Annotated in this window: 209 protein-coding genes, 2 tRNA genes, 1 other RNA gene, 1 pseudogene and 1 riboswitch (1 of these 214 cut by a window edge); of the genes and pseudogenes, 119 read left to right on the forward strand and 94 right to left on the reverse strand. The window is 59.7% G+C overall.

Features of this window, described 5'->3' with window-relative positions:
* Window positions 1–436 precede the first annotated feature (436 nt).
* The 17 genes from FHX15_RS15745 to FHX15_RS15825 all read left to right on the forward strand — a co-directional run bounded on the left by FHX15_RS15745 (window position 437) and on the right by FHX15_RS15825 (window position 20,192).
* Window positions 437–775 (forward strand): hypothetical protein, encoded by a 339-nt coding sequence (locus FHX15_RS15745; protein ID WP_184398659.1) that lies wholly within the window; start codon window positions 437–439, stop codon window positions 773–775.
* 134 nt (window positions 776–909) lie between these two features.
* Window positions 910–1,116, forward strand: coding sequence for a hypothetical protein (locus FHX15_RS15750; protein WP_184398660.1), 207 nt, complete (start codon window positions 910–912; stop codon window positions 1,114–1,116).
* 166 nt (window positions 1,117–1,282) lie between these two features.
* A complete protein-coding gene (locus FHX15_RS15755) occupies window positions 1,283–2,089 on the forward strand; it encodes a pseudouridine synthase (RefSeq protein WP_184398662.1) in 807 nt (268 codons plus the stop codon).
* A gap of 11 nt (window positions 2,090–2,100) precedes the next feature.
* Window positions 2,101–2,784 carry a phosphoribosyltransferase gene (locus FHX15_RS15760; protein ID WP_184399251.1) on the forward strand — a complete coding sequence of 228 codons (684 nt, stop codon included), beginning with the start codon at window positions 2,101–2,103 and terminating at the stop codon, window positions 2,782–2,784.
* A 108-nt stretch (window positions 2,785–2,892) separates the two neighbouring features.
* Window positions 2,893–4,638, forward strand: a complete 1,746-nt coding sequence (locus FHX15_RS15765) for an SLC13 family permease (RefSeq protein WP_184398664.1) — start codon at window positions 2,893–2,895, stop codon at window positions 4,636–4,638.
* A 177-nt stretch (window positions 4,639–4,815) separates the two neighbouring features.
* Window positions 4,816–5,760 (forward strand): phosphoribosylaminoimidazolesuccinocarboxamide synthase, encoded by a 945-nt coding sequence (locus FHX15_RS15770; RefSeq protein ID WP_184399254.1) that lies wholly within the window; start codon window positions 4,816–4,818, stop codon window positions 5,758–5,760.
* A 96-nt stretch (window positions 5,761–5,856) separates the two neighbouring features.
* On the forward strand, window positions 5,857–6,459 hold the full coding sequence (locus FHX15_RS15775; protein WP_184398666.1) for a TetR family transcriptional regulator: 603 nt from the start codon (window positions 5,857–5,859) through the stop codon (window positions 6,457–6,459).
* A 148-nt stretch (window positions 6,460–6,607) separates the two neighbouring features.
* Window positions 6,608–7,825, forward strand: coding sequence for an efflux RND transporter periplasmic adaptor subunit (locus tag FHX15_RS15780; protein WP_184398668.1), 1,218 nt, complete (start codon window positions 6,608–6,610; stop codon window positions 7,823–7,825).
* 50 nt (window positions 7,826–7,875) lie between these two features.
* Window positions 7,876–10,986, forward strand: a complete 3,111-nt coding sequence (locus FHX15_RS15785; protein WP_184398670.1) for an efflux RND transporter permease subunit — start codon at window positions 7,876–7,878, stop codon at window positions 10,984–10,986.
* 154 nt (window positions 10,987–11,140) lie between these two features.
* A complete protein-coding gene (locus FHX15_RS15790) occupies window positions 11,141–12,568 on the forward strand; it encodes an efflux transporter outer membrane subunit (RefSeq protein ID WP_184398672.1) in 1,428 nt (475 codons plus the stop codon).
* A 160-nt stretch (window positions 12,569–12,728) separates the two neighbouring features.
* Window positions 12,729–13,772: a LacI family DNA-binding transcriptional regulator gene (locus tag FHX15_RS15795; RefSeq protein ID WP_184398674.1), complete on the forward strand. Its 1,044-nt coding sequence runs from the start codon at window positions 12,729–12,731 to the stop codon at window positions 13,770–13,772.
* Window position 13,773: 1 nt separating this feature from the next.
* Window positions 13,774–14,796 carry an ABC transporter substrate-binding protein gene (locus FHX15_RS15800; RefSeq protein WP_184398676.1) on the forward strand — a complete coding sequence of 341 codons (1,023 nt, stop codon included), beginning with the start codon at window positions 13,774–13,776 and terminating at the stop codon, window positions 14,794–14,796.
* Between the two features lie 65 nt (window positions 14,797–14,861).
* The gene (locus tag FHX15_RS15805; RefSeq protein WP_184398678.1) at window positions 14,862–15,689 is read left to right on the forward strand and encodes an ABC transporter permease; all 828 of its coding nucleotides are present in this window, start codon (window positions 14,862–14,864) and stop codon (window positions 15,687–15,689) included.
* Window positions 15,686–16,465: an ABC transporter permease gene (locus tag FHX15_RS15810; protein WP_184398680.1), complete on the forward strand. Its 780-nt coding sequence runs from the start codon at window positions 15,686–15,688 to the stop codon at window positions 16,463–16,465. The genes FHX15_RS15805 and FHX15_RS15810 overlap by 4 nt, the downstream gene beginning before the upstream one ends.
* Window positions 16,458–17,483 (forward strand): ABC transporter ATP-binding protein, encoded by a 1,026-nt coding sequence (locus tag FHX15_RS15815; protein ID WP_184398681.1) that lies wholly within the window; start codon window positions 16,458–16,460, stop codon window positions 17,481–17,483. Before FHX15_RS15810 ends, FHX15_RS15815 begins: the two co-directional genes overlap by 8 nt.
* A 4-nt stretch (window positions 17,484–17,487) precedes the next feature.
* Window positions 17,488–18,408: a nucleoside hydrolase gene (locus FHX15_RS15820; protein ID WP_184398683.1), complete on the forward strand. Its 921-nt coding sequence runs from the start codon at window positions 17,488–17,490 to the stop codon at window positions 18,406–18,408.
* Window positions 18,405–20,192, forward strand: a complete 1,788-nt coding sequence (locus tag FHX15_RS15825; protein ID WP_184398684.1) for an adenine deaminase — start codon at window positions 18,405–18,407, stop codon at window positions 20,190–20,192. The genes FHX15_RS15820 and FHX15_RS15825 overlap by 4 nt, the downstream gene beginning before the upstream one ends.
* Window positions 20,193–20,197: 5 nt before the next feature.
* On the opposite strand, the gene FHX15_RS15830 is transcribed toward FHX15_RS15825, so the two are convergent.
* The 3 genes from FHX15_RS15830 to FHX15_RS15840 form a co-directional block, all read right to left on the reverse strand.
* Window positions 20,198–21,373, reverse strand: coding sequence for a M20 aminoacylase family protein (locus tag FHX15_RS15830; protein ID WP_184398687.1), 1,176 nt, complete (start codon window positions 21,371–21,373; stop codon window positions 20,198–20,200).
* A gap of 247 nt (window positions 21,374–21,620) precedes the next feature.
* Window positions 21,621–22,067 carry an SRPBCC family protein gene (locus FHX15_RS15835; protein ID WP_184398689.1) on the reverse strand — a complete coding sequence of 149 codons (447 nt, stop codon included), beginning with the start codon at window positions 22,065–22,067 and terminating at the stop codon, window positions 21,621–21,623.
* A 55-nt stretch (window positions 22,068–22,122) separates the two neighbouring features.
* The gene (locus FHX15_RS15840; protein WP_184398691.1) at window positions 22,123–22,446 is read right to left on the reverse strand and encodes a helix-turn-helix transcriptional regulator; all 324 of its coding nucleotides are present in this window, start codon (window positions 22,444–22,446) and stop codon (window positions 22,123–22,125) included.
* Between the two features lie 257 nt (window positions 22,447–22,703).
* Between FHX15_RS15840 and FHX15_RS15845 the strand changes: the two genes are divergently transcribed.
* A complete protein-coding gene (locus FHX15_RS15845; protein ID WP_184398693.1) occupies window positions 22,704–23,366 on the forward strand; it encodes a sulfite oxidase-like oxidoreductase in 663 nt (220 codons plus the stop codon).
* On the opposite strand, the gene FHX15_RS15850 is transcribed toward FHX15_RS15845, so the two are convergent.
* The 3 genes from FHX15_RS15850 to FHX15_RS15860 all read right to left on the reverse strand — a co-directional run bounded on the left by FHX15_RS15850 (window position 23,351) and on the right by FHX15_RS15860 (window position 25,091).
* Window positions 23,351–23,956 carry a hypothetical protein gene (locus FHX15_RS15850; RefSeq protein ID WP_184398694.1) on the reverse strand — a complete coding sequence of 202 codons (606 nt, stop codon included), beginning with the start codon at window positions 23,954–23,956 and terminating at the stop codon, window positions 23,351–23,353. The two genes, FHX15_RS15845 and FHX15_RS15850, sit on opposite strands and share 16 nt — an antisense overlap.
* Before the next feature lie 77 nt (window positions 23,957–24,033).
* Window positions 24,034–24,768 carry a CbtA family protein gene (locus tag FHX15_RS15855; RefSeq protein ID WP_184398696.1) on the reverse strand — a complete coding sequence of 245 codons (735 nt, stop codon included), beginning with the start codon at window positions 24,766–24,768 and terminating at the stop codon, window positions 24,034–24,036.
* Window positions 24,769–24,881: 113 nt separating this feature from the next.
* Window positions 24,882–25,091 carry a CbtB domain-containing protein gene (locus tag FHX15_RS15860; RefSeq protein ID WP_184398698.1) on the reverse strand — a complete coding sequence of 70 codons (210 nt, stop codon included), beginning with the start codon at window positions 25,089–25,091 and terminating at the stop codon, window positions 24,882–24,884.
* 50 nt (window positions 25,092–25,141) lie between these two features.
* A riboswitch (cobalamin riboswitch) is annotated at window positions 25,142–25,216 on the reverse strand.
* A 114-nt stretch (window positions 25,217–25,330) separates the two neighbouring features.
* Between FHX15_RS15860 and FHX15_RS15865 the strand changes: the two genes are divergently transcribed.
* Complete coding sequence (locus FHX15_RS15865; RefSeq protein WP_184398701.1) at window positions 25,331–25,876, forward strand: histidine phosphatase family protein; 546 nt, start codon at window positions 25,331–25,333, stop codon at window positions 25,874–25,876.
* A 286-nt stretch (window positions 25,877–26,162) separates the two neighbouring features.
* On the opposite strand, the gene FHX15_RS15870 is transcribed toward FHX15_RS15865, so the two are convergent.
* Window positions 26,163–26,516 (reverse strand): hypothetical protein, encoded by a 354-nt coding sequence (locus FHX15_RS15870; RefSeq protein ID WP_184398704.1) that lies wholly within the window; start codon window positions 26,514–26,516, stop codon window positions 26,163–26,165.
* Window positions 26,517–26,805: 289 nt separating this feature from the next.
* Here FHX15_RS15870 and FHX15_RS15875 point away from each other — a divergent pair, with 289 nt between their 5' ends.
* Window positions 26,806–28,377, forward strand: coding sequence for a bifunctional diguanylate cyclase/phosphodiesterase (locus FHX15_RS15875; RefSeq protein ID WP_184398706.1), 1,572 nt, complete (start codon window positions 26,806–26,808; stop codon window positions 28,375–28,377).
* A 102-nt stretch (window positions 28,378–28,479) separates the two neighbouring features.
* On the opposite strand, the gene FHX15_RS15880 is transcribed toward FHX15_RS15875, so the two are convergent.
* Entirely contained in the window at window positions 28,480–30,075 is a 1,596-nt protein-coding gene (locus FHX15_RS15880) for an inorganic phosphate transporter (RefSeq protein ID WP_184398708.1), read from the reverse strand.
* 216 nt (window positions 30,076–30,291) lie between these two features.
* On the opposite strand from FHX15_RS15880, the gene FHX15_RS15885 reads away from it, so the two are divergent.
* Window positions 30,292–31,470, forward strand: a complete 1,179-nt coding sequence (locus FHX15_RS15885) for an acetate/propionate family kinase (RefSeq protein ID WP_184398710.1) — start codon at window positions 30,292–30,294, stop codon at window positions 31,468–31,470.
* A gap of 385 nt (window positions 31,471–31,855) precedes the next feature.
* Here the strand turns inward: FHX15_RS15885 and FHX15_RS15890 are convergent, their stop codons facing one another.
* Window positions 31,856–32,248, reverse strand: a complete 393-nt coding sequence (locus FHX15_RS15890) for a hypothetical protein (RefSeq protein WP_246778977.1) — start codon at window positions 32,246–32,248, stop codon at window positions 31,856–31,858.
* A 156-nt stretch (window positions 32,249–32,404) separates the two neighbouring features.
* Between FHX15_RS15890 and FHX15_RS15895 the strand changes: the two genes are divergently transcribed.
* Complete coding sequence (locus FHX15_RS15895) at window positions 32,405–33,307, forward strand: LysR family transcriptional regulator (protein WP_184398712.1); 903 nt, start codon at window positions 32,405–32,407, stop codon at window positions 33,305–33,307.
* 104 nt (window positions 33,308–33,411) lie between these two features.
* Window positions 33,412–33,600, forward strand: coding sequence for a hypothetical protein (locus FHX15_RS15900; RefSeq protein ID WP_184398714.1), 189 nt, complete (start codon window positions 33,412–33,414; stop codon window positions 33,598–33,600).
* A 4-nt stretch (window positions 33,601–33,604) separates the two neighbouring features.
* On the opposite strand, the gene FHX15_RS15905 is transcribed toward FHX15_RS15900, so the two are convergent.
* The 4 genes from FHX15_RS15905 to mnmA all read right to left on the reverse strand — a co-directional run bounded on the left by FHX15_RS15905 (window position 33,605) and on the right by mnmA (window position 35,900).
* A complete protein-coding gene (locus tag FHX15_RS15905) occupies window positions 33,605–34,042 on the reverse strand; it encodes a universal stress protein (protein WP_184398716.1) in 438 nt (145 codons plus the stop codon).
* A gap of 106 nt (window positions 34,043–34,148) precedes the next feature.
* Window positions 34,149–34,400 (reverse strand): hypothetical protein, encoded by a 252-nt coding sequence (locus FHX15_RS15910; protein ID WP_184398718.1) that lies wholly within the window; start codon window positions 34,398–34,400, stop codon window positions 34,149–34,151.
* 89 nt (window positions 34,401–34,489) lie between these two features.
* Window positions 34,490–34,566 (reverse strand) — tRNA-Met (locus tag FHX15_RS15915).
* 134 nt (window positions 34,567–34,700) lie between these two features.
* Window positions 34,701–35,900, reverse strand: coding sequence for a tRNA 2-thiouridine(34) synthase MnmA (gene mnmA, locus FHX15_RS15920; protein WP_184398720.1), 1,200 nt, complete (start codon window positions 35,898–35,900; stop codon window positions 34,701–34,703).
* Window positions 35,901–36,164: 264 nt separating this feature from the next.
* On the opposite strand from mnmA, the gene FHX15_RS15925 reads away from it, so the two are divergent.
* The 3 genes from FHX15_RS15925 (at window position 36,165) to FHX15_RS15935 (ending at window position 40,416) form a co-directional block, all read left to right on the forward strand.
* Window positions 36,165–37,121: a DMT family transporter gene (locus FHX15_RS15925; protein ID WP_184398723.1), complete on the forward strand. Its 957-nt coding sequence runs from the start codon at window positions 36,165–36,167 to the stop codon at window positions 37,119–37,121.
* A gap of 624 nt (window positions 37,122–37,745) precedes the next feature.
* Entirely contained in the window at window positions 37,746–38,744 is a 999-nt protein-coding gene (locus tag FHX15_RS15930; protein ID WP_184398725.1) for a 2-hydroxyacid dehydrogenase, read from the forward strand.
* A 49-nt stretch (window positions 38,745–38,793) separates the two neighbouring features.
* Window positions 38,794–40,416 carry an L-lactate permease gene (locus tag FHX15_RS15935; protein ID WP_184398727.1) on the forward strand — a complete coding sequence of 541 codons (1,623 nt, stop codon included), beginning with the start codon at window positions 38,794–38,796 and terminating at the stop codon, window positions 40,414–40,416.
* Between the two features lie 57 nt (window positions 40,417–40,473).
* On the opposite strand, the gene FHX15_RS15940 is transcribed toward FHX15_RS15935, so the two are convergent.
* On the reverse strand, window positions 40,474–42,555 hold the full coding sequence (locus FHX15_RS15940) for a bifunctional diguanylate cyclase/phosphodiesterase (RefSeq protein ID WP_184398729.1): 2,082 nt from the start codon (window positions 42,553–42,555) through the stop codon (window positions 40,474–40,476).
* Between the two features lie 194 nt (window positions 42,556–42,749).
* Between FHX15_RS15940 and FHX15_RS15945 the strand changes: the two genes are divergently transcribed.
* Entirely contained in the window at window positions 42,750–43,043 is a 294-nt protein-coding gene (locus FHX15_RS15945; protein ID WP_409527017.1) for a hypothetical protein, read from the forward strand.
* Window positions 43,044–43,132: 89 nt separating this feature from the next.
* Here the strand turns inward: FHX15_RS15945 and serA are convergent, their stop codons facing one another.
* Both serA and FHX15_RS15955 read right to left on the reverse strand, forming a co-directional pair.
* Window positions 43,133–44,728, reverse strand: a complete 1,596-nt coding sequence (gene serA, locus FHX15_RS15950; protein WP_184398731.1) for a phosphoglycerate dehydrogenase — start codon at window positions 44,726–44,728, stop codon at window positions 43,133–43,135.
* A gap of 84 nt (window positions 44,729–44,812) precedes the next feature.
* Window positions 44,813–45,991 (reverse strand): phosphoserine transaminase, encoded by a 1,179-nt coding sequence (locus tag FHX15_RS15955; protein WP_184398733.1) that lies wholly within the window; start codon window positions 45,989–45,991, stop codon window positions 44,813–44,815.
* Window positions 45,992–46,250: 259 nt separating this feature from the next.
* Between FHX15_RS15955 and FHX15_RS15960 the strand changes: the two are divergent.
* Window positions 46,251–46,723 (forward strand): annotated as a pseudogene (locus FHX15_RS15960) (TetR/AcrR family transcriptional regulator); the annotation flags it as partial.
* Between the two features lie 67 nt (window positions 46,724–46,790).
* Here FHX15_RS15960 and FHX15_RS15965 read toward each other — a convergent pair.
* The 12 genes from FHX15_RS15965 to ybgC all read right to left on the reverse strand — a co-directional run bounded on the left by FHX15_RS15965 (window position 46,791) and on the right by ybgC (window position 59,781).
* On the reverse strand, window positions 46,791–47,636 hold the full coding sequence (locus FHX15_RS15965) for an outer membrane protein (RefSeq protein ID WP_184398735.1): 846 nt from the start codon (window positions 47,634–47,636) through the stop codon (window positions 46,791–46,793).
* Between the two features lie 369 nt (window positions 47,637–48,005).
* Window positions 48,006–49,358, reverse strand: coding sequence for a phosphoglucosamine mutase (glmM, locus tag FHX15_RS15970; RefSeq protein ID WP_184398737.1), 1,353 nt, complete (start codon window positions 49,356–49,358; stop codon window positions 48,006–48,008).
* Between the two features lie 241 nt (window positions 49,359–49,599).
* Window positions 49,600–51,531, reverse strand: coding sequence for an ATP-dependent zinc metalloprotease FtsH (gene ftsH / locus FHX15_RS15975; protein ID WP_184398738.1), 1,932 nt, complete (start codon window positions 51,529–51,531; stop codon window positions 49,600–49,602).
* A gap of 97 nt (window positions 51,532–51,628) precedes the next feature.
* Window positions 51,629–52,945 (reverse strand): tRNA lysidine(34) synthetase TilS, encoded by a 1,317-nt coding sequence (tilS, locus tag FHX15_RS15980; protein WP_409527018.1) that lies wholly within the window; start codon window positions 52,943–52,945, stop codon window positions 51,629–51,631.
* 30 nt (window positions 52,946–52,975) lie between these two features.
* Window positions 52,976–53,974 carry a tol-pal system protein YbgF gene (gene ybgF / locus FHX15_RS15985; RefSeq protein ID WP_184398740.1) on the reverse strand — a complete coding sequence of 333 codons (999 nt, stop codon included), beginning with the start codon at window positions 53,972–53,974 and terminating at the stop codon, window positions 52,976–52,978.
* A 161-nt stretch (window positions 53,975–54,135) separates the two neighbouring features.
* Window positions 54,136–54,666 carry a peptidoglycan-associated lipoprotein Pal gene (pal, locus tag FHX15_RS15990; RefSeq protein WP_184398741.1) on the reverse strand — a complete coding sequence of 177 codons (531 nt, stop codon included), beginning with the start codon at window positions 54,664–54,666 and terminating at the stop codon, window positions 54,136–54,138.
* 158 nt (window positions 54,667–54,824) lie between these two features.
* Entirely contained in the window at window positions 54,825–56,135 is a 1,311-nt protein-coding gene (gene tolB, locus FHX15_RS15995) for a Tol-Pal system beta propeller repeat protein TolB (protein WP_184398742.1), read from the reverse strand.
* Window positions 56,136–56,158: 23 nt separating this feature from the next.
* Window positions 56,159–56,596, reverse strand: coding sequence for a cell envelope integrity protein TolA (locus FHX15_RS16000; protein WP_184398743.1), 438 nt, complete (start codon window positions 56,594–56,596; stop codon window positions 56,159–56,161).
* Complete coding sequence (locus FHX15_RS16005) at window positions 56,597–57,736, reverse strand: hypothetical protein (protein WP_184398744.1); 1,140 nt, start codon at window positions 57,734–57,736, stop codon at window positions 56,597–56,599.
* Window positions 57,737–57,744: 8 nt separating this feature from the next.
* Window positions 57,745–58,200, reverse strand: coding sequence for a protein TolR (tolR, locus tag FHX15_RS16010; RefSeq protein ID WP_007827059.1), 456 nt, complete (start codon window positions 58,198–58,200; stop codon window positions 57,745–57,747).
* A 14-nt stretch (window positions 58,201–58,214) separates the two neighbouring features.
* Window positions 58,215–58,934, reverse strand: a complete 720-nt coding sequence (gene tolQ, locus FHX15_RS16015) for a protein TolQ (RefSeq protein ID WP_184398745.1) — start codon at window positions 58,932–58,934, stop codon at window positions 58,215–58,217.
* A gap of 397 nt (window positions 58,935–59,331) precedes the next feature.
* Window positions 59,332–59,781: a tol-pal system-associated acyl-CoA thioesterase gene (ybgC, locus tag FHX15_RS16020; protein ID WP_184398747.1), complete on the reverse strand. Its 450-nt coding sequence runs from the start codon at window positions 59,779–59,781 to the stop codon at window positions 59,332–59,334.
* Between the two features lie 119 nt (window positions 59,782–59,900).
* On the opposite strand from ybgC, the gene FHX15_RS16025 reads away from it, so the two are divergent.
* The 4 genes from FHX15_RS16025 (at window position 59,901) to FHX15_RS16040 (ending at window position 63,743) form a co-directional block, all read left to right on the forward strand.
* Window positions 59,901–61,121, forward strand: coding sequence for an NAD-dependent epimerase/dehydratase family protein (locus tag FHX15_RS16025; RefSeq protein WP_184398748.1), 1,221 nt, complete (start codon window positions 59,901–59,903; stop codon window positions 61,119–61,121).
* A 67-nt stretch (window positions 61,122–61,188) separates the two neighbouring features.
* Complete coding sequence (locus FHX15_RS16030; protein WP_184398749.1) at window positions 61,189–62,013, forward strand: glycosyltransferase; 825 nt, start codon at window positions 61,189–61,191, stop codon at window positions 62,011–62,013.
* The gene (locus FHX15_RS16035; protein WP_184398750.1) at window positions 62,010–62,924 is read left to right on the forward strand and encodes an NAD-dependent epimerase/dehydratase family protein; all 915 of its coding nucleotides are present in this window, start codon (window positions 62,010–62,012) and stop codon (window positions 62,922–62,924) included. The genes FHX15_RS16030 and FHX15_RS16035 overlap by 4 nt, the downstream gene beginning before the upstream one ends.
* 39 nt (window positions 62,925–62,963) lie before the next feature.
* Window positions 62,964–63,743: a hypothetical protein gene (locus tag FHX15_RS16040; protein WP_184398751.1), complete on the forward strand. Its 780-nt coding sequence runs from the start codon at window positions 62,964–62,966 to the stop codon at window positions 63,741–63,743.
* Between the two features lie 56 nt (window positions 63,744–63,799).
* Here the strand turns inward: FHX15_RS16040 and FHX15_RS16045 are convergent, their stop codons facing one another.
* The gene (locus tag FHX15_RS16045; RefSeq protein WP_184398752.1) at window positions 63,800–64,867 is read right to left on the reverse strand and encodes an FUSC family protein; all 1,068 of its coding nucleotides are present in this window, start codon (window positions 64,865–64,867) and stop codon (window positions 63,800–63,802) included.
* Between the two features lie 58 nt (window positions 64,868–64,925).
* On the opposite strand from FHX15_RS16045, the gene FHX15_RS16050 reads away from it, so the two are divergent.
* The 4 genes from FHX15_RS16050 to FHX15_RS16065 all read left to right on the forward strand — a co-directional run bounded on the left by FHX15_RS16050 (window position 64,926) and on the right by FHX15_RS16065 (window position 67,802).
* Complete coding sequence (locus FHX15_RS16050; protein ID WP_184398753.1) at window positions 64,926–65,387, forward strand: MarR family winged helix-turn-helix transcriptional regulator; 462 nt, start codon at window positions 64,926–64,928, stop codon at window positions 65,385–65,387.
* Between the two features lie 67 nt (window positions 65,388–65,454).
* Entirely contained in the window at window positions 65,455–66,042 is a 588-nt protein-coding gene (locus FHX15_RS16055) for a 5-formyltetrahydrofolate cyclo-ligase (RefSeq protein ID WP_184398754.1), read from the forward strand.
* 3 nt (window positions 66,043–66,045) lie between these two features.
* The gene (locus FHX15_RS16060) at window positions 66,046–66,870 is read left to right on the forward strand and encodes a YmdB family metallophosphoesterase (protein ID WP_184398756.1); all 825 of its coding nucleotides are present in this window, start codon (window positions 66,046–66,048) and stop codon (window positions 66,868–66,870) included.
* Window positions 66,871–66,956: 86 nt separating this feature from the next.
* Window positions 66,957–67,802 (forward strand): MBL fold metallo-hydrolase, encoded by an 846-nt coding sequence (locus tag FHX15_RS16065; protein ID WP_184398758.1) that lies wholly within the window; start codon window positions 66,957–66,959, stop codon window positions 67,800–67,802.
* Window positions 67,803–67,830: 28 nt separating this feature from the next.
* Here FHX15_RS16065 and FHX15_RS16070 read toward each other — a convergent pair whose 3' ends face one another.
* Entirely contained in the window at window positions 67,831–68,334 is a 504-nt protein-coding gene (locus tag FHX15_RS16070; RefSeq protein WP_184398759.1) for a pyridoxamine 5'-phosphate oxidase family protein, read from the reverse strand.
* A gap of 174 nt (window positions 68,335–68,508) precedes the next feature.
* On the opposite strand from FHX15_RS16070, the gene FHX15_RS16075 reads away from it, so the two are divergent.
* On the forward strand, window positions 68,509–69,255 hold the full coding sequence (locus tag FHX15_RS16075; protein ID WP_184398760.1) for a YebC/PmpR family DNA-binding transcriptional regulator: 747 nt from the start codon (window positions 68,509–68,511) through the stop codon (window positions 69,253–69,255).
* Between the two features lie 70 nt (window positions 69,256–69,325).
* On the opposite strand, the gene FHX15_RS16080 is transcribed toward FHX15_RS16075, so the two are convergent.
* The 3 genes from FHX15_RS16080 to FHX15_RS16090 all read right to left on the reverse strand — a co-directional run bounded on the left by FHX15_RS16080 (window position 69,326) and on the right by FHX15_RS16090 (window position 73,242).
* A complete protein-coding gene (locus tag FHX15_RS16080) occupies window positions 69,326–70,327 on the reverse strand; it encodes an LLM class flavin-dependent oxidoreductase (protein WP_184398761.1) in 1,002 nt (333 codons plus the stop codon).
* Window positions 70,328–70,424: 97 nt separating this feature from the next.
* Window positions 70,425–70,919 (reverse strand): GNAT family N-acetyltransferase, encoded by a 495-nt coding sequence (locus FHX15_RS16085; protein ID WP_184398762.1) that lies wholly within the window; start codon window positions 70,917–70,919, stop codon window positions 70,425–70,427.
* A gap of 7 nt (window positions 70,920–70,926) precedes the next feature.
* Entirely contained in the window at window positions 70,927–73,242 is a 2,316-nt protein-coding gene (locus FHX15_RS16090; protein ID WP_184398763.1) for a methyl-accepting chemotaxis protein, read from the reverse strand.
* Window positions 73,243–73,490: 248 nt separating this feature from the next.
* On the opposite strand from FHX15_RS16090, the gene ruvC reads away from it, so the two are divergent.
* From ruvC to FHX15_RS16120, 6 genes are all read left to right on the forward strand, one after another.
* The gene (gene ruvC / locus FHX15_RS16095) at window positions 73,491–74,018 is read left to right on the forward strand and encodes a crossover junction endodeoxyribonuclease RuvC (RefSeq protein WP_184398764.1); all 528 of its coding nucleotides are present in this window, start codon (window positions 73,491–73,493) and stop codon (window positions 74,016–74,018) included.
* Between the two features lie 12 nt (window positions 74,019–74,030).
* Window positions 74,031–74,645 carry a Holliday junction branch migration protein RuvA gene (gene ruvA, locus FHX15_RS16100; protein ID WP_132656932.1) on the forward strand — a complete coding sequence of 205 codons (615 nt, stop codon included), beginning with the start codon at window positions 74,031–74,033 and terminating at the stop codon, window positions 74,643–74,645.
* Window positions 74,646–74,711: 66 nt separating this feature from the next.
* Entirely contained in the window at window positions 74,712–75,752 is a 1,041-nt protein-coding gene (gene ruvB, locus FHX15_RS16105; RefSeq protein ID WP_184399260.1) for a Holliday junction branch migration DNA helicase RuvB, read from the forward strand.
* Window positions 75,753–76,655 carry a metallophosphoesterase gene (locus FHX15_RS16110; RefSeq protein WP_184398765.1) on the forward strand — a complete coding sequence of 301 codons (903 nt, stop codon included), beginning with the start codon at window positions 75,753–75,755 and terminating at the stop codon, window positions 76,653–76,655.
* A 5-nt stretch (window positions 76,656–76,660) separates the two neighbouring features.
* Entirely contained in the window at window positions 76,661–77,170 is a 510-nt protein-coding gene (locus FHX15_RS16115; RefSeq protein ID WP_184398767.1) for an NUDIX hydrolase, read from the forward strand.
* 94 nt (window positions 77,171–77,264) lie between these two features.
* Window positions 77,265–77,828 (forward strand): DinB family protein, encoded by a 564-nt coding sequence (locus tag FHX15_RS16120; RefSeq protein ID WP_184398768.1) that lies wholly within the window; start codon window positions 77,265–77,267, stop codon window positions 77,826–77,828.
* Here FHX15_RS16120 and FHX15_RS16125 read toward each other — a convergent pair.
* From FHX15_RS16125 to FHX15_RS16145, 5 genes are all read right to left on the reverse strand, one after another.
* On the reverse strand, window positions 77,825–79,207 hold the full coding sequence (locus tag FHX15_RS16125) for a virulence factor family protein (protein ID WP_184398769.1): 1,383 nt from the start codon (window positions 79,205–79,207) through the stop codon (window positions 77,825–77,827). The genes FHX15_RS16120 and FHX15_RS16125 overlap by 4 nt on opposite strands.
* Window positions 79,204–81,810 (reverse strand): bifunctional lysylphosphatidylglycerol flippase/synthetase MprF, encoded by a 2,607-nt coding sequence (mprF, locus tag FHX15_RS16130; RefSeq protein WP_184398770.1) that lies wholly within the window; start codon window positions 81,808–81,810, stop codon window positions 79,204–79,206. Before mprF ends, FHX15_RS16125 begins: the two co-directional genes overlap by 4 nt.
* A gap of 201 nt (window positions 81,811–82,011) precedes the next feature.
* On the reverse strand, window positions 82,012–84,087 hold the full coding sequence (locus tag FHX15_RS16135; protein WP_184398771.1) for a mechanosensitive ion channel family protein: 2,076 nt from the start codon (window positions 84,085–84,087) through the stop codon (window positions 82,012–82,014).
* Window positions 84,088–84,232: 145 nt separating this feature from the next.
* Window positions 84,233–85,258 carry a phosphogluconate dehydrogenase (NAD(+)-dependent, decarboxylating) gene (gene gnd / locus FHX15_RS16140; protein ID WP_184398772.1) on the reverse strand — a complete coding sequence of 342 codons (1,026 nt, stop codon included), beginning with the start codon at window positions 85,256–85,258 and terminating at the stop codon, window positions 84,233–84,235.
* A 263-nt stretch (window positions 85,259–85,521) separates the two neighbouring features.
* On the reverse strand, window positions 85,522–86,004 hold the full coding sequence (locus tag FHX15_RS16145; RefSeq protein WP_184398773.1) for an SRPBCC domain-containing protein: 483 nt from the start codon (window positions 86,002–86,004) through the stop codon (window positions 85,522–85,524).
* A gap of 56 nt (window positions 86,005–86,060) precedes the next feature.
* On the opposite strand from FHX15_RS16145, the gene FHX15_RS16150 reads away from it, so the two are divergent.
* From FHX15_RS16150 to FHX15_RS16165, 4 genes are all read left to right on the forward strand, one after another.
* The gene (locus FHX15_RS16150) at window positions 86,061–86,393 is read left to right on the forward strand and encodes a helix-turn-helix transcriptional regulator (protein WP_184398774.1); all 333 of its coding nucleotides are present in this window, start codon (window positions 86,061–86,063) and stop codon (window positions 86,391–86,393) included.
* Window positions 86,394–86,444: 51 nt separating this feature from the next.
* Window positions 86,445–86,978, forward strand: a complete 534-nt coding sequence (locus FHX15_RS16155) for a helix-turn-helix transcriptional regulator (protein WP_184398775.1) — start codon at window positions 86,445–86,447, stop codon at window positions 86,976–86,978.
* A gap of 96 nt (window positions 86,979–87,074) precedes the next feature.
* Entirely contained in the window at window positions 87,075–88,064 is a 990-nt protein-coding gene (locus tag FHX15_RS16160) for an NAD-dependent epimerase/dehydratase family protein (protein WP_184398777.1), read from the forward strand.
* Between the two features lie 206 nt (window positions 88,065–88,270).
* Window positions 88,271–89,758: an esterase-like activity of phytase family protein gene (locus FHX15_RS16165; RefSeq protein WP_184398779.1), complete on the forward strand. Its 1,488-nt coding sequence runs from the start codon at window positions 88,271–88,273 to the stop codon at window positions 89,756–89,758.
* A 90-nt stretch (window positions 89,759–89,848) separates the two neighbouring features.
* On the opposite strand, the gene FHX15_RS16170 is transcribed toward FHX15_RS16165, so the two are convergent.
* Together FHX15_RS16170 and FHX15_RS16175 are read right to left on the reverse strand one after the other, a co-directional pair.
* Window positions 89,849–90,679, reverse strand: coding sequence for an aldo/keto reductase (locus FHX15_RS16170; RefSeq protein WP_184398780.1), 831 nt, complete (start codon window positions 90,677–90,679; stop codon window positions 89,849–89,851).
* 23 nt (window positions 90,680–90,702) lie between these two features.
* Window positions 90,703–91,896: an MFS transporter gene (locus FHX15_RS16175; RefSeq protein WP_184398782.1), complete on the reverse strand. Its 1,194-nt coding sequence runs from the start codon at window positions 91,894–91,896 to the stop codon at window positions 90,703–90,705.
* A gap of 119 nt (window positions 91,897–92,015) precedes the next feature.
* Here FHX15_RS16175 and FHX15_RS16180 point away from each other — a divergent pair, with 119 nt between their 5' ends.
* Window positions 92,016–92,912, forward strand: a complete 897-nt coding sequence (locus FHX15_RS16180) for a LysR family transcriptional regulator (RefSeq protein WP_184398784.1) — start codon at window positions 92,016–92,018, stop codon at window positions 92,910–92,912.
* Window positions 92,913–92,974: 62 nt separating this feature from the next.
* Window positions 92,975–93,532: a GrpB family protein gene (locus FHX15_RS16185; RefSeq protein ID WP_184398786.1), complete on the forward strand. Its 558-nt coding sequence runs from the start codon at window positions 92,975–92,977 to the stop codon at window positions 93,530–93,532.
* A gap of 59 nt (window positions 93,533–93,591) precedes the next feature.
* On the opposite strand, the gene ssrS is transcribed toward FHX15_RS16185, so the two are convergent.
* The 3 genes from ssrS to FHX15_RS16200 form a co-directional block, all read right to left on the reverse strand.
* Window positions 93,592–93,751: non-coding RNA, 6S RNA (gene ssrS, locus FHX15_RS16190), on the reverse strand.
* A 59-nt stretch (window positions 93,752–93,810) separates the two neighbouring features.
* The gene (locus FHX15_RS16195; protein WP_184398788.1) at window positions 93,811–94,188 is read right to left on the reverse strand and encodes a cell division protein ZapA; all 378 of its coding nucleotides are present in this window, start codon (window positions 94,186–94,188) and stop codon (window positions 93,811–93,813) included.
* Window positions 94,189–94,203: 15 nt separating this feature from the next.
* A complete protein-coding gene (locus FHX15_RS16200; RefSeq protein WP_184398790.1) occupies window positions 94,204–94,479 on the reverse strand; it encodes a DUF4164 domain-containing protein in 276 nt (91 codons plus the stop codon).
* A 329-nt stretch (window positions 94,480–94,808) separates the two neighbouring features.
* Here FHX15_RS16200 and tkt point away from each other — a divergent pair, with 329 nt between their 5' ends.
* The 7 genes from tkt (at window position 94,809) to FHX15_RS16235 (ending at window position 104,197) form a co-directional block, all read left to right on the forward strand.
* Window positions 94,809–96,782 (forward strand): transketolase, encoded by a 1,974-nt coding sequence (gene tkt / locus FHX15_RS16205; RefSeq protein WP_184398792.1) that lies wholly within the window; start codon window positions 94,809–94,811, stop codon window positions 96,780–96,782.
* A 66-nt stretch (window positions 96,783–96,848) separates the two neighbouring features.
* Complete coding sequence (gene gap, locus FHX15_RS16210) at window positions 96,849–97,859, forward strand: type I glyceraldehyde-3-phosphate dehydrogenase (RefSeq protein ID WP_184398794.1); 1,011 nt, start codon at window positions 96,849–96,851, stop codon at window positions 97,857–97,859.
* Between the two features lie 101 nt (window positions 97,860–97,960).
* Complete coding sequence (locus FHX15_RS16215) at window positions 97,961–98,461, forward strand: GNAT family N-acetyltransferase (RefSeq protein WP_184399262.1); 501 nt, start codon at window positions 97,961–97,963, stop codon at window positions 98,459–98,461.
* 282 nt (window positions 98,462–98,743) lie between these two features.
* Window positions 98,744–100,594 (forward strand): potassium/proton antiporter, encoded by a 1,851-nt coding sequence (locus FHX15_RS16220; RefSeq protein WP_184398796.1) that lies wholly within the window; start codon window positions 98,744–98,746, stop codon window positions 100,592–100,594.
* Window positions 100,595–100,674: 80 nt separating this feature from the next.
* Window positions 100,675–101,871 (forward strand): phosphoglycerate kinase, encoded by a 1,197-nt coding sequence (locus FHX15_RS16225; RefSeq protein WP_184398797.1) that lies wholly within the window; start codon window positions 100,675–100,677, stop codon window positions 101,869–101,871.
* A 222-nt stretch (window positions 101,872–102,093) separates the two neighbouring features.
* Window positions 102,094–103,119 carry a class I fructose-bisphosphate aldolase gene (locus tag FHX15_RS16230; protein ID WP_184398799.1) on the forward strand — a complete coding sequence of 342 codons (1,026 nt, stop codon included), beginning with the start codon at window positions 102,094–102,096 and terminating at the stop codon, window positions 103,117–103,119.
* Window positions 103,120–103,276: 157 nt separating this feature from the next.
* Window positions 103,277–104,197, forward strand: a complete 921-nt coding sequence (locus FHX15_RS16235) for a PhzF family phenazine biosynthesis protein (RefSeq protein WP_184398801.1) — start codon at window positions 103,277–103,279, stop codon at window positions 104,195–104,197.
* A gap of 7 nt (window positions 104,198–104,204) precedes the next feature.
* On the opposite strand, the gene FHX15_RS16240 is transcribed toward FHX15_RS16235, so the two are convergent.
* A complete protein-coding gene (locus FHX15_RS16240) occupies window positions 104,205–104,369 on the reverse strand; it encodes a hypothetical protein (RefSeq protein WP_165911954.1) in 165 nt (54 codons plus the stop codon).
* Between the two features lie 175 nt (window positions 104,370–104,544).
* Here FHX15_RS16240 and FHX15_RS16245 point away from each other — a divergent pair, with 175 nt between their 5' ends.
* The 3 genes from FHX15_RS16245 (at window position 104,545) to FHX15_RS16255 (ending at window position 106,936) form a co-directional block, all read left to right on the forward strand.
* Entirely contained in the window at window positions 104,545–105,825 is a 1,281-nt protein-coding gene (locus tag FHX15_RS16245) for an MFS transporter (RefSeq protein WP_184398803.1), read from the forward strand.
* Window positions 105,826–105,855: 30 nt separating this feature from the next.
* Window positions 105,856–106,047 carry a DUF1192 domain-containing protein gene (locus tag FHX15_RS16250; protein ID WP_184398806.1) on the forward strand — a complete coding sequence of 64 codons (192 nt, stop codon included), beginning with the start codon at window positions 105,856–105,858 and terminating at the stop codon, window positions 106,045–106,047.
* A gap of 373 nt (window positions 106,048–106,420) precedes the next feature.
* Complete coding sequence (locus FHX15_RS16255) at window positions 106,421–106,936, forward strand: DUF1465 family protein (RefSeq protein ID WP_184398808.1); 516 nt, start codon at window positions 106,421–106,423, stop codon at window positions 106,934–106,936.
* Between the two features lie 134 nt (window positions 106,937–107,070).
* Here the strand turns inward: FHX15_RS16255 and rpmE are convergent, their stop codons facing one another.
* The gene (rpmE, locus tag FHX15_RS16260; RefSeq protein WP_007826526.1) at window positions 107,071–107,292 is read right to left on the reverse strand and encodes a 50S ribosomal protein L31; all 222 of its coding nucleotides are present in this window, start codon (window positions 107,290–107,292) and stop codon (window positions 107,071–107,073) included.
* A 193-nt stretch (window positions 107,293–107,485) separates the two neighbouring features.
* On the opposite strand from rpmE, the gene FHX15_RS16265 reads away from it, so the two are divergent.
* The 4 genes from FHX15_RS16265 (at window position 107,486) to FHX15_RS16280 (ending at window position 111,539) form a co-directional block, all read left to right on the forward strand.
* Window positions 107,486–109,288 carry an ABC transporter transmembrane domain-containing protein gene (locus FHX15_RS16265; protein WP_184398811.1) on the forward strand — a complete coding sequence of 601 codons (1,803 nt, stop codon included), beginning with the start codon at window positions 107,486–107,488 and terminating at the stop codon, window positions 109,286–109,288.
* Window positions 109,289–109,520: 232 nt separating this feature from the next.
* The gene (locus FHX15_RS16270) at window positions 109,521–109,709 is read left to right on the forward strand and encodes a YegP family protein (RefSeq protein WP_184398813.1); all 189 of its coding nucleotides are present in this window, start codon (window positions 109,521–109,523) and stop codon (window positions 109,707–109,709) included.
* Window positions 109,710–109,939: 230 nt separating this feature from the next.
* Window positions 109,940–110,281 carry a YciI family protein gene (locus tag FHX15_RS16275; RefSeq protein WP_184398815.1) on the forward strand — a complete coding sequence of 114 codons (342 nt, stop codon included), beginning with the start codon at window positions 109,940–109,942 and terminating at the stop codon, window positions 110,279–110,281.
* Window positions 110,282–110,288: 7 nt separating this feature from the next.
* Window positions 110,289–111,539, forward strand: a complete 1,251-nt coding sequence (locus FHX15_RS16280; protein ID WP_184398817.1) for an RNA polymerase sigma factor — start codon at window positions 110,289–110,291, stop codon at window positions 111,537–111,539.
* Here FHX15_RS16280 and FHX15_RS16285 read toward each other — a convergent pair.
* From FHX15_RS16285 to FHX15_RS16345, 13 genes are all read right to left on the reverse strand, one after another.
* The gene (locus FHX15_RS16285) at window positions 111,520–112,551 is read right to left on the reverse strand and encodes a peptidoglycan -binding protein (RefSeq protein ID WP_184398819.1); all 1,032 of its coding nucleotides are present in this window, start codon (window positions 112,549–112,551) and stop codon (window positions 111,520–111,522) included. The genes FHX15_RS16280 and FHX15_RS16285 overlap by 20 nt on opposite strands.
* Window positions 112,552–112,554: 3 nt before the next feature.
* A complete protein-coding gene (locus FHX15_RS16290; protein ID WP_184398821.1) occupies window positions 112,555–113,655 on the reverse strand; it encodes a MotA/TolQ/ExbB proton channel family protein in 1,101 nt (366 codons plus the stop codon).
* 112 nt (window positions 113,656–113,767) lie between these two features.
* Window positions 113,768–114,568 (reverse strand): inositol monophosphatase family protein, encoded by an 801-nt coding sequence (locus tag FHX15_RS16295; RefSeq protein ID WP_184398823.1) that lies wholly within the window; start codon window positions 114,566–114,568, stop codon window positions 113,768–113,770.
* Between the two features lie 194 nt (window positions 114,569–114,762).
* A complete protein-coding gene (locus FHX15_RS16300; protein ID WP_184398825.1) occupies window positions 114,763–115,860 on the reverse strand; it encodes a chemotaxis response regulator protein-glutamate methylesterase in 1,098 nt (365 codons plus the stop codon).
* 9 nt (window positions 115,861–115,869) lie between these two features.
* Complete coding sequence (locus tag FHX15_RS16305) at window positions 115,870–116,724, reverse strand: CheR family methyltransferase (RefSeq protein ID WP_184398827.1); 855 nt, start codon at window positions 116,722–116,724, stop codon at window positions 115,870–115,872.
* Between the two features lie 33 nt (window positions 116,725–116,757).
* The gene (locus FHX15_RS16310) at window positions 116,758–117,234 is read right to left on the reverse strand and encodes a chemotaxis protein CheW (protein ID WP_184398829.1); all 477 of its coding nucleotides are present in this window, start codon (window positions 117,232–117,234) and stop codon (window positions 116,758–116,760) included.
* A gap of 73 nt (window positions 117,235–117,307) precedes the next feature.
* Window positions 117,308–119,119, reverse strand: coding sequence for a methyl-accepting chemotaxis protein (locus tag FHX15_RS16315; protein ID WP_184398831.1), 1,812 nt, complete (start codon window positions 119,117–119,119; stop codon window positions 117,308–117,310).
* Between the two features lie 190 nt (window positions 119,120–119,309).
* A complete protein-coding gene (locus tag FHX15_RS16320; RefSeq protein ID WP_184398833.1) occupies window positions 119,310–121,238 on the reverse strand; it encodes a methyl-accepting chemotaxis protein in 1,929 nt (642 codons plus the stop codon).
* Window positions 121,239–121,597: 359 nt separating this feature from the next.
* Window positions 121,598–123,310, reverse strand: a complete 1,713-nt coding sequence (locus FHX15_RS16325) for a methyl-accepting chemotaxis protein (protein ID WP_184398834.1) — start codon at window positions 123,308–123,310, stop codon at window positions 121,598–121,600.
* Between the two features lie 29 nt (window positions 123,311–123,339).
* A complete protein-coding gene (locus FHX15_RS16330) occupies window positions 123,340–123,849 on the reverse strand; it encodes a chemotaxis protein CheW (protein WP_184398836.1) in 510 nt (169 codons plus the stop codon).
* Window positions 123,846–125,915, reverse strand: coding sequence for a chemotaxis protein CheA (locus tag FHX15_RS16335; RefSeq protein ID WP_184398838.1), 2,070 nt, complete (start codon window positions 125,913–125,915; stop codon window positions 123,846–123,848). The genes FHX15_RS16330 and FHX15_RS16335 overlap by 4 nt, the downstream gene beginning before the upstream one ends.
* The gene (locus FHX15_RS16340; protein WP_112544064.1) at window positions 125,912–126,280 is read right to left on the reverse strand and encodes a response regulator; all 369 of its coding nucleotides are present in this window, start codon (window positions 126,278–126,280) and stop codon (window positions 125,912–125,914) included. Before FHX15_RS16340 ends, FHX15_RS16335 begins: the two co-directional genes overlap by 4 nt.
* Complete coding sequence (locus FHX15_RS16345) at window positions 126,277–126,606, reverse strand: STAS domain-containing protein (RefSeq protein WP_184398839.1); 330 nt, start codon at window positions 126,604–126,606, stop codon at window positions 126,277–126,279. Before FHX15_RS16345 ends, FHX15_RS16340 begins: the two co-directional genes overlap by 4 nt.
* Before the next feature lie 343 nt (window positions 126,607–126,949).
* On the opposite strand from FHX15_RS16345, the gene FHX15_RS16350 reads away from it, so the two are divergent.
* Complete coding sequence (locus FHX15_RS16350) at window positions 126,950–128,695, forward strand: chemotaxis protein (RefSeq protein WP_184398841.1); 1,746 nt, start codon at window positions 126,950–126,952, stop codon at window positions 128,693–128,695.
* 11 nt (window positions 128,696–128,706) lie between these two features.
* Here the strand turns inward: FHX15_RS16350 and FHX15_RS16355 are convergent, their stop codons facing one another.
* Window positions 128,707–129,789 (reverse strand): tetratricopeptide repeat protein, encoded by a 1,083-nt coding sequence (locus FHX15_RS16355; RefSeq protein ID WP_184398842.1) that lies wholly within the window; start codon window positions 129,787–129,789, stop codon window positions 128,707–128,709.
* A gap of 10 nt (window positions 129,790–129,799) precedes the next feature.
* Entirely contained in the window at window positions 129,800–130,453 is a 654-nt protein-coding gene (locus tag FHX15_RS16360) for a thiamine phosphate synthase (RefSeq protein WP_184398844.1), read from the reverse strand.
* 108 nt (window positions 130,454–130,561) lie between these two features.
* Between FHX15_RS16360 and FHX15_RS16365 the strand changes: the two genes are divergently transcribed.
* Both FHX15_RS16365 and FHX15_RS16370 read left to right on the forward strand, forming a co-directional pair.
* On the forward strand, window positions 130,562–131,326 hold the full coding sequence (locus tag FHX15_RS16365) for a sulfite exporter TauE/SafE family protein (RefSeq protein ID WP_184398846.1): 765 nt from the start codon (window positions 130,562–130,564) through the stop codon (window positions 131,324–131,326).
* A gap of 66 nt (window positions 131,327–131,392) precedes the next feature.
* A complete protein-coding gene (locus FHX15_RS16370; RefSeq protein WP_184398848.1) occupies window positions 131,393–131,653 on the forward strand; it encodes an ArsR/SmtB family transcription factor in 261 nt (86 codons plus the stop codon).
* A gap of 154 nt (window positions 131,654–131,807) precedes the next feature.
* Here FHX15_RS16370 and FHX15_RS16375 read toward each other — a convergent pair whose 3' ends face one another.
* Window positions 131,808–131,981, reverse strand: a complete 174-nt coding sequence (locus FHX15_RS16375; protein WP_184398850.1) for a YdcH family protein — start codon at window positions 131,979–131,981, stop codon at window positions 131,808–131,810.
* Window positions 131,982–132,211: 230 nt separating this feature from the next.
* On the opposite strand from FHX15_RS16375, the gene FHX15_RS16380 reads away from it, so the two are divergent.
* From FHX15_RS16380 to FHX15_RS16405, 6 genes are all read left to right on the forward strand, one after another.
* Window positions 132,212–132,415 (forward strand): YdcH family protein, encoded by a 204-nt coding sequence (locus tag FHX15_RS16380; RefSeq protein WP_007826473.1) that lies wholly within the window; start codon window positions 132,212–132,214, stop codon window positions 132,413–132,415.
* A 16-nt stretch (window positions 132,416–132,431) separates the two neighbouring features.
* Window positions 132,432–132,926, forward strand: a complete 495-nt coding sequence (gene purE / locus FHX15_RS16385) for a 5-(carboxyamino)imidazole ribonucleotide mutase (protein WP_132656981.1) — start codon at window positions 132,432–132,434, stop codon at window positions 132,924–132,926.
* Window positions 132,923–133,990: a 5-(carboxyamino)imidazole ribonucleotide synthase gene (locus FHX15_RS16390; RefSeq protein ID WP_184399265.1), complete on the forward strand. Its 1,068-nt coding sequence runs from the start codon at window positions 132,923–132,925 to the stop codon at window positions 133,988–133,990. Before purE ends, FHX15_RS16390 begins: the two co-directional genes overlap by 4 nt.
* A 175-nt stretch (window positions 133,991–134,165) precedes the next feature.
* Complete coding sequence (ykgO, locus tag FHX15_RS16395) at window positions 134,166–134,291, forward strand: type B 50S ribosomal protein L36 (protein ID WP_109457334.1); 126 nt, start codon at window positions 134,166–134,168, stop codon at window positions 134,289–134,291.
* 99 nt (window positions 134,292–134,390) lie between these two features.
* Complete coding sequence (locus FHX15_RS16400) at window positions 134,391–135,008, forward strand: hypothetical protein (RefSeq protein ID WP_184398852.1); 618 nt, start codon at window positions 134,391–134,393, stop codon at window positions 135,006–135,008.
* 78 nt (window positions 135,009–135,086) lie between these two features.
* The gene (locus tag FHX15_RS16405) at window positions 135,087–136,130 is read left to right on the forward strand and encodes an alpha/beta fold hydrolase (RefSeq protein WP_184398853.1); all 1,044 of its coding nucleotides are present in this window, start codon (window positions 135,087–135,089) and stop codon (window positions 136,128–136,130) included.
* On the opposite strand, the gene FHX15_RS16410 is transcribed toward FHX15_RS16405, so the two are convergent.
* Window positions 136,115–136,831 (reverse strand): SDR family oxidoreductase, encoded by a 717-nt coding sequence (locus tag FHX15_RS16410; RefSeq protein WP_184398855.1) that lies wholly within the window; start codon window positions 136,829–136,831, stop codon window positions 136,115–136,117. The genes FHX15_RS16405 and FHX15_RS16410 overlap by 16 nt on opposite strands.
* A 114-nt stretch (window positions 136,832–136,945) precedes the next feature.
* On the opposite strand from FHX15_RS16410, the gene FHX15_RS16415 reads away from it, so the two are divergent.
* Window positions 136,946–137,800: a helix-turn-helix transcriptional regulator gene (locus tag FHX15_RS16415; RefSeq protein WP_184398856.1), complete on the forward strand. Its 855-nt coding sequence runs from the start codon at window positions 136,946–136,948 to the stop codon at window positions 137,798–137,800.
* Window positions 137,801–137,862: 62 nt separating this feature from the next.
* A complete protein-coding gene (ggt, locus tag FHX15_RS16420) occupies window positions 137,863–139,605 on the forward strand; it encodes a gamma-glutamyltransferase (RefSeq protein ID WP_184398858.1) in 1,743 nt (580 codons plus the stop codon).
* A 9-nt stretch (window positions 139,606–139,614) separates the two neighbouring features.
* On the opposite strand, the gene FHX15_RS16425 is transcribed toward ggt, so the two are convergent.
* Window positions 139,615–140,337 carry a hypothetical protein gene (locus FHX15_RS16425; RefSeq protein WP_246778978.1) on the reverse strand — a complete coding sequence of 241 codons (723 nt, stop codon included), beginning with the start codon at window positions 140,335–140,337 and terminating at the stop codon, window positions 139,615–139,617.
* 142 nt (window positions 140,338–140,479) lie between these two features.
* Here FHX15_RS16425 and FHX15_RS16430 point away from each other — a divergent pair, with 142 nt between their 5' ends.
* Both FHX15_RS16430 and FHX15_RS16435 read left to right on the forward strand, forming a co-directional pair.
* Window positions 140,480–141,541, forward strand: a complete 1,062-nt coding sequence (locus FHX15_RS16430; RefSeq protein ID WP_184398860.1) for an AraC family transcriptional regulator — start codon at window positions 140,480–140,482, stop codon at window positions 141,539–141,541.
* A gap of 69 nt (window positions 141,542–141,610) precedes the next feature.
* Window positions 141,611–142,585, forward strand: a complete 975-nt coding sequence (locus FHX15_RS16435) for a threonine/serine dehydratase (RefSeq protein WP_184398862.1) — start codon at window positions 141,611–141,613, stop codon at window positions 142,583–142,585.
* Between the two features lie 53 nt (window positions 142,586–142,638).
* Here the strand turns inward: FHX15_RS16435 and FHX15_RS16440 are convergent, their stop codons facing one another.
* Window positions 142,639–143,436: an SDR family NAD(P)-dependent oxidoreductase gene (locus tag FHX15_RS16440; protein ID WP_184398864.1), complete on the reverse strand. Its 798-nt coding sequence runs from the start codon at window positions 143,434–143,436 to the stop codon at window positions 142,639–142,641.
* Window positions 143,437–143,566: 130 nt separating this feature from the next.
* Here FHX15_RS16440 and FHX15_RS16445 point away from each other — a divergent pair, with 130 nt between their 5' ends.
* Window positions 143,567–144,511, forward strand: a complete 945-nt coding sequence (locus FHX15_RS16445) for a GlxA family transcriptional regulator (protein WP_184398866.1) — start codon at window positions 143,567–143,569, stop codon at window positions 144,509–144,511.
* A gap of 425 nt (window positions 144,512–144,936) precedes the next feature.
* Here FHX15_RS16445 and FHX15_RS16450 read toward each other — a convergent pair whose 3' ends face one another.
* Together FHX15_RS16450 and FHX15_RS16455 are read right to left on the reverse strand one after the other, a co-directional pair.
* Window positions 144,937–145,743: a phytanoyl-CoA dioxygenase family protein gene (locus FHX15_RS16450; RefSeq protein ID WP_184398874.1), complete on the reverse strand. Its 807-nt coding sequence runs from the start codon at window positions 145,741–145,743 to the stop codon at window positions 144,937–144,939.
* Between the two features lie 226 nt (window positions 145,744–145,969).
* Entirely contained in the window at window positions 145,970–146,902 is a 933-nt protein-coding gene (locus FHX15_RS16455) for a LysR substrate-binding domain-containing protein (RefSeq protein ID WP_184398876.1), read from the reverse strand.
* A 105-nt stretch (window positions 146,903–147,007) separates the two neighbouring features.
* Here FHX15_RS16455 and FHX15_RS16460 point away from each other — a divergent pair, with 105 nt between their 5' ends.
* From FHX15_RS16460 to FHX15_RS16470, 3 genes are read left to right on the forward strand one after another with little or no spacing between them, the layout of a single operon-like run.
* Window positions 147,008–147,427, forward strand: coding sequence for a tautomerase family protein (locus tag FHX15_RS16460; RefSeq protein WP_184398878.1), 420 nt, complete (start codon window positions 147,008–147,010; stop codon window positions 147,425–147,427).
* Window positions 147,424–147,828 carry a cupin domain-containing protein gene (locus FHX15_RS16465; RefSeq protein WP_184398880.1) on the forward strand — a complete coding sequence of 135 codons (405 nt, stop codon included), beginning with the start codon at window positions 147,424–147,426 and terminating at the stop codon, window positions 147,826–147,828. Before FHX15_RS16460 ends, FHX15_RS16465 begins: the two co-directional genes overlap by 4 nt.
* Window positions 147,825–148,370, forward strand: a complete 546-nt coding sequence (locus FHX15_RS16470) for a DUF4865 family protein (protein ID WP_184398883.1) — start codon at window positions 147,825–147,827, stop codon at window positions 148,368–148,370. The genes FHX15_RS16465 and FHX15_RS16470 overlap by 4 nt, the downstream gene beginning before the upstream one ends.
* Before the next feature lie 76 nt (window positions 148,371–148,446).
* Here FHX15_RS16470 and pyk read toward each other — a convergent pair whose 3' ends face one another.
* Together pyk and FHX15_RS16480 are read right to left on the reverse strand one after the other, a co-directional pair.
* Entirely contained in the window at window positions 148,447–149,886 is a 1,440-nt protein-coding gene (gene pyk / locus FHX15_RS16475; RefSeq protein ID WP_184398885.1) for a pyruvate kinase, read from the reverse strand.
* On the reverse strand, window positions 149,886–150,359 hold the full coding sequence (locus tag FHX15_RS16480) for a DUF1036 domain-containing protein (protein ID WP_409527019.1): 474 nt from the start codon (window positions 150,357–150,359) through the stop codon (window positions 149,886–149,888). The genes pyk and FHX15_RS16480 overlap by 1 nt, the downstream gene beginning before the upstream one ends.
* Before the next feature lie 214 nt (window positions 150,360–150,573).
* Here FHX15_RS16480 and FHX15_RS16485 point away from each other — a divergent pair, with 214 nt between their 5' ends.
* The 3 genes from FHX15_RS16485 (at window position 150,574) to FHX15_RS16495 (ending at window position 152,039) form a co-directional block, all read left to right on the forward strand.
* The gene (locus tag FHX15_RS16485) at window positions 150,574–151,362 is read left to right on the forward strand and encodes an N-formylglutamate amidohydrolase (protein WP_184399270.1); all 789 of its coding nucleotides are present in this window, start codon (window positions 150,574–150,576) and stop codon (window positions 151,360–151,362) included.
* A gap of 17 nt (window positions 151,363–151,379) precedes the next feature.
* Window positions 151,380–151,685, forward strand: a complete 306-nt coding sequence (locus FHX15_RS16490) for a DUF1244 domain-containing protein (RefSeq protein WP_184398887.1) — start codon at window positions 151,380–151,382, stop codon at window positions 151,683–151,685.
* A 90-nt stretch (window positions 151,686–151,775) separates the two neighbouring features.
* Window positions 151,776–152,039: a DUF2312 domain-containing protein gene (locus FHX15_RS16495; protein WP_007822869.1), complete on the forward strand. Its 264-nt coding sequence runs from the start codon at window positions 151,776–151,778 to the stop codon at window positions 152,037–152,039.
* A gap of 152 nt (window positions 152,040–152,191) precedes the next feature.
* Here the strand turns inward: FHX15_RS16495 and FHX15_RS16500 are convergent, their stop codons facing one another.
* Together FHX15_RS16500 and FHX15_RS16505 are read right to left on the reverse strand one after the other, a co-directional pair.
* Complete coding sequence (locus FHX15_RS16500) at window positions 152,192–154,057, reverse strand: DUF882 domain-containing protein (RefSeq protein WP_184398889.1); 1,866 nt, start codon at window positions 154,055–154,057, stop codon at window positions 152,192–152,194.
* Window positions 154,058–154,236: 179 nt separating this feature from the next.
* Window positions 154,237–155,781 (reverse strand): sigma-54 dependent transcriptional regulator, encoded by a 1,545-nt coding sequence (locus tag FHX15_RS16505; protein ID WP_184398891.1) that lies wholly within the window; start codon window positions 155,779–155,781, stop codon window positions 154,237–154,239.
* A 209-nt stretch (window positions 155,782–155,990) separates the two neighbouring features.
* Here FHX15_RS16505 and FHX15_RS16510 point away from each other — a divergent pair, with 209 nt between their 5' ends.
* From FHX15_RS16510 to FHX15_RS16560, 11 genes are all read left to right on the forward strand, one after another.
* Complete coding sequence (locus tag FHX15_RS16510; RefSeq protein WP_184398893.1) at window positions 155,991–157,844, forward strand: M3 family oligoendopeptidase; 1,854 nt, start codon at window positions 155,991–155,993, stop codon at window positions 157,842–157,844.
* Window positions 157,845–157,875: 31 nt separating this feature from the next.
* Complete coding sequence (locus FHX15_RS16515; RefSeq protein WP_184398895.1) at window positions 157,876–159,036, forward strand: aminodeoxychorismate synthase component I; 1,161 nt, start codon at window positions 157,876–157,878, stop codon at window positions 159,034–159,036.
* Window positions 159,033–159,662, forward strand: a complete 630-nt coding sequence (locus FHX15_RS16520; RefSeq protein WP_184398897.1) for an aminotransferase class IV family protein — start codon at window positions 159,033–159,035, stop codon at window positions 159,660–159,662. The genes FHX15_RS16515 and FHX15_RS16520 overlap by 4 nt, the downstream gene beginning before the upstream one ends.
* A 2-nt stretch (window positions 159,663–159,664) precedes the next feature.
* A complete protein-coding gene (locus FHX15_RS16525) occupies window positions 159,665–159,949 on the forward strand; it encodes a YciI family protein (RefSeq protein WP_184398899.1) in 285 nt (94 codons plus the stop codon).
* A gap of 229 nt (window positions 159,950–160,178) precedes the next feature.
* Window positions 160,179–161,624, forward strand: coding sequence for a homospermidine synthase (locus FHX15_RS16530; protein WP_184398901.1), 1,446 nt, complete (start codon window positions 160,179–160,181; stop codon window positions 161,622–161,624).
* A gap of 172 nt (window positions 161,625–161,796) precedes the next feature.
* Complete coding sequence (omp10, locus tag FHX15_RS16535) at window positions 161,797–162,165, forward strand: outer membrane lipoprotein Omp10 (RefSeq protein WP_184398903.1); 369 nt, start codon at window positions 161,797–161,799, stop codon at window positions 162,163–162,165.
* Between the two features lie 328 nt (window positions 162,166–162,493).
* Window positions 162,494–164,410 (forward strand): bifunctional metallophosphatase/5'-nucleotidase, encoded by a 1,917-nt coding sequence (locus tag FHX15_RS16540; RefSeq protein ID WP_184398905.1) that lies wholly within the window; start codon window positions 162,494–162,496, stop codon window positions 164,408–164,410.
* Between the two features lie 125 nt (window positions 164,411–164,535).
* A complete protein-coding gene (gene hemH / locus FHX15_RS16545; RefSeq protein WP_184398907.1) occupies window positions 164,536–165,567 on the forward strand; it encodes a ferrochelatase in 1,032 nt (343 codons plus the stop codon).
* A gap of 153 nt (window positions 165,568–165,720) precedes the next feature.
* A complete protein-coding gene (locus tag FHX15_RS16550) occupies window positions 165,721–165,984 on the forward strand; it encodes a hypothetical protein (RefSeq protein WP_184398909.1) in 264 nt (87 codons plus the stop codon).
* 81 nt (window positions 165,985–166,065) lie between these two features.
* Window positions 166,066–167,082, forward strand: a complete 1,017-nt coding sequence (locus tag FHX15_RS16555; RefSeq protein ID WP_184398911.1) for an SPFH domain-containing protein — start codon at window positions 166,066–166,068, stop codon at window positions 167,080–167,082.
* A gap of 3 nt (window positions 167,083–167,085) precedes the next feature.
* Window positions 167,086–167,541, forward strand: coding sequence for an NfeD family protein (locus FHX15_RS16560; protein WP_184398913.1), 456 nt, complete (start codon window positions 167,086–167,088; stop codon window positions 167,539–167,541).
* Here the strand turns inward: FHX15_RS16560 and FHX15_RS16565 are convergent, their stop codons facing one another.
* Window positions 167,542–168,537, reverse strand: coding sequence for an SIS domain-containing protein (locus FHX15_RS16565; RefSeq protein WP_184398915.1), 996 nt, complete (start codon window positions 168,535–168,537; stop codon window positions 167,542–167,544).
* A 143-nt stretch (window positions 168,538–168,680) separates the two neighbouring features.
* On the opposite strand from FHX15_RS16565, the gene FHX15_RS16570 reads away from it, so the two are divergent.
* Entirely contained in the window at window positions 168,681–170,210 is a 1,530-nt protein-coding gene (locus tag FHX15_RS16570; RefSeq protein WP_184398917.1) for an outer membrane beta-barrel protein, read from the forward strand.
* A 6-nt stretch (window positions 170,211–170,216) separates the two neighbouring features.
* On the opposite strand, the gene galU is transcribed toward FHX15_RS16570, so the two are convergent.
* The gene (galU, locus tag FHX15_RS16575; protein ID WP_184398919.1) at window positions 170,217–171,104 is read right to left on the reverse strand and encodes a UTP--glucose-1-phosphate uridylyltransferase GalU; all 888 of its coding nucleotides are present in this window, start codon (window positions 171,102–171,104) and stop codon (window positions 170,217–170,219) included.
* Between the two features lie 203 nt (window positions 171,105–171,307).
* Here galU and FHX15_RS16580 point away from each other — a divergent pair, with 203 nt between their 5' ends.
* Window positions 171,308–172,531 carry a lytic murein transglycosylase gene (locus FHX15_RS16580; RefSeq protein ID WP_184398920.1) on the forward strand — a complete coding sequence of 408 codons (1,224 nt, stop codon included), beginning with the start codon at window positions 171,308–171,310 and terminating at the stop codon, window positions 172,529–172,531.
* A 245-nt stretch (window positions 172,532–172,776) separates the two neighbouring features.
* Entirely contained in the window at window positions 172,777–173,991 is a 1,215-nt protein-coding gene (locus tag FHX15_RS16585) for an SGNH family hydrolase (protein ID WP_184398922.1), read from the forward strand.
* A 33-nt stretch (window positions 173,992–174,024) separates the two neighbouring features.
* Here the strand turns inward: FHX15_RS16585 and FHX15_RS16590 are convergent, their stop codons facing one another.
* The 4 genes from FHX15_RS16590 to FHX15_RS31475 all read right to left on the reverse strand — a co-directional run bounded on the left by FHX15_RS16590 (window position 174,025) and on the right by FHX15_RS31475 (window position 181,873).
* Window positions 174,025–174,666 carry a hypothetical protein gene (locus FHX15_RS16590; RefSeq protein WP_184398924.1) on the reverse strand — a complete coding sequence of 214 codons (642 nt, stop codon included), beginning with the start codon at window positions 174,664–174,666 and terminating at the stop codon, window positions 174,025–174,027.
* A 252-nt stretch (window positions 174,667–174,918) separates the two neighbouring features.
* Window positions 174,919–176,373: a glutamate synthase subunit beta gene (locus tag FHX15_RS16595; protein ID WP_184398926.1), complete on the reverse strand. Its 1,455-nt coding sequence runs from the start codon at window positions 176,371–176,373 to the stop codon at window positions 174,919–174,921.
* A 225-nt stretch (window positions 176,374–176,598) separates the two neighbouring features.
* Complete coding sequence (gene gltB, locus FHX15_RS16600; protein ID WP_184399272.1) at window positions 176,599–181,323, reverse strand: glutamate synthase large subunit; 4,725 nt, start codon at window positions 181,321–181,323, stop codon at window positions 176,599–176,601.
* A gap of 418 nt (window positions 181,324–181,741) precedes the next feature.
* On the reverse strand, window positions 181,742–181,873 hold the full coding sequence (locus FHX15_RS31475; protein ID WP_281413819.1) for a hypothetical protein: 132 nt from the start codon (window positions 181,871–181,873) through the stop codon (window positions 181,742–181,744).
* Between FHX15_RS31475 and FHX15_RS16605 the strand changes: the two genes are divergently transcribed.
* Window positions 181,872–182,924, forward strand: a complete 1,053-nt coding sequence (locus FHX15_RS16605) for a threonine aldolase family protein (RefSeq protein WP_184398928.1) — start codon at window positions 181,872–181,874, stop codon at window positions 182,922–182,924. The genes FHX15_RS31475 and FHX15_RS16605 overlap by 2 nt on opposite strands.
* Before the next feature lie 46 nt (window positions 182,925–182,970).
* Here the strand turns inward: FHX15_RS16605 and FHX15_RS16610 are convergent, their stop codons facing one another.
* The gene (locus FHX15_RS16610; protein ID WP_184398930.1) at window positions 182,971–183,825 is read right to left on the reverse strand and encodes a LysR family transcriptional regulator; all 855 of its coding nucleotides are present in this window, start codon (window positions 183,823–183,825) and stop codon (window positions 182,971–182,973) included.
* 94 nt (window positions 183,826–183,919) lie between these two features.
* Here FHX15_RS16610 and FHX15_RS16615 point away from each other — a divergent pair, with 94 nt between their 5' ends.
* The gene (locus FHX15_RS16615) at window positions 183,920–184,924 is read left to right on the forward strand and encodes a bile acid:sodium symporter family protein (RefSeq protein WP_184398932.1); all 1,005 of its coding nucleotides are present in this window, start codon (window positions 183,920–183,922) and stop codon (window positions 184,922–184,924) included.
* 74 nt (window positions 184,925–184,998) lie between these two features.
* Here FHX15_RS16615 and FHX15_RS16620 read toward each other — a convergent pair whose 3' ends face one another.
* A complete protein-coding gene (locus FHX15_RS16620) occupies window positions 184,999–185,469 on the reverse strand; it encodes an Hsp20 family protein (protein ID WP_184398933.1) in 471 nt (156 codons plus the stop codon).
* Window positions 185,470–185,939: 470 nt separating this feature from the next.
* On the opposite strand from FHX15_RS16620, the gene FHX15_RS16625 reads away from it, so the two are divergent.
* Window positions 185,940–186,911, forward strand: coding sequence for an alpha/beta fold hydrolase (locus FHX15_RS16625; RefSeq protein WP_184399274.1), 972 nt, complete (start codon window positions 185,940–185,942; stop codon window positions 186,909–186,911).
* Window positions 186,912–186,929: 18 nt separating this feature from the next.
* Here the strand turns inward: FHX15_RS16625 and hisN are convergent, their stop codons facing one another.
* Complete coding sequence (hisN, locus tag FHX15_RS16630) at window positions 186,930–187,703, reverse strand: histidinol-phosphatase (protein ID WP_184398935.1); 774 nt, start codon at window positions 187,701–187,703, stop codon at window positions 186,930–186,932.
* Window positions 187,704–187,953: 250 nt separating this feature from the next.
* Entirely contained in the window at window positions 187,954–188,835 is an 882-nt protein-coding gene (locus FHX15_RS16635) for an N-formylglutamate amidohydrolase (RefSeq protein WP_184398938.1), read from the reverse strand.
* A gap of 191 nt (window positions 188,836–189,026) precedes the next feature.
* On the opposite strand from FHX15_RS16635, the gene cpdR1 reads away from it, so the two are divergent.
* From cpdR1 to FHX15_RS16650, 3 genes are all read left to right on the forward strand, one after another.
* Window positions 189,027–189,389, forward strand: coding sequence for a response regulator CpdR1 (cpdR1, locus tag FHX15_RS16640; protein ID WP_003542883.1), 363 nt, complete (start codon window positions 189,027–189,029; stop codon window positions 189,387–189,389).
* Between the two features lie 84 nt (window positions 189,390–189,473).
* Window positions 189,474–189,548: transfer RNA gene (locus FHX15_RS16645), tRNA-Val, on the forward strand.
* 207 nt (window positions 189,549–189,755) lie between these two features.
* A complete protein-coding gene (locus tag FHX15_RS16650; RefSeq protein ID WP_184398940.1) occupies window positions 189,756–190,244 on the forward strand; it encodes a hypothetical protein in 489 nt (162 codons plus the stop codon).
* A gap of 19 nt (window positions 190,245–190,263) precedes the next feature.
* Here the strand turns inward: FHX15_RS16650 and FHX15_RS16655 are convergent, their stop codons facing one another.
* From FHX15_RS16655 to FHX15_RS16665, 3 genes are all read right to left on the reverse strand, one after another.
* Entirely contained in the window at window positions 190,264–190,986 is a 723-nt protein-coding gene (locus tag FHX15_RS16655; RefSeq protein ID WP_184398943.1) for a hypothetical protein, read from the reverse strand.
* A gap of 156 nt (window positions 190,987–191,142) precedes the next feature.
* Window positions 191,143–191,319: a hypothetical protein gene (locus tag FHX15_RS16660; protein ID WP_184398945.1), complete on the reverse strand. Its 177-nt coding sequence runs from the start codon at window positions 191,317–191,319 to the stop codon at window positions 191,143–191,145.
* 37 nt (window positions 191,320–191,356) lie between these two features.
* Entirely contained in the window at window positions 191,357–191,596 is a 240-nt protein-coding gene (locus tag FHX15_RS16665) for a hypothetical protein (RefSeq protein ID WP_184398946.1), read from the reverse strand.
* 371 nt (window positions 191,597–191,967) lie between these two features.
* Here FHX15_RS16665 and FHX15_RS16670 point away from each other — a divergent pair, with 371 nt between their 5' ends.
* Entirely contained in the window at window positions 191,968–193,062 is a 1,095-nt protein-coding gene (locus tag FHX15_RS16670) for a DUF475 domain-containing protein (RefSeq protein WP_184398947.1), read from the forward strand.
* 123 nt (window positions 193,063–193,185) lie between these two features.
* Here the strand turns inward: FHX15_RS16670 and FHX15_RS16675 are convergent, their stop codons facing one another.
* The 6 genes from FHX15_RS16675 to FHX15_RS16700 form a co-directional block, all read right to left on the reverse strand.
* Window positions 193,186–193,356: a hypothetical protein gene (locus tag FHX15_RS16675; RefSeq protein WP_184398949.1), complete on the reverse strand. Its 171-nt coding sequence runs from the start codon at window positions 193,354–193,356 to the stop codon at window positions 193,186–193,188.
* 275 nt (window positions 193,357–193,631) lie between these two features.
* Window positions 193,632–195,149, reverse strand: a complete 1,518-nt coding sequence (locus FHX15_RS16680; RefSeq protein ID WP_184398951.1) for a tripartite tricarboxylate transporter permease — start codon at window positions 195,147–195,149, stop codon at window positions 193,632–193,634.
* A gap of 91 nt (window positions 195,150–195,240) precedes the next feature.
* Window positions 195,241–195,732 carry a tripartite tricarboxylate transporter TctB family protein gene (locus FHX15_RS16685; protein ID WP_184398952.1) on the reverse strand — a complete coding sequence of 164 codons (492 nt, stop codon included), beginning with the start codon at window positions 195,730–195,732 and terminating at the stop codon, window positions 195,241–195,243.
* The gene (locus FHX15_RS16690) at window positions 195,729–196,673 is read right to left on the reverse strand and encodes a Bug family tripartite tricarboxylate transporter substrate binding protein (RefSeq protein WP_183748649.1); all 945 of its coding nucleotides are present in this window, start codon (window positions 196,671–196,673) and stop codon (window positions 195,729–195,731) included. The genes FHX15_RS16685 and FHX15_RS16690 overlap by 4 nt, the downstream gene beginning before the upstream one ends.
* 463 nt (window positions 196,674–197,136) lie before the next feature.
* Window positions 197,137–198,201 (reverse strand): ABC transporter substrate-binding protein, encoded by a 1,065-nt coding sequence (locus FHX15_RS16695; RefSeq protein WP_246778979.1) that lies wholly within the window; start codon window positions 198,199–198,201, stop codon window positions 197,137–197,139.
* Between the two features lie 43 nt (window positions 198,202–198,244).
* The gene (locus FHX15_RS16700) at window positions 198,245–198,757 is read right to left on the reverse strand and encodes a GNAT family N-acetyltransferase (RefSeq protein WP_184398954.1); all 513 of its coding nucleotides are present in this window, start codon (window positions 198,755–198,757) and stop codon (window positions 198,245–198,247) included.
* Between the two features lie 343 nt (window positions 198,758–199,100).
* Between FHX15_RS16700 and FHX15_RS16705 the strand changes: the two genes are divergently transcribed.
* From FHX15_RS16705 to FHX15_RS16765, 13 genes are all read left to right on the forward strand, one after another.
* On the forward strand, window positions 199,101–199,778 hold the full coding sequence (locus FHX15_RS16705; RefSeq protein WP_184398956.1) for a response regulator transcription factor: 678 nt from the start codon (window positions 199,101–199,103) through the stop codon (window positions 199,776–199,778).
* Window positions 199,775–201,157: a sensor histidine kinase gene (locus tag FHX15_RS16710; RefSeq protein WP_184398958.1), complete on the forward strand. Its 1,383-nt coding sequence runs from the start codon at window positions 199,775–199,777 to the stop codon at window positions 201,155–201,157. The genes FHX15_RS16705 and FHX15_RS16710 overlap by 4 nt, the downstream gene beginning before the upstream one ends.
* Before the next feature lie 108 nt (window positions 201,158–201,265).
* Window positions 201,266–204,586, forward strand: coding sequence for a DUF2126 domain-containing protein (locus FHX15_RS16715; protein ID WP_184398960.1), 3,321 nt, complete (start codon window positions 201,266–201,268; stop codon window positions 204,584–204,586).
* Between the two features lie 14 nt (window positions 204,587–204,600).
* On the forward strand, window positions 204,601–207,012 hold the full coding sequence (locus tag FHX15_RS16720; RefSeq protein ID WP_184399279.1) for a circularly permuted type 2 ATP-grasp protein: 2,412 nt from the start codon (window positions 204,601–204,603) through the stop codon (window positions 207,010–207,012).
* Window positions 207,009–207,896, forward strand: a complete 888-nt coding sequence (locus FHX15_RS16725; RefSeq protein WP_184398962.1) for a transglutaminase family protein — start codon at window positions 207,009–207,011, stop codon at window positions 207,894–207,896. The genes FHX15_RS16720 and FHX15_RS16725 overlap by 4 nt, the downstream gene beginning before the upstream one ends.
* A gap of 121 nt (window positions 207,897–208,017) precedes the next feature.
* Window positions 208,018–209,211: a TadE/TadG family type IV pilus assembly protein gene (locus tag FHX15_RS16730; RefSeq protein ID WP_184399281.1), complete on the forward strand. Its 1,194-nt coding sequence runs from the start codon at window positions 208,018–208,020 to the stop codon at window positions 209,209–209,211.
* 268 nt (window positions 209,212–209,479) lie between these two features.
* Entirely contained in the window at window positions 209,480–211,942 is a 2,463-nt protein-coding gene (locus FHX15_RS16735) for a glycogen/starch/alpha-glucan phosphorylase (protein WP_184398964.1), read from the forward strand.
* Window positions 211,939–214,146 carry a 1,4-alpha-glucan branching protein GlgB gene (glgB, locus tag FHX15_RS16740; protein ID WP_184398966.1) on the forward strand — a complete coding sequence of 736 codons (2,208 nt, stop codon included), beginning with the start codon at window positions 211,939–211,941 and terminating at the stop codon, window positions 214,144–214,146. Before FHX15_RS16735 ends, glgB begins: the two co-directional genes overlap by 4 nt.
* A gap of 19 nt (window positions 214,147–214,165) precedes the next feature.
* Entirely contained in the window at window positions 214,166–215,428 is a 1,263-nt protein-coding gene (gene glgC, locus FHX15_RS16745; RefSeq protein ID WP_184398968.1) for a glucose-1-phosphate adenylyltransferase, read from the forward strand.
* A 3-nt stretch (window positions 215,429–215,431) separates the two neighbouring features.
* Entirely contained in the window at window positions 215,432–216,874 is a 1,443-nt protein-coding gene (glgA, locus tag FHX15_RS16750; protein WP_184398970.1) for a glycogen synthase GlgA, read from the forward strand.
* 6 nt (window positions 216,875–216,880) lie between these two features.
* Window positions 216,881–218,512 carry an alpha-D-glucose phosphate-specific phosphoglucomutase gene (locus FHX15_RS16755; RefSeq protein WP_184398972.1) on the forward strand — a complete coding sequence of 544 codons (1,632 nt, stop codon included), beginning with the start codon at window positions 216,881–216,883 and terminating at the stop codon, window positions 218,510–218,512.
* Window positions 218,513–218,524: 12 nt separating this feature from the next.
* Window positions 218,525–220,495, forward strand: coding sequence for a glycogen debranching protein GlgX (glgX, locus tag FHX15_RS16760; protein WP_184398974.1), 1,971 nt, complete (start codon window positions 218,525–218,527; stop codon window positions 220,493–220,495).
* Between the two features lie 89 nt (window positions 220,496–220,584).
* On the forward strand, window positions 220,585–221,073 hold the full coding sequence (locus tag FHX15_RS16765) for a MaoC family dehydratase (RefSeq protein ID WP_184398976.1): 489 nt from the start codon (window positions 220,585–220,587) through the stop codon (window positions 221,071–221,073).
* Between the two features lie 24 nt (window positions 221,074–221,097).
* Here FHX15_RS16765 and FHX15_RS16770 read toward each other — a convergent pair whose 3' ends face one another.
* Genes FHX15_RS16770 through FHX15_RS16785 form a run of 4 tightly spaced genes read right to left on the reverse strand, consistent with a single transcriptional unit; the run spans window position 221,098 to window position 226,236 of the window.
* A complete protein-coding gene (locus tag FHX15_RS16770) occupies window positions 221,098–221,646 on the reverse strand; it encodes a sarcosine oxidase subunit gamma (protein WP_184398977.1) in 549 nt (182 codons plus the stop codon).
* Window positions 221,639–224,632, reverse strand: coding sequence for a sarcosine oxidase subunit alpha (locus tag FHX15_RS16775; RefSeq protein WP_184398979.1), 2,994 nt, complete (start codon window positions 224,630–224,632; stop codon window positions 221,639–221,641). The genes FHX15_RS16770 and FHX15_RS16775 overlap by 8 nt, the downstream gene beginning before the upstream one ends.
* Entirely contained in the window at window positions 224,629–224,970 is a 342-nt protein-coding gene (locus FHX15_RS16780) for a sarcosine oxidase subunit delta (protein WP_184398981.1), read from the reverse strand. Before FHX15_RS16780 ends, FHX15_RS16775 begins: the two co-directional genes overlap by 4 nt.
* 12 nt (window positions 224,971–224,982) lie before the next feature.
* Window positions 224,983–226,236, reverse strand: a complete 1,254-nt coding sequence (locus FHX15_RS16785; protein ID WP_184398983.1) for a sarcosine oxidase subunit beta family protein — start codon at window positions 226,234–226,236, stop codon at window positions 224,983–224,985.
* A gap of 242 nt (window positions 226,237–226,478) precedes the next feature.
* Between FHX15_RS16785 and FHX15_RS16790 the strand changes: the two genes are divergently transcribed.
* Window positions 226,479–227,630, forward strand: coding sequence for a FecR domain-containing protein (locus FHX15_RS16790; RefSeq protein ID WP_184398985.1), 1,152 nt, complete (start codon window positions 226,479–226,481; stop codon window positions 227,628–227,630).
* 4 nt (window positions 227,631–227,634) lie between these two features.
* Here FHX15_RS16790 and FHX15_RS16795 read toward each other — a convergent pair whose 3' ends face one another.
* On the reverse strand, window positions 227,635–229,806 hold the full coding sequence (locus FHX15_RS16795) for a CHASE2 domain-containing protein (RefSeq protein ID WP_184398987.1): 2,172 nt from the start codon (window positions 229,804–229,806) through the stop codon (window positions 227,635–227,637).
* A 310-nt stretch (window positions 229,807–230,116) separates the two neighbouring features.
* On the opposite strand from FHX15_RS16795, the gene FHX15_RS16800 reads away from it, so the two are divergent.
* Window positions 230,117–230,686 carry the 5' portion of an adenylate/guanylate cyclase domain-containing protein gene (locus FHX15_RS16800; RefSeq protein WP_184398989.1) on the forward strand. 1,059 nt of this gene lie beyond the right edge of the window, so only the first 570 of its 1,629 coding nucleotides appear in the window; its start codon is at window positions 230,117–230,119; the stop codon falls past the right edge of the window.

Raw genomic sequence — 230,686 nt, forward strand, 5'->3', positions numbered from 1 at the left:
AGCTTCCCGCCAATCCGCTTGATTTCTTCAGAACGAGGAACTTCGTCGCCAGCAGCGCCGCCGCCCTCGTCAGTGATCGGGCTTATAATCCCTCAGCATTCAAACAGTCAACACAAACAAGCCAACTTTTTTGACATTTTTGTAACAGGTTGATTCGACTGTGAATTTTTATCCGAAGAGTTATCCACACCCCACCTTTAGGGGCAAAACTTCTGAAAAATCTTTTACCGGACGATAAAAAATCGTCCGGCGACGTCCCAGAAAACGCAGAAAGACCACGAAAAAACAGTGTGTTGGCTAGCTTTGTGGCTAACCGGCAATAAAAAGCGATCAGTCCCCACAGTGTTAAACAACTGTCATATCCGATTGTCGCGAAAGGCTCGGAACCTAATAGGCTTTTTCGTGTTTCCCTCCCCATCGAAGGAAGGAGAGAGACATGGCCACCAATACCGATGAACTCAGAACATCCGTCAGCAAGGATATCGCCGCCCTGCAACAGGAGGTGTCTCGCCTGCAGAAGATGGTTTCCGCGCAAGGCGCCGAGGCCTATTACGAGGTGCGCGACCGCGCAGGCAAGGCTTACGGCGACGCTCTTCCCCGCGCCAAGAATGCTGTTGCCCAGATACGGGCGGAAGGCGCAGCCGTCGCCGATACTGCCCGCGAACACCCCGCAGCAACAACGACAGCGCTTCTCATCGCCGGTGCTATCGGCTTTCTGGCAGGCTATATGCTGTCAGGCACGTCACAGCCCGAGCCACGTCATTGGTGGCGTTGAGTTCCCAATCTCCCGTTCAACATTTTTACGCATCCTGCAAATCCAATTTTTGCAGGATGCGTAAATACTTATGTCTTAGAAAAACCAACTTTTAATGCGAGCGATAACAGCATAAAAATCAAAGGGAGGACACCATGGACGACAAGAGAGAGAAGTTGATTGTCGAAGTCAGTGTCGATGGCGGCAACGGGCGTCGCGCAGTCGGCATTATGAACATGCGCCAAGCCCTTGATCTGCCCGAAATGCCAAGCTTGGCCTACACGCATCCGGACCCGGCCAAGGCAGCCGCCGGCATCGTGATGAGCCGACAGGAACTCGCCGGTTTCATGGCTTGCCGCTAAGACCGCACACCATCTGTTCTTCTCTCATGCGCTTTATCTGAAGCGCCGACTATCTCTGTTGGCATTCGAAATCTCCTTCTCCCGAAAATTTAGAGTGTCATTGCTGGCATCCTCCTGCCGTTCATGCAAAAGAACGGCTCTCGCAAACCACTCCAGGATTGGCATAGTGAAGGAGCGGCGACCACCGCAGAAAACACGTGAACGGAACGGCTCCGTGACTGAGCCCGCCGGCAAGCGGGTCACTCTTCCGCGTGCCCTCTCCAAACTCGGCTATTGCTCTCGCACACAGGCAGAGCGACTGATCGCCGAGGGCCGTGTGGCCGTCGGTGATCGTGTCGTTGCCGACCCGTCGGCATGGGTCGATCTTTCAACCGCTATCATAAAGGTCGATGGCAGGGAAATCGCGGCCGAGGCAAGAATATATCTCATGCTCAACAAGCCGCGCGGCCTGGTCACCACGCGTCACGATCCCGAAGGCCGTCCGACAGTCTATGATTGCTTGACCGATTTCGATGTTCCGCATCTCTCGCCCATCGGTCGGCTCGACAAGGCAAGCGAAGGATTGTTGCTTTTTACCAACGATACGGAATTCGCTCAGGCGCTGCTCGACCCGATCACCCATGTCTCGAAGTCCTATCACGTCCAGATCGATCGGATCGTCGACGACGACATACTAACGGCCATGACCTCGGGCCTTCGCCACGATGGTGAATTGCTCCGCGCCACTTCAGTCCGAAAGCTGCGCCAAGGCGATCGCAATTCCTGGATCGAGGTCGAGCTGCAAGAAGGCCGCAACCGGCAGATCCGGCGAATGTTGGAAGCGCTCGATATCGGCTGCCTGCGGCTGGTGCGCGTCGCGATCGGCGGGCTGGAGCTTGGCGATCTGCCGAAGGGATCGGTCAGGGGGCTGACCGAGAGTGAGGTGAAAGACCTTCGCCGGAAGATCGGTAACGGCAAAGCGACAAGGGATTGAGAATGAAGGAAATGGTGCCGCATGATTTCTGGCAGGAAATCCATCCGCCCGGCAGTTTCGAAACAGGCGGCGATTTCACATCCTTCTTCGTGGCAGAGCTGGAAGATGGCAAGCAATTGCGGCTGCCGATCCGCGTGCTCGCCGGCGGTAACCATGCGCTGGCCTCGCTAATCATCAATCAGGCTAGCTTTGCAGTACTGGATGAGCTCGCCGAAAAGCTTGCTGCGAAGATAGAGCCCTTTGGCATCGACGTGATCGCCGGCTTACCTACACTTGGCCTGACACTTGCAGCGGCAGTGGCCCAGAAGCTCGGCCATAGCCGCTATGTGCCGTTCGGCACCTCCCGCAAATTCTGGTATCGCGATGAACTTTCAGTCGCTCTCTCCTCGATCACCACACCCGAACAGCATAAGCGGCTTTATCTCGATCCACGTATGCTGCCCCTTTTGGAAGGGCGACGTGTCGCGCTTATCGATGACGTCATATCGAGCGGAACGTCTATTGTCGCGGGGGTCGATCTGCTTGCCGGCTGCGGCATAGAACCTGTCGCCATCGGCGCCGCCATGCTGCAATCGGACCGCTGGCGTGCAAAGCTCGACGCCGCAGGGCTTCGATGGCAGCGCCTCACGAAAGGGGTTTTCACAACGCCGATCCTCGAGCGTACCGCGGAAGGGAAATGGCGCGCACCGGTCTAATCGCCAGCATGGCCACGTGTGAGGATCATTCTTTCTTTCGTAAGGGCGGACTATACAGCGCCGGACGAAAAGCTAAATTCGGCGCGTTATCGAATACAGGAACCGCCGATGACGCTTGAGCAAGCAGCCCTCCTCATCCTGCTGATGGCGATGCTCTTTCTGTTCTCCCTTGATCGCCTGCGCATGGAGATTGTCGCGATCAGCGGATTGCTGGCGGGCTATCTGCTCGGCCTTTACCCCGCCGACGGCATCTTTGCCGGCTTTGCGAGCCCGGTTGTCATCACTGTCGTGGAAGTTTTGCTGATCGTCCAGGCCCTTGCACGAACCAAATTCTTTGACAGTCTCGCCCAACGCTTCGTGGCATCAGATCTTTCGCATTTCGGGGTCATAGCAGGTGTTTCAGCTCTCACCGGCTTCATCTCGATCTTCATGAACAATATCGGCGCCTTCGCGATCACTCTGCCGCTGGCGCTGCGGCTGAGCACACTCATGAGAATTCCGCGACGGCAGGTCGTGATGCCGATCTCCTTTGCCGCTCTTCTCGGCGGTCTCGTCTCGCTGATCGGCACACCTGCCAACCTTCTCGTCAGTGATGCGTTAGAGAGAGCGACGGGAAAAGGCTTCCGCTTTTTCGATTTTGCCTATGTCGGCCTACCCATTGCGATCATCGGCATCTTCCTGATTACGCTGATCGTCCAGCATTTGTTTTCCGAACCGGACGAAGCCACAGAAGCACCCGTTCCTGCTGCCCGCCGCATCGTCGTCGAACGCAACATTCCCGAACATTCGCCACTCGTCGGCGCGACACTTGCCGAATGTCCCGAACGCTTCGGCATCCAGCCCCATGCGCTGATACGTGACAGAACCTTCGTCTTCGGTCCACTCGAGCAATCAGTCATCCAGCCGGGCGATATTCTGCTGGCGCAAGGAGCGGATTCGATCTTCGCTGATCTGGCTGCCTCGCAGGCGCTGGTGCCGGAAGCTCATCCGCACGGGCTGCAGCCGGATTTCGCCAGCATCGAAGCCGTCGTCATGCCGGAAAGCACTCTCGTCGGCTCGCGTATCGCAACTCTGGAAGTCTTCCGCCACCGCGGCGTTACGATCTCGGCGCTGTCGATGCGCTCTCCCCGTATCGAAGGACGTTTTGCTGATCTGCAGCTTTCGATCGGCGACATTCTGATACTGGAAGGCCCCAAAGCGGCCATCACGGAAGCGCTTGAGGAATGTGAATGTCTGCCGTTGGCCTCGACAGCGCCCTCCTTCGCCTCAGCAGGAGCCTCATGGCGGCCTTTCGCCATTTTTGCCTGCGGTGTCACGGTCTCCGCTTTCGGTCTGCGCCCCGACATCGCACTTGCCTTCGTAGTATTGGCACTTGCCGTGCCCAGTTATTTGAACATCCGCCATGCGATGGCGGATCTCAACTGGCCGATCATCATCATGCTGGCCGCGATGATCCCGATTGGCCAGGCAGTGGCCACAACAGGCATGGCCGAAGCCATTGCAGCTTGGCTGAGCCTGGTGTTCCCAATTGGAAATCCGGTATGGGGCATCGCACTGGTTCTGTTTCTTGCCATGGCGCTGACGCCCTTCGTTAACAATGCGACGGTCGCAATTGTCCTTGCCCCGATAGCGCTGGAATTTGCCCGCGCCGGCCAGCATGCGCCGCAAGCCTATTTGATCGCGGTGGCGGCTGGCGCGTCGCAGGATTTCCTGACGCCCTTCGGTCATCATAACAATACACTGTCGATGAGCATCGGCAGCTATCGCTTCAGCGACTTCCTGCGTGCCGGCTGGCCGCTGGCGCTCGCCGGCTATATAATGACGCTTATTCTCATTGCCCTCTTCTGGCTTTGAATGAGCCTTTGCTTGACTTCCCCGGCAATAAAACTAGAGCAGGGTTTGCAGCATGCGACGCAAAACGATGCAGCGGTTTGCGATAATGACATGCGTAAAATAGATCTAAGGCGGGATGCGAATCTTGAAGATCGCGACACGCTTTGGTCTAAGTCGATAGAAGGACAGCCAGGCGCCGTGCGTATTCTCTCCGAAGCCCATTTTCCGGAATTGCCGAACTACTACCGTGGCAAGGTGCGCGAGAATTACGATCTCCCGGATGGGCGGCGCATCATCATCAGTACGGACCGGTTGAGTGCTTTCGACCGTATCCTGACCTGCATACCCTATAAGGGACAGGTACTGACCCAGACGGCTCGCTACTGGTTCGAGGCAACGAAGGACATTTGCCCAAACCACGTTCTCGACTATCCCGATCCGAATGTCGTCATCGGCAAGCGCCTCGATATTCTTCCGGTCGAGATCGTCGTGCGCGGCTATCTCGCCGGCACGACCGGCACCTCCATCCTGACGCTCTATAAGAAGGGCGAGCGCGAAATGTACGGCATGCGTCTGCCTGACGGTATGCGCGACAACCAGATCCTTCCCGAACCGATCATCACGCCGACCAGCAAGGAATTCGACGGCGGCCATGACGAGCCGCTGACGCCGGCCGAAATCGTCAGTCGCAAGCTACTGACGAAAGAGCAGTGGGAAACGTTGTCGAAATATGCGCTGGCACTGTTTGCCCGCGGCCAGGAAATGGCTGCAAAACGCGGCCTGATCCTGGTCGATACCAAATATGAATTCGGCACGGATGAGAACGGCAACATCATTCTCGCCGACGAAATCCATACGCCGGACAGCAGCCGTTACTGGGTCGCGGAAACCTATGCCGCTGCCTTCGAAGCAGGCAAGCGGCCGGAAAGCTTCGACAAGGATTTTGTCCGCGCCTGGGTGGGCGAACGCTGCGATCCCTACAAGGATGAGATTCCGGAAATTCCGGTCGAGCTGATCGAGCAGACCTCGGCGGTCTACATCAAGGCCTATGAATGGATCACCGGTGAACGCTTCGTTCCCGACGACCGCGGCGAAACGCCCGTCGCCCGCATCCGCGCAAATCTTGCACCCTATTTCCCCTGAACCGCGTAACTGGCTGGGCGAGCCTTCTTGCAGCCTTTCAGTCAATCACGCTAGCATCGAAAAAAAGGGGTGCCGGGCCGAGCCCGGCGGGGACAGATGGCACGCAGGCCCAGACGCAAGGCCGAAGAAACGCGGGAGGACATCCTTTCGATGGCAGAGACGCTGTTTCGCCAACGCGGTTTCGTCGCGGTCTCCATCGCCGACATCGCCTCGTCGCTGCACATGTCGCCGGCCAACGTCTTCAAGCATTTTCATTCAAAGGCAGTCCTCGTCGATGCGATTGCCGAGCGGCATCTCGGCAATGCGACGGAGCGCTTCGCCGCCGTCGACACCAGCCTGCCGCCGAAGGAGCAGTTGCTAAGCTTCGTCCTCCGCCTGCTCGACAGTCATCTGCAGGACATCCAGCAGAACCCCTATATTTTCGAAATGGTGATCTCGACGATTGATGCCAAGCTCGAAGCCGGCCAGCGCTATCGCGAACGGATAGAACAGAAGCTGGGCGAGATCATTCGTGAAGGCGTGGCCGAGGGCAATTACCGCTGCAACAATGCGGACGTGGCCGCGCGCACCGTAGCAGACGTCCTGGCCTGTGTTCTGCATCCCATTCTCATCGCCAAGGATGACAAAAATACGCTTGTTCAGCGTGCGGAAAAAATCGTGTGTTTCGTGGATGCCGCATTGCAAAATAGCCCTTGCTAAGTGACGATTGCTGAATTACGTCACTTCATAAAGCTTTTCTTAATATCGGATAACGGCACCTGTTTCCGGATCAATCATCACGCTTATATAGAGCGGCGCCTCCCAGGGCCGATTGAACCGATACTGCCAACCGCACAGGAATTTCAGCATGATCCGGCGCGCCCTCATCGTCTCCTCAACTCTGCTGCTCGTCATGGGGCTCGCCGGCTGCAACGAGAGCGGCAGCAAGCCTGCCGGCAATGCAGGCGCGGGCGGTGCCGCCCAGCAGGCCGCGCCGGTCGGTGTGATCACGCTGAAGAAAGACACCTATCCAGTCACCACGATTCTACCTGGCCGAGCAGAAGCTTTCCAGGTAGCTGACATCCGTCCGCAAGTGAACGGCATCATCCGTGAAATCGCGTTCAGGGAAGGCGGCGAAGTCAAGAAGGGCGATCTGCTCTACCAGATCGACGATGCCGCCTATCGCGCAGCGGTCGAGCAGGCTCAGGCTGCGATTTCCAAGGCCGAAGCAAGCGTGCCGAGCGCCCAGAGCAATTTCGACCGCTACCAGCGGCTGGTCGGAAGCGGCGCAACGCAGATCGAATTCGAAACCGCCCGCACGGCCCTTGCCCAGGCAAATGCAGAAGTCGAAGCTGCAAAGGCGGCATTGACCGCGGCGCAGATCGACCTCGATCACACGAAGATCGCGGCCCCCTTCGACGGCGTCATCGACCAAACAGCCTACAATATCGGTAACGTCGTTGCGGCCAACCAGTCAACCGCGCTGACCACCATCCGCCAACTCGATCCGATCTACATTTCGCTGACGGAATCGAGCACAAACCTGCTGAAGTTGCGAGATGCGATCGCTGCCGGCGACGTCAGGGGCGAGGATAATAACGTCGCATTCCGCCTGATCCTCGAAGACGGCCGCGAATATGATCAGAAGGGCAAACTCGACATGTCGAAGCAGGTCGTCAGCGAAACGACCGGCACCTTCATCATTCGAGTGGTCTTCCCAAATCCCGATCGTATCGTCCTGCCGGGCATGTACGTACGCGCTACGGTCGAACTCGGTGCTGAAACCGGATATGCGCTTCCGCAGCTTGCAACCACCCGCGACGCCAATGGCCGTTTGACCGCGCAGTTCGTTTCGGCCGAGGGCAAGGTCGAGGCTCGTGTGTTCGAGAATGCCTCTCCTTCCAACAATTCCTGGCTCGTAACCCAGGGCGTGAAGGATGGCGATCAGCTGATCGTCAGCGGTCTGCAGTCGATAGTATCAGGCATGCCGGTAAAGCCGGTTCCAATGAAGATCAACGACAACGGCGTGGTTGTCCCTGCCGATCAGCCCGTGGCCGGAGGCGAACCGAAGCCAGCAGCAAAGTAATGCGCCGGCACTCTCGTATCGTCACCGTCCCAGCCGCACAGGAATAACCGATGGCCAAGTTTTTCATCCGACGACCGATCTTCGCCTGGGTCATTGCGATCACCATCATGCTCGCAGGTCTGCTCGCCATCTCCACGCTGTCGATCTCGCAGTATCCAGATATTGCCCCTACCACGGTCCGCATCAACACGAGCTATCGCGGTGCGAGCGCCGAGACGGTCGAAAAATCGGTGACCACCATCATCGAAGACGGCATGACCGGTCTCGACGACCTGACTTACATGACCTCGACCTCGTCTACCGGTTCGGCCAGCATTTCGCTGACCTTCGGGACCAGCATCAATCCTGATATCGCGCAGGTGCAGGTGCAGAACAAGCTGCAGCTCGTTCAGTCGCAGCTGCCTGGCGACGTCATCGATGCCGGCATCAGCGTCACGCGCTCCACCTCGAGCATTCTTCTCGTCGGCTCGCTGGTCTCGACGGATGGCAAGCGCACCTCCGTTGACCTTGGCAATATCATGTCGACATCGTTTGAGGACCAAATCCAGCGCCTGGAGGGCGTAGGCAGCATCAACATATTCGGGTCCGGTTACGCCATGCGTGTCTGGCTGGATCCATTCAAGCTGCAGAAATACCAGCTTACCCCGGGCGACGTGACCTCGGCCATTCAGGCCCAAAATACCCAGGTGTCCGTCGGCTCGCTCGGCGCCCAGCCGAACGTCCCGGGCCAGCAGATCAACGTCACCATCACCGCGCAAAGCCAACTCACGACGGTCGCAGATTTCGAACACATCATCCTGAAGGTCGAAAAGGACGGATCGACGGTCCGCCTCAGCGATGTCGCCCGCGTCGAGATCGGTCAGGAAAGCTATGGTGGCAGTTCGCGCTATAACGGCCTTCCGTCATCGGGTTTTGCGGTCAATCTCGCGATCGGCGCAAATGCCATCGATACCGCCGCCCGCGTCCGCACCGCACTCGAAACGATCGGACGCGGCCTGCCGGAAGGCGTCGAGATCACCTATCCCTACGACACGACCCCTTTCGTTGAGCTATCGATTGAAAAAGTCGTTCACACGCTCATCGAGGCGATCGTGCTCGTCTTCGTAGTTCTGCTTATCTTCTTGCAGAACCTGCGTGCAACACTGATCCCGACCATCGCCGTTCCCGTCGTGCTTTTGGGCACGTTCGGCATCCTCGCGATAACGGGCTATTCGATCAATACGCTGACCATGTTCGCCATGGTGCTGGCGATCGGCCTTCTCGTCGACGACGCCATCGTCGTCGTGGAAAACGTCGAGCGCATTATGTCGGAGGAAAAGCTCTCGCCGCTCGAAGCCACCGAGAAGTCGATGGGCGAAATCACCGGCGCGATCGTCGGCATCGCGCTCGTCCTGACCGCCGTTTTCATTCCGATGGCCTTCTTCGGCGGCTCGACCGGCATCATCTATCGCCAGTTCTCCATCACCATCGTCTCGGCCATGCTGCTTTCCGCCCTCGTCGCCATCGTGCTGACGCCGGCACTCTGCGCCACGATGCTGAAGCCGGTCAACGAGCACAAGAAACATCGCATCGGCGACTGGTTCAACCGCAACTTCACTCGCTCGACAAACGGCTACGTCCGCACCATCGGCTACCTCCTGAAGCGCCCGATCCGCGTCATGCTGGTGTTCTTGCTGGTCGGCTTCGGCTGCGCCTACCTCTTCACGCGCCTGCCGAGCTCATTCCTGCCGCAGGAAGACCAGGGCGTGCTCCTGACCATTGTCACCACGCCGCCGGGCTCCACCACGCAACAAACACAGGCGGTCGTCGAAAAGGTTGAAAAATACTTCCGTGAAAACGAGAAGGATGCGGTGGATTCCGTCTTCGGCGCGCTCGGCTTCGGCTTCAATGGTTCCGGCCAGAACAGCGCCATCGTCTTCACAAAGCTCAAGGACTTCTCGCTGCGCACCGATCCCAATCTCAGCGCCCAGTCGGTGGTCAGCCGAGCTCTCAAGAACTTCTTTACGATCCGCGAGGCGCAGGTCTTTGCGCTGCTGCCGCCAGCGATCCAGGGTCTTGGCGTGTCAAGCGGCTTCTCCATGTATCTGGTGGACACCGGCGGTCATGGCAATCAAGCCTTGACGGCTGCGTCCAAGCGGCTCGTCCAGATGGCTGGCGCAACCGGCAAGGTCGTAGCGCTCCGCTCGAATAACAAGGAAGTCGAGCCACAGATGAAGATCCTCATCGATCAGGAGAAGATCGGTGCCATGGGTGTTGACCTCGCCTCAGTCAACTCGATGCTGTCGATCATCTTCACCGGTCGCGACGTCAACGACTTCACGCTGAACGGCGAGATCAAGCCGGTCTATGTGCAGGGCGATGCGCCTTTCCGCATGCAACCGACGGATCTGAACCACTGGTATGCCCGTAACAACGCCGGCGAAATGGTGCCATTCTCCGCCTTCACCACGACCCAGTGGGTCGAAGGCGCCCCGTCGCTCGCCCGCTTCAACGCCGTCAGCGCCATTCCGCTCGATGGCGCTGCAGCGCCGGGCGTCTCTTCGGGCGAAGCCATGAACGAAATGGAAGCCCTGACCGACCAGCTCGGCGGCGGCTATACGGTTGCCTGGCAGGGCATCTCCTATCAGGAGCGCCTGTCGGGCTCGCAGGCGCCGATGCTCTATGCGATCTCGGTTCTCGTCGTCTTCCTCTGCCTGGCTGCGCTCTACGAAAGCTGGTCAATTCCGTTCTCGGTCATCATGGCCGTGCCGGTTGGCGTGCTCGGGGCGCTTGCCGCGGCAACGCTCTTCGGGCAGGCGAATGACGTCTACTTCAAGGTGGGTTTGCTGACGACCATTGGCCTTGCGGCGAAAAACGCGATCCTCATCGTGGAATTCGCCAAGGACAGAATGGAGACCGGGCTAGGCCTCTTCGAGGCGACACTGGAAGCGGCAAGACTGCGCCTGCGCCCCATCATCATGACGTCTCTGGCATTCATCCTCGGCGTCGTGCCGCTGGCGATCGCAACGGGCGCGGGTTCCGCAGCCCAGAACGCGATCGGCATCGGTGTTCTCGGCGGGATGCTTTCTGCGACAATGCTTGGCATTTTCTTCGTGCCGAGCTTCTTCGTCGTCATCCGCCGCATCTTCGCCGCACGGCAAAAAAATGAGGCGGGAGTGTGATATAAATGCACTGTGAGAAAGCTTTTCACATTGCTACATTGCGCACGGACTGCTTCGGCATGATGTTTTGCGTAGAGAACGAGGCGCTTTAGCCGATAGTGAAGCATGACGCTTCGGACAAGAATTGACTTGCTCGAGTTACAGGATGAAATGCATGGTACCCCTTCGTTATGCCACACCGGCGCTATTATTATTGCTTTCGGGCTGCGTTTTAGGCCCTGACCACGTACCTCCTGAAATGCCGCTTCCTGGAAAATTCAGCGAAGGCGGCAAAAAGAGCATCGGCGATGTCGCCACCACCGCATGGTGGACCGCCTACAATGATAAGAAGCTCAACAGCCTTGTTCAGACCGGCCTCGATCAGAACCTTACGATTCAGCAGGCCATCGAACGCATTAATTCTGCCTCTGCCAACGTGACGATTGCCGGCGCCGGCGCCCTGCCTGCTCTTGATGTCGGCGCCTCCCACACCATCAGCGGCCAGACGGGCGAACTGCGCACCCAGCTTGACACCCGCAACACCAGCGCCGGCCAGCTTTCACTGTCCTGGCTGCTCGATCTGTTCGGCCTCTACAAGCGCAACAAGGAAGCTGCCCTTGCTTCGCTTGACTCCGCTTACGCGGGTGCCGATATCGCCAAGCTGTCCTACATTCAGGACATTATCTCGACCTATATTGATCTGCGCTTCTACCAGCAGCGCCTGGCCCTTTCGAAGGCCAACCTGAAGTCTCGTCAGGAAACCTACGACCTCACCAAATTCCAGCTGGATGCAGGTGCCGCTTCCCGCCTCGACGTTGTTCAGGCTGAAGGTCTCGTCCAGTCGACGCTCGCAGAAATCCCCGGCCTCGAAACCAACATCCGCGTTTCGGCTCATCATATCGCCACCCTTCTCGGCCAGCCGGCCGGTTCGATGGTCGACGAACTGTTGCGCGGCTCCGGTCAGCCGACGTTCCGTGGCGGCATCAATTCGGGCATTCCTGCCGACTTGATCCGCAACCGTCCGGATATTCGCCAAGCCGAGCGTAACCTTGCAGCCGCCACCGCTCAGATCGGTGTCGCGGAGGCTCAGCTCTATCCGTCGATCACGCTGTCCGGTTCGATCTCGCCGAGTTACATCAACCAGCGCGGCCTTCATGGCGGCCTCGGTGCGTGGTCCTTCGGTCCGAGCCTGAACCTGCCGATCCTCGACGGCGGCCGCCTGCGCGCCAATGTCGACGTTGCCAAGTCCGATGCAGCCGCATCCTATCTCGCCTGGAAACAGACCGTCCTGACGGCAGTCCAGCAGGTCGAGGATGCTCTGTCTGCCGTCCGCCGGGACGCCGAGACGGTCAATGCTCTGCGCGCCCAGGTCCGCACGACACAGGAAACTCTCGAACTCTCGACAGCATCTTACAAGGACGGCGCTTCCTCGCTGCTCGACGTCCTCGACGCCCAGCGTCAGGTCTCCCTTGCTCAGGCAAGCCTCGCCGCTGCCGTACAGCAGATGGCGAAGGATTATGCCGCGCTCAACATCGCTACCGGCGGTGGCTTTGCCCCCGGCGGGAAGACGACTGTACCTGTCAAGGTTGCCAAGGGCAGCTAAGAGCTTCACATACCCTTGTTTCGAAGCCCCGCGGTCTCCGCGGGGTTTTCGTTTGTGGGAAAGTCTTCCGAGGGGAGGCATCAGGTGAATTTGGATTCGACAAGCTGTAACCGCTACGCTATGCAGTTGCTTAAACGATTAAGCGCGGCGCTTCTAATTGATGGCTTCACAACGTCCAGGCCCTAATCTCAGTAAGATAGCGACGTCACTTGGAGTCTCAGTCGCTACGGTCTCGAATGCGCTTTCAGGCAAGGGTCGTGTTTCCGACGCTCTTATCGAAAGAATTCGTACACACGCCGCCGAACTCGGCTATGTGCCGAGTCAAGCCGGTCGGGCACTGCGGACCGGCCGCAGTGGCGTGCTCGGTCTTGTTCTGCCTGACATTGCCAATCCGCTTTTTCCAAAAATCGCCCAGGCGATCGAGTCCGCCGCCTCTGCCGCAGGCTACGGCGTCCTGATCGCCGACTCCCGTGGAGATATTACGGCGCAGACCGAAGCGATCAACCGGCTGGTGGAACGCGGCGTCGATGGCATGCTGGTCGTGCCTCGCCGTGCCACTCGCATTTCCGCCGCAAGCTGCCCGGTCGCCGTTATCGATACGGCCTCCACGCCCGGCAATACGGTTGCTGCAGACCATTGGCAGGGCGGCAAGGAAATTGCTGCCCATCTCGCCAGTCTCGGCCACAAGCGTATTCTGATCATAGGCAATAATCGTGAATCCAACGTGCAGAATGACCGAGCTGGAGGCATCAGATCTGGACTGAAGCCCGGCATGCGCTCCGAAACGCTCTGGATCGAGCGTCTGGAGAACGAGACAGGCGCCGGATGCCGGCTGGGCCTCGCCGAAAAGGCACATCAGGGTTTCACCGCCTTTGCAGCTCTCTCCGACTTGCAGGCTTTGCGTGCGCTGACGGAACTGCAGCAGGAAGGCATCAGCGTGCCCGCCGATGTCAGCGTCACTGGCTTCGATGATCTCATCTGGTCGCCTGTCGTCACGCCGTCGCTGACGACGGTCAGGATGGATATGGATGCCATCGCCGAAATCGCCATCTCGGCTCTGGTCAACACAATAAACGAAAGCGGCACACGGGAGGGCGTCCTGGTCACGGCGGAGACCGATCGCGTGCCTATGCAGCTCATCGTCCGCCATTCATCCGGGCTTGCGAACCCGGCACAAAGAACCTCAGAGATGGAGAACATGTAGAATGAAGAAAGCTCTCATCGCATCGGTGGCGCTGGCCGCGTTTTTCCCGCTCGGTGCGGCGGCGCAGGAACGGACCCTGACCATTTCCGTCTATGCTTTCGCCCAGGATGATTACAAGTCGATCGTTTACGATCCCTTCGAAGCCAAGTGCGGCTGCAAGCTCGTTGTCGAAACCGGCAACAGCGTCGAGCGTATCGCCAAGATGGAAGCCAACAAGGCCAATCCGGTGGTCGATCTGGCGGCCGTTTCCATGGCTGACGGTCTCGCCGCCGCCCGCGCCGGCCTGATCGACAAGGTCGATACGTCCAAACTCGAAAACTTCTCCAAGCTCTACGATGTCGCCAAGGATCCGAACGGTGACGGCATGAGTGTCGGTTATACCTTCTATGCGACGTCGATCGCCTATCGCTCGGACAAGATGAAGGTCGAATCCTGGGCCGATCTGTTGAAGCCGGAATATGTCGGCCACGTCGCCTTCCCGAACGTCACGACCAACCAGGGACCGCCGGCGCTCTACATGCTCGGCCTCGCGCTCGGCAAGGACTCAGCCGATCTGAAGGCACCGATCGAGGCACTCGGTGAAAAGAAGGATGAGATCGTCACTTTCTATGAAAAGTCCTCCCAGCTCGTGCAGCTGATGCAGCAGGAAGAAATCTGGGCCGCGCCGATCGGCCGCTTCTCCTGGGCAGGCTTCACCAAGCTCAATGTTCCCGTTGCCTGGGCAGTTCCCAAGGAAGGCCAGACTGGCGGCATGAACGTCCTCGTCACGACAAAAGGCTCCAAGAACCAGGATCTCGCGCTGCAATTCATGGATTTCTGGCTCTCGACGGACGTTCAGACCAAGCTTGCCGAAAAGTTGATCGACAGCCCGGCGAACAAGGAGGTCAAAGTTTCCGACCAAGTCGCCAACAACATTACCTACGGCGAGGAAACCGCCAAGAGCCTGAAACTCATCCCCTCTGCCGCCGCCCTCGACAACCGCAATGGCTGGCTGAAGGAATGGAACGAAAAGGTCGGCCAGTAAGCCGCTGCTGATTGCGGTTCCGGCATAGGCCGGAACCGGCCCTTCCCCCGCTCGAAAGGCGTCCCATGTTCCACAACCGCGCCGAAGCCTTGGCACTTGCCCTGCCGGCAGCGATCTTCGCAGCCGTGGTGTTTCTGCTGCCCGTTGCGATCCTGCTCTCTGAAGGCTTTCGCAGTGGTGGAGCCTGGACACTTGCCGCCTATACGGATTTCTTCTCGCAGACGCTGAACCGCACCGTCTTTTTTCGCAGCTTCCGACTTGGTCTTGAAGTGACGGCTGTTTCGGCCATCATCGGATATGCGGCTGCCTTTGCCATCGTCAACCTACCGCCGAAAGGCAAGGGCCGCATGGTCGGCCTCGTCACCCTGCCGTTAATGATCTCGCCCGTTGCACGCACCTATGCCTGGATCGTCATTCTCGGCCGCACTGGCATCGTCAATGAGGCCATCACCGGTCTTGGCCTCAGCGCCGAGCCACTGCGCCTGCTCTTCACCGAGACAGCCGTCTTCATCGGCCTGCTGCAGCTCTTCCTGCCCTTAATGATCCTGTCACTCATCAGCGCGCTCGAAAACATGCCGAAGGATGCCATCCCGGCTGCCCGCGTGCTCGGCGCCAACTGGTTCCAGGTTTTTTGGAAAGTAATCCTGCCGCTCACCAAAGAGGGCCTCGTCATCGGCGGCACTCTGGTCTTCACCGGCTCGCTGACGGCCTACATCACCCCCGCCATCCTCGGCGGCTCCAAGGTGCTGATGCTGGAAACGCTGATGTACCAGCAGGTCTCCGTCGCCAACAATTTTGTCTCGGCGAGCGTCATCGCCTTCATCCTGATCGTCATGAGCTTTGCGGCCAATATTCTGCTGAAGCGCCTTGCGACCGCGAGAAACCGCCGATGACCATCCGCCTCTTTTCGCCTATCGTCCTCTTCCTGCTGCTGGTTTTCCTGATCGGCCCCTTCCTGATCATCATCGCCGCCTCGCTTTCGGCGGGTGACACGCTGGCCTTCCCTCCACAGGGCCTCTCGCTGCGCTGGGTCGGCAAGGTCTTCACCATCGAGAGTTTCCGCGACAGCTTTGCCATGTCAATGTTCCTCGCGGTCTTCGGCACGCTGGCAGCGCTTGTCCTCGGCATTCCCGCTGCCTACGCGCTATCGCGTTACAGACTACCGGGTTCGGAAGCGGTGAGGACTGTCGTCTCACTGCCGATCATCGTGCCGGGCATCATCGTTGGCCTCGCGCTGCTGCGCTATGTGGTCGTGCCGTTCGGCTTCAACATCACGCTGGCGCTTTTCTTTGCTCATACAGCGCTGGTGCTGCCCTACGCGGTGCGCGTGGTCTCTGCAAGCCTCGGCAACCTGCGTGCCGATATCGAGGAAGCGGCCGTCCTGCTCGGCTCCTCCCGGCTCGGCGCATTCTTCCGTGTTGTGATGCCGAATATCCGCGGCGGCGTCCTCGCGGCCTTCATCCTCGGCTTCGTCACCAGCTTCAATCAGGTGCCGGTCTCCCTTTTCCTCTCCGGCCCCGGCGTGCGCACGCTGCCGATCGACATGCTGGGCTATATGGAAACCACCTACGATCCATCCATTGCCGCGCTCTCGGCGCTGCTCGCCTTCCTTTCGATCGGCATCGTCTTCCTCGCCGAACGCTTCCTAGGATTTTCTCGCTATGTCTGATGCCTACCTTCAACTCGACAAGCTGACGCTCGCCTATGGCGATACGGTCGCAGTGAAGGACCTCGACCTGTCGATTGCCAAGGGCGAGCTTGTGGCACTTTTAGGTCCCTCCGGCTGCGGCAAGACGACGACCATGCGCGCCATTGCCGGTCTGCTGAACCCGGCCTCCGGGCGCATCAATCTGGACGGCACCGATATCACCCGTATCTCCGCCAACAAGCGCGCCGTCGGCCTCGTCTTCCAGTCCTACGCGCTTTTCCCACATCTGACCGTCTATGAAAACGTCGCCTTCGGCCTGCGGCTGAAGGGCCTTCGCGGCCAGGATCTGGACGGCAAGGTCAACGCGGGCATCAAATCCGTTGGCCTTGCAAAATTCGCCGGCCGCAAGCCGGGCGAGCTCTCCGGCGGCCAGCAGCAGCGCGTTGCACTTGCCCGCTCCATGGTCATGGAACCGAAGGTGCTGCTGCTCGACGAGCCACTTTCCAATCTCGACGCCCGCTTGCGCCTCGAAATGCGCGCCGAGTTGCAGCGTGTCCAGAAGGAAACCGGTGTGACGATGATCTTCGTCACCCACGACCAAGCAGAAGCACTTGCGCTTGCAGACCGCATCGTCGTCATGCTGAATGGCGGCATCGAACAGATCGGCACGCCGGAAGAAATCTACAACAGGCCCGTTTCCTCCTTCGTCGCCGATTTCGTCGGCTTCGAAAACGTCTTCGCGTTGAAAGAGGGAAAGCTTGCGGCGCCGAATGGCGCGGTCGCGCTTTCCGATCCGGCACCTGATGGTGCGGCAGGCCTGGCATGGCGGCCTCGTGCAGTAGTCCTTGGTTCCGGTCCTTTCCAAGGCACCGTACGCGGCACATCCTTCGCCGGCAACAGCCGTGAATACCTGCTGGACAGTGCGCTCGGCCCGATCAAAGCCGAAGTCGACGCCACCCTGCCACCGCGTGAACTCGGCAGTACGATCGCCTTCGACCTGCCGATCCGAGCTTCCTCAAACCTCAAGCGTTTCGGGTGAGATCATGGGCGTCTGGATCGATACGGACATGGGTTTCGACGACATCGCCGCCATCATGGTGGTGATGAATGCCGAGATCGACATCGATGGCGTCTCCCTGGTTTTCGGCAACGCACCGCTGTCACAGGTGCGCACCAACGCCGCCGGCGCCGCCAAGGCCTTCGGCTGGGAATTTCCGATCCACGTCGGCCGTGGCATGCCCGTTCTCGGCAAGCTTGAGACCGCGCAGGCAGTCCTCGGTGAAAGCGGTATTCCGACGACAGGCAAACATCTGCCGCCGGCTCCCCTCCAGCCCGACAGCGATGCCTTCCTTGCCCTGTGCCGTTGGCTGGAGCTGGAAGGTCCGCATCGCATTCTGTCACTTGGCCCGCTGACGAATATCGCCGCGCTGGCGCTTGCCCGGCCCGATCTTGCGGCCCGTATTACCGAACTCGTCTGGATGGGTGGCGGCGTCACTTCGGGCAATCACACCGCATCCGCCGAGTTCAACGCCCTTGCCGATCCGGAAGCGCTAGCGATCATCATCGCCCATAAGCTGCCGCTGCGCATGGTCGATCTCGATCTCTGCCGCAAGGTCCTCGCGGAGCCTGAGGATAGCGACGCGGTTCGCGCTGCGGGCGGCGCCAATGCCGAACTGATCGCCGACATGTTCGCCGGCTATATCCGCATCGGCACCAGCCGCGGCCGTCCGGCCATGGCGCTCTACGACCCTTCGGCCGCCGTCGCCTTCGTAGCTCCCCAGGTGGTGAGCTTTCGCCCTGCCCGCATCGATGTGGAGTTGCAAGGACAGCATACGCGAGGACGCACGGTCGTTGAAACCCGCGCCACCCATGCAACGTTCAACGCCCAGTTCGCAGCCGACATCGATGCCGAGATGGCGCGTGTCATCATCCTTGCCGCCCTGGTCAACGAGGCCCGCAAATGACCACAACTCCGCGCCAGGAACCTGCCGATATTAATGAGCCGGCCTTGCGTGCCCGCGCCGTCGCAGCCGCTCGCGGCGATGGTCCCTTCGATCTGCTTATTACCGGCGGCCGTATCCTCGACGCGATAACCGGTCTTGTCCGCGAGGCAGACATCGGTCTTGTCGGTGCCTTGATCGCAAGTGTCCATGCACCGGCAAGCCGAAGCGATGCTGCTGATGTATTCGATGCAGCCGGCAATATCATCTCGCCTGGTCTGATCGATACGCATATGCATATCGAGAGCTCGATGGTCACCCCGGCAGAATATGCCGAGGCCGTGCTGCCGCGTGGCGTAACGACCATCGTCTGGGACCCGCATGAGTTCGCCAATGTTCACGGCCTCGACGGCGTGCGCTGGGCAATCGAAGCCTCGCGCAATCTGCCCCTGCGCATGATCCTGCTCGCCCCATCCTGCGTGCCGTCAGCACCAGGACTTGAGCTTGCTGGCGCAGATTTCGATGCCAGCGTCATCGCCGAGCTGCTGCGTTCGCCGGCGATCGGCGGTGTGGCGGAGGTCATGAACATGCGCGGCGTCATCGAGGGCAACCCGCGCATGACTGATATCGTCAATATCGGCCTGATCTCCGGCAAGCTGATCTGCGGCCATGCCCGTGGTTTGGAAGGCGCCGATCTCAATGCCTTCATGGCTGCCGGCGTCACTTCCGATCACGAACTCACCTCCGGCGCCGACCTGTTGCAGAAGCTTGCGGCCGGCATGACGATCGAGCTGCGTGGTTCGCACGATCATCTGCTACAGGAATTCGTCGATGCATTGAACGGTATCGGCCACCTGCCGCCGACTGTGACCCTCTGCACCGACGACGTCTTCCCGGATGAACTCTACGAGAATGGCGGCCTCGACGATGTGGTGCGCCGCCTCGTGCGCTACGGCATGAGACCGGAATGGGCTCTGCGAGCCGCGACCTTCAACGCTGCGCAGCGCCTGAAACGCTCCGACCTCGGCCTCATCGCTCCCGGACGCCGTGCTGATCTGGTGCTGTTTGAGGATATGAGCGAATTCAGGGCGCGCGCGGTCATCGCTAACGGTCGCCTCGTTGCCGAAAATGGCGCGATGGAGAATCCCATCCAGCCGCTCGATGCCAGCCCGCTCATGCAGTCGGTTAAGCTTGCGGCGCTCGTGGACGATGATTTCCGAATTCCCGCAGACGGCACCAAAGTGCGTCTCGCGACGATCGACCGCCCGCGTTTCACGCGATGGGGCGAAGCCGAGGCGGACGTTCGCGACGGTTTCGTGGTGCCGCCACCCGGCAGTGCAATGATCGCGGTCGCTCATCGCCATGGATTGGCGGATGGCAAGCCGCGCATTGGCTTCCTGACTGGCTGGGGCGAGTGGCGCGGCGCCTTTTGCACGACTGTCTCGCATGACAGCCACAACCTCACTGTCTTCGGCGGAAATGCACGAGACATGGCACTAGCCGCAAACGTCGTGATCGAAGTGGGCGGCGGAATGGCGGTGGTAAAGGACGGCCGCATCGAAGTCCTCCTGCCCCTGCCGCTGTCAGGCCTCGTGACCGAGGCCTCTCTGCAGGAAACTGCAAACGGCTTTGCCGCCATCCGCAAGGCGATGGAGAAGATCGTTGACTGGAAGCCGCCCTATCTGGTCTTCAAGGCCTGCTTCGGCGCAACGCTTGCCTGCAATATCGGTCCGCACCAGACCGATCGCGGCATTGCCGACGTCATCACCGGCAGGGTCCTTGAAAGCCCCGTATTGGAGATCTTCTAAGGCGGTTACGCCTCAACCTTAAGCTCTCTCTCCACAAGCGACACCCAATAAGCCGCGCCATATCCGAGCGCCTGGTCATTGAAGTCGTATGCGGTGTTGTGGTGCAGCGCGCCATCGACAGCCGGGCCGTTCCCAAGCCAGACGTAGCAGCCGGGAGCGTTCTGCCCAAAGAAAGCAAAATCGTCGCCGGCAGTGGACGGCGGAAAGCTTGTGCGCACCTTCTCGCCGAAAACGGCCCGAGCAGCGCCAAGTGCCCTGGCAGTGGCCTCCGCATTGTTGACGACGGGCGGAATGCGGCGTTCGAACTCGTAATCTGCGGAGATGCTGAACATTGCGGCCGTGCCCTGCGCCAGACGGCCGATTTCCGTTTCGAGCTGGTCGCGCACCTCGGGTGAATAAGCGCGCGCCGTTCCTCCGATCTCGACGATATCGGGGATCACGTTCAGTGCATTTGGACTGCCAGCCTGCACCGAACAGGCGCTGACGACGGCCGGCTGAAGCGGATCGACGACCCGCCCGATGATCGTCTGCAGGGACGACAGGAAAGTGCCGGCAGCGGTGATCGGATCGCGGCCGAGATGCGGCTTTGCGCCATGTGTGCCAGTGCCGCGAAATGTAACCCGCCAGCTATCCGATGAAGCAAGCTGCGGCCCCTGGACGACTGCCATCTCATCGATGGCAAGCCCCGGCATATTGTGCAGCCCATAGACGGCATCGCAGGGAAACTGCGTGAACAGCCCCTCCTCCACCATGCGCTTTGCACCGCCGCGGCCTTCTTCTGCCGGCTGGAAGATAAAGTGCACGGTGCCGGAAAAACTGCGCGTTTCAGCCAGATACCGTGCCGCGCCGAGCAACATCGTCGTATGTCCATCGTGGCCGCAAGCGTGCATTTTGCCCGGCATCGTCGACTTATAGGGACGCTCCGCCGTTTCCGGCATGGCGAGCGCGTCCATGTCTGCCCTCAGCCCGATCGTCCGGGTACCATTTCCAATTTGCAATGTGCCGACAACACCGGTGCCGCCAAGCCCGCGATGCACTTTGATGCCTGCCTCTTCCAGAAGCTTCACGACGATATCGCTGGTGCGCTCTTCCTCGAAGCCGAGCTCGGGATGGGCATGGAGATCGCGGCGGAGAGAGGTGAGAAAAGGCAGATCGTTGCTGATCCGGGCGGGAATGCTCATGAGCCTGGATATCCTGTGAACGAAAACGGGCGCCTGACGGCGCGCGCATCAGATCGTTCTTCTTTCAACAAACAAGCCGTGAGCGCAAGCCCTCAGGCCTCTTCGACGAAGACCTCTTCGCGCTTGCGCTTGCGCTCGGCAGGAAGACGATGATCGCGGCGCGAAGGCAGAAATGACGGCTATGCGACAGTGCGCCGCAGCGCAAATGGTTATAGCGATAGGTGGAAATCCACCCATCGCTTGTCTCTCACCGGTTGGGTGGCAAGACGACTTCGCCCGTTTCTAACAGCGATTTGAGATTGGAGAGAATCTGCGGCCACCCGCCGGAGACGGCGCCGATGAACTTGGAGCCTTCGATCGGTATCGAATGCGTCAGCGTCAGCTTGACCGCCTCGCCAACCGGTTCGAGCTCAATCACGCATTGAGAAAAGCCTTCAGCTTTAAGCTCCGGCTTAAACTGATTATGCCACTTCAGGACAAGCCGCTTGGGTGGATCGAATTCGAGGATTTCGCCGGTATCAGTAACGGTTCCATCTGGATAGCGCATCTGCCAGGCAGAGCCCGCTTTCCAATCGGTATCGAACTGCACTCCGAGCCAGAATTTCTTCATAAATTCCGATGTCGTCAGTGCCGACCAGAGCTGCTCCTGTGTGGTGCGGATATAGGTGACGTAATTGAATGCGCTGCCAGCCATGATGATACTCCCTTTGGCCAAGCGTGATCACACCCTCGCCGGCAGGCAGGACGATTCATTCGCCCTTGTTGCCCTCGAGGCTCTTCTTGAGATCGGAGAGCGCCTCTAGCGCACGACGCTCGAATTTGCTGATCCAGCGATCCGCGATCTCATTGATCGGGACCGGATTGATATAATGCAGCTTCTCGCGCCCATGCCGGCGCGTGGACACGAGGCTTGCTTCCTCGAGAATGCCGAGATGCTTCGTCACTGCCTGACGTGTCATCTCCAGCCCTTCGCACAATTCCCCGAGTGTCTGGCCATTGCGCCCATGCAGGCGATCCAGCAGCCGTCGCCGGCTGCCATCCGCCAGAGCGCGAAAAACCGCATCTTCATCCATATTGATATGGAACCATTTGGTTGCCTTTCGTATTTTATACGCAACCAAATAGTTGCCTGTCAAGATATAAATCGACCTCGGCCCCGAAAGTAGGCCGTCACGGCAGAAAATTTGGGATTCGTCAGAACCTCCGGCGCATCTCGCTGGTCATCTCGACGGATCCAAGTGTGGTGAGCGCGGTCGAGTTTTCCCGAGGCGGTGAAACTTGACACTTGTCAGGCTGACATGTCTGATTGCCGCACCGCAAGGAGACCGCCATGAGCGACGATCAGATTCCCGAAGACAGCAAGCTCACGACCTCCAAGCGCCGTTGGGCGGCAGAAGGAAAATTCCTGACCGGCCGCATCAGCCGCCCGGAAACAGAGCGCCTGCCGCCGGGTCAGCATCTCGTCAAGAACTGGCCCGTCCTCGATCTCGGCCAGCAGCCGGTCATTTCCATCGAGAGCTGGCGGCTGGAGGTTCGAGGTCTCATCGAGACACCGCTCGATCTCAATTGGGCCGCCTTCCAGGCACTGGAACAGAGCACGATGGTCTCCGACATCCATTGTGTCACGACATGGTCTCGATATGACAACAAATGGAAGGGCGTTGCCACCCGCGACCTGCTTGATCTCGCCATGCCGAAGGAGGAAACTGGTTACGTCATGCTGACGAGCTATGACGGCTATACGACCAATCTGCCGCTTTCAGATTTTGCTGCCGAAGACGCCGTCCTCGCCACCGCATGGGAAGGTTTGCCGCTGACCCGCGATCACGGCGGCCCAATGCGCCTCGTCGTACCGCATCTCTATTTCTGGAAAAGCGCCAAATGGCTGCGCCGGATCGATCTGCTGCCAGCGGACAAGGCCGGTTTCTGGGAAAAGAATGGCTACCATATGTACGGCGATCCGTGGCGCGAACAGCGCTACTTCGAGGACTGAATCCGAAAAAGCCGTTTGAGAGCAAAGAACCCTGCCACGAGGGTCACTGCAAATCCCGTGAGCGAGGCCATGCTCGCCGGATGCAGCGGAATTTCGCTCCAGCGCGGTCGCACGATATTGGCCGTGTTGAAACCTTCGCCGCTAAAGCGGCAGGTCACCAGCGAAAGCCCGCGCCTGACCATGTCCACATCAATGTCAGATGCGATCTCGCCTGCGGCAACCGCCTCTCGGGGCATGTCACGCATGGCGAGCAGCACCGCTTTGGTCGCAGCGAGATAGGCATGGGCGCATTCATTGAATGGGCTTTCCTCATCCGTCACACTGCCCGGCATCCGACCCCAGAAACAGTAGGAGTATTGGATTTCGGCATAGTTCAGCATGCGTCGGAAAGGCTCGTTGGTATCCACCGTCCGTGAGGCGAGATTCATGATACGACCGCGATAATCGGAAATGACCGCCATCTCGCCATGCGAGATCTCAGGCACCGGCAAGCCCGCATGACTGCCCTCGCCGCTGCGGCCATGCGCGGATGCGCCGCCTGCGATGAACAGCGAAAGACCTAAGCAGGTGGAATACAACCCGTACTTCATAAGACGCCCCAATGTCCGATGCGGCTGGCCACGAACCTTATGAGAACAGACGCAGCCAACGAAGCCCCTCCGTCATTCTATCGATGGGCCGGGCGAAGTCCGCTCTTCACGCCGAGACGTTTTTCTGCAAGCGCACCAAAGACGAGGCCAAGCACCGACCAGAGGATCACATGCATGCCAAGCGAGGTCGTGCGGAAACGCCACAGCACCATGGCCGAGAAATTTTCCGGCACTTCGTTGATCGGCGGCAAGAGATACTCGACGAGGCCGATGAAGAAGACGAAAAGGACGCCCGCAACAATCGCCCCATTCCACACGCCGTAGCGCACTGCCAGCCTGCGGGCGACTGCGACGGCCGCGGTCAGCGAAGCAATCGAAACGACGATCATCAGGAAGAACAGCTCGGTGCGCGCACCGATCGTATCCGGGCTGCCGACCGCCGGCGGATTCGCCGGATATTTGATTGCCGGAACGATAACGACGGCTAGAAAAGCGGCAGCCGCAACAAGGGCCGAGGTGCCGCGTGCCGAAAGGCTGCTGAGGCGGCCATGCACGAAGGCGAAGACAAGCGCGAACAACCCCCCAATGGCGACGCTGTAAGCCATGATGCCAGTGAAGAGCCCAAGGCCCGCCTGCGTGGCGCGGCTGACAATTTCAGGCTCGGCTGTCGCGCCGCCCGCCTGCGCCGTGGCCTCTTCGAAGGCAATCGCCGCATCGACGAGCGGCTCGCCGAAGAAGCGTGCAAAGGCAAAAACCAGGATGCCAGCAATCACGCCCGCGATCATGCCGCGAAGCAGAAGATTTCCAACCATTTAAGACACTCCCTAAAGCACGTCGCGCAAAACAGTTCAGCAGTTTTGCGATGACGACATGCAGAGCAAAAACCTAAGGCGTATCGAGCGAGTCTGAAAGATCGCGCCGCGCGTTAGTGGCAGGGGAAGCCGAGCAGGTGGCGGCCGTCATGCACGAATTCGTGCACATACATGCCGTTGAAGAGCGCCATCGCACCCTCTTCGGTGCCAACGAAATAAATGGCAATCAGCATCAGTAGGCCGCCGAAGATAGCCCAGGGCAGGATTTCGCCGAGCGGGATCGGTGCGGGGGACGCGACGGGTGTATAAGTGGTGTCAGACATGTATTCCTCCTGGAATGACGCGTTCAGTCGAAAATCTTGCGTGCAGTAGGGTCTGACTTCCAGCGCGAAGAATTTCGACACGCTGGTCACAGTGGCGCGACCGCGCCGGACTTTCACCGGCTTCCAAACCCGCAACGTGACGTTTATATCTGTTCGTCAAAGAAACTGTCAACGAAACTTCATAAGCGGGCGGCAGCCATCCCGCCCTATGTCACTATGTCAGGAGGGCGCGGAATAACGTGACTACTCGCCTCACATGGATCTGCCACGGCGCCACGGCAGCCAATCGCACCGCCTCGTTCCCTGCCGATGAGCCACTGGAGGAGAAGGCGCCGAGCGAAGCTTCTCTGCCTGCGCCAGGAAAAGCAGACCGGGTCTTCGTGAGCCCCGCGCTCCGTACCCGACAGACCGCCGAAATGCTGGGCTTCGAAGCGATCCTTGCTCCTTCTCTGAGGGATTGCGACTACGGCCGCTGGACAGGCAAGCCGCTTACCAGCCTTCACAGCGAAGAGCCTGACAATCTTGCGCTCTGGATGTCCGATCCCGAAGCAGCCCCGCATGAGGGTGAGAGCCTGCAGCAGCTTGGCAAGCGTATTGCGAGCTGGATGAATGAAGAAATGCCTCTCGGTGGCCATATCATCGCGGTCACCCATGCAGCCGTCATCCGCGCCGCGATCCTGAATGTGCTGAAAGCACCGCCTGCCGCGTTCTGGACCATCGATGTCCAGCCGCTTGGCGTGGTACGTATGACGCATGACGGCCGCCGCTGGTCGCTGCGTTTCTGAATATTCCTCGTAAATTAGATCAGCCTTACGCAAGCAAACGCAGTCATACAGATCGAACCCGGAAATCCGGGTCTACGCTCTTCCCCGAGGAGACGAAAAATGACTTATGATTGGAGTGGGGAGCGCACGCGGCGCATTCGCATCGTGCGTGTCGCAACTGTTGTCGCCATTCTCATCGGCGTTATGATCAGTCTTCCGTTGCTGATCAACGTCGCCTGAACTGTCAGAATACGTCAAAGGCGAGCGTGCGATGGCACGCTCGCCTTTCTCCTCATGAAATTCCAGATTAGTGTTGGCTACCCTTGGGTATTGCGGTGTTGGTGATCGAAACCGGATCGCTGGCGGGAAAAGTACCCTCAAGTCCTTCGTCCAGCTGTTCTTCCATCGCCTCCTCGTCACCCCGCGAACGAGCATTTCTCAACGCGGCTGGCCGCTCGTTATCGCCCTCGCGGATCGCCGCCGTGGCGAAGCGGCTCATAACCTCCCTCGCCTTTTCCACTGCATTCAGCCGGTTCAACTGCTGGCCGCGCTCGTTCTTGATCTGCACGGAGACGACTTCGCCGCCGTCGCCCACAAACTCAACCGTAAAACCGCCTTTGCCGCCATAGGCGGGGATGACCTGGGTACCGACGAGTTGCATGAGATCGTCCTCTCTCGTGATTGCTGTTGCGAAACGGTTTCAGGGCGCATTGGTTCCGCCAGGACGACCGGATGTAGTCAACTTCGGCTCCAGCCTTACATCCACGATGGAAGAACGCTCGCCGCTCTGCACTTCCATGTCCAGCCATCCCGTTGCCAGGGGCGTGCTCGCTTTCGGCGCAAGTGCTACCGGATGCGCGCCACTTTCTCCGACAATTCGCCTTCAGGTTTCAATAAACGCTTCAGACTTTCATGATATTCCCCCCCGTCGGGTGGAGATGGAGAAGCTGATGCCGGAATTCTTCAAGACCAGGGCGGGTAGGCAATGCCTGACGATCTTGGCGCTTGGTACAGCGCTGTGGATTTCATGCGCCCTGCTGAATGTCGATAACTGGCTCATCACCTTCATGGAAAACTTCGGCAATTACGGCGCCGACAAGTTCGTGCTTGCCCTTGGCATCGCCGGCGCGATGAGTTTCATCTATTCCGTCTTACGAATTGCCGATCTGCGCAAGGAGATGCAGCTTCGCGATACAGCCCAGGCGCGGGCGGACTGGATTGCCACCCACGACCACTTGACCAAGCTTCCTAACCGCTATGCCTTCGAACGCAAGATCCTGCCCAAACTTGCCGACAAGGAAGGTAACATTCCAGACGATGCCAGAAACAACGTAACTATCTTCTCCGTCGATCTCGACGGCTTCAAGAAGGTCAACGATCTCGTCGGCCACAAAGGCGGCGACATCCTGCTGATCGAGGTGGCCAAGCGCATCTGTGCACTAGGCAATGCCGATTGCGTCTACCGTTTCGGCGGCGACGAATTCATCATCATCGCCCTTGGCCTCACGGCAGCACGCGAGGAATGGTTTGCCAAAGTGCTCGTCCATGCTGTCACCCGCCCTATCCTGATCGACGGCTTTGCCGTGGAGGTCGGCGCAAGCGTTGGCTACGACCGCTGGAACGAGGGCGAAGAGCCGCTGGAGGATGCTGCCCATCGCGCCGACCTTGCCATGTATGAGGCGAAATCGCGCGGTCCCAATCATCAATTGGTCTTCGAACCGTCCATGCAGGATAAGGTAGCGGAGCGCGCATCGCTGGAGACCAAGCTGCGCCGCGCCATCCAGAACAAGGCCATCAAGACCTACTACCAGCCGCTGATGGATCTCAGGAGCGGCAGGCTTTGCGGCTTCGAGGCGCTGGCTCGCTGGACGGACGAAGACGGCATGAATATTCCACCGCCGGTTTTCATCAGCATCGCAGAAGAAACCGGCATGATTACCGAACTGTTCGAAAACCTTCTGACCGAGGCTTGCAGCGATGCGCTCGCCTGGCCTGATCACGTCAGGCTTTCCTTCAACGTGTCGCCTGTGCAGATGGAAGACAAACTGCTTGCCTCCCGCATTTTCAAGGTGCTTGCGGCAAGTCGCCTGCCCGCCCGACGGCTGGAAGTGGAAATCACCGAAAACGCACTGGTCCAGGATCCGGCGATTGCTGCTCATATTCTCGATGAGCTTCATGAGGCGGGCGTGCAGATCGCGCTCGATGATTTCGGCACGGGCTATTCGAGCCTTGCACAGCTCGCCCGCTACCGTTTCGACAAGATAAAAATCGACAAGAGCTTTATCGCCACCTGCAGGGAAGACGAGAAGCAGGAAAAGATCGTCCGCGCCATGCTTGCGCTCGGAAGAAGTCTTAACATCAAGACGACTGCGGAAGGTGTCGAGGAGCATACCCAACTCGCCTATCTGCTGCAGCTTGGCTGCGACATCGGCCAGGGCTATCTCTTCGGCAAGGCGATGCCCGCCGCAGAGGCGGACATCTTTATCGAAAATCATAATGCCATTCTGGCATCCACGGCCTGAACTGAGCAATTCCAGCAAAAGTGCGAAGCGCTTACGTCCGGAATTACGGGAAACAAAGAATAGGTATTTCCATATTTCAAAGAAAAGCGGAAATGCCTTTAACTAAAAGACCTGGCGCAGGATCACGAACAACAGGAAGGCGATCGCGATCGAGGCCGGCAGCGTCAGCACCCAGGCCGTGAGCATGTTGCGCACGGTGGACCATTGCAGGCCCGAGCCGTTTGCTGACATCGTACCAGCCACACCGGACGACAGCACATGCGTGGTCGAAACCGGCAGGCCGAGATGGTCGGCCGAGGCGATCGTCAGCATGGCGACGACTTCAGCGGCCGCACCCTGCCCATAGGTCAGATGCGTCTTGCCGATCTTCTCGCCCACGGTAACGACGATGCGCTTCCAGCCGACCATCGTGCCAAGACCGAGTGCCAGTGCCACCGCGACCTTCACCCATAACGGAATGAACTTCGTCGCATTATCAACCGCTGCATGATAGCCGGTAACGGCATTGAGGTCATTGGCATCCATGGGCAGCAGCTTCCGCTTGTCGATGAGCTTGAGGGCTTCGCCGATCAGATAGATGTCGTTACGGATGTTACCAACGAGATTGGTGGGAACGGCTTCCAGCGTTGGGAAGCCCGCCACTTCGGCGCTCGTCTGGTGGATATACTGCTGTAGCGCCGGCGTCGTCGCATCCGTCCAGATCTTGTTCTTGACGGCGTTGCCGACTTCCGCCTTGTAGTCGGTGACCGTCACGCCCTGCTTCACATATTTGCCGAGTGCAGTTTCCACCTGCGCCGAAGCCGACTTATAGGCTTCGAGGTAGTTGACGTCGGGCGTACGGTTCAGCGCGAAGGCGGTCGGCACGAGGCCGATCAGGATGAGCATGATGAGACCCATGCCCTTCTGCCCATCATTCGAACCATGGGCAAAGCTGACGCCCGTGCAGGTGAAAATCAGAATGGCGCGGATCCACCACGGCGGAGGCTGGTTGCCCCTCGGCTCCTGATAGAGTTCCGGTTTACGCACGAGGAACTTCAGGACCACGAGCAGGACGGCGGAAAGGCCGAAACCGATGACTGGCGAAATCAGCAGCGAAAGGCCGATATTGGCCGCCTGCGACCAGTCCACGCCACTGGTGGCAGAACCTGCCGGCGCCAGGAACTGATTGGCAAGGCCGACGCCGATGATCGAGCCGACGAGCGTGTGGGAACTGGAGGACGGCAAGCCAAGATACCAGGTGCCCAGGTTCCAAATGATCGCCGCGATCAACAGAGCGAAAACCATGGCGAGGCCTGAACCGGAACCGACCTGAAGGATCAACTCGACCGGCAGCAAGGCCAGAATGCCGAAGGCAACGGCGCCGGTAGACGTTAGAACCCCGAGAAAGTTGAAGAAACCCGACCAGATGACGGCAAATTCCGCCGGCATGGAGCGCGTATAGATGACGGTTGCCACCGCGTTGGCTGTATCGTGGAAACCGTTGACGAACTCGAAGCCGAGCGCAATCAGCAGCGCAAGGCCGAGCAATATCCAGGGAACGGCAACTGCGGCAGTCAGATCACGGGCGAGGGCATAGGCAACATATCCGAGGCCGCAGACCACGACGAGCCCGAAAACCGGCAAAAACCACTTGCCGGTGGAGTTCGAGTGATGCAGCGGATGGGAAACGTCGCCTTGGCTTGGGGCAATGTCAGCCATGGCATAGTTCCTTGTTCCGTTTGCAAATTGCCGTTTGTTAATAAATTCCGAGCGTGAAGCTCTCATGACGCCGCTCCCGCGTAGTACCTCACGGCGCGTCTTTTGGTGACTGAACTAGCAACTAAAAATTGCCGCCTGATACGCACAAGACTTCCCACCCGGCGCGATGACGCTAAGTTCGTATATCGTCACGCTTGCCGGGGAGCATCAAGCAACATGCCGTCGACCGATCTTCTCCTGACCTTCAATGCCGGTTCCTCTACGGTGAAGATCGGCATCTTTGTCATTGAGGATGGCCAAGTGCGGCGCATCGGCAAAGGCATGATCGACTTCCGTTCCGAACCCCTGGCTTTCAAACTGACGGAGGGCCCAAAAACTTTCGATACCCCGCTGAAAGCCAAACTTACCGATGATCTGCACGCCGTTATCGATGAGACGTTCGAACTGCTGTCTGAGCATTTCGATATCGGCGCCGTGCGCGCTGCTGGCCACCGCGTCGTTCACGGCGGCGACCGCTTCACCGAAGCGACGGCGCTCGATGATGCTACGATAGAAGCGATTGACGCGCTTACGCCCTTGGCACCCCTTCACCAACCACAGGCGCTTCGCTTCATCCGCGCGGTGAAGCAGTTGAGACCACATCTTGCCCAGACAGCCTCATTCGATACCGCCTTTCATGCCACGCAAGTCGACCTCGTCCGCCGCTTCGCCATCCCTCGCGCTCTCCACGACGAGGGCATCAAGCGCTACGGCTTTCACGGCCTCTCCTACAAATTCATCGCCGGCGAAGTTCGCCGCAGGCTGTCTAACAAACAGAAGATCGTCGCCGCTCATCTCGGCAGCGGCGCCAGCCTCTGCGCTCTGGAAAACGGCGTCAGCCGCGATTGCAGCATGGGTTTTTCCACGCTCGACGGCATACCCATGGCCACCCGGCCTGGCTGGCTCGACCCTGGTGTGATCATGCATCTGCTGAAGCAAAAGAAGCAATCCGTTGATCAGGTGGAGGACCTGCTCTATCATCGCTCCGGCCTGCTCGGTGTTTCCGGCATCAATGCCGATACCCGCAATCTGCTCGAGAACGACCACCCGGAAGCCCGCGAAGCGCTTGATCTCTTCGCGCTGCGCATTGCAGGCGAGATTGGCCGCATGTCGGTGACGCTCGGCGGGCTCGATGCCATCGTCTTTACGGCCGGCATCGGCGAACATCAGCCAAAGATTCGCGCATTCGTCCTCCGGCACTTGAACTGGCTCGGCCTTGCGGTCGACGAAAACGCGAATGCTGCCAACGGCTTCGCAATCACGACACCTGCAAGCCGCATAGCGGCGCATGTCATTGCCACAGACGAGGAACAGGTCATTGCGCAGGAGGCGCTCCCTATTCTTCGCTCCTGGTGAAGCAGATCAGATCCCCGGTGGCGCCATTAACTAGAATTGACGTTGAACAAGTTTAAAACGGCAAAATCCGTGAAAAGCATGCCTCGATTCCAAAAAATTCTCTTCGAGGCCGAACTTACTCTCATCCACCGTTACTGGCGCGATTCGGGGTCTGAAGGAAAAAACGCCTGAAGTTCTGGGGAGCCTCAGAGCCAAGCTTGTCGAGCATCACGCCTAGGTCCGCCAATAAGGCGAGGATATGACCGAGTGCGCAACTGGAAATTGCCGGCGGCTTGAGATGCCTGACACAAAAGAGCCGCACGAAAACCGTGCGACATTTCCCAGCCGTGAACGGAACAGTTCCAACAGTGGTTTGCGTCTTGAATCGCGTTGCCGGAATAGCGGATCATCGGCCGTTCTGCGTACCGCTCGGCGTGGTTACGCCCGTGGGCCCACCGCCGTTACCGTCAGGTGTCGGATCGCGGTCAGTCGCTTCGGGTGGCTTGATGGAGCCAGTCGCCGGATTGTTGTCGAACGTGCCCGGGCCTGAAGGCTGCGTATTGATTGCGTCGGGCTTTGTCGAGGCGGTCGAAGCCGGATCGGTTGTCGCGCTCGGCCAGATCGCGAAGCTCGCCGCGGCAATCAGGATAACCAAAATGCCGGCTGCGAGTACACCCCAGAGCGAGATGCTGCGCCGCTCATCGGCCAGCACCTTTTCCTCATCAGAGGATGGGTGTCCGAGTGGCATGCCGCTGGCCTCGTCCACGATGGGGTTCTTGTCGTCACCATATTGGGTCATCGCTTGATCCTCCAATCTGTGCAAAAGAAACAAAATCGGCGGAAGGTTGTTCCATCGGTCGCGTTTGCAGGGTTTCGCCGGCGATATGCAACAGGGCATTCTTGATCCTGTTGCATTTCTTCCACATTATCCATGACGCAGAATCGGGAGTGATTCATGGCATTCGACGGCCGCCTGCTTTCCGGCGTCAGCACGCTTGCCGCGGTGGTCGAAAGCGGCAGCTTCGTCAAAGCGGCCGACGCGCTCGGCCTTTCCGCCTCCGGCGTCAGCCGCGCCATATCAAGGCTGGAAGCGCGTGTCGGTGTACGCCTGCTCGACCGCACCACCCGCTCGGTACGGCTGACGGACGAGGGCGCTCGTTTCTACGCGCAGGTTGCTCCCCATCTTGATGGTATCGAGGAAGCCGCAACGCTCGCATCAGGTGCATCGCTGACCGTGCGCGGCCGCTTGCGAGTCGATGTCGATCCGATCTTTTCGCGAATGGTTCTCGCTCCGCATCTGAAAGAGTTCATCGCCCACTACCCGGAGCTGGAACTCGAGTTGATAACCCGCGACCTGATGGGTGACCTCGTGGCCGACGGCATCGATATAGCCATCCGCTTTGGCCAGCAGCCGAGTTCCTCGCGCATCGCTCGCAAGCTGATGGAAACGCGCGTTCTTACCGTGGCAACACCTGCCTATCTCGCCGCGCACGGCGCGCCGAAGACACCTGCCGATATCACTGGCCATTCGTGCATTCAGTTCCGTGATCCGCTGACAGGCCGCACTTTTGAATGGGAACTGCACAGGGGCAAGGAGATCGTGCCGCTCGACGCCCATGGCCCGCTTCTGATGAGCGACCCCGGCACTATGCTCGATGCCTGCCTTGCTGGTGCCGGCATTGCTCAAGTGCTTGCTCTTAGCGTCAAGGACCTGCTTGCCGAAGGACGACTTGTCGAGCTTTATCCGGACTGGCCGGGCGAGACCTTCCCGCTCTATGCTGTCCATCCCTCTCGGCATCACGTGCCGGCCAAGGTCAATGCCTTCATCGGATTCTGTCTAGAACTAATCAGCGATTAGATGACGATTTCCGAAAGTTGGTGACAACTGTCATCCCCATGTTCCGCACCTGACTGAACGTGGGTTATGGAATTCCACAACCGGAAACACCGCCGAGGAAGACCATGAAGCGTTTCGCCGCCAGCCTCACTGCCTCCCGTCTGGAGGAAATGCTTGCCTTCTATATGGTACCGAACGCGGGCAGCCGTGACGAAGCCGACGACAGCCGCGGTGAAGGCGGAGCAGTGTCCGCCAAGACGGCAGATCGCACCCCAGAACGCACGACGCCCCACAAGGTGCTGGCGGAAAACTGATCCTTTACTTGACGACTAGGACTGGAATGCTCGCCTCGGAAAGTACTTCCGATGTCTGGCTGCCGAGCATCAGCCGCGAGATTCCGCGGCGGCCGTGCGAGGAAATAACGATCAGGCCGCAACCCCGCTCCGCCGCCGTTTCCAAAATGGCCGCTGCCGGCGAAACATGCACCTTGCTGACGAAGTCGGCGACGACACCGGCAGCCTTTGCCTTTTCTCCGATGATCTGCCCAAGATCCTCGATCTCTTTTCGCCGCCCCTCGTTATAGCTGTCCATCGCCTCCGCCTGTACGATCCCCTGAAGCGCAAAACTCGTCAGTGGCACGATGACGCTGACGACGGTCACAGGAAGGTTGAGCGCCTTGGCAAGCGCCAGACCATGATCGATACCCCGAGCAGCTAGTTCCGAACCATCGGTAGGTAGCAATATGCGATTGTACATGGGAGACCCGTTCTGCCGGCTGAATTTAAGTAGGGAGGGAGTTCAGCAGTAATCGTAATCCCGCGCTTTGACCCAGGTCAACATCAGGCGAAATCGGGGGCCCTTCTCAGTTCCAGAGGAAATCTTCGCTTTCAATCCGGCTGGCGAGCTTGAGCGTGCCGTCAGGCTGAACAACGTAACGTTCGAACTGCCGACGTCCAAATTCACCGAGAAAAGTGTGCTTCACCACGGTGCCGGGCCTATAGGGCGAGTGGATAACCTTGCCGCCGTAGGTCAGACTGCCGGGGATCGGCTGATCTACCGTCGTCGTACTGCAACCGGCGGCCAAAACAAGCATTGCGACAACAGCATATTTCATCGTGGATCCCCGAATGACGACGCGCCTTCAGGCAAAATTATACCGCCTGCGCGATGAACGCGCACTGATTGTTTTTCTTTCGGGAACAGTGGTAGCGGAGGAGGGATTTGAACCCCCGACACAAGGATTATGATTCCTCTGCTCTGACCTACTGAGCTACTCCGCCACTGGTCAAACGATACCGTTCGCGAAGCGCTGCCGGTTCGTGGGATGTGCGGCTTATAAGGTGCGCTTCCGCTTTGTGTCAAGCACATGATGGAGAAAAACGATGGGCTTTTTACTCCACCGTTTTTCGTCGTTTCAGGCCATGGCGTGGGTGGAAAGCAGCGTCTTCAATGAGGCTTCTGCAGCCGGCTCGCGCTCGGAACGCTCGATGAAGCCGCCGCCGAAGACGCGGGCATCATCGCCGGGTGCCGAATAAAGCGCGCACGCCTGGCCGGGTGCGATACCAGCTTCGCCAACCGTCAGGTCGACATAGATGCCGCTCGCATCGATATGCAGCACCGCAGGCGCCGGCGCGCGAGTAGAGCGCACCTTGGCGTAACAGGCAAAGCCCTCGCCTGACGCTGCGACCTCAAGCGTCTCATCGCCCAGCCAGTTGACGTCGCGCAGATAAACGCGATGCGTTTCCAGCGCTTCCTTAGGGCCGACGATGACGCGGCGCGAGCGGGCGTCGAGATAAACGACATAGAGCGGCTCGCCGGTGGCGACGCCGATCCCGCGCCTCTGGCCGATCGTATAATGCAGGATGCCTTCGTGCTGGCCAAGAATGCGGCCATCGAGATGGACGATATCGCCTGCCAAGGCCGAGTGCGGCTTCAGCTTGGTGATGATGTCGGAATATTTGCCCTGCGGCACGAAACAGATGTCCTGGCTATCGGCCTTCTTGGCAACGACGAGGCCCATATCTTCAGCCAGCCGGCGGGTTTCCGACTTCGGCAGACCACCGAGCGGAAAGCGTAGATAGTCGATCTGCTCCTGCGTCGTCGCAAACAGGAAATAACTCTGGTCACGATCGGCATCGGCCGGGCGATAGAGCGCACGGCGGCCGGGATTGCAGGACGACGGGTTGGGACGCGAGCGGATATAATGGCCGGTCGCCAGCGCATCGGCGCCGAGTTCCTTGGCAGTCGCCAGAAGATCGGCAAATTTGACGGTCTGGTTGCAGGCGACGCAGGGGATCGGCGTTTCGCCGGCGACATAGCTTTCCGCAAAGGGATTGATCACGGTCTCGCGGAAACGCTTCTCGTAATCCAGGACGTAGTGAGGAATGCCGAGCGTTTCGCAGACGCGGCGCGCATCGTCGATATCCTGGCCCGCGCAGCAGGAACCAGCGCGGTGCACGGCGGCACCGTGGTCGTAAAGCTGCAACGTGATGCCCAGCACATCATAGCCCTGGCGTTTGAGAAGGCCGGCCACGACGGAGCTATCGACGCCGCCTGACATGGCGACGACGACGCGGGTGTCTTCCGGCTTCTTGTCAAAATCCAGTGTGTTCACGATTGCTGCCAAATTCTGCGCTGTTTCGGTCCGCCTTCCTGCCTTCGGAATATGGCGGATTTCCTGTGTTTCCGGCGGGATCGTCCGCCAGCCTGCATGGGCGACGGATATAGAAACTATTGCGCCCCTGCGCAAGGCCCGGCATTCCGGCGTTCCCCCGGCGTCATGCGCGGGTCATGCATTGCAGCTATTCGCAATCGACCTTTGATCGGCGGCATTTCATCACGTAGATGAAATGACCCACCTTTTAGAAGATTCGGACAAATGACAGCCGCCTCCACCACGCTTCGTGGCGTCCTCGTCGCATTTGCGGCCTATGCCGTCTTTGCCTTCAGTGATGCGTCCATCAAGGCCCTGCATGGCACAGTTCCTTCCTTCCAGGTCGCCTTCACGGGTGCCGTCCTGAGTGTCGCTGCCCTGCCTTTCATTAAGGGAGGAGGCGATTCATGGCTCGATATTTTCAGGACGACGAACAGACCGCTTTGGATGGCGCGCTTTGCAGCCGGGGCAACAGGCGCAATTGCCTCCATCATCACGTTCACCAAACTGCCGATGGCGGAGGCCTTCTGCCTGCTCTTCTTGCTTCCCTCCTTCGTCACTATCCTCTCGGTAATCTTCTTGAAGGAAGACGTACGCTGGCAGCGCTGGGCCGCTGTCATCGTCGGCTTCCTTGGCGTGCTGGTGGTTCTGCGACCCGGCTTTCGCGAACTGTCCGTCGGCCATCTGGCGGCGACCATTGGTGCAATCTCAGCCGCCATTGCGATCGTCATCCTCCGCAAGCTCGGCCCAGCCGAAAAGCGTCTCTCGCTTTACGGCGCATCACTGCTCGGTACCCTTGTTGTCAGCGGCCTTCTCATGCTGTCGCAGATGGTCGCGCCAAGCCCGCAGCAATGGCTGTTCCTTGCAAGCTACGGCCTGCTCGGTGCCGCCGGTAACGTCATGCTGATGACCGCGGCACGGCTCGCCCCTGCCACGCTGGTTGCAACACCGCAATACAGCCAGATGATCTGGGCGATCGCCTTCGGCTATCTCTTCTTCAACGATAGTGTCGATCTGCCGATGGCGCTCGGCATCGTCCTCATCATCTGCTCGGGCCTGCTCACGCTGATCCGCGAACGCAAGCGCCACGTTCCCTTGCCCGCGGCCGTTGCCTCCGGCGATGCGCAGTCGCCCATCGCCACGACGCCCGCGGATGGCGACGTAGAAACTCCGACGCGCTAAGCTTATTCCACGCCTTGCGTCTGCTCTGAGCAGCGGCTCGCCTATCACCGCCCGCATGCGCTGCTTTCCATCAGCGGCATCAACAGCGAAAGCGGATGCGATAATTGCCAAAGGCATCGTCAGTCAGAACTGCGCCTCCAAGAAACAGGCAGATGTTGCTGGCCCAGGTACCGATCAGTTTATTGCAAATAAGTACTACGCCGGGATTGGCGATGATGGCAGTCCAATCGCTACGCCAATCATCAAAGAAATGATTGAGGCAGTTGTCTAGGCATTGGACCGTCAGCTCTCAAGGCTTTCGATACGATGATCTCAGGCTGAGGCCCTTTCTGACTGCAAGCGCCTTCCACACCGATAGAGGCTACGCGATGCTACGGGCTTCATCCTGTAATCGATGCTAGCATCTAGCCTAGAATAGTTTTGCCTGGGAGATCGTTGGAGGGCCAGCATGTTACTTGGCGTCCCCTTACTTTCCTGCTTCTCACAAGCTGTTGATATCCGAGGGCCTCGGCATCGACTTGCTTGACGACGAAGCGTCGTGGGCCTGCGCCTAAGTATTCCGGGGCAGTCCCAACCCTTTCCTTGAAGGCGAGCGCAGCCTCAAGCACGACGATAGGATTACCCATGAAAATCGCAGTTTTCAGCGCTCATGCCTACGACAAGAATTTCCTGGACGAAGGAAATCGGCGTGAACCGACGCCCTTCGATCTGATTTACCAAGAAGCCAGCCTGTCTTTACAGACAGTAGCCTTTGCGCAGGGCTGTGATGCCATATGCGTCTTCGTCAACGATGTCGTGAATGCACCCGTTCTTGAGGCTTTGTCCAGGCTCGGTGTGAAGGGCGTTTTCCTCCGCTGCGCTGGCTTCAATAATGTCGATATCGATGCCGCCCAAAAGCTTGGTCTCCTCGTCGCGCGCGTGCCTGCCTACGCCCCAGAGGCTGTCGCGGAACACACGGTAGCGCTGATCATGACACTCAATCGACATACGCATCGCGCCTATAACCGCGTTCGAGAAGGTAACTTCATGCTCAACGGCCTGTTAGGTATGACCCTTCACGGAAAGACTGTCGGCGTTATTGGTTTGGGCAAGATCGGACTCGCTGTCGCGAAAATCATGAATGGTTTTGGCTGCCGTGTTCTGGGGTTCGATCCAATGCCATCCCCTGAATTTACAGCCATAGGCGAAATGGTGGATTTGGATAGCTTGCTGGCAAGGTCTGATATCGTCACGCTCCACTGCCCGCTCTTTGAAAACAACCGACACATGATCAACAAAGAGAAACTGGGCTTGATGAAACCCGGCGCAATGCTGATCAATACATCACGCGGGGCACTGATCGATACGCGCGCAGTCATTCTGGCGCTGAAATCTCGCCGCCTGGGCGCTCTCGGTATCGATGTCTACGAAGAGGAAAGTGCGCTTTTCTTTCACGATCGCTCGTCCGATATCATCGATGACGATGTCTTTCAGCGGCTGATGACTTTCCCCAACGTCCTCGTGACAGGGCATCAGGGTTTTTTCACCACCGAAGCCTTACGCGAGATTGCAGACGTCACGTTTCAAAACCTGAATTGCCTGGTCCATGGAACAAGCTGTCCGAATGCCGTACTGAAAGCGTAAGCCCTCCGTCTGACGTCGCATCCGAAATCGAACGAAGCAGGAAAAGCCGATGTGGCAGCAGACATACGATCCGTTAGGGAACCTTCATCTTTCGGCATTGGTTGCCGCCCTTCCTATTCTGTTCTTTCTGCTCGCGCTGACCTTCCTGAAGCTCAAGGGATTGACCGCCGCAATCGCCACACTGGCGATATCGATCATCATGTCTTCCGTTATGTTTCAAATGCCGCTGGAAAAGATACTTGCAGCCGCCGTCTTTGGCATCCTCGGCGGGTTGTGGCCAATCGGCTATATCGTGCTTATGGCAGTCTGGCTTTACCGGCTTGCGGTCAAAAGCGGCAAGTTCGAGATTATCCGGGGAAGCATCGCAACAATTTCGGATGATCAACGCATTCAGGTCATTTTGATTGCCTTTTGCTTTGGTGCGTTCTTAGAAGGAGCTGCCGGATTCGGTGTGCCTATCGCCATCTGCGCTGCGCTGCTCGTGGAACTCGGCTTCAAGCCGATCAAGGCAGCCATGCTCTGCCTGCTGGCAAATGCCGCCAGCGGCGCATACGGCGCGATCGGCATTCCCGTCCTCGTCGGTGCACAGCAAGGCGGAGTCAATCTGGCCGAGATGTCTGCCATGATGATCGCAATCGTCCAACTTTCCACACTGTTCGTGCCGCTATTGCTCATTCTTGTTCTGGATGGCTATCGAGGTGTGAAAGAAACTTGGCCCGTGCTGCTCCTGATCGGCGCTCTGTTCAGCAGCCTTCAGACACTTACGTTGTATTTTGTCGGACCGGAATTGACCGACATCGTGGCGCCACTGGTCTCCATGGGAACGCTGGCATTGTTCATGCTGTTCTGGCAGCCAAAGCGGATTTATCGAGAGGCTGGCGCTCCGCCGTTATCAGCACAGCGGTGGTCGCTGACGGAGGTCATTAAGGCCTGGTCGCCCTTTTACATTTTGACCGGTACCATCCTGTTATGGAGCTTACCGCAATTTAAGGACCTATTTGTCGGCGACGGTCCTCTCGCGGCCACCGTGCTGAAACTGCAAATCCCATTTCTGCACCTCCAGGTCCAGCAAATGCCTCCGATCGCAGATGCGACCAACGAGTTGCCAGCCGTTTGGAACGTTGCTCTGATCAGCGCATCCGGAACAGCAATTTTGGTCGCTGTAATTCTCACCACCTTGTTTTCGTCCAGACTATCGCCTGCGGAAGCATTCAACCAGCTCAGGTCGGTCATTCGTGACCTTTGGAGCCCGCTCGCCATGATCTCTCTCATCATGGCCGTTGCATATATTGCCAACTTCTCCGGAGCATCCTCCAGTATCGGTCTGGGACTAGCTCAAACTGGCAGGGTCTTTCCGCTGATCGCGCCTGTGATCGGCTGGTTTGGCGTGTTCATCACCGGATCCGTCGTCAACAGCAATACGCTTTTTGCTCACTTGCAATCGGTTACGGCATCTCAGATCGGGGCCAGCCAAGCGCTCTTGGTAGCGGCCAACACGAGTGGTGGAGTGATGGCGAAACTAATCTCCCCACAGTCCATAGCCATCGCGGCGGCTGCGGTAGGCCAAGTTGGCCGAGAATCCGACATCATGCGGACGACTTTGCTCTATAGTTTTGGGCTTCTCGTCTATGTCTGCCTTTGGACATTCATCTTGTCATTCTTGGTTTGGTGACAAATACGCATTCGATATAAATCGGGGAGTTTCCGAGGCGGACCTCATATGATGATCTCAGCCTGACGCTTTCTTCAGCTGCCGGCCGTAGATCAATGCCTCCGCCTCGTGCTGCGGCATGGGCCTTCCGAGAAGAAAGCCCTGCACTTCGCCAAAACCTTCGGCGCGCAGTTTCTGCAACTGCTCTTCGGTCTCGATACCCTCGGCGAGCGTGACGGCATTGAAGCCGGAGCCGATGCCGGCTACGGCCCGCACGATGGCCAGATTGCCGGGATCCGTCTCGATACCGGACACGAAGCTGCGGTCGAGCTTAATCTTGTCGAAGGTGAAGGCGCGCAGATAGCTCAGCGACGAATAGCCCGTGCCGAAATCATCGATCGCAATGCGCACACCGAGTTCCTTGAGCGCACGAAGCAGCGGCAGGCTCTGCGCCACATCCGTCAGGAAGACGGATTCGGTGATCTCGATTTCCAGCCGCTCGGAGCGAAGACCCGTCGTGTCGAGCGCTGCGACGACACTTGAAAGCAGGCTCGCATGGCGGAACTGGCTGACGGAAAGATTGACGGCAATCTTCAAATGGTCCGGCCACGGCGCGGCAGCGCGGCAGGCTTCCCGCAAAACCCAGTCGCCGATCGGCACGATGAGCCCCGTCTCCTCGGCAAGCGGAATGAATTCCATCGGTGGAACAAGACCTCGTACCGGATGGCGCCAGCGGATCAGTGCCTCAAACCCGCCGATGCCATCATCCTCGAGCTGGACGATAGGTTGGTAATGTAGCTCGAACTGCCCGTGTTCCAGCGCGTCACGCAGTTCGCCCGTCAGATGATGACGGCGTTCGGCTTCGAGCCGCATCGCGGCCTCATAGAAACGATAGGTCGAGCGGCCGCTTTGCTTGGCGGCGTAGAGTGCGAGGTCTGCATGGCGCATCAGCAAATCGGCCTCGCCGGCGTCGACTGGCGCTAGCGCAATGCCGATACTGCAGGTCACATGCTCCCGGGCTCCGTCGAGATCGAAAGCCCTAGCAAGGGACTTCAGCAAGAGATCGGCAAAGCGCTCTGCCCGATCCGGTTCGGTCTGCTGCAGCACCACCGCAAATTCATCGCCACCCAGACGCGCCACAAGGTCGCCCTCATTGGCAAGCGCCAGCAGGCGTTCCGCCACCTGGCAGAGAAGCGCATCGCCGGCAGCGTGGCCCTTGCTGTCATTGATCGTCTTGAAGTGGTCGACGTCGATGTAGAGCAGCGCTACCGGCTTTTCGATGGAGGCGGTGATAGTCTGCTTACGGATATGTTTGGAGAAGGCGGCGCGGTTCGGCAGGCTCGTGAGTGAGTCATGCATAGCAAGATGCGCAAGCTTCGCCTCCACCGCACGCTCTTCCGTCACGTCATGCGAGATGCCGAGCAGATAGCGCGACGCCTTCCCTTCAGGTGCCGGCAGGGCACGCTTGACGGTGCGAAGGATCCGCTTGCCGCCATCGGCCCGCTCCATCGTCTCCTCGAAACTGATCGTCGCGCCGGCGACAAACGCCCCATGATCCTGCTCGCGAAAGATGGCGGTCTGCTCTGAGGGGAAAAAGTCCCGGTCCAGATGTCCAACCACCTCGCTGGCATGAAATCCCATGATCTCGCCGCAGGCTTCGTTCAGCAGAATGTAGCGGCCTTCGTCGTCCATGTCCTTGACGAAGACACCGACTGGCAGGTTGTCGACGATGCTGTCCAGCAGCGAACGTGTGTCGGTGATTTGACGCTGGGCAGCATTCACCTCTGTGCGATCCTGCACGATAGCCAGGATCGCAGCCCTCCCTTCGAAGCGCACTTCCCGGCCGTAGGTCAGAACTTCGATGGTCTCGCCATTGGCCTTCAGATGCGTCCAACGCTCGGCCTTTTCCATGTCGGTGCGCTCGGAAACGGCGCTGAGCATCCGCGCGCGCTCCGCTGCGGGGCGGATATCGAGCACAGTCATGTCCCGATAATCCTCTGCGCTATAGCCATAAAGCATCAACGCCGCCTCGTTGACGATCAGGAAGCGAAGCGTATCCGGATCGTAGACCCACATTGGAGAAGGGTGGGTCGCGAACAGCGAACGGAAATCATCAACGAAAGCTTCCGATTGCCCGGATATCGTCTGAAACGAGGCCATAGAAATTCACGCGAAATTAGAACCAATATCGACAGTGGTATAGCCGAGAAAGCTAAATAAAATCAAAATCATAAGAGGCCCAAAATTTGTGCGGACGCCCACAAAATAAGCAGCAAAGGTCTCTCAGGCCAAGCTGTTTTCACGGCGCAGCTGCAAATCCCAGGAATTAACCATGCAAGGGGCCGGACGCATACATGATTATCAGATGGAACCAATTCATTTCCAAAGAGTTATTGCCAGCTGAAATGCAACCCATCTGCAGGGAGGCGATGATGGGCACATCCGCAACGACAGATCACGATAAGATCCGACAGTGGCTCGAAGCACGCGGCGGTCATCCGGCTCGGATGAAAAGCGGCCTGGTTGGCGTTGATTTTGGCAGGCAAGAAAATTCTGTCGAGAGCATTTCTTGGGACGAGTTCTTCAGGGTTTTGGACACGAGCAGAGACACTTTCCTGCATCACGACACGAAGGTCGCCCACCACTGACGGCCGGCCACGAGCTACGTAGGCTGGCGCAATAAAAACCCGGCGCGGAAACCGCGCCGGGTTTTGCATGTCTTCCTTGGGAGAAAAACTCAATCGACGTTGAAGGTCAGCAGCTTTGCCTGGCGGATTGCCGGATTCGCTGTCAGCTTCTTCAGAACGGCATCGTCAACCGCAGCGTCCACATACAGCAGAGCAATGGCATCCCCGCCTTGCTTGTCGCGGCCGAGCTGGAAGTTGGCAATATTGACGCCCGCAGCTCCCAGCGTCGTGCCGATGAAGCCGATCATGCCGGGAACGTCCGTATTGGTGATGTAGATCATGTGACTGCCGACATCGGCGTCCAGATTGATGCCCTTGATCTGAATGAAGCGCGGCTTGCCGTCGGAGAAGACCGTGCCGGCAATCGACCGCGTCATCGTTTCCGTGGTCACCGTCAGCTTGATGTAGCCGTCGAACACGCCCGACTTGTCCCGCTTTACCTCAGAAAGGATGATACCCTTTTCCTTGATCATGATCGGCGCCGAAACCATGTTGACGTCGGCCACCTGCGAACGGATCAGGCCGGCAAGAACCGCCGAGGTTAGAGCCCGAGTGTTCATATTGGCCGTCATGCCGTCATAGAGGATCTCGATTTCCTTGATCGGCTCTTCCGTGACCTGACCGACAAAGGCACCGAGAACATCGGCGAGCTTGATGAACGGCTTCAGGATCGGTGCTTCTTCAGCGGTGATCGATGGCATGTTGATGGCATTCGAAACGGCGCCTTTGACCAGGTAATCGGCCATCTGCTCGGCAACCTGCAAAGCGACGTTCTCCTGCGCTTCCGTGGTCGATGCACCAAGATGCGGCGTGCAGACGACGTTCGGCAGACCGAAGAGAGGGCTTTCCTTGGCGGGCTCGACTTCGAAGACGTCGAAGGCCGCACCGGCCACATGACCGGACCTGATAGCATCGGCAAGGGCGGCCTCATCGACGAGACCCCCGCGGGCGCAGTTGATGATGCGAACGCCGGGCTTGGTCTTGGCAAGCGCTTCCCTGTTCAGGATGCCACGTGTCTTTTCCGTCATCGGCACGTGCAGCGTGATGAAGTCGGCCTGGGCGAGCAATTCGTCGAGCTCTACCTTGGTGACGCCCATTTCCTCGGCACGCTCCTTGGAGAGGAACGGGTCATAGGCGATGACATGCATCTTCAGGCCGATGGCGCGAGCGCAGACGATGGAGCCGATATTGCCGGCGCCAATGACGCCAAGCGTCTTGCCGGTGATTTCGACACCCATGAACTTCGACTTCTCCCACTTGCCGGCCTGCGTCGAGGTGTCGGCAGCCGGAAGCTGGCGCGCGACCGCAAACATCAGCGCGATTGCGTGTTCGGCCGTCGTGATAGAGTTGCCGAACGGCGTGTTCATGACGATGATACCGCGGCGCGATGCGGCCGGGATATCGACATTGTCGACGCCGATACCGGCGCGACCGACAACCTTGAGGTTCTTGGCCGCTTCGATGATCTTCTCCGTCACCTTGGTGGCGGAACGGATGGCGAGACCATCATAATTGCCGATGACCTCGAACAGTCTGTCCTTGTCCTTGCCGAGCTGCGGCTGGAAATCGACTTCGACGCCGCGATCACGGAAGATCTGGACGGCGGTTTCCGACAGTTCGTCGGATACGAGAACGCGAGGTGCCATTAGGGCCTCCTTCAAAGAGTTCAGCGATAAACTTGAATTGGGATTGCGGGGCTCCGCCATCAGGCGGAGCCGAATGCGATCACATCAGGCAGCAGCCTGTGAAAGCGTCGCCTTCTGCGTGGCAAAGGCCCAGGAAAGCCAGGGCATCAGCTTCTGCATGTCGGCGGTTTCGATGGTGGCGCCAGCCCAGATGCGCAGGCCGGACGGAGCGTCACGGTAAGCGCCGATATCGTAGGCGACAGCCTCTTTTTCCAAGAGCGCGACGAGGCCCTTGGCGAAATTCGCCTGACCATCGGCATCGAGAGCCGCAACGTCCTTGTCGACGATCTTCAGGCAGATCGAAGTGTTGGATTCGATCTCCGGCTTGACGGCCAGGTTGGCGATCCAGTCGTTTGCCGCGACGAAATCGGCAATGACTTTCGCATTGGCATCGGCGCGACCAATCAGCGCCTTGAGGCCGCCAAGCTGCTTGGCCCAGAGAAGCGCATCGATATAATCCTCGACGCAGAGCATCGACGGCGTGTTGATCGTTTCGCCTTGAAAAATGCCTTCGATCAGCTTGCCACCCGAGGTCAGGCGGAAGATCTTCGGCAGCGGCCAGGCAGGCTGGTAAGAGACTAGACGCTCCACAGCACGCGGCGACAGGATGAGGATGCCATGCGCGCCCTCGCCGCCCAAAACCTTCTGCCAGGAGAAGGTGACGACATCGAGCTTTGCGAAATCGAGGTTCTGCGCGAAAGCGGCAGAGGTCGCATCGCAGATCGTCAGACCCTTGCGGTCGGCAGGGATGAAGTCGGCGTTAGGAACGCGAACGCCGGACGTCGTGCCATTCCAGGTGAAGACGACGTCACGGTCGAAATCGACGGTCGAAAGGTCGGGAAGTTCGCCATAACCGGCTTCGATCTTGCGAACATCCTTGAGCTTCAGCTGCTTGACGACGTCGGTGACCCAGCCGGCACCAAAGCTTTCCCAGGCGACCATATCGACGCCACGCTCGCCAAGCAGCGACCATAGCGCCATCTCGACAGCGCCGGTATCGGAGGCTGGCACGATGCCGATGCGGTAGTCGGCAGGCACTTCCAGAACTTCGCGGGTGAGATCGATCGCCTGCTTCAGCTTGGCCTTGCCGACTTTCGCACGGTGCGAACGGCCAAGGGCCGCATCGGAAAGAGCTTCGAGCGTCCAACCCGGACGTTTCGCGCAGGGACCAGAAGAAAAATGAGTGTTTTGCGGACGCACGTCCGGCTTTGCGGTATTTGCCATATTGCTACCCTTCCAGATAGATGGCTCCTCGTTGGGGAGGAGTGTCCCGCCGCCGTGTTTATGAGCGAAGCCCCCTATAGTCAAGCGGGAGATGTCGTTTCTGGAGGCTATTTTGCCGCAGCGGCGATCACATCTCCGGTTACGCCGCTCCGCCGGCGGCGCGATCGCGTGTGTTGTGCCGCTCATAGGTGCCGGTATCCGCACTGCCGATGCCGATGAGATGGACGGACAAATGCCGAAGCTTTTTCACAACCTTGCCGGACGTATCCTCATAGGCCTGGGGCGCCTCGCCGAGCAAGCCGGTGTCGCAAAGCCTGTCGTCGGGACGCCGCCGAGATTGCTTGCGGAACTCTACCGCGAATTCGACGCAGACGGCGCTGATGGATACTGCGCCTCGCGAAAGCGGACCGGCGCTGCGCGACAAGGCCAAGGTCATGGCGGCCGCCTATATTGATTGCGTTCTCACGCGGGGGCGTGAAATTCCTGACGTCATCGCCGCGTTGGCAAGTTTCCCCGGAGTTGGAAAAGATCAAGCACGAGTGTCAGACGGTTTTCATGGACCAATGCAGATCCGTGCTCACGCCCTTCGTTGGTGCGGGGACGATCGCTTCAGCCAGCCTGTGGTCAATGCTCGGCGCGGCCGAGGCTCTCTCCTATGCCGCAGCAACAGGCGAGATTATTGCGACGCAAGCGGAAAGCGAGCTGTCCGAAATCATCCTGGCCATGGTTTAGAGAAGCACTCGCTGAGACGAAAAAGCCGCCCTTTCGGACGGCTTTCGATAGCCTTTGAACTTCGCTCTTATTTGTAGACCGGCTGCTGCAGCGGAATTTGCGGAGGTTCGTAGGCGACCGGTTGAGCGCAGCCGTCGAAGAGGTAACGGGCGCCGATGCGGGCTTCGTGGACGTTGATGCCGCGGTCTCGGCCCGGACCGCCGTTTTCGTTGTATCCGAACATGTCGCCGCCATTGATATGCAGGTAGCGGTAGCCGACATCGGCCTTGACATTGCAGGTTACGTCGATCGAGGCACCAGCCATGAGAGCGTAGCTGAAACGCCAGCCGCCGCGACCGCCGTGAATAACTCCGTCATCGCAGCCACTGCCGTCGTCGGCGCAGGCTACATTGTGGAGATCGTCCCACTTGACGTAGGAACCACCGATACCGGCACCGACATAGGGTGTGAAGTAGGCGTAAGTGCCGAGGTCGACGTAAGCGTTGGCCAGTAGCGTATAGGCCGTCATCGACGATACATCGCGCGAAGTACATGAGACGACGCATGCACCGAAGGCCGCACCGCCGCCAGTCGTCGAGCCGTGGAAATCTGAATTGGTGAGGTAATCGAAGGTGAGGTCGGTACGCAGATAGTTGTTGATCTGGTAGCCGACACCGCCGCCGATCATCCAGGTGTCATCCAGATCAGCATGGTCGAAATCAGCTTCAAGAGCATTGCTTCCCTGGAAGAACTTCGCACCGCGCAGGTCGGTGAAAGCGTACCCGATATCACCACGCAGATACCAGCCGGTCGATTCGGTGACGGCGACTTCCGGCGGCTGTTCCGGCACGGGCTCGACCGGAGCAAGATCGGCAGAATAGGCATTCGACGCGATCAACAGCGCGGCGAAGATACCGGACAAGGTTCGTTTCATGGATTCACTCCAGTCGGTTGCGTCGGCGTGCTGTGGACCGCCAAACGGATACGCTTTTCATGGATAATGAATCGGAAACGTTAAAAGCTGCTTAACCATAAGAAGTAATTTAAACATTCACGGCAGAACGTGTTTCGAAAAAGTAAATATGGGCCGCCCTTACTGGTTCGACTTCCGGAATCTGCAAAAGGGTAAATAAAAACTGCTCCTCAGCCCGGATGAATATCGCGCCCTGCTCACTGAACAGGTTTCACAGTCGTCGCCCACAAGGCCGAAGCCCCCGCCTGCGGCAACCACACGGCCCGGCTCGCGCAACGCCAATAAAAAAGCCGGCTCGAAGGCCGGCTTTCAATCTCTTTTCTGTCGCTTTCAGGCGGCGCTGCGCACGCTTGAAATCGTGCCGATCAGGTCGTTGACGATCCGCTCAATCTGCGCGCGGTCGTCGCCTTCCGCCATCACACGGATTAGCGGCTCGGTGCCGGACGGACGAATGACGAGGCGGCCATTCTTGGAAAGCTCGGCTTCCGCATCGGCAATTGCCTTGACCACTTGCAGGTCCTCCAACGGCTTGCCGCCGCTGATGCGAACATTGCGCAGGAGCTGCGGCACCGGCTCGAAACGACGGCAGACTTCGCTGACTGTTTTGCCCGTGCGCTTGACAGCCGCCAGGATCTGCAGGGCAGCAACGAGACCGTCACCGGTCGTGCCATAATCCGAAAGCACGATATGGCCGGACTGCTCGCCACCAACATTGTAATTGTGCTGGCGCATGTGCTCCACGACATAGCGGTCGCCAACCTTCGTGCGGGCGAGACCGAGGCCCTTGTCCTCGAGGAAGCGCTCGAGACCGAGATTGGACATGACGGTCGCAACGATGCCGCTACCGCGCAGCTGCTGGCTCTCGGCCCAGCTTTCGGCGATGACGGCCATCAGCTGATCGCCATCGACGATCGAGCCATTCTCATCGACGATGATGACACGGTCTGCATCGCCGTCGAGCGCAATACCGATATCGGCCCGCACCTCGTCGACCTTCTTCTGCAGCGCGACCGGGCTCGTGGAGCCGCAATTCAGATTGATGTTCGTGCCATTCGGATCGTTGCCGATCGTCACGACGTCGGCGCCGAGTTCCCAGAGAACGGCAGGCGCCACCTTGTAGGCCGCACCATTGGCACAGTCGACCGCGACACGCAGGCCCTGCAGGGTCACATCGCGTGGCAAGGTGCGTTTGACGTGTTCGAGATAACGGTAAATATCGCCATCGACGCGCTTGGCGCGGCCGATTTCCTCAGCTTTGGCAAGCTGTCCCGAAAGGTCCTTGTCGAGCAGGTCTTCAATCTGTGCTTCGAGATCATCGGAGAGCTTGTAGCCATCAGGACCGAAAAGCTTGATACCGTTATCCTCGAACGGATTGTGCGACGCCGAAATCATCACGCCGATATCGCATCGCAGAGAACGCGTCAGCATGGCAACCGCAGGCGTCGGAATAGGACCAAGCAAGAACACATCGAGCCCCGCCGCAGTAAAGCCGGCCACCAGGGCATTCTCCAGCATGTACCCCGACAGGCGCGTGTCCTTGCCGATCACCACACGATGACGATGGGCGCCGTTACGAAAAATCGTCCCCGCGGCGATACCGACCCGCATCGCGAGATCTGGCGTCATGGGAAAGATATTAGCCTGGCCTCGGATGCCGTCCGTCCCGAAATAGCGTCTTTTCATATGCACTCCTGCGCTTTTGGCGCGCCGTAGAGGCTGCGCATTCCTCAAGCAAGAATCCGGCTTCAAATTCAAAGGCTATCCCCCAAATTTTATCCAGACTTGTCCTTAGTCAGCGGAATGCCACAAAACCGCGTAACCGGCACGTAAATTACCAAGAAAATCGATTATATCCTGTTACTAATATTCAAAGGGCCGGATTCCCTGTGGAAATCCGGCCCTTTAGGAAAATCCCTGTTCAATTTCAGTGGGGCTGAGGCTCCAGCCCGCCCTCGGGTTCATCACCCTTGGAAGCCGGGCGTATGCCGGCTTTCGGAACAGCCGAGCCGCGGCTTGGAGGCGAATCATCGCCAAGATCACGCGCCGGCTTTTCGCCGCGGATGAGCGCCTTGATCTCTTCGCCGGTCAGCGTTTCGTATTCGAGCAGGCCTTCGGCGAGAGCCACGAACTCGTCGTGCTTTTCCGTCAGGATGTCCCTGGCCTGCTGATAGGCCTGGTCGATCAGGCGACGCACCTCGTTGTCGATCTTTTGCGCGGTCGCTTCAGAGACGTTCTTCGACTGCGAAACCGAATGACCCAGGAAGACCTCCTGCTGGTTCTCGCCATAGGCAACCTGGCCGAGCTCGTCGGAGAAGCCCCACTGGGTGACCATCGCACGAGCAAGCTTGGTTGCCTGCTCGATGTCGGAGGAAGCACCTGATGTGATGTTCTCCTTGCCGAAGGTGAGTTCTTCGGCAACGCGGCCGCCCATCATGATGCAGAGACGCGAAATCATCCACTTATAGCTCATCGAGTAGCGATCGCCCTCGGGAAGCTGCATGACCATGCCGAGTGCTCGGCCGCGCGGAATGATCGTTGCCTTGTGCAGCGGATCGGCGACAGCAACGTTCAGCGCGGTGATGGCGTGACCAGCCTCGTGATAGGCTGTGAGCTTCTTTTCCGCTTCGGTCATAGCCGAAGAGCGGCGCTCGGCACCCATCATGATCTTGTCCTTGGCGTCTTCGAATTCCTGCATGGTGACGACGCGCTTGTTGCGCCGCGCGGCCATGAGGGCTGCTTCGTTGACGAGGTTCATCAGGTCGGCACCGGAGAAACCGGGCGTACCACGAGCCAGAACCTTGAGATCGACGTTCGGAGCCAGCGGGACGTTGCGGGCATGAACCTTCAGGATGCGCTCGCGGCCGACGATATCAGGGTTCGGGACGACGACCTGACGGTCGAAGCGGCCCGGGCGCAAGAGTGCCGGATCGAGAACGTCAGGACGGTTTGTCGCAGCGATCAGGATGATGCCTTCATTGGCTTCGAAGCCATCCATCTCCACCAACAGCTGGTTCAACGTCTGTTCGCGTTCATCGTTACCGCCGCCGAGACCGGCGCCACGATGGCGGCCGACAGCGTCGATTTCGTCGATGAAGATGATGCAAGGCGCATTCTTCTTGGCCTGCTCGAACATATCGCGGACGCGGCTTGCGCCGACGCCGACGAACATTTCGACAAAATCGGAGCCGGAAATGGTAAAGAACGGCACGTTGGCTTCGCCGGCAACCGAGCGGGCGAGCAGCGTTTTACCGGTACCCGGAGGGCCGACGAGCAGAACGCCGCGCGGGATCTTGCCGCCGAGGCGCTGGAACTTCTGCGGATCGCGCAGGAACTCGACGATTTCTTCCAGATCCTGCTTGGCCTCATCCACGCCGGCGACATCATCGAAGGTCACGCGGCCATGCGCTTCCGTCAGAAGCTTGGCCTTGGACTTGCCGAAGCCCATCGCGCCACGAGAGCCGCCCTGCATCTGCCGCATGAAGAACAGCCAGACGCCGAGGATCAAAAGCATCGGCAGCAGAGTTCCGAGATAGCTCAGAAAGCCGGAGGAACCGTCAGTTTCCGGGCGCGCAGTGACAGCGACATTCTTGGACTGCAGGCGGTCAAGTAGATTGCCGTCGACAACGGGCGAATAGGTCTGGAAGGTATTGTTGTTTTCCAGATATGTCCCCGTCAGCCTGTTACCAGTGACCACGACATCCTTCACGCGGCCCGCATCCACCTCACGCAGGAACTGCGAATAGGGGATCTCGCGCGAACCCGTCTGCGCTGGAGCCGTCTGAAACATACTGAAGAGGGCGATCAGCAGAAGCGCTATGATCGCCCACAAGGCGAAATTACGTAAGTTAGGGTTCATCGAACTCCCCAGCACTGGACAGTCGCCTCATGGCGACCGTCGTATTTGGTCTCTAACATAGGGTTGCCCCGAGCCATTGCCAAGGCGATCCACTCTGTCAGATCATTTTTCCGTCAATACTTCTTAAAGGCGGCTCCGCATAGGGCGCCCTTGAGAAAACTGCCGAAAGCCTCTCGGCAAAGGTGAAGTCAAATCTTGTCAAAAAGCGGTCGAAGGGGGCAAAATGGGGCGTTAAGTCGACGGATTGGGCATATTTGGCTGACAAGGGGCTTTCATCGGCCAATAAAGCCGGCGCTGAGCCGGCAGCACGATTCCATGCCGACTTGGGAAGATGCGCAACATGATCCCCCGTCATTCCTGAATTGGCAATAGCCTCGACACGAACTGCCGCTCTCGATCTGTTGCGCACACGAAACCGCCCATCCCAAATCCCAGCCTCTCCCGGCTGGAGCGTCAGAGGCAGCAACCCGCGGCCCTCACGCGCAAGATAGAGGCCGTCGCGTCGCAAATCGAAGACCACCCTTCCGATAGTCAAGCGTCCGGGCTTGCCACCGGTAGCAAATGTGAGAAGTCGCTCCATCTGCTCCCTCCCCGGCACAAAAGGCTGCCCGCCAAAGACCGCCGTCAGACGACCGAGTACGTAGCCGAGCACCGCGTGATTCTGCCTCAATCCATCAGGCATCACGTGTCCGAGCAAGCCACCGTGAAGCGCGAAATAGCGCCTTAGCCATTCGGCTCCCGTCGCCGAGAGAACCAGCCGCTCTTCCCAGCCGCCACCGATGTCCCCTTCTGCATCTCTATCCGCTGAAAGCTCCCGGCGTGCCCGCACGCGCTCATATTTCACATCCTCGTTGCTGGGATCGTCGATCCACGACACGGCTCGTGCATTCAAGAAAGCGCGGATATCTGCTCGGCTGGAAAAAAGCAGCGGCCGCAGGATCCAGAAACGCCGGTCGAAGAGCACCGCATCTGCGATACCTGTAGAAATCTGTTCCGTCCGTTTGCTCCGCATCTGCAGCGTTTCGCGCTGATCGTCGAGCGTATGCCCTGTCACGATGAGGTTGGCATCGAGCGCTTCCGCGGCCTCGGCAAGAAGATCGTAACGAGCCTCTCGCGCCGCGGCCATGATACCGGATTTCGGCTTCTCGCCCTGCCAGACCATTGTTCGGTGTGGAATGCTTATCGATGCGCAGAAAGCAGCGACCTGGCGCGCCTCTTCTGCAGATCCGCTGCGCAAAGCGTGATCGACGGTCGCAGCACAAAGGGAAATTGAGAGATTAGGAGCAGCCTTCAGCGCTTCGCAGAGCAGCAGGAGCAGGCCGGTGGAATCACTTCCGCCCGAAATTGCAACCAGAATGCGCGCAGGCGTTCTCAGTAAACGGAGGAAACGGCCAATTGCCGCCTCAGGAGACATCAGACTTTCCGGAAACAAGCCGGAAGACCCTTAGCAGGCGAGACGCTTCTGTTCGCTCGCGACCTTGTTTATGACGGCACGAGAGGCCTTTGGATACCGCTTGCTGACTTCGCGCAGGGTAGCGCAGGCAGTGTCGGTATTGTCGAGCGCAGCAAGCGACATTCCAAGCTTCAGCAGCATCTCGGGCGCCTTTTCGGAGGTCGCGTATTTCTGATGCGCGTTTAGGAAGGTCTTGGCGGCTTCGTTGAACTTGCCCTGCGAATAAAGCGCTTCTCCGAGCCAGAAATTGGCGTCCGCTGCACGCGAGCTGTTCGGATAATGGGAAATATACTGCGTGAATTCTTGCTCAGCCGTGCCATAGTCGCCGGAAAGCACATGGCCGTAGGCTGCCTTGTACTGCTCGGACTCGCTGCCGAGGGAGGCGGTCTGCTGCGGCGCTGTCGCATCCGGCAGCGGCGCCGAACCGACCGTCGCATTCTTGTTCAAAGTATTGCCAATGGCATTCCCATTCTGATCAAAATCGATGGAGCCAAGTTCGCGCGGCGGCTGGCCGAGGCCGCCATTGGTCGGCACATCGGTGGAGGGAGCCGTTTCGGCTCCCTGTGGGGCTTGAATAACCTTGGCGATATCGTCACCACCTCCGGATGCCGGTGGAGCGACATCGGCTTCGCTCTTCTTCACTGGCGCCTTGGCAGCACCGCCGCCACTTGCGCCGCCGCCCGTCTTTTCGAGCTGCTGGAAGCGGAACTCATTGTCTTCCTGCTGCTTGCGGATCGTCTCCTGCATCTGGAGGAGCTGATAGCTCATTTCCTCGATACGACCGTTCAACTGCCGCATCTGATCTTCCATCTGCTGGATGCGGACTTCCGCCCCGCTGCTCTGCACGTTGACAACAGGTGCTGCCGGCTGGCTCTGTTGCGCGGATTGGCCGCCGATGCGCAAGCCGAAGAACGAAGCGGAATAAGCCGCTCGCTCGCTCCCGGTCACGGCCGCAAGGCACAGCATGCCTGCCACGACTAGTTTCTTCATTTTTGTATCGTCCTGTCCCAGTGATTCTTCGCGCCCCAATGGCACGAACAGGAGATTTTTCCAATTGCTGTCAAAAAGCAACGGAGTCTGGCCAAAGTGTGGTCAAAAAGAAAGGCGGCCCGCAAGCGAGCCGCCTCGTCAAAATCCGGCTTTTGCCGAAATTACGTGCCTGCGCCGCCGAGAACAGTAACGGCACGGCGGTTCTGCGACCAGCAGGAAATATCATCGCAGACGGCGACCGGACGTTCCTTGCCGTAGGAGATCGTCTTCATGCGTTGGGCCGGAATGCCACGCGAAGCGAGATAATCCTTGGTAGCAGCAGCGCGACGGGCACCGAGAGCCAGGTTGTATTCGCGCGTGCCGCGTTCGTCGGCATGACCTTCGATGGTGATCTGGTAGTTCGGGTAACGACCAAGCCACTGGGCCTGACGGTCGAGCGTCTGGGCCGCGTCAGCGCGGATCGAGGTCGAGTCGGTGTCGAAGAAGATGCGATCGCCGACATTGACCGTGAAGTCCTGGGCGGAACCCGGCGTTGCCGCACCGGCACCGAGGCCGATGTCGCCGGCGCTGTTCGGCATATTCTTCTTGTTGGCGCAGCTCGCCAGAGCGAGGCCTGCGACAAGCGCGATCATGACGGGGTTGCGGGCGAAATTCTGCATGCGGCTCATTGCCGGGGTGTGAATTCGGCTCATGGCCGGGTCTCCTTGCGACTTCAATCAGGGTTGCCGGACAGTAACCGCACTCGGTTAACCGGCCCTCAAAGATTATGGTTAACGATTTGCTGATTTGTCCCTGCTTCGCCCATTTTCAGGACTTTGCGGCGACATAAAGGCGGCATTCTGCCCATCCACTACTCCAGAAGCGGCGACCAAGCCGGGTCAGATGCGTAGGACGGGGTCTTGATAGGTTGTTCATTGTAGCCAGTCAGATCAATCGAGTAGAGTTGCGGACCACCCGCACCTGCGGCCTGGCGGAAGAACATGATAACGCGGCCATTCGGCGCCCAGGTCGGGCCTTCATTGTGGAAGCCGGTCGTCAGGATGCGCTCGCCCGAGCCATCAGGCTTCATGACGCCGATCGAGAACTTGCCGCCCGACTGCTTGGTGAAGGCGATCAGGTCGCCGCGCGGCGACCAGACTGGCGTGGAGTAACGGCCATCGCCGAAGGAAATGCGGGTCTGACCGGACCCATCGGCATTCATGACATAGATCTGCGACTGTCCGCCGCGATCGCTTTCGAAGGCGATACGGTTGCCGTCGGGCGAATAGGAGGGTGAAGTATCGATCGCAGCCGTGGACGTCAGGCGCGTCGTGGTACGCGAACGCAGGTCCATCGTATAAATGTTCGAGTTGCCTTCCTGCTGCAGACTCATGATGACCTTTTGGCCATCGGGAGAAAAGCGCGGCGAGAAGGTCATGCCCGGGAAGTTGCCGACGACTTCGCGCTGCCCGGTTTCGAGCTGCAGCAGATAGACCCGCGGCTGTTGGTTGGCGAAGGACATGTAGGTGACTTCCTGCCGGCTCGGCGAGAAGCGCGGCGTCAAAACGAGGTCGCTGCCATCGGTCAGCATGCGCACGTTGAACCCGTCCTGGTCCATGATCGCCAGCTGACGCTTGCGCTGCTGCTTGGTGCCGGACTCGGAAACGAAGACGACGCGTGTGTCGAAGTAACCCTCTTCACCGGTGATCTGCTTATAGATGGCGTCGGCGATGATGTGGGCGACGCGGCGCCAGTTCTCCGGTTGCGTATAGAACTGCTGACCGGTCATCTGCTGGCCGGCGAAGGTGTCCCACAGACGGAATTCAGCGCGAAGACGGCCATCCGCCTCCTGGGTGACGCGACCGGTTACCAACGCTTGAGCGTTGATGACCTTCCAGTCTTCAAAGCGAGGAGCGGCATCCGGATTGGAAATCTTCTCGATGAATGCGGTCTTGCTGATTGGCGCAAACAGGCCGGATCGCTGCAGGTCGGCCGCGATAACCTGCGAAACCTGAGCGCCCATGTCGCCCTGAAGGAAATCCGTCACGGCGATCGGCAGCGGTTGGATGTTACCCTTGTTGATATTAATCTCGACGCGTGCGCTCGCCGGAGTCGTGAAAATAGCGACCCCAACCAGGCCGGCAACGACCATCAGGATGCGGATGAGGGAACACTTGACCATATCAAAACAAGCCTTTCAGCGCTTTATAGGTTCAGTTGGCTGGTGTCGAAGTTCAAAATGACTTCCTTCCAGGCATCGTATTTGTCTTTTGGAAGCATCGTGTAAGGACCCGCGCGGGTAATTGCGCGAAGAGCGGCCTCGGTAATGATTTTCCGTGTGCGCTCGCTACCCCCACTGACCTCCGCGTCGGGGGTGCCTATAACGCGACCCTCCTTATCAAGGCGCACGTGAAAGCTTAGATGAACGTTTCCCGCGTCCTTTAAGTCGCCAGGAAGGACAAAACGATTTTCAATGGCATTTCGCATCGCATTGATAACTGTGACAGTTAAAATCGGTACTTTTCGATCGCCTTTTTCACCGCTTTTCGTTTCCGCGTACACGCAAAGCGGAAACGAAAAAATGGCCGTGAACATCGTCAGGATCCCGATGGCTTTCGGGAGATGGCATAGGCTTTTCAGCATCTAGATTCCCAAATCACTTGCATCGAAGTTGAGAACCAATTCGTTCCAGCCGTTTTCGCCCTCGTATTTGTCCGCTGGCAGATTTTTAAGTGGAGATGATTTCATAACGGCACGATAGACGCTGCTCTTAAGCGCCTGACGTGTTGAATCAGGACCGCCTGTCGCAATAACCTCTGGCTCACCAACAACGTTGCCGGCCTGATCAAGTTGGACACGGACCTGAAGCTGTACTTCGTTGGCACCGGCCAAACCTGAGACAACCGTCCAGTTGCCAGAAATCTGACCGCGCACCGCGTCGATCTCGCTCTGGCTGAGTTTAGCACCACCGTTGCTCTTCTTCGCGCCCAGTGATGCTTCCTGCGTCGATCGTTTGGCGCCGCCGGCAGATGGATCCGTTTTGTTCAGCAGCGCGGAAATCTCGTCGGCATTGAAGTCGCTCTTCATTGAAGAAGCAGCTTTCGCAACTTCCTGCTTCTTGTCGGCTTTCTTCTTGTCCGTCGGCGTTTCAGCAGCCTTCGGCTGGTCCGGTGTCTTTTCGGACGGCTTTTCAGCCGGCTTCTGTTCCGGCGGCTTAACCTGCGGCTTGACGACCGGAGTCGGCACCTTGTCCGGCAATGCCTCCGCATCCGGCTTCGGCGGTTCTGCGGGCTTGGCCTGTTCTTCCGGCGGCTTTTCCTCAGGCTTCGGCGGCGTGATTTCCGCGGGCTTGGTCTGCGGTATGGAAGCGACTTCCTTCGGCTGCTCGACCTCGGTCTCTTCTTTGTTGACTTCCTTGACGTCGTTGGGCTTCGGGTCGATCTGCGGCTGCGGCTTGTCGCTCGAATTGGCTGCGGCGGCCTCGCTATTGCTCGGCTTGGCATTCGGGACCGGCGGCGTCTTCAGATCGGCATTGTTGTTGCCGGCATTGTCGGCCGGCTGCGGGATCGGTGGCCGTGTCGTCGGCACCGGCGCGGAAGTCTCCTTCTTCGGAGCCTTCTTGTCACCCTGCTGCATCTGCGTGATGGATTCCACCGGCACGAGATCGACCGGCATTGCCTCGAAATCCTCCACCTTGAAGGATTCCGGGGCGCTCAGCGAAACCAGCGCCCAGGTAAGCACCAGCCCGTGCAGAACCGCAGATGTGACGACGCTGGTCTTCATATTGAGCGTTACTGGTCCTTCTTCTGCTGTGTCACGAGGCCGATATTCTTGAAGCCGGCGCCCTGGATGCGGGCCATGACGTCAGCAATCACGCCATAAGGCGCAGTCGCATCGCCGCGCACGAAGATGCGCTCGTTGTAGCCGGTGGTCGCGATCGCCTCGAGCTTTGCAGCAATTTCCTCAGCCGGGATCGGCGTTTCCTGCAAATAGACTTCGCCGCTGTTCTTGACCGAGATCGTGATCGGCTGCGTCTCGGAATTCAGCGCCTTCGCCTGCGTTTCCGGCAGATCGATCGGCACGCCGACAGTCATCATCGGTGCGGCCACCATGAAGATGATGAGCAGCACGAGCATGACGTCGACGAGCGGCGTCACGTTAATTTCGGAGATCACACCCTTGTTGCGGCCACCGCGGCGGCGGCGTCCGCCGCCTCCTCCGCTATTGCCGCCTACAGCCATACCCATGGTCGTCTACTCCGTTACTGCGCAGCCTGGCGCGGTTGCAGCTTCTCGTCGATCTGGCGCGAAAGGATGGCGGAGAATTCATCCGCAAATCCTTCCATGCGACCCGAGAGCTTGCTGGCGTCAGCGGAGAACTTGTTGTAGGCGATAACCGCCGGGATAGCGGCGACGAGACCGATGGCGGTTGCGAGAAGCGCTTCCGCAATACCGGGTGCCACGACCGCGAGGTTGGTCGACTTCGAGCCGGCGATAGCCTGAAACGAGGTCATGATACCGACAACCGTCCCGAAGAGACCGATGAACGGACCGGCCGAACCGATGGTCGCCAGCGACCCAAGGCGGGCCGAAAGATATTCGGACTCACGGGCGAGCGTCACGTCCATAGCGCGGTCGATACGCATCTGCAGGCCGATCGGCGAGCGCGCACCGCGCTCGAAGGACTTTTTCCATTCGCGCATCGCCGAAACGAAAATTGCCGCAAGGCCGGTATTGTTGCGCTCGGACAGCGTTCGGTAGAGTTCTTCAAGCGATTGGCCCGACCAGAAAACCTGCTCGAACTTGTCGAACTGGCGACGGGCACGGCCGTAAGCCAGATATTTGTCGATGACGATCGCCCAGGTCCATACCGAAGCCGCGATAAGGCCGAGCATGACCAGCTTGACGACGATGCCGGCCTGCATGAAAAGCGACCAGAGGCTGACGTCGGTCGTGGCTGCTGCCAATCCTACTTGTTCCATAGATCCAAAATCCCCGAATCCAAACGCCCGGCGCTTGACCGGGCGGCACAAAGTGATCACGCAAGAATGTCTGGCGGCCGCCGCCCAAAGCCCTGGTCAAGCTTCCAAGCTCTTCTTCCGCCTTCCTTGCCGTCAAATTTGGTCAAAGGAAGGCGTGCGTCGCACAAACTCCGACTCCGCGAGTAAGACACCATTATGGTTAATAGATCGTTAGTGCCAGACTTTGACAGCGCAAATGTCGCGGGAGATTTTGTCCTGGATTACTTAACCGGAATATTGTCCGGCTGCTGAACACAGCGCTCATCTTGCAGCGCGAAATTCCTTCCCATGAAATTCAAGTTTTTACAAGCCCTCGCCCTGCCCAACCTGACGCAGGTATGGGCATTATCCCGGCCCTTTAACTTTCAGGTATAAGCATCTGCCTGGCCAGCGCCTCCGGTAGCCGGCGCGGCCGGCCCTTGGCATTGATGACGGCAATGATCACCCTGGCTGATATCAGCAGCGTGTCATCACGGCGGATTTCCTGATTGAGGACCATCTTGGCGCCGCCGGCCTTTTCCGTATGGGTCAGCACAGTCAAAATGTTGTCCATGCGAGCCGGGCTCTTGAAATCGATCTCCATGCGGTGCACGACGAAAACCAGTCCTTCCTCGTCGGCATTGACGAGTTCGCGCTGCTCGACACCGAGGCAGCGCAGATAGTCGGTTCGGCCGCGCTCAAGGAAATGCAGATAACGTGCGTGGTAGACCAGACCGGAGAAATCCGTATCTTCATAATAGACCCGTTGCATGAGTCGATGGCCCGCTTCCGTAAGTTCGCCGGAAATAGAAAAACCGTGTTCCGCCATAATTTTCTCCAAACTTTCCGGCCCTCTTTGACGCAACACTTCTCGACAGGCAAGCATTGAACAATTGTCATATTCCCTAACTATTCCCGTTAGGACGCAACCCATGAGGAGCCGGTGGCATGAAGATTGCGGTGATGGGCGGAGACGGATTCATCGGCTGGCCAACCTCGCTACACCTCTCCGATGCCGGGCATGACGTCCACATCCTCGACAATCTCTCCCGCCGCTGGATCGATACCGAACTTGGTGTCCAGTCTCTGACTCCGATGGACTCCATTCAGGAGCGCACCCGCATCTGGCATGCCGAGACCGGCCGACGCATTCACTTCAATCTCATCGATCTCGCCCGCGACTACGAACTACTGAAGAAGTGGCTCGCCGAAAACCGGCCAGATGCGATCATCCATTTCGCGGAGCAACGCGCCGCCCCCTATTCGATGAAGAGCGACCGCCACAAGAATTACACGGTCAACAACAATGTCAGCGCAACGCATAATCTTTTGAACGCGCTGGTCGAGCTGCAGCTCGATGCCCATCTGGTCCATTTGGGCACCATGGGCGTCTATGGCTATTCGACGGTCGGTGCTGCGATCCCGGAAGGTTATCTGCCTGTCGGCATAGAGACGATGGGCGGCGAGACCGTCTCCCAGGAAATCCTCTACCCGTCCAATCCCGGCTCGATCTACCATATGACCAAGTGCCTGGATCAGCTTCTCTTCCAGTTCTACGCCAAGAACGACGGCCTCAGGATTACCGATCTGCATCAGGGCATCGTCTGGGGCACCCATACCGAACAGACGCGCCGCCATCCGCAGCTCATCAATCGCTTCGATTATGACGGCGACTACGGCACGGTGCTGAACCGTTTCCTCATTCAGGCAGCCATCGGCTATCCCTTGACCGTCCACGGCACGGGCGGCCAGACGCGCGCCTTCATTCATATCCAGGATTCGGTCCGTTGCATCGAGCTGGCGTTGAAGAACCCGCCCGCCCGCGGCTCGCGCGTCGAAATCTTCAACCAGATGACGGAAACCCATCGCGTGCGCGACCTCGCGGAAATGATCGCCGGGATGAGCGGCTCCGAAATCGCCTGGCTGCCCAATCCGCGCAAGGAAGCTGCCGATAACGAGCTGGTCGTCAAGAACGATAAATTCCTCGGCCTTGGCCTCGATCCGATTACCCTGCAGGCAGGCCTGCTTGACGAGATTGTCGAAGTCGCCAGGAAATTTGCCTATCGTGTCGATCGCTCCCGCGTCCCGGCCGTGTCAGCCTGGACGAAGGATATCGCCGCAATGGTCAATCACGATCCCGAAGGCAAGCGGCTGAAGTCGGTATCATGATCCGCGCTTTTATCTTGACGCGCTGGCCGCGCATGATTGAGGGGGCTTGCGGGAGCGCCCGCCGTCCATGATCCCCGCGCCGCACTTCGCCTACGTCACACTCGTCACCAATGCCGACTACGCAATGGGCGCGACCGCGCTGGCGAACTCCTTGCGCCGCACCGGCACCGAAGCTGCGATCGTCGTGCTGCATACCGGCGGCGTCGATGCCACTGCCCTCGCCCCCTTGGAGACTCTCGGTTGCCGCCTGGTCGAAGTCGAGCATCTGCCATTGTCGGACGCCTTCAACGAGCGCCATGCCCGCGGCAATCTCCACTCCGCCGCCCCCTTCACCAAGGGCCGCAAGCCGGCCTTTCATTCGCCGCTGGATAATTTCTGCAAGCTTCGCCTCTGGAAGCTCGTTGAATATGAACGCTGCGTTTTCATCGATGCCGATGCAATCGTCCTGAAGAATATCGACAAGCTTTTCGCCTACCCGGAATTCTCCGCGGCGCCGAATGTCTATGAGAGCCTTGCCGACTTCCGCCGGCTGAATTCCGGCGTCTTCGTCGCCCGTCCTTCGGAAGAAACCTTTCGGCAGATGCTCGAACTGCTGGATCAGCCCGATGTCTTCTGGCGACGCACAGACCAGACTTTCCTTGAGACGTTCTTCCCCGGCTGGCATGGCCTGCCAGTCTATTTCAACATGTTGCAATATGTGTGGTTCACAATGCCGGCCCTTTGGGAATGGAAGAGCATTTCGATCCTGCACTATCAGTATGAAAAACCGTGGGAAAAAGATCATCCCAAGGCCACGAGGCTACAACCTTTGATCGATTTGTGGCATTGTTTCCATACTGGTGGCCACGTGCCGGAGATTGCATCTCTGGCCAATCCGGATGAGGCGGCATGAAAATACTGGTATCAGGCGGAACGGGCCTCGTCGGACACTATATCGTCGAAGAGCTGCTTTCTGCCGGATATCAGGTGATTATCGGCGGGCGACGCGCGCCGCTTCCCCAGGCCTTCTCCCGTCCGGTCGATTTCGCCCCGCTTTCGCTCGATCCGGACGAGGACGATATCGGCGCCTTCGATGACGCCTATTTCTTCGTACACGCCGCCTTCAGCCACGTCGAAGGAAAATATCGCGGCGGCGAAGGCGATGACCCGAAGGCGTTTCACCGCCTGAACCTCGACGGCACCGTAAAACTCTTCGAGGAGGCAAGACGTGCAGGCACCCGCCGCTGCATCTTCATCTCCACCCGCGCCGCCTACGGCGAGCATGCACCGGGCACCGAGCTTTTCGAAGCCATGCCCGCCACGCCGGAAACTCTTTACGGTCAGGTTAAGCTCGATGCGGAACGCACGCTCTCCCATCTTTCCGGACCAGGCTTTGCGGGAGTAAGCCTGCGGACAACAGGCGTTTACGGTGACCGTTCTCCAAGCAAATGGGATCGATTGATCGACGACTATCTGAGCGGCCGGCCTGTTTCCCCGCGCGCGGGGACCGAGGTACATGGTCGCGATCTCGGCCGTGCCGTGCGGCTGATGTTGGAAACAGAAAGCGCCCGAATCTCCGGCGAAGTCTTCAACGTCTCCGATATCGCTATCGATACCAGGGATATCCTTTCGCCGATCCGGCACCGCGCCCACTGTCCCTTCCCGCTGCCCGAAGCAGCGGGCAAGACAGAGCTTTGCGCCATGAACACAGGTAAGATCCGCGCCCTTGGCTGGAAGCCTGGCGGCATGCCCCTTTTTGAACAAACGATGCAGCAATTGGCCGGCAAACAAGGGGTTCCGCGCCCCAGTTCCACGCAAGTCTGATATGGCAAAGTATGCCTCAAATGTTATCGGGGGTATATTATGCAGGTCGCAACCGTCTCGGCGTCCACCATTCTGCGCGGCACTCACCCAGCACAATCCGGCGTTTCGTCCACGAGCAACGAACCCGATACCGGCGTATTGAAGATCCAACGGCAATCGCTTGCGCTGGAGCAGGTGCGCAATTCGCTCGCAAGTTCGGCCGACGATGCGAAGAGCCGTGCCCAGCGCAAGCTCGAAGAAGCCAAGCAGGAGCTGCAGGCGCTGAAGACGGCAGGCTTTCCGCCGGAGGTGATCGCTCGTCTTGCCGCCGAACTTGCGCGCAAGGTCGGCGCCGCGGCCTCCGAATTTGCTTCAGCTGTGGCAACCGGCGGCTCTTCCGACGCAAGTGCCACAATAGGCGCCGCGACCACTGCCGCCGCGACATCGACTGCCGATACGGCAACTGCCGTCGCCGTCGCAAGCGATGCGACGCCCTCCCCCGAGGCAGCACAGAATACCGAGGCGACAACCGAAGAAGCCGGAGACGGCACGGACACGACGGAAACGGATGGCGCCGCCCACGCCCGTAAAGCCTATCAGGAAATTGTCGAAGACGGCCCGAAATCGTCGGCGATTTCAGCCGATGACCGCAAGACGATGGAAGAATTCAAATCCATTGTTCGTGAATTAAAGCAGATCCTCGAAAAGGCGATGCGCGACCTGCGTGAGAAGAACCGCGATGCCACCGTTGAAGGTGCGATCGGAGCCGCCCAATCGGCTGTGAATGGCCTCTCGGCTGTGGCGACAACGGCAACTATCCCCTCCAGCATTGTAATCTAGAAACGCTTGTTTGATGCAATTCTGGCGTAAAGCAGCAGCGCCTTGCTGGAATTGTTTTAGGCTTTCGGAGCTGCTGTCTGTGGCAGGAAATGGATTGTCGTCTGGTTGACGAGCAGGATCAGGCACGCGGCGAAGACGGTCGCAAAGAGCCTGTCTAGCAGCGCGGAGGCCGGCAGAGCATGATCGGCGCTTCCCATCGCCATCATCATCAGTGGTGTCATGACGACCGAATAGGCAAGATAGTTCCTGGCCCGAAGGAAAGGCCTGGCGCCACCTAGCAAGGCGACACTGAGCACGTCGGCCCAGGCCGGCAGGGAGAGGAACGACAAAAATCCAGCACACAAGACGCCGAAAAGCACACCGATCACCCTTTGCGTCGTCCTGAGCGGCAAACGTTCCGGCCGTCGCTCGATCAGCAGCACGAGCGCCAGCCCCGCCCAATGAATGTCATGACCGGGAAAGAACAGGTGAATGAGCGATACCACGCCGAGACAGAAAACCAGCCGTGCGGGATATTGCCAGCCGACCGGCTCCATCAGGGAGCGCCGCAGCCGGTTGAATTTCTGTTTCGCCGTCGGCTTGCGCTCCTCCTCGATCTCTTCTGCCGCATGGCCACGGATGTGCTCGACGACACCAGCCATCAGCATGTGAAGAACGACGGCGAAAAGCGCTCCGCCGATGATGACGGCAAAGATGAACAGCGGATATGCCGTGGTGGTCGAGACGATCCCGCCGATCATCACGAGATAGAAGACAAAACGGATTGAGGCTGCAACCATCGCCCGATCGAAGCCCCCGGCAATGCCGGCAAGCCCCGATATTAGCAACAGGCCAACCTGCCCCGCCCCGCCCAGCCTTCCGAGCCCGCAGGCAAGTCCAGCCGCAAGCATCAGCACCAGCAATGCGGCCCCTGCGCTTGCCGCTTGCACCCTTAGTCGGCCATGCGATACCGTCCCGCTCATTGCCATGCCGCCGATCAGGCCGAGGCCTGTATGATGGCCTCTCGCCGCAAGCAGCGCCGGAACGGCCATGGCAAGCGCTGAGACGGCGATTTCGATCGCTGTCACTTCCTTTTCAGTCGACCAGCGAAAGGCCCCGGCGACGTGATTGAGTGTCTTTTCCATCAACCGTCTCTCAGGCCCGGAATTGGGCTATGGAGAAATAATACGCAGTGCGTACTATATGTCCAGTAGCGACGATACGCCTGCGACACTTATCCTGCGTTCCGTCCTGCTGCTCGGCCGCCGCTTGCGGGCGGCTCGCCCCGAGGGACCTCACAGTCTCTCTACCATCGCCATCCTCGCCACTCTTCGTCGGCTAGGGCCGATGCCCGCCTGGCGTCTTGCTCTGGAGGAGCATCTTCAGCCGCAGTCGGTTACCCGCATCATCGCAGCCCTAGAGCGCGACGGACTGATCAGCCGCATGCGCAGCAAGACCGACCGCCGCGAGATCAAGCTGTCGATCACGCCGCACGGCCGCACGGTATTGTCCGAGGACATAGGCGCTCGCCGCGCTTGGCTGGAAAAAGCGATGAACGATCGCCTGACGCCGGAGGAGTGCAAGAGATTGATGGAAGCCTCGGAAATTATGCTGAAGCTCTCGGATTCCCACATCGAGGATGAGGCGCAATCAGGCGAGGAATAGGCCCTTTTCACCTGTCACAACCACTCGCAACCAGCTATGTTTGCTAGATAGCGATACTGGATTTGAGATGACACCCAAGGAATTGAAGGCTCAATTGCGCGCCGGGCGGCTAGCCGCCCGGGACGCCATCCCGACGGATATTCGTGCAGCCAAAAGTCTCGACATGGCAGCCCATGCCGGCGATGCGATTGCCTTTCCGCCCGGCACCATCATCTCCGGTTTTCTGCCGATCCGTTCGGAAGCCGATCTGCAGCCGCTGATGGCGCGGTGGCGCGGACGCGGCGCTCGCCTCTGCGTGCCCGCAATCGTCGATAAGCAAACCATCGTCTTCCGGGAACTCCTTCACGGCGCGGTACTCATCGACACCGGCTTCGGTACGGTCGGGCCGGGCGAAGATGCTGCTATTCTCGACCCGGAAATCATGCTCGTACCACTGTCGGCCTTCGATTCCCGCGGCCATCGGATCGGCTACGGTGCCGGCCACTATGACCGTGCAATCGACCGTCTCAGGCAAAAAGGCCTCTCGCCGAAGCTGATCGGCATTGCATTTGACTGCCAGGAAGTGGCAGAGGTACCCGCTGAGCCGCATGACATAAGCCTGGATGCCATCCTGACGGAAAGCGGCCTGCGCCATTTTACCTCACGGATTGGATAGGGAATGCGACTGCTATTTCTGGGTGACATGGTCGGCAAGACGGGACGTACGGGGGTGTGGAACCGCCTGCCCGGCCTCGTTTCCGATCTGAAGCTCGACTTCGTCATCGTCAACGGCGAGAATGCTGCCGGCGGCTTCGGCATCACGGAAGATATTTTTCTGGAAACGATCAATGCCGGCGCCGATGTGGTGACAACTGGCAATCACGTCTGGGACCAAAAAGACGCGGTCGCATTTGCAGGCCGCCATGACCAGTTCCTGCGTCCCGCAAACTATCCTCAGGGAACACCCGGCCGCGGCTCCGGCCTTTTCTACGCCCGCAATGGCGCACGCGTCCTTGTTGCCAACATCATGGGTCGCGTCTTCATGCATCCCGAACTCGACGATCCCTTCAAGGCTGCCGAAACGATCCTTGATGCCTGCCCTCTGAAGGAACAGGCTGACGCGGTTATCTTCGATTTCCACGCGGAAGCGACGAGCGAAAAGCAGTGCTTCGGCCATTTCGTTGACGGCCGCGCCAGCTTCGTCGTCGGCACCCACACTCACGTGCCGACAGCCGATGCGCAGATCCTGAACGGCGGCACTGCCTATATGTCCGATGCCGGCATGTGCGGCGATTACGATTCGTCGCTCGGCATGGACAAGGAAGAACCACTCAACCGATTCATCTCCAAGATGCCAAAGGGCCGCATGGAGGCCGCAACCGGGCCTGCCACCATCTGCGGCGTTGGCGTGGAAATCTCAGATGCGACGGGATTGGCGGAGAAGATTGCCCCGTTGCGCCTCGGTCCGAGGCTGGCCGAAGCGATCCCGGAGTTCTGGCGCTAACACGCAATTGTGAGCATACCTCGTATGGACCGCTGCGGCAGCATGCCGCATCCTCCCCACCGTCGTGAAAGCGCCGGAGGGGTGGCATGAAGCCGTCTTGTCTTGTCTTCGCTGCCGCATGCCTTGCAGTCTTCACCGCGGCAAATCCTGCCATAGCTCAGGAAGGGCAAAGACCTGTCAGCCAGTGCCAGGCCATTGCCCAGAATATCCCCAAAGCGACCTTCGCGAACTTCTCTGGCGCGGCACCGGTAATACCTGCAGTCTCAGAGGGCGAGGATGTCAAATTTACCTATCTCGGCCATTCCACCTTCGAGATCGATACGCCTGGCGGCATCGTCATCGCCACCGATTACAATGGCTGGTACAAGCCGGCCGTGACACCCGATGTCGTCACCATGAACAAGGCACATCCGACGCATTACACCCTGACGCCGGATCCCGGCATCAAGCATGTTCTGCACGGCTGGAGCGACGTTCCTGGCGAAAAAGCCAAGATCAACCTCATGGTCGGCGATGCCTATATCCGCAATGTCACGACGGATATCCGCTTCAGCTATGGTCTCGGCGGATCGGAACTCGACGGCAATTCCATTTTTATCTTCGAGATTGCTGGCCTCTGCATCGGCCATCTCGGCCACCTGCATTACGAACTGACTGATACGCATTATGTCGAGATCGGCCGGCTCGATGTGGTCATGGTGCCGGTCGACGGCGGCCTCACTATGGGCGCGGATAGCATGAGCCGCGTCATCAAACGGCTGCGCTCGTCGCTGATCTTGCCAATGCATCGCCGCGGTCCACCGGTCAACGCCTTTATCTCAATGTTTGGCAACGGCTTCGACGTCAATTATGCGCCTGACAACACCATTACCGTTTCGCTGCGCACACTGCCGAAAAAGCCTCTGATTTATGTCATGAAGGACGTACAGTAGAAAGTCCGGACTGTGCCGGGCCTTCGGCTCATGCAAATTGCAAGTGCCGCTTGATGCCGACGTCGGGCATCTTCTCCTCGTCGAAATTGGCTTTGGCGATCTCCCATCCGAATTTCAGCTTGCTGCCGGTCGAGACCCATATGTCGGCGTCATCGACATGCATGGCAAGCATAGTCAGCTTCGGATCCTTCTTGCCGCCTTCGTACCAGGCGGCCACCACAGAGTTCCAGAACTCCTCGATCTTCGCGGGATCCGGACGTACCTCGATAACGCCGGATAGGCAGGCATGATAGTCATGGTTCTTGCCAATAACGCAAAAATGCGCGCGGCTGCCGGGCTTGATCATCTGCACAAGTTCGGCATCCGTCTTGGTATAGAACCAGATCGTATTGGTGGTCGGATCGACATTCGGAGCCATTGGCTGCATATGCATGTCGACAGCAGCAAGGCCGAGCATGCCGGCGTGAATGTCGTTGATCTGGTCCCAGAGCTGGCGTGCTGGTTGTTCGCGGGCGTCGCTGAAGCTTGCCATTGCCGTTCCTTTCCTGCGGGTGTTATCCGGTTGAAAACGCCGCCTCTCAGGCTTTGTTCCGCCACCTGCCGAGCTATGGAGACAGGACCGAATGGCTGCTTTTTCCTTGAATATCGCCCTTTCCGATCTTATAAGGCGGCCCATTCCGAACAATGAGACGTGAACAGGGGTGCCATGGCTGGCCATTCACAGTTTAAAAACATCATGCACCGCAAGGGCCGTCAGGATTCCGTGCGGTCGAAAATGTTCTCCAAGCTCGCGCGCGAAATCACCGTTGCCGCCAAGGCAGGTCTGCCCGATCCCTCGATGAACGCCCGCCTGCGTCTGGCGATCCAGAACGCCAAGGCTCAGTCGATGCCGAAGGATAATATCGACCGCGCCATCAAGAAGGCTTCCGGCGCCGATACCGAGAACTATGACGAAGTCCGTTACGAAGGCTACGGGCCGGGCGGCACGGCGATCATCGTCGAGGCCCTGACCGACAACCGCAACCGCACGGCCTCCAACGTCCGCTCGATCTTCACCAAGGCGGGTGGCGCCCTCGGCGAAACCGGTTCGGTCTCCTTCTCCTTCGATCACGTCGGCGAAATCACCTACAAGCTCTCTGCCGGCGATGCCGACAAGGTTATGGAAGCCGCAATCGAAGCCGGCGCGGATGATGTCGAGACAGACGAGGATGGCCATTACATCACCACCGCCTTCGAATCCCTCGGTGAAGTCGCCAAGGCGCTCGAAGCTTCACTCGGTGAAGCCGAGACCGTGAAGGCCGTCTGGCGCGCGCAGAACAATGTACCGGTCGACGAAGAAAGAGCCCAGTCGCTGCTGAAGCTCATCGACTCGCTTGAAGATGACGACGACGTTCAGAACGTTTATTCGAACTTTGAAGTCTCGGAAGAAGTTCTGGCCAAGCTCTCGGCTTAAGCCGTCCAGGATATCGAATCGAAAACCCGGCCATTCCGCCGGGTTTTTGTTTGCTGGGATACCCTGGCGGCTAGGCCGCAGCTCGCATGAAATTGCCGAGTCCGGCAAAGAGCTCCACCGATTTCAACCGTGCCTCGATATCATGGATCGGCATGGAGATGATGACCTCATCCGCCTGCGTCTCCTTGAGGAATTCATTGAGCTGGGCTTCGGCCGTGGCCGGCGAACCGACCACGGCGTAGCGCAGCGTGTGCTCCACATTCATCTTTTCCATCGGTGACCAAAAGGCGCCCATATCCCTGATCGGCCGCGGGAAGGGTCCACGTACGTTGCGCCGCAGATTAACGAACTGCTGCTGGGCCGAGGTGAAGTGATACTGCGCTTCCTCGTCCGTCGCGGAAACGGCGCCCATGACGCCGACCATCACATAGGGCTGGTCGAGTTCTGAAGAGGGCTGGAAGCGGTCGCGGTAGATCGCAATCGCATCGAGCAGCATATCGGGGGCAAAATGCGAGGCGAATGCAAAGGGCAGACCGAGCATGGCCGCAAGTTGGGCGCTGTATAGGCTGGAGCCAAGCAGCCAGATCGGGATGTGCGAGTTGTTGCCGGGTACGGCGAGGATCGCCTGGTTTTCGATCGGCGTACCGAGAAGCTGCTGCAGTTCCACCACATCATTGGGGAAGCTGTTTGCTCCGGCATCGAGGTTTCGGCGCAGCGCCTGCGCCGTACGCATGTCCGTTCCCGGTGCGCGGCCGAGGCCGAGATCGACGCGGCCGGGAAACAACGCTTCTAGCGTGCCGAACTGCTCAGCAATAACGAGCGGCGCATGGTTCGGCAGCATGACACCGCCCGAACCGATGCGGATGGTCTTCGTCACCGCCCCGATCTGCCCAAGAATGACCGATGTCGCTGCACTCGCGACGCCGGGCATGCCGTGATGCTCCGCCATCCAGAAACGCGTGTACCCGAATTCTTCCGCCTTCTGCGCCATGCGCTTCGAGGCCTCGAAGGATTGGCTGATGGTCGTGCCTTCGGCCACGGGGGAAAGATCGAGAATGGAAAAGGGAACCATGAAAACCTGCCGCGCGAGAATGGGAGTGCGGTCTATGTAGGTTCGCTGTGGCGCTATTCCAAATCGCGGTACAAACAAATGCACCGCTAAAATACGGTCACTCGTCGAAAGCTGGAGAGAATTTCAACGCACCTGACGGTGGCGCTCCCTGGAAGACGATCCTCTGGACATAGCGCTTATCGACATCGCCATAGGTCAGCTTGCCGTCGCTCTCGAAACCGACCCCGCGATAAACAGAAGGATTGCCAATCAGCGCGCAGCCAGTGGCATTGCGCTCTCTTAAGAGATCGAGCCCGTTCAAAATCAGCGCTCTGCCGATCCCCTGCCGCTGCCGTTCCGGCTTTACGGAAATAGGCCCGAGCCCATACCATCCTTGCTTGATGTCGCCCACGCTAATCGGTGAGAAAGCGACGTGGCCGACAATCTCTCCGCCGTCTTCCGCGACGAGCGATAGCGTCAGATCACCGGACGCGCGAAGATTCCTGACGATCCGCGCTTCGGTATTGTTGCTGAAAGGCATGGGCTCGAATGCCACCCGCGTCAATTCGTTAATGGCATCCGCATCCTCGGTCCTTTCAAGCCGGATCAGCATAATGTGATCAGGCACGCTTGCGCAGCTGATGCAACGCGCCGCTCTGTTGCTGATACCCTTCGGCAAGGGTGAAGTTGCCGAGCTGGCGGTCCATCTCCACAGCTTCGGTTGCCAGACGATGGATCGCGGCCGTCGTCTCTTCGACCATCGCCGCATTCTGTTGCGTCATGGAATCGAGTTCGGCGACAGAGCTGTTGATCTGCCTGAGCGTTTCGGCCTCCTCGCGGGTGGATTCCATGATCTCGTTGATCTGGCCATTGATGGCTTCGACATGGCCGCCAATACCAGTTAGTGCCAACCCTGCCCTTTCGACCAGCGCCACACCGCTTTCAACCTCATGCGTGGATTTCTGCAGCAGGCTGGAGATTTCCTTGGCCGCACTTGAAGACCGCTGCGCCAGTTCGCGTACTTCCATGGCGACGACGGCAAAACCCTTTCCGCTTTCGCCGGCACGGGCCGCCTCGACGCCGGCATTCAGAGCCAGCAGGTTGGTCTGGAAGGCGATATCGTCAATAACGGAGATGATCGTGTTGATCTGGCGCGAAGAGGCCTGGATCGCTTCCATGGCCGCAATCGTCTCGCGCATGATCTGGCTGGAGCCGATCGTTTCCTTCTTTGCATCGCGGGCGATACGCTCTGCCTGTTCGGCTCGTTCGATCTGTACGCGCACCGACTGGGTGATGGCGCTGATAGCATTGGCCGTCTCGGTGATCGAGCTAGCCTGCCGCTCGGTGCGCCCAGCCAGTTCATCCGCCCCTGTGCGCATCTCCTCGGAGCCGGCGCGCACAGCCATGGAATTGCCGCCGATCGCCGTCATCGTTTCGTTGAGCGTTGCCAAAGCCTCGTTGAAGTTCACGCGCAGGCTTTCGAGTTCGCTCGGGAAGCGTGTCTCGATCTGATAGGCGAGATCGCCGCTCGCCAGGTGATGGAGCCCCTCATCGAGTGCCGCGACGACATCCTGTAGGCTGCGGGCCTCTGCCTCGCGCTGTGCAAGATTCTGCTGGCGCTCGCTTTCGGCACGTGCACGCGTCCGCTCGTTTGCGGCTTCGAGTTGGCGACCTTCGATCAGCGACTGCTTGAAACGATTAAGCGCCTTCGCCATCGTACCGATCTCGTCCTTCCGGTTCTGGCTGCCGATCTCGACGTCCAGCTTGCCATCGGCGACCTCGCGGGTGACCCCAGCCAGGCGGGCGAGCGGTGAAAACAGGAAGTTGGTAACGAGCCCCGTGGCGATGGCCATGATGACGAGTACGCCGATGCCGATCCAGGTCAGCAGCGTCGCGATTTCGATGGAGCCAGCATTCAATTCACTGAGAAGCACGCTTTCGGCGACGAGGAAACGATCGCCGCGATAGTCGATGCTGCGCACATAAGCGCGTGCCTTGCCATCAGCGCGATCGAAATCAGCAACCGTCATTGCCGAACTCGCAAGCGCATCCTTGATAAAGGTGAACGGCGCAGTATCAAGTGTCGCAAGCTGACCGGATGCATTGAGACCAACGGCCGAACCATCAGCGGAAATGATGGCCGCCTTTGCCGTGCTGCCGGACACGATACCCTTTGCGAGAATGCTAGTGACGACATCGTCGCGCACCTTGAACAGCATTAGCGCCTTCGCCTGGCCGAGCTTGACGATCGGCACGGCATAGAAGATCGCCGACTTGCCGCTTCCACTATCGACACGGAGGCCGGAAAAGGCCGTTGGCGCGGAATCGTCGGTCGCCTTGGCGGTATTCTCGATCGCCTTGGCATAGGCGATGCCCGCGCCGGTCGACTTCCAGGCGTCCGATTTGAGGCTTTCGGCGAAATCGTCATTCTTCTTGTAGGAATAGAGCACGGTGCCATCGAGATCGACCATCAGGAGGTCACTGAAGGCCGTGTCGGCGAGATCGCGAGCCACTTCGCCCTGCGTCTTCTCGTGGCTCGAATAATAGAAACCACTCGGACCTTCAGGCTTTGCGAGCTTCTCGCGCTGGTCGGCCGGGTTTGGATTGTTCGTGATGAAGACCTTCTTGAGCTCCCCACGTGCATCGCCGGAGCTTTTCTCGATCGTCTTCCAGCCGCTCTTCAGGCTGGTAATCGCCATCTGCAGCGCTTCGATGCGCGCAATGGAGGTCGCCTGGTTCTCAAGCTGTACAAGCTGATCCTGCAGCATGTCACCGCGGAAGATCAGCACGCTCTCCTTGGCCTTCAGCGCCTGCTCGTCGGAAACGCGGCTGCTGGCGAAATAGGCGAGGATATTGATGAGAGCGACCGAAAGCGTGGTCAGCAGAATGAAGGTGGCGATCACCTTGAAGGACAGGGACTGAAATCTCTGAGCCATGAAAACGAACCCTTCCGGAACGGCGCCGCCGACGAGTGAAATCACGGAGAGATCACCCGCCGGTTGAACTGTAAACAGACCATCGGAAGCCTTAAGCTTTGCGAAAGCCGGCCCCTCTCACATCTGATGGATTACAATTCGGGCATCCGGTTTAATTCGCGGTAAATGCGACCCCGCAAAAACAAGGCATGTTTTCGCTTTGTTCACATATCGATGGCACTTATTTCGCCATCGCTATAGGGTGAGCCATGCAAAATACGATTCGCATCATCGGGATCGATCCCGGCCTTCGCCGCACCGGGTGGGGCATCATCGATACACTCGGCAATTCGCTGCGCTTCGTTGCCTCGGGAACCGTCACTTCGGACGGTGATATGGACCTCGCTTCACGCCTCTGCCAACTACATGACGGCCTTGCCGATGTCGTCCATTCCTACAAGCCGGATGAGGCCGCCGTCGAACAGACTTTCGTCAACAAGGATGCGGTGGCGACACTGAAGCTCGGCCAGGCCCGCGGCATCGCCATGCTGGTGCCGGCCCGCGCTGGTCTCCCGGTGTCGGAATATGCGCCGAATGCGGTAAAGAAGACCGTCATTGGCGTCGGCCACGGCGAAAAGCAGCAGATCCACATGATGCTGAAGATCCTGATGCCAAAGGCGGAGTTCAAGGGCAACGATGCTGCGGACGCCTTGGCGATTGCCATCTGCCATGCCCATCACCGCGGCGGAAACCGCATGCGCCAAGCCATAGCCAACGCTCCCGCAACCCATCCCTGACGGAACAAGATCATGATCGGCAAGCTGAAAGGCACCATAGACGAAATCGGCGATGATTATGTGCTCGTGGATGTGCATGGCGTCTGCTACGTCGCCTATTGCTCGGCGCGCACGCTTTCAAAGCTCGGCTCCGTCGGAGAGGCCTGCGTGCTTTTCATCGAGACCTACGTGCGCGAGGACCAGCTGAAACTCTTCGGTTTCCAGACCCAGCTTGAACGCGAATGGTTCAATCTGCTGCAGAGCGTTCAGGGCGTCGGTGCGAAGGTGGCGCTCGCCGTGCTTTCGGCGCTGACACCTCCCGAACTTGCCAATGCGATCGCTCTGCAGGATAAGGCCGCAGTCTCCCGCGCCCAGGGCGTCGGGCCTAAGGTCGCGGTGCGCATCGTCACTGAACTCAAGAACAAGGCCCCCGCCTTTGCCGGCGAGGCGATCAATATCGGCCTTAAGCAGGAGATCGGCGAGGGCGTAGCCGCTGCGCCCGTTGCCGACGCTGTTTCGGCTCTGACCAATCTTGGCTATTCCCGCGACCAGGCCGCCAACGCCGTCGCCGCTGCGATGAAGACAGCTGGCGAAGATGCAGACAGCGCCAAGCTGATCCGCCTCGGACTTAGGGAACTCTCACGTTGACGCCCCGGCCGGGTGTCAATGGCGGCCGCTTGGTGTATGGACTTGAGCAAGCTTTGAACGGAAATGCTGATGAGTGATGCCCGCCTAATAACGCCGGAAAAGCGTGGCGAAGACCTGGACACGACGCTGCGCCCGCAATCGCTGGACGAGTTTACCGGCCAGGCGGAGGCACGCGCCAACCTCAAGATCTTCATCGAAGCAGCCAAGAACAGGGGCGAAGCGCTGGACCACGTTCTCTTCGTCGGCCCGCCGGGCCTCGGCAAGACGACGCTGGCGCAGATCATGGCGAAAGAACTCGGCGTCAACTTCCGCTCGACCTCCGGCCCTGTGATTGCAAAGGCCGGCGATCTGGCCGCCCTTCTGACTAATTTGGAAGAGCGCGACGTGCTCTTCATCGACGAAATCCACCGCCTGAACCCGGCGGTCGAGGAAATCCTCTATCCGGCGATGGAAGATTTTCAGCTCGACCTCATCATCGGCGAAGGTCCGGCCGCCCGATCGGTGAAAATCGATCTGTCGAAATTCACGCTCGTTGCCGCCACGACCCGCCTCGGCTTGCTGACCACGCCGCTGCGCGACCGCTTCGGCATCCCAGTGCGCCTCTCCTTCTACACAGTGGAAGAGCTGGAACTGATCGTTCGCCGCGGTGCCCGTTTGATGGGCCTCGCCATGACTGACGACGGCGCCCGCGAGATCGCGCGCCGCGCCCGCGGCACACCGCGCATCGCCGGCCGTCTGCTGCGCCGCGTGCGTGATTTCGCCGAAGTCGCAAGGGCTGAGGCCGTGACCCGCGAGATCGCCGACGAGGCGCTGACCCGCCTGCTGGTTGACAATATGGGACTCGACCAGCTCGATAAGCGCTATCTCAACATGATCGCCGTCAATTTCGGCGGTGGCCCGGTCGGCATCGAAACCATCGCCGCCGGCCTCTCCGAGCCGCGTGACGCGATCGAAGACATCATCGAGCCCTATATGATCCAGCAGGGTTTCATCCAGCGCACACCGCGCGGCCGCGTTCTGACCGCAATCGCGTGGAAACATCTCGGCATGCAGCCGCCGAAGGATATGGAGGCTGCACAGTTCGGGCTGTTTCGAGAGGACGATTGATTGATCAGCCGGCGTGGCTTCCTCAAATTGGCGGGCAGCAGTTTTGCCGGCCTCATGGCACTCGGCGGATATACCTTCGCCTATGAACCGCTGGCTCGGCTGGCAATTTCCCGTTACGCGTTGACGCCTCCAGGATGGACGCCCGGCCTGAAACTGCGGCTGGTCGCGCTGGCTGACTTTCACGCCTGCGAACCCTGGATGTCCACGGCCCGTATCGCCTCGATCTGTGCCCGAGCCAACGAATTGGAAGGCGACTTGACGCTCCTTCTTGGCGACTATGCTGCCGGTATGAATATGGTGACTGGGTATGTTCATTCCAGCGAGTGGTCAAAGGCGCTGGCGACGCTCAAAGCCCCGCTCGGCGTCCATGCCATCATGGGCAACCATGATTGGTGGGAGGATAGAACCGCCCAGAGGAACGGCGGAGGCGATACATTCGGACATCGGGCTTTGGCCGAAGCCGGCATTCCGGTCTACAGCAATCGTGCCGTTCGGCTGGAGAAGAATGGGCACCGCTTCTGGCTGGCAGGCCTGGAAGACCAACTAGCGCTCCTGCCCGGCAGAAAATGGGGCCGCAGCCAGATACGGGGCCTCGACGATCTCGACGGGACGCTTGCGCAGGTTTCCGACAACGCGCCCGTTGTCTTGCTTGCCCACGAGCCTGATATTTTCCCGCGCGTGCCGGAGCGAGTATCGCTTACCCTGTCCGGTCACACGCATGGAGGACAGATCCGCTTTTTCGGTTATTCGCCAATCGTACCCTCGCGTTATGGTGATCGCTATGCCTACGGCCATGTTGTGGAGAACGGCCGAAACATCATCGTTTCCGGCGGGCTCGGTTGCTCTATCGCGCCGGTGCGCTTTGGCGTTCCGCCGGAGATAGTGGTCATCGATATCGGATAATATCATTGCCCAAGAGAACCGTCGTTCGCCTCAATGCAGGCAGCCAGCGCTTCAACTACCGCATCGCCGGGCTCGGCTTCCGCGACGGGCATGTGCTTGTGCATCGCGCCCTTCACGAACCTTTTTGGACTTTTCCCGGCGGCCGAGCTGAGATCGGGGAAACTTCCCTGGAAACGCTGAGACGGGAAATGATGGAAGAGCTCGGTGTCGAAGTGAGCGTCGGCCGCCTGCTCTGGATCGTCGAGAATTTCTTCCGTTACGAAGGTCGTGACTGGCACGAACTCGGCTTCTATTATCTCATGGAAATCCCGCAGGAGTTCCCATTCCGCACGCATGAGATCATTCATCGGGTTGAGGATGGCGACAATCACCTGGAATTTAAATGGGTGCCCGCAACAGTCCAGGCCCTGACCGCGCTCGATATTCCGCCCTACTTCATCGCAAGCGAGATCGAAAACCTGCCGACCTCGCCCCGTCATCTCGTGTGGCGCGATGGTGATCTCGACAAGGACTAGGGCAAAAACGTGAGGCGGTTTGCGTCCAGAATTGCGTGCGAACAAGGAGATAAAGCGTTCGAAGAAAAGAAGAGTGCCTTAAGGAGGAAACACAATGCCGAGTTTCGATCCCTCTCGCATGTTCCGAAAGCTCGCCTATAACAACGCTTTGGCGAACCACCGGCTTCTTGCCGCCTGCTCAGCCCTCAAGCCGGGTGAATTCGAAGCCACGCGCACAAACTTTTTCCCGTCGATCAAATCGACGCTGAACCACATCCTCACGGTCGACTGGTTCTATGTTGATGGGCTCGAAGACGGCACACTCGGCCTTCGCGCTTTCGGCATCGAAGAACCCTTTGACGATCTGCGGTCGCTCTCGGCAGAGCAGGCGAAGGTCGACCAGCGCCTCGTTGGCGTCTGCGAGACGCTGACGCCGGAAAGACTTGTCTCGATCGTGGAGATCCAGCGCGAAGGCCGCATCCAGCGGGAGCGCATGGAGGATGTGCTGAGCCATCTCTTCCAGCATCAGACGCACCATCGTGGGCAGGTGCATGCCATGCTGTCCGGCAGCAGCGTCGCGCCACCGCAATTGGATGAATTTATCGTCGATGACGACGCGAGATTCCGGGGCAGCGAGATCGCTGCCCTTGGATGGAGCGAAGAGAGGCTGATGCGTTAGCTCTTCAAGCGCTCCTTCAGGCCATCGATGATCGTTTTGGTCAAAAGATCGTAATTTTCATCGAAGTGATGATCGCCCGGCAGTTCGATGACCTCGCCGCCAACATCCTTGACAGCGGGGCAGGCAACATCGTCGTCATCGTCCTTGCCGTAGATGCACTGGACGAGTTTCGGATCGGCACCTTTGAGATCCTTGATGGGGTCGCCGCCCGCCCCCTCGGTTTTCTGACCGAGCCACCCCATCACGGAAATGACATAATCGACCTGGTGCGACAGCGACAGAAGCGAAATCTGTGCAACAGCTGCCTTCTCCGCCGGCTTCAAAAGCTGATAGGTGGCAGGCACGACATCCGCGCCGAACGAATAACCGATCAATAGGACGCGCTTCACCTTCCACTGCTTGCGGTAGAAGTCGATGATGCGAGAAAGGTCGTCGGCCGTTTCCTGCGGCTTCCGCTCCGTCCAGAAGTACCGCAGCGAGTCGATGCCGACGACCGGAATACCCTCTTTCTGGAGCTTCCCGCCTACTTCCTTGTCGATATCGCGCCAGCCGCCGTCACCCGAATAGATCACCGCCATCGTGTCGAAGTTCGGCTTGGTGTCGAGAATGGCAAGCGGCAGACCCAGCGGATTGTCGAAAGCGCCCGAAGCTGTCACCAGGTCGTCTAACGTATCGGCAAATACCGTCTGCGCGTCATCGTCGGATTCGCGGATGTCAATGGCATCATGCGTCTTCTTGAGGTCCTCGACATGGGCGCGGCCGTCCTTGTCGGCCTTCGGCGTGAAGGTCGCGATGATCGGGTCTGGAAGTACACCGTCGGTGAGTCCATAGATGCTGCGGTCTCCAACCACTTTCCTCTTGGCCGGCGTGCAGAGCTCCTTGGTCAGCGGAATGCCTGCGCGCGGATCGACAGCGAAGGTCTGCCCAATCGTCGCATCGGGCGTCTGCGCGGCAATGGTGAGCGCCAGCGCGCCACCTTCGCCAATACCGGCAACGATCGGCAGGTGATAGGGACTGTTGCCGGCGGCGCGTTGCACCTGCTGGCTGAGCGATTCAATATCGGAGACCGTATAGATACAGCCATCATTCAGGCTGAGGTCGTAGCGGTTCAATGCCTCCATATAGGACGGAAAATCGATACCGACGACGACGGAGCCCTGCGAAACCAGGCGGTCGGCCTCAGTCTTTTCATTGTCGCTCCAACCGGCCGCATCGGAAATTAGAAAGACTGCGCCCTTCACCTCGCCCTGGGGCAGGAAGATATGCGGCGAAGGGATGAGGCCGGTCTCAAAGCTCTGGGTGGTTTCATCAGCGGCATAAGACGGCACGGCCGCAAGCATGCTGATGCATGCAGCAGCAAACAGGTATTTTTTCATCATTTTCTCACTACCCCTTTCAATCCGCCCCCGATCAGAAATGTCGCATCCATCAATGCGATCATCGGATTGCCTCCTCCGGAGACCGCAAGATAGCGCGGTTGCCAGTGCGGATGAAACTTGGATTTGAAGGCGCGAAGCCCCTTGAAGTTATAGAAGCGCTCGCCGTGTTCGAAGATTGTACCGCCGATACGATCCCAGACGGGCGCCACCTCGCGTTTCGACATGCCGGAGAGGGGCGCCATGCCGAGGTTGAAATGCGTAAAGCCCTGGCCGCGCAGATATTCCATGATCTGCACGAACAGGAAGTCCATGGAGCCCTTCGGAGCATCGGGCGAGAAGCGCATCAGGTCGATCGTTCCCTCCTCCTTTGCCGAGGTGACGAGGATATTGGCAAAGGCAACGATCCGGCCGTCTTTCTTGAGAACGCCGACCGGCTGCGACATCACATAGTCAGGATCGAAGGCACCGAGCGAGAAACCCTTTTCCTTCGCATTGTGATGTTCAAGCCACGCGTTGGAAACCGCCGAGAGGTCGTCGATGATTGCCGGAATACCCGCAGGTTCGACAACAGCGAACTCCAGTCCGTCGCGCTGGGCACGGCTTGCGGTTTGACGCAGATTCGCCCATTTGCCGCCCTTCATTTCGAAGGTGCGCAGATCGACCACTGCCAGTTCACCGAGCTTGAAGGCGCGTAAGCCGGCATCGGCGCAATGCGAAAGCAGCGCCGGCGAGATTTGGTAGAATACAGCGCGGCATCCTGCAGCACGCGCCGCTTCCACGAAACGCCAGACCAGTTCCGGCGCAGCATGATGGTCGCCGATCGGATCATACAGTGCGATCCATGATCGGCCTTGCCGGCCATACATGATGAAAGCGTCGCCCTTTTCAGAGAACATGATGGACTTGTCGCCCATGCGCACAAGGTTGGCGTCCGCACTATCCTGCTTCTCGACGATCTCGACGGCACGGCGCACCGCCTCCTCATCCGCGGGCTCCGGTTTGAATGTCGCCGGCCGCAACAGGCTGAAAATGGCAATGGCCGAGGAAATGATGGAGATGCCGAGCACGGCACGCAGGCCGCGCGGCGCTTCCGCCGCAAATTCGAACTGCCACCAAAGCTCGTTGCTATACTCCACATCGCGATAGACGAAGAGCAGGATGACGACAGCGCCGACAATGATCACGGCGATCGCCGTCAGCCAGGAAGTCGTCATCGCCTGGTTGAGAAGCGAAGCGTGGCGGGTAAAAAGCCGGCGGCTGACAAAGAGACCGAAAACCAGGAACGCCAGGAACGCCGCTTCGACAAGAGCGATCGCCTTCAGCAGCGAAAGTGTCAGGGCAGCAACGGCGGAAAAGACTGCTACCCACCACGCGCCATCAAGCCGCTGACCAAGGCCCCGCGCCGCGACGACAAGTGCAAGCCCGAGCAGGCTGGAGAGGAAATGCGCACTTTCTACAATTGGCAGGGGCAGATAATTAGAGAGAAATTCCAGGTTCTGATCGGGCGTCGGCGTCACGCTCGAAAAGATCAGCATGACGCCCAGAAGCAGCGCCAGCGCCGAAAGAAGCTGCGGCATCAGCCGCCCGCCGATACGCCGCACGCTGGACGCGGCCGGATGATCCACGAAGCGGCGAAGCTCCGTTCCCGACACCGCGAGTATGGCGATCAGCAGCGGCAAGACGTGATAGATCAGGCGATAAAGAACCAGTGAGCCGAGAACGGCATCGATATTCACCGCGCTGCCGAGGGAGGCGATGATGACGGTCTCGAAAACGCCGAGACCCGCCGGCACATGGCTCAGCACGCCAAGCCCGACGGCAATCGCGTAAACCGCCAGAAACACCGGCCAGCCGATCGCCGTTTGAGGCAAGAGCACGTAGAGCACGGACGCGGAGGCCGCGATATCGAATGCGGTCACCAGAAACTGACGCGACCAGGTGCGCGAATCCGGCAGGCGGAGGGTGACCGACCCGATCTCGATTACCTGGCCCTCGCGGCCGAGCACCATGAGAGAGCCGAGAACTGCCAGAATGGCCGCCGCAATCAGGCGAAGCCAGAGGCTGCCGACGCCGACCAGCGGGGCGATCTCGTTGGCGATGATGAGAAGCGCGATTGCGGCGACGGCAGCGAGGCCGAGACCGAAGGAAAGCGTCACGAAAGCAATGATACGGCCGATATCTTCGGGCGATATTCCAAGCCTTGTATAAGCGCGGTAACGGATCGCCCCGCCTGACAGTGCGCCGAAACCGGCAGTATTGCCGACCGCGTAGGCGCTGAAGGCCGTCAGTGCGACATGGGGAAAAGGTAGCCGTTTGCCGATATAGTCGATGGCGTTCAGATCGTAGAAGACAAGTGCCAGAAAGCTCAGAGCCGTAAACAACAGGGCGAGCAGGATCGAGCTCAGCCGTGTCTCCGCCAGGGCCTCGACGACGTCGTCATAGCGCACCTCGTCCGTCAACTGCATGATCGCATAACCGACAAGGCAAAAAATGAGGAGCGTGGCAAGAGCCGTCAGCAGCGTGCGATAGCGCCGAAAAACCGCGCCAACGGAAAAACCTTCTTCCGTCTCTGAATTCTCTTCCAACTTGCCGTGACCCGACATTTCGTACCTGCTGCAATTGCCAACCTGGCGGGAATCTCTTTTGAGAGCCGTAACATACGCAACATGCAAGCTCTATGAACGATGTTGCGGCTATCCCCACCCGCGCGCTTGCGGCCTCCTTCACCTCCAATTGGGGCAAATTTGCGCAGCGCACCGACTTGATCGCATTGCAATTTCGTAAGCTCTGCCTTGTATTGACGATCAGGCCGCCGGTTCGCCCCCGGCACGGGCCAGGGCTGCGTAACGCGCTGCAGCAGCACTCGCATCGATCTCACGCTCGCCGGCGACCTGCACCGTCGGAACAGCGAATTCGATGCCGTTTTCCTTGAAGGCATTGCGGATCATCGCCAACGCATTGCGGCGGATAACGAACTGCTCGCCGGGCTTTGTCATCATCGAAAGGCGGATCTCGATGGCGAATTCGCCGAACTGTTCGACACCCTTCATCTTCAAAGTTTCGATGATATTCGGACCCCACTCCGGGTTATCGAGAAGCTGCTGGCCGATCTGCTTGATAATCTTCTTCGTCTTCACGAGGTCCGTATCATAAGTGACATTCAGGCTGATCTTGTCGATCGTCCAGTCGCGGTTGAGGTTCTTGACTGCTCCAAGTTCGCCGAAAGGCACCGTGGTCAGCGGCCCGCGATGATGGCGAAGCTTTACGGAACGCAGGCTGAAGGCTTCGACCACACCCTTATGGCTACCACTTTCGATATATTCGCCCACACGGAAAGCGTCATCCCACAAATAGAACATGCCACTGATGACATCCTTGACGATGGTTTGGGCGCCGAAACCGACGGCAACGCCGACGACGCCGGCGCCGGCAATCAGGGGCCCGATTTCGATACCGAGGCCCGACAGCACCATCAGGACAGCGATTACCACGATGACGACCGCCAGGATGTTGCGGAAGATCGGCAGCAGCGTCTGCAGACGTGCACGCTTGACCTTATCCTCGTCGCTGACAGTGCCATCGACCGGCGAATCGAGAAGCTTGCCGTCGATATAGGCCTTGACCAGGTGCCAGAGCAGATCGGCCGCGAGCAGGATGACAATGCCGCCGATAATGCCGCGCGCCACCCGGTCGATCATCGTTTCGTTTGACGTCATCATGGAGGCGGTTTCGACACCGAGCATACGCCCAAGCCAGATCGCGGCAAAGGCAATGATCAGGGCCCGCACACCCCGGTCAAGCAACACGGTCGCGATGCGGCGTTTGGCAAGGAAGCCTGCTTCGACATGGTGGAGAGATTTGACGGCGAGCGTCGAGACGGCAAGCACCCGTGGCAGCAGTACTAGATAGATACAGACCCAGAGGAGCCAATCGAAGCTCAATACCCAGATGCCCCAGAGCAGCACGAAATAAAGGGTCAGCAGCCAGGTAACGGCATGGCTGCGCCGCGTTCCATTTCCCGGCCGCGACCAGACCGCCTCCGTGGCGATCAGAAAAAGTCCAATGCCGAGCACATAGCCAACGAGATACCGCGCAGGCATCGAAAAGCCGAGCGGCTCCATCGATTGCAGAACGGCCCAGCCGAAGACAAAATAGACGACGAACAGAGTGCAACGACGGAACCAGAATTGCGCGACGACCGGATCGACCGCAGCCGTTTCGCCCTCGCCGCGCGGCAGAGTAACGAGATCCACGACGACACCGCCGAGAGAAACGGCGAAGCGCTGCACGACGACAGCGATGGCGATCGCGATCGCGATATTCTGACTGATCGGGGGCCAGTTGAAACTGATCAATGCAAGACCCGTAGCCAAGCCGAAGACGATAGCGGGAATGATGCGCGCCGCCAATCGTGTACCGGTCATCTGCGCCGCCCGCTCCCGCCGATCGCGCACCGCCCTCCGCACGAGGATTTCGACGACGAATCCGGTGATGAGAATGGCGAGAAATTGCGCGGCCATTCGGGTCGGACCAGCGTCAGTCAGTTCGCCAAAGAAGAGAGATGAAGCCCGGGCAATTTCGGATGATAGCGTCATCGCCGCCCCGGAAACCATGGCAATGTGCCGGCGGGCATGCTGGAGACGGCCGGACAATATCGACATTTCCTCGTTGCCGCCGATCGAGTCTGCAGGCGCCGCCATCTGCGTCGCCATCCACTGCTTGACCTCCGGCGTCTGCATCAGCTCCATCATCTGCCGCACCTGGGCAGGCGGTGGCGCAACCTCCGTGGAAGCTGCCGGTGCCGTCTGTGCGTAAACGGCATTGAAAAGAGAAAGCAGCAGCAGGATGCCGCAGATGCCGATCGCAGAAATTCGCCCCATGCCCCGCCTCCGGTTTAACGTCAGGCATTTATGCAAGCGCCGTTGCGGAAAAGCCAGACGAACTAACTGCCTAGCCGAATGCCGGCCAAAAGAAAGCCGTCGGACCTCGCAGACCGGCGGCTGATATAAAACGAATAGGCTTCGCTTACTTGTGCGGCTTTTCGGCATGACCGCCGAAGCCAGCACGCATGGCCGACAGCACCTTGTTGGCAAACTCGTCCTGGTCGCGCGAGGAGAAGCGGCCGTGAAGCGCGGCGCTGAGCACCGGTGTCGGCACGCTTTCGTCGATGGCAGCCATGATCGTCCAGCGGCCTTCGCCGGAGTCCGAAACGCGGCCGGCATATTGGGTAAGGACCGGATCCTTGTGCAGTGCAGCGGCCGTCAGGTCGAGCAGCCAGGAGGTGATGACGCTGCCGCGGCGCCAGACTTCGGCAATTTCCGGCAGGTTGAAATCGTACTGGTAGAATTCCGGATGCGAAAGCGGCGCCGTCTCGGCATCGGCCTCGTGCGTCAGGGCGCCAACATTGGCATGCTTCAGGATGTTGAGGCCTTCGGCATAGGCTGCCATCAGACCGTATTCAATGCCGTTATGGACCATCTTGACGAAGTGGCCGGCGCCATGTGGGCCACAATGCAGGAAGCCTTGCTCGGCGGTGCTTAGAGCTGCAGCTTCAGGCGTGCGGTTGGGTGAGTTTTCCGTCGTACCGGCACCCGGCGCCAGCGTTGCGAAGATCGGCGACAGATGCTGGACGATCCCCTTCTCGCCACCGATCATCAAGCAATAGCCGCGCTCCAGCCCGAAGACACCGCCGCTGGTGCCGACATCCACATAGTGGATTCCCTTGGTGATCAGTTCCGCACCGCGGCGGATGTCGTCGTGATAGTAGGAGTTGCCGCCATCGATGAGGATATCGCCGTCATGCAGCAGCGGAACGATCGAAGCGATGACCTTATCGGTGATCGCGGCCGGCAGCATCAGCCAGACTGCGCGCGGGCGCGCCAGCTTCGAGACAAATTCTTCGAGCGAGGCGCTGCCCTCGGCGCCGAGGCCGACAAGATCGGCCACGCTTTCCGGCTTGGCATCATAGACCACGCATTCGTGGCCGCCCCGCATCAAGCGCTGGACCATGTAATTGCCCATACGGCCCAAACCAACCATGCCAAGCTGCATATGAAATCTCCTGGGATTTAATCGATATGATTCCGGAAACTAACACTGGCATCGGGACAGGCAAGCGAAGTCTCTGTCACAAAGGTGAATGCGTCTATTGCATCTTGCGCACGGCTGTACCTTTCGCACCCGGTAGTTTGCCGTCTTTGGAGCACAATTCCAACCCACCCAAAAGCATATGGCCGCCTCAGCGGCGGCTATAGGATCTTCTGCGTGATCGGCACTGGCATCAGCTCCCTCGGCTGATCCTCCGAATCACTGTCTCAACCTTCCTGCGCTTTGGCCTGCTCGCCGCGCATCTCGCTGAGGAACATGCCTTCGCGCAGATTGATGCCATATTCGACAAAGGCCTTCATGCAACAGAACATCTGCGTCCAGCCCTCGAGATTCTGATAGGTTCCGCGCCGCCCCGACTCATCTTCACGCCAGCCGTCTTCGGCGATGGTCACCATGGTGCCACCGTCATCAAGCGGTTTGAAATTCATCTCTACGAGGGTTTTGTAAGGCTTCTTCTCCTCGTCCGTGGCGCCGTCCCAGCGCAGCACGATCTTGCTGTCGGGCACGAGCTCGACCACCTCGACCGGCACGTCCTTCCACCATGTCACCGTCGTGCCCTGCACCAACGGCGCACTCGCACCGCCGATCGTGGTGAAGTAGCTCGACAGCTTCTTTGGATTGACAACTGCATCGAAAACATCAGCCACCGGCCGGCCGATGCGGCCCGAGACGCGAATATTGAGGGACATGCGACTTCCTCCTCTTCTTCGTTGTATCCGATTCAATTATGTTATAAAAACATAACATGTCAAGCGAATCGGATGACGACCTCATTTTCAAGGCTCTGGCGCATCGCCGCCGCCGCGATATCCTCGACCGTCTGAAGGAAGAGCCGCGCACGACAGGGGCGCTCTGCGAGGCATTTCCTGACATGGACCGCTGTACGGTCATGCAGCATCTGAAGGTGCTCGAGGACGCCGATCTGGTGATTGCCAGAAAGGAAGGAAGAGAGCGATGGAACCATCTGAACAGCCTGCCGATCAAGCAGATCCACGATCGTTGGATCAGTGCCTATGCAGGCCACGCGCTCTCTATTCTCGACCGGCTGAAGAGCGATCTCGATGGTCCGTCGCACTAGCTTGCGATGGCAAGCACCTCGCCCCTATGATCAAAGGCAAGGAGAAGAACCATGCCGATATCAGGATCAACAATCCGGCGCATGCGTCGACTGCGCAACATGAAACAGGAACATCTGGCGGAACTGCTCGCTGTCAACCAGGCGACCGTCTCCCGCTGGGAGCGAGATATCCTGCCGGTCACCACTGCCCAGGCAAAACGCCTGGAAAGCATCTTTGCTTCCGCATCCTCCTCCGCGGATGCCGCCTTGAAGCGGCTGGTCGAGGATTCCCGGCGTAAGGTGCATCTGATCTGCGATCGCACGCACCGGCTTCTTGCCGCCTCCAATACCCGCCAGAGCGAATGGCGCCTGCCGCTCTCTGTCTTCCTGGGCAAGCCGCTCTTCTCCTACGCCTCTGACGAGATTGTTGCCGCGGAGCGCGGCCTCACCGGCCTCGGATGGCACGACGGCAAGGTGAATTCACTCACGCTGAAAATCGGCGAAAACGGCAATCCGCACCTGCCCATCCTGGCCGGGCAAGTCTTGTGGGAGCGTATCGTCCTCGCCGATGGCAGCGTCGCACGGCTGGTGACGACGCTCGACTGAGCCTGCAGAATTCCTGTACTCCGCTGCATAAATTATGCGTTGTCCCGCCGAAGCGGCCTTTGTTAGCGTCCGTCATCATCTGACTGGAGGCGTAAAATGACGATACTGGTGACGGGAAGTGCGGGCCATCTGGGCGAGGCGCTGATGCGGACCTTGAAAGATCAAGGCCGTCAAGTGCGTGGCGTCGATATCAAGCCCTCGCCTTTTACTGACATCACCGGCTCGATCACCGATGTCGATTTCGTCCGCCGCGCCATGAGAGGCATCACTGCCGTCATCCATGCCGCAACGCTGCACAAGCCGCATGTCGCGACACACGGCAATCAGGATTTCGTCGACACGAATGTCTCGGGTACGCTGAACCTCCTCGAACAGGCAGTCTCCGTCGGCGTGAAGAGCATCGTCTTCACCAGCACCACAAGCGCTTTCGGCGCGGCCTTGCGCCCGGCGGCAGGCGAACCGGCCGCCTGGGTTACCGAGGATGTCCTGCCAGTCGCCCGCAGTATCTATGGTGTCACGAAAATTGCCGCTGAAGGCATCTGCGAACTCTTCGCGCGCACAGCGGCCCTGCCCGTCATAATCCTGAGAACCTCGCGCTTCTTCCCGGAAAATGATGACGACCCGGATATCCGCAACCGCTACTCCGCCGAAAACGCCCAGGCCAACGAGTTGCTCTATCGCCGCGTCGACATCGAGGACGTGGTCTCTGCCCATCTGCTGGCCCTCGAGAAGGCGCCGTCCATCGTCTTCGGCCGCTATATTATCTCAGCGACGGCACCCTTCAGCCAAGCTGATCTCGCCGAGTTGCATCGTAATGCGCCTGCGACGGTGGAACGCCTGTTCCCGGACATGCCGGCCCTCTATGCGACTCAAGGCTGGACGATGTTTCCAAAGCTCGACCGTGTCTATGTCAATGCGCTCGCTCGGCAGGAACTCGGCTGGAACCCGAAATACGATTTTACCCATGTGCTCGATTGCCTGCGCGAAGGTCGGGAATGGAAAAGTCCGCTGGCCCTTGCCGTCGGCTCCAAGGGCTACCACGAGGAAGTCTTCGAGGATGGGCCTTACCCGCTCCAGCGCCGCTGATCACTGACGGCAGAAAGCTCCGCGTTGCCGAAAACAGTCATCGGGATATCACGTTCGCGCCCTAGATGATCTGGCGGGGATGAGGGCGAAATCCGGGGTCCATGCGTACCGTTCGGAAATCGAATCCAGAACCGGAGTTTGAAGCGGTGGCCAGCCTGCCGGCCGGTCGCCGCTTCGGTTACGCTTTTCGACTGAGAGGATATTTCATGAAGACTGCAAGTTCATTTGCGACGCGCCTGCTGGTGGCCGCACTGCTGGCATCCGCCGCCGTCCCCGCAGCTGCCTTTGCCGATGGCTCCGCCACCGTCGGCGGCACTACCTTCGTCAACAAGGGTCTGGTCGGCATCGGCCGCATCCCGGCCAACCAGCGCGACAAGTTCGGCGAGACCTTCGGCTCCGGCTCCGGCATGGCGATCGATCCTTCCGCCTGGACGAAGGATGGTGTCTCCTACAAGGGCACGCTCTATCTGCTGCCGGATCGCGGCTATAACGTCGCCGGCACCACCGATTATCGTCCGCGCCTGAACACGCTATCGATCGAATTCACACCAGTCGCCCCGGGCGCTACGTCAGAAGCCGGCAAGGAACAGTCGGGCGTCAAGGCGACGCTTGCCGATTCCATGCTGCTGCTCGACGACAAGGGCAATGACATGACCGGTCTGGACCCACAATCAGGCGTTCGCGCTCCTTCGGGAGATTTTCCGCCGCTACCGCAAGCGACCAATGGCAAAGTCGCCCTCGACAATGAAGCGATTATCCGCATGGCCGATGGCACCATGTTCATCAGCGACGAATATGGTCCTTACATCTACCGCTTCTCGGCCGACGGTCATCTGACCGGCGCAACACAGCCGCCGAAGGCCCTGCTGCCGATGCGCAAGGGCGTGCTGAACTTCGCCTCCAACAATCCCGGCCCCGGCGCTTCCGCACCCGATCCGAAAGATCCCGACACCGGCCGCCAGAACAACCAGGGCCTCGAAGGCATGGCCATGACGCCGGATGGCAAGTTCATCATTGCCGTTCTGCAGTCGGCCGCCCGTCAGGACGGCGGCGATTCCGGCGCGACCCGTCAGAATACCCGCGCCATGGTTTATGATGCCGCGGATCCTGATCATCTGAAGCTGGTGCACGAATATGTCGTGCCGCTCCCCGTCTTCAAGAATGCCAAGGACAAGACGACGGTCGCCGCTGAGAGCGAGATCGTGGCTCTCTCCGATACGAGCTTCCTGATGCTTGCCCGCGACAGCGGCAACGGCCAGGGCCTGAAGGACGACACCTCGCTCTATCGTATCATCAGCATCGTCGATACCTCGGCGGCGACCGATATCGCCGGCACGGATTTCGATGCCGACAAGCCGGCCGCCCCAAAGGGTGTCGTCGATGCCTCGATTACGCCAGCGAAGCTGACGCCCTTCATCGATCTCAATGATAAGACCAACCTAAGCCGCTTCGGCCTGCACAATGGCGCGCCCAACGACAAGAATAATCTGTCGGAAAAGTGGGAGGCCATGGGTCTCGCCAGCGTTCTCGATCCGAACCTGCCCGACGACTATTTCCTGTTCGTCGCCAACGACAATGACTTCCTCACTCAGGACGGCTTCCAGGTTGGCGCGGCCTACAAGGCTGACGGGCGCGCCGATGTCGATACCATGTTCCAGGTCTATCAGGTCACTCTGCCGGGCCTGAAGAAGTGAGTCGCATCAGCGGGCGGAACCAGAAACGGTCCCGTCCGCTGATCTTCACCTTTCGACGACACCACTACGAGTGCGATAGCGTCCGTTTTCTCAAGCTGCTTCATCCCAGACGGGTGCGAGGCCCTCCGGGCTGACGATGCGGCCGTCGGGTTTCGCCAATGCATGGATTGCCGCCATCTCTTCGGAAGAAAGTTCGAAATCGAAGATCGTCGCATTCTCCCGCGCGCGTTGTTCCGAGACGGTCTTGGAAAGCACGATCACATCCTGCTGCACAATCCAACGCAGCACGATCTGCGCGATCGATTTGCCATGCTTGGCGGCAATCTCCTGCAGCACGGCATCCTTGAACACCTTGCCGTCAGCCATGGCGTAATAGGCGGTCACCGCCATATTGAGCTCTCTAGCCGCGCGAAGCACCGGTGTCTGGTCGATATAGGGATGATATTCGACCTGGTTCGTAACGATGGGCAGGCTGCTGAGCTTGACGGCCTGGCGCATCAGCTCCGTGTTGAAGTTCGACACGCCGATATGGCGCACCTTGCCCAGCTTCGCGACTTCGTTAAGTGCACCGATTTGCTCGGCAAGCGGCACGGCTTCGTTTGGCCAGTGAAGTAGCAGGAGATCCACATAGTCTGTCTTCAACTTCGTCAGACTTTCGTCGACCGAAGCGACGAAGGCGTCGCGCTTGTAGTTCTCGACCCAGACCTTGGTAGTCAGGAAAATATCGGCGCGAGCGACGCCGGAACGGCGGATACCCTCGCCGACCTCGGCCTCATTCCCGTAGATCTGAGCGGTATCGATATGGCGATAACCGTTAGCGAGCACATGTGAGACCATGCGTTCAGCATCCGGTCCCGGTACGCGGAACGTGCCGAAACCGAGGGCGGGGATGGAGGCGCCGTTGGCGCTGATGAATTTCATGTTGTTTCCTTTCGATGCAGAGATCAGGCGGCGCTGCGGGCAACGACAACAGCCGGACTGGAGCGGCGATCAAGCGCGCCGCTCCAGATGGTGAGGCCAAGGGCAACAGCGACGAGCGCCGCGGCGATGAAAGGCGTGGCGCCCAACCCGAAACGGGACTCGACCACTAGACCGCCGATCCAGGCGCCCATGGCAATGCCGAGGTTGAAGGCGGCAATGTTGAGCGCCGAGGCGACATCGACCGCATTCGGCCGGAGCTGGCGCGCAAGCTGCACGACATAGAGCTGCAGACCCGGCACGTTGGCAAAGGACAGGGAGCCGAGAATCGCGAGCGTCGGGATGGTCAGCCAGGGAGAAACCGCCGTGAAGCCGAAGAGTACTAATACCAACGCCTGGGCAATGAACAGGAAGGTCAGTGCCTTAACCGGATCACGGTTGGAGATGCGCCCGCCGACGACATTGCCGATGGCGATCGCCACGCCGTAAAGCATCAGGATCAGGCCGATGGCCGAGGAGGCAAAGCCGGTGATCTGCTCGAGGATCGGCGCAAGGAAGGTGAAGGCAACGAAAGTGCCGCCATAACCGAGCGCCGTCATCGCATAGACGAGCAGCAGGCGACCAGTGGCAAGCACGCGGATCTGTTCGCCAATGCTGGCAGGCGGAGCTTTCTTGAGGTTTGACGGCAGCAGCAAGGCGATCGCGGCAAAGGCAATCACACCGAGGCCGGCAACGACGGCAAAGGTGGTGCGCCAGCCGAAGGTCTGGCCGATGAACGTGCCGAGCGGAACACCGGTCACGATGGCGACCGTCAGACCCATGAACATCATGGCGATGGCCGATGCCCGACGGTTTTCCGGCACCAGATCGGCGGCGATCGTCGAGCCGACTGAGAAGAAGACGCCATGCGCGAAAGCCGAGACGACACGCGCGATCAGCAACACCTCATAACCGGGGCTGAGCGCGGCGATGATATGGCCCACAATGAAGAGTGCCATCAGCCCGAGCAAAAGCGGCTTGCGCTCGATCCGCCCGGTCAGGGCCGTCAGGATCGGTGCGCCGAAGGTGACGCCGAGCGCATAGACGCTGACAATAAGGCCGGCGAGCGGCAGGGTGATGTGGAGGTCGTCGGCAACCGTCGGCAGCAGACCGACGATGACGAACTCCGTCGTCCCGATCGCATAGGCCGCGATCGTCAATGCAAAAAGTGCGAGTGGCATGAGAGTGCCCCGATGAATTTGCGGTTCTTGTTCGGACCGGAATATGGGCGTGGCGCACTCTATCGATAATCACATATAATGGCTCAACACTTGTGAATTGAATTCAAGATGGAGAGCGCATGGATAACCGCATCGGCGAGATGGACGTCTTCGTGCAGGTAGCTGAATTGCGAAGCTTCTCAGCCGCCGGCCGCAAGCTGCGGCTTTCGCCCTCCGCCGTCAGCAAGCTCGTCACGCGGCTGGAGGATCGTCTCGGCACACGTTTACTGGTACGCACCACCCGCGCTCTGCAGCTGACGCCGGAAGGTGAAATCTATCTCGAACGCTCCCGCCGCATCCTCTCGGAGATCGAGGAAACGGAACGCGCTGTATCAGCTGGTGGAACGACGGTGGCGCGTGGTCGACTGCGCGTCAGCTCGTCGGTCGCCTTCGCCGTTCGCTACATCGTGCCGCTGGTCCCGGATTTCCTGAAGCTCTATCCGGAGGTCGATCTCGACCTCGCACTCAACGACGGCATCATCGATATCGTCGGCGAGCGCGCGGATATCGCCATCCGCTCCGGTGCATTGCGCGATTCCTCGCTGAAGGCACGCAAACTGCTCGAAAGCCGGCGTGTTATCGTCGCTTCTCCCGATTATCTGAAAAGCGCAGGCACACCGGAAAGGCCTGAGGATCTCCACCGTCACAACTGCCTGACCTTCAGCTTCCGCTCGACCGCGGAAGAATGGCCATTCCGAGATCCCAAGAATGGCGACCGCTTCTCTAGACCCGTCTTCGGCAACCTCGAAACCAATAACGGACCGACCGCACGCAGCCTTTGCCTCGCCGGACTCGGGCTTGCTCGCGTCGGCCAATTCCATGTACAGCCGGATATTGATGCCGGAACCCTTGTGCCCGTGCTGGAAGCCTATAATCCTGAGGATATCGAACTCATCCATGCCGTCTATCCCGGCCACGAGCATCTTGCGGCCCGCATCCGGGCTTTCATCGATTTCCTGGTCAAGAACATCCGTTAGAAAACCCGGAGCAGCATAACGCCGTCATCGCCCTGTCACGGACCAACGATAGCGAGCGCTTCATGCCAATTGAAATCCATCCGCCACGACAAAGCTGGGCAGACGACTTCCTCGGCCTGAAACAATCCCTGCTGCGCGCGGCACCTGCTGGCGCGGCAATCCATCATATTGGCTACACCGCAGTTCCCGGCCTTGCGGCGAAGGACATCATCGACATTCAGGTGAGTGTCGATGTTCTTGATCTCGTCGATGAAGCCGCGTTCGAGCAGGAAGGGTTCAAGAGCCGTTCGTTCGTAAGCGATCATTGCCCACCGGGTCTCGATCTGGCCGAAAATGAGTTGAGAAAGCTGTTCTTCAAAAGCGCGGGCCGTCCTGCCAATATCCATATTCGTGAAAAGGGCCGCTTCAATCAGCGCTACGCGCTTCTCTGCCGGGACTTCTTGCGCGCCCATCCAACGGCGGCTGCCGCCTACGGGCTGATCAAGCAGCGTCTCGCTGGCTTTTTCCCTGACAATGCCGATGCCTATTACGACATCAAGGATCCTGTCTTCGATATCATCATGGAAGGCGCTTACGACTGGGCGAAGCTGACCGGCTGGACCGAGCCACCGGGCGATTGAAAACAGAGCTTGTCGGAAGATATCCACGCGGCTCACAGGGAACTCGCCGGAAAGAGAAGGTGCGATCCACGCAACCGGTGGAAACTTTCGATCCTGGGCGCCTACGAAAGTAGGTGGGCGCCGTGTGTCCAGACCCACGAGCCCGGACAGGGACAGCTCCCTAAGGATCGGGTATGGCCCCGAGGATTCATTTGTTCCTGTCGAGAAGCACAGACCGCGACGCAGAATATAGGGGCATTTATCTCGGCGCACCAGTGGGGCACTGGTGCTGTCCCAAATTAATTGAGTTCGGCTGGCGTGCGACCATTCAATTTGTCCGTGATGCCCTGAATGCGACCCGTCACTTCCGAAAGCACTGCAGCAATGCCTTCCTCGGTTCGGGCAGTCGCTGCGAGCACGGTATCGCGGTTGCTGCGGAGCGTCTCCAGCTCCGATTCCAGCCCAGCGACGCGCCGCGTCAGCTCCGAGATTTCGTCCATCACCATGATGCCGGCCATTACGGTGATCCGGAGATCGCCAATCTCGCCGAACTGTCCCTTGAGATGACCGACATAACGGTCGAAACGGGTCGCAAGGTCGGTCAGGTGATCTTCCTGCCCCTCTTCGCAGGCCATGCGATAGGCTTTGCCGTCGATCGTTACCGTTACCTGCGCCATGTCTTCCAAGTCCTCTTAGCGGTCAAGAACCGCGCGGATCGTTTCCATCGCCGTCACCAGCCGACGCGAAACCTCGCGGTTGACCTCTTCCAGCCGGTTTGCGCGGAACTCGGCCTGGTCCAGTTCCTGGGCAAGGCGCGAGCGGTCGGCATGCACGCGACGAACCTCGCCTTCGATCTCGCCTTGCTCGCGCTGGCGTTCGATGCGCATGTCCACGGCGTTCTCGAGGCTCGAGATCGCCTGTTTCAGCTCCATAAGCGCCGCTTCGATGGTTTTGCCGTTAGGCGTCATGTCTCTTCCGGTTCCCCGCACAAGACCCACGAATCGGCTTCCGCCGCCGACCCTATATTTTCAAAAGGATACGCAGCTAGCTTCGAGCACGTCAATAAAGGCTCCCGGCTCGCCCCCGGCCTATTCTGTGGATGAGCGATTTACAGAAGCCTGTCACACAAAATTCGTCTTTTGTAAAACTCGACGGTCAAATGTCAAAAATCATCGCACCTAGCCTTCAAACGGCTTCCATTTTGTTGACTTGGCCGTTCCAACTGCTATGTCTCGACCGCTCTTTGATGGTCTTGGCAGGCTCGAGGCCATCCCAACTCGGAACCAGCGGAAAAGCCATGACCTCACGCGAACAAAACGATCGGATGGCGAATGCGATCCGATTCCTTTCCATGGATGCTGTCGAAAAGGCGAATTCCGGCCACCCGGGCATGCCGATGGGCATGGCAGACGTGGCAACTGTCCTCTTCACCAAATATCTCCGCTTCGATCCCAAGAAGCCGCACTGGCCGAACCGCGACCGTTTCGTGCTATCTGCAGGCCACGGCTCGATGCTGCTCTACTCGCTGCTCTATTTGACCGGCTATCCGGACATGACGGTCGAAGACCTGAAGCAGTTCCGCCAGCTCGGGTCCAAGACCGCCGGCCATCCGGAATATGGTCATGCCACCGGCATCGAAACCACCACCGGTCCGCTCGGCCAGGGCATTGCCAATGCTGTTGGCATGGCGATCGCCGAGCGCAAGCTGCGCGACGAATTCGGTCCGGACCTGCAGGATCACTATACCTACGTCATCAATGGCGACGGCTGCCTGATGGAAGGCATCAGCCATGAGGCGATCGCCCTTGCCGGTCACCTGAAGCTGAACAAGTTGATCCTTTTCTGGGACAACAACTCGATCACTATCGACGGCGCCGTGTCGCTGTCGGACTCGACCGACCAGATCGCCCGCTTCAAGGCTGTTCACTGGAATACGATCGAGATCGACGGTCACGACCAGGCCGCCATCGCCGACGCGATCGAAGCCGCCCACAAATCTGATCGCCCAACCTTCATCGCCTGCAAGACGGTCATCGGCTTCGGCGCTCCGAACAAGCAGGGCACCCATAAGGTGCACGGCAACCCGCTCGGCGCCGACGAAATCGCCGCCACTCGCAAGGCGCTGAATTGGGAATACGAACCCTTTGTCGTCCCCTCCGACATCCTCGATGCATGGCGCGCCGCCGGCACGCGCTCCGACAATATCGTCAAGGCATGGGAAGAAACGCTTGCCAAGTCGCCGGCGAAGGCTGAGTTCACCCGTCGTTTTGCCGGCGAGCTACCGGAAGGTTTCGACAAGGCGATCGACGACTACAAGAAGAAGCTCGCCGAAACTAAGCCCACGATTGCCTCCCGCAAGGCATCGGAAGATGCGCTCGAAATCATCAACGGCTTCGTGCCGGAAACGCTCGGCGGCTCGGCCGACCTGACGCCGTCGAACAATACCAAGACCAGCCAGATGCATTCGATCACGCCGACGGATTTCGCCGGCCGCTACATGCACTGGGGCATTCGCGAGCACGGCATGGCCTCTGCCATGAACGGCATCGCACTCCATGGCGGCCTGATCCCTTACGGCGGCGGCTTCCTGATCTTCTCGGATTATTGCCGTCCGCCGATCCGCCTCGCCTCGCTCATGGGCATCCGTGTCATCCACGTGCTTACCCATGACTCGATCGGCGTTGGCGAGGACGGCCCGACTCACCAGCCTGTCGAACAGATCGCCGGCCTGCGTGCGGTGCCAAACTTGCGCGTCTTCCGCCCGGCCGACGCGGTCGAAACAGCGGAATGCTGGCAGATCGCCATGAAGAGCAAGGATCATCCGTCCGCTCTGGCTCTCACCCGTCAGAACCTGACGACGGTCCGCACAGAGTATAATGAGAAGAACCTCTGCGAACTCGGCGCTTATACGCTCGCCGGCAATGCCGAAGCCAAAGTCACGATCTTCGCCTCCGGCTCAGAAGTGGAAGTTGCCGTTGCTGCGCGCGCAACACTCGAAGGCAAGGGGGTCAGCACCCGCGTCGTTTCCGTTCCCTGCACGGAACTCTTCTTCGAGCAGCCGGATGCCTACCGCAAGGACGTGATCGGCAACTCGCCGGTCAAGATTGCCGTCGAAGCTGCCGTCCGCGAAGGCTGGGACGCCTTCATCGGTCCGGAAGGCACCTTTGTCGGCATGAAGGGCTTCGGCGCCTCCGGTCCGGCAAAGAAGGTCTTCGAACATTTTGGCATCACGGCTGACGCCGTCGTTGCCGCTGCAGAAGCGAAGCTTTAAAGAAAGTGCCTTCGGGCACTTCCTCAGCTAATATCAGCAAGCCCCACCTCTAGGGAGTAAATGCACATGACAGTCAAGGTTGCCATCAACGGTTTCGGACGTATCGGCCGCAACGTCCTCCGCGCCATTGTCGAATCCGGCCGTACCGACATCGAAATCGTCGCGATCAACGACCTCGGACCGGTCGAGACCAACGCCCACCTGCTTCGTTACGACTCTCTTCACGGCAAGTTCCCGGCCGAAGTGAAGGTGGAAGGTGACACGATCATTGTCGGCAATGGCAGGCCGATCAAGGTCACCGCGATCAAGGATCCGGCAACCCTTCCCCATCGGGAATTGGGTGTCGACATCGCGATGGAGTGCACCGGCATCTTCACCGCCCGTGACAAGGCTGCCGCTCACCTGACGGCTGGCGCCAAGCGGGTCATCGTTTCGGCTCCTGCCGACGGCGCTGACCTGACGGTCGTCTTCGGCGTCAACCACGACCAGCTCACCAGGGAGCATCTGGTCATCTCCAACGCCTCCTGCACCACCAACTGCCTCGTGCCGGTCGTGAAGGTTCTCGACGACGCCGTCGGCATCGACCACGGCTTCATGACGACCATTCACTCCTACACTGGTGATCAGCCGACGCTCGACACGATGCACAAAGATCTGTATCGCGCCCGCGCCGCTGCGCTTTCGATGATCCCGACCTCGACGGGCGCCGCAAAGGCCGTCGGTCTCGTTTTGCCGCACCTCAAGGGCAAGCTCGACGGCACGTCGATCCGCGTTCCGACCCCGAACGTTTCGGTCGTCGACTTCAAGTTCGTTGCCAAGAAGGCCACGTCCGTCGGCGAAATCAACGAAGCGATCAAGGCCGCTTCCAACGGCGCCCTGAAGGGCATCCTCGGTTATACCGACGAGCCGCTGGTTTCGCGTGACTTCAACCACGACAGCCATTCCTCGATCTTCGCTACCGATCAGACGAAGGTCATGGAAGGCAACTTCGTGCGCGTCCTGTCCTGGTACGACAACGAGTGGGGCTTCTCCAGCCGTATGTCCGACACGGCTGTTGCCTTCGCCAAGCTGATCTAAGCTTCCGGCTGAAAGATTAGGAAACGGCTCGGGAAACCGGGCCGTTTTGTTTTGAGGAGATTGGTACAACCTTAGAGTCGAGAGAACAGGAAATGGTACATCTGACTATTCGAAAGGCTGATCCGACCGACGCCCGCGAACTCTCCGAAATCCTCAACGAGATCATCGCAATCGGCGGCACAACCGCGATCGAGACCCCGCTGTCGCCGGAGGAGCTGGCCGATTGGTTCATAACAGGCGAATGGCCTCTGACATGCCACGTCGCCGAGAGCAGTTCCGGTCTCGCCGGTTTTCAGTCCCTAAGCCTCTATGGAAACCCGCCGAAGGGCTGGGCCGATATCGCGACCTTTGCGCGGCAGAACCCGAAGATACCGGGCGTCGGAACCGCGCTTTTCCCGGCAACTCTTGCCGTTGCCAAGGAACGCAACATCGAATTCATCAACGCAACCATCCGCGCCGATAATACCGGCGGTCTCGCCTATTACGAAAAGATGGGCTTCCGCACCTACAACATCATCGAGAAAGTGCCGCTCAGAGATGGCACCCTGGTGGACAAAATTCAGAAGCAATATGAGGTGCAGAAGGATCGGAGCGCGCTCTAAGCGCCTCGCCAACAAAAAATGCGGCGCTCCGCCTATCTGCCCTGCTCTCGCCTGATTTGCTTATACATTCTTTATACAGAGTTTTCCCCGTAGCATCCTTCACTGTCCCTCCTCCCAGGGGTCGTCCAGCAGCATGATGCAGCAATGCAGCCGAGGTTAAGCCGCAAGGCCTACCCTTCTGCCGCATTTTGCCGTTTACTAATGGATCGTGTCCGACGCGGAGGGGCAAAGCGACAGGCAGGGGCGGCTTCAAGACGGCGCAATGAAGCGAAAGGGGTAGGCATGGAAGCGTTTTACATCGTGGTGCTGATCGCAACGGCACTCGTGCTTCTTGCAGCCTTTTCGAGCCTCTTGGCTTTCCGCTTCGGCGCCCCCCTGCTTCTGCTCTTCCTGATGATCGGCCTTGCGGCTGGCGTCGATGGCCTCGGCATCGAATTCAGCAACAACTATCTCGCCTATAGTCTCGGTTCTATCGCTCTTGCGATCATCCTTTTCGATTCCGGCTTCGGCACCCCGATGCAGGCCTTCCGCATCGCTGCAATACCCTCATTGACCCTCGCATCGATCGGGGTGCTGCTGACAGCAGCACTTTTCGCCTTTGCCGCCCGCTGGTTGCTGCATTTCAGCTGGCTCGAAGGTATGCTGCTCGGCTCGATCGTCGCCTCCACCGATGCGGCTGCCGTCTTCTTTTTGCTGCGCATCGGCGGCATCAACATCCGCGACAAGGTTCGTTCCACCTTGGAAGTCGAATCCGGGACGAACGACCCGATGGCGATTTTCCTCACCATCGCTCTGGTCGAAGTTCTCGCCAGCGGCGAACGCTATGCCGGAATCAATATCGGCATGCTCGCGATGTTCATCCAACAAATGGGCCTTGGCGTCATCCTCGGTCTGCTCGGCGGCATGATGATCGTGTTGATCGCTGGCCGGCTCGAAACCGATCGCGGCCTGACGCCGATCTTCGTGCTGGCGCTCGCTCTGCTCGTCTTCTCCTTTACCGGTGCTGTCGGAGGCAGCGGCTTCCTTGCCGTCTATGTCGCAGGCATCTATGCCGGAAACCGTAAGATGCAGGCGATCGGCACCATCAGGCGTTTCCAGGACGGCATGACTTGGCTTGCCCAGATCATTATGTTCCTCGTGCTCGGTCTTTTGGCGACACCCTCACAGTTTCCGGCCATCATCGTGCCGGCCATCCTGCTCGCGCTCTTCCTGATCTTCGTTGCCCGGCCGCTTGCCGTCTGGCTGTCGCTGCTGCCCTTCGATTATACGCAGCAGGAAATTGGCTTCGTTGCCTGGGTCGGCCTGCGCGGGGCCGTGTCCATCCTGCTTGCCATCATGCCGATCCTCGGTGGACTGCAGCATAGCCAGATCTATTTCAACACCGCCTTCATCATCGTGCTCGTCTCCCTGCTCGTACAGGGCTGGACAATCAAGCCGCTCGCCAAGCGCCTCGGCCTCATCATTCCACCGCGCATCGGTGCGGTCGACAAGGTGGAGGTCGATTTGCCGGGCGCCGCCAACCACGAGCTTCTGTCCTATCGTGTCGTCAAGGATAGTCCCGTGCTCCGTGGCGAGCGCATCCCTCGCTGGGCCGCACCTTCGCTCGTGATCCGCGACGGCAAGTCGATGCGCTATCAATATGCCGGCCGCCTCAGGGAAAACGATCTCGTCTACCTCTTCATCGCGCCCAGTTACTCACGCCTGCTCGATCGCCTTTTCGCCAGCCGCGCACCCGTCGACGAGGACGACGCGGAATTCTTCGGCGCCTTCGCGCTGTCACCGGCCCGTCCCGCCGCCGATCTCGACGCCGCCTATGGTCCCGGCCTTCTGAACGAATCCGAAAAGGGACTGACGATCGCCGAACTGATGAAACAGCGCCTCGGCGGCAAGGCGGACTATGCCGATCGTGTCCGTCTCGGCTCGCTGATCCTCATCGTTCGTGACCTCGACGACCAGGATCACATTACCTCTGTCGGCATGTCGCTGGAGGCAGTCGAGCCGGCCATCACGCTGCCGATCTTCATCAATATGCGCGATATTATCCAGCGCATCCGCGATCGTATGAAAGGACACCGGAAGCATGAGGCAGCCACAGCGGAAAGTGCTGCGGGACGTGATGATAGCCCACGCTAAACGCCCCCGGAGCGCCTTGCGTCTCTCCCGATCCTTGCTATGGTCGGCCCAACTTTCGCCAAACACGAATGGAACCTCCCATGGCAGCTTTCAAGACCCTCGACGACCTCAACGACATCGTCGGCAAGCGCGTTCTCGTCCGCGTCGACCTTAACGTCCCTGTCAAGGACGGCAAGGTTTCGGACACGACCCGCATCGAGCGCGTTGCGCCGACGATCCTTGAACTGTCAAAAAAGGGCGCCAAGGTCATCCTGCTCGCCCATTTCGGCCGCCCGAAGGACGGTCCCTCACCAGAATTCTCCCTCTCGCTGGTTGCCCCCTCCGTCGAGCAGGTTCTTGACCACGCTGTGCTGACGGCTTCCGACTGCATCGGCGAAGCAGCCGCTTCCGCCGTCGCGAAGATGAACAACGGCGATATCCTGCTCCTGGAAAACACCCGCTTCCACAAGGGCGAGGAAAAGAACGATTCTGATTTCACCAAGGCGCTCGCAGCAAATGGCGATATCTATGTGAACGACGCCTTCTCCGCTGCTCACCGCGCCCACTCCTCCACCGAAGGCCTGGCTCATCATCTGCCGGCCTATGCAGGCCGCACCATGCAGGCCGAGCTTGAGGCACTCGAAAAAGGCCTTGGCAATCCGGCCCGTCCGGTCGTCGCCATCGTTGGCGGCGCCAAGGTCTCGACCAAGATCGACCTGCTGATGAACCTCGTGAAGAAAGTCGATGCGCTCGTCATCGGCGGCGGCATGGCCAACACCTTCATCGCCGCCCGCGGCACCAATGTCGGCAAGTCGCTCTGCGAGCATGATCTTGCCGATACCGCCAAGCAGATCATGATTGAAGCCGCCACTGCCGGCTGCGCGATCGTCCTGCCGGAAGACGGTGTCGTCGCTCGCGAATTCAAGGCAGGTGCGGCCAACGAGACCGTCTCCATCGACGCCATCCCGGCCGATGCCATGGTCCTCGACGTCGGCCCGAAGTCAGTCGAAGCCGTGAAGGCATGGATCGAGCGCGCCACCACACTCGTCTGGAACGGCCCCCTTGGCGCCTTCGAAATCGAGCCCTTCGATGCAGCGACCGTCGCCGCCGCAAAATATGCCGCCGAACGCACCAAGGCCGGCAAGCTTACATCGGTTGCAGGGGGCGGTGACACAGTGTCCGCTCTCAATCATGCCGGCGTCGCCGAGGAATTTACCTATGTCTCGACCGCAGGCGGCGCCTTCCTGGAATGGATGGAAGGTAAGGAACTGCCGGGCGTCGCCGTTCTTTCCCGTTGATCGAAATCAGATTACGGCAACATTCCAATAAGATAGACCGCGGAAGCCGTGATGCTTCGGCGGTCTTTTGCTCAAAAAGAGAAAAAATTCTCAATCTTTCAAACGATTGAAATCATTTCAATCGTTTCAACAACTTAGCCCTCCCTTTTTTCCCCCTATAAACTTCTGTTATCCGGGTTCTATATTGTCAATTCTACCGGGTTTTATTGTGGAGAGAACGAGATGAGCGAACGACTGGAAGACATTGCAGTGAAGATGGTTGCTGGTGGTCGGGGCCTGCTTGCAGCCGACGAATCGACCTCCACCATCAAGAAGCGTTTCGACACGATCAATCTTGAATCGACCGAGACCAGCCGACGCGATTATCGCGAGATGCTTTTCCGCTCCGACGAGGCGATGAAGAAGTACATTTCCGGCGTCATTCTCTATGAAGAGACCCTTTTCCAGAAGGCTGCCGACGGCACGCCCTTCGTCGACATTATCAAGGCCGCCGGCAGCATTCCGGGCATCAAGGTTGATATCGGCGCCAAGCCGATGGCCAAATTCCCCGGCGAAACCATCACCGAAGGCCTCGACGGCCTCGCAGACCGCCTTGCCAAATATTACGAGGCCGGCGCCCGCTTCGCCAAGTGGCGCGGTGTGATCGCCATCTCTGAGACCCTGCCGAGCCGCGGTTCCGTGCGCGCCAACGCTCAGGCGCTGGCCCGCTATGCCGCACTCTGCCAGGAAGCCCGGATCGTGCCAATCGTCGAGCCGGAATGCCTGATGGACGGCAAGCCGGGCGATCACAATATCGACCGCTGCGCCGAAGTGACCGAATCCACGCTGCGCATCGTGTTCGAGGAACTGGCCGATGCTCGCGTCAGCCTCGAAGGCATGATCCTGAAGCCGAACATGGTCATCGATGGCAAAAATGCGCGCAAGGCTTCCGTCGCCGAGGTTGCCGAGCGGACCGTTCAGGTCCTGAAGCGCACGGTTCCGTCAGCGGTTCCGGGCATCGCCTTCCTTTCCGGCGGCCAGACGACGGAAGAAGCGACCGCCCATCTCTCGGCAATCAATTCCGGCTACGACCTGCCCTGGCTTGTCACCTTCTCCTATGGCCGCGCCCTGCAGGACAGCGCGCTCAAGACCTGGAATGGCAAGCAGGAAAACGTCGCCGCCGGCCAGCGCGAGTTCACGCACCGCGCCGAGATGAACAGCCTCGCCGCCAAGGGCAACTGGAAGGCCGAGCTCGAAAAGGCTGCATAAGCTCTCGAGCATCGAGAAAATACGCAGGCGGCGAGCATCTTCGCCGCCTGCTTTATTTTGCGCTGTATTGCCGCTGCGATTTGTCATGGCGACAAGATAATTGTTCGCGGCTATCGTTGGTCTCGCTAATCATGGCACCTCAACCATCGGAGCCGCCATGAACAGCCTCTCTTACATCACCGTCGACGTCTTCACCTCCACCCGCTTCGAGGGCAACCCGCTTGCGGTCATGGCCGACGCGAGAGGCCTCAGCGACGCGACAATGCAAGAGATCGCTGCCGAATTCGGCTATTCCGAAGTTACCTTCGTGCTGCCTCCGGAGAAGCCCGAAAACACGGCGAGAGTGCGCATCTTCACACCGACGATGGAAGTGCCGTTCGCCGGGCATCCCAATGTCGGTACCGCCTATGTTCTCGGCCAACAGAACGAAATTTTCGGCCGCGCGATCGGCGATACGCTGCGTTTCGAGGAGAAGGCAGGTCTCGTGGAAGTGGCCTTGCAGCGCAGCGAAGACCGCGTCACCTCTGCAACCATCCGCGCCCCGCAATCGCTTGAAATAGGAGAGACGATACCCGAAGCGGTCATTGCAGGCTGCGTCTCCATCGATCCTGCCGCAATCCGTAAAAGCACTCATGCCCCTGTCTTTGCATCGGTCGGCCTGAACTTTGCCGTTGCAGAGCTCGAAAGCCTTGAGGCCCTCGCCGCGGCAAGTCCGAGTCTCAACGGCTTCCAGGCCGCGGCAAAAACGGCAACCTGCAACCATGATTTCTCCCTGTTCCTCTACGTCCGGCCCGCCGCTACGCCGTGGAACATCCGCGCCCGCATGTTCGCGCCGCTGGACAACGTGATCGAAGACCCCGCGACCGGCAGTGCATCAGCCGCCCTTTCCGCCTATCTTGTCTCCTTGCTGCCGGAGACCGACGTCAGCCAGCATGTAACGATCGAGCAGGGCGTCGAAATGGGCCGGCGCAGCATCATCGAGCTCGACGTCGTTAAGAAGGTCGGCATCGTCACCGACGTGAGGATCTCGGGGAGCTGCGTGCCGATCATGAAAGGCGAGATCATCCTGAAAGACTGAATTCGCCTTAAACCACAAAATCGCGCGCCAGCAGCGCCACCGCCCAAATTGCAAAGGCAATCAACGCGATCTTCCAGAAATCCATCCGGCGGCGCAGCCCCGGATAACCCAGCGGCTTGATGACCTGGATTGCCATGGCAAGGATGAGCAGCAACGCTATCAGCTTTGTCATGGCTTTATTTTTTCCATCTTTCAGAATGTCACACGACGGACATTTTTTCACGCGAACAGAGAATATCTACTCGCCGTAAAGGCATTCCGGGACACAATCAACATTCTTATGGACTGGGCAGATGCAGGTCTCGCCTTATGTCCTTTTTCAAAGCGAACACGCCGAGTCTGGGTATATGACAAGAAATCTGCTGTCCGTCGCTGCGCTGCTCTTTGGCACGCTCTTCCTTTTCATGGGCAACGGACTGCAGGGCATTCTGCTTCCCGTACGCGGAAATCTCGAAGGCTATGCAACGACCACGCTCGGCCTGCTTGGAACGTCCTGGGCGGCGGGCTTCGTCATCGGCTGCCTCGTGGCGCCGAAACTAGTACGGCGTGTCGGCCATGTGCGCGCCTTCTCCGGCTTCATCGCCATCATCGCCATTATCGCGCTCGTGAGCGGCATCATCATCGACCCCATCTGGTGGGTCGTTCTGCGCGCCGTCACCGGCTTCTCGACCGCCGGCACCTCGATGATCATTGAAAGCTGGCTGAACGAGCGGGCGAACAATGAGAGCCGTGGCGCGATCTTCTCGCTTTATATCGGTATCACCCTGCTCGGTGTCGTTGGTGGCCAGTTGATGATCCCACTGGAAGACGTGCGCACGCCGGTGCTCTTCATGGTCTGCGGCATTTTCTACTGCATCGCCATGCTGCCGACGACACTGTCGACCGCCGCTTCGCCGCAGCCACTGAAGGCGGTAAAGCTTGACCTGCCGGCGCTCTACCGCAATTCGCCCGTCTCCTTCCTGGGTATTCTGCTCGTCGGCATCGCTAACGGCGCTTACGGTACGCTCGGCGCAGTCTTCGGCGCGGGTGCTGGTCTCTCCGACACCTCGATTGCGGTGATGATGAGTGCCACCATCTTTGCCGGCGCCATCATGCAGCTCCCCGCCGGACGCCTCTCCGACCGCATCGACCGCCGCTATGTATTGGCCGCGATGTCTGCCATCGCAGCCCTTGCCGGTCTGCTGATCTTCCTGCTGCATCCCTCTTCGCCGGTTTTCCTGATCGGCCTTGTCATCCTCTACGGCGCCGTCGCCAACACGCTCTATCCAATCGCGGTCGCTCATGCGAACGACTTCGCCGCATCGGAAGATTTCGTGAAGGTTTCAGGCGGCCTGCTCCTGCTTTACGGCATCGGCACCGTCATCGGCCCGACAATTGGCGGCCCGGTCATGTCCATCATCAGTCCGCACGCGCTCTTCCTGGTAACGGCGCTTGCGCACCTTCTGGTCACCGCCTACGCCGTCATCAGAAGCCGCATCCGCGCCGCCGTTCCCGCAAGCGACCGCGACGCCTATACAACGATCCCGACGGCGACATCGCCAACGCTCACGCCGCAAAGCATGTCGCTTGCCGATCGCAGCTCTAGCAAGCCTCCCGAAAGCGGCGATCCTGCTGTAAAGTTCGGCTGACGAACGGCAGGTTTCAAAGGAGGAGCGACGATGAGCTTTATGGATGACGATAGGCCGCAGAAGAAGATCGCCCACGAGATCGGCTCCGATCTCTCCATGCTTTCGGTGGACGAGTTGAAGGCGCGCGTGGAACTCCTGAAAGCCGAGATCGAGCGGCTTGAAGCAGAGGCGGCCATGAAGGCTTCCGGCCGATTAGCCGCCGAAAACCTTTTCCGATCATAAGACTATAAAGAAGGAAACGTTGCTTCGAAATTACTTCTATTAAGTCTTAAAGTGAGACAACGTTGATAAAAAATTAAGCTTTATGAGATATTACTCATACCGTCCAGTTTCTTCTGGACCTCAGACAGTTTTCCAAGCGGTGAATTGGTCTGATTTTTCTCCCTGTTTTACCTTGAGAGCCGCTTTTGCGGCTCTTCTTTTTGCGCTGCCCTACTCCTTTCCACGAAACTGTGGAGATTAACCTTTTCTTAAGAAACGGCTTGCGCAATTAGGCTAAAGATACCATCTTGAAGTCATAAAGACCGGCTCCGGAAACTTTTCCGGGAAAACCGGCGTTACCTGCTAGTAGATGCGTGCAACAGGGATTCTTTAGATGTCGGAACTTGGATTGAACACAATCAGTTTTGCGGGCCGCGCTGCCGCATCATCGCAGTTCAAGACGCTGTATGCCGAGGGCATGTCGCTGGTCGAAGAGACCGCATCCTACCTCGACGGCCAAGGCCGCGCAGCATCCAAGGTGCTGCCGCGCATGGCTTCTGTCCTTTACGCGGCTGAATCGATGCGCCTGACAACCCGCCTCATGCAGATGGCCTCCTGGCTGTTGCTGCAGCGCGCCGTCAACAATGGCGAAATGTCCCGAGATCAGGTTCTGGCCGAGAAGAACAAGGTTCGCCTCGACGGGTTCAACGTCGACCGCAACGCTCCGGGCTGGGGCGACCTTCCGGAATCCTTCCGAGATCTCGTCGAACGTTCGCTCCGCCTGCAGAACCGCGTCGCCTTGCTTGACCGCGAAATCTATCGCCCGGCCGAAGCAGCAATCGTTCCTGACAACCAGAACAGCGTCCAGGCCCAGCTTTCCCTGCTGCAGACGGCCTTCGGCAACAACTGATCTGGCATCATCGAATTTCATGAAACCGGCTGCGGTAACGCGGCCGGTTTTTTGTTTGCTCAGAGGTACCACCCGGAAAACAAAAAGCCCGACATGAAGCCGGGCTTTTGAATAGTCCGCCAAGCGGAAGCGAATTAGAGGCCGAGGCCGCCGAAACGCTTGTTGAACTTCGAAACACGGCCGCCGCGGTCCATGAGCTGCTGGTTGCCGCCGGTCCAGGCCGGGTGCGACTTGGAGTCGATTTCGAGGTTCATGACAGCGCCTTCCGAACCCCAGGTCGAGCGGGTTTCGTACTCGGTGCCATCGGTCATGACTACCTTGATGACGTGGTAGTCGGGATGGATGCCTTCCTTCATGACAATCTTCCTGCGATGCCGGGGTTCAATTTGCCGCAGACAGTTGCGGGGAAAGAACCGATTGAATAAATGAAGCCGCAGTCGTGAAGGCTACGGCTTCCCATTAGGATGCGGTGCCTATACATGAAGGGCGCCGGGATAACAAGGGCCAAGGAGCCGCAATACGCGGTCTTTGAAGGCGATCGGAGACGATTTGGCAGAGCAGGCAGAGCTTGGGGAAAAGAAGTCGCGTTCGCTAAAGCCGCTCGGCAGGTTGACACCTTATGTGGCACGCTACCGCGGCATGGTCGCCGGCGCGCTGGTCGCGCTTGCGCTAGCGGCTGTCACCTCACTCGCCATACCGCTTGCCGTGCGCCGCATGATCGACCACGGCTTCACGCAGGCCGATGGCACCTTCATCAACAGCTATTTCGCCATGCTGATGGTCATGGCCATCGTGCTCGCCGTTGCCAGTGCGCTCCGCTACTACTTCGTTATCACCATCGGCGAGCGCATCGTTTCGGATCTGCGCCGCGATGTCTTCTCGCATGTCACGCGGCTGTCGCCCTCTTTCTTCGACGTCAACCAGTCGGGCGAGATCGTCTCGCGGCTGACGGCCGATACCACGCAGATCAAATCCGCTGTGGGCGCGACCGCTTCCGTGGCGCTTCGCAACCTGATCCTCTGTATCGGCGCGCTCGGCATGATGATCGTGACCTCGCCAAAGCTTTCCAGCCTCGTCATCGTCGCGATCCCGATCATCGTGTTTCCTCTGGTCGCTGGCGGCCGCTCGGTGCGCAAGCGCTCGCGCGCCGCGCAGGATACGCTGGCAGAGGCGTCCGCTTTCGCCAGTGAAACGATCGGCGCAACCCGCACTGTTCAGGCCTTCAACGCCGAAACTGCTGCGGCCGACCGCTATGGGTCGGCCGTCGAATCCGCCTACGAAGCTGCGCGCTCCGCCGTTTCATCGCGCGCTTTGCTGACGGGGATTGCCATCACCCTCATCTTTGGCAGCGTCGTCGCCATCCTCTGGTTTGGCGCGCATAGCGTTCTCGCCGGTACACTTTCGGCCGGTACGCTTGGCCAGTTCCTGCTCTATGCCGTCATCGCTGCCGGCTCACTCGGCGCTTTGTCCGAGGTCTGGGGCGAGCTTTCGCAAGCGGCAGGCGCAGCCGACCGGCTGACCGAACTCCTCGATGAGCTCTCGCCGATCGCCGCTCCCGCAAACCCGCAGGCACTCCCGTCGCCTGCCCAGGGCCGCGTGGAATTCAGTGGCGTACACTTCGCTTATCCGTCCCGTCCCGGCAAATCGGCGCTGCACGGCCTTGATTTCGCGGTCTTGCCGGGAGAAACGGTCGCGATCGTTGGCCCGTCCGGCGCCGGCAAGAGCACGGTCTTCTCGCTCCTGCTGCGCTTCTATGATCCGCAACAGGGCTGCGTGAAGATCGACGGCATCGACGCCCGCCAGGCAGATCCGGATGCCTTGCGCCAGCGCATCGCCATCGTGCCGCAAGATGTCACCATCTTCGCGGCCTCGATCCATGACAATATCGCCTTCGGCTTCCAGGGAGCGACGCGTGAGCAGGTTCGCGCGGCTGCAATCGCAGCGCAGGCCGACGAATTCATCAATCGGCTGGAAAAGGGTTACGACACTGAGGTCGGCGAACGCGGCGTGACGCTATCCGGTGGCCAGCGCCAACGTATTGCCATTGCCCGCGCGATCCTGAAGAACGCCCCGATCCTGCTTCTGGACGAAGCAACATCGGCACTTGACGCCGAGAGTGAAACGCTGGTGCAAAGAGCTCTTGACGGGTTGATGCAAGGCCGCACGACGCTGGTCATCGCTCACCGCCTCGCCACTGTTCTCAAGGCCGACCGCATTCTCGTCATGGATCAGGGCCGTGTGGTGGAGGAGGGCACACATCAGAGCCTGATCCGGCAGGGCGGCATCTATGCGAAGCTCGCCCGCCTTCAGTTCGATGCGGCCAACGAGGACGTGTTGGCAGCCGCCAAGTAAGCTGCCGCCGCGTCGCATCGCGGCTAAATCCGCCTCAACGCTTCGTCCAACAAAGCACTGCCCGATCCTCAACGCCGTGGCACCGTATGCTTGCCCTTTTTCGATAGCCCAATGCAACTGACGACGATTGATGCCCTGCACTTGAATTCTAATTAAGGTAGTGGAAAAGCTCACAATTCTGGGCTAGCCTCCGCAAGGCTGATGCACGATTTCAGCATACCAGGAGGGATCCATGTACAAATTTGAAATCTACAAGGACAAGGCCGGTGAATTCCGCTTCCGCTTCAAGGCATCCAACGGCGAGACCATGTTCTCGTCCGAGAGCTATAAGGCGAAGGCATCCGCAATGAACGCCATTGAATCCATCAAGAAGAATTCGCCCGGTGCGGAAGTGGTGGACCAGACCAAGGCGGACGCCTGACCGGAAGTGGAGGCGGCGTCAGTCGCCTCCTGCGCCTGCTTGTCGGCCTGTTGTCCTGCAGGCATCTTGTACCCCAACTTTTTTCGACATCGATGTCGAAATGACGACTGCTGAAACCTCATTGTTTCGGAACGGCCCGGAGCCGCGCCACCGGAGCATTGCAGACTTGGCGATTTCGGCCTTACATGCTGCTGCCCGGTAAAACGCCATCAGAGGATCAGGAGTTTCCGATGCAATACGCTCTTATCATCCGTGAATCCGCAGAAGACTTTTCCCGCCGCGGCGAACCCGCTTACCGCGACGGCTGGATCGCCTATACAAAGGCGCTGGTACAGGCCGGCGTCATGGCCGGCGGCGCCGGTCTGACTGCACCTGAGACCGGCACGATCGTGCGCCGCAAGGGCGATAATCATGACGTACAGGATGGTCCCTACCCGGAAGGCAAAGAATCGCTTGGTGGCTTCTACGTGATCGAGGTGCCGGATCTCGATACGGCCCTCGAGTGGGCGACACGCGTTCCCGTCTCCGAACAGGGCTCCGTTGAAGTACGGCCTCGGCTGCAAATGACGTGAGGCCGTCGTGACGTCAGATGCAGAGCGCGCGACCGAAAAGGTGGCGCGCCAGTCCTACGGCAGGCTTATCGCCTTTCTCGCCGCCCGCTCGGGAGATGTGCCTGCGGCAGAAGACGCCCTGTGCGACGCGCTGGCAGCTGCTCTACGAACGTGGCCCGAACGCGGCATTCCCGACAATCCCGAGGCCTGGCTGCTCACCGCCGCCCGCCGCAATCTCATACAGGCCGCCCGCCACAGGAATGTGCGCGACAATGCTCGCAGCATGGTCACGCTGGCTTTCGAGGAAGCCGAAGAGCGCATGAACGATATCGAAAACGCCGTCTTCCCGGATGAGCGGCTGAAACTGCTTTTTGCCTGCACGCACCCGGCAATCGATAAGTCCGTTCACACGCCGCTGATGCTTCAGACCGTGCTCGGCATCGACGCGAAAACCATGGCGCGAGCCTTCGTCGTTTCGCCCGAAGCCATGAGCCAGCGCCTAGTGCGGGCGAAGATGAAGATCCGCGATGCCGGCATCCCCTTTGCCGTTCCCGAACGGCACATGCTGCCAGAACGGCTGGCGGGCGTTCTTTCGGCGATCTACGCCGCTTATGGCTTAGGCTGGGATGGGCTTGACGGCGAGGAAGACGGTCGCACTGGCCTGACCGGCGAAGCCATCTGGCTTGGCCGTGTGCTCATGACGATTCTGCCTGAGGAACCGGAAGTCATGGGCCTGCTCTCGCTGATGCTTTACTGCGAGGCCAGAAGAAGTGCGCGGCGGAGTGCCGATGGCGCCTACATACCGCTTGAGGAGCAGGATACCGGCCGGTGGAATGAGATCATGATGGCCGAAGCCGATACGCTGCTGCGCAAGGCTGGTTCTTTCGATCGCTTCGGTCCGTTCCAATGCCAAGCGGCGATCCAGTCAGTGCACGCCACCCGCCGCCGGACAGGGATCACTGACTGGCGAGCTCTCGTCACTCTCTATCAGGCGCTGATCGCGATGAAACCGACGCTGGGCGCAAAGATCAGCCATGCCGCAGTCATCGGCAGGTCAGAGGGCGCCGTCCCCGCGCTCGCTCTATTGGACGATCTGGAGCAGCATGCCGTTGGCAGTTATCAACCTTATTGGGCGGTGCGCGCGCATCTGCTCTCGGAGCTCGGTGAAAGCGATGCCGGGGCGGAAGCTTACAGGATCGCGATCGGCCTGAGCGACAGCCCGGCCGTCAACAGCTTCCTCACCGGCAAATTGCAAGCGGTTATTTCTCGGTCAGCTTGAGTTCGATGCGACGGTTCGTAGCGCGCGCCTCCGGCGCATCGCCGGGCGCAATCGGCTGGAATTCGCCAAAACCTGCCGCCACGAGACGGTCGGCAGGCACGCCCTGGGCGATGAGGAACTTCACAACCGAAATCGCGCGGGCGGATGAGAGTTCCCAATTGTCGCGATAGCGGCCCGAGCCCGATAGAGCGACATTGTCGGTATGCCCGTCGACACGCAGCACCCAGTTGATCTCGGGCGGAATTTCCTTGGCGAGATCGAGCAAGGCTGTAGCAAGCTTTGCCATTTCCGCCTGGCCGTCTGGATTGAGATCGGCACCGCCGGATGGGAACAGCACTTCAGACTGGAAAACGAAGCGGTCGCCGACAACACGGATGTTCTCGCGATCGGAGAGGATCTCCCGCAGCCGGCCGAAGAAGTCCGACCTGTACCGATTAAGTTCCTGCACGCGCGCCGCCAGCGCCACGTTCAGGCGACGGCCGAGGTCGGCGATCTTGGCTTGCGAGGTCTGATCCTTTTCCTCGGAGGCTTGAAGCGCTGCCTCGACTGCGGCAATCTGGCTGCGCAGGGCGGCGATCTGCTGGTTAAGGAGTTCGACCTGGCTCAAGGCCCGGTCGCTTACCTGTTTCTGCTCATCGAGTTGCTGCGTCAGCGTCCCGATCTGCTGCTTTGCGGCATCCTGGCCACCCGCACCGGCGCTGAGCAGCGCCTGCAGGCGCGAACGCTCGCCCTCGGCACTTGCGAGCGAAGCCTGCAGGTTGGCGACGGAATCCTGAAGATCCTGATTGCTGCCTTTTTCCAGCGCCAGCAACTGCGTGAGCTCGTTGATCTGGCTGTTGAGGCGCGTCAGTACTTCGTCACGACCGCTGATCTCCCGGCTGAGAATGAACTGGCCGACGACGAAGACCGTGAGGATGAACATGATGGCGATAAGCAGCGTCGACAGGGCATCGACGAAGCCTGGCCAGTAATCCACCGCGCGTTGGTGGCGGCGGTTGCGAGCAAGAGGCATGGCTTACTTGCCCTCGCTCTTTTCGACCTGACCGGACACCCGCTCGCGCGCCTTCTCGCTGCCACGGTCCGGCACCCCAATACGCTCGGCTAACCGGTCGAGCGTGCGGCGCATGGCCTTTGCCTCGTCCTGCTGTACCTCGATCCAGTCGCGCAACATCTGCTGCTCGTTGCGCATATTCTTGACGAGGCCCTGGATGCCTTCGGCAAGGCTCGCCATGGCCGCGACCGACCGCTGGCTAGCCGGGCCGCCCTCTTCGGCAACCTTGCGCAGATATTCCGAAAGCGCCTTCATCTCTTCCGAGGAGCCGCCGGAGACCGCATCGAGCGCCGGCATCGGAACGTCCGAGCCGACATCGGTAACCGAGGAGAGCCAGTTTTCCAACTCCGTATAGAACCGGTTTTGCGCGCGGCCGGCCTGCAGATCAAGGAAGCCGAGGATCAGCGAGCCCGAAAGACCGAGCAGCGATGACGAGAAGGCCTGACCCATGCCGGAAAGTGGTGTCGCAAGCCCTTCCTTCAGCGTCGAGAGCACATCGCCCGTGCCGTTCGAGCCGGCATCGAGCGACTGGATGACGGAGCTGATCGATCCAATCGTGCCGATGAGACCCCAGAAGGTGCCGAGAAGGCCGAGGAAGACGAGAAGGCCAATGAGATAGCGGGAAACGTCGCGTGATTCGTCGAGCCGATTGGCAATCGAATCCAGAATGGAGCGCAACGCCGTCGTCGACAAAGCGACCCCGGACTTGCGGTTGCCGATTAGCGCCCGCATCGGTGCAAGCAGTCGCGGATTCCGGTTCACCTTGTCGGCGCTGCCTGCGGCGCGGAAGGAGTTGAACCAGCGCACTTCCGGGCGAAGCGACAGCACATGGTTGAAAACAAGAATGATTCCAACGGCAAGAACGCCGAGAATGAGGCCGTTAAGGCCCGGATTATGCATGAAGGCGGTCTGTGTCTGCCGGAACAGGATGGCCGCGATGAAGCCCACGATGATGAGGAACAGCAACATCGTCCAGAAGAACGACATGGGACTTGAGAGTTTGTAGGCGTAGCCGCTCGTGGTCTTCTCGGTCGAGCCGAACTCGGCCACATTCACATTTTCCATAGGTTCCTCGGCCTCCGGACTAATTGCAGCCGGAGACTAGATCAACATTGTGCCGAATTGAAGTATGCGCCGCCGAAAAGCGGGACTTTACAACAGCCTGTTGCTGGACCTTTTAGCGGGTCGGGACGGGGCGCTTGACGACGTCCATCAAGGCCTTGTGGATGTGCTCGTTGCCGGCGACAATCGCGCCCGTTTCCAGGATCGAGGTGCCGCCGTCCCAGTCGGTCGCAAAACCGCCTGCTTCGCGGATGAGCAGGATGCCGGCCGCCACGTCCCACGGCGACAGCGCCGTTTCCCAGAAGCCGTCGAAACGGCCGGCTGCCACATAGGCAAGATCGAGCGAGGCTGCACCCATGCGGCGGATGCCGGCGACTTCACCCATCACGTGGCGCAGTTCGACCAGGAACTTGCCGTGATTGCCGCGGCCGAGATGCGGCACGCCGCAGCCGATAACGCTGTCGGAGAGCACGCGGCGCGATGCGACACGCAGGCGCCGGTCGTTCAGGAATGCACCGCCTCCGCGCTCGGCAGTGTAGAGCTCGTCGGTCGCCGGGTTGAAGACCACGCCAGCCACGATCTCATTGTTGCGCTCGAGCGCGATCGAAACCGCAAAGGCTGGAATGCCGTGCAGAAAATTGGTCGTGCCGTCGAGCGGATCGACGATCCAGCGATGCGCGCCATCGGTGCCCTTGATCTCTTCGCTCTCCTCGCCAAGGAAACCATAGGTCGGGCGGGCCTTGAGAAGCTCTTCCTTCACGATCTTCTCGGCCTTGCGATCGGCATTGGAGACGAAGTCCCCCGGTCCCTTCACGGATACCTGCAGGTTCTGCACTTCCCCGAAATCACGCCCCAGCGATTTGCCTGCCTTGATGGCAGCCTGAACCATGACATTGAGAAGAGCAGAACGGGCCATGTGGGCATTTTCCTTGGATAACACGGGACACGCTGTCAGGGGCGGGATATGTCCCTGAACGCCGGAAGCGAAAGCGCTGCATAGATTGGCGGCCTCAAGACCACAAAATCAGGAAAATTTCAAGGGGAATGCCGTTTGGCAGGGCGAGACGGCGACGCGCATTCGCCGCCTTTCCATTTTTCAGTGTCCGAAATTCAAGACTTCTGCTGCGTGATCAGCACTTCGCGGGCGATCTGGTCGAGCGGCAGGATACGGTCCACGCCGCCCTTGGCAATAGCTTCCTTCGGCATGCCGAAAACGACAGAGGTCGCTTCGTCCTGTGCGACGGTATAAGCGCCGGCCTGGTGCATTTCCAGCATGCCGCGCGCTCCGTCATCCCCCATTCCCGTCATGATAATGCCCATCGCATTCGAGCCGGCAGAACGGGCAGCCGAACGAAAGAGCACGTCAACCGACGGGCGATGGCGGGAAACCAGCGGTCCCGGTTTGACCGACACATAATAACGCGCACCTTGACGTTCCAGCAGCATATGCTTGTCGCCAGGCGCGATCAGCACATGACCGCGCAATACCGGATCGCCGTCGGCCGCTTCTTTGACCTCAACCTCGCACAGGCCGTTGAGGCGCTTGGCGAATGCCGCAGTGAATTTCTCAGGCATGTGCTGGACGATCACCATGCCCGGCGCGTTGGCAGGCAGCGCCTCCAGAAACCCGCGCAGAGCCTCCGTCCCACCGGTCGAAGCGCCGACGCAGACGACCATTTCCGTCGTCTTCGCCATGGCCCGGCCGGTCGGCGGCGGCAGCATCGCATCGGCGGTCAGCTTCTTGGCGGGCCCCTCCGCCGAAGCCGAACGGACATTGCCCGCCGCACGGCGCATATTGGCAAGCCGTGCATACGAGGCGCTCTTGACTACTTCGCGAATACGCATCGCATCGTCGGTAAGACTGTCGGCGGCGCCGATCTTCGATTTCAAAATGACATCGACGGCACCAGCCTCCAGTGCCTGGATCAGCGTTTCCGAACCGGCCTCTGTGAGCGAAGAGCACATGACGACCGGGATCGGTCGCTGCGACATGAGCTTACGCAGGAAGGTGATGCCATCCATACGCGGCATCTCGACATCGAGAGTGATGACGTCGGGGATTTCTTCCTGAATCTTGCGCGCCGCCATGAACGGATCCGAGGCAACACCCATGATCTCGATGTCCGGGTCTTCTTCCAGAACCCGCGTCAGCGTCTGCCGCACACTGGCTGAATCGTCGATGATGAGGACGCGGACTTTTTTGGCCATGAGACCCTCTCAGATGCGCTGGAACACCGTATTCGAAACCTGCTTCAACGGAAGGTCGAAGCCAGTGATCGATTCGGAGTGGCCGATAAACATGTAACCGCCCTTGGCCAGGCATTCGCAAAGACGGTTGAGAACACCTGCCTGCGTCTGTTTGTCGAAGTAGATCAGCACGTTTCGGCAAAAAATGAGATGCATCGGGTCGCCGACCGGATATTTCTCGTCCATCAGATTCATACGGGCAAAGCCGACACGGCTGCGCAGCTTCGGCGAAATGCGAACCTCGCGCCGGCCGTGCTGCTTGGCAACCATGACATATTTCTTCTGCAGGTCGTACGGCACGGGAGCGACCAGATCCTCGGCGTAAATGCCCTTGCGCGCAGTCTGAAGCACATCGGTGGAGAGATCGGTTGCGAGTACATTATAGGATACGTCATTACGCCCCTCGACGAACTCGTTGAGCACCATTGCCATCGTGTAGGGCTCGGCACCCGTCGAGCACGCCGAACTCCATGTGCGAATCGTCCGCACACCGCAGTCGGCGAGGGCAGGAAGGGCAACCATCTGCATATATTCGAAATGCTTGGCTTCCCGGAAAAAGTCGGTTTTGTTGGTTGTCACGACATCGATGAGGTAGACGGTTTCCTGATCGAGACCACCCTCATTAAAAAGGAAATCGCAATAGTCGTCAAAGCTTGAGTGACGTGTGGCACGCAGACGCCGGCGCAGACGTCCCTCCAGCATCGTCAGCTTCGTCGGCGGCATCTTGATGCCGCTATAGTTGTAGATGAACCGGGCAAGCTTATCGAAATTACGCTTGCTGATCCTGTCGCCCGGCAATTGGGTTTCTACCGCTGCCATACTCATAACGCGCAATGCTCCGGATAGGTATTCAGGGCCTCAGGCGGCCGGTTGCAGAACAGAGGCATCTTCCCGCGACAGAAGCCGGGCAAGATCGACGATGACGACGAAGCCGTTCTCGCGGCGCACGACGCCAGCGATGTAATCCGACCGCCAGCGTATGCCGATATCGGGTGCGGACTCGATCTGATCGCGGCGGAATGGCGTCACCTCGAAAACGCGGTCGGCAACGAGGCCGAGCGTCAGAACGCGATTTTCCAGGGGAACGTCGAGAACCAGAACCCGCGTATGGGGTGTCGGCACCGTCTTCGACATGCCGAGCTTCAGACGCAGGTCGATCGTCGGAACGCCCTGGCCGCGCACGTCGCGCAGGCCGAGCAGATAGTCGGGACCATTCGGAATCTTGAAGGCTTCCGCATAGTCGAGGATTTCGCGCACCACCTCCACCGGAACGGCGAAGATCTCTTCGCCCAGGCTGAAGGTCACGAATTGAGCTTCCAGAGATGTTGTTGCCATATCGAGCGCTTTCGTTGGATTCGGGCGCCCCATTATCGGGGACGCCTGTTAATATATTGGAAGGACCTGATACTCAGGCGCTTTCCTTGAATTCGGCGTCCCCGTCGTCTGGGCCGCCCATCGACATATCGAGGGCAAAGCCCTTGGCGCGTGCCTGCTGGGCTGCGACCGTATTGGCAGCCGCAGTCTTCTTGGCAACCGGCTTGCGGCCTCCGGTCGGAAGAGGCGTGCGGACGCTGACTTTGGCAGCCGGGGCGCGGGACAGGCGGTTGCCGGCCATGTCCACCTTGAAGAAGGCGATCGAGGCTTGCAGTTCTTCAGCTTGTGTGGCGAGCTCTTCGGAGGTTGCAGACATCTCTTCGGAGGCGCCGGCATTCTGCTGCGTCACCTTGTCGAGCTGCTGGATCGCCTCGTTGATCTGGGCTGCACCGATATCCTGCTCGCGGCAGGCCGCGCTAATCTCAGAGACCAGTTCGGCCGTCTTGCGGATGTCGGGAACCAGGCGGCCAAGCATGTCGCCAGCCTCCTGCGCCGCCTTTACCGTATCCCCGGACATCGCACTGATTTCAGCGGCTGCCGACTGGCTGCGTTCTGCAAGCTTGCGCACTTCCGAGGCGACGACCGCAAAACCCTTGCCGTGTTCACCGGCACGCGCGGCTTCGACGGCGGCATTCAGGGCGAGCAGGTCGGTCTGGCGGGCGATTTCCTGGACGATGCCGATCTTCTCAGCGATCGTACGCATGGCCTGGACAGCGCGCGAGACCGCCTCACCCGAAACTTCAGCGTCCTTGGCCGACTGACGGGCGATTTTCTCCGTCTGGGCGGCGTTGTCGGCATTCTGCTTAATGTTGGAAGCCATCTCTTCCATCGAAGCGGAAGCCTCCTCAGCCGAAGCTGCCTGTTCGGTTGCGCCCTGCGAAACCTGTTCCGAGCTGGCAGACAGTTCCTGGCTGCCCGAAGAGACGTTTTCAGCTGCGGCAATCGCATCGGCGACGACACCACGCAGGCGCTCCACCATCTGCTCCAGAGCAATGCCCAACGTATCCTTTTCCGAAAGCGGCTTCGGAGAGACGGTCAGGTCGCCATTCGAGATCTGGTTGGCGATCTGTGCCGTGTTGCGGAGATTGCCGGTCATGACGTTGATCGTATCGACCAGATCCCTGATTTCGTCGTTGCTCTTGATCTCGATCTTCTGGTTCAAATCGCCGATGGCGACGGCGTTGGCAACGTTCATGATCTTGCCTAGACCGCTGTTGATACCGAGTGCAATCCACAGCGCAGCAGCGAAAGCGATGAGGGAAGCCCCGATAGCTAGGCCGATCAGCAGGTTTCTGGTGTTGCCGTAGAGGAGTTCGGTGTCGTCGTCGGCCTGGGTCATCGACTTCTGCTGAAGCGCGACGAGCGTCTTAAAGACGTCCTCCAGTTCCGCCACGATGGCGCGAACCTCTCCGCCGGAGTAAGCCGTCGCCGCTGCTCTGTCGCCACTGTCCTGGATGGAGGCAACTTTATTAGAACCTTCCACGAAGCGTTTGCTGAGCTCCACCAGCCTGTCCCAAGTGGGTTTGCCGTCAGCCGTTGCGAGCTGTTGGCCGCCTGTCGCGAATGTGAGCATTTCGTCCATGCTCTTCGCCGACTTTTCGTAGTTCTTCTTGGCCGTGTCGGGATCCATTTCCAAGAGGGCGTTCTTTTGCCACCTGATGGCATCGAGCTCGGCAGCTTTTGCTTCCAGAGCCAGTTCCAGGCTTTTTGCAGGGCCCGCGATCAGATTGCCGACAGAGTCGTTCAGCGAGCTGAGGCTGATAATTCCATAAACTGCGCTGCCCACCAGCAACAGTATGACGAAGCCGAACGCGGCCGCGAGCTTGAGCTTGATCGTGATACGCATCGCAATACCCCTATTTGAAAGCGACGTAATAAACGTGGACCGATGGTTCCGGTTGCTGCGTCATGCAGCAAGAAATCCGGTAGGCGTAGACAGGTCGCACAAAGGTTTTGCGGCCTTGCATTCGGCGTTCCCGGTCGCCGGAGGCTTGTGTCAGAGGCCGCACATGCGCAGCCCCTGACGGGATAAGCGCTCAGGCGCTTTCCTTGAATTCGGCGTCCCCGTCGTCTGGGCCGCCCATCGACATATCGAGGGCAAAGCCCTTGGCGCGTGCCTGCTGGGCTGCGACCGTATTGGCAGCCGCAGTCTTCTTGGCAACCGGCTTGCGGCCTCCGGTCGGAAGAGGCGTGCGGACGCTGACTTTGGCAGCCGGGGCGCGGGACAGGCGGTTGCCGGCCATGTCCACCTTGAAGAAGGCGATCGAGGCTTGCAGTTCTTCAGCTTGTGTGGCGAGCTCTTCGGAGGTTGCAGACATCTCTTCGGAGGCGCCGGCATTCTGCTGCGTCACCTTGTCGAGCTGCTGGATCGCCTCGTTGATCTGGGCTGCACCGATATCCTGCTCGCGGCAGGCCGCGCTAATCTCAGAGACCAGTTCGGCCGTCTTGCGGATGTCGGGAACCAGGCGGCCAAGCATGTCGCCAGCCTCCTGCGCCGCCTTTACCGTATCCCCGGACATCGCACTGATTTCAGCGGCTGCCGACTGGCTGCGTTCTGCAAGCTTGCGCACTTCCGAGGCGACGACCGCAAAACCCTTGCCGTGTTCACCGGCACGCGCGGCTTCGACGGCGGCATTCAGGGCGAGCAGGTCGGTCTGGCGGGCGATTTCCTGGACGATGCCGATCTTCTCAGCGATCGTACGCATGGCCTGGACAGCGCGCGAGACCGCCTCACCCGAAACTTCAGCGTCCTTGGCCGACTGACGGGCGATTTTCTCCGTCTGGGCGGCGTTGTCGGCATTCTGCTTGATGTTGGAAGCCATCTCTTCCATCGAAGCGGAAGCCTCCTCAGCCGAAGCTGCCTGTTCGGTTGCGCCCTGCGAGACCTGTTCCGAGCTGGCCGACAGTTCCTGGCTGCCCGAAGAGACATTCTCCGCAGCGGCAATCGCATCAGCGACGACACCACGCAGGCGCTCCACCATCTGCTCCAGAGCAATGCCCAACGTATCCTTTTCCGAAAGCGGCTTCGGAGACACCGTCAGGTCGCCGTTCGAGATCTGGTTGGCCACTTCGGCAGTTGTGCGCAGGTTCGTCACCATGCTGCGCATCGCGATGCCGAGAACGTCCCTGTCCGACAGGGGCTTCGCATCGACGGACAGGTCGCCCATGGCGATCTTGTCGGCGAGTTCTGCCGTATTCTTCAGATTGGCGGTCATGACGTTGACCGTATCGATCAAATCCTTGATCTCATCATTCGTCTTGACGGCGACATTCTGATCGAGATCGCCGATCGAAACGGCCTTGGCTACCATCGCAATCTTCTTCAGGCCGCCGTTGATGCCGAGCGTGATCCAGAGAGCCGCGCCGATCGCGATTAACACGGCGATTCCGGAGGCGGTGCCGAGGATCAGCTTGGTGGAATTATAGAGATCGTCGTTGGCCTGATTGGTGGCCTTCATGCCTTTGCGCTGGATGTCGACGAGCGCCGCAATCGCTTCACCCATATCGTTTGTCATCCCACGCAGTTCGCCAAGCGAGAGAGCCTGCGCACTGGCCTGATCGCCCTTTGCGTCGAGCTGCTGCAGTTCGGCGGATTTCTCGCGGAATTTCGCGCCGATGGCCTGCAGCTTTTCCCAATAGGGCTTGCCTTCGGGCGAAGCGATCGCATGCCCCTGATTTACGGCTTCGATCATGGTCTGCAGATTCTGATCGGCTTCCTTGTAGAAACCGTCGGTCGTCTGCGGATCGGTCGAAAGCAGAGCATTCTTCTGAGCACGGATAGCATTGACTTCGGCCACATTGGCCGTAAGCGCGAGTTCGAGACGGCGCACGGGGCCGTCGATCATTGCAGCACTGGCGTCGTTCAGAGTACCGAGACTCATGCTGCCGTAAGCGGCAACGCCAACCAGCAAAAGGGTCATCAGGCCGAAAGCAAGGCCCAGTTTCAGTTTGATCGTGAAGCGCATTTGAATACTTCCCTTGAAGTAAGTCGACAGAACTGGGCATCGCGTGACGTCCGGGCATGGACCGTCATTCCGCCGCTCACGGCGGCATGCATGCAGAATTATTCGATTGCTGGAGATCATCGTCGCTTGTTCCGCATGCCCGTCGTCACGGACCCTGCCGGAGCTCACGATCGGCCTTTTAAAACCGCAGCGCGTCTGACTGCGGAAAATCCCGCCTTTCGGAAGGAAGCTTGATGTTCTGCCTCCTGCTGAAGCCTATAGGCGGAGATCTGCCGATCGATACCAGCGCATACACACGCTGGGCATTTCCTGAAGCCGCGGGCCACAGGTCCGCGGTAGCTCTCGTATCTGCGAAGCGCTCAGGCGCTTTCGCGGAAATCGTCGTCACCGGCGTCCGGACCGCCCATCGACATATCCAGGGCAAAGCCCTTGGCGCGTGCCTGCTGGGCGGAAACCGTATGGCCGTGATTGGGGTTATGCGTCGCTGGAGAGGGCTTCCGCGAAGCGGTAGCCGGGGCCTTGACCACCTTGGCAACCGCTTTCGACGCTGTCTTCTTTACGCCAGCGCGTGTCACGCCGGCCGCATCGACCTTGAAGAAGGCGATCGAAGCCTGCAGTTCCTCGGCCTGAGCGGCAAGCTCTTCCGAAGTAGCCGACATTTCTTCCGAAGCCCCGGCATTCTGCTGAGTCACCTTGTCAAGCTGTTGGATGGCCTCATTGATCTGCGAGGCTCCGATATCCTGCTCGCGGCAGGCGGCGCTAATCTCGGAGACCAGTTCGGCAGTCTTGCGGATGTCAGGAACCAAACGGCCAAGCATTTCGCCGGCATCACGGGCGGCCTTGACGGTGTCGCTCGACATGGAGGAGATCTCTGCGGCTGCCGACTGGCTGCGTTCCGCCAGCTTGCGGACTTCGGAAGCCACAACCGCAAAGCCCTTACCGTGCTCGCCGGCGCGCGCGGCTTCGACAGCAGCGTTCAGAGCGAGCAGGTCAGTCTGGCGGGCGATTTCCTGTACGATGCCGATCTTCTCGGCAATCGTGCGCATCGCGTCGACAGCACGGTTGACGGCGTCCCCGGAAGCTTCCGCATCCTTGGCGGACTGGCGGGCGATCTTCTCGGTCTGGGCGGCATTGTCGGCATTCTGCTTGATGTTCGCCGCCATCTGCTCCATCGAAGCGGAGGCCTCTTCAGCCGAAGCCGCCTGTTCGGTCGCGCCCTGTGAGACCTGCTCGGAACTAGCCGAGAGTTCCTGGCTGCCCGACGAAACATTATCGGCGGCAGACAAGGCATCGGCGACGACGCCGCGCAGGCGTTCGATCATGACATTGACGTTGCCAAGCAATTCGCCGATTTCGTCATGCGCCGTGATTTCCGCCATCTTCGTCAGGTCGCCTTCGGCAACTTCGCGGACAACGGTGTTGGCGCGGCTGAGACCCTTGCTGATGGTGTTAGCGATCCAGAAGGCAGTGAGGCCGGCAATTAACAAAGCTACGGCGGCAACTGCAATCATCGTCGTGCGCGTCGTGGCATACTGCTGATCGGCACCGTCATCGGCATCCTTCATACGCTGCTTCTCGAGCGCCAGAATTTCATCGAGTGTAGCATCAATCTCGTTGGCTGCCTGACGCGCCGTGGTAACCGAGATATTGTTGGCGCCGTCCAGATTGCCGTCCTTGATGAAAGTTCGGATCTGGTCGTCGGCCTGATTGAATGCCTTGGAGAGTTCGGCAACACGTTCCCAACGCGCCTTGCCTTGCTCGGTCGCAAGCTTCGTCACGGCAGCGAATGCATCGGCGAAATCCTTGCGAGCCTTGTTGCCCTTTTCGATCGCACCGGAAGCGTCGTCGACATTGCGTGCGGTCAGGAGGTTCTTCTGCTGACGGATGGCTTCGAGCTGGGCGATGCTGATCTGCTGTGCCAGGTCGAGGCGCGCCGCAGGACCGGCAAGAAGATTGCCGATCGCATCGTTCAGCGAGCCCAGGCTGAAGATGCCGTAGGCAGCCGTGCCCATGAGCATGAGAATGATAAAGGTGAACGCAGTCACCAGCTTTGTCTTGATCGTCAATCGCATCGTCTTAACCCCTCGATGATCGCCCCCGGCTAGTTGACGGCCCCCGCCGTCTCATGCCTCGATGAAAAAATTGCCTGCAAATTCGGGAGGATGATGAACTCGCCCCCCCTTTTGACCAGGCAGTTGATGTAGTCGGCGCGCCAGCGCATGCCGACGCTCGGCGGCGGTTCGCTGGCGCTCTTCGTCAGCGTCGTCACCTCGTTCACCTTGTCGGTCCGCATGCCCACGAGTGTCTGCTCCCCCTGCAGATCGACCTCGATGACAATGATGCGGCTGTCGATTGTCGCTTCCGAAGCTTCCATCCCGAATGCGAGGCGAAGATCGGCAAGCGGAATGACTTTGCCCCGGAAGTTGATGACGCTGGCGACGAAAGGCTGTGCGCCAGGAACCGCGGTCTCCGGAAGCAGATCCAGGATTTCCTGGACGATGACCGCTTCCAGCGCAAAAGTCTCACCGTTGAGATCGAAAGTGAGGACTTCGACTTCTTCGGCATAATTCCAGTGATGGTCCATTTTTTCGGCTGTTGCTGCTGTGCTCATCCTGCCACGCGCAATTGCGCCTCCTGTTGCTGACCCGCGGCAACGAGGTGCCCGACGTCAAGAATGAGGGCGACGCTGCCGTCGCCGAGAATGGTGGCGCCAGAGAAGGTCGCCACGTCGTTATGCAGTTTCGACATCGACTTGATGACCGTCTGGTGGTCGCCGATGATCTGGTCGACGACGAGGCCGACACGTTCGGTGCCCGTCGAGATGACGACCACCTTCTGATGCACGTCCGGCTTGGTGCCGGTGCGGAAGAGATCGCGAAGCCTCAGGAACGGCACCAGGCTGTCGCGCAGCGAGATGAAGCTGCGTCCACGCGAGCGGAGGTCTTCCTCCAGCGACAGTTCGAGGCATTCCTCGACCGCCGAGAGCGGGATGACGTAACGGCCGGACCCGACACGAACCAGCAGGCCATCGATGATGGCGAGCGTCAGCGGAATGCGGAGAGAGACTTCCGAGCCCTGCCCCGGCAGGCTGACGATCTCGATGGCGCCACGCAGAGCGTCGACCGTCTTCTTCACGACGTCCATTCCGACGCCGCGGCCGGAGAGATTGGTGATCTGCGCGGCCGTCGAGAAGCCCGGCGCGAAGATAAGCTGGAGCAGTTCCTGATCGGAAAGCGGCTGGCCGGGCGCGATGAGGCCTGAAGATTCCGCCTTGGCGCGGACCCGCTCGCGGTTGATGCCACGGCCATCGTCCGTGATGGAGATGATGACTTCGCCACCGGACTGGCGGGCCGACAGCGTCACGGTGCCGGCTTCCGTCTTGCCAGCGCCAAGGCGTTCGGCTGGCGGCTCGAGGCCATGGTCGATCGAGTTGCGGACCAGATGGACAAGCGGATCAGCAAGACGCTCGATGACGGTTTTGTCCACTTCGGTCGTTTCGCCCTCGGTGACGAGTTCGATGACCTTTCCGGTTTCGCGGGCGAGGTCGTGTACGAGGCGGCGGAAGCGCGAGAAGAGCGTTCCGACCGGCACCATGCGCAACACCATCATCGTGTCGCGCAGCTCACCGGAGAGACGTTCGATTTCTTCCGAAACCGAGCGCAAGGCAATATCCGAACTGGAGCTCGCCAGCTGGCTGAGGCGCGACTGGGCTATAACGAGCTCGCCGACGCGATCCATTAGCTCGTCGAGACGCTCTGCCGGAACTCGGACGTTTTCCTGCGCCTTTGCCTGGGGTGCTGCCTGGGCGGGTGCTTGTGCTTCGCGCTTTACCGGAACGGCCTCGACCGGGCGGAACTCCGGCGCAGCAGCGGGCGCTGTTGCGACGGCGACTGGAGCGGCGGGAACCGGAATAACGGGAGCGGTCTCGTTCTTTGCCTCTGCTACGCCCGCCTGCAGACCCGCGATTTCCTGAACGTCGAGTTCCATATCGTCCAGGACGAAGATGAAGACGTCGTCGATGGCGGACCGATCCTGCTCGCTCGTCAGAACAACTTCCCAGGAAACATAGAGCTCGGTGGGAATCAGATCGTTGAGCGGCGGAATGCCTGATGTGTTTGCACGAACTGTACATTCTCCGAGATCACGCAGTTCATCGAGAAGCCCGAGCGGGTTGGTGCCGTTGGCCATGGCATTTGCCGGCAGGCTGAAGCGGATACGCCAGGTCGTCGTCTTCTTGGCAGGAGCGGCCGGAGCGACAGCGGATGCTGCAGCGACAGGCGCGGCGGCCTCATTGGCCTCCGCCTTGCCGCCGACGGCGGCCTGAAGTTGGGTAAGCAGCTTCTGACCGGCATCGCCATGATCGGCATCGGGCTGTTCGACCAGCGCTCGCATGTGATCCTGAGCAGCAAGAACGGCGGCGACCAGCTCGGCGGTCGCGGAAACCTCGCCTTTGCGGACGCGGTCGAAGGCCGTTTCGCAGTGATGTGTGAAAGCGGCAAGAGCCTCGAAGCCAAACATCGCACCCGAGCCCTTCAGCGTGTGAAGGCCGCGGAACACGGCATCGACGAGATCCTTGTTTTCAAGGTCGTGGTTGAGGTCGAGAAGGCCCGCTTCGATGGCCTCAAGGCATTCGGCCGCTTCGGTACGGAAGACTGCGACTGGATCAAGCGAGCTCATCTGCCAAGAACCTTCTTCACGATCTTAACGAGATTTTCCGGATCGAACGGTTTGGTGAGCCAGCCGGTGGCACCAGCAGCCTTGGCGCGCGCCTTGAGGTCGGCATCGGATTCCGTCGTCAGGAAGATGATCGGCACACCGGCCTGGGCGGGCAGCTTCCGCAGTTCTTCTATCATCGTCAGCCCGTCCATAACCGGCATGTTGAGGTCGGTGACGATCAGGTCGAAATTGCCACTCTTGGCAGTTGCCAGACCCTCGGCGCCATTGACGGCTTCGGTGACGGTGTAGCCTGCATTGGTCAGCGTGACCTTGGTGGTCAGCCGGATGCTGGCGGAATCGTCGACGGTCAGGATGTTTGCGCTCATAACGTCACCTCTTTATGCAACCAGAACTTCTGGTCCTCTTGATCGAAGGCTTCCACAAATCCGGCGCGCTCAAGAACCTTGAGAAGCGAACCGCCAGCCGGAGTTGAAAGGGTAAAAGTCTTGCCTTCTGCCTTGGCCTGACGGCGGGCCGCTTCGATGAGCTGAAGAAAGCTGAGATCCGCTTCCACGTTTTCAGGAAGACTTATAATAATTGTATTATTATCACGAAATCGACCAATAATTTTCGTATATACTTCTGATGCATTCCGAATGCTCAGCATTTCCGGAAGAGATATAGATTCGCAATATTGTGTCTGAGTATCCAATGCAGCCTCCATGGTCGGAGAAATACTTAGCGACCCTAAAAGGACTCTCATGACAGGCTTAACACCGCGTAAACAGCGGTTGTAGGAAAGTGCAATTACAGCGAGTCTGGACTCCCTGAATTTTCATCGGGGATAATTTATAATGACGCTTTCTCATATTATAAAATGACGTGAAAAAACAATGTGATACCTGATATATGATGCCTAGCTTATAAAATCTTGCCGAATAGTTTGATGGGTTGTTAATCACAACGTTTACGAGTCTGCGCCGTTTACCTGCCGTTTCCATCCTGCGCGTAAAAATAGAGTCAAATTGCCTGTGTTTATAAGTAAAGGTACAAAAGTGACAAACGCGACGGCATCGGCACAGACTGCTTTTTTGGCATCGGATTCGGATATCAGCCAGACTTTGGAATCGGCGCGTACCCAGGTCGAGGAACGCTTTCTCGAAGGTGGCACTGTCCTGTTGTCTGTGATGGATGTCCTCAATCGTCTGTTGTCGTCGCTCGACCAGATCACCAAGGCGCTCGACAACAATAAGGCGAGTGACACCAGCGCCGATCTCAATGCAACCGTCCGGAATCTCATCGAGCTTCCTAGCGCTGAGGAAAACCGCCAGCAGGCGCTGGCGGCGCTTGCCCATACCGGTTCGGAACTGCATCGGCACGTTGCTGACATGCAGGAGACGATGCGTTACCTGCGCACCTTTGCGGTCACGGTGAAGATAACGGGCGCCGGCCTCCCCGAATTCGCCGGTTTCGCTCAAGAGATCCTCGAACGCATCTATTCCGGGACCGACGAAGTCAATCGCTTCGCCACCCATCTCGACAGCCTGCAGAAAGAGGTCAAGCTCGCCCTCTGCGTCGGCAATAATCTGGCGAAGAACTATGCCGATACCGTTCCCGCCGTTGCCAGGGCACTCCAGGACGATGCGAAGAAGATTGCCGATCACCGCCAGAATCTCGCCGTGATCGCCCGCGACGTCGCCGCCATTGCCCGTGGCGTACAGGGCAAGGTCGCGTCCACGCTTTCAGCGCTGCAGGTCGGCGATATCACCCGTCAGCGCATCGAGCATGTGCAGAGCACTTTTTCGATGCTAGAGGATTTCCTTGCAGGCGAGGATGGCGCAAAACTTGATGCAGATGCGCGCAAGCGCCTGCAGAACGTTATTCACCATCTGACGGCTGCTCAGATGGCGGAGATGTGCACGGACTTCCAGCGGGATTCCCGCAATGTCGTGCAGACGATCGCGAGCTTCAGCCAGGATACGCAGGAAATTCTGAGCTTGCGCGACAAGATGAGCGGTCAAAGCGATGGCAACGGCGGCAATTTCATGCGCGCGCTGGAATCCAGCGTCTCGGCTGCCCAGGAGATCGTCAAACAAGTTGATGCCGCAAGCCGTCAGGCCGATCAGGTCAGCCAGTCGACGCTCGGTACAGCCGCGACCCTTCTGCGCTCTATCGAGACGATCCGCTCGGTCAAGACCGATATCCACTATATGGCACTGAATACCAATCTGCGCTGCAGCCGTCTTGGAGAAGAGGGCAAGTCGATCAACGTTGTCACCGCCGAATTGCGCATCTTTGCCGGCAAGCTTGACGATTCAGCCGATGCCATCGTCAACGGCCTTCCAGCGCTCGAAGCCTCGGCAGGACGCGTCGCTCCTGCCGGCAGTGCCACGAATGGCGGCCTTGCCGAAAGCCTCACGTCGGCCGTCGGCACGATCCGCGCTGCGGCCAACCTGATGGAAGATGGGCTCAAGGTGCTTGCCGAACACGGCCGCGAGGTCTCGGCGAAGATCAGCCTGCTGATCGGCAAGCTCGATTTCCAACATGATCTCGGCGATGCGCTCGCCCGTTGCGCCGATGTCCTGGAAACCGTTGCCGGCGACCAGATCGCCGATATTTCCGACATTGCCGTGGCGATCGCCCCGCTCGACCGCAAGATCTTCAAGCTCTACACCATGGTACAGGAACGCAATGTGCACCGCGACATCATTCCCGCTGCCGAGGAAATTGTTGCAACGGCCCCAGCAGAGTCCGCCAAGGTTCAGAGCGACGAGGATCTTTTCGAAGATGCTCTATTCTGAGAACCTACGGTCTAGTTGATGCGGCGAAACTTGTTCGCCGCCTCGATTGCCGCCTTCTGCTGACTATCCTCGATGCCAAGGTAGAAATCCTCGAGCGACGGGTCGCTCAGTCCGGCTCGCCGCGAAAGCACATACCATTTCGCAGCCTCAATCGGATCGGGCGGTGTGCCGATCGCATTGATGTAAAGATGCGCGAGCTTGTTCTGCGCAACGACATTGCCGCGGTTGGCGGCAAGCTTCAGCCATTCGAAGCCATGCACATAATCCTTCGGACCGCCGACGCCATTGACCAGCCAGATGCCCATATCGAGCTGGGCCGTATCGAAGCCCGCGCGCGCCGCGCGCGCCATCCATTCGCGAGCCAGCCGTTTCTTTTCCTCTGGAATGTCCGGCACCTGCTGATAGATCTGCGCCACTGCATATTGCGCGTCTGCGACGCCCTGCTCCGCCGCCTTTTCATAATAAGGCAAGGCTAGCTTCAGCCCCTTGTCACCCGGATTGTCGGCTACGAGCGTCTGCGCCCAGTTGAACTCCGCAGAGGAATTCCCCCCATCGGCCGCCTTGCGCATATATTCGTCGGCCTTTGCCTTGTCGCGCTTAACGTTGTTGCCCTCCATGAGGAGCAATGCATATTTGAACATCGCCGCCGGATCGCCGCCCTCCGCCGCCTTGCCATACCAGAAGGCGGCATTCTTCATGTCCCGCTTGACACCGAGGCCCTGCGACAGGATTTCGGCGATCAGCGTTTGCGCTGACGGATCGCCGAGCTGCGCCCGCGGAAGCGCCTTGTCCATTGCAGTCAGATAATAACCGCGCTGATAGGCACCGAACGCCTCATCGACCGTACCCTTGTATTCCTTTTCAGGCGGCAGGTCGGGCAGTTTCGCACCCATGCGGTCGAAAACCCCGACACCGTCAGACGGCACGGTGCCGCTCTCCGGCTGCGGCCGATCGGTCCGGAACGTCTGACTGGGGGTTGTAGAGGGTGCGGTAATCGCGTCGCTCGCCTGCGCCAGCGCAAACTCCGGTGCCCCCGCAAGCAGGGTGGCCATGCAAAGGAGAGCGCATCTCGAAAAGCGGACAGGGATCGGCATCAGCGCGATATCAAACCTCAAACCGTGGCGCTTTTTCGTCAAGCAAGGCATTGATCTGGGCGATGATCGAGGGTGCCTGTGCCGGCTCAGCAAACACGCCCATGCGCATCGCGACGAACTCCGCACCGGTCTCGGCAACGGCAAGTGCGGAAACAGGATCGGTGCCGCCCATGACGATACATGGAATCTCGATCATCGAGGCCCACCATTCCGCAAGCGCGAGGTTTTTCGGATGCGCCTCCGGCTTGATGTCGCCGTCGAGCTTGCCGAAGAAGATATAGTCCGGCCGCTCCTCGCCGACCTCAAGCGCCGTGTGCCGGTCAGCCGCGTTACCGCCACCGACGATAAGCTTGTCCGCATAACGATCGATCGCATCGGCAATCTCGGTCGCCGGGCCGGTGATATGCAGGCCATCGGCCTTCGAACGGCCGACGACGCGGCTGTCGCCGGCAATCAGCGCCGCAGCACCGGCGGCCTGAATGATGGGCACCAGCTTTTCGGCATGTTTCTGAAAGCCGCCTTCATCCAGACCGTATTGCGGCAGAATGACAGATGCGACATCGCCGCCTTTCAACGCATCGGCAACGATCTTTGCCCGCTCATCGACATCGGCGATATCGGGCAGAACGAGAACAAGACGGCAGCGGTTTTCCGGTTCGGTCATGAAGTCTTTCCATCTGTGGCGGTTTTTCCCGCTCTATGGCGGATCCGCACTCGTTTTGAGTGAGTAATTCCGATAGAGGGGGCTTGCAAGGGGAGGAACTTCAAAAGCATGCCGTTAGATTTGACATTCTATTACGCCGCAGTCCCCGCGGTCATCCTCGTCGGGCTTGCCAAAGGCGGAATGGGCGACGCTTTGTCGCTGATCGGCCTTCCTTTTCTCGCTCTCGTCGTCGCACCCGTAGAAGCCGCCGCAATTCTGCTGCCCATCCTTGTCTTCATGGACATGATATCGCTGGTGATCTGGCGCCAGCACGGCGACTGGACGACGCTGAAGGTCATGTTGCCGGGCGCTATTCTCGGCATTGCCTTCGGCTGGGCCACCTCCGCTCTCGTGCCGGGCAGTATGCTGCGCATTCTCATCGGCGCCGTTACCATCGCCTTCTGCCTGCGCTATTTCTGGAACAATTTTGGCCCTGGCAGGGGAAAGATCGTCCCGCCGCGGCCCCAGCGCCCGGTTCTGGCGAGCCTCTGGAGCACGTTTTCCGGCTACGGGAGCTTCGTCGCTCATGCAGGTGGCGCACCCTTCCAGATTTACGCCCTGCCGCTCAAGCTGCCGCCACGCGAATTCACCGGCACCAGTGTGCGCTTCTTTGCCATTCTGAATGCAGTAAAACTCATTCCTTACTTCGCGCTCGGCCAGCTCGACACTCGCAATCTCATGACCTCTGCCACCCTCCTGCCCTTCGCCCCGCTGGCAACGATGGCGGGTGCATGGTGCGTGCGGCGCATGAAACCGCAGGTGTTTTATCCCTTCATGTACGCCATGGCGCTGATCGCTGCTTTCCTGATTCTGCGCGAAGGCGTGCTCGAATAGGGGTTGCGCCCCGTTGCAATGCACAATTTCCTTGCTGGGAAGACCTCTTTGACGTAGCTTTTCGGGATGTCGAACCCGGACCCCTTCGCTGCGATTGCCGACCCGAACCGGCGATTTTTGCTGGAAGAATTACGGCGCGCGCCGAAGACGGTGAATGAACTTGCCGAGGGTCTGCCGATCAGCCGGCCTGCGGTGTCGCAACATCTGAAAGCGCTGCTCGAAAGCAACCTCGTTACCGTCACCTCGGAAGGAACGAAGCGCATCTACACGGTCAACAACCGCGGCTTCGACAAGCTCAACCTGTGGCTGGATCAGTTCTGGGCCTAACGGCGTCCTCTCCTCGTAAAGACGCCAGCCCGATGCCGCATGCAAGGGACTGGCGCTCGATTTCGGTATTCACCGGGTCTTGCTTTAATGACTAGAAAATTTGGTTTTCACCTTTTCTTTCGCAAGACTGATGTCCGGCGATTCCCTGGAAAGATCAATGGACGGATGACTTGAGACGCTCGATCTCGTCCTTGATGCGCAACTTGCGGCGCTTGCAGTCAGCAATTTCAGTATCGGAAATAGAGGGAGATGTTCTCAGGGCATGCAGCTCCTCCTCGAGAGCAACATGCTTTTTCTGGAGCGATTCAAGATGAGCTTGAACAGTCATTTGACCCTTCCTTCCTCTTACCCTTCCCCAGCCATCCATCGCTGGGGATCCAAGGTGTCAACCCGCGGACTGTGACATATTTTTGAAGGCTTGTCGAAGGCCAAAAGATGGAGACTAAGCGGCAAATTCATGATCAACACTAACTTCCCGTTACCTCTATTTGGTGATAGGAGCTTGCGGAAATTATCGGCAGACCGGACAAGGTCCGAAGACGATCATGGGGAATGCAAATGGCCGATCAGGAACAGGCGGAAATCAGGCTCATGGTGGCGCGCCTGCGTCAGGAGCACGAGGATTACGACGCCGCGATCAATGCCATGATTGAGACGGGCTGCGATGCCCTGCGCATCCAGCGCATGAAGAAGAAGAAGCTGGTCATCAAGGACAAGCTCTCCAAGCTGGAAGACCAGATCATCCCTGATATCATCGCCTGAAGGAACGAATGTGACGATAACAGACAGACCGCCAGTCGCCATCATCATGGGCAGCCAGTCCGACTGGGAGACCATGAAGAATGCTGCTGATACACTGGAGGCGCTGGAAATCGAGTATGACGCACGCATCATCTCGGCTCATCGCACACCTGACCGGCTCGTGAATTTCGCCAAAGGCGCACGTGCGGAAGGTTTCAAGGTGATCATCGCAGGTGCAGGCGGAGCAGCCCACCTTCCGGGCATGACGGCGGCCATGACGCCGCTGCCGGTTTTCGGCGTGCCGGTCCAGTCGAAGACCATGTCGGGCCAGGACAGCCTGCTCTCGATCGTCCAGATGCCGGGCGGCATCCCCGTCGGCACGCTCGCTATCGGCAAGGCCGGGGCGATCAACGCGGCCCTTCTTGCCGCTGCCGTGCTCGCTCTCTCCGACGACGAGATCGCCGAGCGCCTCGACGAATGGCGCGAACGCCAGAGCGCCTCCGTAGCCGAATATCCAATGGACGATCTCTGATGGTCAGGACGATAGGCATCATTGGCGGCGGCCAGCTCGGCCGTATGCTTGCCATGGCCGCAGCACGGCTGAATTTCCGCACCGTGATATTGGAACCGCAGGCCGACAGCCCCGCCGCCCAGCTAGCCAACCGCCAAATCGTCGCCGCCTATGACGACCCTTCGGCGCTCGCCGAACTGGCCGGGCTCTGCGATGTCGTCACCTACGAATTCGAAAACGTCCCTGTCGCCGCTGCCGAAATGCTGGCAAGGAGCGTGCCGGTCTACCCGCCCCCAAAGGCGCTGGAAGCTGCTCAGGACCGGCTGGTCGAAAAGCGCTTCATCAACGGTAGCGGCATCCCAACAGCCCGTTTCCACGCCGTCGACAGCCAGACCGATCTTGAATCGGCACTAAAGGATTTCGGGGGCCAGGGCGTGCTGAAAACCCGCCGCCTCGGCTATGACGGCAAGGGCCAGAAAGTGTTCCGCTCCCCGGCTGACGATCCTGACGGCGCTTATGCGGAGCTTGGCTCTGTGCCGCTCATCCTCGAAAGCTTCATCGCCTTCGAACGCGAGGTCTCGATCATCGCGGCGCGCGCCACCGACGGCACTGTGCTCTGCTTCGATCCGGCCGAAAACGTCCATCGCAACGGCATCCTGCATACTTCAACGATTCCGGCGACAATCGCAGCCACCACCGCTCAGGCAGCGCGCAACGCGGCCGAACAGATTCTGGCCGCGCTCGACTATGTCGGGGTCATCGGGATCGAGTTCTTCGTGTTGCCCGATGGCAGCCTTGTCGCCAATGAAATGGCGCCACGCGTCCATAATTCCGGCCATTGGACGGAAGCGGCCTGCATCGTCTCGCAGTTCGAACAGCATGTCCGCGCCGTCGCCGGCCTGCCGCTCGGCAATCCGCGCCGCCATTCCGATTGCGTGATGCAGAACCTGATTGGCGACGATATCCTTGCCGTTCCGAACTGGTTGAAGCGCGACGATACGCTGGTGCATCTCTACGGCAAGACGGAGTCGCGCCCCGGCCGGAAGATGGGCCACGTCACGACGCTAACAGGTAAAGCCTCGTGAATTGGTGTCCCCCAGCGCCTGAAACCCACGGAAAAAAGCCTTCACGTGGTTGACACAGGGCAGAGGTCGGGTTATCTGCTCCCCCACCTAAAGAGCGCGCCCAGCTGGCGCGCTTTTGATTGTTAAAAGACACGGGCGAATGTGAATTCCCCCAGAAACATCGCGGATCAGAAAAATGAAGATCAAGAATTCGCTCAAGTCGCTCAAGGCGCGTCATCGTGACAACCGTCTCGTTCGGCGTAAGGGCCGCATCTACATCATCAACAAGCAGAACCCGCGCTTCAAGGCTCGTCAGGGCTGATGGCGCATATCCGATTTGCCTACCCGAGGGCGGGCATATCGGTGGGTCGCTTCGGTGATCACGTCAAATTTGTTTGATCTTCAGCAGTGGCGGACTAATATGTCCGCCATGCGCTTTTTTGCTACGCTCTCACCGGCATTGCCGCTTGTCCTTACGCTGCTCGCCCCCACCCTTCCTGCCATGGCGCAGCAGAAGGACGTTATCGTCGAGCAACCGGCCAATACCGATTCTTCGCCCAAGCAACGCCTCGACCAACTCTATGCGCAGTTGAAGCGCGAGCGCGATCCTGACAAGGCAAGCAGCATCGCCAATCAGATCCGCATGGAATGGAACGATTCCAACAGCGCGACGATCAATCTCCTGATGCAGTGGGCCGACAAGGCGATCGAGGAAAAGCGCAATCCCGCGGCGCTCGACTTTCTCGATGAAGCCATTGCCCTGAAACCCACCTATGCCGAGAGCTGGAACCGTCGTGCAACGCTGAACTTCGTGCTCGGCAACTATCGCAAATCGATGGCCGATATCGAACAGGTGTTGAAGATCGAGCCCCGCCATTTCGGCGCGCTTTCAGGCATGGCGGCCATCCTCGCCACCACGGGCAATGACGAGATTACCCTCAAGGCCTGGGAGCGTGTTCTGGACGTCTACCCCGCCGATCGCACCGCGCAGGAGCAGGTCAGCACGCTCTCGGAAAAGCTTGCCGGCAGCCGCACCTGACAGATCCGGCATGCACTTGACCGCGTAGGAAGACGCACAATTTTAGCTCGATGATATCGTCTCCCTGCAGTTGAAGCCATGCTTGCCGAAGTCTCTGCCCTCCTAGCTCCCATTGTTGCGGCCATCGGCTATTCCTCCTACAAGGCTCGCCAATTCGAGCATGCCTATCCCAATATCGGAGAACTGACCGATATTGGCGGGTATCGCATGAACGCCTTGCATGTTCCGCGCCCCGAGACCGCCGATCTTCCGCCCCTGGTCTTTATTCACGGAGCAAGCGGCAATTTGCTCGACCAGACCGGCGCCTTCCGCGAACCACTGGAGGGACGCGCCGAGATGCTCTTCGTCGATCGACCCGGTCACGGCTACTCGGAACGTGGCGGGCCGGAAAACGCGCTGCCCTCAGGCCAGGCCGACGCCATTGCCAAACTGATGGAAAGGCGCGGCATCGAAAAGGCTGTTATCATCGGCCATTCCTTCGGCGGCGCGATCGCCGCAGCCTTCGGCGTCCGCCATCCCGACAAGACAGCCGGCCTGCTATTCCTCGCGCCGGCCTCCCATCCATGGCCAGGCGGCATCGACTGGTATTATCATGTCGCGACAACACCGGTTGTCGGCTGGCTCTTCAATCATGCGCTCGTCGTGCCCCTCGGCCTGCGGCGGCTGGAACGCGGCACGCTGAATGTCTTCCATCCCAATCCCCGGCCCCTTGATTATATCGCCAAGACCGGCCCGTCGCTGGTGCTGCGGCCGCGCGCCTTTTTCAACAACGCTACCGACTTCAAACGGCTCCATGAATATCTGAGGGCCAACGCGCCGCATTATTCCGGGATCTCAGCGCCGACTGTCATCATCACCGGCGACAGGGACGAGATCGTCTGGGAGCATCTGCATTCGCGTGGATTGGCCAGGGATATAAGCGGATCGGAACTCATCACCGTCAGAGGCGTAGGCCATAAGCCTGATTATCTTGCAACCGATGTCGCCATCGCCGCCATCGAGAAGATTGCCGGTCAGCCGCGCGACCTTGCAGCGATCGCCCGCAAGGCAGAAGAGCGGCTCGCCGGCCTTGTCACTCGCCCCGTTGACGATATTGGCTGGCGCGCTCAAGCCGCAAGGTGAATGCCGCCGTCGCAGGTCAGGACATGACCGCTCATGAAACCGTTTGAGATCAGAAACGCCACGGCCTTGGCGACATCATCCGGCTGGCCGATACGGCCGACCGGCGTGCGCCCGGCAAAATCCTGAAAGACGGCCTGACGTTGTTCGGCGGCCAAGAAATCCCACCACGGCGTGTCGATCACACCGGGCGAAACGCCGTTCACGCGCAATGGCTTCAGTTCGGCCGCGAGCACCCGCACCATCGCCTCGATACCGGCATTGACGGCGGCCAGACCAGCAGTTCCTGGCATGGCGGCCTGCGCGCTGACGGCGGAAACGAAAGTGATGCTGCCCTTCGGCTTCAGAAAAGGCAGAGCCACCTGCGCCGCTGCCGCTTGAGGGATCAGCTTCGTCTGGAAACCCGCCAGCAGATCGGCCATATCGAGCGTTGAGAAGGGGCCGGCTCCGTGGCCGCTGCCCAGCGCCAGCACCAGATGATCGAACGATCCGAGACTTTCGAAAGCCTGCCTCACCGCGGCGGGATCTCGGGCATCGATAGCAATCGTCGCGATCTCGCCGGAAAGATTGTCAGCCGACGCCTTGAGCTTCGCCTCGTCCCGCGCAGCGATGGTGACGCGAAATCCCTGTTCCAGAAGCAGTTTGACCGTCGCGAGGCCGATACCCGAAGAGCCGCCGATAACGACTGCATGCTGTAATGACATGAGAATACTCCCTTGAATGATCTGGCTCCCGACTTGTTTTGTCGGGGACGCTCTCATCTTGCGGAGTTCAAAAATCGCAAACAGGCCCAATTTTATCCTGGTATCGATACTGATATGATCGTCGCCATGGATCAGAAACTGGATACGTTCGATGCCCGCCGCCGCGAGTTCGCGGCCTTCCTGCGTTCCCGTCGTGAGCGTCTGCGTCCGGGCGATGTCGGCCTGCCTGACGGGTTCCGCCGCCGCACTCCGGGGCTCAGGCGCGAAGAACTCGCCATGATCGCCGGTGTCGGCACGACTTGGTACACCTGGCTGGAGCAGGGACGCGACATCCGCCCCTCCCCGCAAGTACTGAATGCGCTGGCAGATGCGCTTCGTCTTGATGAGGCCGAACGCCAGCACCTCTTCACGCTGAACAGCCGCCAGTCGCCGCAGCCGTTTTCCTCCACACCGGAACTCGTCGATGAACCGCTTCGCCGGATGCTGGACAATCTGACCCATCAGCCCGCTTACGTGCTGGGTCGCCGCTGGGATGTGCTCGCCTGGAACCGCGCGGCAGACTTGCTGTTCGGCGGTTATGACCGGCTAGGCCCAGACGAACGCAACACCATGCACCGGCTCTTTGCCGATGACTTTCACCGCAACCTGCTGGTCGACTGGGAGGCGGTTGCCCGCGTTTCGCTCGCCATGTTCCGTGCCGACAGCGCCCGTTATGCCGGCGACCCTGACTTCGAGCGGCTCATCGGCCTGCTGAAGCAGCAAAGTCCGGAATTCCGCGACTGGTGGCCGCGCCATGAGATCGTCGCCCCGCTCACCGGCGTGAAACGCCTGAACCATCCGGTCAAAGGCCTGATGTCCTTCGAACATACGGGCCTTGCGCTGATGAGCCAACCGGACATGAAGCTGATCGTCTACACGCCTCTCGACGAACACGACACAAACAGGAAACTCGCCGAGCTTCTCGCCTGATCATTGTCTGCCGTGGAAGTGACGCCATATCTTTCCCATCGCCGTCCTTCGAGGGAAAATTCATGGACCGCCGTCCCAGACAATCCATCGCCGTTCTCGCCGCCATCTCGCTTTGCCTCGCGCCGTTGCAGGCTTTTGCCGCCTCGCCGGCACCTGTCGAAGCCGAGCACGGCATGGTCGTAACTGCCCAGCATCTGGCAACCGATGTCGGCGTCGATGTGTTAAAGAACGGCGGCAATGCTGTCGATGCCGCGGTCGCCGTCGGTTATGCCCTGGCCGTCGTCTATCCGACAGCCGGCAATCTCGGCGGCGGTGGGTTCATGACGATCCGGATGAAGGATGGAAAAACGACCTTCCTTGATTTCCGTGAACGCGCGCCGCTTGCCGCCACCAAGACCATGTATCTCGATGCCAAAGGCGACATCGTTCCGCGCGCCAGCCTCGATGGTTATCTGGCCGTCGGCACGCCGGGTTCGGTCATGGGCTTCGAAACGGCCCGCGAGAAATACGGCACCAGGAAGCGTGAAGAGCTGATCGCTCCGGCCTTAAAATATGCCAAGGAGGGCTTCACCTTGGAGCAAGGCGATGCAGCTTCCTTCGCGAGTGGCGCCAAACGGCTCGCCAAGGACGAAGAGGCCGCAAAAATCTTCCTGAAGGCCGGCGGCAGCCCCTATGCGTCCGGTGAAAAACTGGTGCAGCCGGATCTGGCCGCCGTCCTGCAATCGATCTCAGAAAAAGGCCCCGACGCCTTCTACAAGGGGGCACCGGCCGATGCGATCGTCAAGGCCAGTCAGGCCAAGGGCGGCGTTCTCGCCAAGGAGGATTTCGAGCAATACCAGGTGCGGGAACTGAAGCCGATCGAGTGCAATTACCGCGGCTATGACATCATTTCCTCGCCGCCACCCTCCTCCGGCGGCGTCATCATCTGCGAGATCTTGAACGTCCTCGAAGGCTATCCGCTTTCCTATCTCGGCTATGGATCTGCCGAAGCCGTGCACATCATGGTCGAGGCCATGCGTTATGCCTATGTGGACCGCAACGCCGCCCTCGGCGACCCCGACTTCATCGACAATCCCGTCTCCAAACTGCTGGACAGAAGTTATGCAGCATCAATTCGTGCCAAGATCGATCCGTACAGGGCCGGCACGTCCGCCAATCTGAAGCCGCTCGGCGGCAAGGAAAGCACCGAGACGACGCATTATTCAATCATTGATGATGAGGGCAATGCAGTTGCCGTGACCTATACGCTGAACGGCTCCTTCGGCGCCGGCGTCGTCGCACCCGGCACCGGCGTGCTGCTGAACAACGAGATGGATGATTTTACGTCCAAGCCGGGCGTGCCGAACCTCTACGGCCTTGTCCAGGGTGAGGCTAATGCCATCGCCCCGAAGAAGACACCGCTTTCTTCCATGAGCCCGACGATCGTCACCAAGGACGGCAAGCCATTCATGGTGATCGGGAGCCCCGGCGGCTCCCGCATCATCACCATCACACTGGAAGCGATCCTGAATGTCGTTGATTTCGGCATGGACATCAGCCAGGCGGTCAATGCTCCGCGCATTCATCATCAGTGGCAGCCGGACACAGTGTACCTGGAGCCCTACGCCCTCTCGCCGGATACCGAAAAGGCGCTGGCCGCCATCGGCTACAAGTTCGACGGCGGCAATAATACGCCCGTCTGGGGTCAGGCGGCCGGTATTCTCGTCGGCGGCAAGAGCCTTGCTGCGATCGAGAAGGGCGACGGCGCCCGTTACAACGGCGCGATGGACAGTCGCGCAATTGAAGGCTCCGCCAGCGGCTATTGAGCAATCGCCTCAGCGGATTCTCACCCGAACGAAATCCCCGTCGATCTCGACGCGCGGCATAGCGCCCGGCACGCTCGGCCGCCGGGCATCGACCCAGGAAGCTTTTGCCGTCACCCGGTAGTCTATCGGTACATTCTCTCCGAACCCGAGATAAGCATCGAGTGCGCGAGCACGGATCGATACTCTTTCGTCCGTTTCGACCCTGTCGAAATCGAGGGAAGCCCGCACGGCATCGGCGCGGATATCGATGCCGCTGGCATGGCCGTCAAAGGTCACGTCAGCTGCTTTTCCGCCAATGGCGAGATCGGAGAAACGGCCATCGAGCCTTGCCGTGAAGGCGCTCTGATCGATCCTGAGGGCCGCACCGGCAGGCACATTGGCATTGACCTCGATCACGCAGTCGGACGGGTCCAGCCAGGACGATGCGGCGATATCGATATGCAGAACCGCGCCGTCGACACGCATGTCGCTGTTGTCACGGCAATCGGCGAAGTACCAGCTCGAGTACCAAGATGAGAACCAGCCCTTGCGTCGCCCACTGAGTGACGCCCCATAAGGCAAGTCGCTTCGCGTGGTGATGCTGATCGAGCTGGCATCGCCGCTGATGGCGACGGCCCGTACGCCGGAAAGGTCGGGAGTTGCAGTGGTCGACACCTTATCCGGCAATGCGGAAACGGAGGCTGCCAGAAGCACCGGCATGACGAGAAGAATAGCCATCGGAAATCCGTTCATGATTGCGACCTCCTATCGAGGACACCGTCAGGATGGATTTTCAGGCTCATTTCGAGACCTCGATCACGATCCGGGTCGACCGCGAACGCAATCGGGTTCATTCTGAGATCATTGTTTCATTGTTGCAGTTCGGATATCGCCGATGATCTTCGTTCCCCTGCCCTTCGTCGTGGCTCTGCTGCTTGCCATCGTGCTTATCCGCATGCTGCGGCAAGGGGACGGGTCACTCGCCGAACGGCGGCCTTTCCTGCTGCTGATCGGCCTCTACACGCTGCAGTCCATAGTGATCGGCATCCGCTGGGGTTACGACGTCATCGAGATTATGACGATCCAATCGTTGATCGCGACAACAATTGCGGCTCTTGCCTGGGTCTGCTTCAAGGGGTTGACCGAGGAGGAGCAACCCACTCTTTCCCGTTTCTGGCCGCACCTTCTGCCGACCGCTACAATCGCCATCTTCATAGTACTCTACCCGGAGCCGATTAGCCTCGCCATTATCCTGATCTTCTTCGGCTATGGCGCCGCACTGGTCTGGCTTGCCCGGCACGGCCCGGACACGCTCGTCGCCTCCCGGCTCGATGGTGCCGTGCTTTCCTATCGTTCGCTGCAGATCACCGGCTTCGCCCTCATCGCCTCCGCCATCACCGATGTCATCATTAGCTTCGATTTCACCAGGACAGGCGGCATCCATGCGGGCGTCATCGTCGCACTCGGTAACGTCATCGCGCTCTTGATCCTCGGCACCGCCGCTTCGGTGGCAAGCAGCGGTAGCACGGTCGAAATGACATCCGTGGAGCCGCCTCCGCCACCACCGGCAACGGAGGAAGACGGAGCGGTCGCTGCGGCCCTCGACACATTGATGCGCGCTCGTCAGCTCTACCGCGATCCCGAACTCAATCTGACTCGCATCGCGCGCAGGATGAACCTGCCGGCGCGGCGCGTCTCCGCGGCCGTCAACCGCATCCACGGCATGAGCGTCTCGCAATATGTGAACGACTTCCGCATCCGCGCCGCCTGCGAGCAACTGGTCGGCACCGATCATCCGATAACGCAGGTGATGTTCGACGCCGGCTTCATCAGCAAATCGAACTTCAATCGCGAATTTGCGCGCGTGAACGGCGAAAGCCCGACACAGTTCAGAAAACGGCGCGTCCTGCGGGAATCGGGTGGCGCGGCGTCCAATGTCATATTCATGTCACCGTGACAAAGTCGCCGTTCACAAGCGAGGATGTGCGCTCTATGCATGAGCGGCATTAAAGCAGAAGAGATTCCCATGGCTTCCATTGAAATGATCGTTGCCGCCAGGGCCCGCCTGCGCGGACATGCGCGGCGCACGCCGCTTCTCTCCTCTCCCTTCCTCGATGAAATCGCCGGCCGTCGGCTGTTCGTAAAGGCCGAATGCCTGCAGCATTCCGGCTCCTTCAAGTTCCGTGGCGGCTGGTCGGCCGTCTCGGGTATCGATCCGGAACTGCGCAAAAAGGGCGTCATCGCCTTCTCCTCCGGCAATCATGCCCAGGGTGTGGCGCTTGCCGCCCGTATGCACGGCATCCCCTGCGTCATCATCATGCCGAGCGATGCGCCCAAGCTGAAGATCGCCAACACCCGCGCCTTCGGCGCAGAAGTGGTGCTCTACGATCGTGCCAATGAAGACCGCGACGAAATGGGCGCGAAGCTTTCGGCCGGACGCGGCCTGACGCTGATCAAACCCTTCGACGAGCCGCTGGTTATCGCTGGCCAGGGCACGACCGGGCTGGAAATCGCCGAGCAGACGGAAGAAGAAGGCGTAAGGAATGCGGAAGTCCTCGTTCCCTGCGGCGGCGGCGGCCTGAGTTCGGGCATCGCCCTGGCACTGGAAGCAAGTGCGCCGGGCTTCCGCGTCCGTCCCTGCGAGCCGGAAAATTTCGACGACACCACGCGTTCGCTTGCCTCAGGCAAGATCGAACGCAATGCCGCTATGACCGGTTCGATCTGCGATGCGATCATCACGCCGCAGCCCGGCAACATCACCTTCCCGATCCTGAAGCGTCTTGCCGGACAGGGTATCGTCGTGACGGATGATGAGGCACTGCGCGCCGTCGCCCTTGCCTTCACCCGCCTCAAGATCGTCGTCGAGCCCGGCGGAGCCGTTGCCCTTGCCGCAGCGCTTTTCCATGGTGACCAGCTGAACAGCGATACGGCAGTCGTCGTCACCTCGGGCGGCAACATCGACGCCGATGTGTTCACCAAAGCGCTGGAGCGCTTCGGCTGACGAAAACGTCCGCGGCGGGCGCCGCGGACGATCCCATTCATGGCTGTCGGCCGTCAGGCAATCTTGTAACGCGGAGCCGGCACGGAACGCGACAAGTTCGGCATCAGCGCCTGACGGGCCTGCTCATAAGCGGCGAGCAGGCCGGCATCTTCAAGCGCCGGGACCGTTGCAAATTCACCCTCGGCAAGACCCGCCAGCGACGCGTCGACCATGTTTTCCGCCGACATGACGATCTCGCCAGGCAGGTGCTCGACCGGCGTGCCGGCAATGCCCCAGAATTCGGTAGCCGTGGCACCCGGCAATACGACCTGGACGCGGATATTCTTATCGGCGAGCTCGTGCTTCAATGACTGGCTGAAGGCAAGCACGAAGGCTTTGCTCCCGCCATAGACACCGTTCAGCACTTCGGGTGCGATTGCCACGATTGACGCGATATTGATGATTGTACCGCCACCGCGGGTAACGAGGCCTGGCACCGCCGCATAGGTCAGCCGCGTCAACGCCGTCACGTTGAGCTCGATCATTTCCTGCATCCTGTCGACGTCGGAGGCGAGCAGCGGCGCCGTGCCGCCGAAGCCGGCATTGTTGACGAGCATGGTGATGCTCCGATCTTCCTTCAGCACCTTCTCGACCCTGGCAAGATCGTCCTGCTTACCGAGATCGGCGGACAGCGTCTCGACGGTCCGGCCCGTCTCATCGCTCAGCCGGCTTGCCAGCGCCTTCAGCCGATCACCGTTGCGGGCGACGAGGATGAGATTGTAGCCCTGCTTCGCCAGCCGGTGGGCATAGATCGCGCCAATGCCCGAAGAGGCGCCCGTAACCAGCGCCGTACCCTTATGTTCCTGTACCATGATCGTTTCTCCATCTGGTGCGCCGGCCTGATTGCCTTGCGCTTGAGGAGAGTTTTACGCCCGATTGCTCACGTCCTGAATGTCATATATACCACCTTTTAGGACATCAACTTTTCAGGACATGATGACGATGCAGCAAATCGGTTTCCTGCTCTTTCCCGGCTTCCAGATCATGAGCCTCGCTGCCGCCTCGGCCTTCGAATTCACCAATCTCGAGATCGGCGAAAAGGTCTACGACATCCATTATCTCTCGGAGACCGGCGGCCCCATCGCCAATTCTCTCGGAATGATCGTCGAGACAGAGGCTTTCGGCGATCCCGCTTTCGACACGCTGATCGTTACGGGTGCGCCCGACATCAAGCTTCCCAACGAGGCGGAAGCAAAGTTCATTCGCGCCGCACTTGCCGCCACCCGTCGCCTTGCATCGATCTGCACCGGCGCTTTCCTGCTCGCCGATGCCGGCATCCTTGATGGCCGCCGCGCCACGACCCACTGGTATCTCGCCCGCGAACTGCAGAGCCGCTACCCCGAAATCAGGATGGAAGAGGACCGCATCTACATCATCGACGGTTCCGTCTGGACCTCGGCGGGCATGACGGCGGGTGTCGATCTGGCTCTGGCGATGGTCGAGAAAGATCACGGACTGGAAATCGCCCGCGCCGTCGCCCGCATGCTCGTCGTCTATCATCGCCGCGCCGGCGGCCAGTCGCAATTTTCCGCCCTTCTTGAACTGGAGCCGAAATCGGATCGTATCCAGAAGGCGCTCGCCCATGCACGCAGCAATCTGAAATCCACGCTTTCAGTCGAAGAGCTGGCCGAGGCCGCGCATCTGAGTCCCCGTCAGTTCAGCCGCGCCTTTCGGGCCGAAACGGGCCAGTCGCCGGCAAAAGCCGTCGAGAACCTGCGCCTGGAAGCGGCCCGCCTGATGATGGAGCAGGGCCGCCATCCGATCGATACAGTCGCCCGCGAGACCGGCTTTGCCGATCGCGAGCGCATGCGCCGCGCCTTCCTGCGGGCCTTCGGTCAGCCGCCGCAGGCAATCCGCCGGGCGGCGCAGCAGGAAATTCAGGCGTGAGGTAACCGGCGAATTTGGATGCATCCTTTCCGGCCGCGGCGGGGGTGGCGGAGGTGGCGGCGGTTAAAACGCGTTTTCCAAGACTAGCCGCAAGCGTTGCTGTACCCGCTCGATATGCGCCGGCATGAGCGACTTCCGGCTAGTTTGACCAAATAACCTCCGCCACCTCCTCCACACGACTTTTATCCATATCTATCAACGACTTGGACTGGCGGAGGTAACCTCCTCCGAACCTCCGCCGCTTGAGGTGAACCTCCTCCACTGAGAGGGCCGAGCGTCCGTTTCGACGCGAAAACGGCGTCCCGTTCTTGAAGCCCGGCGTCTTGTGGCGGAGGTTCCCTGAAGTGGCGGAGGTTCCGATGGGGAGCAACCTCCGCCACATCCGTCATACCGCGCAGAGCCGTGCGTCGGTTTTTCGATGGGCCTCAACCTTGCTGAAGCGCCCTTCGGATGGCGATTTCGACAGGCGAGTAGGCGCCATCCTCACGCACAAGCTTCAGCGGCTCGGAAGGCGCAAGGCCCGGCTGCGCCATGAAGCGCGGTTCCTTGCCACGGTGCATCTGCGCGGCATGAACGAGGAAAGGATGGCACAGGTACACCGTGCCCGCCTGGCCCGTTGCCAGAGCAAGCGGCCTGTCCTCGCCGACATGCTCCAGCCACAGATGCGCCATGCCCGCTTCGCCGGCCGGCTCCAGCAGCCTTGCGATGTCCTTGTGCGACCCGACCCGGATACGCGTCGGCGCGTCTTCTTCGCCAACATCGGAGAACAGGAAGAGCATCAGCAGCGCCCGTCCGCGCGAGGTGACGTTCACCCGCCAGGCGGAGAAATCTCGCTGTTCGCCAGGGTTTCCATCCTCGCCCGGAAAGCTCAGATCCACATGCCAACCGGCATCGCCGGGATCGTCAGGATGCGGGAAGCGAACAGGGAAGCTGCCAAGGCCGTCACGCGGCTCCCAGCGTCCCTTACCGACAAGCTGATCGAAAGCCGAATGCAGCACGGGCGTATTGACCGCCGCGTTGAACGGCCCGCCGCCATAGCCGGCAAGCCGTACGACCGGCCGCACCCAGGACTTCGGATCATCGGCGGCGAAAGGAATGTCCCGCCACATGATGGCGCGGGCTTCCTCAGCCACGTCACGGGAGAAAGCATCATCGATCCGCACAAAGCCGTCCTCGATGAATTGCTCGATCTGCACGGCGCTGAGCGCCGGCGGGTAATCGGTGGATGTCATGAAAAATCTCTCTATCGCCAGACCCTGCCGGCATTGTCCATTGGCCGGACGCAGGGTGGTTACGGTCCACCGCAACGCGCCAGCCAATGGGCTGGTCATGCGGCCGCATCTTCATGTGCCTGAAGGCAAGGCCTTAGAGGCTCAAGAAGAAGACCGTAGCGATATTGAGAGCGATCATTCTCATAGCGAGAGGAAGGTAGCGACCTCCGCCTGGAGGGTCAACACCTCAACCGACCCGTCGCGGCATCTTCTCCGGATCGGCTGCAATGGATACATCCCGCACCGCCTCATGCACGGATTGCAGCACCAACTCGGCCAGCCGCATCGTTGCGGGATCCGACTCGGCCTCCGCACGATGCAGGACGAGCCCCAGATCAGGCAGTTCCGGCAGGCCGGCTTCATCAGGCATCAGCATCCGCACCTTGGCCGGCAAGCCGATCGGCGTGCGAACCGTAATGCCCAGTCCCGCTGCGGTCGCCGCCCAGAGGCCACCGAGGCTCGGACTGATGAAGGAGAGCCGCCAGGAAATACCGGCTTCGTCCAGCACCTTTGTCGCTGCATTTCTCAAGAGGCACGGCGCTTCCAGCGAGGCGAGCGGCATCGGCTCGCCGCTTGCCTTCGTCCAAGCCGGCAGACCGGCTACCGGACCGATCCAGCGCATCGGCACATCAGCTATATGTTCGCAATGCGCCGTCTGTGTGCCGACGCTCCAGGCAAGGGCAAGGTCGAGCTTACCTGTCGTCACCCGCTCTAAGAGTTCGGCGTTGCGCACCACACGCGCTTCAATGCGCACCTTCGGATGGGCCCGCGCAAACCGTCCAAGCACATCCGGCAGCAGGTTCTCGCCAAAATCCTCCTGCAGGCCGAGCCGCACCCACCCCTCCAGTTCGATACTTTGGACGGCGGCTACCGCCTCATCGTTCAGTTCCAGCAGCCGCCGCGCATAGGCAAGCATGGTTTCCCCCGCCTCCGTCAGCGCCAGCCCACGCCCGGATTTGCGAAAGATCGCCGTGCCCGCCTGCTCCTCAAGCTTCTTGAGCTGAGCGCTGACGGCAGACGTCGAGCGTCCCAACCGCTCCGCCGCCTTGGCGAAATTGCCGAGATCTATGCCTGTCGCGAATGTTCTCAGCACATCGAGATCAAAGGTCATCCGGCGCATACAACAATCCTGATTTTCGGGATCATGTGTCCATAAAATTCTGATTTTATGCATCATCGTGGCGTGACATGCTACTCCTGTCAAGACAACAACAGGAGGCATCCGATGCCCTTCGTCCGTATCTCCCTTCTGAAAGGCAAATCGCCGGACTATCTGCGCGCCCTTTCGGAAAATATCCACAAGGCCATGGTCGAGACCTTCAACGTGCCGCCGGCCGATCGCTTTCAGATCATTCACCAGCATGAGCCCGGCGAACTGATCTTCGATCGCAACTATCTCGCGGGTCCGCGCTCGGACGATTACGTGCTGATTTCGATCACGACGGGCAAGCCGCGCACGACCGAAATGCGCAAGGCCTTCTTCCGCCGAGCCGCCGAACTGCTGCAACAATCCCCCGGCCTGCGGCCTGAAGATGTCATGATCGTCATCTCGACCAGCGAGCCGGATGAATGGTCCTTCGGCGACGGACTTGCACAGATGGCCGAACCCGGCTGGAAGGCCCGCGCCGCGAGGACTCCATCATGAGCGAGGCAAATCCGAAGACGATGACTATCTGCCGACCGGGCAACGCCGTCCGCTCGCCCGAGAGCATTTCGAATGCACCCTTCTGGGTCGAAATGCTGCTCGACAGTCAGATCGACGGCGAAAACACCGCCATGCGCGCAACCCTTGATCCCGGCACAGTCACGCACTGGCATACGCATCCGCGCGGCCAGCTTCTCTATGTCCTCTCCGGCATTGGCCTCGTCCAGCGCAAGGGCGAACCATCCGAGGAGGTCAGAACGGGTGACGCGATCTGGTTCGCTCCGGGCGAACTTCACCGGCACGGGGCAACTGCCGACGGCCCCTTCAGCTATCTGAGCATCCAGAGCGTGGAACGCGGACGCTACGTCGACTGGGACGACGAAAGGGAACCGCAATCATGATCGCCATGCAATATTCCTTCACCCTGCCCGCCGACTACAACATGGAGATCATCGATCGCCGCATCCGTGACAAGGGTCCAGCGATGGACGGCTTTTCCCACCTCTCCTTCAAAGCCTTTCTCAGCGCTCGTCGCGGCGAGTTCGGCAGTCGGGAAAATCTCTATGCGCCCTTCTACCTCTGGAAAGAGCCGGAAGGCGCCAGCGATTTCATCTGCGGTCCCGGCTTTGCCGCGCTGACGGACGCCTTTGGCCGACCGCGCATCCGCCATTGGATCGTCTGGCATGCGCAGGTATCGCCGGACCTTGGCAATGTCCGTCTCGCCGATAGCGAATATCTCACCGTCCCACCAGATGCGTCCCTGCCCGATCTCCAGCTTCAGGAGGTCGGCTTGTCCAAACGAAAAGGAGGCGATGCATTTGCCCGCATCACCGCCTTCGATCCGCATGACTGGACGATGGTTCGCTTCGGTCTCTACGCGGAAGCTCCGTCCAACACAGGCAGCAATCAGATCTATCGCGTCGGCCACCTCTCCCGCGGATGAAGCCGGCAGACAAAATCGCAAAACAAAAAAGCGCCCCTCTTGCGAGGAGCGCTTTGCATTTTCAAACCGGAAGCGATCAGACGCCGCTTTGGCCATCCGAACCGATATAGGCGATGCGCAGCATGTTGGTCGCGCCCGGTGTGCCGAGCGGTACGCCAGCCGAGATAATGATACGGTCACCCGGTTTGCCGAAGCCTTCTGCGGCGACGATACGGCAAGCGCGGTTGACCATGTCGTCGAGGTCGGTCGCATCATGGGTGACAACGCAGTGCATGCCCCAGACGACCGAGAGGCGACGAGCGGTCTTGATGATCGGCGACAGAGCGATGATCGGCACCTGCGGACGCTCGCGCGAGGCCCGGAGGCCCGTCGTGCCGGACGAGGTGTAACAGACGATAGCCGACAGTTTCAGCGTCTCGGCGATCTGACGGGCGGCGAGCGAGATGGCGTCTGCACCGGTTGCTTCCGGTTGGGCGCGCTGCGCGTAGATGATCCCCGGATAGTGCGGATCCTTCTCCACCGTGCTCGCGATCGAGGCCATCATCGAGACGGCTTCAACCGGATAGGCGCCGGAAGCCGATTCCGCCGACAGCATGATCGCGTCAGCGCCTTCGAAGACGGCGATCGAAACGTCGGAGACTTCCGCGCGGGTCGGAACCGGCGATGAGATCATCGATTCCAGCATCTGCGTGGCGACGATGACAGGCTTGCCCGACCGGCGGCAGGACCGGATAAGCTGCTTCTGGATGCCCGGAACGGCTTCGAGCGGCATTTCAACACCGAGGTCGCCGCGGGCAACCATCAGCGCGTCGGAAAGCTCGATAATTTCTTCGATACGCTCAAGAGCCTGCGGCTTTTCGATCTTCGACATCAGGCCGACGCGGCCGCGCGCAATCTTGCGGACCTCGGCGAGGTCGTCGGGGCGCTGAACGAAGGAGAGGGCCACCCAGTCGACATCGTCGGTCGCCAGAACCGCATCGAGGTCGGAACGATCCTTATCGGTCAGCGCGCCGACGCCAAGCAGCGTGTCAGGCAGGCTGACGCCCTTGCGGTCGGAGATGCTGGTGCCGGCGATGACAGTCGTGACAATGCTCTTGCCGTCGCACTTTTCAGCGCGCAGAGCCAGCTTGCCGTCATCGATCAACAGGCGGTGGCCTGGCTGAACGGCTTCGAGAATTTCAGGATGCGGCAGGTAAACGCGCGTGTTGTCGCCGGGGGTGTCGTTGTTGTCGAGCGTAAAGGTCTGTCCCGGCTTCAACTCCACCTTGACATTGGCGAACTTGCCGACGCGCAGCTTCGGGCCCTGGAGGTCGGCCAGAATGCCGATCGGCCGACCGGAGCGGGCCTCGACAGCGCGGATACGCTGCACCAGCGTGCGCATCACGTCGTGGCTGGCATGGCTCATGTTGATACGGAAAATATCCGCACCTGCCTGGTGCAGCTTCTCGATCATCGATTCCTCGGAGGAGGCCGGGCCGAGGGTGGCGAGGATTTTAACTTTGCGGTTACGCTTCATCAGTTCTGGCTTTCTTGGGTCCCTGGGGTGTCGGAGAGTTGAACCATCCAGCTTCCCTGGCGGCCCGTATCATATTCCTTGAATCCCATTTTTTGATAACCCCGGGCATAGCAGTCCTGCACGCCCGCGATCTTGAATTCGTTTTCCGCTACGCACATCTGCACGTCACCCGTCCATCGGCCTCCCCGGGCGGCGTCTTCTGCGTAGAGGTAATAATAACGTGATTGTAACTCTCCCTCGATCAGCGTAGCGCAGGTCGTTGCCGGCACCTGCCACCAGCCCTCCGTGACCCAGCCTTCCTTCGCGCGATATCCGATCGCAACGCCAACCAGATTTTGCGTGCCATTGCATACGCGGAAATCCGCGCGCGCGGCGTCGGCGATGAAGAACGGCGAAACGGCTGCAAGAGCGAACAATGCGAGACGGACCAGCGGTCCGGACCGCGTGAGGAAACTTGGCGCGGCTTGGATCAACACGGCTCCCAAATAGCTCCACGGTTATTCGTTGTCCGTGTCTTCTTGCGCCGCCGTCAAGCGAAAGTCAACGCAATGCTAATCGATTATATTTCCTTTCATAACCGCCCATCGGGGGCATCTTGTCGCGCTGGCCTGCCCATCGCGCTTGAACCGGCCGAAGGTGCATGCAATCACTGGGCGAAGACACGAAATGACAATTGGCAATTTCCTGATGGACGACTTCCAATCCTTCGAAATCATATCCGGCCAACATGACAAAGGCATGGTGATCCTCGGCGATCACGCCATGAACCGATTGCCTGAGCGATATGGCCGGCTCGGCCTGCCGGAAAGCGCCTTTTCCAGGCACATAGCCTATGACATCGGCATCGAGGGCCTTGCCCGCAAGCTGTGCGCCCAGCTGGGCGTGCCGGGCGTGCTCGGCGGTTTTTCGCGCCTGCTGATCGACCCCAACAGGGGAGAAGACGACCCGACCCTGATCATGAAAATCTCCGACGGCGCGATCGTCCCCGGCAACCATCCGATATCGGAGGAGGAATGGAACGACAGGATCGAGACTTTCCACAGGCCCTATCACAACGCCGTGTCGGAGACGATCGACAGGGTGGCGAACGCGACCGGCAAAGCGCCTCTGGTACTGTCCCTCCACTCCTTCACGCCTGCCTGGAAGGGTGTTCCCCGCCCTTGGCATGCAGCAGTGCTCTGGGATAGCGATCATCGCGCTGTCGGCCCATTGCTTGAAAAACTGCGGGCCGATCCCGATCTCATTGTCGGAGACAACGAGCCCTATGACGGCGCCCTGAAGGGCGACACCATGTATCGTCATTGCATGATCACGGGCATCCCGCACGCGCTCCTGGAAGTGCGTCAGGACCTCATCGGCGATGAATCCGGCATCGAGGAATGGGCCGAGCGCCTTGCCCCAATCTTTGCGGAGATGAACGCTGATCCAGGCCTTCATGCATACAGCGTGCACGCGTCGCGCACCGGCCCCTATTGAGTGAAAGGACTCCGCCCATGACGACGCTCAGCAAGGAGCAACAGACCGAATTCGAGGCCGCGGCCTTCCGTCGCCTCATCGCACATCTTCGCGAACGCACCGACGTACAGAATATCGACCTGATGAATCTCGCCGGCTTCTGCCGCAACTGCCTGTCCAACTGGTATCGCGAGGCTGCGGCGGCCGAAGGCGTTGCCATCAGCAAGGACGAATCGCACGAGATCGTCTACGGCATGCCCTATGAAGACTGGAAGAACCTCCACCAGACGGAAGCATCGCCTGTGCAAAAGGCAGCTTTTGAAGTGAACAACCCGCACAAATAGCCGCCACGACCTCAAATCGCCTTGACGCTGACGACACTTCGCGGCAGTCACTGGCAACCCGATGCATATCCCCGAAATCAGGAGAACACGATGTCTGATGCACATGGCGTCGCTCGCGATCAGCTTCGCGCTTTTGTAGAGCGCATTGAACGCCTGGAAGAAGAAAAGAAGACCATCGCCGACGACATCAAGGACGTCTATGGCGAAGCCAAGGGCATGGGCTTCGACACCAAAATCCTCAAAAAGGTCGTTGCGCTGCGCAAAAAGGATGAGCAGGAGCGCATGGAAGAGGATGCGATCCTCGATACCTACCTGCATGCCCTCGGCATGATCGAGTCTCCGCCGGAAGGCTGAGAAATATCCAGCCGTAATTTCAGAGAGCCGCCTTCAGGGCGGCTTTTCTTTGACGCCGTCAAACGCCAGCGCATTTTCACCCTGCCGCTGGCCAAAAACAAAAGCCGCCGGATCGTCTCCGGCGGCTTTGGTTTATTTCAAGATCCAGCGGATCAGCGCGTGTTGAACTTGCGCACTTCCATGAAGTTGACGGCCGTGCCGCTGAAGCGACCGGGATCAATCGAAGCGGTCTTCTGGAAGCCTTCGGCATAGACCGAAGTCGGCTGGGCGCGTAGCTCCTGGCTGACGAAGCGCGGTGCCTGCACCTTCTTGGACGCCATTTCGAGGCGGGCATTGGTCAGAGCCCACTGCGAGATCATCTTCTGCGTCAGCTTCGGCTCCGTCCGCATGGTCTGACGGCTTTCATCGGCGGCCACCGCTTCCTGCTTCGTCGGACGGCCACCCTTGGCGGGCAGGCCCTGGGCGACCGGGCTCTCCACGGCGGCAGGCTTCGGCGCCGCGACAGGCGCAGCAAAGCTCGCGGATTTCGTCATCGGTGCGAGGGCCGCAAGCTGCAGCGGCGGCTTATCCAGTGCCGGCGGGTTCTTCGGCGCGACGGCGTTGATTGCCTGCTCCACAGTCCGGGGCTCCGACGGTGCGTTCACAGCGACCTGGGCGCTACCTTCGTCCTGCTGCTTCGCAAGTGCCGCCGCCATGGCGGGCGAAAGCGTGCTCTGATCGGCCTCGTCCTCTGCCGCCTCGGGATCGGCATCCTGTGCAGCGAGCAGGTTCTCGGCAACGGCCGGACGTTCGACCGGGGTCGGAACGCTCGTCGACATCAAATTCGGATCGACAGAGGCGAGTTCGGCATCACCCGGAGCGCGACGCTGACCGAGAAGTGATGGAACCGGAATGCTGTAACCACTAAGATCGGCGAAATGCTCCGGCTGCTGAGGCTCGCCGGCCGGGATGGCGGCAAGCGCCTGCTGGGCAGCGTTACCAGCAGATGGCGGCACCAGCGCATTGGCAACCTCGTTGCCGGCAAGCTGGTTGCTGAAGGCCGGGCGAACCTGGGGCACCGGCGCATTCACGCTTGCAACTTCGGTCTGCTGCTGCGGTTCGGCCGGAGCAGCTTCAGCCTTCGGCGGTGTCGCCTTGGCGACAGCCACCGGTGTGCTATCCTCCGAATTATCCTCTTCCTCGTCGGCGCCACCGCCAAAGAGATAGGCAAAGAGCGTCTTCTGCTTGTGAGGTTCGGAAGCAGACTCGGAAGCACTCGCCATCATGATCTGGCTGCCATTCGCCATGCGGCGCTTGTAATCGGCCATTGCTTGCTGGTAACCCGGCAGCGGCTTGCCATCGGCAGGAATATGAATGGTGTTGCCATCAGGGAAGAGCCTGACCAACTCGTCGCGGCTCATGCGCGGCCAGGCGCGAACGCCGCCGACATCCATATGGACAAAAGGCGAACCGGAGTTCGGATAGAAACCGACGCCGCCGACTTGCATCTTCATGCCGATACCGCGCAGCGTGGCGAGCTTCACGTCGGGAATGAAGAAGTCCATCGCCTTGCCAAGCATGTGCTGGCTCTTTTCGGCGACCCCGGAATTGCGCGAACGGCCGCGCAGCATCTCGTTGGTCGCAGGCGAACGGAAACCGCAGACGACGTTGATATAATCCCTGGAACCGGACTGACGATAGACTTCCCAGATGAGGTCGAAGAGACGCGGGTCCATCTTCGTCGGCTGATTCTTGCGCCAGTCGCGCAGGAAGCGGTTGAGCTGCTCAAGACCCTTGGGGTCGAACTTGCCGTTTCGCTTGTAGGTAATGACTGCCTTTTCGCCGGTATGGATGAAATAGAGCTTCAGGCTGCGGGTCTCGCCTGCGGCCTGAGACGGCGTGCTTACGAATACCGGTGAGGAAACCGCGAGTGCAAGCAGGGCGGCCGTTGCCGTCCTAATTGCCTTTCCGCCAATCTTGGCGCACAGCAAGCGCCAGCTCAAGCGCGAAGGCTTGGTATTCCCATTCAGATTCGGCAACTCGATCCCCGTCAGACAGTCAATGTCCCGTGCTGTCTCAAATGGTTGTCAATTGCGGTCGCACGATGGCAAAAATGCCACACATGATCAACCTTTTCTTTACATAGTGAACGAGCAGCTAACAAGTGGTTTATGACGGGTAACGAAACGTGGTTGCCTGATTCTTAATCAAAATGCTCCTATGCCGCATCTTTCTGAGGATTATCGGGATCGATACCGTAATCCTTGAGCTTCCGATAAAGTGTGGATCGGCCAATACCTAGCTTTCGCGCCACTTGACTCATTTGCCCGCGATAAAACTTCAAGGCGAAACGAATCAGTTCTTCCTCGACATCGGCAAGGCGTCGGACATCGCCCGCCTGATTGACACTCGGGATAGCGTTGTCGGAAGCATCCGGACCGCGGCGTATCGTCTCGGCGACGGATGCCGCCTGGTAATCCTCGGGGAATTCGGCATCCGGATCGAGGTGAGAATTATCGGCGACGAGCGCCAGGTGATCCACGACCTCGTAGTTCGGAAGCTGGGCGGCGATCTGGGGGAAATCCGCTTCGGTCAGCTCGGGACCTTCGGCAAGCACGACGGCGCGGAAGATCGCGTTTTCGAGCTGGCGGATATTGCCCGGCCAATCGTAGGCGGTCAGCAATGCCAGCGCACCGGCATTGACCGTCATGCGCCGGCCGTTCTTCTGCTCGCTGGAGAAGCGGTCGGCAAAGACGCGCACCAGATGCGGAATGTCTTCTTTGCGCTTGCGCAGTGCCGGAATGGTGATGGGGAAAACGTTCAGGCGATAATAAAGGTCTTCGCGGAAGTGGCCGTTCTTGACCTCTTCGATCAGATCCTTGTTGGTCGCTGAGATCAGACGGACGTTAACCTTATGGGCCGTGCGCGCGCCGACGGTCTCGATCTCGCCTTGCTGGACGGCGCGCAGCAGCTTGACCTGTACTTCGAGCGGCAGATCGCCGATCTCGTCGAGGAAGATGGTGCCGCCATCGGCTTCCATGAACTTGCCGATATGCTTTTCGGTCGCGCCGGTGAACGCGCCCTTCTCATGGCCGAAGAGAATGCTTTCGACAAGATTATGCGGAATGGCGCCACAATTGACCGTGACGAACGGCTTGTTGGCTCGATCGCCGCCCGACTGGATGGCACGTGCCACCAGTTCCTTGCCGACGCCCGATTCACCTTCGAGCACGACCGGAATGTTGGACTGCGAGGCGCGCTGCGCCAGGTCGATGACGCGGATCATCGCCGGACTTGCCGAAACGATGTCGTCGAAACCGACGGAGCCGGAGCGCGAACGACGGCCTGCACGGGCCTTCACCTCGCGCTGGTCAAGCTTCATCGCGTTTGAAATGGAGGTGTTGATGCGTTCGGGGGACACCGGCTTGACGACGAAATCGAAGGCGCCGGCGCGCATGGCCTGCACAACGGTTTCGATACCGCCCTGCCCCGTCTGGACGATGACGGGTATCTGCGTGCCGAAATCATGCAGTGCTTCGAGAAATTCGAGGCCGGTCATCTCCGGCATCATCAAATCGAGCACGATGACGTTGAAAAGGCTAGGATCGCGCTTCACCATCTCCAGCCCGATGCGGCCGTTCTCGGCCTGATGCACCACATGGCCGTTTCGCTCGATCGCGTTCTTGAGCAGACGGCGCTGCACGGGGTCGTCCTCGACCACGAGAATCTGCCCTGCTCCTTTGAGCTCATTGTAACCGGTCATTGTCGCCTCACTTCATGCGAAACCTTAAGGCGCACTCTGACAGAAAGGCTTGAACATCCAGTTTTGAGAAACAATTGCATTTTAACGATTGTGACGTGCCGTTTTCGTGCCGTTACAAGGCCTTTCAGGCGCCGAAAAACCCCTTGATGCCGGACCTTCCGGCGCTTAGACAAGCAGACCTGTTATAAAAGAGGAAGAGGAACCGCCCTATGAAGTATTCGTTTTCGCACGCCGATCTTCACCTTTCGGCAACGGTTCCCGCAGCGGCGGCTGACCCGGCTCTGGGCGAGCTTCCCTCCTGGCGGCTGCAGGATCTCTACCCCTCGGCCACCTCCACTGCGTTCGTTTCCGACATGGAAAAGGCCGGCAAGGCCGCATCGGATTTCGAAAACAAATGGAAGGGCAAGCTTGCTGAAGCCGCCACCAGAAAAGGCGAGGAAGGCATCGGCCAGGCGCTGAAGGAATATGAGGCGCTCGACGATATCATGGGCCGCCTCGGCTCCTTTGCCGGCCTTACCTATTTCTCCGATACCTCCAATCCGGCAAACGGCAAGCTCTATGGCGACGTCCAGGCGAAACTGACTGACTATTCCGGCCGCCTGCTGTTCTTCGCGCTTGAGCTGAACCGGATCGACGATGCGGTCGTCGACACCTGCATGGCCAACGATCCGCTCGCCGGCCATTATCGCCCTTGGCTCGTCGATCTGCGCAAGGACAAGCCCTATCAGCTGGAAGACAAGCTGGAGCAGCTCTTCCTCGAAAAGTCGATGACATCAGCCGCTGCCTTCAACCGTTTGTTCGACGAGACGATGGCGGAGTTGCGCTTCGAGATCGACGGCGAGAAGCTGCCGCTCGAAGTTGCTCTGAACATGCTGCAGGAAAAGGATCCGGACGTGCGCCGCAAAGCCGCAATGGCGCTCGCCGAAACCTTCAAGGCCAATATCCGCACCTTTACGCTGATCACCAACACGCTTGCCAAGGACAAGGAGATCGCCGATCGCTGGCGCGGCTTCGAAGATATCGCCGACAGCCGCCATCTGGCAAACCGCGTCGAGCGCGAGGTGGTCGATGCGCTCGCAGCAGCCGTGAAGCAAGCCTATCCGCGCCTTTCGCATCGCTATTACAAGATGAAGGCGAAGTGGCTAGGCATGGAGCAGATGAACTACTGGGATCGCAATGCGCCGCTCCCGGAAAGCTCGAGCGCCATCATTTCCTGGCCTGAAGCCAAGGAAACGGTGCTGTCCGCCTATGGCAATTTCGCGCCGGAAATGGCTGCAATCGCCAGGCGCTTCTTCGACGAACAGTGGATCGACGCCCCTGTGCGTCCCGGCAAGGCACCCGGCGCCTTTGCCCATCCGACGGTCCCGTCGGCCCATCCCTACGTTCTGGTCAATTACATGGGCAAGCCGCGTGACGTCATGACCCTTGCCCATGAACTCGGGCACGGCGTGCATCAGGTTCTCGCCGGCGCACAGGGTGCGCTCATGTGCCAGACGCCGCTGACGCTTGCCGAGACGGCCTCCGTCTTCGGCGAGATGCTCACCTTCCGCGCACTGCTCAACCGGACGACGGACAAGCGCGAGCGCAAGGCCATGCTTGCCCAGAAGGTCGAGGACATGATCAACACGGTCGTGCGCCAGATCGCCTTTTATGAATTCGAACGCAAGGTTCATACCGCCCGCAAGGCTGGCGAGTTGACAGCTGACGACATCGGCGAGCTCTGGCTCTCCGTTCAGTCGGAAAGCCTCGGCCCGGCAATCAAGATCTCCGAAGGCTATGAGACCTACTGGGCCTATATCCCTCACTTCATCCACTCGCCCTTCTATGTCTATGCCTATGCTTTCGGCGACTGCCTGGTGAATTCGCTCTATGCTGTCTATCAGAAGGCCGAGAAGGGTTTTCAGGAGAAGTATTTCGAGATGCTGAAGGCCGGCGGCACCAAGCATCATTCCGAACTGCTGAAGCCGTTCGGCCTTGATGCGACCGATCCGTCCTTCTGGGGCAAGGGTCTGTCGATGATCGAGGGCCTCATCGACGAACTCGAGGCACTGGACAAGGCGTAAACCCCGAAACCCGCGCTTTCGCGGAAAGCCAATGGCAGCGTCCGACCCATTCATTCTGTTCCGGGACGATACGACCGGCGAAGTCATGCTCTTCGCCGATCCTGAAACCATGATCGTTGCCCAGACGCGCGCAGAATTCCTGCCGGCGCTCGAGCGGATAGAGGAGGCGCGAAAGGCCGGCAAGTGGCTTGCCGGCTACATGGCCTATGAGGCCGGCCATCTTTTCGAAAGGAAACTTGCCCCCTTTGCGGAAGAGAACCGCGACACGCCGCTGTTGCTGTTCGGCGTCTTCGATGCGCCGCAGCCGGACGAGCATCCGCTGGCGAGATCGCGGCAACGCCTGAAAAACGAAGAATTCCTGACTGCTCCGAAGGCTGGCTGGGATTTCCCTATATATAAAGAGCGTTTCGAACGCCTGCACCGGCATCTTCGCCTCGGGGACATCTATCAGGCCAACCTGACGATGCCGATCGAAGCGCACTGGAGCGGCGACCCACTTGCCGCCTTCTGGTCACTGATCGACCGCCAGCCTGTGAAATATGGGGCATTTGTCGATCTCGGCGGCCCCGTCATTCTTTCCCGCTCGCCGGAACTGTTCTTCCGCACCGACGAAGATGGCTGGATCGAGACCCATCCGATGAAGGGTACGGCCAAGCGTGGCGCCACGCCGGCCGAAGACGCAGAGATCATCGAAGCGATGAAGGCGGACATCAAGACGCAAGCGGAAAACCGCATGATCGTCGATCTGCTGCGCAACGATATTTCACGCATAACCGAAGTCGGCACTCTCGATGTTCCAAAGCTCTTCGAAGTCGAGACCTATCCGACCGTCCACCAGATGGTCAGCCACGTTCAGGCGAAGCTCCTACCCGATCTTTCAATCCGCGACATCTTCGCAGCCCTCTTTCCATGCGGCTCGATCACCGGCGCACCGAAGATGCGCGCCATGGAAATCCTCCATGACCTCGAAGAAGGCCCGCGCGATGCCTATTGCGGCGCAATCGGTATGATCTCGCCCAATGGCGCCATGCGCTTTTCCGTCGCCATCCGCACTATAACGCTCTTCGATGGCGGTAGGGCCGTCTTCAACGTCGGCGGTGGCATCGTCTTCGACTCCACTGACGAAGCCGAATATGAGGAATGCCTGCTCAAGGCTCGTTTCGCCGTCGGAGACCAATGGATCGCCCGATGACAGATTTTTCGCTGATCGAAACGCTGCGCTGGCAACCGGACGAAGGCTTCATTCGCCTGCGTCTGCACCTCGCCCGCCTCTCCCGCTCCGCCCGACGCATCGGTTTTCCCGAGCCGATGCATGTGGTCGCGAAGCTGGAAGAGGCGGTAAGGGATGAAAAGGGACCGTGCCGTATCAGGTTGACCTTCGACGGCCAGGGCTGGATCGACGTTACCACTGCACCCTTCACGGCGCTGCCGCAAGACACAGTCTGGAAACTCCGTATCGCCGGTACGCGTCTCGATTCCACCGACAAGCTGCTGCGTATCAAGACCACGCGCCGGGCTGTCTATGAAACGGCGCGCGCCGAGTTCACGCCGCAGCAGGCGGATGAAGTCATCCTGCTCAACGAGCGGCAGGACGTCTGCGAGGGAACCATCACGTCTGTCTTCCTCGATGACGGCTCCGGCATTCTCAGGACTCCGCCGATCTCCTGCGGCCTGCTCGCCGGCGTGCTGCGCACCGAGCTCATCTGCCAGCGAAAGGCCCGCGTCGGTCGCATCACGCTCGATGATCTGAACAGGGGTAAACTTTACGCTGGAAATTCGCTGCGCGGCCTGATCCGCGCTACGCTACAAAAGGACTGACCATGCTGATCCTCGCCTTGACCTATGTGAAGCCCAACGAAGAGGCCGACAAGCACATGGAGCCGCATATGGCCTGGGTGAAGGAAGGATATGCGAAGGGCTGGTTCCTTGCTTCCGGCCGGAAGGTACCACGCACCGGTGGGGTCGTTCTCGCCGTTGGCGAGCGCGCGGAGATCGAAGCCTATGTCGCCGCCGACCCCTTCACCATCCATGGCATCGCTGAATATGAGATCACCGAAGTCGCGCTGACAACGGTGACAGAAGGGCTGGAGGCTCTGAAGCGTTAAGTCGCCAACCGCTTCTCCTTGCTCGTCAGGCCCGGACAGGAGCTTCCAACGGGACGAACTCGCGCAAAAACTGCGCGCGCTTTGCGGACTTGATATTTGAGCTTTGCGACGAACGCTCTTTATTGTGACGCCATTTTGTGGTTAGAGCCGGTCACTTCGAGATCTTCGCAGCATTTCACATGAATTCTTTAGGCTAGAGGCCTTCGTTCCCTTCCAACAGGAGAAAAGAATGACGGAACAGAACTATCCGGTATATGGCGAAATTACCGGTCCGATCGTCATGATCGGCTTTGGCTCCATCGGCCGCGGCACGCTGCCCCTGATCGAGCGCCATTTCAAATTCGACAAGAGCCGGATGGTCGTCATCGACCCGCGCACGGACGACGCCCACATCCTGGAAAAGCACGGCGTCAAACATATTCAGGCATATGTGACGAAGGACAATTACAAAGAGCTGCTGAAGCCGCTGCTGACCGAAGGCGAAGGCCAGGGTTTCTGCGTCAACCTCTCGGTCGACACGTCGTCGCTCGACATCATCAAGCTCTGCCGCAAGCTTGACGTGCTCTATATCGATACCGTCGTCGAGCCCTGGCTCGGCTTCTATTTCGACAAGGACATGAAGAACGAAGATCGCACCAACTATGCCCTGCGCGAAACAGTTCGCAAGGAAAAGGCCAAGAACCCCGGCGGCACCACTGCCGTTTCCACCTGCGGCGCAAATCCGGGCATGGTGTCCTGGTTCGTCAAGCAGGCGCTGCTCAATCTCGCCAAGGACATCGGTCTGAAGTTCGACGAACCGGGCCAGGACGACCGCGAGGAATGGGCAAAGCTGATGAAGAAGGTCGGCGTCAAGGGCATCCATATAGCCGAGCGAGATACCCAGCGCACAATCCATCCGAAGCCGCTCAACGTCTTCTGGAACACCTGGTCCGTCGAAGGCTTCATCTCCGAAGGCCTGCAGCCAGCCGAACTCGGCTGGGGCACGCATGAAAACTGGATGCCAAAGAACGCCAAGAAGCACAAGAAGGGTTCCAAGGCTGCAATCTTCCTGGAGCAGCCTGGCGCCAACACCCGTGTACGCACCTGGTGCCCGACGCCCGGGCCGCAATACGGCTTCCTCGTCACGCATAACGAGTCGATCTCGATTGCCGACTTCTTCACGGTCAGGGACAAGGACGGCGACGTCACCTACCGCCCGACCTGCCATTATGCCTACCATCCGGCCAATGACGCCGTTCTCTCCCTGCATGAGATGTTCGGCAACGGCGGCAGGCCGCAGCCGGTCCTGCACGTTCTCGACGAGAACGAACTGGTCGATGGCGTCGATGAACTCGGCGTATTGCTCTACGGCCACGACAAGAACGCCTACTGGTACGGTTCACGCCTGTCGCTGGAAGAAACCCGCCGCATCGCCCCCTACCAGAATGCAACCGGCCTGCAGGTGACTTCTGCCGTACTCGCCGGCATGGTCTGGGCTCTTGAAAACCCGAAGGCCGGCATCGTCGAAGCCGACGAAATGGATTACAAGCGGTGCCTCGAAGTGCAGCTGCAGTATCTCGGCCCGGTCGAAGGCCACTACACGGACTGGACCCCGCTCGACGGTCGCCCGGGTCTCTTCCCGGAAGACATCGACACCAAAGACCCGTGGCAGTTCAAGAACATCCTCGTTCGCTGAACCCTGCCGCAATGCATCCGAAGATGCCCGCTGTCAGGCGGGCATTTTTGTAACGCCTGCTGTCTAAATGCCTGCCAGTCTGCGGCGAAGTCTTGCCATCAGGAAAGGCCCGCGCCATGTTTTGCGCGAATTTAGCCAACAATTTCCCTCCAGATTTGCCGGGAGAAGCCTTATGAAAGTCAGAATTGGTCTCGTTCTTGCGGTTGCATCGGCAGCCCTTGCCGCCTGTGTTTCATCCGGCCCGCGCCCTCTCCCCATTGCATCGGCACCCGCTCCTGCCGGTGTCGAGGGAACCTGGGCCGATCCGAACGGCATCGTCTCTACCTTCCAGGGCGGCACCTTTACGACGCGCACGACCGACAGCAACCAGCTTCTGGCCTCCGGTACCTATACCAATACCTCACCGACGCTGGTGGAAATCAACATGACTTCGCTGGTTCGTAACAAACAGTCGAAAGTCAATTGCGCTCTTGTTACGACGAGCCAGCTCAACTGCACTTCGGATGCCGGCGCACAATTCGTCCTGACCCGCCGCAGCTGAAAAGAGTAAACCTGCGAAGGCTAAGCACTGGCTGGGCTTTCGCCGGTTACTGTTTCCCTTCTTTGCTCGATCGTACGCTTGCGACATTCCCGAATATTGCGGAAGCACGCGCGAACTTTACCAAACGCCGCCAACAGCGAATGCGGCGGATAGCGGGCCGTCCTTTTTTGCCCGACTCCTCTTGGAAAGCGGCTCTCCTGGCCCAGCTTTTTTCTTGCGGCCGGGGATCGTGTGATGGAACATCCGCGCGCCGGGAAACCGTCTCGGCGGACTATGAAAGGGGCAGCGAGGATCAGGGGGATCTTCGAGCCGAATCAGGAGAACAGGGATGACGAAGTCTTTAAGCTTCGGTCTTTTGACCGCGTCTATGTTGACGTTGAGCACAAGCGCCGCATTTGCAGATTACGAACTCAATATTCTTCATATCAACGATTTCCACTCGCGCATCGAATCGATCAACAAGTTCGATTCCACGTGCTCCGCCGAGGAAGAGGGCAAGAACGAGTGCTTCGGTGGGGCTGCCCGCCTGAAGACTGCCATCGACCAGCGCCGCCAGGCTTTGACCGGCAAAAACACGCTGCTGCTCAATGCCGGCGACAACTTCCAGGGCTCGTTGTTCTATACGACCTACAAGGGCGCAGCCGAAGCCGAGATGCTGAACCTCATGAAGTTCGACGCCATGACCGTCGGCAATCATGAGTTCGATGACAGCGAGGATGGGCTCGCTACCTTCCTCGACAAGGTGCAATTCCCCGTCGTCACCGCAAACGTCAAGGCAAGCGCTGCTTCCAAGCTCGGCGACCGCGTCAAGCCGTCTCTCGTGCTCGATGTCGCCGGTCAGAAGATCGGTATCGTCGGTGCCGTCACCAACGATACCCCTGAGCTTTCCTCGCCCGGCCCGAACGTGACGATCGCCGATGACGTGCAGAGCATTACCGCAGAAGTCCAGAAGCTGAGGGGCGAAGGCGTCAATAAGATCATTGCGCTGACCCATGTCGGCTACCCGCGCGACCTTGCCTTGATCGCCAAGATCCCCGATGTCGACGTCGTCGTCGGTGGCCACTCGCACAGCCTGCTTTCGAACACCGATCCCAAGGCCGAAGGTCCCTACCCGACAATGGTCGACAATCCCGGCGGCTACAAGGTGCCGGTAGTGCAGGCGGCTTCCTACAGCAAATATCTCGGCGATCTCGTCGTCAATTTCGATGACAACGGCATCGTCAAGGAAGCCAAGGGCGATCCCATTCTGATCGATTCCTCCTTTGCGCCGGATCAGGCTGTCGCCGCGCGCATTGTCGAACTGGCAAAGCCGATCGAAGAACTGCGCAAGAAGGTGATCGGCTCCTCCGAAGGGCCCATCGAGGGCGATCGCAAAGTCTGCCGTGTCAAGGAATGCTCCATGGGCAATCTGGTCGCCGACGCCATGCTCGACCGCACCAAGAACCAGGGCGTGACCATCGCCATTCAGAACGGTGGCGGCCTGCGCGCCTCCATCGACAGCGGGGACGTCACCCAAGGCGAAGTCATCACCGTGCTGCCCTTCCAGAATACGCTTGCAACGTTCCAGTTGACCGGCGCCGATATCGTCAAGGCGCTGGAAAACGGCGTCAGCCAGATCGACCAGGGCGCCGGTCGCTTCCCGCAGGTCGCCGGCCTAAAGTTCTCCTTCGACCAGTCGAAGCCGGTCGGCAGCCGCGTCAGTGAAGTGCAGGTCAAGGATGGCGACAACTTCGTGCCGATCGACATTGCTAAAATCTATAGTGTCGCCACCAACAACTTCATGCGTGCCGGCGGCGACGGCTATGTTGCTTTCAAAGATGGCAAGAATGCCTATGACTACGGCCCGGATCTGGCCGATGTGACAGCCGCATATATCGCCGCGCATTCCCCCTATAAGCCCTACACGGATGGCCGCATCGCTGAGATAGCGCAGGCTGCACCCGCTCCCGCCCCTGCAGCGCCCCCTTCGACTCAGGCGACACCTGCTCCGACACCTGCGGCACCGGCAGAACCGGCACCGGCGCCCGCCGCTCCTGCCCCGGCAACGGAACCCGCACCGGCCCCGGCAGCCTCCACGCCGGCACCGCCTTCGAGCCATGTCATCGTCGCCGGCGATACCTTCTGGGATCTCGCCAAGACCTTCTACGGCGACGGTGCCGCGTGGCGCAAATTGTCCGAAGCAAATGGCAGCCCGAACCCGCGCCATCTGAAGATCGGCGAGGAAATCCAGGTTCCTGCCAAGTAAGACGATATGTCCCGATCATGAGCGCTGGTCCGGGGTTTCCCGGGCCGGCTTTTCTCCCTATAGGGTGAACCGTTATCGATCGGCTGCGTATAGCCGGTGAGACATGAAAGCGCGTTGGGGCCAGAATGACAGATACTTCACTCCGCCCGGCGGACCATCCTGCCGTCAAATTCGGCAAGATCGGCGTCCTGCTGGTCAATCTCGGCACGCCTGACGGCACTGATTATACGTCCATGCGTCGATATCTGCGCGAGTTCCTGACCGACAAGCGTGTCATCGAATGGTCGCCTTGGAAATGGTATCCGATCCTCTTCGGCATCGTCCTCAACACACGCCCGCAAAAGGTCGGCAAGGCCTATGAAACGATCTGGAACAAGGACCTGAACGAGAGCTGGCTGCGTACCTATACCCGCAACCAGTCGGACTTCATGGCAGAACGCCTGAGGGACCTGACCAACGTCAAAGTCGATTGGGCGATGCGCTACGGCACCCCGTCGATCCCCTCTCGCCTCCAAGCGCTGAAAGATGAAGGCTGCGACCGCATCCTGCTCTTCCCGCTCTATCCGCAATATGCGGCCGCCACGACCGCGACCGTCAACGACAAGGCCTTCCAGAAGCTGCTCACCATGCGCTGGCAGCCGGCGCTGCGCACTGTGCCGGATTATCACGACGACGAGGCCTATATCGAAGCGCTCGCCAAATCCGTCGAACGGCATCTTGCCGCGCTCGACTGGAAGCCGGAAATACTGGTTGCCTCCTTCCACGGCATTCCGCTCTCCTATTTCCAGCAGGGCGATCCCTATTACTGTCAGTGCCAGAAGACCGGCCGCCTGCTGCGCGAGCGCCTCGGACTGACAAAGGAAAATTTCATGGTCACCTTCCAGTCCCGCTTCGGACCGGAGGAATGGCTGCAGCCCTATACCGACAAGACCGTCGAGAAGCTGGCGCAGGATGGCGTCAAGCGCATAGCCGTCATGAACCCCGGCTTCGTTTCCGACTGTCTGGAGACACTGGAAGAGATTGCCGAACAGGCCGCCCATTCCTTCAAGCACAATGGCGGCGAACAGTTCGCGCATATTCCCTGCCTGAATGACAGCGAGGACGGCATGCAGGTGCTGGAAAAAGTCGTGCGCCGTGAGCTGCTGGGCTGGGCATAATTGACGCGGCGCCAGATTTTCTGCGCCCTGCAATAGATAAAAACGTCCCGCGCGCCAGATCTGAAGAATGGCCGATAGGCGATCGCAATCGAGCCAGAAGCGTCGCTGCGGCCCGCTTGGCGGCCTGTTGCTTTATTGATCTGGACGTACTTTATGATTTCGGGTTTCAGAAAATTGATTGTCCTCGCCTGCTTGCTCGTCATCGCCGGTGGCGGTTATCTCGCGTGGGAGCGCTATCTGCGGGTCCATGCCAACGCCCCTCCCGAAGGCATCGTCGGTCAGGTCGCATGTCAGCTCCGCCTCCGCGATGTCAAAACCAGCAATCTGAGCCCAGACGATCAGCCGTTCCTCACAAATTGCCTGATGGGCGGCTATATTACAAAGAGCGACCTGGACGACGCCGGCCTATCACCCTGATTTGACAGGCGAGCTGTCATTCCTTCCTTGCAAAGAACATGCTAACTCACCACGTCAGATACGTGGGCTTGGGAGGAATACATGCTACTGAGCGGCTTCGATATCGTTGTAATCGCCTTGGTGATCTTCGTCATCCTGGTGCTCTTTGCGGCCATCAAGACGGTTCCGCAGGGTTATCGCTACACGATCGAGCGCTTCGGCCGCTATACGCGCACGCTGGAACCCGGCCTGAACCTGATTACCCCTTTCATCGAGCGCGTCGGCGCCAGGATGAATGTGATGGAGCAGGTGCTGAACGTGCCGACTCAGGAAGTAATTACCAAGGACAATGCCTCGGTCTCGGCCGATGCCGTATCCTTCTACCAGGTGCTGAACGCCGCTGAGGCCGCCTATCAGGTTTCCAACTTGGAAAATGCCATCCTGAACCTCACCATGACCAATATTCGTACCGTCATGGGCTCCATGGATCTCGATGAGTTGCTCTCCAATCGCGATGCGATCAACGACCGGCTGCTGCGCGTCGTCGATGAAGCCGTGCAGCCCTGGGGTATCAAGGTCACCCGCGTCGAGATCAAGGATATCCAGCCGCCGCGCGACCTCGTCGACGCGATGGCCCGCCAGATGAAGGCAGAGCGCGAGAAGCGTGCCCAGGTGCTGGAGGCCGAAGGTGCGCGCAATGCACAGATTCTGAGAGCCGAAGGCGCCAAGCAGTCCGCCATCCTTCAGGCCGAGGGCCAGCGTGAAGCCGCCTTCCGCAACGCCGAGGCCCGTGAGCGCCTGGCCGAGGCGGAAGCCAAGGCAACACGCATGGTCTCCGAAGCCATCGCCGTCGGCGACGTGCAGGCGATCAACTATTTCGTGGCGCAGAAATACACGGAAGCGCTGGCATCGATCGGCCAGGCGAACAATGCCAAGGTCGTGCTGATGCCGATGGAGGCCTCGTCGATTCTCGGCTCGCTCGGCGGCATAGGAGCGATTGCCCGCGAAGTCTTCGGCGAGGACAGCAATCCGCCGCCGCGTCCGCGCTCCGGTCCGGTGCGCTCGACGCCACCGGCCCCGCCTGCGCCGAACCCGTTCAATCCTAACCCGGAGCGATGAACTATGCTGGCGAAGATCGTCGGCGAACTTGGTCCGTGGAGTTGGTGGGTGGCAGGCCTCGTGCTGCTTGCCGCCGAGTTGATCGCGCCGGGCTTCTTCCTTGTCTGGATCGGCCTTGCAGCGCTTGCGGTTGGCGCGCTCTCGCTGCTTTTCTGGGATGCAACCTTCTGGGCCTGGCAGCTTCAGGCAATCCTCTTCGCCGTCTTTGCAGTCCTCGCCACATTCATCGGCCGGCGGCTGACGCTGCGCAGCGACAAGACGGATGAGCCCTTCCTCAACCAGCGTGGCGCGAGCCTCGTCGGCCGCACAGCCACTCTGCACGAACCGATCCGCGAAGGCCGCGGCCGCATTCGCCTCGACGATACGACGTGGCGAGTGTTGGGGCCCGATCTACCGGCCGGAACGCAGGTCAAAGTGATTTCGAGTAACGGCCGAGACTTGATAGTCGAGCCAACCTGATCAGGCAACGCCGATCCGCAAGAGATCATGGAAATGGATGAGCCCGATTGGCCGCTGCTCGTCATCGACGACGATAAGCGCGCCGATCTTATATTGCTCAAGCAACGCCAATGCCGCGGTCGCCAGTACCGTGGGCCTGACCGTCTTCGGCGAGCGCGTCATGATGTCGTCAACCGTCAGCTCCGCGAGGTTGCGGCTGAGGTTGCGTGACATGTCGCCGTCCGTGATGATGCCGCAAAGCCGACCCTCTCCATCCAGCACGCCGACGCAGCCGAAATGCTTGTGCGACAGGACTTTAATCGCGTCCGGCACGGACGTGCCCTTTGCGACCAGCGGCAGACGGTCACCGGTATGCATGATATCGGCAACATGCATCAAGCTCGCCCCCAGCTTGCCGCCGGGATGAAAAATACGGAAATCTGTCGCCGTGAAGCCGCGCGCATCCAGAAGCGAGATTGCCAGTGCATCGCCGAGCGCAAGCTGCATCATCGTCGACGTGGTTGGCGCCAGCCCGTTCGGACAGGCCTCTTCCTCATTAGGGATCAGCAGCGCAATATCCGCAGCCGTTGCCAGTGAGGATTGGGGGCTGCAGGTCATGGCGATCAGCGGAATGGAAAAACGCCGCGTGTAGGAAATGATGCTCTTCAGTTCCGCGCTTTCGCCGCCCTTGGAGATCGCAAGCACGACATCGTCCCCAGCAATCATGCCGAGGTCGCCATGGTTGGCTTCCGCCGCATGCACAAAAAAAGCGGGCGTGCCCGTTGAAGCGAAAGTGGCGGCGATCTTCGTACCGATATGGCCGCTTTTGCCGACACCGGTCACGATCACGCGGCCGGTATTCTCGCCAATCATCTCGACCGCACGTGTAAAAGGCCCGGCTAGCCCGTCATCGAAAGCACGTTCCAAGGCCTCAAGGGCACGTCTTTCGATGCTGACGGTACGCTTGCCAGACTCCAGGACGCTGTTTTCGACGAGTTTTACCGCTCTCCTGATCATGGCAATGCGTTAGACCTTTTCACTTTACCTGTCCACCCAGCAATGTTTCCCATGTATGAACGCGACGTCCGCGCGGCAACGAATGGTTAACCACAAGGCTTTACCCTTGAGTAAGACTTAAAAGCATTTCAGGCGCGGATTAAATGGGCCAGGGAAAACAGACGAGCAGTGCGACGCCGCTCCGCGCCAAGAGCCGTGTCGTCTCCGTCGCGGCTATCGGTCTGCTGATCGCGCCCCCTGCTTTCGCTCAGCAGATCGCGTCGCAACAGCAACCAGCAGGCACAACGAATTCGCGCACGGCGGCCATCTCCGCGACGCAGGGCGCCGGCACCAATAATATCGCGGATATCGGTGACGCAGATGCCGCCCCCAATGCCGCCGCCAACAGTTCGGGCGCAGACACCGAGGCTGCCCCCACCCCAACACCGCAGCCCGATAACGAGATTACGGGTGCGATCCTCGATGAGGACATGCGCAGGCTGAATACCCGCGAACCGCGCCTGGACGAAACACCGGCGCGCAGAGCGCAGGAAAGCGCTTCGACCGAACAGACGCCCGGCATCCCTCTTGGCAGCTTCATCCTGCGCCCGAGCGTCACTCAAACCATCAACAGCGAGACCACGAAGGACGGCGCAACGAAAAAGAGCCGCGGCTTCCTCGAAACCGACATGGGCGCGAGGCTGACCTCCGACTGGAGCCGGCATCAGTTGACCGTCACCTCCGAAGGTGCCTGGCAGAAGAACATCAGTGGCGAGGGTGAAGAACAACCGTCCTTCAAGATCGACGCTGATCTGCGGCTGGACCTGACACGTGACACCACCGGCCACATTACCGGCGGCTATAATTTCTATCGCGAAGACACAGACGATCCGAATGCGATCACCAATGCCGATCAGCAATCCGATGTGCAGGAATTTACAGGCGGCGCGTCCATCGAGCACGACTTCGGCATTTTGCGCGGCACCGCCGCCATTGCGCTTTCGCGCTCGATCTATTCCGATGCCGAACTCTCGAACGGCGCGACAGTTTCGATGAGTGACCGCAATCAGACGACGGGCACGGTGCGCGGCCGCATTGGCTATGAGCTTTCGCCGGCACTCATTCCCTTCATCGAAGCGTCCGTTGGTAAGACCAATTACGACGAGCGCACCGATTCCTCGGGTTATCAGCGTTCGGGAGACAGCTATGGCGCCAAGGGTGGCGTTCAGCTCGATATGGGCGAAAAACTCAAAGGCGAGGTCGCGGTCGGCTATGCGACGGCGGATTTCGATGACAGCCGCCTGAAATCAATCGATACCGCAACACTCGATGCCAGTCTGCTCTGGTCGCCAATCCGCGGCACGAACGTCAATCTCAACCTTCAGACCAGCATCCAGCCTTCGACCGCAGCCGGCGAAAGCGGCTATGTCTCACACCAGTTGACGACGACAGTCGATCATCAGCTTCGAGACAATCTCGTGACGACAGTCATTGGCGGCGTGACCCTGCGCAATTATCCGAACGGCAGCACAATAAGCGACGAGACGGTTTATACCACCTCGACCGGCCTTATCTGGAATATCAATCGCTACCTCGACTTCACCAGCACGCTTGGCTACGAGCTGACGAGCCGCAAAGAGGGCGACGACTCGCAGCAATGGCGAGCCGGCGTCGGTCTTAGATTGAAGCGCTAAACAGCATTACTGCAGGCGGGCAAGCAGGTTCCTGAAGCCGCCTTCGACGGTCGGGCGGATGTCCGCACGCTCGAGAGCGAAGGCTACGTTGGCGAGGATGAAACCATCCTTGGCACCGCAATCGTAAGTCTCACCCTTGAAATGGTAGCCTGCGAAAATCTGTTCCTTGAGCAGCTTCAGCATGCCATCGGTAAGCTGGATTTCGTTGCCGGCACCGCGCTCCTGGGTTTCCAGGATCTTGAAGATCTCCGGCTGCAGGATATAGCGACCGTTGATGAAAAAGTTGGAAGGAGCGGTACCCTTGGCCGGCTTTTCTACCATGCCAGTGATGCGGAAGCCCTCGCCGACCGCCTCGCCAACGCCGACGATGCCGTATTTATGTGCCTGGTCGGGAGCGCATTCCTCGACAGCGATGATATTGCCGCCGCTGTGCTCATAGAGTTCGATCATGCCCTTCATGCAGCCCTTCTGATCCTTCATGATCATGTCGGGCAGAAGCAGTGCAAAAGGCTCGTCGCCGACAATCTCGCGGGCGCACCAAACGGCGTGACCGAGACCGAGCGGCTCCTGCTGACGGGTAAAGCTCACCGTGCCTGCCTTGGGAAGCTGTTGCTGCAGCAGGGTGATTTCCGCCTTCTTGGCGCGTTCCTTGAGCGTCTGCTCAAGCTCGAAATGAATATCGAAGTAATCTTCGATGACATGCTTATTACGACCAGTAACAAAAACGAGGTGTTCAATGCCTGCTTCAAGTGCTTCGTCGACAACATACTGAATGATTGGCTTGTCGACGACAGTCAGCATTTCCTTCGGAACCGCTTTTGTAGCAGGAAGGAACCGCGTTCCCAGACCTGCGACCGGAAATACTGCCTTACGAACTTTCTTATTCAGAGCCACACCGACCTCCTGTTTTGATTATACCGCTTTTACTCAACGCTATATCCATTTGAACTAGTATAGAATTGCTACCGTTTTGCAAATGGTGACTGGCCCGGCCGTCCATGGTAAAGAATTTGTTGACTCCGTTCCTGTAATTTCGGCGTAGAGCGGACATGACGTACCGCCCAGGCTAAAACTGAAGATGACGGATACGACTGCCGATGACCCAGAAATGCACAAACTCCCTTCGTGGTCTTGCTCTCGCCATCGTTGTCGCCACAGCGGCTGGATTGGCCCCCAATAACGCAAAAGCGGATGCCCGGTTCCAGAATTGGATCGCGGACTTCTACCAGACTGCCGCACAGAGTGGCATCAGTAAGGCAACCTATCAGAAAGCCTTTTCCGGGGTCACCGAGCCCGATCCGACCGTGCTGGACAAGGCAACCTATCAGCCTGAATTCACATCAAAAATATGGGACTACGTCGATTCCCGCGTCAACCCCTACACTGTGGAAATCGGCCGCAAAATGGCCATTAAGCATGCCAGGACGCTCGACCTTATTCAGCGTCGCTTCGGCGTCGACAAGTCGATCCTGCTTGCCATTTGGTCGATGGAATCAAACTACGGTGCAGTACTCGCTAAAGATGAGCGCCTGCACTATGTTCCGCGCGCACTCGCAACGCTTGCCTATGCCGATCCAAAACGTGCAAAATACGCCAAGAAGCAGTTGATCGCAGCGTTGAAGATCCTGCAGAACGGCGACGTACCCGCCAGTGAATTGACCGGCTCCTGGGCCGGCGCTATGGGCCACACCCAGTTCATCCCGACCAGCTACCTTCTCTATGCGGTCGACGCTGATGGCAACGGCCATCGCGATATCTGGAACTCCGTGCCCGATGCGCTGGCAACCTCGGCCAATCTTCTGATGAAGAACGGCTGGGACACCGGCAAAACCTGGGGTTATGAGGTGGTGGTCCCTGCATCTGCGGCGAAGCAGGTGGGCAAGACGCATACGCTTGCGCAGTGGGCCGAGCTTGGTCTGAAACGTCCGAGCGGCAAGCCCTTCAAGGAAGGCGATACCCGCGCCATGTTGAAAATGCCGGCGGGCACGGACGGTCCCGGTTTCCTGATGACGGGCAACTTCTTCACGATCAAGAACTACAACGCGTCCGATAGTTATGCGCTCGCCGTCGGCCTGCTTGCTGACCAGATTTCAGGCTACGGCGGCATGCAGCAGCGCTGGCCGCGTCCGGAAGGCGCGCTCGACATCACCGAGAAGTTCGAGCTGCAGACGCGTCTGAAGACGCTCGGCTACTATAGCGGCGATGTCGACGGAAATTTCGGCTCCGGCTCAAAGGCCGCCATTGCCGCAGTGCAAGAGCGTTTCGGCATGCAGCCGGATGGTGAGCCGTCACTTTCGCTTCTCGACGCGCTGCGCCGTTAGAGCATGTCGCGCACAAGTGTGCAGTGGTCGTGGCAATCTGAAAGACCGCGCGCCTTGGAGCGCCGTGCGTCAGATATAGAAACTACGCTCTATCTCTTTGAATCCACACATAGGCTTTTCCGAAAATCGATGCCGCTTTTCGGGGCCGATGCCGTAGAAGCGGGAAAAGCGTGACCTAGATAATGATGTGGAGTGGACGGAAGCCGCTGCCTATGCAAGATGCCCGGCAGATGCGGAACTGCCCGATGACGAAAAAAACTGAACGGACCCGATGGAGGAGCAGGCTCGCACTTGCCGCAGCCACGCTCTCGCTTTGCCTTGGTTCGATGGCGCCAGTCCACGATGCCGAAGCCCAGGAACTCCGGTATCAACGCCGCTCCATTCTGGATTTCCTCCTTGGGCGCCGTTACATCGATGAGGAGCCGCAGCCGGAAATGCGGGACCAGCCGAGACGGCAGCAGCAGCGCCGACGCCCGCCGCCCGCGCCGCAGAAGGCCATCATCCCGACCCGCACGGCACCTGTGGCCCCTGCTGAGCCTGTCGTTCAAAAACTGAATAACGCTCAGAAAATCCTTGTTGTCGGTGACTTTCTCGCCGGCGGTCTTGGCGATGGCCTCGCCGCTGCCTTCGAAACCTCGCCCGGCGTCATTGTCGAAGCCCGCAGCAATGTCTCTTCCGGCCTTGTACGCGACGACTACTACAACTGGGCCGGCGAGCTGCCGAAAATGATCGACGAACTGAAGCCGGCAATGGTCGTCGTCATGATAGGCGCCAATGATCGCCAGCAGATGGTGACTGATGCCGGCAAGGAAAAATTCCGTACCGACGGCTGGTTTACCGAATATCAGCGTCGCGTGCTTGCCTTCGGCAAGGAAATCACCAACCGCAAGGTCCCGTTGCTCTGGGTCGGACTTCCCGCATTCGAATCCGATTCGATGACGGCGGACGCTGCGCAGATGAATCAGCTCTATCGCAATCAGATGGAAAGCATTGGCGGCGAATTCGTCGATATCTGGGACGGCTTCGTGGATGAAAATGGCAAGTTCATCGTCACAGGCTCGGATATCAACGGCCAGCAGGTACGTCTGCGCACCACTGACGGCGTCAACCTCACGCAGGCCGGCCGCCGCAAGCTCGCCTTCTATGTCGAAAAGCCGGCACGCCGCATCCTCGGCACTCAGGCAAGCCCCGATCTTGTGCGTCTCGACGCCGGCAACCTGCCGGGCCTGACGCTGCCGGCCAATCCGATGGAACGTACGCAGCCGATCAGCCTGTCAGATCCGAATCTCGATGGCGGAGCCGAACTGCTTGGCGCCGGCAAGACACTTCCGGTGACGCTGGCGAAATCGCCGCGCGATCTCCTGGTCGAACGGGGAGAGATGGCACCGGCACCGGCAGGCCGCATCGACGACTATCGGTTGCCAGCGCTCAAGACGCCGGCCGAAATTTCTGTGAAATGAGAAAGGGCCGCCTGAGCGGCCCTGATAAGAGGCTTACTTGGCTGTCGTCTGCGGCCAGGTCAGATAATAGAAGTCGGAGCCAATCTGGCCGAAATAGGCATTGCTGCCATCGGCCTTGTCGACATAGTGGTCGCCTTGCTTGACGAAGGACGCATCATCGCCACGCTTCAGATGCGCGTTGAGGAAGTCATTCCAGCCGCTGGCATCGATATCAATACCCGGTTTGCTGTCCGTATCGGCTTCGTCCGGATTGTCGACATCCCAGGCGGTGATCGAAACACCCTGTATCGGGTCGGAAATCGTCAGGGTGCCATTCTCAAGCGCGGCCAGCATATCATGCGCCGTACCATCAGCCCCCTCCTGCTTGGCCGCCTCTTCGAGCTGTTTCTTGAGCATCGCCATGAAGGAAGAACTCGTGACATCGGGCTTGTCGCTCGATGTATCGGTTGTGTCGTCCGTCTGGTCGTTCTGCGTCGAAAGCCTGTCGAGCAGGCTTGCAAGCGCATTGTTGGAAAGCAGTGACGACGTATCCGGATCCAGACCGTAGCTGCTGAGGATACTGGCAGCGCCGGAGGAAGCAGTCGCACTCTGGCTGTCGTCGTCATCCGAACCGCGTAGGTTCTTCAGGGCATATTGGGCTGAGACCAGCCGCGTACTGTCGATTGCGGAAACCATGGTTTGTCCTTTGCAATGGCCCGCGGCGACCATGTCCCTTGCGCCGCGGCCAACAGTGAAACGCTTTCGACTGACGGGTGGGGGCAAGTCCGGCCAGTCGCCGCAGGCCAGTTGTGCCTGCACAAGCAAGGAAGCTGCAGTTCGGAAATTGCATGAGGCTTGCCTCAAGCTCAGGCGCGTCAAGCGGTCGCACCACGAAAAACTCCGCCGGAATGCGGCGGAGTTTGTAGTGCAGGGAATTATTCCGGCCAATTAGCGCGGCAGAACCGTCGAACCCATCAGCGCTTCGTCGATGGCGCGAGCCGCCTGGCGGCCTTCGCGGATTGCCCAAACGACCAGAGACTGGCCGCGGCGCACGTCGCCCGCGGTCCAGAGTTTGTCGACCGAGGTTTTGTAGTCGCGGTCATTAGCCACGACGTTGGTCGAGCCGCGCTTGTCGACATTGAGCGACAGCTTGCCGTCTAGTTCCTTCAGCACGCTGTCGTTGAACGGGCCGCTGAAACCGATTGCGATAAACGCAAGGTCGGCCTTGATGACGAATTCCGTCCCTGGAACCGGCCGGCGACGCTCATCGACTTCACAGCATTTCACACCCGTCAACACACCGTCTTCTCCGATGAATTCGAGCGTGGCCACCTGAAATTCGCGGATCGCGCCTTCGGCCTGCGAAGAGGAGGTGCGCATCTTCGTGGCCCAGAACGGCCAGACGGCAAGCTTGTCTTCCTTCTCAGGCGGCTGCGGACGAATGTCGAGCTGGGTCACCTTGACCGCACCCTGACGGAAAGCCGTGCCAACGCAGTCCGAAGCCGTATCGCCGCCGCCGACGACAACGACATGCTTGGCGCCGGCCAGGATCGGATCCGACGGCCAGCCGGTGCTGTCGATGTTCTCGCGGCCGACGCGCTTGTTCTGCTGTACCAGATAGGGCATCGCGTCATGCACGCCGACAAGATCGGTGCCAGGAATGCCGGCTTCGCGCGGCGTCTCGGAACCGCCGCAATAAAGCACGGCATCATACTCAGCCAGAAGCTGCTCGACTTTCACGTCGACGCCGACATTGACGCCGCAATGGAAGGTCACACCTTCACCCTTCATCTGTTCGACGCGGCGATCGATGAAGTTCTTCTCCATTTTGAAGTCTGGAATGCCGTAACGCAGCAATCCGCCCGGCTTCGCCTCACGCTCGTATACATGCACGTCATGGCCGGCGCGACCAAGCTGCTGGGCCGCCGCCATGCCGGCAGGGCCAGAGCCGATGATCGCAACCTTCTTGCCGGTATGGATCGTCGCCGGCTGCGGACGGATGAACCCGAGCTCGTAAGCCTTGTCGGCAATCGCCTGCTCGACCGTCTTGATGGCAACCGGCGTATCCTCGAGGTTCAGCGTGCAGGCTTCCTCGCAGGGAGCCGGGCAGACTCGGCCCGTGAATTCCGGGAAGTTATTGGTCGAATGCAGGTTCTGGATCGCCGCTTCCCAGTTGTTGTTGTAGACGAGGTCGTTCCAGTCCGGAATCTGGTTATGAACAGGGCAGCCGGTCGGGCCGTGGCAATAAGGGATGCCACAGTCCATGCAGCGCGCTGCCTGTTTCTGTACTTCCGGGTCCGACATCGGGATTGTGAATTCGCGGAAATGCCGGATCCGATCCGACGCCGGCTGATACTTCGCTACCTGCCGGTCGATTTCCAGGAAACCTGTTACCTTGCCCATATTTTCGTCCCTTACCCTCATGACCGCCTCGCCCGCGGCCAGTTGTCTATTCAGCCTCGATCGCGGAGGCAGGTTGTTTCGTTTGACCGTCATCAGAACATATCCCCTGAAAGCCATCCACGCGGTTGCGCAAGCTTCAGGCTTGCAGCTGATCGTCGTTGAGTCATCGAGATATTTCAGTCACCCGCCACGCGCTGCTGAGGCGTGGCGGATTGTTCGGTGCAATTATTCGGCAGCGATGCCCATCCGGCTGCGTTCCATTTCCTCAAGCGCGCGGCGATATTCGACCGGCATGACCTTGCGGAATTTCGGGCGGTAGTCAGCCCAGTGCTCAAGGATTTCCTTGGCACGGGTGGAGCCCGTGTAGTGCAGATGGTTGGAAATCAGCTGGTAGAGGCGCTCCTCGTCGTGACGCGTCATGTCACCGGAAACGTCGACACGCCCCTTGTGCATGAGATCGCCGCCGTGATGGTGCAGTTTCTCCAGCATGTCATCCTCTTCCGGAACCGGCTCGAGTTCGACCATGGCCATGTTGCAGCGGCTGGCGAAATCGCCGGCCTCGTCGAGAACATAGGCCACGCCGCCGGACATGCCGGCCGCGAAGTTGCGGCCCGTTCCCCCGAGCACCACGACCACGCCGCCCGTCATATATTCGCAGCCGTGGTCGCCCACGCCCTCGACGACAGCGATGGCACCGGAGTTACGAACCGCGAAACGCTCGCCCGCGACACCGCGGAAGTAGCACTCGCCCTCAGTCGCGCCGTAGAGAACAGTGTTGCCGACGATGATTGAGTTTTCAGCGACGATCTTCGAGTTCTCAGGCGGGCGGATGATGATCTTGCCGCCGGAAAGACCTTTGCCGACATAGTCATTGCCGTCGCCGATCAGGTTGAAGGTGACGCCGCGGGCCAGGAACGCGCCGAAGCTCTGCCCGGCCGTACCCTTCAGGGTGACGTTGATCGTGTCCTCCTTCAGGCCGCGGTGGTTGTAACGCTTGGCCACTTCGCCCGAGAGCATCGCACCGGCCGAGCGGTCGACGTTCCTGATATCGACCTCGAAGGCAACCGGCGTCTTCGATGCCAGTGCCGGTTCGGCTGCCGCGATCATCTTGCGATCGAGAATGTCGTCGATCGGGTGCTTCTGACGCGTCGTCCAGTAGGTCTCTTCCTTCGGTGCATCGACCTTGTGGAAGATCTTGGCGAAGTCGAGCCCCTTGGCCTTCCAGTGCGCCAGCATCTCGTCCTTCTCGAGCAGCTCCGAAGCGCCGATGATCTCGTCGAGCCTGGTGAAGCCGAGGGAGGCCAGAATTTCGCGCACCTCGTTGGCGACGAAGAAGAAGTAGTTGATGACGTGCTCGGGCGTGCCCTTGAAGCGCTTGCGCAGGACCGGATCCTGCGTCGCCACGCCGACCGGACAGGTGTTGAGATGGCACTTGCGCATCATTATGCAACCGGCCGCAATCAGTGGAGCGGTTGCAAAACCAAACTCGTCAGCACCGAGCAGCGCGCCGATGATGACGTCGCGGCCTGTCTTCAGACCACCGTCGACCTGCAAGGCAACGCGCGAGCGCAGACCGTTCAGCACCAGCGTCTGCTGTGTCTCGGCAAGGCCGATTTCCCAGGGCGAGCCAGCATGCTTCAGCGAGGTGAGCGGCGAAGCACCCGTGCCGCCGTCGAAACCGGCAACCGTGATGTGATCGGCGCGCGCCTTGGCAACGCCGGCCGCAACCGTGCCGACGCCCACTTCCGAGACGAGCTTGACAGAGACATCCGAGGTCGGGTTGACGTTCTTCAGGTCGTAGATCAGCTGTGCCAGATCTTCGATCGAATAGATGTCATGGTGCGGCGGCGGCGAAATCAGGCCGACGCCCGGGGTCGAGTGACGGGTCTTGGCAACGACCGCATCGACCTTGTGGCCGGGCAGCTGCCCGCCTTCGCCGGGCTTGGCGCCCTGCGCGACCTTGATCTGAAGCACATCGGCATTGACGAGATATTCCGTCGTAACACCAAAGCGGCCGGACGCGATCTGCTTGATGGCCGAACGCTCGGGGTTCGAAGAACCATCAGGCAAAGGCATGTAGCGGTCGCTCTCTTCGCCGCCCTCACCGGTGTTCGACTTTCCTCCAATCCGATTCATGGCGATGGCGAGCGTCGTATGCGCCTCTCGGCTGATAGAGCCGAAGGACATTGCGCCCGTCGAGAAGCGCTTGACGATGTCGACTGCCGGCTCGACACTATCGAGGGACACCGGTTTGCGGCCAAGCGCCTCCGCGCTCTTGATCTTGAAGAGGCCGCGGATCGTGTTCATACGCAAGGCGGAGTCATTCACCATCTCGGCGAACTCGCGGTAGCGATCTTCGGCATTGCCACGCACGGCATGCTGCAGGGCAGCCACGGCATCTGGCGTCCAGGCATGGCTTTCACCGCGCATGCGATAGGCATATTCGCCGCCGATATCGAGCGTACTGGCAAGCAGCGGATCGCGACCGAAGGCTGACTTGTGACGGGCGACGGTCTCGCGCGCGATCTCTTCGAGACCAACACCTTCAATGGTCGTTGCCGTACCGAAGAAGTACTTGTCGACGAATTCGGACTGCAGGCCGATCGCGTCGAATATCTGCGCACCGCAATAGGACTGATAGGTCGAGATGCCCATCTTCGACATGACCTTCAGGATGCCCTTACCGACTGCCTTGATGTAGCGGTAGACGACTTCGTTAGCGTCGACTTCCTTCGGAAATTCACCCTTGGCATGCATGTCGAGCAGCGTGTCGAAGGCGAGATAGGGGTTGATCGCTTCCGCACCGTAGCCGGCCAGCAGGCAGAAATGATGCACTTCGCGCGGCTCGCCGGTTTCGACGACGAGACCGACCGAGGTGCGTAGCCCCTTACGGATCAGGTGGTGGTGCACGGCAGCGGTTGCCAGCAGCGCCGGGATTGCGATGCGATCAGGCCCGATCTGCCGGTCAGAGAGCACGATAATGTTATAGCCGCCCTTGACCGCCGCTTCCGCGCGCTCGCAGAGACGGTCGAGCATCTCGGGCATGCCTTCGGCGCCACGCTCCACATCATAGGTGAAGTCGAGCGTCTTGGTGTCGAAACGATCTTCCGTATGACCGATCGAGCGGATCTTTTCGAGATCGCCGTTGGTAAGGATCGGCTGACGCACTTCGAGCCGCTTGGCATTCGCCATGCCTTCGTGGTCGAGAATGTTGGGACGCGGGCCGATGAAAGAAACGAGGCTCATGACGAGCTCTTCGCGGATCGGATCGATCGGCGGGTTCGTCACCTGCGCGAAGTTCTGCTTGAAGTAGGTATAGAGCAGCTTCGACTTCTCGGACATGGCCGAAATCGGCGTATCCGTGCCCATCGAGCCGATCGCTTCCTGGCCCGTCGTTGCCATCGGCGACATCAGTATCTTGGTGTCTTCGCTCGTATAGCCGAAGGCCTGCTGGCGATCGAGCAGCGAGACATCGCGGCGAAGCGCGCGCGGTTCGACCGGCTTCAACTCTTCCAGGATGAGCTGGGTGCGGTTCAGCCAGTTGCGATAGGGATGAGCGTTCGCAAGCTGCGCCTTCACCTCGTCGTCGGAGATGATGCGGCCTTCTTCCATATCGATCAGCAGCATCTTGCCTGGCTGCAGGCGCCACTTCTGGATAATGCTCTCTTCGGCAACCGGCAGCGTGCCGGCTTCGGATGCCAGAATGACGCGATCGTCGTCGGTGACGAGATAGCGGGCCGGACGCAGGCCGTTGCGGTCGAGCGTGGCACCGATCTGCTTGCCGTCGGTGAAGGCAACGGCAGCCGGTCCGTCCCATGGCTCCATGAGAGCGGCATGATATTCGTAGAACGCCTTGCGTTCTGGCGACATGGACTGGTTGCCGGCCCATGCCTCCGGGATCAGCATCATGACCGCATGCGACAGCGAATAGCCGCCGCGCAGGAGGAATTCGAGCGCGTTGTCGAAACAGGCGGTATCCGATTGGCCTTCATAGGAGATCGGCCAGAGCTTGGAGATATCCTCGCCGAACAACGGAGAAGAAACAGAAGCCTGACGCGCCGCCATCCAGTTGACGTTGCCGCGCAAGGTGTTGATTTCACCGTTATGGGCAACCATGCGATACGGATGCGCCAGCTTCCAGGACGGGAAGGTGTTCGTCGAGAACCGCTGGTGCACGAGAGCGACCGCGCTTTCGAAGCGCGGGTCCGACAAGTCTTTATAGTAGGCACCGACCTGGTAGGCCAGGAACATGCCCTTGTAGACGACGGTCGTGCTGGACAGCGACACCGGATAGAAGTGGCTCTCCTCGCCGTCGAATTCATCATAGATCCGGTTGGAGATCACTTTGCGGAGCGTGAAGAGCCGGCGCTCGAATTCATCGTTCGTCGCAGCATCCTTGCCGGCGCCGATGAAGACCTGCACATGATGCGGCTCGGTCGCAGCAATCGCCGGGGCCTTGGAAAGCGAGGAATTGTCGACCGGCACGTCGCGGAAACCGAGGAAGATCTGACCTTCTTCGGCGATGACGTCCTTGATCACCTTCTTGAAATGTTCGATCTGCTTTTCGTCGCGCGGCATGAAGATATGGCCGACGCCATATTCGCCCGCCTTGGGCAGAGTGATGCCTTGCTGAGCCATTTCCTCGCGGAAGAAGCGGTCGGGAATCTGCACGAGAATGCCCGCACCGTCGCCCATCAACGGATCGGCGCCGACGGCACCACGATGCGTCAGGTTCTCGAGAATGAACAGGCCGTCCCTGACGATCTGGTGCGACTTCTGGCCCTTCATATGCGCGACGAAGCCGACACCGCAGGCATCGCGTTCATTGCGCGGATCGTAAAGCCCCTGTTTTTTCGGCAGACCGGAGGCGGATTTACGCGTATTGGCCGTTGCGCGCAGGTCTGCTGCTGCGAACTGGTCAATATCCGTGGATGGCGTCATCTTCGTCATCATCTTTCCTCCTGTCAAAGCCCGCGCGGCTGCGGGCGGCTTTTTCGTCGCGCACCGCACCTTTTAAAGATAGGTGCGGCGCATGACAGCGCTGTTGCATCGTGAAGATCCGGTCGCAGACGTCTGCTTTTCAAGGAAAGCAAATCGCCGCGTTCCGCGCCTGCCATTCGCCTGCGCGCGCCGCCGTCTGAGGGCTAGACGCTCGAAGGAACTATAGCGTCAAAGCTGCCCTGCACCAGGGCTTTCGGCGCCTCTTCGGCCAAGAAGACCAAATAGGACAGCAACCCTGTCCTAATTCATCACCTCTATGCCAGAAACAAATCCGCACCACAAGAGCGACCCATTAAAAAAACGCCAAATTGCGACGGAAGATTGCCAGATCCCCAGGAAGGGCGACATAAAATTACGCCATTCTATATCATTTTGTTTTATTGATGCGCAGTTCAATTTCTGTGATGCATACCGACTTCTGCCCTTGATCCTGTGAAGCCTTGGCGTAATGTCCCTTCCCGAACCTTCCGCCTCTTTCATTCTCAATGGCTTCCTTCATGATCTTTGCTTCCGACAATTGGGCTGGCGCTCATAAATCGATCGCCGAACGCCTGCTCGCAGAATCCGCCGGTTTTGCCGCCGCTTATGGCAACAGCGATCTCGACAGAAGAGTGGAAGCACACTTTTCCGAAATCTTCGAACGCAAGGTTTCGGTCTTCTTCGTCGCGACAGGCACCGCCGCCAACTCGCTTTCGCTGGCAAGCGTCCAGCGCCCCGGCGGGATCACCTTCTGCCATCGGGAAGCCCACGTGATCGAAGATGAATGCGGCGCGCCGGAATTCTTCTCCGGCTCCGCCCGCCTCGCGGCCGTCGACGGCGAAGCCGGCAAGATTGATCCGGTCAAGCTTTCCGCAAAGATCGAGAACTTCCCCGAGGACTCCCTGCGTCGTGGCCGGGCCACCGCAGTGACCATCACCCAGGCAACCGAAATCGGCACTGTCTACTCCCTGCCGGAAATCGGCGAAATCTCTGCCATTGCCAAGAAACGCAATCTGCCGCTGCATATGGATGGCGCCCGCTTCGCCAACGCATTGGTTGCACTCAACGCAACGCCTGCCGAAATGACCTGGAAGCGCGGCGTCGACATCCTCTCTTTCGGCGGCACGAAGAACGGCTGCTGGTGTGCGGAAGCGATCGTCTTCTTCGATCCGGAGCAGGCGAAGGAAATGCACTTCATCCGCAAGCGCGCTGCCCAGCACTTCTCCAAGTCGCGTTTTATCGCGGCTCAGTTCGACGCCTATTTCGATAATGGCCTCTGGCTCGATCTCGCCCGTCACTCCAACGGTATGGCCGAACGCCTGCGCGCCGGTATCGGCGCCAGCAATTCCGCTCGCCTCGCCTGGCCGACGGCCTCGAACGAAGTCTTCGCTGTCATCCCGAAATCCGCAGCGAAGACTGCGGAAGGCAGAGGCGCGAAGTTCCACGAGTGGCCAATGCCGGCCGGCATGCCGGAACTGGTTTCGGAAGGCGAGACGCTCATTCGTCTCGTGACCAGCTTCGCCACGACGGAAACCGATGTCGATGGTTTCCTGAAATGTCTGGCTGCCTGATTTCACTGCTGCCGGAATCCCCCGGCGGAGTTTTCGACTGAAGTGCTCAGGCCGAGCGCAGCCCCCTGACCTTCCTTAGAATATCATCCGAAAGTGCCGCCACGAGCGCCTGATCGGCTCCCTTTCGCGGCACCAGCACGAATTCGACATCCTCCAATGCGGGCAGCCTGGCTGGCGCTATTTCCTTCAATCCCGAGGGCGCCATGCTGCGCGGCTGCACGAGCACCCCCATGCCGGCACGCGCCGCAGCCGTCAGCCCGCTCAAGCTGCCGCAGGTGCAGACGATGCGCCAGGCCACGCCATGCCTGCCGAGCGCTTCCAGCGCAATGGCACGCGTCACACTTGGCGGCGGAAAGGCAATCAAGGGCAGCGGGCCGGATGCGAGGATATGCTCCGGATCCCGCGCCAGCCAGACCAGCGGCTCCCGATAGACAAGCTTTCCATGCTCATCGCCGAGCCTGCGCTTGGCAAGCACCAGGTCGATCGCTCCCGCATCCTGCATTTCATAGAGGACACCGGAAAGCGCTACCGTCAGTTCCAGATCGACCGAAGGATGCGAGCGCACGAAATCCTCCAGCACCGCCGGCAGTTGGCTCGTCACGAAATCCTCGGAAACCCCGAGCCGCAGACGTCCACGCAGACTGCCCCCTTTAAACAGTGACTGCACCTGCCCCTCGATCGACAGTATCGCGCGTGCGTGCGAGAGCAGGGCCTCGCCATCGCCGGTCAACACCACCTTGTGCGTATCCCGCTCCAGCAGCCGGCGTCCGAGCGAATTTTCCAGCCTCTGAATGTGCTGGCTGACCGTCGACTGCCCAAGACCCAACCTTTCGGCGGCGAGCGTGAAACTTCCCATCTGCTCGACGGTTACGAAACTGCGGAGTTGTGACAGATCCAGCATGAGTACGATCGAGAAACGTGATAACTGTTATTCCTTGCATCCTGGATCATAATGAGTGACAGAGCAATAGGACATTTATTCAGCGAGACTGCCAATGCGCCGCTTTTTGCCCGATACATTCACGATCCTGCTCGTCTGTACCGTCATCCTCGCCTCGATCTTCCCGGCAAGCGGCACCTTCGCTGGCTGGTTCGGCGTGGCGACCGATATCGCCATTGCGCTGCTGTTCTTCCTGCACGGCGCGCGCCTCTCGCGGGATGTGGTCATCGCCGGTCTGCTGCATTGGCGACTGCATCTCGTCATTCTGCTAACAACCTTCGGTATCTTCCCGATCCTTGGACTGGCAATGGGCTTCATTCCGGATTGGGTTTTGCCACAGCCGCTCTATCTCGGCATCCTCTTCCTCTGCGTACTGCCATCGACGGTGCAGTCCTCGATTGCCTTCACGTCAATGGCAGGCGGCAATGTGCCGGCGGCGATCTGCTCGGCTTCGGCCTCCAACATCTTTGGTATGTTTCTGACGCCGCTGCTCGTCGGCCTGCTCTTCTCGGTCGGCGGCCATGGCGGCTTCTCTTTTGACGCGCTTCAGCAAATCCTGCTCCAGCTTCTTGCGCCTTTCATCGTCGGCCAGATCCTCCAGCCTTGGATTGGCGAGTGGATCCGCTCCAAGAAGAAAATCCTGATGCCGGTCGACCGAGGCTCGATCCTGATGGTCGTCTATCTGGCATTCTCGACAGCCGTCGTCGAAGGCCTGTGGCATACCTTCTCGATCACGGATATCGCCGCGGTCATCATCGCTGACATGCTGTTGCTGGCACTCGTTCTCGTCCTCACCATGTATGGCAGCCGCTGGCTCGGCTTCAACAAGGCCGACGAGATAACCATCACCTTCTGCGGCTCGAAGAAGAGCCTGGCAAGCGGCGTCCCTATGGCAAACGTCATCTTTGCCGGCCAGTCCATCGGCGCGATCGTCCTGCCGCTGATGCTTTTTCACCAGATCCAGCTGATGGTCTGCGCTGTCATTGCTCAGAAATATGCAGCGGCGGCAGCCCGCCGCGCCACGGAAAAAGAACTCGAAGAAGCCGCAAGCCCGGCCTGATCGAGCAAAACGATATCAAAATAAAAAACGGCGCCCCTTCGAGCGCCGTTCCGTTTGATCCGTGGGAAAGCAGATTAGTTGTTGACGACCTGTGCCTCAATCGCCTTCGGAGTTTCGACGGGTTCAGCGGCAATGGCAATCTTGCGGGGCTTCAGAGCCTCCGGGATGCTCCGCAGAAGGTCGATGTGAAGGAGGCCGTTCTTCAGCGAGGCGGCGGTCACTTCGACATGGTCGGCAAGCTGAAAGCGGCGCTCGAAGGCGCGCTTCGCGATGCCGCGATAGAGGTACTCGCCGCCATCGGCATTTTCCTCGCGCTTTTCACCCTTCACGGTGAGCGCATGGGCATGCGATTCGATGGCAAGTTCGGTCTCGTCGAAGCCGGCGACGGCCATGGTGATGCGATAGGTGTTCTCGCCGGTCCGTTCGATATTATAGGGCGGATAGGTCGGAACCTGATCCGGCTGGGACAGGCTGTCGAGCATCGTAAAGAGGCGGTCGAAACCGACAGTGGAACGATAAAGGGGGGAGAAGTCTACGTGACGCATGATGTCCTCCTAGGGAAGCGACGTGTTGCGGTAATATGCCCTGAAAGCCCCATTCTTGGCAGCTTCGGGACGGTTGCGCGGACCCTTCTGGCGTCCGCAAAGTTCAGATGGGGATGTTCCCTCGGGACTTCAAGCCCCTCTTCAAATCACTGGAATTCCTGAGTGAACCCTGCATGAACGGCAGGTTCGGCGAAGGTTCAGGCGCTGCCCACTAGAGATAGGCGCATCGGGTGACATTGGCCCGAGGGCTGAAGTGCATCGTCCCTTCTTCTTCAGCCTCAATTCGGCCGGCTGGAGCCCCTCAGCTCCTCCGGCCATTTTTCTTCAGACGCGGCGGCCGGCAAACTGCTCCTGCATGGCATCCAGCCCGTCTGCTCCGATAGCATCTGATGGCTGATGAATTTCGCCATTGATTTTCCCCATCCTTGGAGTATCCCATAATGTATCTCTCACGCAAAAACCTGCTGGCGATGGAACAAGTTCTCTACCCGACCCCAGACAATCCGGTGCCGGAGAACCGCACCGAAGGTTTTTTCGAAACCCACGACGGCCTCAGATTGCGTTACGCCGTCTTCCGGTCACAAAGCCCGGTCGCCCATGGGACGGTGGTGCTCCTGCATGGACGCAGCGAATTCATCGAGAAATATTTCGAGACGATCCGTGATCTCACTGCGAGAGGCCTCTGGGTTGCGACCTACGACCTGCGCGGCCAGGGCGGCTCGCCGCGATTGATCAAGAAGCGCAATCACGGCCATATCCGCCGCTTTTCCGATTACGAGCGCGATCTCGATACGTTCCTCGAAAAAGTCGTGCTGCCGGATACAAGGCTGCCCTTCTACATGCTCGCTCATTCGACCGGCGGATTGATCGCGCTTTCCGCCGCACCCTACCTGTCCACGCGCATCGAGCGCATGGTGCTGTCGGCCCCTTTTCTTGGCCTTATCGGCCAGGCTTCGTCCGAGGGTGTTATCCGCGCGGTGTCGGCCACGCTGAGCGCTGTCGGCCTCGGGGGTCTGCCGCTCGGCAAGATGAAAGGCCTGCAATTCCCTGACAACCCTCTGACCTCGGATGAAAGGCGTTTCGATCGGAACGCGGCGATCGCCAAAGCCCATCCGGAACTCGCTCTGGGAGCCCCAACCGCCCGCTGGATGCACGAATGCATGAAAGCGATCGACCGGGTGACCCAGCCCTATCATCTCTTCTCGATCACCATTCCCTCTGTCGTCATCGCACCGACGCGCGACGGGCTGGTGCCCTACACTGCGCAGGAACGACTTTCCCGCTATTTCCGCGCCGGACAGCTCGTGCCGATCAACGGCGCCCGCCACGAAATATTCCAGGAGAGGGATATGTATCGTGCCGCCGCACTCGCCGCCTTCCACGCCTTCATCCCCGGCAGCGATGCCGAAGCGACGGAAGACGTGACGGCGCTCGGCGTCTGAGCCTTATCCTGTGCGTACCTAGCGCTGCAGGACCGCAATCGCCTCTTCGTAAACCGCCCTGCTGCCGGCAGCGATTATCGATCCGCCGTTTTCCGGCCGCCCGCCATCCCAGGTCGTTATGATACCGCCAGCACCCTCGATGACAGGGATGAGCCCGCCAACATCATAAGGCTTGAGACCGTTTTCGATGACGAGATCGACGTGGCCTGCCGCCAGTAGCGCATAGGCGTAACAATCGCAGCCATATCGGAAGAGACGAACCCTGCCCTCGATCTCGCGATACTTCTCCATCTCCTCACCGGCAAAGAGATGCGGCGAGGTGGTGAAGAGGATCGCGCTCGAGAGCGCGCCGCAATCGCGCACCTGCAGCCGGCGCTCGCCTTCCGGCCCGCTATAGGTCGAACCGTTCTCGTCGCCGAAATAGCGCTCGCCGGTGAAGGGTTGCTCGATCATGCCGGCAACCGCCCGACCTTTTTTCTGCAGACCGATCAGCGTCCCCCAGACGGGCACGCCGGAGATGAAGGCGCGCGTGCCGTCGATTGGGTCGATCACCCATACATGCTCACGGTCGAGGCCAACATTGCCATGCTCCTCGCCCAGAATGCCGTGCTCAGGAAAATGCTGCTCAATCAGCGCACGAATGGCCGTCTCCGCCGCCCTATCACCTTCCGTGACTGGATCGAAACCAGACGACAGCTTGTTGGCGACATTGATGCCCGAGCGAAAACGCGGCAAGGTTTCCGCCTTGGCAGCTTCGGCCAGACGGTTGAAGAACGAACGGTCAGGAAGCATGGCGAAATCCGTTTGGCTGGCGGGAAATGGCGTTTTTCATAGCGAAAAAGCGGCGGAATGCAAATACGACAGGCAATTACCGATTAGCTGCCCAAATATTTTGCAGCGCAATATGTTGCTTGACAATTGTGCAATGCAGCAGTAGTTTCTGATTACAGTCTTTTGACTGTAAATACCCTCCTTGGGTGTTTCCTCCCTAGACTTAGCCGCGCTCACAAAGCGCGGTTTTTTTTGACCTGAAGCCAGAGAATTATTCGGCGGCAAGCGCCTGGTCGCAGGCAAATTTATCGACATAATCGGCCATTTGCCGCATAAACGCCGTGATAGCCGATACAACGGTACCGAAATCCGGCCGCTTCTCCAGCGTTGCCTCATCGACATAAATCGAGCGGTTCACTTCGATCTGCAGCGCGTGCAATCCGCGTGACGGGCGGCCATAATGTTCGGTGATGAAGCCGCCGGCGTAAGGCTTGTTGCGGATCGCTGCAAAGCCCATCTCCTCGAGGATACCAATCGCCGTGCGCGACAGCTCAGCCGAAGCACTGGTGCCGTAGCGATCGCCAATGATAAAATCGGGCCGTGTATTGCTGCCGGCAACGCGCACATTGCCCGGCATGGAGTGGCAATCGATCAGCACCCCGAAACCGAACTGGACATGCGTGCGCGCAATCAGCCGCCGCAGCGCGAAATGATAGGGTTTGTAGACGCTTTCGACACGTTCCAGCCCTTCTTGAACGGGCAGCCGGCGCTCATAGATCTCCATATTTTCAGCCACGATACGCGGAATGGTGCCGAGTCCGCCCGCAACCCTCAGCGAATTGATATTCGCATAGGGCGGCAGCAACCCATCGAACATGCGCGGATCGAGCTCATAGGGCTCGCGATTGACGTCGAGATAGGCGCGCGGGAAATTCGCAAGCAACAGCGGTGCGCCGATATCCACGGCTGCGCCGAATAGTTCATCGACATAATGGTCTTCGGAACGACGTATCGCGATACCTTCCAGCCGCGATTGGGCGATGAATTCCGGTGGATAAATGCGGCCGCTGTGAGGGGAGTTGTAGACGAAGGGAATGGTCTGCGACACGGGCTCATGCACTTCAAAAAGCTCGTATTCGCGTATTTCCGGCACTTTCTGCCCTCTTTACCATGTCATCAACTGGCTATGTCCGCCATGTTGCCAGTTGCCCGCCCTTAAGTCCATACTACATAAAGGGGATGGCCGCCTGGGGCTAGGTGATTTCACCGGTTGTTTACCGGGCAAAGTCTAGTGTAGAGGACTGGTATCCCATAAAAACAATTAGTGATCAGCGGTCCGGATTAATGACTCAGAAGATACTTCTCGCCGAAGACGACAACGACATGCGCCGCTTCCTCGTGAAGGCGCTAGAAAAGGCCGGCTACAAGGTCCTTTCCTACGACAATGGCGCGAGCGCTTACGACCGCCTGCGCGAAGAACCCTTCTCTCTGCTGCTGACCGATATCGTCATGCCGGAAATGGATGGTATCGAGCTCGCACGCCGTGCAACCGAGCTCGATCCCGACCTGAAGGTCATGTTCATCACTGGTTTTGCAGCCGTAGCACTGAACCCTGATTCGAAGGCTCCGAAGGATGCGAAGGTCCTTTCCAAGCCTTTCCACCTGCGCGACCTCGTTGACGAGGTCAACAAGATGCTTGCCGCATAAGGCTTCCTGGCGGTTCGTCACAAAACTTCAAAAAAGCCTATTGACGGCCCCGGAGGTTTTGTGATCTATGCGCCGCCATCGGATGGGCGTGTAGCTCAGCGGGAGAGCACTACGTTGACATCGTAGGGGTCACAAGTTCGATCCTTGTCACGCCCACCATCCTAATTCGCTGAAAAGCAAGGCCTTTCGAGAAATCGAAAGGCCTTTTTCATTTTGGTTGTCATCGCGGGCGAAGTCATCGACAGCAGTTCTTGTTAGGCCGCAGCGAGACTGCCGAAACCAAATTCAGACACAGAGCCATGGCATGCGCGATAATGGAGCTCGAGGCGTTGATTCGCCTCGTCAGGATATGGGGTTCGAATCGAAATGAAATTATCCGCGCTGGCAATCGCCGCCTTTTCTACCCTCGCCTTCGGCGTTGCAGCCGAGGCGGATGACAATTTTCCCGGTGCGCCCGGCGTCATTGCTCTTGGCGGTAAATGCCAGAAATTGGTCGTAGCCAAGTTCGACGCCACGAAAGGCTGCAAGGGCGAGCTGGCAAGCGTCACGCTCGTCAACGGCACCGTCACCTTCATCTTCACCTCTGATGGCAAGTTGTTGGGCTTCCAGGGTGATGGCAAGGGCATCAAACCTGCCTCCAATGGCAATGCCCGGCTGCCGCTCAGCCTCGTCACGACGGGCGTCGGCAACAAGATGACGGGTGAGGTAAAGGTTGCAGGCTTCTGCACCTTCGGCAATCCCTACGCTGGCAAGCCGACCGCGATCGAATGCACGGCCGAAAGCAAGGATTCGGCCTTCACCGGCAGCTTCCGCACCAGCGGTAAGGCCCCGGTACAGAAAAACGGCGGAAAATAAGAGATCGCTAGACCTGGGCTCAGGCGCACCAGGAGCCGCCGGCCGATCCCGGCTTCCTGGCCAACCCCTCATCGATAAGGCGCGTACCGAAGGAGCGCCCATCGCGCGAAACGACGCGCGGTGCGCCCCGGTCATCCGATTTGCCGGCGGCATTCATATCGAACGGACCGGCATTGAGAAGCGCCAGCAGCCGTGACTTGGCGGCAAAAGCGATTTTTCGTTCGTCCTCGCAGCGGGCACGGTCCACGTCGGGGCTGATCATATCGGCGATGACGATCTTCTCGCCCTTATACCAGAAAATGCCGGCGTCACCGACGCAATTGATATGTTCGCCCTGTCCGCAATATCCGAAAGCGGCCTTGGCACTTTCCGATGAAGATGGGGAAACAGGCGAGATAGAGGCCGGCACGATCTTCGCTGTCGGCACTGGCGCGGGAGGCGACGGTATCGCTACCGGCGGTAGCGGATCGTTCGTCTGCCGGGGCTTGGTGGCAGGGGCTGCGATGGCGACCTGCTTCGGCGCCTCCCTGGATGGCTGAGATTTGGTTTCAGCCGCTTCCCGGACGATCGAAGCAGGGGCTTTGCCAAGCATCGGGCGAATGCTTTTCCAATTGTCATAGGCGGCAATGGCGCCCACTGCGGCGACGCCGAGCATCATCCAGGGCATCGCGCCTCCTGAGGATGCGCTGCTCTTCCTTTTTGCCGGCGCCCTGCGGCGGCCGCGTGTCGCTGTCTTGGCCATCGATCCGATTCCCTTGAACGGACCGGATTATCGCCGCTCAATCCTTTCCGAAAGGTTGGCAAGGCAGGCCGCGGATCGCTTTTCCAAAGCCGGAATCCTACTACCCATATAAAACGCCCGGCGCTTGGCCGGGCGTCTCGTTCAAACTTTCAGTGATCAGCAGCCTTGCGCTGCGGAAGGCGAGCTGGCGGGCTTTGTGGTTTGCCCACCCTGCGGTACGGATGGCATCTCGCGCTTACCTATTTCGATCCGGCGTTCGGCCGCATCGCGCACGGCCTGCCATTCATATTCGTGCTGGATGAAGATATCGCGTGGCACAAGATTCGTCGTCATGCGTGTCTCACCTGTCTTTTCGATTGGGAATTGATTTTTAGCGCACGGGTTTTGCGACATGGGCATTCTCGCTCTTGATGTCGGGGCCACCTTTTGAAAGATCGTTGCCGCTCACATGCGCGGGCACGTGGATGTCATGAATGACACCTGGTGTCAGCGTTAGGTCGACATGGTGCGGAGGCAGAACCTGTGCCTTCTGCATGCGGTTTGGTTTTGCCCGCTTCATCCGCTCCGAGGCTTCCGTACGCCTGTCTGGAACATGGGTCGAATCATGCATCGTCGCCCTCCTTCAACAGTATCTGAGCTGTTTTCATTGGCTCGATAGCTGCTAACGAGCGAGCCCTCGTATGGTTCCAAAGAAATCGGTTACCGTGCCCGATCCGGCGCCTTGACTGGCGCGGCAACTTCACTACCTAGTGAAGCACCCGCCGCCTCATCCAGACATCGGCTGCGGGGGAACCTGGTGCCGGGCCCCTCTGGCGAGAGTTATTACGGCGCTCTCGTGATGTCGGTACCGCCTGCAAATTAGCCGGCGGATTTTTCATCGATGAAAAAGCTCACAATGCCAATCGCGCATGCCCCTTGCGGTATGCGTTTTTCTGTTTTCACCCCATCGTCCGAAACGGTTTGCGGCTGCGAGGTGCAGCTATGAACCAGCCTCAGTCCCACAAATCCTCGCTCGGTTATTTCCGCTGGGCCTTTATCGTCACAGCACTCGGCCTTGCGCTCGGCGCCCTCCTCGGCTGGCAGTCGACCGGCACGCTGGGCGGCATGGCCACCGTTTTCTTCATCTGCACGGTGCTCGCCGTTCTGGAGATCTCGCTCTCCTTCGACAATGCCATCGTGAATGCCAACAAGCTGAAGGAAATGACTCCCGTCTGGCAGCACCGCTTCCTGACCTGGGGCATCGTCATCGCCGTCTTCGGCATGCGCATCGTCTTTCCGCTCGCAATCGTCGCCATCGCGGCAAAGATCGGCCCTTGGGAGGCGCTGGTGCTTGCGGCGCGTGAACCGGCCGAATATGCCCGCATCATGAATGATGCGCATCTGCCGATCGCAGCCTTCGGCGGTACGTTCCTGATGATGGTCGGCCTCACCTACTTCTTCAACCACGAGAAGGAAGTTCACTGGATCGGCTCGCTGGAGCGGTTGATGGCGCGCTCGGCGACGATCAAGGGCATCGAGATCGCCTTCGTGCTCCTGTTGATCCTGCTCTTCTCCTATCTCCTGGAAGGCGAAGATGCGACCACCTTCGTCTATTGCGCCATCTACGGTCTGGTGACCTTTCTGGTGGTGGAAGTCATCGGCGGCATCTTGGATGCATCGCAGCGTGCCATGAGCGAGGCGGCAAAAGGCGGCCTCGGTGCCTTCATCTATCTGGAAGTGCTCGATGCCAGCTTCTCCTTCGACGGCGTCATCGGCGCCTTCGCGCTGACGCAGAACCTCTTCGTCATCGCCATCGGCCTCGGCATCGGCGCCATGTATGTACGCTCCATGACGATCATGCTGGTGGAAAAGGGAACGCTTGCGGAATATCGCTATCTGGAACACGGCGCCTTCTACGCGATCCTGATCCTCTCGGTGATCATGTATGTGCAGACCCTGACGCATATTCCCGAAGTCATCACCGGCCTCGGCGGTGCCGCTCTGATCGGCATCTCGCTCTGGTCGTCGATCCGCTACAACAGGCAGGAGCAGCGCAAGGAAGCGCATGTTCCCGAGGAAGAGCGCCTGCGCGCCTGACGGTCAAAAGCCGCGGCGGTCTGGCGCTGCGGCTCGAATATCGCCCAAAACAAAGCCCGCGACCGACGGTTGCGGGCTATTCGTTTGGATGATTTGGTTTTCAACACAGGCATCCGGCACGTCTTACCGGATGACACGGCCGAAGCTTACCGGATCGATGCCAAGTTCCTGCAGGTCACGAGCGCGTGGCTTGCGGCCGCCTTCAACAGCGGCGCTGACGGCATTTGCAGCACTGAGCGCTGCAAAGGCGCGGCCCAGAAAACCATTATGGATCGACTTTCTAATAGCGGACATCTTCTTTTCCTCTCGCTCTTTGGTTGACCCCTTGCAGATGGGAGAATCTGCATGCACCTACAACGCGCAGGAATTCACCGCAGCTATGCAAAAAGCGCAGAGTTCTTTCGCCGGCAAAAGAAAATAACTTGGCGATATGAGTGATTTCTCCTATGAATTCCTATAGTTACAAGGACGTGGATTCCAGATGCCGACAAAAAATGACAAATCGCAAAGAAAAGGCCGGCCATGTTGCCACCGCCAGCCTGAATTAGGGGTCAGGGTCGTCTTTTGTTTTAGTCTTCATTTGCCGCGAGCTGAGAGAGAACCTGGCCGCGGCCACGCAATCTCAGAATAAGCGGAATCAGGAAGGCAGCAGCCGCAACGATCAGCAAGCCGCAGGCGATCGGCGACATGACAAGCGTCGTCACGTCACCTTGGCTGATTGATAGCGCACGGCGAAGCTGTTGCTCGGCCAGCGGCCCGAGGATGAGGCCGACGACGGCAGGCGCAATCGGATAGCCGAAAATCCGCATCATGTAACCGAGCAGGCCGAAGCCAAGCAGCATGCCGAGCTCGAAGACCGACGGGTTGGCCCCGATGGTGCCGAGGGTGGCAAACAGCAGGATGCCGGCATAAAGCCACGGCTTCGGAACCGTCAGCAGGCGGACCCAGAGGCCGATCATCGGCAGGTTCAGCACCAGCAGCATCGCATTGGCGATGAGCAGACTGGCGATGAGGCCCCAGACGAGCTGCGGATTGGTCGCAAAAAGCAGCGGACCCGGCTGCAGGCCATATTGCTGGAAGCCGGCGAGCATGATTGCCGCCGTTGCCGATGTCGGCAGGCCGAGCGTCAGCAACGGCACCAGCGTGCCAGCCGCCGAGGCGTTGTTGGCGGCCTCGGGACCGGCAACGCCTTCGATGGCACCATGACCGAATTCCTCGGGGTTCTTCGCCAGGCGTTTTTCGGTGGCGTAGGAAAGGAAGGTGCCGATTTCGGCACCGCCGGCGGGCATGGCGCCGATCGGAAAGCCGATGATCGTGCCGCGCAGCCAGGGCTTCCATGAACGCGCCCAGTCCTGGGCGTTCATCCAGAGCGAGCCCCGCACCGCTTCCACCTTGTCTTCGCCGCGGTTGCCCTGGGCGGCGATGTAGAGCGTCTCGCCAATCGCGAACATCGCAACGGCAAGCGTCGTCACTTCGATACCGTCGAGCAGGTCCGGAATGCCGAAGGAAAGACGCGCCTGGCCCGTCTGCTGATCGATGCCGACCATGGCGAGCGCAAAGCCGATGAAGAGTGAGGTGAGACCGCGCAGCGCCGAATCCCCGAAGGCCGAGGAAACGGTGACGAAGGCAAGCACCATCAGCGCGAAATATTCGCGAGGACCGAATACGAGCGCCAGCTTGACGATGTAGGGCGCGACGAAGGCAAGGCCGAGCGTCGCGATAAGGCCGGCGACGAAGGAACCGATGGCCGCTGTCGCCAGTGCCGGTCCACCGCGGCCCGCACGGGCCATCTTGTTGCCCTCGAGCGCGGTGACGATCGAGGAGCTTTCACCCGGCGTGTTCAGGAGGATCGACGTGGTCGAGCCGCCATACATGCCGCCATAATAAATACCGGCAAACATGATGAGCGAGCCGCCTGGATCGAGCTTGTAAGTGGCAGGCAGAAGGAGCGCCACGGTAAGCGCCGGGCCGATGCCTGGCAGCACGCCGACGGCGGTACCAAGGGTCACGCCGATGAGGGCGTACAGCAGGTTGATCGGTTGCGCAGCAACCAGAATGCCCTGCCAGAGGAATTCGAATGTGCTCATGTCTTTGTCCCAAGCGGCGGCTCCTTAGGGGGCACTAGGACCGTCGCGAAAAAGCATAAAACCGAGAGCGCCCCATGCGAGGCGAGCGCTATCAGAAGAACAGATGTTCGAGCGGGCCGGCTGGTAGCACGAGCTGCAGGAGCTGCGAGAAGATCGCCCATACGATGAAGCTCAGCACGATGCCCAGGGGCAATGAGATCCAGAGCTGGCGCCTGCCGAAACCGCGTGCGGTCAGCGCAAAGAGCACGCCGGTCGCAATCGAGAAGCCGGCGGTGCGCAAGAGCAGCATCTGGCCGGCAAGGCCTGCGACGACCCAGATGACGGGCGCCACCTCCTGATGCTCACGTTCCGGAAATTCGCCACGCCAGCTTTCGAATACCGTCCAGATGCCAAGACAGAAGAGGCCGAGGGCGATGGCCTTCGGCACGGTAGACGGGCCGATGCGATCATATTGCGCGATCGTCTTCAGATGCGTGGCATCCCAGAATACAACGCCGGCCAAGGCAATGAGGAAAACGGCAATGATCAGCGCCGCCCAATCGGGGCGGCGCTTCGTTGCCGATGCGTGATCGGCTTCGCTCATTGGACGAGACCGATCTCTTTGAGAATGCCTTCGGTGGCCGAGATATCCTTTTCGAGCTGCGCCTTGAAGGCGTCGCCTGCGAGGTAGGTGTCGGCCCAGCCCTTGGTCTTCAGGATTTCCTGCCATGCGGCAGACTTGTGCACCTTGTCGAAGTCGGCTGCGATCGAGGCGACCTCTTCATCGGTCAGGCCGGGAGCGGCAGCGACCATGCGCCAGTTCTGGATGGAAACATCGGTGCCGGCTTCCTTGAGGGTCGGTGCATCGACACCGGGGATGCGCGCATCGCTGGAAACGGCAAGCAGGCGAAGCGTACCGGCCTTGACCTGCGATTCGAACTCGCTGTAGCTCGAAATACCGGCTGTGACCTGGCCACCGAGGATAGCGGCGAGCGCTTCGCCACCGCCCGAGAAGGCAACGTAGTTGATCTTCGTCGGATCGACGCCGGACGCCTTGGCAATCAGGCCGGCAGTGATGTGGTCCGTGCCGCCCGCAGAACCGCCGCCCCAGGAAACGGCGCCGGGATCGGCCTTCAGCTTGGTAACCAGATCGGCAAGCGTCTTGATGTCGGACGAAGCCGGCACGACGATGGCTTCGTACTCACCGGTCAGACGAGCGATCGGGGTGACGTCCTTGAGCGTAACAGCCGATTTGTTCGTCAGCAGAGCGCCGACCATGACATAGCCGCCGACGATCAAGGCGTTCGGATTGCCGGCGCTCTGGCTGCTGAACTGTGCCAGACCGATAGAGCCACCGGCGCCCGGTACGTTCTGGACCTGAACGCTCTTGGAGATGCCTTCCTGCTGCAGCACCGTCTGCAGCGAGCGGGCCGTCTGGTCCCAGCCGCCGCCGGGCGCTGCCGGAGCGATGATGGTGTAATCGGCCGCATAGGCCGGCAGCGCGATGGCCGCTGCCAGAAGAGTTGCAATGAAAGTGTGCTTCACGATGTGTCCTCCATGCTGCGGCTGAGCGGACCGCCAGTGCTATTTTTGAAATTGGAGAGAGATCACCGATCGGCGGACGCAATGGTCCTGATAGCGAGCGGAACTCCCCCGGATCTTCAACTCTCCGCCTCCACGGAGAGGAAGTAGCTCAAGCCATCATATGAAGCTGTCATTTAGCTGACATCGGCTGGATATCCAGTGCGGAAAGACACTTTTTTGCCGCAATTCGGCAGAGCCTGTCCGCCGGTTGCTAAATTGCCTGTACTGAACACGGTCTAAAAGGACTTACCTGGTCTCGCACAGGATGCATAGGATGCAGGGGTTGCATAGGTTGTTCCCTCGCGTACGTGAGAGATGTCAGCCACATATATGACAGCTAATGAATCTGACATTTTCTAAAGGGCGTAGGAAAATGCCTATGCATTCTATGCGTCCTATGCAGGCAATCACTGGATGCGAGCTTTTACTGCGTGCGCAGCACTTCATTCCAGTGGGCAATCAGCCGAGCCCTCTTCACCTGATCGAGATAGACCATCAAGCCGGGACTGACTGGCACGGGACGCAACTGTGCGCCGAGCAGTTCCTGCAACGTATTGGCGGTGTTTTCACCAGCCACTTCCGGGCTGACGGCCGGGATCTGCAGCTCGCGAGCCATGATCGTCTGGCCCTCTTTCGACATGAAGAAGGCGAGGTAGCGCCTTCCGAGTTCCGGCTCGGCCGCAGCCTGCGGCACAAGGCCGATGCGAGACATCACCACCGTATAGTCCTTCGGCAGCACGATGCCGACATCGGGGTGACGCGAGGCCCAGTCGGCAGCGTATGAGCCAAGGATATTATAGCCAAGCACGAAGCGCCCATCAGCCACGCGCTCTAGGATTGCCGAACTCGTGGAATAGAGTTTGACGCCTGCAGCCCCCATCGCGCCGATCACTGACCAGATGTCGCCGAACTGCTCCTGGTCTCGCGCCATGAAAAGGAAGCCGACGCCGGAACGCTCGATGTCATAGGTGCCGATCCGCCCATGGACCTCGTTGCCCTTGCGCTTCAGATAGTCGACGAATTCCGCACGCGAGCTCGGCACCGTTTCATGGATGAAACTCGGCTTGTGATAGACGAAGACCGCGGGTTCGAAGGTCAGCGCATAGGCCGTGTTGCGCCAGTTTGCCCATTTCGGCCACTGAGCACTCATCGGCAGATTGCTGACTTGCGAATAGCCGTCGTTCGAAAGCTTCACCTGCAGGTCCATGGCAGAAGAGAAGGCAAAGTCCGCCGTCTTATGGCCGGCATCTGTCTCGCGGACGATTCGATCGTAGATGTCGCCGGTCAGCATGTCCTCATATTTGACCGCGACGTCCGGATTGGCCTTCTGAAAGCCCTGGATCATCGGCTGCGCAAGCGGTTCGTCGAGCGAAGAATAGACCGTCAGAACAGGCGCATCGGCATTGCCCGATTTCGCCGGATAGAAGATCGGCTCTGCCGCTGCAAGACCGGGTGCCAGACACAAAAACAGAATGAAAAGGCTCCTCATGAAGACAGAATGCCTGAGCAGACAGAGCGAAACAAGCAAAGCATCAGAGCTCGCGCTCGAAGAAGACCAAGATTGGCTTGAGATCGTCAGGAACCGCATAATAGGCATCCCGCTCGCGAAAACCTAGCCGACGGTAAAGTTTCTGCGCCGCGATCTGCCGATAGCCGGTGTCGAGCCGCATCATGCCGTAGCCGTCTTCTTTCGCTCGGGCCAGCGAAGCTTCGCAGAGCGCAAGCGCCGCACCGCTGCCACGTGCCTTCTCAGAGACGAAGAGGCGTTTCATTTCCGAAACGCCGGGCGCAATCTCATGCTGCATCACACAGCCGACGCTCTCTCCGTCGAGACGCGCAAGAAACATCGCGCCTTGCGGCCTTGCGTGAATGTGGGGCAGCTCCGCGAGCAATGCCTCGAACTTATCCGGGTTATAGTAAAGCTCGATCTGTTGCCGTTCCGCCGGATAATTCTCGTAGAGCCACTGCCTGAAAGCGCGACTGAGATGCCGCACAGCATCAATTTCTTCCGGAGTTTCCGCAAGCGCGACTGACAAGTCCCCCATCTGCAAAGCCCCCACGCAGCCTCTGGAGCTTACCATGACGCTCAATGTCTCGCCATCCTACTGGGGTTTGATATCAATCGACGACGACGGCATGATCGCAGTCTTCGACGCCCGTCGGTCTGGAAGTGATCGACCGTCATGCGCATGATCGTCACCTATGGCATCAACATTCTCCAGGCAGCCTGATCAATCTTCTTGTGTGAACGGAGCGCCACTCTCCTCGCCGCGAGTCGAGGGGAGTGGATACGCCATGGGATCTTCCGTTCACCAAGTCCTAGAATCGCTGTGACAGCCGGTTGCCATCCCTGATAAACTCCCCGAAAAAAATCGAGGGAAACATCCGTTGCGCATCCTGCTTACCGAAGACAATATCGCGCTGGCCGATGGCCTGTCGGCGATCTTGCGCGGCACGGGTCATGCCGTCGATGTCGTCCATGATGGAGCTTCGGCCAATGCGGTGATCGCAGCGGAAAATTTCGATCTCGTCATCCTCGATCTGAACCTGCCGGAGATGGATGGGCTCGACGTGCTGCGCGCCATGCGCGCCCGCGGCAGCCGGGCGGCCGTGCTCGTCCTGACGGCGCGTGGCTCGCCGGAAGAACGTGTGAAGGGACTGGATCTCGGCGCCGACGACTATCTCATCAAACCCTTCGACATTGCCGAATTCGAGGCGCGCGTCCGCGTGCTTCTGCGCCGCCAGGCAGGCCTGCATTCCTCCGTTGTCAGTTTCGGAGGAATCTCGCTCGATCTCAATTCCCGTGCCTTTTCAGCCGGCGCCACGCCGCTCGACATTCCCGCCCGTGAGCTCGGCCTGCTCGAAATCCTCTTCATGCGCGCCGGCAAGGTCGTCGCCAAGGAAGCGATCATACAGTCGCTGACCGCTTTCGACGATGACATATCGGCCAATGCCATCGAGCAATATGTCAGCCGCCTGAGAAAGCGGCTTTCGCCGCATGGCCTGACGGTCAAGACCGCTCGCGGCATCGGTTATTATCTCGATAAGCTGCCAGAGGCCTCATGACCGCAGCTTACTCGCTCCGGCGCCGGTTGCTTTTCTGGCTGCTCATCTCCACCGCCGTTATCGGCACGCTGGCGCTTGCCGATACCTGGCGCGAGGCCGTGCAGACCTCCAATATCGTGTCCGACCGCGTGCTTGCCGGCTCCGCGCTCGCCATCGCCGAACGTGTCGTGGTGGCAGAAGATGGCACGCTTGAGGTCGATATTCCCTATGTCGCTCTGGAAATGCTTACCTCGGCAGCGCAAGACCGCGTCTTTTATCGCGTCGACGGCCCGCCCGGAATATTCATAACCGGTTATCAGGCTCTTCCCGTATTGAAGGAAACGCAGGGCGATACCGCCGCCTTCGCCGACGACGTCTTTCGTGGCGAGCCGATCCGCATCGCGACCCTGGGACGCTCCGCCTCGACCGGTATCCGCTCCGTGCCCTTCGTCGTCACAGTCGCCGAAACCACTATTGCCCGCCGTCAGCTGGCGCGGGCGATTCTGGTCCGCTCGGCGCTGCGTCTCGCGCTAATGATTGCCGGTGCGGCCATCATCGTCTGGATTTCCGTTACGGTGGCGCTGCGGCCGCTCTACAAGCTCGGCGATGCCATCGGCGAGCGCAACCCCGACGACCTGCACCCGATCGAGCAATCCGCGCCAAGCGAGGTCCAGCCGCTCGTCGATACCGTCAACTCCTTCATGGTGCGGCTGCAATCAGCCCTCGATGCGCTCCGCAATTTCACGGGCAATGCCAGCCATCAGCTGCGCACCCCGCTTACCATCATCCGCACGCAGCTTGCCCTCTCCGCCCGCGCCGGTTCTCTGGATGAAGCGCAGCACGCTGCCCTCAAGGGCGATCAAGCCGTTGCCCATGCCGAGCGCATCCTCGCCCAGCTCCTGCTGATGGCCAAGATCGATGCCGCCGCCGCCAAGGAAGCGCTGACGGCCTCGGCCATCGATCTCACGGCCATCGCCCAGGAGATCACCGGCGAGCAGATCCCGCGTGCCGCCGAAGCCGGCATCGATCTCGGCTTCGAGGGTAATGGCCCTGCCATGATCCGCGCCGAACCGCTGCTGATCGGCGAAATGCTGCGCAATCTAGCCGGCAATGCCATCGCCTACGCCGGCCAAGGCGCAGAAGTGACCGTGCGTATCCTCGAGGATGCCGAGACGGTGCGGTTGGAGGTCGAGGACAACGGCCCGGGCATTCCACCCGAAAAGCTCGAAGCGGTCAGAAAGCGCTTCTCCCGCGGCAACGAATCCGGTGCGCCCGGCGCCGGCCTCGGCCTGCCGATCGTTGAGGAAATTGCCAATCTTTTCAATGCTAGGCTTGCACTCATCCCTGCCCGCAGTGGCAGGGGCCTGAAGGCGTCGGTAACGTTCAACAGAGCCGCCTGAACGCTTTCATCGCGTTAACCTTTCTGCCTTGCATTCTTTCGCTGCATTGCACACACTGGCTTCGGGAACAGCTAAGCCGATCAACGGCACGCGGACAAAAAGAGCAATATGTCGATCAAAGCCAGCATCTATCACCTGACCCACTATCAATATGACAAACCGGTCCGCCTCGGCCCACAGATCATCCGCCTGAAACCGGCCTCGCATTCGAAGACGCGAGTCCTGAGCCATTCGCTGAAGGTCACGCCGTCGAACCATTTTGTAAACCTGCAGCAGGATCCCTACGGCAACTATCTTGCCCGCTTCGTCTTTCCCGACCCGGTTACCGAATTCAAGATCGAGGTCGATCTCGTTGCCGACATGACCGTCTACAATCCCTTCGACTTCTTCGTCGAAGAGGAAGCGACCATGTGGCCCTTCGACTATCCGGAAACCATCCGCGAAGACCTGTCAATCTACATGACGCCGGAAAAGCCAGGCCCGCGCCTGAGGGCCTTTCTGGAAACGCTCGACCGCTCCGAGCAGAAGACGGTCGATATGGTCGTCGGCCTGAACATGCGCCTGCAGCAGCAGATTGGTTATGTGATCCGCATGGAAGCAGGCGTTCAGGCGCCGGAAGAAACGCTCGAGTTCGCAAAAGGCTCCTGCCGCGACACCAGTTGGCTGCTAGTCCAGATACTGCGCCATCTCGGCCTCGCTGCGCGCTTCGTCTCCGGCTACCTCATTCAGCTGACCCCGGATCTCAAGGCGCTCGATGGCCCCTCGGGCACGGAATATGATTTCACCGATCTGCATGCCTGGGCGGAAGTCTATCTCCCCGGCGCCGGCTGGATCGGCCTCGACCCGACCTCCGGCCTTTTAACCGGCGAAAGCCATATCCCGCTTGCCGCGACACCGCATTACCGCAATGCCGCGCCGATATCCGGCGGTTATTTCGGTGAAGCCGAGACCGGATTCGCCTTCGACATGAAGGTTGCCCGCGTGGCCGAACATCCCCGCATTACCAAGCCGTTTTCCGACGACGCCTGGGATGAACTCAACGAGCTTGGCGAGAAGGTTGACCGTATTCTCGCGGCCGAAGACGTGCGCCTGACCATGGGCGGCGAACCGACCTTCGTCTCCATCGACGATTTCGAGTCTGCCGAATGGAATACGGAGGCCGTCGGCCCGACGAAACGCGAGAAGGCCGACGCGCTCATCCGGCGGCTGCGCGCCCGCTTCGCACCGAACGGCTTCCTGCACTACGGCCAGGGCAAATGGTATCCCGGCGAAAGCCTGCCGCGCTGGACCTTCTCGCTCTATTGGCGCAAGGACGGCCGGCCGATCTGGTCCAATGACAGTCTCGTCGCGAACGAAGGCCGCAACTATCGGGTCACGGAGGACGATGCCGGCCGCCTGCTGACCGCAATCGCCGGCGAGCTTGATCTGGCGCCTGATTATGTGACCCCCGCTTTCGAAGATCCCGCTGAATGGCTGGTCAAGGAAGCAAGCCTTCCCGAAAATGTCGACCCATCCAATTCCAAACTTAAAGATGCCGAGGAGCGTAGTCGCATCGCCCGCGTCTTCGACCGCGGGTTGACGCGGCCGACCGGCTACGTGCTGCCCGTTCAGGCGTGGAATGCACGGGCCAGCGGCCGCAGCTGGACGAGCGAGAAATGGTCGACGCGGCGCGGCCGTATCTTCCTCATGCCGGGGGACAGTCCGGTTGGCTACCGCCTACCGCTCAACTCGCTGGCCTATATCCCGCCCTCGCAATATCCCTACATCAACCCGCTCGACCCCTTCGTGCAGCGGCCCGAGCTGCCGGATTTCGGACAGGACAAGGGACGGGAGCTGCAGGCCGCACACTTCCAGCCCTTCGCCGGCCATCAACCGATCATGCCGCAGTCGGCGAGCGAGATCGGCGGCCATATACGCACCGCGATTTCGGTCGAACCGCGCGATGGCCGCCTCTGCGTCTTCATGCCGCCGACCGAGACGCTCGAAGATTATCTCGATCTGATCGCCTCGACCGAACGCGCGGCTGCCGCTCTCGGCCTTGCCGTACATATCGAGGGATACGCGCCACCGCAGGACGAGCGCATCAACGTCATCCGCGTTGCGCCCGACCCCGGCGTCATCGAAGTCAACATCCATCCTTCCTCGACATGGAAGGAAACAGTCGACATCACCACAGCCATCTATGAGGAGGCGCGGGAGAGCCGCCTTGGCGCTGACAAGTTCATGATCGACGGCCGCCATACGGGCACGGGCGGCGGCAACCACGTCGTCGTCGGCGGCAGCAATCCCAACAACAGCCCCTTCCTGCGCCGCCCGGATCTCTTGAAGAGCCTCGTGCTGCACTGGCAGCGCCATCCGTCTCTCTCCTACCTGTTCTCGGGCCTCTTCATTGGCCCGACCAGTCAGGCGCCGCGCATCGACGAAGCCCGCCACGACAGCCTCTATGAGCTGGAAATAGCGCTGGCGCAGATTCCGGCACCCGGTCGCGGACTACAGCCCCTGCCCTGGCTGGTCGACCGCCTGTTTCGCAACCTCTTGATCGATGTGACCGGCAATACGCACCGGGCCGAGATCTGCATCGACAAGCTCTTCTCGCCAGATGGGCCAACCGGTCGTCTCGGACTCGTCGAGTTCCGCGGCTTCGAAATGCCGCCGAATGCCCGCATGTCGCTGGCCCAGCAATTGCTGGTGCGTGCGCTGATCGCCCGCTTCTGGAGAAATCCGGCCGACGGCAAGTTCGTACGCTGGGGCACCGCGCTGCACGACCGTTTCATGCTGCCGCACTATGTCTGGCAGGATTTCCTCGACGTGCTCGCGGACCTGCGCGAAAACGGTTTCGATCTCAGCCCCGAATGGTTCAAGGCTCAGCTCGAATTCCGCTTCCCCTTCTGCGGGGAGGTCGAATACGAAGGCTCGAAACTGGAACTGCGCCAGGCGCTGGAACCCTGGCATGTCATGGGCGAGCAAGGCGCGATCGGCGGCACGGTGCGTTATGTCGATTCGTCGGTCGAGCGCCTGCAAGTCCGCCTCGAAACCGGCAATGCCTCGCGCTATACCGTCACTTGCAACGGCCGGATCGTGCCCCTGACACCGACCGGAATGTCCGGCGTTTCCATCGCAGGCGTGCGTTTCAAGGCCTGGCAGCCAGCTTCCGGTTTACATCCGGTACTGCCGGTGAATACGCCTTTGACTTTTGATATTTATGATACATGGTCGAAACGTTCGATCGGCGGCTGCATCTATCACGTTGCCCATCCGGGTGGCCGGAATTATGACACCTTCCCGGTCAACGGCAACGAGGCGGAAGCGCGCCGCCTTGCGCGTTTCGAACCGTGGGGACATACGGCGGGCGGTTATATTCCGCGTGCCGAGACGGCCTCGCCTGAATTCCCGCTCACGCTGGATCTGAGGCGGCCTGCTGGAATTTGAAGAAACTGGATCTGATGGGCAAGAAGCCTGCACTGGAAATGAGAGACGAGATCGAAGACGCCGCCGGGGCGGCCTTCGACTATGCGCCTCTGCCTGGCATCGCCGACGAGATGGTAGACAATAAAGGCGCTATTCGGCCGGTCTGGCAGCGTTTCATTGCCCATCTGAACGCCATGCCCGAGAGCGATCTGGCCGAGCGTTTCGCCCGCGCCGACCGTTATCTACGGGATGCCGGCGTCTTCTATCGTGCCTATGGCGCCCAAGGCAGCGGTGAGCGAGCATGGCCGCTCTCCCACATTCCGGTGCTGATAGACGAGCGCGAATGGCAGGCGCTTTCCGCAGGCCTCGTCCAGCGGGCCGATCTGCTGGAGGCGATGGTCGCCGATATCTACGGCGAAAACAGGCTCGTGGAAGAGGGCATCATCCCCCCCGCCCTTATTGCAGCCAACCCCGAATTCCAGCGGCCCTTGGTCGGCGTGAAGCCGGCAACCGGGCACTATCTGCATTTCTGCGCTTTCGAGGTCGGCCGTGGCCCCGACGGCAATTGGTGGGTGCTTGCCGACCGCACGCAGGCGCCCTCCGGTGCAGGCTTCGCGCTCGAAAACCGCGTCGCGACCACACGATCCTTTTCCGACATCTACGCCGAAACGCCAGTTCACCGCCTCGCTTCCTTCTTCGGCGCCTTCCGCGACGCGCTGCAGACGATGAAACATTCGGGTGACGACCGCATCGCGGTTCTGACCCCCGGCCCGGCCAACGAAACCTATTACGAACATGCCTATATTGCCCGCTATCTGGGTTTCATGCTGCTCGAAGGCGAGGACCTGACAGTCGTCAACGGCCGCGTCATGGTGCGCACCGTTGCCGGCCTGAAGCCGATCGGTGTGCTCTGGCGGCGTCTCGATTCCGCCTATGCCGATCCGCTGGAATTGAACCAGAATTCGCATATCGGCACCCCCGGCCTCGTGGAGGCCCTGCGCGCCGAAACCGTCACCATCGTCAATGCGCTCGGCACCGGCGTTCTTGAGACGCGCGCCCTGCTTGCCTTCATGCCCGCCGTCTGTCGCAATCTGCTGGGCGAAGATCTTCGCCTGCCGTCCATCGCCACATGGTGGTGCGGTCAGAAGGAGGAGCGCGACCATGTGGCTGCCAGTATCGAGAAGATGGTCATCGGCCCGGCCTATTCCCGCGCGCCCTTCTTCGATGACGGTGGCGAATCCGTTCTCGGCTCGTCGCTTCGCGCCACCGCCAAGAATTCAATTTCGGACTGGTTGGCCAGCGACGGCGCAAAGCTCGTCGGTCAGGAAGTCGTTACCCTCTCGACCACACCGGCCTGGGTCGACGGCAAGCTGGCGCCCCGGCCGATGTCGCTGCGCGTCTTCGCGGCCCGCACCGCCAACGGCTGGCAGATCATGCCCGGCGGCTTTGCCCGCATCGGCTCGGGAGACGATGCCGCAGCCATCGCCATGCAATCCGGCGGTGCAGCCGCCGATGTCTGGATCGTCAGCGACAAGCCGGTAGAACGCCACACGCTTCTGCCTGCCGAAGGCAGCTTTACCCGCAATATGCCGGGTAGCCTGCCGAGCCGCGCCGCCGATAATCTCTTCTGGCTTGGTCGGTATATCGAGCGCGCCGAAGGCGCGCTGCGCATCCTGCGTGCCTGGCACGCGCGCTACGCCGAGGCGGCCGACCCGAACCAGCCGCTGCTGGCCGATGTCACCGAATATCTCGCCGCCGTCGATATCGATACGGCCGAACCGGTGCCGGAATCGCTACTGCGCAACATCGACAGCGCCGTCTATTCGGCGAGCAATATCCGCGACCGCTTCTCGCCTGATGGATGGCTGGCGCTGAACGATCTCGCCAAGACGGCCCGCCGCTTCCATACGACGATTACATCAGGCGACGATGCCAGCCATGCGATGACGATCCTGCTGCGCAAGCTCGCGGGTTTTGCCGGCCTCGTGCATGAAAACATGTACCGCTTTACCGGCTGGCGCTTCCTCTCGCTTGGCCGTTACATTGAACGCGGCCTGCATATGACCAGGCTGCTTGGCCATATGTCCGGGCCGGAAGCTCCCGATGGTGCACTCGACATGCTGCTGGAAATCGGCGACAGCGTCATGACCCATCGCCGCCGCTACAACGTCAACACGGCACGGCTGACGGTCACCGACCTCCTGGCGCTCGATCCGCTCAATCCGCGATCGATCCTCTTTCAGATGAACGAGATCCATCGTGAGGTCGAGCAACTGCCGAACGCCTTCTTCAACGGCCAGATGTCGCCCTTCTATCGCGAGGCGATGCGCCTGCATTCCGGCCTCGCCGTCATGACGCCTGAGGCCATGAACGGTGACGTCTACCGTCGGCTGGAGCGCGAGCTGGAACAGCTCTCCGACCTTCTGGCGCAGACCTATCTCGGATGACGGCCGTGCTCTACGATCTCACGCTGCATATGGGCTATGCCTACGACACCCCGGCATCCGGCGCGCGCCACATCATGCGTCTCATGCCGCTCTCTCTGCCGAACCGCCAACGCCTTGTCGCAGGCTCGATCAGCATTTCGCCGCAGCCGGACGAACAATCTCATTTTGTCGACTTCTTCGAGCATCCGGCAACGGCCTTCCTGCTGCGCTCGCCGCATGAAACGCTCGACATCCGCATGCAGGCCCGCGTGCAGGTCGAAGCCCAAGCCATCTCGGCGGATTTCTCGCCGCTGCTCGCCAACCTGTCGGAGGAAATCGCCGGCATCTGGTCGCTCGATCCAGATTCGCCGCACCATTTCCTCGGAGACAGCCCGCGCCTGACGGAGACGAAAACCATCAGCGACTATGCGAAGACCTGTGTCCAGCCTTCGCTGACGGTCATGCAGATTGCCTATGCGCTCTGCGCCCGCATCAACGAGGATTTCACCTACGATTCGGAAGCGACGAGCGTCGAGACGACGCCCATGGAAGCCTTCAAATTAAGGCGCGGTGTCTGCCAGGATTTCACCCACATCATGATCCTCGCCTTGCGCAGCCTCGGCATTCCCGCCGGCTACGTCTCCGGCTTCCTGCGCACCATTCCGCCGCCGGGAAAGGAGCGGCTGGAGGGAGCCGACGCCATGCACGCCTGGGTGCGTGTCTGGTGCGGCGAAACGGCAGGCTGGATCGAGCTCGATCCCACCAACAACATCCCCGCCGGCACCGACCATATCGTCGTCGCCTACGGCCGTGACTATGCTGATGTCGCTCCTGTCATTGGCGTACTCAAGAGCTACGGAAGCCAGCGTTCGGTGCAGGCGGTGGATGTAATTCCGCTGAAATAATCCCGAAGTTGTCAAAAACCTCCCCTTGCCTACAATTTTAGGTAACGCCTTCAGTGGCCTTTAAAGTCATCTGGTCCATCGATAGCGCCAACATAGGGCTCCTTTGAAATCGGTGGACATGATGAACACCCTGCATTCGCTTCTTGATCGGCTGCGGCGCGACCGTGGCGGCAACTTCGGCATAATGACGGCCATCTTGCTGCCTGTTCTTATAGGCGCTGCCGGTATCTCTATTCAGGTAACGGACATGCTGCTATCGCAGCGGCAGCTGCAGGAAGCAGCAGACGCGGCAGCGCTCGCAACAGCGACCGCGCTTGCAAACAAGACTATCCAGCTCGCCGATGCCCAGGCCTTTGCCCGTGACTTCGTTGCCGGCCAGATGGCAAATTATCTTCAGGACACCGCCGATATCAAGAACAGCACCACGGTGAACGTCTCCACCACGACCTCGGGCAAGTCTGTCTCATACCAAGTCACCGTGGCTCCGAACTACACGATCAATTTGAACCCGATGATGCGCGCGGTCGGTTTCAAAACGCAGAACATCGCTGCGTCAGGTACGACGGTCAGTGGACATTCGGAAACCCAGGGCTCGGTCTCCATGTATCTCGTTCTCGACCGCTCAGGCTCGATGGCTGAATACACTACTACGGTCAACGCTGCGGAGCCGACGAGGGACGAGACTGAGGATTGCAGCTATTACGACAGCAATACCCGCAAGTGGGTTAGCAAGATCTGTACAAATACAGTGACCAACTACTACACCAAGATCGAGGCGCTAAAACTTGCCGTCGCCAGCTTGGCCGGCCAGCTCAATACTGCCGATCCCGACAGCACCTACGTTCGCACAGGTTCTGTTTCCTATAACGACAAGATGCAGACGGCGCAGCCACTCGATTGGGGTACCACCAAGGTTGTCAGCTACGTCAACGCGCTGAGTGCCTCAGGTCGCACCGATTCCAGCGCGGCGTTCAAGAAAGCCTATGACAGCTTGGTAGACCCGAAGGAAGACAAGGCACATCAGGACAAGACCGGACAGACGCCGACCAAATACATCGTTTTCATGACCGATGGAGACAACAACGTAGCTTCGGCTGACACTACGACCAAGAAATTATGCGATGATGCCCGTGACAAGAAGATACAGGTCTACACGGTCGCTCTCATGGCGCCCGCCGGCGGAAAAGCTTTGCTGAACTACTGCGCCACGACTTCGGCTCATTACTTCGCGGCAGAGAACATGACTGCCCTTCTGAATGCCTTCAAGTCGATCGGCGCCAAAGCAGCGAGCCAAGCAACCCGCCTGACCAATTGAAGGTTCTGGCTTTTTCTGCAGAAAGCCGCTTCGGAACAAACCGGGGCGGCTTTTCGTTTGAACGTTATCGGCCTATCAGGGAAAACCGATTGAAATCAAGTCTCTTAAGCCCGTCGAATATGAAGGTTCCGCAAATTTTTCATTTGCCTGATTCCCTTGTTGCAAGTGCGTGATAACGGTGCATAAACTGCCCTGTCAGCTTGAGCGACAAATCGATTGAATCAGGCGTAAGATACTGTAACCAAATCAAAATTGGCGAGACCTGACTATGAATACTGTTTCGAAGCCGATCATTCCCTCCCCCGCTCCGCGCAGTTCCCGGCCTGAGATTCTCGCTGAGGAGATCATCGAGCGCCTGACCTACCGTATCGGCAAAGATGCCAAGGTTGCCAAGCCGCATGACTGGCTGACGGCGACCATTCTCGTGGTGCGCGACCGCATCATCGACAAGTGGATGGAATCGACCCGCAAGGTTTACGAGACCGGCGCCAAGCGCGTCTATTACATGTCCCTCGAATTCCTGATCGGCCGCCTGATGCGCGACGCCGTCTCCAACCTTAACCTGATGGAAGAGGTTCGCGACGCGCTGGCTTCGCTCGGCGTCGATATTAATGTCATTGCCGGCCTTGAGCCCGATGCCGCGCTCGGCAACGGCGGTCTCGGCCGCCTCGCCGCCTGTTTCATGGAATCGATGGCAACCGTCGATGTTCCGGCCTATGGCTACGGCATCCGCTACGTCCACGGCCTCTTCCGCCAGCAGATGGCAGACGGCTGGCAGGTCGAACTGCCGGAAAACTGGCTCGCCCACGGCAACCCCTGGGAATTCGAGCGCCGCGAAAGCGCCTATGAAATCGGCTTTGGCGGCTCGATCGAGGTCATCGGCGGCCATGACGAGCAGCCGCGCTACGTCTGGAAGCCGGCCGAACGTGTCATCGCTGCCGCGTTCGACACGCCTGTCGTCGGCTGGCGCGGCAAACGCGTCAATACGCTGCGCCTCTGGTCAGCGCAGCCGATAGACCCGATCCTGCTCGACGCCTTCAATGCCGGTGACCATATTGGCGCGCTGCGCGAGAGCAACAGGGCTGAAAGCCTGACGCGCGTGCTCTACCCGGCCGACGCAACGCCTGCGGGCCAGGAACTGCGCCTGCGCCAGGAATATTTCTTTTCGTCTGCATCGCTCCAGGACATACTGCGTCGTCACCTGCAACAATATGACGACTTCACCTCCCTGCCGGACAAGGTGGCGATCCAGCTCAACGACACGCACCCGGCCGTTTCCGTTGCCGAACTCACGCGCCTGCTCTGCGACGTGCACGGGCTGGATTTCGATACGGCTTGGGATATCACGCGGCGCACTTTCTCCTACACCAACCACACGCTTCTTCCCGAAGCGCTGGAAAGCTGGCCCGTTCCACTCTTCGAGCGCCTGCTGCCGCGCCATATGCAGATCATCTATGCGATCAATGCCAAGATCCTGATCGAGGCGCGCAAGACCCGCAATTTCTCCGACGCGGAAATCCGTTCGATCTCGCTGATCGATGAAAGCGGCGAGCGCCGCGTGCGCATGGGCAACCTCGCCTTTGTCGGCTCTCACTCTATCAATGGCGTCTCGGCCTTGCATACGGATCTTATGAAGGTCACGGTCTTCGCCGACCTGCACAAGCTCTATCCCGACCGCATCAATAACAAGACCAACGGCATCACTCCGCGCCGCTGGCTGCAGCAGTGCAATCCCGGCCTGACCAGCCTGGTGCGCGAGGCGATAGGCGACGAATTCCTTGACGACGCCGAAAGACTGCGCGCGCTCGACAAATTCTCGACGGACCCAAGCTTCCAGCAGAAGTTTGCGGCTGTGAAGCGTGCAAACAAGGTGGCGCTCTCCAATCTCGTCGCCAGCCGCATGGGCGTGAAACTTGATCCTTCGGCCATGTTCGACATCCAGATCAAGCGTATCCACGAATACAAGCGTCAGCTCCTGAACATCGTCGAAGCCGTGGCCCTTTACGACCAGATCCGCTCGCACCCCGAGCTGGACTGGGTGCCGCGTGTCAAACTCTTCGCCGGCAAAGCGGCGCCGAGCTATTACAATGCCAAGCTCATCATCAAGCTCATCAACGATGTTGCCCGCACGATCAACAACGACCCGTCCGTTCGCGGCCTGCTGAAGGTCGTCTTCGTGCCAAACTACAATGTCTCGCTTGCCGAAGTCATGGTGCCGGCTGCCGACCTCTCCGAGCAGATCTCGACGGCCGGCATGGAGGCATCGGGCACCGGCAACATGAAGTTCGGCCTCAACGGTGCGCTGACGATTGGCACGCTCGACGGCGCCAATGTCGAGATGCGCGACAATGTCGGCGAAGACAATATCGTCATTTTCGGCTTGCAGGCTGACGAAGTCGCCAAGATTCGCAGTGAAGGTCACAATCCTCGCGCGATCATCGAGGGCTCGCGGGAGCTGGCGCAGGCGCTGGCCGCCATCAGCTCCGGCGTCTTTTCTCCCGATGATCGCAACCGCTACACTGGTCTCATCGACGGCATCTACTCACACGACTGGTTCATGGTTGCCGGCGACTTCGATGCCTATGCCGCCGCCCAGCGCGAAGTCGACCAGATCTGGACCAACCAATCCTCCTGGTATGAGAAGACGATCAACAATACGGCGCGGATGGGCTGGTTCTCCTCTGACCGTACGATCAGACAATATGCAGATGAGATCTGGAGAGCCGGATGAAGCCGCCGAAAGCCGCCCCTGAAGTGAAGCTTCCCTGGGAAATTTCGGCAGACGAAATCGCGGCAATCCTCGGTGGCTCGCACGCCAATCCTTTTGCTGTCCTGGGCGTGCACCAGGTCGGCGAGGCCTTCGTCACCAGATGCTTCCTTCCAGGCGCCGAAGCTGTCACGGCAATGGCGCTGGATGGCACGCCGATCGGCGATCTCCACCAGCTTCATCCGGACGGTATTTTCGCCGGCCAGGTCTCCATCACGAAATTTCAGCCGGTGCGCTATCGGGCCCGGCGCGCTGACGCCGAATGGGCGGTGACCGATGCTTACAGCTTTGGCCCGGTGCTCGGCCCTATGGACGATTACTACGCTAGGCAGGGTTCGCATCTGCGGCTTTTCGACAAGATGGGCGCCCATCGCATCAAGCACGAAGGTGCAACCGGCATCCACTTCGCCGTATGGGCGCCGAACGCGCAGCGCGTCTCGGTCGTCGGCGATTTCAACAATTGGGACGGTCGCCGCCATGTCATGCGCTTCCGATCCGATTCAGGTATCTGGGAGATCTTCGCCCCCGATGTGCCGCTTGGCGTTCCCTACAAATTCGAGATTCGTGGCCAAGATGGCGTACTGCTGCCACTGAAGGCTGATCCCTTCGCGCGCCGCAGCGAACTTCGTCCGAAGACCGCCTCCGTGACGGCCGCCGAGCTTTCACAGGAATGGGAGGACGAGGAGCATCTGAAGCACTGGAGCGAAACCGACAAGCGCCGCCAACCGATCAGCATCTACGAGGTTCATGCCGGCTCCTGGCAGCGTCGTCAGGACGGCTCCATGCTGTCCTGGGATGAACTTGCCTCGAGCCTCATCCCCTACTGCGTCGATATGGGCTTTACCCATATCGAGTTCCTGCCGATCACCGAACACCCCTACGACCCTTCCTGGGGTTATCAGACGACCGGGCTCTATGCCCCGACGGCCCGCTTCGGCGAACCGGAAGGTTTCGCCCGTTTCGTCAACGGCTGCCACAAGGTCGGCATCGGCGTCATCCTCGACTGGGTGCCGGCACATTTCCCGACCGACGAGCACGGCCTCGGCTGGTTCGACGGTACGGCGCTCTACGAGCACGAAGACCCTCGCAAGGGCTTCCACCCGGACTGGAATACGGCGATCTACAATTTTGGCCGCACCGAAGTCGTATCTTATCTCGTCAACAACGCGCTCTACTGGGCCGAGAAATTCCATCTCGACGGCCTGCGCGTCGATGCCGTCGCCTCGATGCTCTATCTCGACTATTCGCGCAAGCATGGCGAATGGATCCCGAACGAGTATGGCGGCAACGAAAACCTGGAAGCCGTACGCTTCCTGCAGAATCTCAATACCCGCATCTATGGCGAGCATCCCGGCGTCATGACCATCGCCGAGGAATCGACCTCCTGGCCAAAAGTCTCGCAGCCGGTTCACGAAGGCGGCTTGGGTTTCGGCTTCAAGTGGAACATGGGCTTCATGCACGACACGCTGAGCTACATGAGCCGCGATCCGGTCCATCGCAGGCATCACCACAATGAGCTGACGTTTGGCCTGCTCTATGCCTATTCCGAAAACTTCGTTCTGCCCCTGTCCCACGACGAAGTGGTTCACGGCAAGGGATCGCTGATTGCCAAGATGCCCGGCGACGACTGGCAGAAGTTTGCAAACCTGCGCGCCTACTATGCCTTCATGTGGGGCTATCCCGGCAAGAAGCTGCTCTTCATGGGGCAGGAGTTTGCCCAGTGGGCCGAATGGAGCGAGAGCAAGTCGCTGGACTGGAACCTGCTCCAGTATCGCATGCACGAGGGCATGCGCCGCCTGGTGCGCGACCTGAACTTCACCTACCGCAGCAAGCCGGCGCTCCACGCCCGCGATTGCGAAGGCGACGGCTTTGAATGGCTGATCGCCGATGACTACCAAAACTCGGTCTTTGCCTGGCTGCGCAAGGCGCCCGACCAAAAACCGATCGTCGTCATCAGCAACTTCACACCCGTCTATCGCGAGAACTATTCGATACGGCTGCCGTCCGCGGGACGCTGGCGGGAAATTCTCAACACCGATGCCGATATTTATGGCGGCAGCGGAAAAGGCAATGGCGGGCGCGTGCAGGCCGTCGATGCCGGTGGCGAAATAAGCTGCTCGATAACCCTGCCGCCGCTGGCGACAATCATGCTTGAACCCGAGAATTAGTGACTGGTGGGAGGAGAAAATGGTAGAAAGACGCATTCAGCCACTTGCCCGCGATGCAATGGCCTATGTTCTCGCCGGCGGTAGGGGAAGCCGCCTCAAGGAACTGACCGATCGACGCGCCAAGCCAGCCGTCTATTTCGGTGGCAAAGCCCGCATCATCGATTTCGCATTGTCGAATGCCCTGAATTCCGGCATCCGCCGCATCGGCGTCGCCACGCAGTACAAGGCGCATTCACTGATCCGTCACATGCAGCGCGGCTGGAACTTCTTCCGCCCGGAGAGAAACGAAAGCTTCGACATCCTGCCCGCCTCCCAGCGCGTTTCCGAAACGCAATGGTATGAAGGCACCGCCGACGCTGTCTACCAGAACATCGATATCATCGAGGATTACGGCGTCGAATACATGGTCATCCTCGCCGGCGACCATGTCTACAAGATGGACTACGAATACATGCTCCAGCAGCATGTCGATTCCGGCGCGGACGTGACGATCGGCTGCCTGGAAGTGCCGCGCATGGAGGCGACCGGCTTCGGCGTCATGCATGTCAACGAGAAGGATGAGATCTTCGCCTTCATCGAAAAGCCGGCCGACCCTCCGGGCATTCCGGACAAGCCGGATTTCGCGCTTGCCTCCATGGGCATCTACGTCTTCCACACGAAGTTCCTGCTTGAGGCGTTGCGTCGCGATGCAGCGGATCCAACGTCCAGCCGCGACTTCGGCAAGGATATCATTCCTTATATCGTCGAGCACGGTAAGGCGGTCGCCCATCGCTTCGCCCAGTCCTGTGTCCGCTCCGATTTCGAGCACGAACCCTATTGGCGCGATGTAGGCACGATCGATGCCTACTGGCAGGCCAATATCGATCTCACGGCGATCGTTCCAGCTCTCGATATTTATGACAAGTCTTGGCCGATCTGGACCTACGCCGAGATCACGCCACCGGCGAAATTCGTCCATGACGATGAAGATCGTCGTGGTTCGGCGACGTCATCCGTCGTCGCCGGCGACTGCATCATCTCGGGCGCGAGCCTCAACCGGAGCCTTCTCTTCACCGGTGTGCGGGCCAATTCCTATTCCAAGCTGGAGGGAGCGGTCATTCTGCCCAATGTGAAGATCGGTCGGCGTGCGCAGCTCAAAGACGTTGTGATCGACCATGGTGTCGTCATTCCGGAAGGTCTCGTCGTCGGCGAGGATCCGGAACTCGACGCGCGGCGTTTCCGGCGCACGGAAAGCGGCATTTGCCTGATCACGCAACCGATGATCGACAAGCTGGATATCTGACATATGAAAGTTCTTTCGGTTTCGTCCGAAGTCTTCCCTTTGATCAAGACAGGGGGCCTTGCCGATGTGGCAGGCGCCCTGCCGATAGCCCTAAAATCCTTCGGCGTCGAAACCAAAACCCTCATGCCCGGCTACCCGGCTGTCATGAAGCTCCTGCAGAATCCGGTGGTCCGGCTGGAATTCCCGGATCTGCTCGGCCAGCCGGCAAGGTTGCTCGAAGTGGAGCACCAGGGTCTCGATATCCTCGTGCTCGATGCGCCTGCTTATTACGACCGTCCCGGCGGTCCCTATCTCGATACGACAGGCAAAGACTATCCTGACAACTGGCGCCGCTTCGCCGCCCTTTCGCTGGCAGGCTCCGAGATCGCCGCCGGCCTGCTGCGTGGCTGGCGGCCGGATCTGGTACATGCCCATGACTGGCAATCCGCAATGGTACCGGTCTACATGCGTTATTACCCGACACCCGAACTGCCAAGCATTCTGACCGTCCACAACATCGCTTTCCAGGGTCAGTTCGGTGCCGATATTTTCCCCGGCCTGCGCCTGCCGCCTCATGCTTTCGCCACCGAAAGCATCGAATATTACGGCACTGTCGGCTTCCTCAAGGGAGGTATGCAGACTGCCACGGCCATCACAACCGTAAGCCCCTCATACGCCGAGGAAATTCTCACCCCGCAATTCGGCATGGGCCTAGAAGGCGTTATCGCCAGCCGCCGAAACGTGCTGCACGGCATCGTCAACGGCATCGACGCCGATATCTGGAACCCGGCGACCGACCCCGTCGTCCACACGCATTACGGCCCGACCACACTGAAGAACCGCATCGAGAACCGCAGGTCTATAGAAGAATTCTTCCATCTCGACCACGATGATGCGCCGATCTTCTGCGTCATCAGCCGCCTGACCTGGCAAAAGGGCATGGATCTTGTCGCCAGCGCTGCCGACGAGATCGCAACGATGGGCGGGAAGCTCGTCGTGCTAGGCTCCGGCGAAGCAGCCCTCGAAGGCGCACTGTTGGCGGCCGCCCACCGCAACCCTGGCCGCATCGGCGTTTCTATCGGCTATAACGAGCCGATGTCGCATCTTATGCAGGCTGGCTGTGATGCGATCATCATCCCCTCGCGCTTCGAGCCCTGCGGCCTCACGCAGCTTTACGGCCTGCGCTACGGCTGCGTGCCGATCGTGGCGCGTACCGGCGGTCTTAATGATACCGTGATCGACGCCAATCATGCCGCACTTGCGGCGAAGGTCGCTACAGGCATACAATTCGCGCCGGTAAACGAAGAAAGCATGCTACAGGCACTTCGCCGCGCCATGCACCTCTACGCGGATCAAAAAATCTGGACCCAATTGCAAAAGCAGGGCATGAAGTCGGATGTCTCTTGGGAGAAGAGCGCCGAACGTTATGTTGCCCTGTATTCAAGCCTCGTCTCGAAAGGCATGTGACCTAAAATGATCAAGTCCGTTCCCACCACGCCCTACCAGGACCAGAAACCCGGTACATCGGGCTTGCGAAAAAAGGTTCCGGTCTTCCAGCAGCCGAACTATGCGGAAAATTTCATCCAGTCGATCTTCGATTCGCTGGAAGGCTATCAGGGCAAGTGCCTGGTCATCGGCGGCGACGGACGCTACTACAACCGTGAAGTTATCCAGAAGGCGATCAAGATGGCCGCCGCCAATGGCTTCGGCAAGGTCATGGTCGGCAAGGGCGGTATTCTTTCGACGCCGGCGGCCTCCAACATCATCCGCAAATACAAGGCCTTCGGCGGCATCATTCTCTCAGCCAGCCACAACCCCGGCGGGCCGACCGAAGACTTCGGCATTAAATACAATGTCAATAATGGCGGCCCGGCACCCGAAAAGATCACCGACTCGATCTTCGCCCGCTCCAAGGTGATCGAGAGCTACAAGATCGCCGATTTCGCCGACGTTAATATCGATCGCATCGGCAAGGAAGAACTGCCTGGGGGCATGATCCTGTCGGTCATAGACCCCGTCGAAGACTATGCCGCGCTAATGGAAGAACTCTTCGATTTCGGTGCAATCCGCAATCTCATCAGCCTTGGTTTCCGCATCGCCTTCGACGCCATGAGCGCCGTTACCGGCCCCTATGCCAAGGAAATTTTCGAGAACCGCCTCGGCGCCCCATCCGGCTCGGTGCGCAACTTCATGCCGCTTCCGGATTTCGGCGGCCATCACCCGGACCCCAACCTCGTTCATGCCAAGGAACTTTATGACGAGATGATGGGTGAGGATGCGCCCGACTTTGGCGCCGCATCCGACGGTGACGGCGACCGCAACCTCATCATCGGCCGCGGCATTTTCGTCACCCCCTCCGACAGCCTTGCCATCCTTGCCGCCAACGCCAACCTTGCACCCGGCTATTCCGGCGGCCTCGCCGGCATTGCCCGCTCCATGCCGACGTCAGGTGCGGCAGATCGTGTGGCTGAAAAGCGCGGCATCGGCATCTACGAGACGCCGACCGGCTGGAAATTCTTCGGCAATCTGCTCGACGCCGGCATGGCGACGATCTGTGGTGAAGAAAGCGCCGGTACCGGCTCCAATCATGTCCGCGAGAAGGACGGTCTCTGGGCCGTGCTGCTGTGGCTCAACATCCTGGCCGTACGCGGTGAAAGCGTGCAGGAGATCGTGACCCAGCACTGGCAGACCTATGGCCGCAACTATTATTCCCGCCATGACTACGAAGGCGTCGACAGCGATGCCGCAAACGGCTTGGTGGACAATCTGCGCAGCCAGCTTTCCACGCTTCCCGGCAAGAAATTGGGCGACCTGACTGTCGAGAAGGCCGACGATTTTGCCTATCACGACCCGGTCGACAAGTCGGTCAGCGAGCATCAGGGCATTCGTGTCCTCTTCAAAGGCGGCTCCCGTGTCGTCTTCCGCCTGTCCGGAACAGGCACGTCTGGCGCAACCCTTCGCGTTTATATCGAGCGTTACGAGCCGGATTCGACGCGCCATAATATCGAAACGCAGCATGCGCTCGCCGATTTGATCGCGGCCGCCGAAACCATCGCCAATATTCGTGAGCGCACGGGACGCAACGAGCCGACCGTGATCACCTGATCCGGGGGGCATATGGGGGGCAACAGTTCCGCGCAGGGCGGCGCCATCGTCTTCGAAACGGGCGTTGAATTTGCTATTTGGTCGCATCATGCAGCGCAGATTGATCTCTGCCTCTTCGACGATGACGGCAAGGAATACGCAAAGCTCCCCATGGCCCGCGACAGCGGCCACGTCTTTCGTCTCTTCGTCGACGGATTGAAGGAAGGTGCCCGATATGGCTATCGCGCCGACGGCATTTACGCTCCGGACAACGGCCTCTGGTTCGATCCTTCGAAACTTCTGATCGACCCCTATGCTAAGGCGGTCGACAGGCCGTTCCGTTACGATCCGCGCCTCGGCATCTTCGGTGAAGATACGCAGCACCTGATGCCGAAGGCGGTCGTTACCAAAGACTCGCCCGTCAATATCCGAAAGCCGCTCTTCCAACCGGGCGGCTTTATTTATGAAGTGGCAGTCAAACCCTTCACCATTCTGCATCCAGATGTGCCGAAAGCTCAGCGCGGCACCGTCGCCGCTCTGGCCCATCCCTCCGTCATCGCTCACTTGAAGCGCATAGGCGTCGATGCCGTCGAATTGATGCCGATCATCGCCTGGATCGATGAGCGTCATCTGCCACCGCTCGGTCTGACGAATGGCTGGGGTTACAATCCCGTAGCCTTCATGGCGCTTGATCCGCGGATCGTGCCAGGCGGCATTGCCGAACTGCAGGATACCGTAGCGAAACTGCATGACGAGGGCATCGCGGTCATCCTTGATCTCGTCTTCAATCATACCGGCGAGAGCGACCGCTACGGCGCGACCCTGTCGCTGCGCGGCATCGATAATCTCAGCTACTACCGCCACCTGCCGGATCGGCCGTCCATGCTCGTCAACGATACCGGCACCGGCAATACGGTCGCTTGCGACCATCCCTATGTTCAACGGCTGATCATCGACAGCCTGCGCCACTTCGTCCGCAATGCCGGCGTGGACGGCTTCCGTTTTGACCTGGCGCCCGTTCTTGGCCGCACCGCAAATGGCTTTGACCGAAACGGCACGCTGGCGGCGATCCTCGCTGACGACCTCCTCTCCGATCGCATCATGATCGCCGAACCCTGGGATATCGGCCCCGGCGGCTACCAACTCGGTAATTTCCCGGCTCCTTTCCTGGAATGGAATGACCACGCCCGCGATGACGTCAGGTGCTACTGGCGCGGTGACGGCTGGAAAACAGGTTCGCTTGCGACCGTGCTCGCCGGCTCGTCTGACATCTTTTCAGCTAACGACGGGAAAGGAACCCGCAGCATCAACTTCCTTGCCGCCCATGACGGCTTCACGCTCATGGATCTTGTCTCCTATAGCGGCAAGCACAATGAGGCGAACGGCGAAGACAATCGCGACGGCCATAACGAGAACCATTCCTGGAACAACGGCGTCGAAGGCGAAACCGCCTATCCTGTCATTCGGGAGCGCCGCAAGGCCGATGTCAGGGCGCTCATCTCCACCCTCTTCGCGACCCGCGGCAGCATCATGCTGACGGCCGGCGATGAAGGTGGACGCACTCAGCACGGCAACAACAACGCCTATTGCCAGGATAATGAAATCACCTGGGTCGACTGGAAGCTGCTCAACGAAGACCTGATCGCCCATACCGCCTTCGTCGCAGCACTCCGCCGCCGCTTCTCGGTCTTCTCCGACCTTGCCTTCTTCTCCGGCAACGGCGATGTGGAATGGATTTCGCTCTCCGGTGAGCCAATGACCATAGGCGAATGGGAAACGCCCTCGCTCTCAACCCTCGGCATGGTGCTTGCGACCCGCGATCGCTCCTCCCGCAGACAGACGCGGCTCGCCGTCCTGTTCAACCGTTCCGAACAGCATCAACTCTTCATACTTCCGACAGTCGGCGAGGCAAACTGGCGTCAGCTTTCGCCTGATGGTGGACGGAAAATTGGCGGCCGCGCCTCAGTTGAGCCGCGTTCGGTCGCCTTTTTCGTGGAAAATTAATCGACGCTACCAGCGCAAGCGAATCGTTGTCGCAATCGTCATGAATGCGCGATAAGGCTTTGAGGCTGCGGTTGTTTTACGAGGAATGCATGGTCATGGAAATTTCGCTCTCGGAGGTCCGGGGGCTCGTCGGCACGGAAACAGGCTTGTCTGACTGGATTCTAGTCGATCAAAAAATGATCGACGCTTTTGCCGGGGCAACCGGCGACCATCAGTTCATCCATGTCGATCCCGTTCGTGCAGCAACCGAAAGCCCTTTCGGCGGCACCATCGCTCACGGTTTCCTAACGCTCTCGTTGCTTTCGACGATGAACTACAACTGCCTGCCCAAGGTGCGCGAGCAGACGATGGGCATCAACTACGGCTTCGACAAGGTCCGCTTCATGTCCCCGGTCAAAAGCGGCACGCGCATCCGCGGCCACTTCGTGCTCTCGGATGCCCGTTTTCGCGGCGCCGGCATGCTGATGACGACCTATGACGTCTCGATCGAGATCGAAAACGAGAAGAAGCCGGCGCTGACCGCTCGCTGGATCACCATCATCCAATTCGACCCGAAAGATCGGCCGGAAGACGCATAATATTCTTCAGGTTCTTTGCGAGACTTAATGGCTCGCATCCTCGGCGCCTTCGGCCAACAATCCGAAGACATAATCGGAAAACGACCGCCAGCATTCCACCCGGAACGTCTCGTCCTCAGTACGGAAGAGTACGATCTCGGCCTTGCCGAAGATCGTCCGCGAGCAGGCGCCCACCGGGAAAACTTCAAGTGAGAGATCTTGCGGGCAACCGGCGGAAAGGGCGACCGCTGCGCCAGGTCCCGAGACGATGATACCGACATTGCGATGGGACACATCGACTGCCGAATGAAGAATGCCGGCGCCGGTAAGCAGTGCCGAAAGATCCGAGCCGGCCTCGTCGATAACGAGCCATTCGTCCGGCCCGAGCCACAGCGCTGAACGCCCCGCGGTACGGCCGGAGGTCTTCGGTGCGGTCGGCAAGGCCACTCCCAATGCGGACGTGAGTGCCGACACCGATTCGGCCGGCGCGCGCAGCGAAAGACGGTTTGCGACCGGCGCTACCGTGACGCGGACGGTCGCCGAGCCGGCAAGGAGACCGGAGAGTGCCGGTTTGCGAATTGCGACCTCAGCCATGGATACGGCCTCCTTCCTTGTCAAAGAATACCAGATCCGTCACTTCGACCGGTATAGTACGATCCGGCATAGGCACATAGAGCGTCTCGCCGAGAAGGTTGCGCCCACCTTCAACGAGGGCAAAGGCGATCGAGCGGCCACAATTTTCCGACCAGTAGGCAGAGGTGACGTGACCGAGCATGGTCATTGGCTTCGGCTGGTTCGGATTGGCGACGATCTGTGCACCCTCTTCGAGCACAAGCTTCGGATCGTTGGTCGTAAGACCGACGAGCTGCTTGCGGCCCTCTTTGACGAGATCGAGCCGCTTCAGCCCCCGAATGCCCACGAAATCCGCCTTTTTCTTTGAGACAGCCCAGGAGAGCCCGGCATCATCCGGCGTCACCGTACCGTCGGTATCCTGGCCGACGATGATGTAACCCTTTTCGGCGCGCAGCACATGCATGGTCTCCGTGCCGTAGACGCAGGCGCCAAGCGGTTCGGCATTGGCCCATACGGCCTCCAGCACCGATTGGCCGTAATCAGCGGGGACATTGATTTCGAAGCCCGTCTCGCCGGTGAAGGAGACACGGAATAGGCGCGCCGGAACACCGGCCACCTTGCACTCGGCAACACTCATATGCGGGAAGGCTTCGTTGGAAATGTCGAGACCTTCGACCAGCGGCGCGACGATCTCGCGCGCCTTCGGTCCCTGCACGGCGATAACAGCCCACTGCTCCGTGACGGAGGTCAGCCATACCTTCAGATGCGGGAATTCCGTCTGCAGGTAGTCTTCCATATGGTTCAAAACGCGCGGCGCCCCGCCAGTTGTTGTCGTCACATGGAAACGTTCCTCCGAGAGACGACCGACGACGCCGTCGTCATAGACGAAGCCGTCTTCGCGTAGCATGATACCATAGCGGCACTTGCCCGGTTTCAGCGTATCCCAGGCGTTGGTGTACATGAGGTTCATGAATTCGGCAGCATCCGGCCCGACGACCTCGATCTTGCCGAGCGTCGAGGCATCGAAGATGCCGGCGACCTCGCGCGCGGTGCGGCATTCGCGGGCAACGGCCTGATGCATCGTCTCGCCGGAACGCGGGTAGAACCAGGCGCGCTTCCAGTTGCCGACATCCTCGAAGACTGCGCCCTTGGCTTCTTCCCAGGCATGCAACGGCGTCTTGCGCGTCGGGTCGAACAGCGGTCCCCGCGAGTGCGAGATCAGTGCGCCATAAGTCACCGGCGTATAGGGCGCGCGGAACGTAGTAAGACCGACCTGAGGAATATCCTTGCCAAGCGTCTCGGCAGCGATCGCCAGACCATGCATGTTGGAAAGCTTGCCTTGGTCGGAGGCCATGCCGTTCGTGGTGAAGCGCTTGATATGTTCGATCGAATGCATGCCCTCGCGAACGGCGAGGCGGATATCTTTGGCGCAGACATCGTGCTGGAAATCGATGAAGGCTTTGGCATTCGTGTTTGGCCCGGCGCCTTCGGCCGCGCCGATCATGCCGCCCGTCCAGTCGAAAGCCTGCTCGACGGAAATTCCGATCTTGCTGCCCGCCTGTTTGCCGACGGCCTGTGCCATCAGTTCACCGGCGGCAAGCGACTCTTCGACGGTCCGTTGCAGTCCATCCGTTCCGTTGCATGCACCGACGGAGAGGCAATCCTGCGCATAGGTGCCGGGCAGGAAACGCTGCGTCTCGGCGTCGAAGGCGACCTTGCCCCGCGACTGCGAGAAAAGATGCACGGAAGGCGTCCAGCCTGCACAGACGAGCAGCGCATCGACGCCGATCTTGCGCGGCGACCCGCCGCCATTGCGTGCAACCGTCATCGAGGAAATGCGAAGAGCACCCGACGTATTGACGACCGACTGGCCGGTCAGCACGTCGATGCCGAGCGCACGGGCTTCGGCAAGCACGGCCGCGCCCGGCGCCTGACGGCAATCGACGATCGCTGCGACCGATACACCCGCTCGCTTGAGGTCGAAAGCGGCCTCGTAAGCGGAATCATGGGCCGTATAGATGCCGACCTTCTGGCCAATCGCAACGCCATAATGATTGAGATACATGCGGCCAGCCGAAGCGAGCATGATGCCCGGTCGGTCGTTGTTCGGGAACACCATATGCCGCTCGATCGCGCCGGTCGCAAGCACGACGCGCTTGGCACGTACCTGCCACAGCCGTTCGCGCGGCAGATCACGGCCCGGACGAGCGATATGATCCGTGACCCGTTCGGCAAGGCCAACGAAATTGTGGTTGTAATAACCGAAGGCCGTCGTCCGGGTCAGGACCTGCACGTTGTCCATCGCTTTCAGCTGCGCAAGAATCTTCTGCACCCAGGCGTAGCCATCGAGCCCATCCACTTTCACACCGGTATCGAAGCGCAGCGCGCCACCGGCCTCCGCCTGCTCATCGCAGAGAATGACTTTTGCACCGGCCTCGGCAGCGGCCAATGCTGCCGAAAGACCGGCAATGCCCGCACCGACGACAAGAATATCGCAATGGGCATAACGGCTCGCATAATGATCCGGATCGTCTTCAGTCGGAGCGACCCCAAGACCTGCAGCACGGCGGATCATCGGTTCATAGACATGCTTCCAGGCAGCCCGCGGCCACATGAAGGTCTTGTAATAGAAACCTGCCGCGAAGAAGGACGAGAAAAGATTGTTGACCGCGCCCACATCGAATGAAAGCGACGGCCAGCGGTTCTGAGAGGCCACGATCATGCCGTCGAAGACTTCCTGCACGGTCGCCCGCACGTTCGGCTGCTTGCGAGCACTGTCACGCGCGACGTCGATCAGCGCATTCGGCTCTTCGGCACCAGCCGAAAGAATGCCGCGCGGGCGATGATACTTGAAGGAACGGCCGACAAGGTGCACGCCGTGGGCAATCAGCGCCGAGGCGACGGTATCGCCTTCGAGCGCCGTATAGCTCTTGCCGTCGAAGGTGAAACGCGCGGTCCTGGCGGGCGTGAGCCGGCCCTTGCCGGCGATACGGTTCGCGCCGCTCATTGCGCCTCTCCTTCCACAGCTTCGTAGGTTTCCACCGGCGCATGCGGCTCGGCCGCAGCCCCGATATCAGGCTTTGGCTCGCCGGCCTTGTAGGTCATGATGAACTTGTCGCTCACGGTATCGCGGGCCGCGTTGAAGAAGCGCCCGCAGCCATGCATGTGCCGCCAGCGCTCGAAGATCAGGCCTTTCGGATTGTCGCGCAGGAAGAAATATTCTTCGAATGCCTCGTCCGAGATCGAGGCGATATCGGAAGGCCGGGCAATGTGGGCGTCGCCGGCGCCGCGGAATTCGAGCTCCGAGCGCTCTTCCTGACAGTAAGGGCAGTAGATCAGCAGCATGTTGTCCTCGCGTCAGTGCGCAACGGCGGCAGCCGCCGCCTCGTCGATCAGCCGGCCGGTGCGGAACCGCTCCAGCGTCAGCCCGGCATTGAACTTGTGCGGCTCGTCGCGGGCGATCAGGTGGGCGAAAAGATTCGCCGAACCGGGCGTTGCCTTAAAACCGCCGGTGCCCCAGCCGCAATTGACGTAAAGTCCCGGAACCGGGGTCTTCGACTGGATAGCCGAACGGTCCGGCGTATTGTCGACGATACCGCCCCATTGGCGCATCATCTTCACGCGACGGAACATCGGGAAGAGTTCGCAGATCGCATCGAGCGTGTGCGTAATGATCTGCAGGCCGCCGGTCTGGGAGTAGGAATTATACTGGTCTGTACCGGCACCGATGACGAGTTCGCCCTTGTCGGACTGCGAAATATAGGCATGCACCGTATTCGACATGACGACGCAGGGGAAAATCGGCTTCAGTGGTTCGGAAACCAGCGCCTGTAGCGGGCTCGATTGCAGCGGCACACGCACATCCGCCATTTTCATGACTGTCGTCGTGTGGCCGGCAGCCGACACACCGATCTTCTTCGCGCCGATGAAGCCTCTGTTGGTCTCGACCCCCGTCACGCGTCCGTCGGCCCCACGGCGGATACCGGTGACTTCGCAATTCTGGATGATGTGGACGCCCCGGTCGGACGCCGCGCGCGCATAGCCCCAGGCAACCGCATCGTGACGCGCCGTGCCGCCCCGGCGCTGCAGGGCAGCGCCATTGATCGGGTAGCGCGCGGTCGCCGAAATATCGAGCGGCGGGCAATAGGCTTTGGCCTGTTCGGGCGTCAGCCATTCATTGTCGATGCCGTAGAGCCGGTTAGCATGGATATGCCGCTTGAAGCTCTGCATGTCGTGCACATTGTGCGACAGCATCATGACGCCACGCGGCGAATACATGACGTTGTAATTGAGCTCCTGCGACAGCCCTTCCCAGAGCTTCATCGAGTGCTCGTAAATGTGCATGCTCTCTTCGTAGAGATAGTTGGAGCGGATGATGGTGGTGTTGCGGCCGGTATTGCCCCCACCAAGCCAGCCTTTTTCCAGGACCGCCACATTGGTGATGCCATGCTCTTTGGCGAGATAGTAGGCTGCGCCCAGCCCGTGCCCTCCGCCGCCGATGATGATCACGTCATATTCTGGTCGCGGCTCCGGCGAAGCCCATTGCTTTTCCCAGCCCCTGTGCCCGCGCAGAGCTTCCCGCGCTACGGCAAAAACCGAATATTTCCGCATCCGCCATCATCTCCTTCAGGCAAGGGCACGCTTGTTGTGGCCATACAAATCGCAAATCGAATTGCGGCACAACGGTTCTTTTGCGACGTGAAAGAGCATTTGTTTTGACACGGCAGGAGGCATGCGACCTCCATCGGCCTCTATTGCCCTTCGCAGCTGCGGTATAATCCTTTTCTCACCCAACAGGGCAGGCAGAATACCCCTACAGGAGATGCTAATATTCCCCGTATGTGGGGTGTTGGATGTCGAGTTGGCGTAGCATATGGATCGCGGGCTGCTGCTTCGCGCTTTCAGGCGTATGGCCTGCACACGCGGCTGAGCCTGTCGGTCAGGCAACTCTCATCAGAACCGAAGTGACGGGACAAACCGGTCCGATCGTCGTCAATGACGAGGTCCACCGGGACGAGCGCATCCGCACATCCCAATCGGGACTCGGCCAATTCATATTCCGTGACGGCACCAAGCTTGCCGTCGGCTGGGGATCGTCCGTTGTCATCGACAAATATGTCTTCGATGATACCGACTCCGTCAAACGCCTCTCGATCAAGGCGGCGAAAGGCACGTTCCGCTGGGTCAGCGGCAATTCCAAATCCTCTGCCTACCAAATCCAGACGCCGGCCGGCACGATCGGCGTGCGCGGCACCGCCTTTGATTTCTATGTCGGCCCCGATGGCACGACCGCCGTTGTGCTGTTGAATGGCGCGGCCAGCTTCTGCGGTCCGGGCGGCTGTCGGCAGTTGCAGCAGCGTTGCGATTGTGTCATCGCGCGGCCGAACGGCAATATGACGGATGCGCAACCTGTCAACAGCAGCGTGCTGCAGAGACTGGGGAACCAGCGCGCGCTCCCCTTCCTCTCCGGCAATCAGAGCCTATCGGGTGACCTTGGCCTGCTCGGCGGCTGCCGAATGGCGTCGGTTCAGCCCGAGCGGAAAGACCCGCCTCGTCAGGAGCTCCGGCCGCGCGCTCCGGATCCCGCGGCTCGTCCGCAACCGCGGAAGCAGGATGAACAGCAGAAGCAGCCGCCGGAAAAGCCGCATCACGACAAGCCCCACCATGACAGGCCCCACTATGACAGGGACGACTGGCACCACGAACACGACGGGCATGGCTGGAAGGACAGGGACCGCCACGATGATGATCATGGAAGGCCGGACCGGCACGAAGGGTTCGATCATGCGGACAGACATCACGACGCTGACAGGCCAAGCCGCACGGAAAGGACAGACAGCAACGGGGATAGGCCAGGCAGGCAGGAAAGTGGCAGTGGTGAAGACCAGACCAATAATAACCAGCAGAGCGACGGTGGAGACCGGGATGGTGACCATGACCGAAATCATGGCTGGGGCGGAAACGGAAGCGGGAACTGGAGCGGCGGCTGGCACCACGATCACTGACTGATTATTCAACAACCTGCTTTTCCGGCAGGCCGATATCCTCGCGGAAATGGTCGTTCCTGCCCGATATCAGCTCGTAAAAATCGATGAGTCCGGGCAAGACCTGCACCCCGGCGAGTTTTGCCGCACCAATCAGCTTGCGGCTGTTCCTCGAACGCAGGCGCAACGCACTCATCACCTCCTCATGAACGAGATGCAGGGCACCGAATGCCGGCGAGGCGGCGACCTTCTCGTCGCCGATTACAGCAAAGATCTGCGTTCGGATACTCTTTCCCTTGAGCGGAACGGCTCCTGCCTCCAGCAGCGCCGCCCCGCTCTGCGCCCGCGCCGTGCTGTCGGAGATCAGGATATCGAAGCCGACGTCTTTGCAGCAGGATTCGATGCGCGCCGCGACATTCACGGCGTCACCGACTGCAGAATAGTTGAAGCGTGTCTTCGCGCCCATGTTGCCGACACATGCAAGGCCGGTATGGATACCGATTCCGATCTTCACCTGGCGGTCGCCGCCGAAGCCGAAGGCATCCCGGGCATTGAGTTCGGCGAGCGTCTCACGCATGGCGAGCGCTGCCCGCAGTGCTTTTGCCGCGTGATCCGTAACATCGACCGGTGCATTCCAGAACGCCATGATAGAGTCACCGATAAACTTATCGAGCGTTCCCTCGTTGCCCACGACATGGCGGCTCAACGCATCGAGCAGCGTATTCAGAAACTGGACGACGGCGATCGGCGTCAGCTTTTCGCTGATCTCAGTGAAATTACGCACGTCGACGAACATCATGGTGAGCTCGCGCTCGTCCCCGCCAAGCTTCAGCGCGTCAGGCGTATGCTCGATCCGGTGTAGCAGCGAAGGCGAGAGGTAGTGACCGAAGGCGCGCCGCACCTCCCGCCGCTCTCGGTCAATGACCAGAATGCGGAAAGATGTCGCGGCAAAATGCGTGATGGTGCCGCTGATAATCGGCGCCAGCGGATCGAAGAGCAGACCGGCGTAAAGAAAGCTGAACCACGAAGCGGCAAGCGCCATCGCGGTGATTGCCAAGCCGCAGACCAGGGCCACGGCCGGACTGACGAAGGTGGTTATGATGACGAGCAGGAAGCCGAGCACAGCAATGGAGAAGATCTCCAGCCCGTCGGCCCAGTCGGGCCGTGACAGGTACCGGCCCGAAAGGATTTGCTCCACGGTCTGTGCCTGCAGCGAAACACCAGGCACGTTTTCTCCGAGTGCCGTGGCGCGGATATCCTGCAACCCGACTGCGGAGGTGCCGACGAAGACGATGCTACCCTGAATCTGAGCAGCAATATCGGGAGCCGCTCCGTCAGCAGCAAGAAGCTTTCGAGCCGAGATATACCGCTCTGTCCGGTTTGGCGTCACATAAAGCCAGATCTCTCCGGCGGCCGTCAGCGGCACGACGAAATCGCCAATCTTTGCCGAGGTGATAATCCCGGTCCGATCAGGCGCGCCGGCCAGCACATAGGTCGAGGCGCCCTGCGCGACCCGCAGCGCTTCAACCGCAAGATTTGGATAAAACTGCTCGCCATCGCTGAGGAACAGCGGCACCGCGCGCACGACAGATGTCGGGCTGCCCGGGTTGAGACTGACATGGCCAAGTCCCGCAGCATTGGCTTCCAGGCCTGGCCGGAGCGGCGTCGAAGCAGCAAGAGCCGGAGGTGCGGCCAGTGGGCTTTCACCGGTAAAGGCAAAACCTGCTTTGACCGGAGGCTTGTAACTGCCCTCGTTGGAAAGCCCGAAGCCGAGAACGACGGGCCTTTCCGCAATCGACTGCGCAAATATCTGGTCATTGTCAGGCAATCGGGCCGCAAGCGACGGATCGACGCCCTCTACCTCCTGGACAACATTGCGCGGCGACATGCGGTCGGGTTCGGCGAAGATGACGTCGAAGGCGATGGCTGCCGCCCCCATGTCGGAGAGACGATCAACCAGCGTGGCCAGCCTGTTGCGGGGCCACGGCCATTGACCGAACTCCTGCAGGGAAGCTTCGTCTATATCGACCACCCGGACGGGCATCGCTTCAAAGCTGCGCGGCACAAGACGTTGATACTCATCGAAGGTGACATCGCGGATCTGCCTCAGCACCGGCGGATCGCTTGCCCGAAACACCGTAAGCGCGGCCACGATGGCAAGGCCGATCAGCACCCCGATCTGCTGCAAGCGCGTCATGATTTGCCCGACCTCCCTCTGAGGCAGCTCCGGGAGCCGTCCCACCGCAGGCAGGCTACGCCTGTTCGACGCCAAAGACCATTCGCATGTGCTCACAAGCTGAAAAACAAAGGGGAGAGCAATGTAGAATCCGGCCATCGGATCGGCCAATATTTCATTGAGATGTAACGGCAACACAACCCGGAATTACTTCCAGATTTGGCCCTCACTTTTGGCCCAACCTTTGAGAGTTGGTCTTGCCGCGCGCGCGACGAAATGTTTTCTGTGTCTCGGGGATTCAACAATTCGATTATTGTCGAGGGGACGAGCCATGGCAGATCCGCAAGGAGAGACCACGGCAAGAGCTGCGGAAGATCCGGCTTTCAACGCACGCAGAAGCGGCTATTGGCTGGTGGTCGTCGTACTGGCGATGCTGGCTGGACTGCCGCTTGCTGTTTGGCTCGATATCAGCGATCTTTCTGAAAGCGCTCTGCGCCGGCAGGCGCGGGACATGAGCTCGCTCGTCACAAGCATCCGATCCTATTATTCCACCAATGTTGTCGGCCGGGTCCTGGCCGCCCACCAGGCAGGTGACGTCAGCGGCACTGTCGTCTCGCACAACTATGCCAATATTCCAGGCGCCATTCCGCTGCCGGCGACGCTGTCGCTGGAACTCGGCGACGTCATCAAGGAGCAGCAAGCCAATATTACCTATCGCTTTCTCTCCGATATGCCCTTCAAGAATCGTGCACCCCACGATCTTGATACTTTCGAAAAAGCGTCACTTGCATCCCTGCGCGCCAATTCCGGCCAGACGCTGACTGATCTCACCCGCGTCGGATTTACCGACACGCTGCGGCTCATCACACCTGTCATCATGGGCCAAGCCTGCGTGGCCTGT

The organism is Rhizobium sp. BK650, assembly GCF_014195325.1.
Lineage (GTDB): Bacteria > Pseudomonadota > Alphaproteobacteria > Rhizobiales > Rhizobiaceae > Rhizobium.

Coding starts and splice junctions, on each gene's coding strand:
- FHX15_RS16220 (WP_184398796.1), top strand. CDS start 98,744: ATGGAAGCGTTTTACATCGTGGTGCTGATCGCAACGGCACTCGTGCTT.
- tolB (WP_184398742.1), bottom strand. CDS start 56,135: ATGGTCAAGTGTTCCCTCATCCGCATCCTGATGGTCGTTGCCGGCCTG.
- FHX15_RS15895 (WP_184398712.1), top strand. CDS start 32,405: ATGGCATTCGACGGCCGCCTGCTTTCCGGCGTCAGCACGCTTGCCGCG.
- gnd (WP_184398772.1), bottom strand. CDS start 85,258: ATGCAGCTTGGCATGGTTGGTTTGGGCCGTATGGGCAATTACATGGTC.
- FHX15_RS15925 (WP_184398723.1), top strand. CDS start 36,165: ATGACAGCCGCCTCCACCACGCTTCGTGGCGTCCTCGTCGCATTTGCG.
- FHX15_RS16370 (WP_184398848.1), top strand. CDS start 131,393: ATGTCGAACCCGGACCCCTTCGCTGCGATTGCCGACCCGAACCGGCGA.
- FHX15_RS16080 (WP_184398761.1), bottom strand. CDS start 70,327: ATGGTTCCCTTTTCCATTCTCGATCTTTCCCCCGTGGCCGAAGGCACG.
- FHX15_RS15805 (WP_184398678.1), top strand. CDS start 14,862: ATGTTCCACAACCGCGCCGAAGCCTTGGCACTTGCCCTGCCGGCAGCG.
- FHX15_RS16225 (WP_184398797.1), top strand. CDS start 100,675: ATGGCAGCTTTCAAGACCCTCGACGACCTCAACGACATCGTCGGCAAG.
- FHX15_RS16620 (WP_184398933.1), bottom strand. CDS start 185,469: ATGCGTCACGTAGACTTCTCCCCCCTTTATCGTTCCACTGTCGGTTTC.
- FHX15_RS16685 (WP_184398952.1), bottom strand. CDS start 195,732: ATGAGCGAAGCCGATCACGCATCGGCAACGAAGCGCCGCCCCGATTGG.
- FHX15_RS15815 (WP_184398681.1), top strand. CDS start 16,458: ATGTCTGATGCCTACCTTCAACTCGACAAGCTGACGCTCGCCTATGGC.
- FHX15_RS16590 (WP_184398924.1), bottom strand. CDS start 174,666: ATGGTTTCCGCAATCGACAGTACGCGGCTGGTCTCAGCCCAATATGCC.
- FHX15_RS16570 (WP_184398917.1), top strand. CDS start 168,681: ATGGGCCAGGGAAAACAGACGAGCAGTGCGACGCCGCTCCGCGCCAAG.
- FHX15_RS16605 (WP_184398928.1), top strand. CDS start 181,872: ATGATCTTTGCTTCCGACAATTGGGCTGGCGCTCATAAATCGATCGCC.
- FHX15_RS16325 (WP_184398834.1), bottom strand. CDS start 123,310: ATGCGATTGACGATCAAGACAAAGCTGGTGACTGCGTTCACCTTTATC.
- FHX15_RS16770 (WP_184398977.1), bottom strand. CDS start 221,646: ATGGCTGAGGTCGCAATTCGCAAACCGGCACTCTCCGGTCTCCTTGCC.
- FHX15_RS16200 (WP_184398790.1), bottom strand. CDS start 94,479: ATGACGCCTAACGGCAAAACCATCGAAGCGGCGCTTATGGAGCTGAAA.
- FHX15_RS16425 (WP_246778978.1), bottom strand. CDS start 140,337: ATGAACGGATTTCCGATGGCTATTCTTCTCGTCATGCCGGTGCTTCTG.
- FHX15_RS16145 (WP_184398773.1), bottom strand. CDS start 86,004: ATGTCCCTCAATATTCGCGTCTCGGGCCGCATCGGCCGGCCGGTGGCT.
- FHX15_RS16515 (WP_184398895.1), top strand. CDS start 157,876: ATGGCAGCGTCCGACCCATTCATTCTGTTCCGGGACGATACGACCGGC.
- FHX15_RS16050 (WP_184398753.1), top strand. CDS start 64,926: ATGTCCAGTAGCGACGATACGCCTGCGACACTTATCCTGCGTTCCGTC.
- FHX15_RS15795 (WP_184398674.1), top strand. CDS start 12,729: ATGGCTTCACAACGTCCAGGCCCTAATCTCAGTAAGATAGCGACGTCA.
- FHX15_RS16715 (WP_184398960.1), top strand. CDS start 201,266: ATGTCGATCAAAGCCAGCATCTATCACCTGACCCACTATCAATATGAC.
- FHX15_RS16710 (WP_184398958.1), top strand. CDS start 199,775: ATGACCGCAGCTTACTCGCTCCGGCGCCGGTTGCTTTTCTGGCTGCTC.
- ggt (WP_184398858.1), top strand. CDS start 137,863: ATGGACCGCCGTCCCAGACAATCCATCGCCGTTCTCGCCGCCATCTCG.
- FHX15_RS16300 (WP_184398825.1), bottom strand. CDS start 115,860: ATGGCCAAAAAAGTCCGCGTCCTCATCATCGACGATTCAGCCAGTGTG.
- FHX15_RS16565 (WP_184398915.1), bottom strand. CDS start 168,537: ATGATCAGGAGAGCGGTAAAACTCGTCGAAAACAGCGTCCTGGAGTCT.
- pyk (WP_184398885.1), bottom strand. CDS start 149,886: ATGAAGCGTAACCGCAAAGTTAAAATCCTCGCCACCCTCGGCCCGGCC.
- FHX15_RS16530 (WP_184398901.1), top strand. CDS start 160,179: ATGACGGAACAGAACTATCCGGTATATGGCGAAATTACCGGTCCGATC.
- tolR (WP_007827059.1), bottom strand. CDS start 58,200: ATGGGTATGGCTGTAGGCGGCAATAGCGGAGGAGGCGGCGGACGCCGC.
- ftsH (WP_184398738.1), bottom strand. CDS start 51,531: ATGAACCCTAACTTACGTAATTTCGCCTTGTGGGCGATCATAGCGCTT.
- FHX15_RS16055 (WP_184398754.1), top strand. CDS start 65,455: ATGACACCCAAGGAATTGAAGGCTCAATTGCGCGCCGGGCGGCTAGCC.
- FHX15_RS31475 (WP_281413819.1), bottom strand. CDS start 181,873: ATGAAGGAAGCCATTGAGAATGAAAGAGGCGGAAGGTTCGGGAAGGGA.
- FHX15_RS16155 (WP_184398775.1), top strand. CDS start 86,445: ATGCCGATATCAGGATCAACAATCCGGCGCATGCGTCGACTGCGCAAC.
- FHX15_RS16180 (WP_184398784.1), top strand. CDS start 92,016: ATGGATAACCGCATCGGCGAGATGGACGTCTTCGTGCAGGTAGCTGAA.
- FHX15_RS16725 (WP_184398962.1), top strand. CDS start 207,009: ATGACGGCCGTGCTCTACGATCTCACGCTGCATATGGGCTATGCCTAC.
- FHX15_RS16765 (WP_184398976.1), top strand. CDS start 220,585: ATGGTCATGGAAATTTCGCTCTCGGAGGTCCGGGGGCTCGTCGGCACG.
- glgA (WP_184398970.1), top strand. CDS start 215,432: ATGAAAGTTCTTTCGGTTTCGTCCGAAGTCTTCCCTTTGATCAAGACA.
- FHX15_RS16365 (WP_184398846.1), top strand. CDS start 130,562: ATGCCGTTAGATTTGACATTCTATTACGCCGCAGTCCCCGCGGTCATC.
- FHX15_RS16000 (WP_184398743.1), bottom strand. CDS start 56,596: ATGCTGAAAAGCCTATGCCATCTCCCGAAAGCCATCGGGATCCTGACG.
- FHX15_RS15955 (WP_184398733.1), bottom strand. CDS start 45,991: ATGGCAAATACCGCAAAGCCGGACGTGCGTCCGCAAAACACTCATTTT.
- FHX15_RS16090 (WP_184398763.1), bottom strand. CDS start 73,242: ATGGCTCAGAGATTTCAGTCCCTGTCCTTCAAGGTGATCGCCACCTTC.
- FHX15_RS16465 (WP_184398880.1), top strand. CDS start 147,424: ATGAGCGAGGCAAATCCGAAGACGATGACTATCTGCCGACCGGGCAAC.
- glgC (WP_184398968.1), top strand. CDS start 214,166: ATGGTAGAAAGACGCATTCAGCCACTTGCCCGCGATGCAATGGCCTAT.
- FHX15_RS16510 (WP_184398893.1), top strand. CDS start 155,991: ATGAAGTATTCGTTTTCGCACGCCGATCTTCACCTTTCGGCAACGGTT.
- FHX15_RS16660 (WP_184398945.1), bottom strand. CDS start 191,319: ATGACGACGAATCTTGTGCCACGCGATATCTTCATCCAGCACGAATAT.
- FHX15_RS16405 (WP_184398853.1), top strand. CDS start 135,087: ATGCTTGCCGAAGTCTCTGCCCTCCTAGCTCCCATTGTTGCGGCCATC.
- FHX15_RS16330 (WP_184398836.1), bottom strand. CDS start 123,849: ATGAGCACAGCAGCAACAGCCGAAAAAATGGACCATCACTGGAATTAT.
- FHX15_RS15890 (WP_246778977.1), bottom strand. CDS start 32,248: ATGACCCAATATGGTGACGACAAGAACCCCATCGTGGACGAGGCCAGC.
- FHX15_RS16270 (WP_184398813.1), top strand. CDS start 109,521: ATGTACAAATTTGAAATCTACAAGGACAAGGCCGGTGAATTCCGCTTC.
- FHX15_RS16305 (WP_184398827.1), bottom strand. CDS start 116,724: ATGAGTATGGCAGCGGTAGAAACCCAATTGCCGGGCGACAGGATCAGC.
- FHX15_RS16185 (WP_184398786.1), top strand. CDS start 92,975: ATGCCAATTGAAATCCATCCGCCACGACAAAGCTGGGCAGACGACTTC.
- FHX15_RS16195 (WP_184398788.1), bottom strand. CDS start 94,188: ATGGCGCAGGTAACGGTAACGATCGACGGCAAAGCCTATCGCATGGCC.
- FHX15_RS16165 (WP_184398779.1), top strand. CDS start 88,271: ATGAAGACTGCAAGTTCATTTGCGACGCGCCTGCTGGTGGCCGCACTG.
- glgB (WP_184398966.1), top strand. CDS start 211,939: ATGAAGCCGCCGAAAGCCGCCCCTGAAGTGAAGCTTCCCTGGGAAATT.
- FHX15_RS16795 (WP_184398987.1), bottom strand. CDS start 229,806: ATGACGCGCTTGCAGCAGATCGGGGTGCTGATCGGCCTTGCCATCGTG.
- FHX15_RS16520 (WP_184398897.1), top strand. CDS start 159,033: ATGACAGATTTTTCGCTGATCGAAACGCTGCGCTGGCAACCGGACGAA.
- FHX15_RS16150 (WP_184398774.1), top strand. CDS start 86,061: ATGTCAAGCGAATCGGATGACGACCTCATTTTCAAGGCTCTGGCGCAT.
- FHX15_RS16290 (WP_184398821.1), bottom strand. CDS start 113,655: ATGGAAAATGTGAATGTGGCCGAGTTCGGCTCGACCGAGAAGACCACG.
- FHX15_RS16135 (WP_184398771.1), bottom strand. CDS start 84,087: ATGGGGCGAATTTCTGCGATCGGCATCTGCGGCATCCTGCTGCTGCTT.
- FHX15_RS16585 (WP_184398922.1), top strand. CDS start 172,777: ATGACGAAAAAAACTGAACGGACCCGATGGAGGAGCAGGCTCGCACTT.
- FHX15_RS16470 (WP_184398883.1), top strand. CDS start 147,825: ATGATCGCCATGCAATATTCCTTCACCCTGCCCGCCGACTACAACATG.
- FHX15_RS16335 (WP_184398838.1), bottom strand. CDS start 125,915: ATGAGCTCGCTTGATCCAGTCGCAGTCTTCCGTACCGAAGCGGCCGAA.
- FHX15_RS15880 (WP_184398708.1), bottom strand. CDS start 30,075: ATGGCTGACATTGCCCCAAGCCAAGGCGACGTTTCCCATCCGCTGCAT.
- FHX15_RS16540 (WP_184398905.1), top strand. CDS start 162,494: ATGACGAAGTCTTTAAGCTTCGGTCTTTTGACCGCGTCTATGTTGACG.
- ruvC (WP_184398764.1), top strand. CDS start 73,491: ATGCAAAATACGATTCGCATCATCGGGATCGATCCCGGCCTTCGCCGC.
- FHX15_RS15745 (WP_184398659.1), top strand. CDS start 437: ATGGCCACCAATACCGATGAACTCAGAACATCCGTCAGCAAGGATATC.
- FHX15_RS15910 (WP_184398718.1), bottom strand. CDS start 34,400: ATGAAATATGCTGTTGTCGCAATGCTTGTTTTGGCCGCCGGTTGCAGT.
- FHX15_RS16255 (WP_184398808.1), top strand. CDS start 106,421: ATGTCGGAACTTGGATTGAACACAATCAGTTTTGCGGGCCGCGCTGCC.
- FHX15_RS15940 (WP_184398729.1), bottom strand. CDS start 42,555: ATGGCCTCGTTTCAGACGATATCCGGGCAATCGGAAGCTTTCGTTGAT.
- FHX15_RS16485 (WP_184399270.1), top strand. CDS start 150,574: ATGGACGACTTCCAATCCTTCGAAATCATATCCGGCCAACATGACAAA.
- FHX15_RS15820 (WP_184398683.1), top strand. CDS start 17,488: ATGGGCGTCTGGATCGATACGGACATGGGTTTCGACGACATCGCCGCC.
- FHX15_RS16460 (WP_184398878.1), top strand. CDS start 147,008: ATGCCCTTCGTCCGTATCTCCCTTCTGAAAGGCAAATCGCCGGACTAT.
- FHX15_RS15855 (WP_184398696.1), bottom strand. CDS start 24,768: ATGGTTGGAAATCTTCTGCTTCGCGGCATGATCGCGGGCGTGATTGCT.
- FHX15_RS16550 (WP_184398909.1), top strand. CDS start 165,721: ATGATTTCGGGTTTCAGAAAATTGATTGTCCTCGCCTGCTTGCTCGTC.
- FHX15_RS16490 (WP_184398887.1), top strand. CDS start 151,380: ATGACGACGCTCAGCAAGGAGCAACAGACCGAATTCGAGGCCGCGGCC.
- FHX15_RS16560 (WP_184398913.1), top strand. CDS start 167,086: ATGCTGGCGAAGATCGTCGGCGAACTTGGTCCGTGGAGTTGGTGGGTG.
- FHX15_RS16275 (WP_184398815.1), top strand. CDS start 109,940: ATGCAATACGCTCTTATCATCCGTGAATCCGCAGAAGACTTTTCCCGC.
- FHX15_RS15845 (WP_184398693.1), top strand. CDS start 22,704: ATGAGCGACGATCAGATTCCCGAAGACAGCAAGCTCACGACCTCCAAG.
- FHX15_RS16120 (WP_184398768.1), top strand. CDS start 77,265: ATGCCGAGTTTCGATCCCTCTCGCATGTTCCGAAAGCTCGCCTATAAC.
- FHX15_RS16655 (WP_184398943.1), bottom strand. CDS start 190,986: ATGGCCAAGACAGCGACACGCGGCCGCCGCAGGGCGCCGGCAAAAAGG.
- FHX15_RS16665 (WP_184398946.1), bottom strand. CDS start 191,596: ATGCATGATTCGACCCATGTTCCAGACAGGCGTACGGAAGCCTCGGAG.
- FHX15_RS16070 (WP_184398759.1), bottom strand. CDS start 68,334: ATGGCAAGCTTCAGCGACGCCCGCGAACAACCAGCACGCCAGCTCTGG.
- FHX15_RS16085 (WP_184398762.1), bottom strand. CDS start 70,919: ATGCTGATCCGGCTTGAAAGGACCGAGGATGCGGATGCCATTAACGAA.
- tolQ (WP_184398745.1), bottom strand. CDS start 58,934: ATGGAACAAGTAGGATTGGCAGCAGCCACGACCGACGTCAGCCTCTGG.
- FHX15_RS16025 (WP_184398748.1), top strand. CDS start 59,901: ATGAAGATTGCGGTGATGGGCGGAGACGGATTCATCGGCTGGCCAACC.
- FHX15_RS16670 (WP_184398947.1), top strand. CDS start 191,968: ATGAACCAGCCTCAGTCCCACAAATCCTCGCTCGGTTATTTCCGCTGG.
- FHX15_RS15930 (WP_184398725.1), top strand. CDS start 37,746: ATGAAAATCGCAGTTTTCAGCGCTCATGCCTACGACAAGAATTTCCTG.
- mprF (WP_184398770.1), bottom strand. CDS start 81,810: ATGTCGGGTCACGGCAAGTTGGAAGAGAATTCAGAGACGGAAGAAGGT.
- FHX15_RS16045 (WP_184398752.1), bottom strand. CDS start 64,867: ATGGAAAAGACACTCAATCACGTCGCCGGGGCCTTTCGCTGGTCGACT.
- rpmE (WP_007826526.1), bottom strand. CDS start 107,292: ATGAAGGAAGGCATCCATCCCGACTACCACGTCATCAAGGTAGTCATG.
- FHX15_RS16415 (WP_184398856.1), top strand. CDS start 136,946: ATGATCGTCGCCATGGATCAGAAACTGGATACGTTCGATGCCCGCCGC.
- FHX15_RS16030 (WP_184398749.1), top strand. CDS start 61,189: ATGATCCCCGCGCCGCACTTCGCCTACGTCACACTCGTCACCAATGCC.
- FHX15_RS15760 (WP_184399251.1), top strand. CDS start 2,101: ATGGTGCCGCATGATTTCTGGCAGGAAATCCATCCGCCCGGCAGTTTC.
- FHX15_RS16235 (WP_184398801.1), top strand. CDS start 103,277: ATGAACAGCCTCTCTTACATCACCGTCGACGTCTTCACCTCCACCCGC.
- FHX15_RS16340 (WP_112544064.1), bottom strand. CDS start 126,280: ATGAGCGCAAACATCCTGACCGTCGACGATTCCGCCAGCATCCGGCTG.
- FHX15_RS16125 (WP_184398769.1), bottom strand. CDS start 79,207: ATGATGAAAAAATACCTGTTTGCTGCTGCATGCATCAGCATGCTTGCG.
- FHX15_RS16780 (WP_184398981.1), bottom strand. CDS start 224,970: ATGCTGCTGATCTACTGCCCTTACTGTCAGGAAGAGCGCTCGGAGCTC.
- FHX15_RS16675 (WP_184398949.1), bottom strand. CDS start 193,356: ATGTCCGCTATTAGAAAGTCGATCCATAATGGTTTTCTGGGCCGCGCC.
- FHX15_RS15835 (WP_184398689.1), bottom strand. CDS start 22,067: ATGGCTGGCAGCGCATTCAATTACGTCACCTATATCCGCACCACACAG.
- FHX15_RS16320 (WP_184398833.1), bottom strand. CDS start 121,238: ATGCGCTTCACGATCAAACTGAAACTGGGCCTTGCTTTCGGCCTGATG.
- FHX15_RS16360 (WP_184398844.1), bottom strand. CDS start 130,453: ATGACCGAACCGGAAAACCGCTGCCGTCTTGTTCTCGTTCTGCCCGAT.
- ybgC (WP_184398747.1), bottom strand. CDS start 59,781: ATGGCGGAACACGGTTTTTCTATTTCCGGCGAACTTACGGAAGCGGGC.
- ybgF (WP_184398740.1), bottom strand. CDS start 53,974: ATGAAGAAACTAGTCGTGGCAGGCATGCTGTGCCTTGCGGCCGTGACC.
- glgX (WP_184398974.1), top strand. CDS start 218,525: ATGGGGGGCAACAGTTCCGCGCAGGGCGGCGCCATCGTCTTCGAAACG.
- FHX15_RS15750 (WP_184398660.1), top strand. CDS start 910: ATGGACGACAAGAGAGAGAAGTTGATTGTCGAAGTCAGTGTCGATGGC.
- FHX15_RS16525 (WP_184398899.1), top strand. CDS start 159,665: ATGCTGATCCTCGCCTTGACCTATGTGAAGCCCAACGAAGAGGCCGAC.
- FHX15_RS15790 (WP_184398672.1), top strand. CDS start 11,141: ATGGTACCCCTTCGTTATGCCACACCGGCGCTATTATTATTGCTTTCG.
- FHX15_RS15830 (WP_184398687.1), bottom strand. CDS start 21,373: ATGAGCATTCCCGCCCGGATCAGCAACGATCTGCCTTTTCTCACCTCT.
- FHX15_RS15875 (WP_184398706.1), top strand. CDS start 26,806: ATGCCGGAATTCTTCAAGACCAGGGCGGGTAGGCAATGCCTGACGATC.
- FHX15_RS16160 (WP_184398777.1), top strand. CDS start 87,075: ATGACGATACTGGTGACGGGAAGTGCGGGCCATCTGGGCGAGGCGCTG.
- FHX15_RS15785 (WP_184398670.1), top strand. CDS start 7,876: ATGGCCAAGTTTTTCATCCGACGACCGATCTTCGCCTGGGTCATTGCG.
- pal (WP_184398741.1), bottom strand. CDS start 54,666: ATGAGCCGAATTCACACCCCGGCAATGAGCCGCATGCAGAATTTCGCC.
- FHX15_RS16790 (WP_184398985.1), top strand. CDS start 226,479: ATGTCGAGTTGGCGTAGCATATGGATCGCGGGCTGCTGCTTCGCGCTT.
- FHX15_RS15870 (WP_184398704.1), bottom strand. CDS start 26,516: ATGCAACTCGTCGGTACCCAGGTCATCCCCGCCTATGGCGGCAAAGGC.
- FHX15_RS16355 (WP_184398842.1), bottom strand. CDS start 129,789: ATGCCGATCCCTGTCCGCTTTTCGAGATGCGCTCTCCTTTGCATGGCC.
- FHX15_RS16410 (WP_184398855.1), bottom strand. CDS start 136,831: ATGTCATTACAGCATGCAGTCGTTATCGGCGGCTCTTCGGGTATCGGC.
- FHX15_RS15780 (WP_184398668.1), top strand. CDS start 6,608: ATGATCCGGCGCGCCCTCATCGTCTCCTCAACTCTGCTGCTCGTCATG.
- FHX15_RS15850 (WP_184398694.1), bottom strand. CDS start 23,956: ATGAAGTACGGGTTGTATTCCACCTGCTTAGGTCTTTCGCTGTTCATC.
- FHX15_RS16555 (WP_184398911.1), top strand. CDS start 166,066: ATGCTACTGAGCGGCTTCGATATCGTTGTAATCGCCTTGGTGATCTTC.
- FHX15_RS16785 (WP_184398983.1), bottom strand. CDS start 226,236: ATGCGGAAATATTCGGTTTTTGCCGTAGCGCGGGAAGCTCTGCGCGGG.
- FHX15_RS16435 (WP_184398862.1), top strand. CDS start 141,611: ATGGCTTCCATTGAAATGATCGTTGCCGCCAGGGCCCGCCTGCGCGGA.
- FHX15_RS16065 (WP_184398758.1), top strand. CDS start 66,957: ATGAAGCCGTCTTGTCTTGTCTTCGCTGCCGCATGCCTTGCAGTCTTC.
- FHX15_RS16505 (WP_184398891.1), bottom strand. CDS start 155,781: ATGACCGGTTACAATGAGCTCAAAGGAGCAGGGCAGATTCTCGTGGTC.
- FHX15_RS15965 (WP_184398735.1), bottom strand. CDS start 47,636: ATGAAACGAACCTTGTCCGGTATCTTCGCCGCGCTGTTGATCGCGTCG.
- FHX15_RS15945 (WP_409527017.1), top strand. CDS start 42,750: ATGATTATCAGATGGAACCAATTCATTTCCAAAGAGTTATTGCCAGCT.
- FHX15_RS15825 (WP_184398684.1), top strand. CDS start 18,405: ATGACCACAACTCCGCGCCAGGAACCTGCCGATATTAATGAGCCGGCC.
- FHX15_RS16455 (WP_184398876.1), bottom strand. CDS start 146,902: ATGCGCCGGATGACCTTTGATCTCGATGTGCTGAGAACATTCGCGACA.
- FHX15_RS16285 (WP_184398819.1), bottom strand. CDS start 112,551: ATGCCTCTTGCTCGCAACCGCCGCCACCAACGCGCGGTGGATTACTGG.
- FHX15_RS15775 (WP_184398666.1), top strand. CDS start 5,857: ATGGCACGCAGGCCCAGACGCAAGGCCGAAGAAACGCGGGAGGACATC.
- FHX15_RS16380 (WP_007826473.1), top strand. CDS start 132,212: ATGGCCGATCAGGAACAGGCGGAAATCAGGCTCATGGTGGCGCGCCTG.
- tkt (WP_184398792.1), top strand. CDS start 94,809: ATGACCTCACGCGAACAAAACGATCGGATGGCGAATGCGATCCGATTC.
- gltB (WP_184399272.1), bottom strand. CDS start 181,323: ATGACGAAGATGACGCCATCCACGGATATTGACCAGTTCGCAGCAGCA.
- FHX15_RS15905 (WP_184398716.1), bottom strand. CDS start 34,042: ATGTACAATCGCATATTGCTACCTACCGATGGTTCGGAACTAGCTGCT.
- FHX15_RS16430 (WP_184398860.1), top strand. CDS start 140,480: ATGATCTTCGTTCCCCTGCCCTTCGTCGTGGCTCTGCTGCTTGCCATC.
- FHX15_RS15765 (WP_184398664.1), top strand. CDS start 2,893: ATGACGCTTGAGCAAGCAGCCCTCCTCATCCTGCTGATGGCGATGCTC.
- FHX15_RS16315 (WP_184398831.1), bottom strand. CDS start 119,119: ATGCGTATCACGATCAAGCTCAAGCTCGCGGCCGCGTTCGGCTTCGTC.
- FHX15_RS16400 (WP_184398852.1), top strand. CDS start 134,391: ATGTCCGCCATGCGCTTTTTTGCTACGCTCTCACCGGCATTGCCGCTT.
- FHX15_RS15935 (WP_184398727.1), top strand. CDS start 38,794: ATGTGGCAGCAGACATACGATCCGTTAGGGAACCTTCATCTTTCGGCA.
- FHX15_RS16680 (WP_184398951.1), bottom strand. CDS start 195,149: ATGAGCACATTCGAATTCCTCTGGCAGGGCATTCTGGTTGCTGCGCAA.
- FHX15_RS16610 (WP_184398930.1), bottom strand. CDS start 183,825: ATGCTGGATCTGTCACAACTCCGCAGTTTCGTAACCGTCGAGCAGATG.
- FHX15_RS16695 (WP_246778979.1), bottom strand. CDS start 198,201: ATGAGGAGCCTTTTCATTCTGTTTTTGTGTCTGGCACCCGGTCTTGCA.
- FHX15_RS16240 (WP_165911954.1), bottom strand. CDS start 104,369: ATGACAAAGCTGATAGCGTTGCTGCTCATCCTTGCCATGGCAATCCAG.
- FHX15_RS16175 (WP_184398782.1), bottom strand. CDS start 91,896: ATGCCACTCGCACTTTTTGCATTGACGATCGCGGCCTATGCGATCGGG.
- tilS (WP_409527018.1), bottom strand. CDS start 52,945: ATGTCTCCTGAGGCGGCAATTGGCCGTTTCCTCCGTTTACTGAGAACG.
- FHX15_RS16060 (WP_184398756.1), top strand. CDS start 66,046: ATGCGACTGCTATTTCTGGGTGACATGGTCGGCAAGACGGGACGTACG.
- FHX15_RS15885 (WP_184398710.1), top strand. CDS start 30,292: ATGCCGTCGACCGATCTTCTCCTGACCTTCAATGCCGGTTCCTCTACG.
- FHX15_RS16450 (WP_184398874.1), bottom strand. CDS start 145,743: ATGACATCCACCGATTACCCGCCGGCGCTCAGCGCCGTGCAGATCGAG.
- ykgO (WP_109457334.1), top strand. CDS start 134,166: ATGAAGATCAAGAATTCGCTCAAGTCGCTCAAGGCGCGTCATCGTGAC.
- gap (WP_184398794.1), top strand. CDS start 96,849: ATGACAGTCAAGGTTGCCATCAACGGTTTCGGACGTATCGGCCGCAAC.
- FHX15_RS16445 (WP_184398866.1), top strand. CDS start 143,567: ATGCAGCAAATCGGTTTCCTGCTCTTTCCCGGCTTCCAGATCATGAGC.
- FHX15_RS16580 (WP_184398920.1), top strand. CDS start 171,308: ATGACCCAGAAATGCACAAACTCCCTTCGTGGTCTTGCTCTCGCCATC.
- FHX15_RS16310 (WP_184398829.1), bottom strand. CDS start 117,234: ATGGCAACAACATCTCTGGAAGCTCAATTCGTGACCTTCAGCCTGGGC.
- FHX15_RS15860 (WP_184398698.1), bottom strand. CDS start 25,091: ATGTCTGACACCACTTATACACCCGTCGCGTCCCCCGCACCGATCCCG.
- FHX15_RS16005 (WP_184398744.1), bottom strand. CDS start 57,736: ATGAAGACCAGCGTCGTCACATCTGCGGTTCTGCACGGGCTGGTGCTT.
- FHX15_RS16295 (WP_184398823.1), bottom strand. CDS start 114,568: ATGGCCCGTTCTGCTCTTCTCAATGTCATGGTTCAGGCTGCCATCAAG.
- FHX15_RS16615 (WP_184398932.1), top strand. CDS start 183,920: ATGCGCCGCTTTTTGCCCGATACATTCACGATCCTGCTCGTCTGTACC.
- FHX15_RS16230 (WP_184398799.1), top strand. CDS start 102,094: ATGAGCGAACGACTGGAAGACATTGCAGTGAAGATGGTTGCTGGTGGT.
- ruvA (WP_132656932.1), top strand. CDS start 74,031: ATGATCGGCAAGCTGAAAGGCACCATAGACGAAATCGGCGATGATTAT.
- FHX15_RS16495 (WP_007822869.1), top strand. CDS start 151,776: ATGTCTGATGCACATGGCGTCGCTCGCGATCAGCTTCGCGCTTTTGTA.
- FHX15_RS16040 (WP_184398751.1), top strand. CDS start 62,964: ATGCAGGTCGCAACCGTCTCGGCGTCCACCATTCTGCGCGGCACTCAC.
- FHX15_RS16440 (WP_184398864.1), bottom strand. CDS start 143,436: ATGGTACAGGAACATAAGGGTACGGCGCTGGTTACGGGCGCCTCTTCG.
- FHX15_RS15810 (WP_184398680.1), top strand. CDS start 15,686: ATGACCATCCGCCTCTTTTCGCCTATCGTCCTCTTCCTGCTGCTGGTT.
- FHX15_RS16075 (WP_184398760.1), top strand. CDS start 68,509: ATGGCTGGCCATTCACAGTTTAAAAACATCATGCACCGCAAGGGCCGT.
- glmM (WP_184398737.1), bottom strand. CDS start 49,358: ATGAAAAGACGCTATTTCGGGACGGACGGCATCCGAGGCCAGGCTAAT.
- FHX15_RS16250 (WP_184398806.1), top strand. CDS start 105,856: ATGAGCTTTATGGATGACGATAGGCCGCAGAAGAAGATCGCCCACGAG.
- hisN (WP_184398935.1), bottom strand. CDS start 187,703: ATGCTTCCTGACCGTTCGTTCTTCAACCGTCTGGCCGAAGCTGCCAAG.
- FHX15_RS16755 (WP_184398972.1), top strand. CDS start 216,881: ATGATCAAGTCCGTTCCCACCACGCCCTACCAGGACCAGAAACCCGGT.
- FHX15_RS16245 (WP_184398803.1), top strand. CDS start 104,545: ATGACAAGAAATCTGCTGTCCGTCGCTGCGCTGCTCTTTGGCACGCTC.
- hemH (WP_184398907.1), top strand. CDS start 164,536: ATGACAGATACTTCACTCCGCCCGGCGGACCATCCTGCCGTCAAATTC.
- FHX15_RS16720 (WP_184399279.1), top strand. CDS start 204,601: ATGGGCAAGAAGCCTGCACTGGAAATGAGAGACGAGATCGAAGACGCC.
- cpdR1 (WP_003542883.1), top strand. CDS start 189,027: ATGACTCAGAAGATACTTCTCGCCGAAGACGACAACGACATGCGCCGC.
- FHX15_RS16170 (WP_184398780.1), bottom strand. CDS start 90,679: ATGAAATTCATCAGCGCCAACGGCGCCTCCATCCCCGCCCTCGGTTTC.
- FHX15_RS16595 (WP_184398926.1), bottom strand. CDS start 176,373: ATGGGCAAGGTAACAGGTTTCCTGGAAATCGACCGGCAGGTAGCGAAG.
- FHX15_RS16625 (WP_184399274.1), top strand. CDS start 185,940: ATGGAACAAGTTCTCTACCCGACCCCAGACAATCCGGTGCCGGAGAAC.
- FHX15_RS15800 (WP_184398676.1), top strand. CDS start 13,774: ATGAAGAAAGCTCTCATCGCATCGGTGGCGCTGGCCGCGTTTTTCCCG.
- FHX15_RS16375 (WP_184398850.1), bottom strand. CDS start 131,981: ATGACTGTTCAAGCTCATCTTGAATCGCTCCAGAAAAAGCATGTTGCT.
- FHX15_RS16730 (WP_184399281.1), top strand. CDS start 208,018: ATGAACACCCTGCATTCGCTTCTTGATCGGCTGCGGCGCGACCGTGGC.
- FHX15_RS16775 (WP_184398979.1), bottom strand. CDS start 224,632: ATGAGCGGCGCGAACCGTATCGCCGGCAAGGGCCGGCTCACGCCCGCC.
- FHX15_RS16035 (WP_184398750.1), top strand. CDS start 62,010: ATGAAAATACTGGTATCAGGCGGAACGGGCCTCGTCGGACACTATATC.
- FHX15_RS16735 (WP_184398964.1), top strand. CDS start 209,480: ATGAATACTGTTTCGAAGCCGATCATTCCCTCCCCCGCTCCGCGCAGT.
- FHX15_RS15900 (WP_184398714.1), top strand. CDS start 33,412: ATGAAGCGTTTCGCCGCCAGCCTCACTGCCTCCCGTCTGGAGGAAATG.
- FHX15_RS15840 (WP_184398691.1), bottom strand. CDS start 22,446: ATGGATGAAGATGCGGTTTTTCGCGCTCTGGCGGATGGCAGCCGGCGA.
- omp10 (WP_184398903.1), top strand. CDS start 161,797: ATGAAAGTCAGAATTGGTCTCGTTCTTGCGGTTGCATCGGCAGCCCTT.
- FHX15_RS16700 (WP_184398954.1), bottom strand. CDS start 198,757: ATGGGGGACTTGTCAGTCGCGCTTGCGGAAACTCCGGAAGAAATTGAT.
- FHX15_RS16650 (WP_184398940.1), top strand. CDS start 189,756: ATGAAATTATCCGCGCTGGCAATCGCCGCCTTTTCTACCCTCGCCTTC.
- serA (WP_184398731.1), bottom strand. CDS start 44,728: ATGGCACCTCGCGTTCTCGTATCCGACGAACTGTCGGAAACCGCCGTC.